General features: G+C 65.3%; 208 protein-coding genes, 3 tRNA genes and 1 pseudogene (2 of these 212 only partly in view). 126 read left to right on the forward strand and 86 right to left on the reverse strand.

The window, feature by feature from the left end; translation table 11 throughout:
• From AB4Z32_RS06840 to AB4Z32_RS06865, 6 genes are all read left to right on the forward strand, one after another.
• Positions 1 to 258, forward strand: partial view of a LysE family transporter gene (locus tag AB4Z32_RS06840; RefSeq protein ID WP_441935174.1) — the end only. 378 nt of this gene lie to the left of the window's left edge; only the last 258 of its 636 coding nucleotides appear in the window; the start codon falls outside the window, past its left edge; its stop codon occupies positions 256 to 258.
• A gap of 125 nt (positions 259 to 383) precedes the next feature.
• Positions 384 to 2525, forward strand: coding sequence for a DUF6600 domain-containing protein (locus AB4Z32_RS06845; protein WP_441935175.1), 2142 nt, complete (start codon positions 384 to 386; stop codon positions 2523 to 2525).
• Positions 2526 to 2623: 98 nt separating this feature from the next.
• Positions 2624 to 2890, forward strand: coding sequence for a DUF493 family protein (locus AB4Z32_RS06850; protein WP_441935176.1), 267 nt, complete (start codon positions 2624 to 2626; stop codon positions 2888 to 2890).
• Between the two features lie 85 nt (positions 2891 to 2975).
• A complete protein-coding gene (gene lipB, locus AB4Z32_RS06855) occupies positions 2976 to 3671 on the forward strand; it encodes a lipoyl(octanoyl) transferase LipB (protein WP_441935177.1) in 696 nt (231 codons plus the stop codon).
• A gap of 7 nt (positions 3672 to 3678) precedes the next feature.
• On the forward strand, positions 3679 to 4671 hold the full coding sequence (gene lipA / locus AB4Z32_RS06860) for a lipoyl synthase (protein ID WP_441935178.1): 993 nt from the start codon (positions 3679 to 3681) through the stop codon (positions 4669 to 4671).
• 174 nt (positions 4672 to 4845) lie between these two features.
• Positions 4846 to 6840, forward strand: coding sequence for a helicase-related protein (locus AB4Z32_RS06865; RefSeq protein ID WP_441935179.1), 1995 nt, complete (start codon positions 4846 to 4848; stop codon positions 6838 to 6840).
• A gap of 9 nt (positions 6841 to 6849) precedes the next feature.
• On the opposite strand, the gene AB4Z32_RS06870 is transcribed toward AB4Z32_RS06865, so the two are convergent.
• The 8 genes from AB4Z32_RS06870 to AB4Z32_RS06905 all read right to left on the reverse strand — a co-directional run bounded on the left by AB4Z32_RS06870 (position 6850) and on the right by AB4Z32_RS06905 (position 12042).
• On the reverse strand, positions 6850 to 7548 hold the full coding sequence (locus AB4Z32_RS06870; RefSeq protein ID WP_441935180.1) for an MgtC/SapB family protein: 699 nt from the start codon (positions 7546 to 7548) through the stop codon (positions 6850 to 6852).
• A 13-nt stretch (positions 7549 to 7561) separates the two neighbouring features.
• Positions 7562 to 7777, reverse strand: a complete 216-nt coding sequence (locus tag AB4Z32_RS06875; RefSeq protein ID WP_441935181.1) for a hypothetical protein — start codon at positions 7775 to 7777, stop codon at positions 7562 to 7564.
• A 37-nt stretch (positions 7778 to 7814) separates the two neighbouring features.
• Positions 7815 to 8441, reverse strand: coding sequence for a hypothetical protein (locus AB4Z32_RS06880; RefSeq protein WP_441935182.1), 627 nt, complete (start codon positions 8439 to 8441; stop codon positions 7815 to 7817).
• Between the two features lie 86 nt (positions 8442 to 8527).
• Positions 8528 to 9049, reverse strand: coding sequence for a peroxiredoxin family protein (locus AB4Z32_RS06885; protein ID WP_441935183.1), 522 nt, complete (start codon positions 9047 to 9049; stop codon positions 8528 to 8530).
• Between the two features lie 63 nt (positions 9050 to 9112).
• A complete protein-coding gene (locus AB4Z32_RS06890) occupies positions 9113 to 9739 on the reverse strand; it encodes a BON domain-containing protein (RefSeq protein ID WP_441935184.1) in 627 nt (208 codons plus the stop codon).
• Positions 9729 to 10325, reverse strand: a complete 597-nt coding sequence (locus AB4Z32_RS06895) for a phosphoheptose isomerase (protein WP_441935185.1) — start codon at positions 10323 to 10325, stop codon at positions 9729 to 9731. The genes AB4Z32_RS06890 and AB4Z32_RS06895 overlap by 11 nt, the downstream gene beginning before the upstream one ends.
• A gap of 63 nt (positions 10326 to 10388) precedes the next feature.
• Positions 10389 to 10751 carry a YraN family protein gene (locus AB4Z32_RS06900; protein WP_441935186.1) on the reverse strand — a complete coding sequence of 121 codons (363 nt, stop codon included), beginning with the start codon at positions 10749 to 10751 and terminating at the stop codon, positions 10389 to 10391.
• A gap of 1 nt (position 10752) precedes the next feature.
• Positions 10753 to 12042: a penicillin-binding protein activator gene (locus AB4Z32_RS06905; RefSeq protein WP_441935187.1), complete on the reverse strand. Its 1290-nt coding sequence runs from the start codon at positions 12040 to 12042 to the stop codon at positions 10753 to 10755.
• An 11-nt stretch (positions 12043 to 12053) separates the two neighbouring features.
• On the opposite strand from AB4Z32_RS06905, the gene rsmI reads away from it, so the two are divergent.
• Entirely contained in the window at positions 12054 to 12962 is a 909-nt protein-coding gene (gene rsmI, locus AB4Z32_RS06910) for a 16S rRNA (cytidine(1402)-2'-O)-methyltransferase (RefSeq protein ID WP_441935188.1), read from the forward strand.
• Between the two features lie 54 nt (positions 12963 to 13016).
• Here the strand turns inward: rsmI and AB4Z32_RS06915 are convergent, their stop codons facing one another.
• A complete protein-coding gene (locus AB4Z32_RS06915; RefSeq protein WP_441935189.1) occupies positions 13017 to 13646 on the reverse strand; it encodes a hypothetical protein in 630 nt (209 codons plus the stop codon).
• A 112-nt stretch (positions 13647 to 13758) separates the two neighbouring features.
• On the opposite strand from AB4Z32_RS06915, the gene AB4Z32_RS06920 reads away from it, so the two are divergent.
• Positions 13759 to 13835, forward strand: a tRNA-Pro gene (locus AB4Z32_RS06920).
• A 94-nt stretch (positions 13836 to 13929) separates the two neighbouring features.
• Here the strand turns inward: AB4Z32_RS06920 and AB4Z32_RS06925 are convergent.
• The 12 genes from AB4Z32_RS06925 to AB4Z32_RS06980 form a co-directional block, all read right to left on the reverse strand.
• Entirely contained in the window at positions 13930 to 14838 is a 909-nt protein-coding gene (locus tag AB4Z32_RS06925; RefSeq protein ID WP_441935190.1) for a hydroxymethylglutaryl-CoA lyase, read from the reverse strand.
• Between the two features lie 2 nt (positions 14839 to 14840).
• Positions 14841 to 15770, reverse strand: coding sequence for a 2-hydroxyacid dehydrogenase (locus tag AB4Z32_RS06930; protein WP_441935191.1), 930 nt, complete (start codon positions 15768 to 15770; stop codon positions 14841 to 14843).
• A gap of 9 nt (positions 15771 to 15779) precedes the next feature.
• Positions 15780 to 17828, reverse strand: a complete 2049-nt coding sequence (locus tag AB4Z32_RS06935; protein ID WP_441935192.1) for an acetyl-CoA carboxylase biotin carboxylase subunit — start codon at positions 17826 to 17828, stop codon at positions 15780 to 15782.
• Positions 17829 to 17962: 134 nt separating this feature from the next.
• Positions 17963 to 18991: a biotin synthase BioB gene (gene bioB, locus AB4Z32_RS06940; RefSeq protein WP_441935193.1), complete on the reverse strand. Its 1029-nt coding sequence runs from the start codon at positions 18989 to 18991 to the stop codon at positions 17963 to 17965.
• Between the two features lie 24 nt (positions 18992 to 19015).
• Positions 19016 to 19846, reverse strand: coding sequence for a dethiobiotin synthase (gene bioD, locus AB4Z32_RS06945; RefSeq protein WP_441935194.1), 831 nt, complete (start codon positions 19844 to 19846; stop codon positions 19016 to 19018).
• Positions 19843 to 21045 (reverse strand): 8-amino-7-oxononanoate synthase, encoded by a 1203-nt coding sequence (bioF, locus tag AB4Z32_RS06950; protein WP_442121287.1) that lies wholly within the window; start codon positions 21043 to 21045, stop codon positions 19843 to 19845. Before bioF ends, bioD begins: the two co-directional genes overlap by 4 nt.
• Before the next feature lie 26 nt (positions 21046 to 21071).
• Complete coding sequence (gene bioA, locus AB4Z32_RS06955; RefSeq protein ID WP_441935195.1) at positions 21072 to 22415, reverse strand: adenosylmethionine--8-amino-7-oxononanoate transaminase; 1344 nt, start codon at positions 22413 to 22415, stop codon at positions 21072 to 21074.
• 27 nt (positions 22416 to 22442) lie between these two features.
• A complete protein-coding gene (locus tag AB4Z32_RS06960) occupies positions 22443 to 23231 on the reverse strand; it encodes an enoyl-CoA hydratase/isomerase family protein (RefSeq protein WP_441935196.1) in 789 nt (262 codons plus the stop codon).
• Positions 23232 to 23245: 14 nt separating this feature from the next.
• Positions 23246 to 24853: a carboxyl transferase domain-containing protein gene (locus AB4Z32_RS06965; protein ID WP_441935197.1), complete on the reverse strand. Its 1608-nt coding sequence runs from the start codon at positions 24851 to 24853 to the stop codon at positions 23246 to 23248.
• A gap of 17 nt (positions 24854 to 24870) precedes the next feature.
• Positions 24871 to 25323 carry a YchJ family protein gene (locus tag AB4Z32_RS06970; protein ID WP_441935198.1) on the reverse strand — a complete coding sequence of 151 codons (453 nt, stop codon included), beginning with the start codon at positions 25321 to 25323 and terminating at the stop codon, positions 24871 to 24873.
• 363 nt (positions 25324 to 25686) lie between these two features.
• Entirely contained in the window at positions 25687 to 26928 is a 1242-nt protein-coding gene (locus AB4Z32_RS06975; RefSeq protein WP_441935199.1) for a D-amino acid dehydrogenase, read from the reverse strand.
• Between the two features lie 96 nt (positions 26929 to 27024).
• Positions 27025 to 28401 carry a serine hydrolase domain-containing protein gene (locus tag AB4Z32_RS06980; RefSeq protein WP_441935200.1) on the reverse strand — a complete coding sequence of 459 codons (1377 nt, stop codon included), beginning with the start codon at positions 28399 to 28401 and terminating at the stop codon, positions 27025 to 27027.
• 149 nt (positions 28402 to 28550) lie between these two features.
• On the opposite strand from AB4Z32_RS06980, the gene murQ reads away from it, so the two are divergent.
• From murQ to AB4Z32_RS07025, 9 genes are all read left to right on the forward strand, one after another.
• Complete coding sequence (murQ, locus tag AB4Z32_RS06985) at positions 28551 to 29432, forward strand: N-acetylmuramic acid 6-phosphate etherase (protein ID WP_441935201.1); 882 nt, start codon at positions 28551 to 28553, stop codon at positions 29430 to 29432.
• Positions 29433 to 29511: 79 nt separating this feature from the next.
• A complete protein-coding gene (locus AB4Z32_RS06990) occupies positions 29512 to 30777 on the forward strand; it encodes an MFS transporter (protein WP_441935202.1) in 1266 nt (421 codons plus the stop codon).
• A 132-nt stretch (positions 30778 to 30909) separates the two neighbouring features.
• A complete protein-coding gene (locus tag AB4Z32_RS06995) occupies positions 30910 to 32052 on the forward strand; it encodes an acyltransferase family protein (RefSeq protein ID WP_441935203.1) in 1143 nt (380 codons plus the stop codon).
• 78 nt (positions 32053 to 32130) lie between these two features.
• On the forward strand, positions 32131 to 33681 hold the full coding sequence (locus AB4Z32_RS07000) for a glycoside hydrolase family 10 protein (RefSeq protein ID WP_442121288.1): 1551 nt from the start codon (positions 32131 to 32133) through the stop codon (positions 33679 to 33681).
• Positions 33682 to 33938: 257 nt separating this feature from the next.
• Entirely contained in the window at positions 33939 to 34874 is a 936-nt protein-coding gene (locus AB4Z32_RS07005) for an N-acetylglucosamine kinase (protein ID WP_441935204.1), read from the forward strand.
• A 36-nt stretch (positions 34875 to 34910) separates the two neighbouring features.
• Entirely contained in the window at positions 34911 to 35831 is a 921-nt protein-coding gene (locus tag AB4Z32_RS07010; RefSeq protein ID WP_441935205.1) for an N-acetylmuramoyl-L-alanine amidase, read from the forward strand.
• Between the two features lie 60 nt (positions 35832 to 35891).
• Positions 35892 to 36797 carry a LysR family transcriptional regulator gene (locus tag AB4Z32_RS07015; RefSeq protein WP_441935206.1) on the forward strand — a complete coding sequence of 302 codons (906 nt, stop codon included), beginning with the start codon at positions 35892 to 35894 and terminating at the stop codon, positions 36795 to 36797.
• Between the two features lie 10 nt (positions 36798 to 36807).
• The gene (locus AB4Z32_RS07020) at positions 36808 to 37431 is read left to right on the forward strand and encodes a M15 family metallopeptidase (RefSeq protein ID WP_441935207.1); all 624 of its coding nucleotides are present in this window, start codon (positions 36808 to 36810) and stop codon (positions 37429 to 37431) included.
• Between the two features lie 151 nt (positions 37432 to 37582).
• Positions 37583 to 38317 carry a hypothetical protein gene (locus AB4Z32_RS07025; RefSeq protein ID WP_441935208.1) on the forward strand — a complete coding sequence of 245 codons (735 nt, stop codon included), beginning with the start codon at positions 37583 to 37585 and terminating at the stop codon, positions 38315 to 38317.
• Positions 38318 to 38346: 29 nt separating this feature from the next.
• Here AB4Z32_RS07025 and AB4Z32_RS07030 read toward each other — a convergent pair whose 3' ends face one another.
• The 3 genes from AB4Z32_RS07030 to AB4Z32_RS07040 are packed head-to-tail and all read right to left on the reverse strand — an operon-like array spanning position 38347 to position 41898.
• Positions 38347 to 38931 (reverse strand): GNAT family N-acetyltransferase, encoded by a 585-nt coding sequence (locus AB4Z32_RS07030; RefSeq protein ID WP_441935209.1) that lies wholly within the window; start codon positions 38929 to 38931, stop codon positions 38347 to 38349.
• The gene (gene dacB / locus AB4Z32_RS07035) at positions 38928 to 40634 is read right to left on the reverse strand and encodes a D-alanyl-D-alanine carboxypeptidase/D-alanyl-D-alanine endopeptidase (RefSeq protein WP_441935210.1); all 1707 of its coding nucleotides are present in this window, start codon (positions 40632 to 40634) and stop codon (positions 38928 to 38930) included. The genes AB4Z32_RS07030 and dacB overlap by 4 nt, the downstream gene beginning before the upstream one ends.
• A 25-nt stretch (positions 40635 to 40659) precedes the next feature.
• A complete protein-coding gene (locus AB4Z32_RS07040; protein ID WP_441935211.1) occupies positions 40660 to 41898 on the reverse strand; it encodes a nucleoside recognition domain-containing protein in 1239 nt (412 codons plus the stop codon).
• Positions 41899 to 42232: 334 nt separating this feature from the next.
• On the opposite strand from AB4Z32_RS07040, the gene AB4Z32_RS07045 reads away from it, so the two are divergent.
• The 9 genes from AB4Z32_RS07045 to AB4Z32_RS07085 all read left to right on the forward strand — a co-directional run bounded on the left by AB4Z32_RS07045 (position 42233) and on the right by AB4Z32_RS07085 (position 55396).
• Complete coding sequence (locus AB4Z32_RS07045) at positions 42233 to 43225, forward strand: ABC transporter substrate-binding protein (protein ID WP_441935212.1); 993 nt, start codon at positions 42233 to 42235, stop codon at positions 43223 to 43225.
• 97 nt (positions 43226 to 43322) lie between these two features.
• Positions 43323 to 44063 (forward strand): ABC transporter permease, encoded by a 741-nt coding sequence (locus AB4Z32_RS07050; RefSeq protein WP_442121289.1) that lies wholly within the window; start codon positions 43323 to 43325, stop codon positions 44061 to 44063.
• Positions 44064 to 44072: 9 nt separating this feature from the next.
• Complete coding sequence (locus AB4Z32_RS07055; protein WP_441935213.1) at positions 44073 to 44864, forward strand: ABC transporter ATP-binding protein; 792 nt, start codon at positions 44073 to 44075, stop codon at positions 44862 to 44864.
• A 26-nt stretch (positions 44865 to 44890) separates the two neighbouring features.
• A complete protein-coding gene (locus AB4Z32_RS07060; protein ID WP_441935214.1) occupies positions 44891 to 46069 on the forward strand; it encodes an acyl-CoA dehydrogenase in 1179 nt (392 codons plus the stop codon).
• Positions 46070 to 46153: 84 nt separating this feature from the next.
• Positions 46154 to 47995: a sensor histidine kinase gene (locus AB4Z32_RS07065; RefSeq protein WP_441935215.1), complete on the forward strand. Its 1842-nt coding sequence runs from the start codon at positions 46154 to 46156 to the stop codon at positions 47993 to 47995.
• Positions 47988 to 49337: a sigma-54-dependent transcriptional regulator gene (locus AB4Z32_RS07070; RefSeq protein ID WP_441935216.1), complete on the forward strand. Its 1350-nt coding sequence runs from the start codon at positions 47988 to 47990 to the stop codon at positions 49335 to 49337. The genes AB4Z32_RS07065 and AB4Z32_RS07070 overlap by 8 nt, the downstream gene beginning before the upstream one ends.
• A 60-nt stretch (positions 49338 to 49397) precedes the next feature.
• Positions 49398 to 51200 (forward strand): ABC transporter substrate-binding protein, encoded by a 1803-nt coding sequence (locus AB4Z32_RS07075; protein WP_441935217.1) that lies wholly within the window; start codon positions 49398 to 49400, stop codon positions 51198 to 51200.
• 181 nt (positions 51201 to 51381) lie between these two features.
• Positions 51382 to 54234, forward strand: a complete 2853-nt coding sequence (locus AB4Z32_RS07080; RefSeq protein WP_441935218.1) for a TonB-dependent receptor domain-containing protein — start codon at positions 51382 to 51384, stop codon at positions 54232 to 54234.
• 91 nt (positions 54235 to 54325) lie between these two features.
• The gene (locus AB4Z32_RS07085) at positions 54326 to 55396 is read left to right on the forward strand and encodes a S66 peptidase family protein (RefSeq protein WP_441935219.1); all 1071 of its coding nucleotides are present in this window, start codon (positions 54326 to 54328) and stop codon (positions 55394 to 55396) included.
• 1 nt (position 55397) lies between these two features.
• On the opposite strand, the gene AB4Z32_RS07090 is transcribed toward AB4Z32_RS07085, so the two are convergent.
• Complete coding sequence (locus AB4Z32_RS07090; RefSeq protein WP_441935220.1) at positions 55398 to 55937, reverse strand: PaaI family thioesterase; 540 nt, start codon at positions 55935 to 55937, stop codon at positions 55398 to 55400.
• A 66-nt stretch (positions 55938 to 56003) separates the two neighbouring features.
• Entirely contained in the window at positions 56004 to 56912 is a 909-nt protein-coding gene (locus AB4Z32_RS07095) for a LysR family transcriptional regulator (RefSeq protein ID WP_441935221.1), read from the reverse strand.
• Between the two features lie 101 nt (positions 56913 to 57013).
• On the opposite strand from AB4Z32_RS07095, the gene AB4Z32_RS07100 reads away from it, so the two are divergent.
• Positions 57014 to 58030: a zinc-binding alcohol dehydrogenase family protein gene (locus AB4Z32_RS07100; protein WP_441935222.1), complete on the forward strand. Its 1017-nt coding sequence runs from the start codon at positions 57014 to 57016 to the stop codon at positions 58028 to 58030.
• 126 nt (positions 58031 to 58156) lie between these two features.
• Here the strand turns inward: AB4Z32_RS07100 and AB4Z32_RS07105 are convergent, their stop codons facing one another.
• The 7 genes from AB4Z32_RS07105 to AB4Z32_RS07135 all read right to left on the reverse strand — a co-directional run bounded on the left by AB4Z32_RS07105 (position 58157) and on the right by AB4Z32_RS07135 (position 65686).
• Entirely contained in the window at positions 58157 to 58693 is a 537-nt protein-coding gene (locus AB4Z32_RS07105; protein WP_441935223.1) for a GNAT family N-acetyltransferase, read from the reverse strand.
• A complete protein-coding gene (locus AB4Z32_RS07110; RefSeq protein ID WP_441935224.1) occupies positions 58690 to 59817 on the reverse strand; it encodes an acyl-CoA dehydrogenase family protein in 1128 nt (375 codons plus the stop codon). The genes AB4Z32_RS07105 and AB4Z32_RS07110 overlap by 4 nt, the downstream gene beginning before the upstream one ends.
• A 33-nt stretch (positions 59818 to 59850) precedes the next feature.
• On the reverse strand, positions 59851 to 60519 hold the full coding sequence (locus AB4Z32_RS07115; protein ID WP_441935225.1) for an SDR family oxidoreductase: 669 nt from the start codon (positions 60517 to 60519) through the stop codon (positions 59851 to 59853).
• 105 nt (positions 60520 to 60624) lie between these two features.
• Positions 60625 to 61824, reverse strand: coding sequence for an acetyl-CoA C-acyltransferase (locus tag AB4Z32_RS07120; protein ID WP_441935226.1), 1200 nt, complete (start codon positions 61822 to 61824; stop codon positions 60625 to 60627).
• Positions 61821 to 63632, reverse strand: a complete 1812-nt coding sequence (gene aceK / locus AB4Z32_RS07125) for a bifunctional isocitrate dehydrogenase kinase/phosphatase (RefSeq protein WP_441935227.1) — start codon at positions 63630 to 63632, stop codon at positions 61821 to 61823. The genes AB4Z32_RS07120 and aceK overlap by 4 nt, the downstream gene beginning before the upstream one ends.
• A 291-nt stretch (positions 63633 to 63923) precedes the next feature.
• Positions 63924 to 65108 carry an isovaleryl-CoA dehydrogenase gene (locus AB4Z32_RS07130; RefSeq protein ID WP_441935228.1) on the reverse strand — a complete coding sequence of 395 codons (1185 nt, stop codon included), beginning with the start codon at positions 65106 to 65108 and terminating at the stop codon, positions 63924 to 63926.
• A 152-nt stretch (positions 65109 to 65260) separates the two neighbouring features.
• Positions 65261 to 65686 carry a MerR family transcriptional regulator gene (locus AB4Z32_RS07135; protein ID WP_441935229.1) on the reverse strand — a complete coding sequence of 142 codons (426 nt, stop codon included), beginning with the start codon at positions 65684 to 65686 and terminating at the stop codon, positions 65261 to 65263.
• Positions 65687 to 65809: 123 nt separating this feature from the next.
• Between AB4Z32_RS07135 and AB4Z32_RS07140 the strand changes: the two genes are divergently transcribed.
• The 3 genes from AB4Z32_RS07140 (at position 65810) to AB4Z32_RS07150 (ending at position 67904) form a co-directional block, all read left to right on the forward strand.
• Positions 65810 to 66862, forward strand: coding sequence for an MBL fold metallo-hydrolase (locus tag AB4Z32_RS07140; protein ID WP_441935230.1), 1053 nt, complete (start codon positions 65810 to 65812; stop codon positions 66860 to 66862).
• A gap of 280 nt (positions 66863 to 67142) precedes the next feature.
• The gene (locus tag AB4Z32_RS07145; RefSeq protein WP_441935231.1) at positions 67143 to 67553 is read left to right on the forward strand and encodes a hypothetical protein; all 411 of its coding nucleotides are present in this window, start codon (positions 67143 to 67145) and stop codon (positions 67551 to 67553) included.
• A 177-nt stretch (positions 67554 to 67730) separates the two neighbouring features.
• Positions 67731 to 67904: a hypothetical protein gene (locus tag AB4Z32_RS07150; protein ID WP_441935232.1), complete on the forward strand. Its 174-nt coding sequence runs from the start codon at positions 67731 to 67733 to the stop codon at positions 67902 to 67904.
• On the opposite strand, the gene AB4Z32_RS07155 is transcribed toward AB4Z32_RS07150, so the two are convergent.
• The 4 genes from AB4Z32_RS07155 to AB4Z32_RS07170 all read right to left on the reverse strand — a co-directional run bounded on the left by AB4Z32_RS07155 (position 67905) and on the right by AB4Z32_RS07170 (position 71840).
• The gene (locus AB4Z32_RS07155) at positions 67905 to 68495 is read right to left on the reverse strand and encodes a UbiX family flavin prenyltransferase (protein WP_441935233.1); all 591 of its coding nucleotides are present in this window, start codon (positions 68493 to 68495) and stop codon (positions 67905 to 67907) included.
• On the reverse strand, positions 68488 to 68805 hold the full coding sequence (grxD, locus tag AB4Z32_RS07160) for a Grx4 family monothiol glutaredoxin (RefSeq protein ID WP_441935234.1): 318 nt from the start codon (positions 68803 to 68805) through the stop codon (positions 68488 to 68490). Before grxD ends, AB4Z32_RS07155 begins: the two co-directional genes overlap by 8 nt.
• 130 nt (positions 68806 to 68935) lie before the next feature.
• On the reverse strand, positions 68936 to 69457 hold the full coding sequence (locus AB4Z32_RS07165; protein WP_441935235.1) for a GNAT family N-acetyltransferase: 522 nt from the start codon (positions 69455 to 69457) through the stop codon (positions 68936 to 68938).
• Between the two features lie 7 nt (positions 69458 to 69464).
• Entirely contained in the window at positions 69465 to 71840 is a 2376-nt protein-coding gene (locus AB4Z32_RS07170) for a Tex family protein (protein ID WP_441935236.1), read from the reverse strand.
• 266 nt (positions 71841 to 72106) lie between these two features.
• Here AB4Z32_RS07170 and AB4Z32_RS07175 point away from each other — a divergent pair, with 266 nt between their 5' ends.
• From AB4Z32_RS07175 to AB4Z32_RS07215, 9 genes are all read left to right on the forward strand, one after another.
• Positions 72107 to 75217, forward strand: a complete 3111-nt coding sequence (locus tag AB4Z32_RS07175) for a DEAD/DEAH box helicase (RefSeq protein ID WP_441935237.1) — start codon at positions 72107 to 72109, stop codon at positions 75215 to 75217.
• Between the two features lie 167 nt (positions 75218 to 75384).
• Positions 75385 to 76515 carry an ATP-binding protein gene (locus tag AB4Z32_RS07180; RefSeq protein ID WP_441935238.1) on the forward strand — a complete coding sequence of 377 codons (1131 nt, stop codon included), beginning with the start codon at positions 75385 to 75387 and terminating at the stop codon, positions 76513 to 76515.
• 87 nt (positions 76516 to 76602) lie between these two features.
• Entirely contained in the window at positions 76603 to 77283 is a 681-nt protein-coding gene (locus AB4Z32_RS07185; RefSeq protein ID WP_441935239.1) for a response regulator transcription factor, read from the forward strand.
• A 13-nt stretch (positions 77284 to 77296) separates the two neighbouring features.
• Complete coding sequence (locus tag AB4Z32_RS07190; RefSeq protein WP_441935240.1) at positions 77297 to 77665, forward strand: hypothetical protein; 369 nt, start codon at positions 77297 to 77299, stop codon at positions 77663 to 77665.
• A 40-nt stretch (positions 77666 to 77705) separates the two neighbouring features.
• A complete protein-coding gene (locus AB4Z32_RS07195; protein ID WP_441935241.1) occupies positions 77706 to 77966 on the forward strand; it encodes a hypothetical protein in 261 nt (86 codons plus the stop codon).
• Between the two features lie 73 nt (positions 77967 to 78039).
• On the forward strand, positions 78040 to 78750 hold the full coding sequence (locus tag AB4Z32_RS07200; protein WP_441935242.1) for a transposase: 711 nt from the start codon (positions 78040 to 78042) through the stop codon (positions 78748 to 78750).
• Between the two features lie 210 nt (positions 78751 to 78960).
• On the forward strand, positions 78961 to 83682 hold the full coding sequence (locus AB4Z32_RS07205) for a glutamate synthase-related protein (protein ID WP_441935243.1): 4722 nt from the start codon (positions 78961 to 78963) through the stop codon (positions 83680 to 83682).
• Between the two features lie 124 nt (positions 83683 to 83806).
• Positions 83807 to 85270 (forward strand): glutamate synthase subunit beta, encoded by a 1464-nt coding sequence (locus AB4Z32_RS07210; RefSeq protein ID WP_441935244.1) that lies wholly within the window; start codon positions 83807 to 83809, stop codon positions 85268 to 85270.
• A 130-nt stretch (positions 85271 to 85400) separates the two neighbouring features.
• Positions 85401 to 86258 (forward strand): endonuclease/exonuclease/phosphatase family protein, encoded by an 858-nt coding sequence (locus AB4Z32_RS07215; RefSeq protein ID WP_441935245.1) that lies wholly within the window; start codon positions 85401 to 85403, stop codon positions 86256 to 86258.
• Here AB4Z32_RS07215 and AB4Z32_RS07220 read toward each other — a convergent pair.
• Positions 86210 to 87244 (reverse strand): CapA family protein, encoded by a 1035-nt coding sequence (locus AB4Z32_RS07220; protein ID WP_441935246.1) that lies wholly within the window; start codon positions 87242 to 87244, stop codon positions 86210 to 86212. The genes AB4Z32_RS07215 and AB4Z32_RS07220 overlap by 49 nt on opposite strands.
• Positions 87241 to 87891 carry a dienelactone hydrolase family protein gene (locus AB4Z32_RS07225; RefSeq protein WP_442121290.1) on the reverse strand — a complete coding sequence of 217 codons (651 nt, stop codon included), beginning with the start codon at positions 87889 to 87891 and terminating at the stop codon, positions 87241 to 87243. The genes AB4Z32_RS07220 and AB4Z32_RS07225 overlap by 4 nt, the downstream gene beginning before the upstream one ends.
• A gap of 371 nt (positions 87892 to 88262) precedes the next feature.
• Here AB4Z32_RS07225 and AB4Z32_RS07230 point away from each other — a divergent pair, with 371 nt between their 5' ends.
• From AB4Z32_RS07230 to AB4Z32_RS07350, 25 genes are all read left to right on the forward strand, one after another.
• Positions 88263 to 89066, forward strand: a complete 804-nt coding sequence (locus AB4Z32_RS07230) for an ABC transporter ATP-binding protein (protein ID WP_441935247.1) — start codon at positions 88263 to 88265, stop codon at positions 89064 to 89066.
• Entirely contained in the window at positions 89063 to 89845 is a 783-nt protein-coding gene (gene mlaE / locus AB4Z32_RS07235) for a lipid asymmetry maintenance ABC transporter permease subunit MlaE (protein WP_441935248.1), read from the forward strand. Before AB4Z32_RS07230 ends, mlaE begins: the two co-directional genes overlap by 4 nt.
• A 46-nt stretch (positions 89846 to 89891) precedes the next feature.
• Positions 89892 to 90368: an outer membrane lipid asymmetry maintenance protein MlaD gene (gene mlaD / locus AB4Z32_RS07240; RefSeq protein WP_441935249.1), complete on the forward strand. Its 477-nt coding sequence runs from the start codon at positions 89892 to 89894 to the stop codon at positions 90366 to 90368.
• The gene (locus tag AB4Z32_RS07245) at positions 90365 to 91255 is read left to right on the forward strand and encodes an MlaA family lipoprotein (RefSeq protein WP_441935250.1); all 891 of its coding nucleotides are present in this window, start codon (positions 90365 to 90367) and stop codon (positions 91253 to 91255) included. Before mlaD ends, AB4Z32_RS07245 begins: the two co-directional genes overlap by 4 nt.
• Before the next feature lie 30 nt (positions 91256 to 91285).
• Positions 91286 to 91936, forward strand: a complete 651-nt coding sequence (locus AB4Z32_RS07250; RefSeq protein WP_441935251.1) for an MlaC/ttg2D family ABC transporter substrate-binding protein — start codon at positions 91286 to 91288, stop codon at positions 91934 to 91936.
• 2 nt (positions 91937 to 91938) lie between these two features.
• The gene (locus AB4Z32_RS07255) at positions 91939 to 92214 is read left to right on the forward strand and encodes an STAS domain-containing protein (RefSeq protein ID WP_441935252.1); all 276 of its coding nucleotides are present in this window, start codon (positions 91939 to 91941) and stop codon (positions 92212 to 92214) included.
• A gap of 105 nt (positions 92215 to 92319) precedes the next feature.
• Positions 92320 to 93264: an ABC transporter ATP-binding protein gene (locus AB4Z32_RS07260; protein ID WP_441935253.1), complete on the forward strand. Its 945-nt coding sequence runs from the start codon at positions 92320 to 92322 to the stop codon at positions 93262 to 93264.
• On the forward strand, positions 93261 to 94028 hold the full coding sequence (locus AB4Z32_RS07265) for an ABC transporter permease (RefSeq protein WP_441935254.1): 768 nt from the start codon (positions 93261 to 93263) through the stop codon (positions 94026 to 94028). Before AB4Z32_RS07260 ends, AB4Z32_RS07265 begins: the two co-directional genes overlap by 4 nt.
• A 26-nt stretch (positions 94029 to 94054) precedes the next feature.
• On the forward strand, positions 94055 to 94294 hold the full coding sequence (locus AB4Z32_RS07270) for a BolA family protein (protein ID WP_441935255.1): 240 nt from the start codon (positions 94055 to 94057) through the stop codon (positions 94292 to 94294).
• Positions 94295 to 94307: 13 nt separating this feature from the next.
• Positions 94308 to 95570 (forward strand): UDP-N-acetylglucosamine 1-carboxyvinyltransferase, encoded by a 1263-nt coding sequence (murA, locus tag AB4Z32_RS07275; protein ID WP_441935256.1) that lies wholly within the window; start codon positions 94308 to 94310, stop codon positions 95568 to 95570.
• Positions 95571 to 95650: 80 nt separating this feature from the next.
• Positions 95651 to 96325: an ATP phosphoribosyltransferase gene (gene hisG / locus AB4Z32_RS07280; RefSeq protein ID WP_441935257.1), complete on the forward strand. Its 675-nt coding sequence runs from the start codon at positions 95651 to 95653 to the stop codon at positions 96323 to 96325.
• Position 96326: 1 nt separating this feature from the next.
• Positions 96327 to 97670, forward strand: a complete 1344-nt coding sequence (gene hisD / locus AB4Z32_RS07285; protein WP_441935258.1) for a histidinol dehydrogenase — start codon at positions 96327 to 96329, stop codon at positions 97668 to 97670.
• Positions 97667 to 98644 carry a DNA-methyltransferase gene (locus AB4Z32_RS07290; RefSeq protein WP_441935259.1) on the forward strand — a complete coding sequence of 326 codons (978 nt, stop codon included), beginning with the start codon at positions 97667 to 97669 and terminating at the stop codon, positions 98642 to 98644. The genes hisD and AB4Z32_RS07290 overlap by 4 nt, the downstream gene beginning before the upstream one ends.
• Positions 98641 to 99732 carry a histidinol-phosphate transaminase gene (hisC, locus tag AB4Z32_RS07295; protein ID WP_441935260.1) on the forward strand — a complete coding sequence of 364 codons (1092 nt, stop codon included), beginning with the start codon at positions 98641 to 98643 and terminating at the stop codon, positions 99730 to 99732. Before AB4Z32_RS07290 ends, hisC begins: the two co-directional genes overlap by 4 nt.
• Entirely contained in the window at positions 99729 to 100319 is a 591-nt protein-coding gene (gene hisB / locus AB4Z32_RS07300; protein ID WP_047821313.1) for an imidazoleglycerol-phosphate dehydratase HisB, read from the forward strand. Before hisC ends, hisB begins: the two co-directional genes overlap by 4 nt.
• 10 nt (positions 100320 to 100329) lie before the next feature.
• On the forward strand, positions 100330 to 100971 hold the full coding sequence (gene hisH / locus AB4Z32_RS07305) for an imidazole glycerol phosphate synthase subunit HisH (RefSeq protein ID WP_441935261.1): 642 nt from the start codon (positions 100330 to 100332) through the stop codon (positions 100969 to 100971).
• Positions 100972 to 101011: 40 nt separating this feature from the next.
• Positions 101012 to 101788, forward strand: coding sequence for a 1-(5-phosphoribosyl)-5-[(5-phosphoribosylamino)methylideneamino]imidazole-4-carboxamide isomerase (gene hisA / locus AB4Z32_RS07310; protein ID WP_441935262.1), 777 nt, complete (start codon positions 101012 to 101014; stop codon positions 101786 to 101788).
• Positions 101789 to 101854: 66 nt separating this feature from the next.
• Positions 101855 to 102616, forward strand: coding sequence for an imidazole glycerol phosphate synthase subunit HisF (gene hisF / locus AB4Z32_RS07315; RefSeq protein ID WP_441935263.1), 762 nt, complete (start codon positions 101855 to 101857; stop codon positions 102614 to 102616).
• 15 nt (positions 102617 to 102631) lie between these two features.
• Positions 102632 to 103081 carry a phosphoribosyl-AMP cyclohydrolase gene (gene hisI, locus AB4Z32_RS07320; protein WP_441935264.1) on the forward strand — a complete coding sequence of 150 codons (450 nt, stop codon included), beginning with the start codon at positions 102632 to 102634 and terminating at the stop codon, positions 103079 to 103081.
• On the forward strand, positions 103078 to 103416 hold the full coding sequence (locus tag AB4Z32_RS07325) for a phosphoribosyl-ATP diphosphatase (RefSeq protein WP_441935265.1): 339 nt from the start codon (positions 103078 to 103080) through the stop codon (positions 103414 to 103416). The genes hisI and AB4Z32_RS07325 overlap by 4 nt, the downstream gene beginning before the upstream one ends.
• A 72-nt stretch (positions 103417 to 103488) precedes the next feature.
• The gene (locus AB4Z32_RS07330) at positions 103489 to 103863 is read left to right on the forward strand and encodes a histidine triad nucleotide-binding protein (RefSeq protein WP_441935266.1); all 375 of its coding nucleotides are present in this window, start codon (positions 103489 to 103491) and stop codon (positions 103861 to 103863) included.
• 114 nt (positions 103864 to 103977) lie between these two features.
• Positions 103978 to 104220, forward strand: a complete 243-nt coding sequence (gene tatA / locus AB4Z32_RS07335) for a Sec-independent protein translocase subunit TatA (protein ID WP_441935267.1) — start codon at positions 103978 to 103980, stop codon at positions 104218 to 104220.
• 9 nt (positions 104221 to 104229) lie between these two features.
• The gene (gene tatB / locus AB4Z32_RS07340; protein ID WP_441935268.1) at positions 104230 to 104739 is read left to right on the forward strand and encodes a Sec-independent protein translocase protein TatB; all 510 of its coding nucleotides are present in this window, start codon (positions 104230 to 104232) and stop codon (positions 104737 to 104739) included.
• Positions 104740 to 105492: a twin-arginine translocase subunit TatC gene (gene tatC, locus AB4Z32_RS07345; protein WP_441935269.1), complete on the forward strand. Its 753-nt coding sequence runs from the start codon at positions 104740 to 104742 to the stop codon at positions 105490 to 105492. It abuts the gene before it with no gap.
• A 157-nt stretch (positions 105493 to 105649) separates the two neighbouring features.
• Complete coding sequence (locus AB4Z32_RS07350; protein WP_441935270.1) at positions 105650 to 106726, forward strand: fumarylacetoacetate hydrolase family protein; 1077 nt, start codon at positions 105650 to 105652, stop codon at positions 106724 to 106726.
• 9 nt (positions 106727 to 106735) lie between these two features.
• Here the strand turns inward: AB4Z32_RS07350 and AB4Z32_RS07355 are convergent, their stop codons facing one another.
• The 4 genes from AB4Z32_RS07355 to AB4Z32_RS07370 all read right to left on the reverse strand — a co-directional run bounded on the left by AB4Z32_RS07355 (position 106736) and on the right by AB4Z32_RS07370 (position 115308).
• On the reverse strand, positions 106736 to 106933 hold the full coding sequence (locus tag AB4Z32_RS07355; RefSeq protein WP_441935271.1) for a hypothetical protein: 198 nt from the start codon (positions 106931 to 106933) through the stop codon (positions 106736 to 106738).
• Positions 106934 to 107194: 261 nt separating this feature from the next.
• Entirely contained in the window at positions 107195 to 109123 is a 1929-nt protein-coding gene (locus AB4Z32_RS07360; protein WP_441935272.1) for a DUF885 domain-containing protein, read from the reverse strand.
• Between the two features lie 53 nt (positions 109124 to 109176).
• Positions 109177 to 113343: a DEAD/DEAH box helicase gene (locus AB4Z32_RS07365; RefSeq protein WP_441935273.1), complete on the reverse strand. Its 4167-nt coding sequence runs from the start codon at positions 113341 to 113343 to the stop codon at positions 109177 to 109179.
• Positions 113344 to 113355: 12 nt separating this feature from the next.
• Complete coding sequence (locus tag AB4Z32_RS07370; protein WP_441935274.1) at positions 113356 to 115308, reverse strand: dipeptidyl-peptidase 5; 1953 nt, start codon at positions 115306 to 115308, stop codon at positions 113356 to 113358.
• A 136-nt stretch (positions 115309 to 115444) separates the two neighbouring features.
• On the opposite strand from AB4Z32_RS07370, the gene hemE reads away from it, so the two are divergent.
• A complete protein-coding gene (gene hemE / locus AB4Z32_RS07375) occupies positions 115445 to 116527 on the forward strand; it encodes a uroporphyrinogen decarboxylase (RefSeq protein ID WP_441935275.1) in 1083 nt (360 codons plus the stop codon).
• A gap of 282 nt (positions 116528 to 116809) precedes the next feature.
• Here the strand turns inward: hemE and AB4Z32_RS07380 are convergent, their stop codons facing one another.
• Positions 116810 to 117037: a hypothetical protein gene (locus AB4Z32_RS07380; RefSeq protein WP_441935276.1), complete on the reverse strand. Its 228-nt coding sequence runs from the start codon at positions 117035 to 117037 to the stop codon at positions 116810 to 116812.
• 52 nt (positions 117038 to 117089) lie between these two features.
• Here AB4Z32_RS07380 and AB4Z32_RS07385 point away from each other — a divergent pair, with 52 nt between their 5' ends.
• From AB4Z32_RS07385 to AB4Z32_RS07395, 3 genes are read left to right on the forward strand one after another with little or no spacing between them, the layout of a single operon-like run.
• Positions 117090 to 119096, forward strand: a complete 2007-nt coding sequence (locus AB4Z32_RS07385) for a primosomal protein N' (RefSeq protein ID WP_441935277.1) — start codon at positions 117090 to 117092, stop codon at positions 119094 to 119096.
• Between the two features lie 21 nt (positions 119097 to 119117).
• Positions 119118 to 119954 carry a hypothetical protein gene (locus AB4Z32_RS07390; protein ID WP_441935278.1) on the forward strand — a complete coding sequence of 279 codons (837 nt, stop codon included), beginning with the start codon at positions 119118 to 119120 and terminating at the stop codon, positions 119952 to 119954.
• 60 nt (positions 119955 to 120014) lie between these two features.
• The gene (locus AB4Z32_RS07395; protein WP_441935279.1) at positions 120015 to 121451 is read left to right on the forward strand and encodes a dihydrolipoyl dehydrogenase; all 1437 of its coding nucleotides are present in this window, start codon (positions 120015 to 120017) and stop codon (positions 121449 to 121451) included.
• Positions 121452 to 121485: 34 nt separating this feature from the next.
• Here AB4Z32_RS07395 and AB4Z32_RS07400 read toward each other — a convergent pair whose 3' ends face one another.
• Positions 121486 to 121971: an SRPBCC family protein gene (locus AB4Z32_RS07400; protein WP_441935280.1), complete on the reverse strand. Its 486-nt coding sequence runs from the start codon at positions 121969 to 121971 to the stop codon at positions 121486 to 121488.
• 165 nt (positions 121972 to 122136) lie between these two features.
• On the opposite strand from AB4Z32_RS07400, the gene AB4Z32_RS07405 reads away from it, so the two are divergent.
• The 8 genes from AB4Z32_RS07405 to AB4Z32_RS07440 all read left to right on the forward strand — a co-directional run bounded on the left by AB4Z32_RS07405 (position 122137) and on the right by AB4Z32_RS07440 (position 130588).
• Complete coding sequence (locus AB4Z32_RS07405) at positions 122137 to 124200, forward strand: UvrD-helicase domain-containing protein (RefSeq protein WP_441935281.1); 2064 nt, start codon at positions 122137 to 122139, stop codon at positions 124198 to 124200.
• Positions 124201 to 124381: 181 nt separating this feature from the next.
• Positions 124382 to 126622 (forward strand): DUF4214 domain-containing protein, encoded by a 2241-nt coding sequence (locus AB4Z32_RS07410; protein ID WP_441935282.1) that lies wholly within the window; start codon positions 124382 to 124384, stop codon positions 126620 to 126622.
• Between the two features lie 92 nt (positions 126623 to 126714).
• The gene (locus tag AB4Z32_RS07415; RefSeq protein WP_441935283.1) at positions 126715 to 126918 is read left to right on the forward strand and encodes a SlyX family protein; all 204 of its coding nucleotides are present in this window, start codon (positions 126715 to 126717) and stop codon (positions 126916 to 126918) included.
• A gap of 238 nt (positions 126919 to 127156) precedes the next feature.
• A complete protein-coding gene (locus AB4Z32_RS07420; protein WP_441935284.1) occupies positions 127157 to 128344 on the forward strand; it encodes a GNAT family N-acetyltransferase in 1188 nt (395 codons plus the stop codon).
• Positions 128345 to 128406: 62 nt separating this feature from the next.
• A complete protein-coding gene (locus AB4Z32_RS07425) occupies positions 128407 to 129075 on the forward strand; it encodes a hypothetical protein (RefSeq protein WP_441935285.1) in 669 nt (222 codons plus the stop codon).
• The gene (locus AB4Z32_RS07430) at positions 129072 to 129680 is read left to right on the forward strand and encodes a hypothetical protein (protein WP_441935286.1); all 609 of its coding nucleotides are present in this window, start codon (positions 129072 to 129074) and stop codon (positions 129678 to 129680) included. Before AB4Z32_RS07425 ends, AB4Z32_RS07430 begins: the two co-directional genes overlap by 4 nt.
• On the forward strand, positions 129670 to 130206 hold the full coding sequence (locus AB4Z32_RS07435) for a hypothetical protein (RefSeq protein ID WP_441935287.1): 537 nt from the start codon (positions 129670 to 129672) through the stop codon (positions 130204 to 130206). The genes AB4Z32_RS07430 and AB4Z32_RS07435 overlap by 11 nt, the downstream gene beginning before the upstream one ends.
• 82 nt (positions 130207 to 130288) lie before the next feature.
• Positions 130289 to 130588 carry a DUF3144 domain-containing protein gene (locus tag AB4Z32_RS07440; RefSeq protein ID WP_441935288.1) on the forward strand — a complete coding sequence of 100 codons (300 nt, stop codon included), beginning with the start codon at positions 130289 to 130291 and terminating at the stop codon, positions 130586 to 130588.
• Between the two features lie 29 nt (positions 130589 to 130617).
• Here the strand turns inward: AB4Z32_RS07440 and AB4Z32_RS07445 are convergent, their stop codons facing one another.
• Entirely contained in the window at positions 130618 to 130806 is a 189-nt protein-coding gene (locus tag AB4Z32_RS07445; protein WP_441935289.1) for a hypothetical protein, read from the reverse strand.
• 270 nt (positions 130807 to 131076) lie between these two features.
• Here AB4Z32_RS07445 and AB4Z32_RS07450 point away from each other — a divergent pair, with 270 nt between their 5' ends.
• The 6 genes from AB4Z32_RS07450 to AB4Z32_RS07475 all read left to right on the forward strand — a co-directional run bounded on the left by AB4Z32_RS07450 (position 131077) and on the right by AB4Z32_RS07475 (position 139216).
• Positions 131077 to 131697 (forward strand): TMEM175 family protein, encoded by a 621-nt coding sequence (locus tag AB4Z32_RS07450; protein WP_441935290.1) that lies wholly within the window; start codon positions 131077 to 131079, stop codon positions 131695 to 131697.
• Between the two features lie 129 nt (positions 131698 to 131826).
• The gene (locus tag AB4Z32_RS07455; RefSeq protein ID WP_442121202.1) at positions 131827 to 133998 is read left to right on the forward strand and encodes a M3 family metallopeptidase; all 2172 of its coding nucleotides are present in this window, start codon (positions 131827 to 131829) and stop codon (positions 133996 to 133998) included.
• An 86-nt stretch (positions 133999 to 134084) separates the two neighbouring features.
• Complete coding sequence (locus tag AB4Z32_RS07460; RefSeq protein WP_442121203.1) at positions 134085 to 136208, forward strand: M3 family metallopeptidase; 2124 nt, start codon at positions 134085 to 134087, stop codon at positions 136206 to 136208.
• A gap of 146 nt (positions 136209 to 136354) precedes the next feature.
• The gene (locus tag AB4Z32_RS07465) at positions 136355 to 136567 is read left to right on the forward strand and encodes a VF530 family protein (RefSeq protein WP_258847285.1); all 213 of its coding nucleotides are present in this window, start codon (positions 136355 to 136357) and stop codon (positions 136565 to 136567) included.
• Positions 136564 to 136860 (forward strand): DUF4404 family protein, encoded by a 297-nt coding sequence (locus AB4Z32_RS07470; protein ID WP_442121204.1) that lies wholly within the window; start codon positions 136564 to 136566, stop codon positions 136858 to 136860. The genes AB4Z32_RS07465 and AB4Z32_RS07470 overlap by 4 nt, the downstream gene beginning before the upstream one ends.
• A 151-nt stretch (positions 136861 to 137011) precedes the next feature.
• Positions 137012 to 139216 (forward strand): YgiQ family radical SAM protein, encoded by a 2205-nt coding sequence (locus tag AB4Z32_RS07475; protein WP_442121291.1) that lies wholly within the window; start codon positions 137012 to 137014, stop codon positions 139214 to 139216.
• A 9-nt stretch (positions 139217 to 139225) separates the two neighbouring features.
• On the opposite strand, the gene AB4Z32_RS07480 is transcribed toward AB4Z32_RS07475, so the two are convergent.
• The 3 genes from AB4Z32_RS07480 to AB4Z32_RS07490 all read right to left on the reverse strand — a co-directional run bounded on the left by AB4Z32_RS07480 (position 139226) and on the right by AB4Z32_RS07490 (position 141825).
• Positions 139226 to 140011: a PEP-CTERM sorting domain-containing protein gene (locus AB4Z32_RS07480; RefSeq protein ID WP_442121205.1), complete on the reverse strand. Its 786-nt coding sequence runs from the start codon at positions 140009 to 140011 to the stop codon at positions 139226 to 139228.
• 192 nt (positions 140012 to 140203) lie between these two features.
• Positions 140204 to 141346, reverse strand: a complete 1143-nt coding sequence (locus AB4Z32_RS07485) for an AI-2E family transporter (RefSeq protein WP_442121206.1) — start codon at positions 141344 to 141346, stop codon at positions 140204 to 140206.
• Positions 141343 to 141825 (reverse strand): cyclic nucleotide-binding domain-containing protein, encoded by a 483-nt coding sequence (locus AB4Z32_RS07490; protein ID WP_442121207.1) that lies wholly within the window; start codon positions 141823 to 141825, stop codon positions 141343 to 141345. Before AB4Z32_RS07490 ends, AB4Z32_RS07485 begins: the two co-directional genes overlap by 4 nt.
• 227 nt (positions 141826 to 142052) lie before the next feature.
• Here AB4Z32_RS07490 and AB4Z32_RS07495 point away from each other — a divergent pair, with 227 nt between their 5' ends.
• A complete protein-coding gene (locus AB4Z32_RS07495; protein WP_442121208.1) occupies positions 142053 to 143201 on the forward strand; it encodes a GGDEF domain-containing protein in 1149 nt (382 codons plus the stop codon).
• A 216-nt stretch (positions 143202 to 143417) separates the two neighbouring features.
• Here the strand turns inward: AB4Z32_RS07495 and AB4Z32_RS07500 are convergent.
• Both AB4Z32_RS07500 and AB4Z32_RS07505 read right to left on the reverse strand, forming a co-directional pair.
• Positions 143418 to 143494 (reverse strand) — tRNA-Asp (locus AB4Z32_RS07500).
• A 44-nt stretch (positions 143495 to 143538) separates the two neighbouring features.
• A tRNA-Val gene (locus AB4Z32_RS07505) sits at positions 143539 to 143614 on the reverse strand.
• Positions 143615 to 143898: 284 nt separating this feature from the next.
• On the opposite strand from AB4Z32_RS07505, the gene AB4Z32_RS07510 reads away from it, so the two are divergent.
• The 5 genes from AB4Z32_RS07510 to AB4Z32_RS07530 all read left to right on the forward strand — a co-directional run bounded on the left by AB4Z32_RS07510 (position 143899) and on the right by AB4Z32_RS07530 (position 152554).
• Positions 143899 to 146115, forward strand: a complete 2217-nt coding sequence (locus AB4Z32_RS07510; RefSeq protein WP_442121209.1) for a TonB-dependent receptor — start codon at positions 143899 to 143901, stop codon at positions 146113 to 146115.
• 444 nt (positions 146116 to 146559) lie between these two features.
• Positions 146560 to 148398, forward strand: coding sequence for a S8 family peptidase (locus tag AB4Z32_RS07515; RefSeq protein ID WP_442121210.1), 1839 nt, complete (start codon positions 146560 to 146562; stop codon positions 148396 to 148398).
• A gap of 188 nt (positions 148399 to 148586) precedes the next feature.
• On the forward strand, positions 148587 to 150383 hold the full coding sequence (locus AB4Z32_RS07520) for a S8 family peptidase (protein ID WP_442121211.1): 1797 nt from the start codon (positions 148587 to 148589) through the stop codon (positions 150381 to 150383).
• A 109-nt stretch (positions 150384 to 150492) separates the two neighbouring features.
• On the forward strand, positions 150493 to 151569 hold the full coding sequence (gene dinB, locus AB4Z32_RS07525; RefSeq protein ID WP_442121212.1) for a DNA polymerase IV: 1077 nt from the start codon (positions 150493 to 150495) through the stop codon (positions 151567 to 151569).
• An 88-nt stretch (positions 151570 to 151657) separates the two neighbouring features.
• Complete coding sequence (locus AB4Z32_RS07530) at positions 151658 to 152554, forward strand: recombination-associated protein RdgC (protein ID WP_442121213.1); 897 nt, start codon at positions 151658 to 151660, stop codon at positions 152552 to 152554.
• A gap of 81 nt (positions 152555 to 152635) precedes the next feature.
• On the opposite strand, the gene AB4Z32_RS07535 is transcribed toward AB4Z32_RS07530, so the two are convergent.
• A complete protein-coding gene (locus AB4Z32_RS07535; protein ID WP_442121214.1) occupies positions 152636 to 154258 on the reverse strand; it encodes a catalase in 1623 nt (540 codons plus the stop codon).
• An 86-nt stretch (positions 154259 to 154344) separates the two neighbouring features.
• Positions 154345 to 154836: an asparaginase domain-containing protein gene (locus AB4Z32_RS07540; protein ID WP_442121215.1), complete on the reverse strand. Its 492-nt coding sequence runs from the start codon at positions 154834 to 154836 to the stop codon at positions 154345 to 154347.
• 112 nt (positions 154837 to 154948) lie between these two features.
• Between AB4Z32_RS07540 and AB4Z32_RS07545 the strand changes: the two genes are divergently transcribed.
• Positions 154949 to 155707: an L-asparaginase gene (locus AB4Z32_RS07545; RefSeq protein ID WP_442121216.1), complete on the forward strand. Its 759-nt coding sequence runs from the start codon at positions 154949 to 154951 to the stop codon at positions 155705 to 155707.
• Between the two features lie 39 nt (positions 155708 to 155746).
• Here AB4Z32_RS07545 and AB4Z32_RS07550 read toward each other — a convergent pair whose 3' ends face one another.
• Complete coding sequence (locus AB4Z32_RS07550; RefSeq protein ID WP_442121217.1) at positions 155747 to 156736, reverse strand: D-2-hydroxyacid dehydrogenase family protein; 990 nt, start codon at positions 156734 to 156736, stop codon at positions 155747 to 155749.
• Between the two features lie 395 nt (positions 156737 to 157131).
• Here AB4Z32_RS07550 and AB4Z32_RS07555 point away from each other — a divergent pair, with 395 nt between their 5' ends.
• The gene (locus AB4Z32_RS07555) at positions 157132 to 158982 is read left to right on the forward strand and encodes a phosphoenolpyruvate carboxykinase (GTP) (RefSeq protein WP_442121218.1); all 1851 of its coding nucleotides are present in this window, start codon (positions 157132 to 157134) and stop codon (positions 158980 to 158982) included.
• Positions 158983 to 159094: 112 nt separating this feature from the next.
• Here the strand turns inward: AB4Z32_RS07555 and AB4Z32_RS07560 are convergent, their stop codons facing one another.
• Together AB4Z32_RS07560 and AB4Z32_RS07565 are read right to left on the reverse strand one after the other, a co-directional pair.
• Entirely contained in the window at positions 159095 to 160480 is a 1386-nt protein-coding gene (locus AB4Z32_RS07560) for a YfcC family protein (protein ID WP_442121219.1), read from the reverse strand.
• 13 nt (positions 160481 to 160493) lie between these two features.
• Positions 160494 to 161612 carry a succinylglutamate desuccinylase/aspartoacylase family protein gene (locus tag AB4Z32_RS07565; RefSeq protein ID WP_442121220.1) on the reverse strand — a complete coding sequence of 373 codons (1119 nt, stop codon included), beginning with the start codon at positions 161610 to 161612 and terminating at the stop codon, positions 160494 to 160496.
• Between the two features lie 153 nt (positions 161613 to 161765).
• Between AB4Z32_RS07565 and AB4Z32_RS07570 the strand changes: the two genes are divergently transcribed.
• Genes AB4Z32_RS07570 through AB4Z32_RS07580 form a run of 3 tightly spaced genes read left to right on the forward strand, consistent with a single transcriptional unit; the run spans position 161766 to position 166738 of the window.
• Positions 161766 to 162749 carry a MurR/RpiR family transcriptional regulator gene (locus AB4Z32_RS07570; protein ID WP_442121221.1) on the forward strand — a complete coding sequence of 328 codons (984 nt, stop codon included), beginning with the start codon at positions 161766 to 161768 and terminating at the stop codon, positions 162747 to 162749.
• Positions 162742 to 165492 (forward strand): TonB-dependent receptor, encoded by a 2751-nt coding sequence (locus tag AB4Z32_RS07575; RefSeq protein ID WP_442121222.1) that lies wholly within the window; start codon positions 162742 to 162744, stop codon positions 165490 to 165492. Before AB4Z32_RS07570 ends, AB4Z32_RS07575 begins: the two co-directional genes overlap by 8 nt.
• A 10-nt stretch (positions 165493 to 165502) precedes the next feature.
• The gene (locus tag AB4Z32_RS07580; protein WP_442121223.1) at positions 165503 to 166738 is read left to right on the forward strand and encodes a cyanophycinase; all 1236 of its coding nucleotides are present in this window, start codon (positions 165503 to 165505) and stop codon (positions 166736 to 166738) included.
• A gap of 7 nt (positions 166739 to 166745) precedes the next feature.
• Here the strand turns inward: AB4Z32_RS07580 and AB4Z32_RS07585 are convergent, their stop codons facing one another.
• Both AB4Z32_RS07585 and ftrA read right to left on the reverse strand, forming a co-directional pair.
• A complete protein-coding gene (locus tag AB4Z32_RS07585; RefSeq protein ID WP_442121224.1) occupies positions 166746 to 167198 on the reverse strand; it encodes a DUF2214 family protein in 453 nt (150 codons plus the stop codon).
• A complete protein-coding gene (gene ftrA, locus AB4Z32_RS07590; RefSeq protein ID WP_442121225.1) occupies positions 167195 to 168154 on the reverse strand; it encodes a transcriptional regulator FtrA in 960 nt (319 codons plus the stop codon). Before ftrA ends, AB4Z32_RS07585 begins: the two co-directional genes overlap by 4 nt.
• A gap of 92 nt (positions 168155 to 168246) precedes the next feature.
• On the opposite strand from ftrA, the gene AB4Z32_RS07595 reads away from it, so the two are divergent.
• On the forward strand, positions 168247 to 168639 hold the full coding sequence (locus AB4Z32_RS07595) for a rhodanese-like domain-containing protein (RefSeq protein ID WP_442121226.1): 393 nt from the start codon (positions 168247 to 168249) through the stop codon (positions 168637 to 168639).
• A 92-nt stretch (positions 168640 to 168731) separates the two neighbouring features.
• Here AB4Z32_RS07595 and uvrA read toward each other — a convergent pair whose 3' ends face one another.
• Positions 168732 to 171581 carry an excinuclease ABC subunit UvrA gene (gene uvrA / locus AB4Z32_RS07600; protein WP_442121227.1) on the reverse strand — a complete coding sequence of 950 codons (2850 nt, stop codon included), beginning with the start codon at positions 171579 to 171581 and terminating at the stop codon, positions 168732 to 168734.
• A gap of 359 nt (positions 171582 to 171940) precedes the next feature.
• Here uvrA and AB4Z32_RS07605 point away from each other — a divergent pair, with 359 nt between their 5' ends.
• The 6 genes from AB4Z32_RS07605 to AB4Z32_RS07630 all read left to right on the forward strand — a co-directional run bounded on the left by AB4Z32_RS07605 (position 171941) and on the right by AB4Z32_RS07630 (position 178973).
• Positions 171941 to 173227, forward strand: coding sequence for an outer membrane protein assembly factor BamB family protein (locus tag AB4Z32_RS07605; RefSeq protein ID WP_442121228.1), 1287 nt, complete (start codon positions 171941 to 171943; stop codon positions 173225 to 173227).
• Between the two features lie 265 nt (positions 173228 to 173492).
• On the forward strand, positions 173493 to 174005 hold the full coding sequence (ssb, locus tag AB4Z32_RS07610; RefSeq protein WP_442121229.1) for a single-stranded DNA-binding protein: 513 nt from the start codon (positions 173493 to 173495) through the stop codon (positions 174003 to 174005).
• A 112-nt stretch (positions 174006 to 174117) separates the two neighbouring features.
• Positions 174118 to 175566, forward strand: a complete 1449-nt coding sequence (locus AB4Z32_RS07615) for an amidohydrolase family protein (protein ID WP_442121230.1) — start codon at positions 174118 to 174120, stop codon at positions 175564 to 175566.
• Between the two features lie 149 nt (positions 175567 to 175715).
• Positions 175716 to 176534 (forward strand): alpha/beta fold hydrolase, encoded by an 819-nt coding sequence (locus AB4Z32_RS07620; RefSeq protein ID WP_442121231.1) that lies wholly within the window; start codon positions 175716 to 175718, stop codon positions 176532 to 176534.
• A gap of 489 nt (positions 176535 to 177023) precedes the next feature.
• Complete coding sequence (locus AB4Z32_RS07625; RefSeq protein ID WP_442121232.1) at positions 177024 to 178199, forward strand: MFS transporter; 1176 nt, start codon at positions 177024 to 177026, stop codon at positions 178197 to 178199.
• Positions 178200 to 178343: 144 nt separating this feature from the next.
• Complete coding sequence (locus AB4Z32_RS07630; RefSeq protein WP_442121233.1) at positions 178344 to 178973, forward strand: DUF4254 domain-containing protein; 630 nt, start codon at positions 178344 to 178346, stop codon at positions 178971 to 178973.
• Here the strand turns inward: AB4Z32_RS07630 and AB4Z32_RS07635 are convergent.
• Complete coding sequence (locus tag AB4Z32_RS07635) at positions 178964 to 180016, reverse strand: glycosyltransferase family 9 protein (RefSeq protein ID WP_442121234.1); 1053 nt, start codon at positions 180014 to 180016, stop codon at positions 178964 to 178966. The two genes, AB4Z32_RS07630 and AB4Z32_RS07635, sit on opposite strands and share 10 nt — an antisense overlap.
• A 160-nt stretch (positions 180017 to 180176) precedes the next feature.
• Between AB4Z32_RS07635 and nudC the strand changes: the two genes are divergently transcribed.
• The gene (gene nudC, locus AB4Z32_RS07640; RefSeq protein ID WP_442121235.1) at positions 180177 to 181010 is read left to right on the forward strand and encodes an NAD(+) diphosphatase; all 834 of its coding nucleotides are present in this window, start codon (positions 180177 to 180179) and stop codon (positions 181008 to 181010) included.
• Positions 181011 to 181016: 6 nt separating this feature from the next.
• On the opposite strand, the gene AB4Z32_RS07645 is transcribed toward nudC, so the two are convergent.
• Positions 181017 to 181895: a hypothetical protein gene (locus AB4Z32_RS07645; protein WP_442121236.1), complete on the reverse strand. Its 879-nt coding sequence runs from the start codon at positions 181893 to 181895 to the stop codon at positions 181017 to 181019.
• Positions 181896 to 182045: 150 nt separating this feature from the next.
• Between AB4Z32_RS07645 and folE the strand changes: the two genes are divergently transcribed.
• From folE to AB4Z32_RS07660, 3 genes and pseudogenes are all read left to right on the forward strand, one after another.
• Entirely contained in the window at positions 182046 to 182612 is a 567-nt protein-coding gene (folE, locus tag AB4Z32_RS07650) for a GTP cyclohydrolase I FolE (protein ID WP_442121237.1), read from the forward strand.
• 242 nt (positions 182613 to 182854) lie between these two features.
• Positions 182855 to 183130, forward strand: a pseudogene (locus AB4Z32_RS07655) (transposase); the annotation flags it as partial.
• A gap of 167 nt (positions 183131 to 183297) precedes the next feature.
• On the forward strand, positions 183298 to 183906 hold the full coding sequence (locus AB4Z32_RS07660) for a phosphatase PAP2 family protein (protein ID WP_442121238.1): 609 nt from the start codon (positions 183298 to 183300) through the stop codon (positions 183904 to 183906).
• Positions 183907 to 183936: 30 nt separating this feature from the next.
• Here AB4Z32_RS07660 and AB4Z32_RS07665 read toward each other — a convergent pair whose 3' ends face one another.
• Entirely contained in the window at positions 183937 to 184362 is a 426-nt protein-coding gene (locus AB4Z32_RS07665) for a hypothetical protein (RefSeq protein ID WP_442121239.1), read from the reverse strand.
• 91 nt (positions 184363 to 184453) lie between these two features.
• Between AB4Z32_RS07665 and AB4Z32_RS07670 the strand changes: the two genes are divergently transcribed.
• From AB4Z32_RS07670 to AB4Z32_RS07680, 3 genes are read left to right on the forward strand one after another with little or no spacing between them, the layout of a single operon-like run.
• Entirely contained in the window at positions 184454 to 185074 is a 621-nt protein-coding gene (locus AB4Z32_RS07670) for a (2Fe-2S)-binding protein (protein WP_442121240.1), read from the forward strand.
• Positions 185075 to 185087: 13 nt separating this feature from the next.
• Positions 185088 to 186098 carry an FAD binding domain-containing protein gene (locus AB4Z32_RS07675; protein WP_442121241.1) on the forward strand — a complete coding sequence of 337 codons (1011 nt, stop codon included), beginning with the start codon at positions 185088 to 185090 and terminating at the stop codon, positions 186096 to 186098.
• The gene (locus tag AB4Z32_RS07680; RefSeq protein WP_442121242.1) at positions 186095 to 188314 is read left to right on the forward strand and encodes a xanthine dehydrogenase family protein molybdopterin-binding subunit; all 2220 of its coding nucleotides are present in this window, start codon (positions 186095 to 186097) and stop codon (positions 188312 to 188314) included. Before AB4Z32_RS07675 ends, AB4Z32_RS07680 begins: the two co-directional genes overlap by 4 nt.
• A 39-nt stretch (positions 188315 to 188353) precedes the next feature.
• On the opposite strand, the gene AB4Z32_RS07685 is transcribed toward AB4Z32_RS07680, so the two are convergent.
• The 6 genes from AB4Z32_RS07685 to AB4Z32_RS07710 form a co-directional block, all read right to left on the reverse strand.
• Positions 188354 to 189880 carry an efflux transporter outer membrane subunit gene (locus AB4Z32_RS07685; protein WP_442121243.1) on the reverse strand — a complete coding sequence of 509 codons (1527 nt, stop codon included), beginning with the start codon at positions 189878 to 189880 and terminating at the stop codon, positions 188354 to 188356.
• 9 nt (positions 189881 to 189889) lie between these two features.
• Entirely contained in the window at positions 189890 to 190855 is a 966-nt protein-coding gene (locus AB4Z32_RS07690; protein WP_442121244.1) for an efflux RND transporter periplasmic adaptor subunit, read from the reverse strand.
• Between the two features lies 1 nt (position 190856).
• Positions 190857 to 191063, reverse strand: a complete 207-nt coding sequence (locus tag AB4Z32_RS07695; protein ID WP_442121245.1) for a DUF1656 domain-containing protein — start codon at positions 191061 to 191063, stop codon at positions 190857 to 190859.
• 13 nt (positions 191064 to 191076) lie between these two features.
• Positions 191077 to 193116 (reverse strand): FUSC family protein, encoded by a 2040-nt coding sequence (locus AB4Z32_RS07700; protein ID WP_442121246.1) that lies wholly within the window; start codon positions 193114 to 193116, stop codon positions 191077 to 191079.
• Positions 193113 to 193589 carry a MarR family winged helix-turn-helix transcriptional regulator gene (locus AB4Z32_RS07705; RefSeq protein WP_442121247.1) on the reverse strand — a complete coding sequence of 159 codons (477 nt, stop codon included), beginning with the start codon at positions 193587 to 193589 and terminating at the stop codon, positions 193113 to 193115. The genes AB4Z32_RS07700 and AB4Z32_RS07705 overlap by 4 nt, the downstream gene beginning before the upstream one ends.
• Positions 193590 to 193690: 101 nt before the next feature.
• On the reverse strand, positions 193691 to 194320 hold the full coding sequence (locus AB4Z32_RS07710) for an HAD hydrolase-like protein (protein WP_442121248.1): 630 nt from the start codon (positions 194318 to 194320) through the stop codon (positions 193691 to 193693).
• Positions 194321 to 194376: 56 nt separating this feature from the next.
• Here AB4Z32_RS07710 and AB4Z32_RS07715 point away from each other — a divergent pair, with 56 nt between their 5' ends.
• Entirely contained in the window at positions 194377 to 195153 is a 777-nt protein-coding gene (locus AB4Z32_RS07715) for a hypothetical protein (protein ID WP_442121249.1), read from the forward strand.
• 15 nt (positions 195154 to 195168) lie between these two features.
• On the opposite strand, the gene AB4Z32_RS07720 is transcribed toward AB4Z32_RS07715, so the two are convergent.
• Positions 195169 to 195681 carry a hypothetical protein gene (locus AB4Z32_RS07720; RefSeq protein ID WP_442121250.1) on the reverse strand — a complete coding sequence of 171 codons (513 nt, stop codon included), beginning with the start codon at positions 195679 to 195681 and terminating at the stop codon, positions 195169 to 195171.
• A 255-nt stretch (positions 195682 to 195936) separates the two neighbouring features.
• Here AB4Z32_RS07720 and AB4Z32_RS07725 point away from each other — a divergent pair, with 255 nt between their 5' ends.
• Entirely contained in the window at positions 195937 to 197115 is a 1179-nt protein-coding gene (locus AB4Z32_RS07725; protein WP_442121251.1) for an acyltransferase family protein, read from the forward strand.
• Positions 197116 to 197127: 12 nt separating this feature from the next.
• Here the strand turns inward: AB4Z32_RS07725 and AB4Z32_RS07730 are convergent, their stop codons facing one another.
• Positions 197128 to 198684 carry a TonB C-terminal domain-containing protein gene (locus tag AB4Z32_RS07730; RefSeq protein ID WP_442121252.1) on the reverse strand — a complete coding sequence of 519 codons (1557 nt, stop codon included), beginning with the start codon at positions 198682 to 198684 and terminating at the stop codon, positions 197128 to 197130.
• 218 nt (positions 198685 to 198902) lie between these two features.
• Between AB4Z32_RS07730 and AB4Z32_RS07735 the strand changes: the two genes are divergently transcribed.
• The 6 genes from AB4Z32_RS07735 to AB4Z32_RS07760 all read left to right on the forward strand — a co-directional run bounded on the left by AB4Z32_RS07735 (position 198903) and on the right by AB4Z32_RS07760 (position 203083).
• Positions 198903 to 199181, forward strand: a complete 279-nt coding sequence (locus AB4Z32_RS07735) for an SHOCT domain-containing protein (protein ID WP_442121253.1) — start codon at positions 198903 to 198905, stop codon at positions 199179 to 199181.
• A 33-nt stretch (positions 199182 to 199214) separates the two neighbouring features.
• A complete protein-coding gene (locus AB4Z32_RS07740; protein ID WP_442121254.1) occupies positions 199215 to 200765 on the forward strand; it encodes a hypothetical protein in 1551 nt (516 codons plus the stop codon).
• 46 nt (positions 200766 to 200811) lie between these two features.
• Positions 200812 to 201402, forward strand: a complete 591-nt coding sequence (locus AB4Z32_RS07745; protein WP_442121255.1) for a hypothetical protein — start codon at positions 200812 to 200814, stop codon at positions 201400 to 201402.
• An 11-nt stretch (positions 201403 to 201413) separates the two neighbouring features.
• Positions 201414 to 202409 carry a hypothetical protein gene (locus tag AB4Z32_RS07750; RefSeq protein WP_442121256.1) on the forward strand — a complete coding sequence of 332 codons (996 nt, stop codon included), beginning with the start codon at positions 201414 to 201416 and terminating at the stop codon, positions 202407 to 202409.
• Between the two features lie 8 nt (positions 202410 to 202417).
• Positions 202418 to 202717: a YkgJ family cysteine cluster protein gene (locus AB4Z32_RS07755; RefSeq protein ID WP_442121257.1), complete on the forward strand. Its 300-nt coding sequence runs from the start codon at positions 202418 to 202420 to the stop codon at positions 202715 to 202717.
• Between the two features lie 78 nt (positions 202718 to 202795).
• On the forward strand, positions 202796 to 203083 hold the full coding sequence (locus tag AB4Z32_RS07760) for a hypothetical protein (protein WP_442121258.1): 288 nt from the start codon (positions 202796 to 202798) through the stop codon (positions 203081 to 203083).
• Positions 203084 to 203137: 54 nt separating this feature from the next.
• Here AB4Z32_RS07760 and gyrB read toward each other — a convergent pair whose 3' ends face one another.
• The 3 genes from gyrB to dnaA all read right to left on the reverse strand — a co-directional run bounded on the left by gyrB (position 203138) and on the right by dnaA (position 208477).
• Positions 203138 to 205642, reverse strand: a complete 2505-nt coding sequence (gene gyrB, locus AB4Z32_RS07765; protein ID WP_442121259.1) for a DNA topoisomerase (ATP-hydrolyzing) subunit B — start codon at positions 205640 to 205642, stop codon at positions 203138 to 203140.
• Positions 205643 to 205811: 169 nt separating this feature from the next.
• Entirely contained in the window at positions 205812 to 206918 is a 1107-nt protein-coding gene (gene dnaN, locus AB4Z32_RS07770; protein WP_442121260.1) for a DNA polymerase III subunit beta, read from the reverse strand.
• 119 nt (positions 206919 to 207037) lie between these two features.
• On the reverse strand, positions 207038 to 208477 hold the full coding sequence (dnaA, locus tag AB4Z32_RS07775; protein WP_442121261.1) for a chromosomal replication initiator protein DnaA: 1440 nt from the start codon (positions 208475 to 208477) through the stop codon (positions 207038 to 207040).
• Between the two features lie 360 nt (positions 208478 to 208837).
• On the opposite strand from dnaA, the gene rpmH reads away from it, so the two are divergent.
• The 7 genes from rpmH (at position 208838) to AB4Z32_RS07810 (ending at position 215763) form a co-directional block, all read left to right on the forward strand.
• A complete protein-coding gene (gene rpmH / locus AB4Z32_RS07780; protein WP_075796440.1) occupies positions 208838 to 208972 on the forward strand; it encodes a 50S ribosomal protein L34 in 135 nt (44 codons plus the stop codon).
• Between the two features lie 35 nt (positions 208973 to 209007).
• Positions 209008 to 209436 (forward strand): ribonuclease P protein component, encoded by a 429-nt coding sequence (gene rnpA, locus AB4Z32_RS07785; RefSeq protein ID WP_442121262.1) that lies wholly within the window; start codon positions 209008 to 209010, stop codon positions 209434 to 209436.
• The gene (gene yidD / locus AB4Z32_RS07790; RefSeq protein ID WP_442121263.1) at positions 209433 to 209675 is read left to right on the forward strand and encodes a membrane protein insertion efficiency factor YidD; all 243 of its coding nucleotides are present in this window, start codon (positions 209433 to 209435) and stop codon (positions 209673 to 209675) included. Before rnpA ends, yidD begins: the two co-directional genes overlap by 4 nt.
• A gap of 10 nt (positions 209676 to 209685) precedes the next feature.
• Entirely contained in the window at positions 209686 to 211368 is a 1683-nt protein-coding gene (gene yidC / locus AB4Z32_RS07795; protein ID WP_442121264.1) for a membrane protein insertase YidC, read from the forward strand.
• A 105-nt stretch (positions 211369 to 211473) separates the two neighbouring features.
• Positions 211474 to 212853, forward strand: a complete 1380-nt coding sequence (gene mnmE, locus AB4Z32_RS07800; RefSeq protein ID WP_442121265.1) for a tRNA uridine-5-carboxymethylaminomethyl(34) synthesis GTPase MnmE — start codon at positions 211474 to 211476, stop codon at positions 212851 to 212853.
• Positions 212854 to 212857: 4 nt separating this feature from the next.
• On the forward strand, positions 212858 to 213532 hold the full coding sequence (locus AB4Z32_RS07805; protein WP_442121266.1) for a hypothetical protein: 675 nt from the start codon (positions 212858 to 212860) through the stop codon (positions 213530 to 213532).
• Positions 213529 to 215763, forward strand: a complete 2235-nt coding sequence (locus tag AB4Z32_RS07810; RefSeq protein ID WP_442121267.1) for a hypothetical protein — start codon at positions 213529 to 213531, stop codon at positions 215761 to 215763. The genes AB4Z32_RS07805 and AB4Z32_RS07810 overlap by 4 nt, the downstream gene beginning before the upstream one ends.
• Here AB4Z32_RS07810 and AB4Z32_RS07815 read toward each other — a convergent pair.
• Positions 215742 to 216650 carry a LysR substrate-binding domain-containing protein gene (locus AB4Z32_RS07815; protein ID WP_442121268.1) on the reverse strand — a complete coding sequence of 303 codons (909 nt, stop codon included), beginning with the start codon at positions 216648 to 216650 and terminating at the stop codon, positions 215742 to 215744. The two genes, AB4Z32_RS07810 and AB4Z32_RS07815, sit on opposite strands and share 22 nt — an antisense overlap.
• Before the next feature lie 123 nt (positions 216651 to 216773).
• Between AB4Z32_RS07815 and AB4Z32_RS07820 the strand changes: the two genes are divergently transcribed.
• The 3 genes from AB4Z32_RS07820 to AB4Z32_RS07830 all read left to right on the forward strand — a co-directional run bounded on the left by AB4Z32_RS07820 (position 216774) and on the right by AB4Z32_RS07830 (position 218701).
• Positions 216774 to 217541 (forward strand): SDR family NAD(P)-dependent oxidoreductase, encoded by a 768-nt coding sequence (locus AB4Z32_RS07820; RefSeq protein ID WP_442121269.1) that lies wholly within the window; start codon positions 216774 to 216776, stop codon positions 217539 to 217541.
• Between the two features lie 51 nt (positions 217542 to 217592).
• A complete protein-coding gene (locus AB4Z32_RS07825; protein ID WP_442121270.1) occupies positions 217593 to 218162 on the forward strand; it encodes a DUF1439 domain-containing protein in 570 nt (189 codons plus the stop codon).
• A gap of 320 nt (positions 218163 to 218482) precedes the next feature.
• Complete coding sequence (locus AB4Z32_RS07830; protein ID WP_442121271.1) at positions 218483 to 218701, forward strand: hypothetical protein; 219 nt, start codon at positions 218483 to 218485, stop codon at positions 218699 to 218701.
• Here AB4Z32_RS07830 and AB4Z32_RS07835 read toward each other — a convergent pair.
• Positions 218691 to 219275: an Hpt domain-containing protein gene (locus tag AB4Z32_RS07835; protein WP_442121272.1), complete on the reverse strand. Its 585-nt coding sequence runs from the start codon at positions 219273 to 219275 to the stop codon at positions 218691 to 218693. The genes AB4Z32_RS07830 and AB4Z32_RS07835 overlap by 11 nt on opposite strands.
• Positions 219276 to 219284: 9 nt before the next feature.
• Positions 219285 to 220256, reverse strand: coding sequence for a CAP domain-containing protein (locus AB4Z32_RS07840; RefSeq protein ID WP_442121273.1), 972 nt, complete (start codon positions 220254 to 220256; stop codon positions 219285 to 219287).
• 149 nt (positions 220257 to 220405) lie between these two features.
• On the opposite strand from AB4Z32_RS07840, the gene pssA reads away from it, so the two are divergent.
• Positions 220406 to 221185: a CDP-diacylglycerol--serine O-phosphatidyltransferase gene (pssA, locus tag AB4Z32_RS07845; RefSeq protein ID WP_442121274.1), complete on the forward strand. Its 780-nt coding sequence runs from the start codon at positions 220406 to 220408 to the stop codon at positions 221183 to 221185.
• Between the two features lie 54 nt (positions 221186 to 221239).
• On the opposite strand, the gene AB4Z32_RS07850 is transcribed toward pssA, so the two are convergent.
• The 10 genes from AB4Z32_RS07850 to AB4Z32_RS07895 form a co-directional block, all read right to left on the reverse strand.
• Positions 221240 to 221563 carry a metal-sensitive transcriptional regulator gene (locus AB4Z32_RS07850; RefSeq protein ID WP_442121275.1) on the reverse strand — a complete coding sequence of 108 codons (324 nt, stop codon included), beginning with the start codon at positions 221561 to 221563 and terminating at the stop codon, positions 221240 to 221242.
• Positions 221560 to 222486 (reverse strand): aldo/keto reductase, encoded by a 927-nt coding sequence (locus AB4Z32_RS07855; protein WP_442121276.1) that lies wholly within the window; start codon positions 222484 to 222486, stop codon positions 221560 to 221562. The genes AB4Z32_RS07850 and AB4Z32_RS07855 overlap by 4 nt, the downstream gene beginning before the upstream one ends.
• A gap of 138 nt (positions 222487 to 222624) precedes the next feature.
• Positions 222625 to 223773, reverse strand: coding sequence for a D-alanyl-D-alanine carboxypeptidase family protein (locus tag AB4Z32_RS07860; RefSeq protein WP_442121277.1), 1149 nt, complete (start codon positions 223771 to 223773; stop codon positions 222625 to 222627).
• A gap of 96 nt (positions 223774 to 223869) precedes the next feature.
• Positions 223870 to 224511: an alpha/beta hydrolase gene (locus AB4Z32_RS07865; protein WP_442121278.1), complete on the reverse strand. Its 642-nt coding sequence runs from the start codon at positions 224509 to 224511 to the stop codon at positions 223870 to 223872.
• Between the two features lie 16 nt (positions 224512 to 224527).
• Entirely contained in the window at positions 224528 to 224854 is a 327-nt protein-coding gene (locus AB4Z32_RS07870; RefSeq protein ID WP_435572599.1) for a (2Fe-2S) ferredoxin domain-containing protein, read from the reverse strand.
• 61 nt (positions 224855 to 224915) lie between these two features.
• Positions 224916 to 226043: a VanZ family protein gene (locus AB4Z32_RS07875; RefSeq protein ID WP_442121279.1), complete on the reverse strand. Its 1128-nt coding sequence runs from the start codon at positions 226041 to 226043 to the stop codon at positions 224916 to 224918.
• Positions 226040 to 226702 carry an ABC-type transport auxiliary lipoprotein family protein gene (locus AB4Z32_RS07880; RefSeq protein WP_442121280.1) on the reverse strand — a complete coding sequence of 221 codons (663 nt, stop codon included), beginning with the start codon at positions 226700 to 226702 and terminating at the stop codon, positions 226040 to 226042. The genes AB4Z32_RS07875 and AB4Z32_RS07880 overlap by 4 nt, the downstream gene beginning before the upstream one ends.
• Positions 226699 to 227646, reverse strand: coding sequence for an MlaD family protein (locus tag AB4Z32_RS07885; RefSeq protein WP_442121281.1), 948 nt, complete (start codon positions 227644 to 227646; stop codon positions 226699 to 226701). Before AB4Z32_RS07885 ends, AB4Z32_RS07880 begins: the two co-directional genes overlap by 4 nt.
• 1 nt (position 227647) lies before the next feature.
• A complete protein-coding gene (locus tag AB4Z32_RS07890) occupies positions 227648 to 228493 on the reverse strand; it encodes an ABC transporter ATP-binding protein (RefSeq protein WP_442121282.1) in 846 nt (281 codons plus the stop codon).
• Positions 228493 to 228645 carry the final stretch of an MlaE family ABC transporter permease gene (locus tag AB4Z32_RS07895; RefSeq protein WP_442121283.1) on the reverse strand. Its footprint extends 999 nt past the window's final position, so only the last 153 of its 1152 coding nucleotides appear in the window; the start codon falls outside the window, past its right edge — the gene reads right to left on this strand; the stop codon is at positions 228493 to 228495. The genes AB4Z32_RS07890 and AB4Z32_RS07895 overlap by 1 nt, the downstream gene beginning before the upstream one ends.

Here is a 228645-nt window from a genome sequence, read left to right on the forward strand (position 1 = left end):
AAAGGGATCATCTTCATGGTCGCGGTGCTGCCCCAGTTCATCTCGAAGGACGGGTCGATGCTGCTGCAGCTGGCGATCCTGGGCGTGACCATGGTCGCCATCGATACCACCGTGATGCACGGCTACGCCTTCCTGGCCTCGAGCATGCAGCGCTTCTTCCGCGACGAGCACGCGGTCAAGATGCAGAACCGGTTCTTCGGCGCCGTGCTGATCGGGATGGGCTGCCTGCTGTTCCTGGTGAAACGCGCCCACGCATAATCTCCATGTCGAAATAACTATTTCGCAACGATTTGTAACGATGGTCGTCGTTCCGCGCCCGGATGCGTTATTACAGGGTAAACCCGGGATATAACCGAATAACAGTTCACGCTGGAGACGTCGCGATGTCCAATCCGATCCTGAAGACGGCCGTGCTGCTGGCCTTCACCACCCTTTCCGCGCTGGCGGTGGCCGCGGACGATCCGCCGGCGCGCGTCGGCCGCGTTGCGCTGACCCAGGGTTCGGTCGGCATCGGCGGCGACGTCGGCGCCGAGATGACCCAGGCCCAGGTCAACTGGCCGGTCACCTCGGGCAATATGATCACGACCGCCCCCGGCGCCCGCACCGAGCTGCGGGTCGGCTCGACTTCGGTCCGCCTGGACGGCGATTCCTCGCTCGAAGTGCTCGAACTGGACGACGACAATATCCGCCTGCGCCTGCACTACGGCAGCGCCAGCGTGCGCATCCTGAATCCGGATGTGCTGCGCGGCTTCGAAGTGCTCACCCCCCAGGCGCGCGTGCGCATGCAGCAGCCGGGCCGGATCCGCATCGACACCGAGCGCGTGCGCGACACCAGCATGGTGAACGTGTTCGACGGCGCCGCCCTGGTCGAGTCCGGCGGCTCCCAGCTGACAGTGCGCGCCGGCAAGCGCCTCGAGGTCACCGACGACGACATGCGCACCGCCAGCGCCGTGCAGGACGCCTTCGACAGCTGGTCGTTCTCGCGCGACCGCATCGAGGACAACTCCGCCTCGGCACGCTACGTGACGTCCGAGATGACCGGCTACGAAGACCTCGACCGCTACGGCAACTGGCGCAGCGACAGCGAATACGGCCCGCTGTGGATCCCGGCGGTCGCCGCCGACTGGGTGCCCTACCGCGACGGCAGCTGGACCTGGATCGATCCCTGGGGCTGGACCTGGGTCGACAACGCGCCCTGGGGCTATGCGCCCTTCCACTACGGCCGCTGGGTGTATGTGAACCGCCGCTGGGCCTGGGCGCCGGGCGGCCGCGTCGAACGGCCCGTGTGGGCGCCGGCCCTGGTCGGCTGGGTCGGCGGCGCCGACTGGAACATCACCTTCCGCGACCGCAGCCGCCGTCCGGGCTTCGGCTGGTATCCGCTGTCACCGCACGACCGCTACGTGCCCTCCTATCACGTCTCCGACGATCGCCTGCGCTGGCTGAACAATCACGTGCGGCCCGATCCGCGCCGCGGCCGCGACTACCGCCCGGAGGGCCTGACCGTGGTGCCGCGCGACCGCTTCGGCCCCGGCGGCCGGGTCAACGTGCCGAAGGCGCCGATCGCCACCGTGCCGCCGGCGCTGGTGCACAACGGCCAGAACCTCGGCATTCCGGCGGCCGGCGCCCCGCCCGCCCCGCCCAACCGGCCTCACCGCGGCGGCAATGTGGACCGCGACCACGATGGCCGCCCGGACCGCCTCGAAGCCAACCGCGGCGACCGCAACGGTGACGGAATCCCCGACCGCTTCCAGAACCGCGCCGACCGCAACGGCGACGGCCGCCCCGATCGCATCGAGCCGAACCGCCCGGACCGCGAGCGTTCCGACCGCAATGTGAACGGCCGCCCGGAGCGCATCGACACCGCCCGCATCGAGCGCGACGGTTTCGTGCGCCAGCGTCCGGCCGTGCAGCAGGGCGCCGTTCAGCAGCAGGCGCCCGGCCTGGTGCCGCTGCCGGTGCCGGCCCAGCCGCAGCCGGTGGTCAGCCCGACGCCGCACATCTCGCCGGCGCCGCAGCCGCTGACGGCCAACAGCCCGCAGCTGCAGGGCACGCAGCCGGCCGCACCGGGCTGGCAGCGCCAGGAACGCCGCGACTGGGAAGAAGGCCGTCGCGATCGTCGTGACGGCCGTGACGGCGACGAGCCGCGCCGCGAACGTCCCGGTAGCAACGAGCAGCAGCACGAGCGCCGTCCGGCTCAGGCGCCGGTGTCGGCGGTGATGCCGGCCGCGCCGGTCCAGCAGGCTCCGGTGATGGCGGCGCCCCAGCCGGCACCGCGGCCGGTCACGGAAGCGCGCTTCGAGCGTCCGCACCGCGGCGAGGAGGAACGTGCCCGTGAAGCGCCGCAGCGTGCGGCGCCGCCTCCGCCCGCTCCGGCCCCGGCCCCGGTGGCGCGTCCTGCTCCGCCGCCACAGGTGGTCGCTGCGCCTGCGCCTCCCCCGGCGGCGCGCCCTGCTCCGCCTGCGTCCAACCCGCGCGCCGAAGAGCGCAAGCGCGGCGAAGAGCGCGAGCATCATTCGGACCGCTGACCGGCGGCTGCCCACCGGGAACGCCACCGCCGTTCCCGGTGCGCCTTCCGGCGCATCTTGGGGACTTTGGCTACAATGCAGGTTTTACAGGAGTGCCCATGGACCCCAAAGAATCCCTCATCGAATACCCCAGCGATTTCCCGATCAAGGTGATGGGCGCGACGCATGAGGAGTTCGCCGCCACCATCCTCGAGCTGATCGTCCTGCACGACCCGACTTTCCATGAAGGCAAGATGGAAGTGCGTCCGTCGTCGAAAGGCGCCTATACCGGCCTGACCGTGACCGTTCGCGCCACCAGCCGCGAGATGCTGGACAAGCTGTACACCGAGCTGTCCGCGCATCCGATGGTCAAAGTCGTGCTTTAAGCAACAGGAACAGGGGGCTTGCCGGCACGGGACATGAGGCTGGCTTATAATGTCGAGGCATTCCATTCCTGTCCCCACAGTTTCCATGCCAGCGAACCGCCCTGCCATCCGTGAGCTCGGCCGCGCAGATTACGACACCGTCTTCGCCGCCATGCGTGCCTTCACGGACGCGCGCACGCCCGATACCCCCGACGAGCTCTGGATCGTCGAGCACCCGCCGGTGTACACCCTCGGCCTGGGCGCCGATCCCGGCCATATCCTGAGCGCGCACGGGATCCCCGTGGTGCAGACCGACCGCGGCGGCGAGGTGACCTACCACGGTCCCGGCCAGGTCGTGATCTACCTGCTGATGGACCTGCGCCGCAACAAGCCGGGCGGCAAGCTGTACGCGCGCCAGTTCGTCAACAAGATCGAGCAGGCGGTCATCGATGTGCTGGCGGCGTATAATCTGGCGGGCGAACGGGTCGAAGGCGCGCCCGGCATCTACATGGCCAATGGACCGAGCAAGGGCGCCAAGATCGCCGCCCTCGGCCTGAAAGTGCGCGGCAACGGCTGCACCTACCACGGCGTATCGCTGAACGTGGCGATGGACCTGGCGCCCTTCAGCTGGATCAACCCTTGCGGCTATTCCGGATTGGCCACGGTGGACATGCGCAGCATGGGCGTGGAAGCGCCGCTCCACGACGTGCAGCAGGCCCTGGCGCAGGCCCTGGTCCGGCACCTGTCCGCGGACGACATTCCGGCCGCAACGAACAAACCAACCGAAACCCTCCCTGGGTAAAGAGCACATGACTTCCGAAATCGACACCGGCAATGCCGCAGAAGCTGCCTACAACGCCAGCGCCAAGCAAAAAGGCGCGGACAAGACCTCGCGCATCCCGATCAAGATCGTGCCGATCGAGCAGCACGAGCGCCTGAAGAAGCCGGACTGGATCCGCGTGAAGGCCGCCACCGCCTCCTCGCGCTTCTACGAGATCAAGGACATCCTGCGCGCCAACAACCTGGTGACGGTGTGCGAGGAAGCCAGCTGCCCGAACATCGGCGAATGCTTCGGCAAGGGCACCGCCACCTTCATGATCATGGGCGACAAGTGCACCCGCCGCTGCCCCTTCTGTGACGTCGGCCACGGCCGTCCGGACCCGCTGGACGTCAACGAGCCGGGCAACCTGGCCAAGACCATCGCCGACCTGCGCCTGTCCTACGTGGTGATCACCTCGGTCGACCGCGACGACCTGCGTGACGGCGGCGCCGGCCACTTCGTCGAGTGCATCCAGAAGACCCGCGCCTTGAGCCCGAACACCAAGATCGAAGTGCTGGTGCCGGACTTCCGCGGCCGCCTGGAAAAGGCCCTCGATATCTTCGCCGACGGCCTGCCGGACGTGATGAACCACAACCTGGAAACCGTGCCGCGCCTGTACAAGGAAGCGCGCCCGGGCGCCGACTACCAGCACTCGCTGGTGCTGCTGCGCGACTTCAAGAAGAAGTACCCGAACGCCGTCACCAAGTCCGGCCTGATGGTGGGCCTGGGCGAGACCGACGAGGAAATCCTCGAAGTCATGCGCGACATGCGCGCCCACGACATCGACATGCTGACCATCGGCCAGTACCTGGCGCCGTCGAACTCGCACCTGCCGGTGCGCCGCTACGTGCACCCGGACACCTTTAAAATGTTCGAAGAGAAGGCTTACGAGATGGGCTTCGTGCACGCGGCCGTGGGCGCGATGGTGCGTTCGTCCTACCATGCGGACCAGCAGGCGCATGAGGCGGGCGTGGCTGCGTAACAAGCCGCTTTTTCTCTGATCGACATGCGTGGGCGGAGGCCGCCCACCCTACGGGATTCAAACCGGTAGGGTGGGCGGCCCCGCCCACGCTTTTTCATTCCGTGGCTTGCCGAACGTAGCCCACGCGCCAACCGCGCTATATTGGCCTCAACCCAAGCCCGTGCATAAAAAAACATGAGCCAACACCATTCCGGTCACCCGGCCAACAACAACATCGACGACACCCAGGACGACGACAACTTCCTCCAACACGAGCTGCAGCTGAACCAGCGCGGCGTCGAGCTGGTCAAGATGGAAGGGCGCGTCTTCATCCGTTTCAGCGGCGCGGTGCGCGTGGACGGCCTGCACGTCGACTACCGCCTGGTGCCCTCGCGCGGCGTGCTGGCCAAGCCGAGCAAGTGGCGCAAGATGGACCTCGGCGTGCGCCGCGCACTCATCGAAGAACGCGCGACCCGCGACGCCATCGACGACCTGAACCAGGAAGTCGAGGAATTCGTGCGCGACATCGCCGACCGGTGCGAGGAAGCGGGTTTCGATCCCATGCTGTTCCTGCACGTGCTGGAAGAACTGGAGACCTCCGAGCCGGCCGAGTACGTGTTCGAGCGCATCCGCCAGCGCCTCGAACACGCCGTCGAGCGCGACCAGGAAGAGCGCCACGCCGCGCGCACCAAGGAAAGCATCAACCTGGCCGAGTATCCGCAATCCTTCGAGGTCGCCAGCAAGATGGCGCGCCGCTTCATCGCCCTGCTGGGGCCGACCAATTCCGGTAAGACCCACCGCGCGATGGAGCACCTGGCCCAGGCGGAAAGCGGCGTCTACCTCGCCCCGCTGCGCCTGCTGGCGCTGGAAAACTACGAGCGCCTGCAGGGCGTCATACGTGAAGACGGCGAGCCGCTGGCCGTCAGCCTGGTCACGGGCGAGGAGCGGCGCCTGGCCGAGAACGCGACCCACGTCGCCAGCACCGTCGAGATGCTGGATACGAAGACGAGGGTCGAGGTGGCGGTGATCGACGAGATCCAGATGCTGGCCGACCGCGACCGTGGCGCCGCCTGGACCGCGGCCGTGTGCGGGGCGCCGGCGTCGGTCGTCTACCTGGTCGGGGCGCCGGAAGCGCGGCGCGCGATCGAGGCCCTGGCCGACAGGCTGGAGTGCCCGCTCGAAGTGCACGTGCTCAAGCGCAAGGCGCCGCTGTCGATGGAACCGGGCGCGGTGCGCAGGCTGAAGAACCTGCGGCGCGGCGACGCCGTCATCGCCTTCTCGCGCCGCAATGTCCTGATGTGGCGGGACATGATCACGGAGATGGGCCTGTCGGTAGCGACCGTCTACGGCAACCTGTCGCCGGAAGTGCGGCGTGCCCAGGCCGAGCGTTTCCGCGAAGGCCAGGCCGACATCGTGGTCGGCACCGATGCCATTGCCATGGGCTTGAACATGCCGATCCAGCGCATCGTGATGACGACGGCCGTCAAGTACAACGGTGTCGAAGAGGAAGAGATCTCGGCCGCGCTGGCCAAGCAGATCGCCGGACGGGCAGGGCGCTACGGCGTGCATGAAGAAGGCTTCGTGGCCGGCTACGACGACGAGACGCACGACATCATGCGCTCACTAATGAAGGAAAAGATCCCGCCAGTAAGAGCCAGCGGCTTCGCGGTGGCACCGTCGATCGAGCAATTGCACAGGATATCGTCGGTAACCGGCGAGACCTCGCTGGTGAAACTGCTGAAGCGCTTCGTGCACAACATCGACGTCCCGGACGGCTTTTTTTACCCGCGCATCACCGAGGAGCAGAACGAGCGCGCGGAATGGCTGGATACCCTCGACCTGAGCGTGGCCGAAAAGTTCACGATGTCCCTGGTGCCGATCTCGACCCGCGTCCCGACCCTGGAAAGCGCCTGGAACCACTGGGCGCAATCGCTGGCGAAGCGCAAGATCTGCAAGCTGCAGCCCCACCCGCAGGAACTGTTCTGGCAGAACCTGCAGGAAGTCGAGGACACCTGCCGCATGGTCTCGGCCTATGCCTGGCTGGGTTATCGGATGCCGGAATTCTTCCCCAGCATCGAGCTGGCCCAGCAACTGGCGCGCGAAGCTTCCGAACGCGTCGATTCCCTGCTGCAGCAACAGAACGCGGCGGCGCGCAAGCGGCAGTCGAAGCGGGAGCGGGGGCGCTGGTAGGCAGCGGGCTTAGTAAGTCCGCCGCGCGGAGAGACCCTTGGCGTCCAGCTTCTGCACGCCCGGAATGCTCTGCAACTTGTCGAGCAGCGTATGGAAATCGCTTTCCGACATGCGCGCAAACGAGATCAGCACATCGTCCATGTTCGGCGCTTCTTTCTGCTGCTGGACGATGAAGGTGTTGATGCGGCTGGTGATGGGGCCGATTTCCTTTTCCAGCACGTGCAGGGTCAGGCGTCCGCGTTCGGCGGAGATCATCACCTCGCGCTTCTGGCGGGCCGAGAAATAGCGGCGCTCCAGCGGCTTGATGCCGGCCAGGATGATCAGGATGATGATGGTGGCGGACACGGCTGCAAGGTAGAGCCCGCCGCCGGCGGCCAGGCCGACCGCCGCCACCGTCCACAGGCTGGCGGCGGTGGTAAGGCCGCGCACGATTTCGCCGCGCAGCAAAATCGATCCCGCACCCAGGAAGCCGATGCCGGAGACGACCTGGGCCGCCACGCGCGAGGGATCGAGGGAGACGTGGTCGTGCTCCAGTACGCCCATGAATCCATAGGCCGACACGATCATGAACAGGCAGGAGCCGACGCACACCAGCATGTGGGTGCGCAAGCCGGCCGCCCACGACAGGCGCTCGCGTTCGAAGCCGATCGCCCCGCCGAGCAGGGCCGCCAGGCCGAGACGCGCAATCAGTTCGAGAGGAGGGAGCAATGCCGGTCCTCCCTCAGTCCGGTTTCCCCTGCGGCCGGACCTTGTCGACCGCCGTCAGCCATTCCTCCCACAATGCCGGATCCCGGGTCTGGCCATCCGCATCGAGCTTGTATTCGCTGACCAGGTCGGCCAGGTCGCTGGATTCGGTCAGCTCGACCTCGCGTTCGAGGAAGGCCAGCATGGCCCGGTAGGCTTGCTCGACCGTCATCGTCATATTCGCTGCGCTCATGCTTCCTCCTGCTGTCCTTGCCGACAGCATAGCGCGATCAGGGCCGGCAGCGCGCCGTGATGCCGGTGCCGTTCGCGCCCGCTAGCCGGATATCGGAAGGCGGGATGCCATTGCCTTTTACGATAGTGTGGCCGCCGACATAGCGCAGCGGCAATTCCTCGCCCGCGTAATCGGCCAGGCCGTGGGGCACGTAGATGGCGAAGCGGTAGTCGAGGTTCGGGTAGGCGCCATGATGAAATACCTGGCTGGGCGGGCCTTCGTGGATTTCGGCCGCGATGGCGTCGGCGATGGCGGCGGTGTCGGTGCGCGTGTTCAGGTCGATGCTATCGTCCAGCCGCAGGGTGTAGGGACGCAAGGGGCCGAAGCGGCGGCCGTCGTACTGGACGCGGAAGCGGTCGATGTCGTAATAGAAGGCGGGCACGGCGCCGTTGACGTCCACGCTGCACAGCACGAATACGGCCCAGAAGCCCTGCGATTCCAGCGGCTGCACGAAATGGATGGCTTCGTTGCGCCTCAGTGCGATCGGGTTGCGAAAGCCGATCCGGTGCACGTTGGCGACGTGCTGGTAACGCAGGATGACGGTATCGCGCAGTTCGGTGTCGACGCTCGCGCAGCCTCCCAGCAGCAGTGGAAACAGGAGGGCGGACGTGAACGGCTTGCGCATGAGTTTTCCTTTGCCAGCGAACGCGTCAAGCTTGGGGCAAGCAAACAGGTACGGTTTGCGGGAGGTCAGGGGTGCGCGGATGTGCTTCAGCTTGCGGTCAGCGATTTCTGCAGCAGCGCGTGCAACGACGCGAAGTCCGGCTCGCCCAGGTAACGTTTGAGAATCTTGCCATCCTTGCCGATGACGAAGGTGGTCGGCGTCATTGCCACGTCGCCGAATTGCTTGGCCAGGTCGCCGCCGGAATCGAGGGCGACCTTGAACGGCAGCTTGCGTGTTTCCGCATAGTTCAGGACATAGTTCGGCGGATCGTAGCTCATGGCGACGGCGACGAATTCCAGGCCCTGCTTGCGGAACTTGTTATAGGTGTCGACCATCTGCGGCATTTCCTTCACGCAGGTGGCGCAGGAAGTTGCCCAGAAATTGACCATCACGACCTTGCCGCGCAAGTCTTGCGAGCTGATCTTCTGGCCGTCGATGCTGATGAAGGTGACGTTGGGCGCAGTCGGCTGCTGGTTGAAAGCGGCAAAGCCGATGCCGGCGATCGCGAGCACGGCGGCGCCGATGGCGGCCGGCTTGATCCAGGAGCGGTTGGAACTGGTTGCGGTCATGGCTTCATCTCATCCGTGAACGGGCGACAAGTCATTATAGACCCGCCGCCAGTTTCCCGTGGATTACTGCGCCTGCGGCGGCTGCTGCGGCTGCATCGCGCGCAGGTCTTCTTCGCTGATGTATTCGAAGATCTTGACCACCCGGATCACACCGGACACGCCTTGCGCCACCTGGGCCGCGATATTGCCTTCGCGCTGGGTCACCAGGCCCATCAGGTAGACATTGCCGCGTTCGGTGACGACCTTGAAGGAGTTGGCGGACACCGTCTGCTTGTCGGCCAGGCTGAGCTTGACCTTGCTGGTGATCAGGGCATCGTTCGAACGCGAGGTGTAGCTCGACGGGCCGGCGACGACCAGCTCGTTGATCACGTTGTCGACGTTGGTGATGCCGCGCACTTCGTTCTCGACGGCGCGCTTCATTTCCTCGTCGCGCACCTCGCCGGTCAGCAGCACCTTGCGGTTGTAGCTGTTGATGTTGACGTGGCCGGCATCGCCGACGATCTGCGGCATGCGGGTTTCGGCCTTCACGGCGATCGCCTTGTCCTCGGTCTGCGCGCCCAGCGTGCGGCGGTCGGTGGTCGCCAACGCGCCGGTGACCACGCCACCGGCCACCACGGCCACGCAACCTTGCAGCGAAGCCATCAGGGAAGCGAGCACGGCAGCGGTAAGGACGGCTTTCTTAACTTGCATCTTCTTCTCCGAACAGGGCGACGTCGATACCGTCGCAGATACTGTGGATCGCGACCAGATGCACTTCCTGGATGCGCGCGGTGCGTGCGTGTTGCACGTTGATATGCACGTCGGCATCGGTCAACAGCTTGCCGAGCTTGCCGCCGTCCTTGCCGGTCAGGGCGACGACGCGCATTTCGCGCTCGAGCGCCGCTTCGACGGCCGCCAGCACGTTGCCGGAATTGCCAGACGTCGAGATCGCCAGCAGGATGTCGCCGGCCTGGCCCAGGGCCTGCACCTGCTTGCTGAAGATCTCGTTGAAGCTGTAGTCGTTGCCGACCGCCGTGATGATCGAGGTGTCGGTGCTCAGCGAGATCGCGGGCAGCGGGAAACGCTCGCGCTCGAAGCGGCCGACCAGTTCGGCAGCGAAGTGCTGGGCGTCGCCGGCCGAACCGCCGTTGCCGCATGCCAGGATCTTGTTGCCGTTGGACAGGGCATTGAACATCAGTTCGATGGCCTGCGAAATGGGTTGTGCGAGAAGCTGGCCCGACTTCAGCTTGAGTTCGGCGCTTTCCTGGAAATGAGCGAGGATGCGTTGAGTATTCATGGACGAAGATTATAGTGCAGTGGCAACGCCTACCGCACAAGTGGCGTAAGAAATGCTTACATTTCAGGCGGCTTCGATGGCGTTCCGTAACCATTCCAGCCTGCCGCCATCGATGGCGACGACGTCGATGCGGCAGGGCGGCATGCGCCTGAAGCGTTGCAGATAGAGCTGGGCGGCGCGCAGGATGCGGCGGATTTTCGCTGGGGTGATGCTGGCGGCGGCCCCGCCGCGCGAACGGTCGGCGCGCTGGCGCACCTCGACGAAGACGAGGGTGTCGCCCTCGCGCATGACGAGATCGATCTCGCCTAACTTACACCGGAAGTTCGCTTCGATCAGCACCAAACCGTGGTGTTGAAGATACGCCAGTGCCGATTCTTCTCCTTGCCGACCCTGTTCCTGCTTCTGCGACAGGCGGGCCGGCCACATTTCAAGGCCCCGCGTCCGCGGGTTCGAAGTTGCCGTCGCGGTAGACCGCCATGGCTTCGCGCCGCCGCAGGCGCTGGCTGCCGGCATCGACCTCCAGGTGGCCGGTGACGCCGTCGATGATGAAGGGCGAGCCCGGACGCAGGCCCAGCTCGCGGGCGACCAGGAAGGCATCGATGCCGAGCGCGTACAGGCGGCTCATGGTCAGCGACTGCTCCGAATCGATGGGTCGCGGATACACCATCACCGCCGGGTTGTCCGGCCGGATCAGCCAGGGCAGGTCGACCACGCGCAGGCCGTTCAGCTCGGAATACGCGGTGCCGGGCGCGCGGCCCGGATTGCCGGCGCCGCCGGTGTACAGGGGAATCGCGGTGCCGGTCCGGGCCCGCACCTGGCGCAGCTCGACCGCGTCGAGCGCGGCGAACAGCACTTCCGGCGGATCGATTTCCAGCCGGGTCTTGAGCTCGGAGATGGCGAGCGGGTCGGCGCGGCCGCCGGCAGAGGGCAGGTTATAGCGCTGGCCCGTATGGCCGAGTTCGCTCCAGCGCGCCTCGAAGGCGCCGGCCGCGCGCTGGGCCCAGGCGGCGTTGCCGGTGAGGATCAGTGCCCGTCCCTGCGGATGTTCGCGCGCCGCCCAGTCGGCAGCCTGGCGCGCCTCGTCCTCGAGCGAGAGACCGGCCACGACCATGCCGCGCGGCAAGGAGCCACGCACTTCCGGATGATTCAGGGCGACGGTCGGCAGGCTCACCGCGCCGCCGCTGGCCAGCGCGCTGACGGCAGGGCGGGCCAGCGGGCCGACGATGACGTCGTGCGAGGCGGCGGCGCGGGAATAGGCGGCGAGGGCGTCGTCGGCGCTGTCGCCGGTGGCGACCAGGTCGACCGCGATGCCGGCGCCGTCACGCTCGGCGCTGGCCATGAAGCCGGCGCGCACGGCATCGGCGGCGGCGCCCAGGCTCGGGGAATTCATCGGCAGCAGCAGGGCGACGCGGACCGGACCGGCACCCCTGGCGGCGGCGGGAGGGGGAGGGCGGGACTCATGGCCCGGCAGCTGGATCGGCGCGGTCTGCACCGGCGCCGATTCCACCTCGCGCGGCGGCGGCACATAGGCCGGCGCCGGTGGCGGCGCATACTCCGGGCAGGCGTAGTCGCCGCTCCTGGGACTTGTGTTTGCGCCCCCGGGCGCGCACAATCGCTGCGGCTCGTCGAGGCTCACCGTGGTGCAGCCGGTCAGCAGCGCAACCGTCAGTCCCGTCGCCAGGCCCGCGCCCAGCGCTTTCAGTTTTTTAATCAGCATCCGATCCCCACATGACCGCCATTCAGTCCAGCCAGATCGCCCAATTGCCCGTACTGGGCGAAGCAGCCCAGCAGTCGTATCCTACCGCAACGCTCTACGTGGTGGCCACACCGATCGGCAACGTCACCGATATCACCCTGCGCGCCCTGCATCTGCTGCTGATCGCCGACGTCGTCGCCTGCGAGGACACGCGCAAGACCGGCGCCCTGCTGACCCGCTTCGGCCTGAACAAGCAGATGGTGGCCGCCCACCAGCACAACGAGCGCGAGGTGGCCGAAAAGCTGATCCAGCGCCTGCGCGCGGGCGAGCGCGTGGCCCTGGTGTCGGACGCCGGCACGCCGGCCGTCTCCGACCCCGGCGCCCGCATCGTCGACGCGGTGCGCGCAGAAGGCTTGAACGTGGTGCCGGTACCCGGCGCCTCGGCGGTGGTCACGGCGCTGTCGGCCAGCGGCCTGGTGAACGACCGCTTCCATTTTGTCGGATTCCTTCCGGCGAAGGCCAGGCAGCGCGAAACCGAACTGGCCCAGCTCAAGAGCGAAACCTCGACCCTCGTGATCTATGAGGCACCGCATCGCATCACCGACTGCGTCGAAGCCCTGGCCGCCGTGTTCGAGCCGACCCGCCAGGTCGTGTTCGCGCGCGAGCTGACCAAGATGTTCGAAGAAATCCACCGCTGCCCGCTCGGCGAAGCGCTGGCCTGGGTCAAGGCCGACCAGAACCGCGAGCGCGGCGAATTCGTGGTGCTGGTCGAAGGCGCGGCACCGGCCGATGATGCCGGCGATGCGGAGGCGGAGCGCATCCTGCAGATCCTGCTGACGGAGTGCTCGGTGAAGCAGGCGGCGAATCTGACGGCGCAGATTACGGGGCGGAAGAAAAATGCGCTGTATGAGCGGGCTTTGCAGATCAAGGGCGACGCCTGAACCGTCGATCCGCAAACCAACGTCATTCCCGCGTTCGCGGGGAATGACGATGCTTTACCACTTACACCCACTATCCTTCTTATCCATCGCCAGGAAAATCGGCGCCAGCAATCCACCCGGCACCCCATCCTTGCAATCCGGCCGCTTGGCGCCCTTGATGGCGCGCTCCAACTTGCTCTCGGTCTGCAAGGGCGGCGGCGGCAGTCTTTCCAGCGCTGTTCCCACCTTGGCCGGATCCGGCTCGTTCGCCACCTTGCGCGCCACGCTGCGGGCGGCGTCCAGGTTGAAGTGCCGTGCCGGCGCTGCGTCCGCGGGCACCGGTGGTGTGGGCGGCGCCTCGACGGCGAAGGGTTTGTCCTTGGCGGTTTCCGGCTGCGGCGGCACGGCGATGATGCGACGGGGCGGGCGTGCGCGCGGCACCGGCTTCGTTTGTACTTGCGGCTGTACCGGCGGCTCGGCCGGCTCCGCAACCGGCGGTCGTTGCGGCTCCGCCCGCAGGCGCACGGTGAGAGGCTCGCCGGCGGGCGCGGGCAGGGCGACCGGCCGCGGCTGGCGGTAGATCGATAACAGCAGCGCATGCGCGGCCAGCGAGATGGCGATGCCCGCCGCCACGCGCTGCAATTGCTTGCGGTCGGGAAGGGCGTCAAAGCCCGGTCCCGGAAAACGGTCGATTACGGCATTCACGTGCGGCTCCCATCGATTCCTGTGCCGGAAAGCCTCATCCGCACACATTCGCGCGCATTCTCGGGTGCTTTCCTTGACCGCGACCTCTGCGGAAGGGTATGATCGTTGTCTTCGGAGTGTAGCGCAGCCCGGTAGCGCATCTGGTTTGGGACCAGAGGGTCCAAGGTTCGAATCCTTGTACTCCGACCAAGTATACCGAAAAGGCCGACGAGCGATCGTCGGCCTTTTTTCATTTCCGCGTGGCGAGGACGTGGGCACGGCGTGCCCACGATCGCATGACAAATCAGCCAGCCCGTTTCGCCAGCAGCGCATTCCCCGCCCGGCTCACTCCCTTGCGCCCCAGCTGCTGCGAAATGAAGTGGCCCGCGTCCACCACCTGGTCGAGATCGATGCCGGTCTCGATGCCCAGGCCGTTCATCATGTAGACCACGTCCTCGGTGGCGACGTTGCCGGTCGCGCCCTTCGCGTACGGGCAACCGCCCAGGCCCGACACCGAGGAGTGGAAGATCGCCACGCCCACTTCCAGGCTGGCGTAAATGTTCGCCAATGCCTGGCCGTAGGTGTCGTGGAAGTGGCCGGAGATAGCCTCGAGTTTGAAGGCGCGCGCCGCGGTCTCCATCACCGCCTGGGTCTTGCGCGGGGTCGAGACGCCGATCGTGTCCGCGATGTCGATCTCGTCGCAGCCCAGGTCGCGCATGCGCGCCACCACGTCGGCCACGGCATCCAGCGGCACCTCGCCCTGGTAGGGGCAGCCGAAGGAGCAGCTGATGCTGCCGCGCAGGCGCAGGCCGTGCTCCTTGGCGGCTTTGGCAACGCTTTCGAAGCGCGCGATCGATTCCGCGATCGAGCAGTTGATGTTCTTTTGCGAGAAGGCCTCCGAGGCCGAGCCGAAGATCACGACTTCATCGGCCTTCGCTGCCAGCGCCGCCTCGAAGCCCTGCATGTTCGGGCTCAAGGCCGAATAGATGGTGCCCGGACGGCGGCTGATGCCGGCCATGACCTCAAGGCTGGTGGCCATCTGCGGCACCCATTTCGGCGAGACGAAGGACGCCGCTTCGATGTTGGCGAAGCCGGCGCGCGACAGGCGGTCGACCAGCTCGATCTTGACGGCGGCAGAGACATTCTCTTTTTCGTTCTGCAGGCCGTCGCGCGGGCCGACTTCGACGATCTTGACGTGTTTTGGCAGGTTCATTTTCAGTATCCTCGTTGGCGGTCGACCACGTCGGCCACATGTTCGCCCTGTTCGAGCATGGTGATCTTTTGCGCGATCTGGCGCACGGCTTCCTCGCGGATCGTGAGCGCCGAGATGTGCGGCGTGATGGTGATGCGCGGCTCGCTCCAGAAGGGATGCGGCGCCGGCAGCGGCTCGTTGCGGAAAACGTCCAGCGTGGCGCCCGCGATGTGGCCCGAGCGGATCAGGCCCAGCAGGTCAGGCTCGGCGACCTGGGCGCCGCGCGCGACGTTGACGAGATACGCGCCCTCGGGCAGCTTCGACAGCCGCGCGCGGTCCAGCAGGTTGGTCGTTTCCGGCGTCAGCGGCAGCATGCAGACCAGCACCTGCGAACCGCCCAGAAACGCGTCGAGCGAGTCCATGCCGGCATGGCATTCGACGCCCGGGATGTCCCTGGGCGTGCGGCTCCAGCCGCGCACTGGAAAGCCGAGCTGGCGCAGCGCCTGCACGACCGGCACGCCGAGCTTGCCCAGCCCCAGCACGCCGACCGTGAATTCTTCCTTCCTGCGCGCGCCGAGCGGATTCCAGATGCCCTGGCGCGCCTGCTGCTCGTATTCGTCGAAGCGGCGGAAGTAGCGCAGCACGGCATACGCCACGTACTCCGCCATCTGCCCGCCCATGCCGGCGTCGCCCAGGCGGATCACCGGGACGTCGGGCAGGGCATCGCCGAATTTCAGGATCGCGTCCACGCCCGCGCCCATCAGGAAGATCGCTTTGACGCGCGACAGCTGGTCGAGCAGGGCGGGCGTGGGCGCCCACAGGACAGCGTAGTCGCAGGGTTCGAGGGCGTGCCCCTCTTGCCATGCGACCGTTTCGGCCTGCGGCAGCGCCTGCGCGAAATCGCGCGCCCACGGCTCGATCACGCCGTCGCCGCGGTAGAGGAGAATCCGCATTCGGCCTCCTCAGGCGGCGGCCTTGAAGGCCAGCAGGGGCGCGCCGTCGGCCACCTGGTCGCCGACCTGGTACAGGATCTCTTCGACCAGGCCGTCGCTCGGCGCCGCAATCGTGTGCTCCATTTTCATCGCTTCCATGATCACCAGCGGCTCGCCCTTCTTGACAGTCTGGCCGTTTTTCGCGATCACGGCGACCACCTTGCCCGGCATCGGCGCGGTCAGGCGACCCCCGGCGGCTTCGACTTCGCCGGCATGCGCCATCGGATCGGCGTAGTGCAGGGTGACATGCTGGCCGCCGGTGAACACGTGCAGCAGTTCGCCGTCGCGGCGCACGGTGCCGTGCAGGGCGCTGCCGTCGAGGCGGATCGCGATTTTGCCATCTCCTTCGCCGCCGCGTTTCGAGACCAGCGCCAACGGGTGGGCGGCGCCGTCAAGTTCCAGCACCCAGCCGTGCGGGTGATAGGCCAGGACCGCTGCATAGGCCTTGGCGTCGAGCATGGCGGTGTATTCGTCGCTGAAGGACAATGCGCGGCGATAGGTGCCGTTCATGCGCCAGCCATGGGTGCTGGTCCAGGGATCGGCCGGATTGCCGGACACCGACAAGGCCTGCTCGGCATCCGCCAGCGCGACTGCCGCCAGGGCCAGCGCACCCTTCGGCGCCGGGCCGGCGGCCGGGAACAGCGAGGCGTTGTTCCGCTCGATCAGGCCGGTGTCCAGGTCGGCGCTGGAAAAGGCCTGGCCTTCCACCAGGCGCTTCAGGAAGGCGATATTCGTGGCCAGGCCGACGATGTGGAACTCGGACAGCGCCTGCGCCATGCGCGACAGCGCCTGGGTACGGTCCGCGCCCCAGACGATCAGCTTGGCGATCATCGGGTCGTAGAACGGCGAGATCGCATCGCCTTCGCGTACACCCGAATCGATGCGCACGCCGGCCGGTGCGTCTGCAGTGCCGCCCAGCTCGAAAGCCACATGCGAAGGCACGTCCATGAAACGCAAGGTACCGATCGAAGGCAGGAAGCCCTTCTCCGGATTCTCCGCATACACGCGCGCTTCGATGGAATGCCCATTGATGGAGATTTCATGCTGCTGCTTCGGCAGCGGCTGGCCGGCCGCCACGCGCAGCTGCCATTCGACCAGGTCGGTCCCGGTGATCATCTCCGTCACCGGGTGCTCGACCTGCAGGCGGGTATTCATCTCCATGAAGTAGAAGGAACCGTCCTGGTTGGCGATGAACTCGACGGTGCCGGCACCGACATAGCCGACCGCGCGCGCGGCGGCGACGGCCGCTTCGCCCATCGAGGCGCGGCGCTCCCCGGTCATGCCGGGCGCCGGCGCTTCCTCCAGCACCTTCTGGTGGCGGCGCTGCACCGAGCAGTCGCGCTCGTGCAGGTAGACGCAGTTGCCCAGCTTGTCGGCGAAGACCTGGATCTCGATGTGGCGCGGGCGGGTCAGGTACTTCTCGACCAGCACCTTGTCGTCGCCGAAGGAGGAAATCGCCTCGCGCTTGCAGGAGGCCAGCGCGGCCTGGAAATCTTCCGAGCGCTCCACCACACGCATGCCCTTGCCGCCGCCGCCGGCGCTGGCCTTCAGCAGCACCGGATAGCCGATGCGGTTGGCCTCGCTCTGCAGCAGCTCAGGATCCTGGGCATCGCCGTGGTAGCCCGGCACCAGCGGCACGTTCGCGCCTTCCATCAGCTGCTTCGCCGCCGACTTCGATCCCATCGCGCGCATCGAGGAACCCGGCGGGCCGATGAAGACCAGGCCGGCCGCCTCGACGGCTTCGGCGAATTCCGCGTTCTCCGAGAGAAAACCGTAGCCCGGATGGATGGCCTGGGCACCGGTGGCTTTGGCGACTTCGAGGATCTTGTCGCCACGTAGATAGCTGTCCTTGGCCGCGGCCGGGCCGATCAAGACCGCCTCATCGCAGACCGCGACATGCTTCGCGCCGGCGTCGGCTTCGGAGTAGACGGCAACGGTACGGATGCCCATGCGGCGCGCGGTGGCGGCGACGCGGCAGGCGATTTCGCCACGGTTGGCGATGAGGATCTTGGTGAACATGTGGTGTCTCGTCTATTTTTTAAGTGTTAGCGTTCGATCCGTCGTCCCCGCGCAAGCGGGGACCCAAGTTCGTGGCTCAGTCCAAAAACTTGGATTCCCGCCTTCGCGGGATTGACGTTTTCAGGTACGTGGCCTCAGCAACCGCAACTTTCCTTCTGCACCGACTCCAAGGTCGCCGAGCGGGTTTTCAAACCCAGCTTTTCCAGCAGCGCACGGTCATCGTCAGCTTCCGGGTTATCGGTGGTCAGCAGCTTGTCGCCGTAGAAGATGGAGTTGGCGCCGGCCATGAAGCACATTGCCTGCACCGCCTCGCCCAGCTCGCGCCGGCCAGCGGATAAACGCACGCGCGCCTTCGGCATCGTGATGCGGGCGACGGCGATGGTGCGCACGAATTCGATCGGGTCCAGCGGCGGCAGGCCGTGCAGCGGCGTGCCTTCGACCTGCACCAGGTGGTTGATCGGCACCGATTCCGGATACGGGTTCATGTTGGCCAGCTGGGCGATCAGGCCGGCGCGCTGCGAACGCGTCTCGCCCATGCCGACGATGCCGCCGCAGCAGATCTTCAGGCCGGCGTTACGCACGCGGCCCAGGGTATCCAGGCGGTCGTTGTATTCGCGGGTCGAGATCACGTCGCCATAAAAGTCCGGCGAGGTGTCGATGTTGTGGTTGTAGTAGTCCAGGCCGGCCTGCTTCAGCTGTTCGGCCTGGCCTTCCTCGAGCATGCCCAGCGTGGCGCAGGTTTCCATGCCGAGCGCCTTCACGCCGCGCACCATGGCTTCGACCTTTTCCATGTCGCGCTCCTTCGGGCTGCGCCAGGCGGCGCCCATGCAGAAGCGGGTCGCGCCCTTGGACTTGGCTTCGCTTGCTGCGGCCAGCACGGTGTCCAGGTCGAGGATTTTCTTCGCTTCGACGCCGGTATCGTAGCGCGCGGCCTGCGGGCAGTAACCGCAGTCTTCCTCGCAGCCGCCGGTCTTGATGGAGAGGAGGGTCGCCAGTTCGACGTCGCCGTCGGGGAAGTTGACGCGGTGGGCCTGCTGGGCGCGGAACATCAGCTCCGGCAGCGGCAGTTCGAACAGGGCCAGCACCTCGGCCAGCGGCCAGGTGGCGTCCTTCGGCAGAGAGGCCGGGGTGACGGGCGGGTGGAGGGTAACGACTTGGGTCATTTTTTGAATCCTTGTTTTGGTGTTTCAGGAGCRCATGAGCGGCCATCCCGGCACGCCCGCGAGCTCGATATAGGCCGCCGCATCGGCGGCCGAGACTTGTTCCAGGCGCGGCACGCGTCCCAGCAGGGGCGCGGGCATGCGCTGCTCCAGGGCGGCCACGTTCTCGTCGACGAAGCGCATGCTTGGATCGACCTGGTTGGCGACCCAGCCGGCCAGCACCAGGCCGCGCGAGATGATCGCTTCGGCGGTGAGCAGGGCGTGGTTGATGCAGCCCAGGCGCATGCCGACCACCAGGATCACCGGCAGGCCGAGCTGCACCGCCAGGTCGGCGCTGTCGAAATCGTCGGAGAAGGGCACGCAGAAGCCGCCCACGCCCTCGACCACGGTGGCGTCGGACGCTCCCAGGATCTCCGCAAAGGCGGTCATGATCGCCACCGGCTCGATGCGCACGCCTTCCAGCTCGGCCGCGATGTGCGGGGCGCAGGGCTCGCGCAGCATGAAGGGCGTGGTGATGTGCTGCGGCAGGTTCACATTGCCGGCGGCGCGCAGCATGGCGGCGTCTTCGTTATGGAGCTCGCCGTCGCGCTCTTCGGCGCCGGCCGCGATCGGCTTCATGCCGCAGGCGCGCTGGCCATGCTGTACCAGCTTGTGCAGGATCGCGGCGCTGATCAGCGTCTTGCCGATTTCGGTATCGGTGCCGGTGACGAAGCAGGCGAAGCGCGTCGGCACGCCTTCCGCGGCCAGCGGGGCCGGCACGGTGGTGACGACGGGCGCGGCGGCCTTCGCCGGCTCGGCAAAGCCGACTTCCGAATGGGCCGGCGTGCCGCCCGGTTGTTCGGGATCGTTGAGAGTCATGCTGCGGTCCTTTCCAGCTGCTGGGTTTCCAGGTGATTCAGGGCGGCGGCGAGCTGCGCCACCTCGTCTTGCGTATGCGCGGCGGACAGGGTCACGCGCAGGCGGGCGGTGCCCGGCGCCACGGTGGGCGGGCGGATCGCCGGCACCCACAGGCCCTGCTCGTGCAGGCGGCTGGCCGCCCGCAGCGCTTCGTCGTTGGCCCCGATGACGATGGGCTGGATGGCGGTGCGCGACGGCAGCCGCTGCCAGCGCTTCAGCTTCAGCTCATCGTCGAGCAGGGAGATCAACCGGTTCAGGTGCGCGCGGCGTTCCATGCCTTCCGCGCCTTCGATGATGTCAAGGCTGGCCAGCAGCGCATGCGCCAGCGCCGGCGGGCTCGCCGTCGTGTAGATGTAGGGGCGGGCGCGCTGGATCATCAGTTCGATGACGGAGGCATGCGCGGCGATGAAAGCGCCGCCCACGCCGGCCGCCTTGCCGAGGGTGCCGACATACACCAGGTTGGGCGAACGCAGTGCGAAATGTTCGAGCGCGCCGCGGCCGTTCGCGCCCAGCACGCCGAAGCCGTGGGCATCGTCGACCACCAGCCAGGCGCCATGGCGTTCACACAGGGCCAGCAGGGCCGGCAGCGGTGCCAGGTCGCCGTCCATGCTGAACACGCTGTCGGTGACGACGATTTTCGTGCCGGCCCCGCTTTCCAAAAGCTTCGTTTCCAGCGCGGCCACGTCGCCATGCGGATAGACCGTGACGCCGGCTTTTGCCAGGCGCGCGCCGTCGATCAGCGAGGCGTGGTTCAGCGCCTCCGAAAAGATCGTCGCATCCGGGCTGCTGCCCAGCGCGGTCAGCGCCGCCAGGTTGGCCATGTAGCCGGTGCAGAAGTACAGCGCGCGCGCATCGGCCAGGTGCGGCGCCTGCATCGCGGCCAGCCGCTCTTCCAGCTGCGCGTGGGCGCGGCTGTGGCCGGAAACCAGATGGGCGGCGCCGCTGCCGGCGCCGTACAGGTCCGCGCCTTCGTGCAGGGCGGCGATCACGCGCGGATGCGCGGCCAGGCCCAGGTAATCGTTGCTGCAGAAGGCCAGCATGGACCGGCCGTCGACCACCTGGCGCGGCGCGCAGGGAGAGTCGGCGGTGCGGCGGCGGCGCGTCAGGCTTTGGACGGCCAGGGTGTCCAGCTGGCGCTCGACGCCGGCGATCAGATTCAGATCCACCGCATGATTCGCATTGTTCATCATGCTTCGGCGATCACCTTCTCGAAGACCTTGCGCGTGCGCGCCGCCAGTCCGACGATCTCTTCTTCGTCCAATACATAGGGCGGCATCAGGTAGACCGTGCGGCCGATCGGGCGCAGCAGCAGTTCGTTCTCGACCGCGCTGGTGAAGAAGCGGCGCGCGAAGGTCGAGGCGCGTTTCGCATCCGGCTCGACGGCGTCGAACGCCAGGATCATGCCGCGCTGGCGGAAGCTGGTGACGCGCTCGTGTTCCAGCAGCGGGGCCAATTCCAGCATCAGGCGGGTCGCGGTCTCGCGGTTCCTGTTCAATACATCGTCTTCCTGGAAGATCTGCAGGGTCGCCAGTGCGGCGCGGCAGGCCAGGGCGTTGCCGGTATACGAGTGCGAGTGCAGGAAGCCGCGCGTGATGTCTTCGCTGTAGAAAGCCTCGTAGACCTTGTCGGTGCTGAGCACCAGCGACAGCGGCAGGTAGCCGCCGCTGATCCCCTTCGACAGGCAGAGGAAGTCCGGCCAGATGGCGGCCTGTTCGCAGGCGAAGAAGGTGCCGGTGCGGCCGCAGCCGACCGCGATCTCGTCGGCGATCAGGTGCACGTGGTACTTGTCGCACAACTCGCGCAGACGCTGCAGGTAGAGCGGATCGTGCATCGCCATGCCGGTCGCGCACTGCACCAGCGGCTCGACGATGATGGCGGCGATCCTGTCGCCTTCTTCGGCGAACAGGGTTTCCACGTCCTTGATCGCGCGGCGCGCCACGTCCTGGGCCGACTCGCCGTCGACGGCCTTGCGGGCATCGGGCGAGGCCACGGTGCGGGAAGCGCGCAGCAACGGGCCATAGGCGTCCTTGAACAGGGCGACGTCGGTGACGGCCAGGGCGCCGATGGTCTCGCCGTGATAGGAGCCTTGCAGGCAGACGAATTCCTGCTTGTTCGGGTAGCCAGCGTTGCGCCAGTAATGGAAGCTCATCTTGAGCGCGATCTCTACGCTTGATGCGCCATCGGACGCATAGAAGGCATGGCCCAGCGCGTGGCCGGTTAACGCCGCCAGCTGCTCCGACAGCTCGACCACCGGCTCGTGGGTAAAGCCGGCCAGCATCGCGTGTTCGAGCGTGTCCAGCTGGTCCTTCAGGGCGGCGTTGATGCGCGGGTTGGCGTGGCCGAACAGGTTGACCCACCACGAGCTGATGCCGTCCATGTAGCGCCGGCCTTCATGGTCGTAGAGCCACGGCCCCTTGGCGTGGCTGACGGCGATCAGCGGCACCTCTTCGTGGTGCTGCATCTGCGTGCATGGGTGCCAGACGCTGCGCAGGCTGCGCGCGATCCAGTCGGACGAGGTGTGACGGTTCAAGATGAATCCTATTACTTTACTGATTGGCTAACTCAGCCAAGCGGGTTTGCGCTTCTCGAGGAAGGACGCGACCCCTTCGCGTCCCTCGGCGGAAGCACGGATATTCGCGATGCGGGCGGCGGTATCGGCCAGCAGCACATCGTCGATCGGCAGCCCGGCCACGTCGCGCACCAGCTTCTTCGCTTCGCGCACGGCATTCGGGCTGTTGTTCACCAGCGCCTTGACGATGGTGTTCACGGTGGTGTCGAGCTCCTCGGCCGGGACGACCTCGTGGGCCAGGCCGAGGCGCTTCGCGCAGCTAGCGTCGAAACGCTCGGCGCTGAGGAAGTAGCGGCGCGAAGCCTGGTCGCCCATCGCCTTGATGACGTAGGGCGAGATCGTGGCCGGGATCAGGCCCAGTTTCACTTCCGACAGACAGAAGTTCACGCCTTCAGCCGCCACGACGATGTCGCAGGCCGCCACCAGGCCCATGCCGCCGGCGTAGCAGTCGCCCTGCACTTTCGCCACCACCGGCTTCGGGCTGAAGTAGATGGTGCGCAGCATGTCGGCCAGGCGCAGGGCGTCGGCTTCGTTCTCCTCGTGGGAGTAGCCGGCCATCTTCTTCATCCAGTTCAGGTCGGCGCCGGCGCAGAAGGAGGGACCGTTCGCGGCCAGCACGATGGCGCGCACGTCGGCGTCCTGGCTGATCTCGTCGAAGGCCATGGTCAGGTCGGCGATCGCGACTTCGTTGAAGGCGTTGCGCACGTCCGGACGGTTCAGGGTGATGGTGGCGACCTTGTTGGCGACGTCGATGATCAGGGTATCGTAGTTATCCATGTTCTCTCCCCGTTTTACATGCGGAATACGCCGAACTTCGTGTCTTCGATCGGCGCATTCAGCGCGGCCGACAGACCAAGCCCCAAGACCATGCGCGTGTCGGCCGGATCGATGACGCCGTCGTCCCACAGGCGCGCGGTGGCGTAGTAGGGGTGGCCCTGGTGTTCGTACTGGTCCTTGATCGGCTGCTTGAACGCGGCTTCTTCGTCCGGCGACCACTGGCCGCCCTTGGCTTCGATGCCGTCGCGCTTGACGGTGGCCAGCACGGACGCGGCCTGGTCGCCGCCCATCACCGAGATGCGCGCGTTCGGCCACATCCACAGGAAGCGCGGCGAGAAGGCGCGGCCGCACATGCCGTAGTTGCCGGCGCCGAAGGAGCCGCCGATGATCACCGTGAACTTCGGCACGGACGCCGTCGCCACCGCGGTCACCATCTTGGCGCCGTTGCGGGCGATGCCCTCGTTCTCGTACTTGCGGCCGACCATGAAGCCGGTGATATTTTGCAGGAAGACCAGCGGGATCTTGCGCTGGCAGCACAGCTCGATGAAGTGGGTGCCCTTCAGCGCCGACTCCGAGAACAGGATGCCGTTATTCGCGATGATGCCGACCTTCATGCCGAAGATATGGGCGAAGCCGCACACCAGCGTGGTGCCATATCTCGCCTTGAATTCGTCGAAGCAGCTAGCGTCGACGATGCGGGCGATGACTTCGCGCACGTCGAAGGGCTTGCGGGTGTCGACCGGGATCACGCCGTACAGCTCTTCCGGTGCGTACTTCGGTTCGACGGATTCGCGCAGCGCGCCCTGTTGCGGCTTGCTGCGGTTGAGGTTCGAGACGATGGTGCGGGCCAGCGACAGCGCGTGGGTATCGTTCTGGGCCAGGTGGTCGGCCACGCCCGAGAGGCGGGTGTGGACGTCGCCACCGCCCAGGTCTTCGGCGCTCACGACCTCGCCGGTCGCGGCCTTCACCAGCGGCGGGCCGCCCAGGAAGATGGTGCCCTGTTCCTTGACGATGATGGACTCGTCGCTCATCGCCGGCACGTAGGCGCCGCCGGCGGTGCAGGAGCCCATCACGACCGCGATCTGCGGAATGCCCTTGGCGGACAGGTTGGCCTGGTTATAGAAGATGCGGCCGAAGTGGTCGCGGTCCGGGAAGACCTCGTCCTGGTTCGGCAGGTTGGCGCCGCCCGAGTCGACCAGGTAGATGCAGGGCAGGTTGTTCTGCTCGGCGATCTCCTGGGCGCGCAGGTGCTTCTTGACCGTCATCGGGTAATAGGTGCCGCCCTTGACGGTGGCGTCGTTACAGACGATCACGCATTCCTGGCCGCTGACCCTGCCGATGCCGGTGATGATGCCGGCTGCCGGGGCCGCATTGTGGTACATCTCGTAGGCCGCCATCTGGGAAAACTCGAGGAAGGGCGTACCGGGATCGAGCAGCATCTGCACGCGGTCGCGCGGCAGCAGCTTGCCGCGGGCGACGTGCTTGGCACTGGCCGCTTCGCCGCCGCCCTTCGCAACGGCGGCCACCTTGGCGCGCAGGTCGTCGACCAGGGCTTGCATGGCTGCGGCGTTGGTCTTGAAATCCTCGCCGCGCGGGTTGAGTTTGCTGTCGATTTGAGGCATCGCGTCTCCTGCGTATTCTATTTAGCTTTTTGCTCGGGGAAGCTGCCGTCTACATAGAACCAGCGTGGCACGCCGCCGGGCGTTTCGGGTTCGCGCACGAAGTTGCTGATCTCGTGCAGCCGCTGGGCGCGGCCGTTGACCCTGAAGCGGGCGACGAATTCGACGGTGTCCTGGTCCAACTGTTCCGGCAGATCTACTTTACGTTGACGTAAACGTAAAGCAGATTTTATCTCAAGTCCGAGCCATTGAATCTTTTCATTTTTGTCGACGATGGACTCTTCCGGCCGGGTACTCGGGTGCCAGGTGGCGCGCAGATAGTCTTCCTGCTGCATCACATAGGCCGTGTAGCGCGAACGCATCAGCGCTTCGGCGGTCGGCGGCAGCTCGGCGCCGGCGATATACGGGCCGCAGCAGCGCAGGATGGGCAAGGTACTGCCGCAGGGGCAGCCGGGTTTTGGCGGGGTAGGCATGGCGGCAATTATCCGCCATTTTAGAGGCTCAGGTGAGAGGCGATGACTGTTCGGAATTTCCGAGAAGACAGCATATTGACTGCAGTTGCCTCATCTTCGGACATCTTTTGCCGAAAATAAATTCAACCGTCTCGAAAAAAATTCGGGGTCAGAGCACTTTTCCGCAAAAATTCGGGGTCAGAGCACATTACCGGTTTTTACCGCCAGCGCGGCTATTTTCGACTATTGGTTACAAATTCCGGGCCTGGTCCGAGCATTCGCCCCTATGGCAGAAGCCATGCCGGGCTTAGCTGCAGCTGGGTCATTGCCCCATAAAGTGCTCTGACCCCGAATTTAAGGCGAAAAGTGCTCTGACCCCGAATTTCAGCGCAGGGTCAGGCCTTCGAGGGTAAAGGGTGGGGTTTTGTCTTGGACGAGGTCGGCCAGTAGGCTGGCGGTGCCGCAGGCGAAGGTGAAGCCAAGGGGGCCGTGGCCGATGTTCAGCCACAGGTTCTTGTAGGGCGAGTGGCCGATGATCGGGGCGCTGTTCGGGGTGGCGGGGCGCAGGCCGGCCCAGGGGGTGACGCTGTTGTAGTCGGCCGCATCGGGCATGGTTTCGCGGACCTGGCGCGTCAGGCTGGCCAGGCGGCGGGCGTCCAGGCTCAGGTCTTCGCCCATCATGTCGACCATGGCCGCCACCCGCAGCTTGCCGCCGATGCGCGCGTACAGCACCTTGCGCTCGAAGTCGGTGACGCTGATTTCCGGCGCCACGTCGCTGGGACGGATCGGCGCCGTCAGGCTGTAGCCCTTGAGCGGATAGATCGGCAGCGAAATGCCGGCGGTCCGGGCCAGTGCGCGGCTCTGCATGCCGGCCGCCAGCACGTAGGCGTCACCTTTCACCGGGCCGCTGCTGGTCTCGACGCCGGTGATCCGGTCGCCGGACGTCAGCAGACGCAGGGCGTCGCCATGCACGAAGCCGGTAAAGCGCGGATGCGCCGCGATGCGTTCGGCCAGGGCCACGCAAAAGGCGTAGCAGTCGGCCACCGCTTCGCCGCTGTTGTAGATGCCGCCTTCAAGCTTGTCCTCGGCGGCGGCCAGGGCCGGCTCGTGGGCCACGCATTCGGCCGCGTTCCAGACCTGGCGGGTAGGGGAGGAATCCGGTTTGGAGGCGGCGGCCTCAAAGGCTTTCCTGGTCCGGTAGACCACCAGCTTGCCGGACTCGCGCCACTGGAAGGATTCCGGCGGCACCACCGGTTCGAGCTGGACCATCGCCTGGCGCGACAGTTCGCCCAGCTCCAGCAGCTTGTTCGTGGTCTTGCGGTTGGCGTCGGCGCGGCAGTTGGCCAGGAAGGCGGCCAGCCAGGTCCACTGGTGCAGGTCGAACTGGGGCTTGAAGCGCAGCGGACCATATTCCTGGAACATCCACTGCAGCGCCTTCAGCGGCACGCCGACGTCGGCCAGCGGCGACACGTAACGGTAGCTCAGCTGGCCGCCATTGCTGAAACTGGTGCCGGTGCCCACTTGTGGTGCACGTTCGAGCAGCGTGACCTTGTGGCCCGCCTCGAGCAGCCACCAGGCCGAGGTCAGGCCGACAACACCTCCGCCGATCACGATTATTTCTTGCATCCGTGCACACTATTTTTCTTCGATGATGACGTGAAAGCTTAGGGGCTGGCCCTGGCTTTCGCTAATGAATGTAGCGCAGGCAGGCATAACCGCCGGTCATGCGCGCACCAGGATGGCGCGCCGATGCATCGTCGTGAGGATCTGTTCCTGGAAACGGGCCAGAGACGAATACCTGCCCTTGTAGGCCAGCGGGTCGGTCGAGGTGCCGCCCACCAGCGCGACCATGCCGTTGCGGTTCTTCAGGTCGGCAGCGAACACCGACATCAGCCCGTAAGCGTCGCCCAGGTGGCCGGCCGCCGCGAAGCCGCCGCCTTCGACCAGGCGGGTATGGGTGACGGGATCGTCAGGGAATTGCTCGTTGCCCAGGCCCCAGCAATTGAACAGGCCGTCGAGGCTGTCGCCGTTGCCGCCTTTGCCGTCGTAGGTCCACTGGCGCGAGAACATCCGGTCCAGCGTGGCCTGCCGCAGGATGCGTCGACCGTCGTGCACGCCGCCATTCATCAGCATGCGCATCACGACGCCCATGTCGTGGGCCGAGATGCGCATGCCGCCGGTCGGGCTGAAGGGCGTGGCGTTCGCGCCGATGACGTAGCGCTCGATGCCGGCCGGTGGCGAGGGCGGCGCTTGGCCGTAGTCGTCCGCCTGGGCGATCCAGGGACCGTTGGCATCCCAGACCTCGGTGTCGACGGTGCGCTTGCGGTACAGCGTCGCGATGTTGGCGACGTCTTCCGGCGGCAGCTCGGACGGGTTGTAGCCGGCGTGCAGGCCGAGGGGCTCGACCAGCAGGCGCCGCATCAGGCGGTCGAAGCGCTCGCCCGTCACCCTTTCCATGATGGTGCCGATCACGCCCCAGCCGAGGTTGCAGTAAGTGAAATAGGCGCCCGGGCCGGCATTGCTTGCCCACATCTTGCCTTCGCCATGCAGGCGGCTGCCGGGGACGAGGACGTCCTTCAGCGCCGTGTCGACGCCCCAGGAATAGCCGGCCTCGTCGCGCAGGGACGAGGTGTGGGTGAGCAGGTGACGCAAGGCGATGGCCTGGTCCGGGAAATGCGGATTGCGCAAGCTGAAGCCGAGGTAGCCGGAGACGTCGGCGTCCAGGTCCAGCTTGCCGTCCTCGACCAGGCGCATCAGGCCGAGGGTGGTCATCATCTTCGAGATCGAGGCGATGCGGAACAGGGTGCGCGCATCGACCGGCTTGTCCGACTGGCCATTCGACCCACTGACGTTGCCAATAAGGCGCCGGCCGAACTGGGCCTCGTAGGCGATGCGGCCGTCGCGGATCGCCAGCACCGACAGGCTGGCCAGCTCGCAGGCGGGATTCGCCACGATCGCCGCCAGCTCGCGGTCGAGCCGGGCCTTCAGCGCGGCAGGCATGGCGGCCGCGGAAGCGCTCGACGCCGGCGCGGCCGCCAGCAGCGGATCGATCATGCCCAATAAAGCCATGCCCAGCATATTGCGCCTGCCGTGGTTCATCTCGTCTCCTTGTTCTTGTCATGGCCAGCATACGGAGTCGCCGGCCGCACTGCCAATGAATAGGCCGCAGCTATACATAACTTTTCGGAATGATAACGGCCGATCCTTTCATGGCAGGCTGTTGGGATTGGTATTACACTGGTTTTATTATGCTGAACACCGAGACCCCCGCCCCGCAACACGCTTCCCTGGACCAATACCCCACCACCGAGCTGGTGAATGTGCTGGTCGATGACCAGTTCAAGGCCGTCGAGGCGGTCCGCGCCGCCGCGCCGCGCATCGCCGCCGCCGTCACGGCCGCGCTGCCGCGCATGGAAGCGGGCGGCCGCCTGATCTACGTCGGCGCCGGCACCTCCGGCCGCCTGGGCGTGCTCGACAGCGTCGAGCTGTATCCGACCTTCTCCTGGCCGCACGGCCGCGCGGTGGCGCTGCTGGCCGGCGGTACCGATGCCATGTTCGTCGCCGTCGAAGGCGCCGAGGACGATCTCGAACAGGGTGCGGCCGACCTGCGCAGCGTGAACGTGGGCCCGGACGACGTGGTGCTGCTGATCGCGRCCTCGGGCGCCACGCCCTATGTGCTGGGCGCCCTGCGCGCCGCGCGCGCCGCCGGCGCGCTGACCGTCGGCTTCGCCAACAATCCGGACGCCCCGGTCGCCGGCGAGGCGGAAATCGGCGTCACCCTGGACACCGGTCCGGAAGCCATCTCGGGCAGCACCCGCCTGAAGGCCGGCACCTCGCAAAAGATCGCTCTGAACTCTTTCTCGAGCGCCCTGATGGTGCGTTTGAACAAGGTTTATGGCAACCTGATGGTAGACTTGAAGGCTACCAATGCCAAGCTGGTGCGCCGGGCGATCCGCCTGACCACCTTCGCCACCGGCGCCGACGATGAAACGGCGCGCCAGGTGCTGGAGCAGTGCGGTTTCCACGTCAAGGTCGCCATCGTCGCCCTGTCCAGGAAAATCGAGGTCGAGCAGGCGTGCGCCCTGCTGGACAGCGCGCACGGCAGCGTGCGCGAAGCGTTGGCCGGCTGACCAGTTCAATGACCAGTTAAGCGAGCGGGGCGTGCTGGAAGCGCCCTGCGCCGCCGGTACGCCCCACCACGAAAGAGTTATGCAGAAAACGCAAGCAAAGAACCCGTGGCTGTGGGTACCCTCCCTGTACTTCGGCCAGGCGATCCCCTACATCGTCGCCAACAGCCTGTCGGTCGTCATGTACAAGGACATGGGGATCTCCAACACCGACATCGCTTTCTATACGAGCCTGCTGTACCTGCCCTGGGTGATCAAGCCCCTGTGGTCGCCGCTGGTCGACATGTTCGGCACCAAGCGCGGCTGGACCGTCGCGTTGCAGCTGGCGCTTGCCGCCGGCCTCGGCGCGGTCGGCGCGACGCTTCACTTACCCGCCTTCTTCGTGGTCAGCCTGGCCGTCATGTGGATCATGGCCTTCGCCTCGGCCACCCACGACATCTCGGCCGACGGCTTCTACATGCTCGGCATGCCGCAGGCGCAGCAGGCCGCCTTCGTCGGCGTGCGCTCCACCTTTTATAGATTGGCGACCTTGGCGGGGCAGGGGCCGCTGGTGATCCTGGCCGGCACGCTCGCCGTGTCGCTGGGCGACGTGCACCAGGCCTGGGCCATCGTGTTCTTCGTGCTGGCCGGCCTGTTCTTCGCGCTGTTCGCCTGGCACCAGGCGGTGCTGCCGCGGCCCGACGCCGACCACAAGGCGAGCGAGGGCAGCAATCCGCTGCGCGCCTTCCTGGCCACCTTCGGCAGCTTCTTCGGCAAGCGCGACATCTGGCTGATCCTCGGCTTCATCCTGACTTTCCGCCTGGGCGAGTCCCAGCTGCTGAAACTCGTCGCGCCCTTCCTGAAGGACCCGGTCGAGAAGGGCGGCCTCGGCCTCACCACCGCGCAGTACGGCACCGCCTACGGCACCATCGGCATCGTCGCCCTGACCATCGGCGGCCTGTTCGGCGGCTGGCTGATCTCGCGCTGGGGCCTGAAGCGCTGCCTGTGGCTGATGGTGTTCGCGGTGCACCTGCCGGACCTGGTGTTCGTGTATCTGTCCACCTTCCAGCCGCAGAACTTCGGCGTGATCTCGGGCTTCCTGGCAATCGAGCAGTTCGGCTACGGCTTCGGCTTCACCGCCATGATGATGTACATGATCATGGTCTGCGAGGGCCCGTATAAAACCGCGCACTACGCGATCTGCACCGGCCTGATGGCGCTGGGGATGATGGTGCCCGGGATGTGGAGCGGGAAGCTGCAGGAGATGATCGGCTACCAGCACTTCTTCACCTGGACCTGCCTGGCGACGGTTCCGGCTTTCATCATGGCGGCGCTGGTGAAGATTGATCCGGAGTTCGGGAAGAAGTAGTAGTAGTGCGCCGTCGTCCCCGCGCAGGCGGGGACCCAAGTTTGCCAGCGCAGTCGTAACGCACGCAGAACTTGGACCCCCGCCTTCGCGGGGGCGACGTTCACACGCTAACAAGAAGGAGACAACAACAAGATGCAAGACCCCAAGTCCCGCCTGGCTTCGCTCGACGCCTTCCGCGGCTTCACCATCGCCGCGATGGTGCTGGTGAATAATCCGGGCGACTGGAGCCACCTGTATTCCCAGCTCGAACACGCGAAGTGGAACGGCTGGACTTTCACCGACTGCATCTTCCCCTTCTTCCTGTTCATCGGCGGCGTCGCGATGGCGCTCTCGCTGGGACGCCTGGCCGCGGCCGGCGCCGATCGCCCGCGCCTGTTGCTGAAGCTGGCCAAGCGCGCCGCGCTGATCTTCCTGATCGGCTTCCTGCTGAACTTCATGCCCTACTTTAATGTCGAGAAGGTGCGCATCCCCGGCGTGCTGCAGCGGATCGCGCTGTGCACCCTGCTGGCCGCGCCCATCGTCGTGTATTGCGGCTGGCGCATGCAGCTGGCCATCATCGCCGGCCTGCTGACCCTGTACAGCGTGCTGATGCTGCTGGTGCCCGTGCCCGGCATCGGCGCCGGCGTGCTGGAGCCTGGCCAGGACTTCGGCGCCTGGATCGACCGCTCGCTGCTGGGCAATCACCTGTGGGTGCAAAGCAAGACCTGGGATCCGGAAGGGCTGGTGTCGACCCTGCCCGCGCTGTGCAGCCAGCTGTTCGGCGTGCTGGCCGGGCGCTGGCTGGCAACGAACGTGAACCGCACCGAGCAGACCGTCTGGATGCTGCTGGCCGGCCTGTTGTGCGTGTGGATCGGCGCGATTTTGGACTCCATTCTGATGCCAATTAACAAGAGCTTGTGGACCCCGTCCTATTGCTTCCTGATGACGGGCTGGGCCCTGATCGTGTTTTCCGCCTTTTACTGGCTGCTGGACGTAAACCCTTACACTGCCGTGCGCGAGGCCGCGGCGCGCTGGACCAAACCCTTCGTCATCTATGGCATGAATGCGCTGTTCATCTTCGCGCTGTCGGGATTCCTGGCGAAGATGTTCGGTTTCATTAAATTTACCCAGCCGGACGGCAGCCTGCGTTCGCTGGGGAAAACCTTGTATGCGCCGATCGCCGCGCTGCCCATCGGGCCCCTGAACACCTCGCTGCTGCATGCGGTGCTGTTCAATGCGCTGATGTTCGCGGTGGCCTGGGGCATGTGGCGCAAGAAATGGTTCGTCAAAGTTTGAAAAATATGTGGAGCACCTGTGCAACCTGATCAGAAACGACGCGCGTTCGCGCTTGCGGGAGTCGCCGGCGCGCTGGCGATGAGTGGCCTGTTCTCGGCCTGTACCACGACCCCGGGCGCCGGCAAGATCGCCACCGCCGGCGCAGGCGATGGCGACATGCCGCCGCCGGCGCCGCGCGAATTCCGCGCCGCCTGGGTCTCGACCGTCGCCAACATCGACTGGCCCAGCAAGCAGAACCTGAACGCCGCCCAGCAGCAGGCCGAGGCCATCGCGATCCTCGACCGCGCCAAGGCGTTGAACCTGAACGCCATTATCCTGCAGGTGCGTCCCTCGGCCGACGCCATCTATCCTTCGCAGATCGAGCCGTGGTCGGAATACCTGACCGGGGCCCAGGGCAAGCCGCCGCAACCGTGGTACGACCCGCTGAAGTTCTGGGTCACGCAGGCGCATGCGCGCGGGCTCGAGCTGCACGCCTGGTTCAATCCCTATCGCGCACGCCACAACATCGCCAGGTCGCCGGCCGCGCCGAACCACATCACCCGCAGCAATCCGGCCGCCGTCAAAACCTACGGCAAGTTCGAGTGGATGGACCCGGGCGAGGAATCGGCGGTCAAGCAGACCCTCGACGTCGTGCTCGACGTGGTGCGCCGCTACGACATCGACGGTGTCCACATCGACGATTACTTCTATCCCTACCCGATCGAGGCGCCCAACGCCGCGGCCGGCAACGAGACCGCGCTGAACGGCAAGGCGGCGAAGGCGGAACTCGACTTCCCGGACGAGCCGTCCTGGCAGCGCTACCTGGCCCTAGGGGGCAAGCTGGACCGCGCATCCTGGCGCCGCCAGAACGTGAACCACCTGATCCAGGCCATGTACGAGGGCATCCACAAGGAGAAGAGCTGGGTCCGCTTCGGCATCAGCCCCTTCGGCCTGGGCCGCCCGGACCGCCGCCCGCCCGGCGTCACCGGCTTCTCGCAGTACGACAAGCTGTACGCGGACGCCGAAACCTGGCTGCAGAACGGCTGGCTCGACTATTTCACGCCGCAGCTGTACTGGTCGATCAAGCAGCCGGGCCAGGCCTACGACGTGCTGCTCGACTACTGGCTGGGCCAGAACAGCCAGGGCCGCCACGTCTGGCCGGGCCTGTACACCAGCCGGGTCGGCATCGCGCCGCCGGCCAAGGATTACCAGCCCCAGGAGATCATCGACCAGATCGCCATCACGCGCTCGCGCCCGAGCGCCGGCGGCCACGTCCATTTCAGCATGGTCGCGCTGATGGAGAACCGCAAGGGCCTGAGCGACCAGCTGCGCACGGTCTCCTACGCCACCCCGGCGCTGGTGCCGGCAACGCCCTGGCTGGGCAAGGACAAGCCGGAAGCGCCCTCGGTGGCCGTCACCCGCAAGGGCAGCGCGCTGCGCCTGAAGCTGGCGCCAGGCAAGGGAGACAGCCTGTATGCCGTGTGGTCGCGCTATGGCGGCCAGTGGCGCTTCGCGGTGGTGCCGGCCGGGCAGAACGAGTGGCTGGTGGGTGACGATGCGACTTTGGGGGCGGCGGATCTGGTGGTGGTGAGTGCGGTTGACCGGTTGGGGAATGAGAGCGCTCGGGTGATGGCCTGGAAGAAGGCCTAATCGTTAGCAGTTGCACGTCGTCCCCGCGACACCAGCCACCGTCGTCCCCGCGAAGGCGGGGACCCAAGTTTGCATAAATTTCGATAACTCAAGCAGAACTTGGACCCCCGCCTTCGCGGGGGCGACGGAGCAAAAGTCGCGGGCACGACGGTTCTAGGGCCGCGGGCCGACGTGCTCTCCATAACCTTTACTCATGCGCATACGGCCACCTTTCATTCGCACGCCCCGGCCCGACCGGCGTACACTTCGCTTCGACCATGATTCAAGCCTCATCCTCCGCTGCCACTGAGCTGGGCCTCGGCATCGACGCCGGCGGCACCCAGACCCGCTGGGCGCTCGCTGCGCCGGGCGGCCAGATCGTGGCCGAAGGCACCGTCGCCGGGCTGTCGGCCCTGCAGATGGGCAGTCCGCATGGCCGCGAGACCGTGCGCGCCACCTTTGCCGAGCTGGCCGCCAGCGTGCTGCCCCATGGCGTGCCGGCGCGCGTGCAGGCCGGGCTGACCGGCTTCGGCGGCGAGGGCGAACTGCTGCAGCGCTGGCTGGCCGAGCTGCTGCACATGCAGGCAAGCGGCATCCACTTCTGCAGCGACATGGAAATCGCCTACCGCGCCAGCTTCGCGCCCGGCGAAGGCTACCTGGTGTACGCCGGCACCGGTTCGATCGGCGCCTTCATCGACCTTGACGGCACCTTCCACCGCGCCGGCGGCCGCGGCGTGGTGCTGGACGACGGCGGCGGCGGCTTCTGGATCGCGAAGGAGGCGCTGCGCCACATCTGGCGCCTCGAAGACGAATCTCCCGGCGCCTGGCGCAGCTCGAAGATGGCGCAGGCCGTGTTCGACTACGTCGGCGGCGACGACTGGGCGTTTTCCCGCCAGTTCATCTACGGCCAGGAACGCGGCGCAGTCGGCAAGCTGGCGCTGGCCGTGGCGGCGACGGCCGACCAGGATCCGGCCGCCGCCGCCATCCTGCGCAATGCCGGCGCCGAACTGGCGCGCCTGGCGCGGGCCCTGATTTCCCGCTTCGGACCGCGCCCGGTGGCGGTGTCGGGCCGCGCGGCAGAACTGCACCCGTCCATCGTGGCGGCGATGCGCGAGCTGCTGCCGGCCGGGCTGGCATTCAGCCAGACCTCGGGCGGCGCCCATTACGCGGCGGCGCGCATGGCGCTCGAACCGCCGCCGACCCCTGCTGCATAATAACAAGCATTCAACATTCGACGAGACGAACCATCCATGAAAAGCCTTGCCGCCACCCTCCTGATCGCCCTGCTGGCCGGTTGCGCCACCGGACCGCAGTATGACAAGACCTACACGGCCAAGGGCCAGAGCTCGCGCGCCCGCTTCCTGGTGCTGCACTATACCGTCAGCGACCGCCCGACCTCGATCAAGATCCTGACGCAGCAGGAAGTCAGCGCTCACTACCTGCTCACCGACGAGCCCAGGCCGGTCATCTACAACCTGGTCGACGAGAAGAACGCGGCCTGGCATGCCGGCAATTCGAGCTGGAAGAACTACACCCAGCTGAACAACAGCTCGATCGGCATCGAGATCGTCAATCCGGGCTGGAAGGACACCCCGGCCGGCCGCGTCTACGCGCCTTTCCCGCAGTACCAGATCGACGCCCTGATTCCGCTGGTGCGCGACATCGTCACCCGCAACCACATCGCGCCGGAAAACGTGCTCGGCCACAGCGACATCGCCCCGCTGCGCAAGCAGGACCCGGGTCCGATGTTCCCGTGGAAGCAGCTGGCCGACGCCGGCCTGGTGGTGTGGCCGGACGCCGCCCGCGTGGCGGTGGTGACGCCGATCTTCCAGACCCAGCTGCCGGACGTGGCCTGGTTCCAGAAGAAGCTGGCGGCCTGGGGCTATGGCCTGGTCCAGTCCGGCAACATGGACGAGCAGACCCGCTCCGTGCTGTCGGCCTTCCAGATGAAATACCGTCCGGCGAACATCGACGGCATGCCCGACGTCGAAACCGCCGCGCTGCTGGAGGCGCTGACCAACCCGAGCGGCCCGCTGCCGCTGCTACCTCCAGTGCTGCCGTCGCCGGTGATCACTTCGCCGGTGCCGTCGCCCGTGCTGCCGGCTCCAGCCCCCGCCACGGTCGATCCGGCAGCCATTCCTGCAACACCGCCGGTAAAAGTTCAGCAGTGATGCTTTCCGGCAGCGCCAGTTTTACGTATCCTTTCCCTTTCTGCTCCAAAGGGTGAAGCGATGCGCCTGCGCCATATCGAAGTTTTCCACGCCATCATGCAGGTCGGCACCATCAGCGGTGCCGCCCAGGTTCTCCATATCTCGCAGCCGGCGGTGACCAAGGTGCTGCAGCATGCCGAGCTGCAGCTGGGCATGCCGCTGTTCGAGCGCGTCCGCGGCAAGCTGTATCCGAAGCCGGAAGCGCACCGCCTGTTCGCGGAAACGGAAAAGCTGAACCGCGACCTGCAGGGCATCCGCCGCCTGGCCGCCAGCCTGAAGAACCGCGCCGGCGAGACCGTGCGCCTGATCTCGACGCCGACCATCGCCGTCAGCGTGCTGCCGGCCGCCCTGACGGTGTGGCGCCGCGAGTTCGCCCAGACCCGTTGCGAACTGGCCACCTTCCACACCAGCGAGATCGTCAACGCCCTGCGCCTGGGCGAGGCCGACCTGGCGCTGTCCCTGCACGACCCGCGCCACCCCGGCATCGAGGCCGAAGCGATCGCCGCCGGCAACCTGATGGTGATGGCGCCGGCCGGCACCTGGAGCGAGGCGGAATGCCGCGAGCCGATCACCCCGAGCGCCCTGTCCGGTGAACTGATCGGCCTGGCCGACCGCGACCCGCTCGGCGAAATGGTGGTGGCGGCCTGCGAGGCCCAGGACGTGCATCCGGTATTCCAGACCGTGGTGCAGACCTACCAGATCGCCCGCTCGCTGGTCGAGGCGGGCGCCGGCAGCGCGGTGCTCGACCCGTTCACGGCGGCCTCGGCGGCCAAGGCCAAGGTCCAGTGCCGCCAGTGGGCGCCGGCGATTCCGGTCCAGCTCTACCTGCTGACGGCGAGCCATGCGCCGCTGTCGCACGGTGCGCGCGAGCTGGCAAACTGCATCGGCGCGGCCGCCCGCGCATTGTTAGACAAAGGAACTCAGTGAAAGGTCGACAATGAGCATTACCGGGCCCTTGACGATCGCCAGCGAGGACATCGCCGGCGATCCCGAGTTCCGTCACCTCTCCAGCATCGCCGGCATCGCCGTCGACCTGCGCTACGCCACCCCCGACAACTTCATCGGCCGCGACCTGTACTCGCCCTACGACTGCGCCTGGCTGCACGTCGATGCCGCCGCGGCGCTCGAGCGCGTGGTGGCCTGGCTGAAGGAACAGCGGCCCGGCTGCACGGTGCTGGTGCTGGACGCCCTGCGTCCCCAGCGCGTGCAGCAGCAGCTGTGGGACGCGCTGGAGGGCACCGGCCTGCAGATGTATCTCGCCAATCCGGAGCGCGGCTCGATCCACTCCTACGGCATGGCGCTCGACATCACCATCCTCGACGAAGCCGGCCGCGAGCTCGACATGGGCACCGGCTTCGACGACATGACCGAACTCTCGCACCCGAAGCTGGAAGAAGGTTTCCTGCAGACCGGTGCTCTTACCGAAGCCCAGGTGGCCAACCGCCGCCTGCTGCGCGAGGCGATGTTCCAGGCCGGCTTTGTCGGCATCAACACCGAATGGTGGCATTTCGATTGCGGCGACCGCAACCTGGTGCGCCAAACCTTCCGCCGCGTACTCTGAGTTCTTGCCGCATCCCTGTGGCGCCACGCTGACGGCACCCACGCACGCTTGAGCCAACTCATTCGTCATGCATGAGCAAGCGTAAAAATTGGAGCCGTCACAGACGTCCAACCAACAGGGAGGGTGCATGATGAGAGGCACGGTAAGAGTTATGACGCGGGCTTGCGCGCTGGCCGCCGGACTGTCGGCCGCGCTGGCAGGATGCAGCACCGATGGCGGCAACAACCCGCTGGCGTCGCGCAGTACGACGGTGGAGTACTACCGGGTATTCGACATCAGGACCGACGCTCCCGCGCAATCGGTCACCAAGGCGGCCACCGACGGCATCAACCGCAACGTCAAGGATGCGGTGGTGGCAACGCCTCCCGGCGTCGAGGCGACCGACCTGCCCGGCCACTTCAAGATCGCCGATCCGACCGGCGTGCCGGCGGGTTCTCCGGTGGCCAGGGGCCCCAGTTGCGACGGCGCGGCATGGACCGCCAAGGCAACCCCGCGGGTGCGCGGCACCGAGGACATGAACCTGGTCGCCTGCCTCTTCCCCTACAAGAGCGGCTATCACCTCGACATGGTTGCCGTGTTCACCAAGCCCGAGGGCGGCATCATGCATTGGCCGCGGCGCCTGGGCAGCGTCTTCCTCGGCACACCGGAAAAATTCACCGAGTCGACCATGATGGATGTGGTGCGCGCGATCCGCGAGGGCACCGGCGCGAACGTCTCATTGGTGGAAGCCAGGCCCAACCTGGCCGGCACGCCGTGGATGGAGCCGGGCACGAATACGGCGCAGGGGAACTCGGGCGGCGCCGCATCATTGGCCGGGGCGGCCGGGGCGCCCGCGCAGCCGGGCAACGCGGCGGGGACGGTCAAGGCGAGTTCGGTGCCGCAATAAAGTTTCAAAAACAGGCTAAATTTGAAATTTTATTGCATCAAGTTCAAGCACATCGTCTGCTCGAGCAGGGCCGAACCGGGGCGGATCGGCGCCGGCGTGCCGACGTCGCGGAAGCCCTTGCGCAGGTAGAGCCGGATCGCGGCCTGGTTGCTGCAGACCACGCCCAGGCGGACGCTGTGCGCCCGGATCGAACGCGCCCAGGTCACGGCTTCGTCGACCAGGGCCGCCGCCACGCCACGGCCGCGCGCTTCCGGCGCGACCCACATCTGGAACAGGTTGACGATGCCGGCATCCTCGGCGTCGCACTTGGCCCAGAGCAGGCCGAGCATGTCAGCGACGGCGTCGTCCGGTCCGGCCGATTCCGCGACCAGCGGACAGTCGCGGCCCGAGACGCTGGCCGCGGTCAGGCGCGCCATCCACAGTTCCTGGGCCCAGGCTTCCTCGGCCTGAAAGCTGCTGCCGAAGGCCTCGGGTGCGTTGGCCAGCGAGCGCAGGCGCAGCGCGCGGTAGGCCGGCCATTCGCGCGCTGTGAAGCGCCGGATGCGGATGCCGGCGGGCGTGCCTGCCGATACGGAGGCGGAGGCAGGCACCGGTGCCGGTGCGTCGCCGCTCACGGGCGTTCCAGCGCCGCCGGAGCGGGCGGCATGGGCTGGCGCTGATTGCTGTCCTGGCCCTGCTGCTGCCCCTGCTGGGTGGCTTGCTGGGGCTGGGTCTGGGGCTGGGCCGGCTGCAGCGGCTGTTCGGGCTGAGCCGGCGGCGTCGCCAGCACGCCTTGCGGCGTCGGCTGCGGTCCCGGCGTCGGCTGGCTCGGCGCCGGCTGTCCCGGCACGCGCAGCACCGGCTGGGCAGGACCGCCCAGGCGTGATGCCCAGTCGACCAGGGTGTCGACCACGGCGCGGCCGCGGCCGTTGCTGGCCAGGCTGCTGTTGACCATGGCCACCACGACCAGCGGCTTGCCGGTGGCGTCCGGCACATAGCCGGCCAGGGACACGACGTTGCTGAGGGTGCCCGTCTTCAGGCGTGCGCGGCCGGCAGCCGGGCTGTCGTGCAGGCGGCGGCGCATGGTGCCGTCGACGGCGACGATCGGCATGCTGGACTGAAATTCCGGCGCCCAAGGGCTGCGCAGGCCGGCCTTCAGCAGGCCGCCCATCTGCGCCGGGGTGATACGCTCGGTGCGCGACAGGCCGGAACCGTTTTCGAGCACCAGGCCCTTGTCGTCGATGCCGTGGGCGCGCATCCAGTTGCGCACGGCGGCATCGCTGCGCGAGAAGGTCGTTTCGGCGGCGCCGGCTTGCGGATGGCTGCCCAGCACCGGGTCTGCTTCCAGTGAACCCAGGCTCAGGAAGATCAGGCGCGCCAGCAGGTTGTCGGAAGGTTTGTTCGTATCGCGGACGATTTCCGGCAGCGTGCGCGAGACGTGGGCGGCCAGCAGGCGCGAGTCCGGCGGCGTCGCGCCCTCGACGGCGGTGCCGGAAATTGTGCCGCCGAGCCGTTTCCAGGTAGCACGGAACAGGCGCTCCACGTAGTCCTGGCGGTCGACCACATTGATCGAATAGCTCTGCTCGCAGTTCTTCGGGAACGTCCCGTGCAGCATCACCTTGATGCCGCCGTTCTTCTGCGGCACCACTTCCGGCAGCTTCCAGCCGTCGTCCCACTGCTTGCAGTTGGCGTCGATCAGCTTCATGTCGTGGCCGATGCTCACGCCCTGCAGCTCGGGCTGCATCTGCAGCTTGAGGCGCGAGCCGGTCGAGCGCATGTCCAGCTGCAGCATGTTCTTGTTGATCATCGCCGCATCGGGGATGACGTTGTAATACGCTTCCGGCGATTCGTCGAAGGGCGGCGCGCCGAGGTCGGTGCGCGCCGGATTGAAGAGCTGGCGGTCGACGACGAGCTTGCCCTCGATCTTGCGGATGCCCTGGTAGCGCAGGCTGCGCAGCATGTTTTCCAGCGCTTCGCCCGAGAGGTCGACGTCGGCGCCGCCGCGCAGCACCAGGTCGCCTTTCAGCGTGTCGCCCCGCAGCGCGCCGGTGGTGCGCAGCTCGGTGCGGCCGCGGAACACCGGGCCCAGGGTCTCCAGGCCGACCAGGGTCGACACCAGTTTCATGGTCGAGGCCGGCTGCATGGGGCGGTCCGCCAAGTGGGACAGCACGGTCTGGTCGTCGCGCAGCACCAGCACGCTGACGGCGTCTTCCGCGATGCCGGTGCTGCGCAGCACCTGGGCGACCGGTTCCGGCAGTTGGGCGTGGGCAGGAAGCGCGCCGCTGAAGGAAGCGACGGTGGCGAGGGCGGCGAAGGCGAGCGGGCGGATGCGAAACATGCTGGTCCCTTTATTCATTCAAAAATCAAGCGAAGAACACGTAGGCCACCGAGATGGCGGCGATGATGCCGGCCAGGTCGGCGATCAGGCCGCAGGAAATGGCGTAACGGGTCTTGCGCACGCCGACCGAACCGAAGTACAGGGCGACGATGTAGAAGGTGGTGTCGGCCGAGCCCTGGAAGATGCAGGCCAGGCGCCCGACGAAGGAATCCACGCCATAGGTCTTCATGGCGTCGATCATCAGCGCGCGCGAGCCGCTGCCGGAGAGCGGCTTCATCAGCGCGGTCGGCAGGGCGGGAGTAAAGGCGGTGTCGAGGCCGGCCTGGCGGATCAGCCATTCCAGGCCCTGCACCACGAAGCCCAGCACGCCGGAATTGCGGATCACGGAGATCGCCACCAGCATCCCGACCAGGTAGGGAATGATGGTCAAGGAGGTCTGGATGCCGCCCTTGGCGCCCTCGATGAAGGCCTCGTACACATTCACCTTCTTGCGCAGCGCGCCGACGATGAACACGACGATGATGGTGAACAGGATCAGGTTGCTGGCGACTTTCGAGAAGGTCTCGATTTCCGGCTTGGTGAGGAAGGTCGTCATGTACCACATCAGGCCGGCGATGGCGGCCGTCATGCCGCCCAGCCAGCCGAGCACCACGCCGTTGATCAGGTTGATGCGCTGGCGGATCGACACGGCGATGATGCCGGCGACGGTGGCGACATAGGTCGCGATCATGCAGGGAATGAAGATGTCCGAGGGGTCTTTCGCCCCCAGGATGGCGCGCTGGGCCATGATGGCCAGCGGGATCAGGGTCAGGCCGGACGTGTGCAGCACCAGGAACATGATCTGGGCGTTGCTGGCCGTGTCCTTGTTCGGGTTCAGGCTTTGCAGGCTTTCCATCGCCTTCAGGCCGAAGGGCGTGGCGGCATTGTCCAGGCCCAGCAGGTTGGCCGAGAAGTTCATCACCATGTGGCCGGTGGCCGGGTGGTCCTTCGGCACCTCCGGAAAGATGCGCGAGAAGAAGGGAGAAATGATCTTCGCCAGCCAGCCGACCGCGCCGGCCTTCTCGCCGACGTTCATCAGGCCCAGCCACAGGGTCATCACGCCGGCCAGCGGCAGGGCGATGTCCATCACGCCCATCTTGGCGGAATCGAAGGTGCCGTCGATGATGCGCTTGAAGATCTCGGTATCTCCGAGAAAGATCCACTGGGCCAGCGCCGCGACGAAGCCAACCAGGAAAAAGCCGATCCAGATGTAATTCAGAGCCATGTGATGTAGTCAGGGCGAACGTGCGCTTAATTGTGCAGCGGAGAGTATAGGCGTAGCGCAAGCTGCAAGGATGAAAGAATGCCCCGAGGCTATGTGAAAAAGTTATGTACCGGCGCCGCGGTCGACGTGCGGCATTCCGGACAGATCGGGGGCAGATTGTGCGGATTCACGGAATCGCCGGTGCCATCCCTTTAACGCCAATCTATTTGTGCTTCTAAAACAAGGACTTGGAGAAAGCCCTAACACCTTGATCGCTGGCATGGAAACTGCTCATGCTTTGTTGGCAACGTACCGCAGAGTCGTGCAACAACAATCAATCATCAAGGAGACAGCAATGGCATTCGCCACTCGCATCAAAGCATTCCTGAACGTCAAGACGTTGGCCGTCGCCCTGGCAGCCGCCGCGCAATTCCCGCTGGCCCATGCGGCCGACCTGGTCCGCCTGGGCAACCTGAAGTTCGCCCACTACGGCGCCGTCGCCTACATGAAGGAAATCGCGCCGCAGTACAACCTGAAAATCGAAGAGCGCGTCTTCGCCAAGGGCCTGGACATCGTGCCGGCCATGATCGCGGGCGAAGTCGACGTCTCGGCCAGCGCGCTGGAAGCGGCCATCTCCGGCCGCGCCAGCGGCGTGCCGGTCTACCTGGTGGCCGGTTTCGCCAAGGGCGGCGTGCGCATCGTCGGCCGTCCCGACCTGAACATCCACTCGATCACCGACCTGAAGGGCAAGAAGGTCGGCGTCACCCGCGGCGGCCCGCAGGAAATCCTGCTGTTCGCCGAACTGTCGAAGCACAACATGACCTGGTCGGACAAGCCGGGCAAGGATGTGCTGGTCGTCTACATGGGTTATCCGGACCTGAACCAGGCCCTGCTGACCAAGAACATCGACGCCATGAGCCAGTCCGAGCCTTACTCGACCCAGGCCATCAACAAGAAATACGGCACCGAAATCATCAAGCCCTACGACACCCCGCTGGAAGAGCCGACCCGCGCCCTGGTGATGTCGGAAAAGCTGTACAAGGAACGCCGCGACGTCGCCCAGCGCTTCATGCAGTGCTTCGTGGACGCCACCCGCAAATTCCTGGCCGATCCGAAGCTGGCCGAGAAGTATGTGCGTGAATCCATGTTCAAGAACCAGGTGTCGTCCGAGGATTACCGCGACGCGATGGAAAACGCCAAGTTCACCGACGACATCACGGTCGAACACGTCCAGCTGACCACCGACTACATGATGAAGTACAACGTCGGCCGCATGGCGAACCCGCCGGCCGCGAAGGACTGGGTCAAGCTGGATCTGCTGCAGGCAGCCAAGAAGTCCGCTAAATAAGCAGGGGGTCGGGATGAATCTTCTGTTGCTCCGGCGCCTGGTCCATGGCGCCGCGGTTCCGCTCGCGGCGCTGCTGCTGTGGCAGGGCGCATCGGCCATGGGCTGGGTGAATCCGCAGGTCCTGCCTTCGCCCCTCGCCGTGCTGCATAAATGGGGCGAGTACCTGATGCCCTTGAGCGCCTACGACCCGGCCCAGAGCAGCTATCTGCGCTGGCTGGTGTCCGGCGAACTGCTGGAAGACGCCTACAGCAGCCTGACGCGGGTGCTGGTCGGCTTCGCCATCGGCGCCGGCCTGGCCCTGCCGCTGGGCCTGCTGATGGGTACCAACAAGGCCGTGTATAAACTGTTCGATCCGCTGGTGCAGATCCTGCGTCCGATCCCGCCGATCGCCTACATCCCGCTGTCGATCCTGTGGTTCGGTCTCGGCAATCCGCCGGCCTTCTTCCTGATCAGCCTGGGTTCCTTCTTCCCGGTCCTGATGAACACCATCGCCGGCGTGCACCAGGTCGATTCGATCTATATCCGCGCGGCGCGCAACCTCGGCGTCGGCCCGATGACGATGTTCCGCCGCGTGATCCTGCCGGCCGCCACGCCCTATATCCTGGCCGGTGCGCGCATCGGCATGGGCACCGCCTTCATCGTCGTGATCGTCGCGGAGATGATCGCGGTGAACAACGGTCTCGGCTTCCGCATCCTGGAAGCACGCGAATACTTCTGGTCCGACAAGATCATCGCCGGCATGTTCACCATCGGCCTGCTGGGGCTGGCCATCGACTCCGGCATGAGCGCGCTGAACAACCACTTGCTGAAGTGGCATCGCGGTCTCGACAACCATTAAGGAGACGACATGACAGCCATCCACATCAACGGCGTCAACAAGGTGTTCGCCGGCCAGGGCGGCGAGGTCGTCGCCCTGCGCGACATCAACCTCGAGATCGCCAGCGGCGAATTCATCTGCCTGCTGGGCCCTTCGGGCTGCGGCAAGTCGACTTTGCTGAACGCGATCGCCGGCTTCTCGCATCCGACCTCGGGTCGCATCCTGGCCGGCGACAAGCCGATCCTCGAGCCCGGTCCCGACCGCGGCATGGTGTTCCAGGAGTACGCGCTCTTCCCCTGGATGACGATCGAGAAGAACATCGCCTTCGGCCTGGAAGTGGCGGGCCGCAGCGCCGCGCAGATCCGGGAGCGCGTCGACTTCCTGCTGAACATGCTCAAGCTGCAGGATTTCCGCGCCCGCTATCCGAAGGACCTGTCGGGCGGCATGCGCCAGCGTGTGGCGATCGCCCGCGTGCTGGCGCTGGAGTCGCCGGTCATGCTGATGGACGAGCCCTTCGGCGCCCTCGACGCCCTCACCCGGCGCAACCTGCAGGACGAATTGCTGAAGATCTGGAAGACCTTCGGCACCACCATCGTGTTCGTCACCCACAGCATCGAGGAATCGGTGTACCTGGCCGACCGCACCATCGTCATGACCTACCGTCCCGGCACCATCAAGCGCGACGTGCCGATCACGCTGGAGCGCCCGCGCGATCCGGCCGATCCGGAATTCAACCGCATCAAGCGCATGCTGGGCGAGCTGGTGATGGAAGAGCAGCAGCGCCACGAGAACGCCGAGCGCCTGACCGCGACCGCCGACTGAAGCGACAAGACAAGAAAGAGAACATCATGAGACAAAAAGCCCAATTCCACTGGGATGACCCGCTGCTGCTGAGCCAGCAGCTCACCGACGAAGAGCGCATGGTGCGCGACGCCGCCGCGGCTTACTGCCAGGACAAGCTGCAGCCGCGCATCCTCGAAGCCTTCCGGCACGAAGCCATGGACACGTCCATCTTCCGCGAGATGGGCGAACTCGGCCTGCTGGGCCCGACCATTCCGGAACAGTACGGCGGCCCCGGCCTGAACTATGTGTCGTACGGCCTGATCGCSCGCGAAGTCGAGCGCGTCGATTCCGGCTACCGCTCGATGATGAGCGTGCAATCCTCGCTGGTGATGGTGCCGATCTTTGAATTCGGCAATGAAGAGACCAGGCAGAAATACCTGCCGAAGCTGGCCACCGGCGAATGGATCGGCTGCTTCGGCCTGACCGAGCCGAACCACGGTTCGGATCCGGCCTCGATGGTCACCCGCGCCCGCAAAGTGGACGGCGGCTACTCGCTGACCGGYTCCAAGATGTGGATCACGAATTCTCCGGTCGCCGACGTGTTCGTGGTCTGGGCCAAGGACGACGAAGGCGCGATCCGCGGCTTCGTGCTGGAAAAGGGCTGGAAGGGCTTGAGCGCTCCGGCGATCCACGGCAAGTTCGGCCTGCGCTCTTCCGTCACCGGCGAGATCGTCATGGACGAGGTGTTCTGCCCGGAAGAAAACGCCTTCCCGGAAGTGCGCGGCCTGAAGGGGCCGTTCACCTGCCTGAACTCGGCCAGGTACGGCATCGCCTGGGGCGCGCTGGGCGCGGCGGAAGACTGCTGGCACACCGCGCGCCAGTACGTGCTGGACCGCAAGCAGTTCGGTAAACCCCTCGCCGCGAACCAGCTGGTGCAGAAGAAGCTGGCCGACATGCAGACCGAGATCACTCTGGGCCTGCAAGGCTGCCTGCGCCTGGGCCGCATGAAGGACGAGGGCACCGCCGCCGTCGAGATCACCTCGATCATGAAGCGCAATTCCTGCGGCAAGGCGCTGGACATCGCCCGCGTCGCGCGCGACATGCTGGGCGGTAACGGCATCTCGGACGAGTTCGGCATCATCCGCCACATGGTCAACCTCGAGGTGGTCAACACCTATGAGGGCACGCACGACATCCACGCCCTGATCCTGGGCCGTGCGCAGACCGGCATCGCGGCCTTCTGATCCTTGCCTCCCGGGCGGGCACGCATGAGATACTGCGCGCTCGCCCGGGGCCGCTGACCCGGGAGTCATGTGGACAGGAATGCAATGGCTTTGCGCAGTTGGAGATCGAATCGGAAGCTCGGTGCCGCCTTCGCGGCATGCACGCTGGTGCTCGTCACCGTGTCCGCCTACGCGATCGTCAAGAGCCGCCACCTGAACGAGCTGCACCGTACCCTGGCCTCGCGGGCCGAGGTCTATGGTTCCACCATCGGCGGCGTGATCGACCGCTACGAATTCCTGCCGCTGGCGATCGCCCAGAGCGACCTGGTGTCCGCCCTGCTGGAGCATGAGGGCGGCGTGTCCGCGGGCGAGGTGAATGCCTACCTCGAACGCATCAACCGGCGCGCCGGCGCCTTCGCCGTCTATGTGATCGGCCTGGACGGCACCACGCTGGCCTCGAGCAACTGGAAGGAGCCGACCTCCTATGTCGGCCAGAACTACGGCTTCCGTCCCTATTTCAAGCAGGCCGCCGCCGGCGGCACCGGCCGCTATTACGGCATCGGCGTGTCCACCGGCGAGGCCGGCTATTTCATCGCGCAGCCCGTGTGGCGGCACGAGCGGGTGATCGGCGTGGCCGTCGCCAAGGTCAACCTCGACTGGCTGGAGCGCTCGTGGCGCTCGCACGGCGGCAGCGAGCAGATCCTGGTCAAGGACGGCAACGGCGTGATCCTGCTGTCTTCTTTCGAGGGCTTCAAGTTCAAGCTCGAGGCGCCGCTGTCCGAGGCCGCCCAGCGCAGCATCCGCGAGCAGCGCCAGTTCTACCGCGAAGACCTGACCTTGTTGCCGCACCAGGTGAGGGAGCGTTTTGCCGACGGCGCCTCGGTGCTCTCCTTCGACAATCGCACCGACTACCTGGCGGTCAGCCATCGACTGGCGCCGCTGGAGTGGGACATCACCGTGCTCGCCGAACTCGACCAGGTGCGGGCGGCGGCCAGGAATGCGGCGATTGCCGCTGCCCTCGGCTGGGCCTTACTCATGCTGGGCGCCCTGTATGCCGGCCAGCGCCGCAGCCGCGTCCGCGACCGCCTGAATGCCCAGCAGGCGCTGTCCCAGGCCTATGCCGAACTCGAGGTCAAGGTGGCCCAGCGCACCGCCGACCTGCAAAGCGCCAACCTGCGCCTGCAGGCCGAGGTGAGCGAGCGCGAACGCGCCGAGCGGACCCTGCGCTATGCCCAGTCCGAGCTGGTCCAGAGCGGCAAGCTGGCGGCGATCGGCCAGATGGCGGCCGGCGTCACCCACGAACTCAACCAGCCATTGGCGGCGCTGCAGACCTTCTCCGACAATACCCGGGTGCTGCTGGCGCGTGGCCGCATCGACGACGCGCTGGACAACCTGGCCACCATCTCCGACCTGGTCAAGCGGCTCGGCTACATCACTTCGCAACTGAAGGGGTTTGCCCGCCGCAGCGACGACGGCAAGCAGTCGGCCAGCGTGCGTACCGCCTTTGCCCAGACCATGCTGCAGATCCGCACCCGTCCGGGCAGCGAACGCCTGGCGCTGACGGAGGCGTGGCCCGACCGGGATGTGATCGTGCCCTGCAATCCGATCCGGCTCGAACAGGTGTTCACCAACCTGGTGTCGAACGCGATCGAGGCGGTGGCGGCGCCGGGCGAAGTGCATATCGCCGTCGTCGTGCGGCAGGACGGGGAGCAGGTCACGATCGAGGTCAGCGACAACGGTCCGGGCGTGCCGGTATCCCTCATCGACCGCATCTTCGAACCCTTCTACACCACCAAGGAACAGGGACTGGGACTCGGCCTGTCGATCAGCGCCGGCATCGTCCGCGCCGCCGGCGGCGCGCTGACGGTCCGCAACCGCACCGCGAGCGAAGGCGGCGGCGCCCAGTTCATCATCAGCTTCACCTGCCATAGGGAATCCCATGCTTGAAACCAGCTCCGACGGCATGCAAGTGCTGTACGTGGAAGACGATGCCGTGGTCCGCAAGGGCGTGCGCCAGGCGCTCGAACTGGCCGGGCTGAACGTCATCGCCTGCGCCACGGCCGAGGAGGCGCTACCCCACCTGTCGCCGGCCTTCCGCGGCATCCTGCTGAGCGACGTCAGGCTGCCGGGCATCGACGGCCTGAAGCTGCTGAAGATGGCGGTCGAGAAGGATGCGACCCTGCCGGTGATCCTGGTGACCGGCCATGGCGACGTCTCGATGGCGGTCGACGCCATGCGCCAGGGCGCCTACGACTTCATCGAGAAGCCGTTTTCCACCGACCTGCTGCTCGAAGTCTGCCGGCGCGCGCTCGACAAGCGGCGCCTGGTGCTGGAGAACCTGGACTTGCGGCGCCAGCTGGACAACCGCGCCGGCATCGAGGCCCGGGTGATCGGCCGCAGCAGCGCCATGACCCGCGTGCGCCAGCTGGTGCTGAACCTGGCCCCCAAGGATGCCGACGTGATCATCCTGGGCGAAACCGGCACCGGCAAGGAATTGATCGCGCGCTGCCTGCACGAGTTCAGCGAACGCAGCCAGCATCCCTTCGTGGCCCTGAATTGCGGCGCCCTGCCGGAGTCGATGTTCGAATCGGAACTGTTCGGCCACGAGGAGGGCGCCTTCACCGGCGCCCAGCGCCAGCGCATCGGCAAGATCGAGTATGCCAACGGCGGCACCCTGTTCCTCGACGAAATCGAAAGCATGCCGCTGGCGCTGCAGGTCAAGCTGCTGCGCGTGCTGCAGGAACGCAAGGTCGAGCGGCTCGGCTCGAACCGCCTGATTCCGGTGAACTTCCGCGTCATCACCGCGGCCAAGGAAGACCTGGCGGCGCTGGCGGAGCAGGGCAGCTTCCGCGCCGACCTGTATTACCGCCTGAACGTGGCCAGCCTGACCCTGCCGGCCCTGCGCAACCGGCGCGAGGACATTCCCTTGCTGTTCGAATTCTTCGTGCTGCAGGCGGCGCGGCGCTACGGCCAGCCGGCCCCGCTGGTGGGCGAGGAGCTGCTCCATGCGCTGATGGCGCATCGCTGGTCCGGCAATGTGCGCGAACTGCAGAACGTGGCCGACCGCTTCGTGCTGGGACTGCTCGACGATAGCCTGGCGCCGGCCGAAGCCAGGCGCGAAGTCTCGCTGGCGGAACAGGTCGACGCCTTCGAGCGCTCGATCATCGAAGAGGCGCTGCGCCGCCATGGCGGTAACATCATCGATGCCGCGCAAAGCCTGAACATCCCGAAAAAGACCCTGTACGACAAGCTGAAGCGTTTCGACATCTCCACCGCGCAATTCCGCTGACGCGTATTGCTTATCGCTAAGGCCTGGGCCTATGATACGCAACGCTTTCAGGACCCCGCCATGCCGATACCCCGATTCCTCGCCGCCGCTGCCTCCCTGTCTTTCTCGTTCGCCCTGCTGCACTCGCCGGTCCAGGCCGCGCCAGCCGGCGAGCCGACCAAGGTCTTGCACATGTTCCTGTCGACCAGCGAGGCCGGCCTCGATCCGGCGGTCGGCTCGGACCTGGCCACCTTGTCGCTGCTGGAAAACCTGTTCGACCCGCTGCTGCGCTACGACTACCTGGCGCGGCCGGTAAAACTGCAGGGGAATACGGCAACCGGCCTGCCGACGGTGGACGACGGCGGCCGCACTTACACCTTCCGCATCCGTCCCGGCATCCATTTCACGCCGGACCCGGCCTTCAAGGGCGGCAAGCGCGAAGTCACGGCCCAGGACTACGTCTACAGTTTCAAACGCCTGTACGACCCGACCCTGCATTCGCCCTTCGGCTACATCTTCGACGGCAAGCTGGTGGGCGACGAAGCGCTCAAGAAGAATTTCAGCTATGCCACCGAGATCCCGGGCCTGCAGGCGGTCGACCGCTACACCCTGCGCATCCGCCTGAAGGAACCCGACAACAACTTCCTGTTCTACATGGCGATGCCGGCGGCGTCCGTGGTCGCGCGCGAGGTGATCGAAGCCTATCCGGGCCAGGCCGGCAACCACCCGGTCGGCACCGGCCCCTTCATGATCGGCGACTGGAAGCATAGCGACCGCATCGTGCTGCTGAAGAATCCGGCCTCCAGCGCCGTCTTCCACACCAGCCTGGGCGAGCAGAACGATGCCGGCGACAAGGCCCTGGCCGCGGCGCTGGAAGGCCGGCAGCTGCCGCGCGTGGACCGCGTCGAGGTCAAGATTGCCGAGGAATTCCAGGGCCGCATGCTGGGCTTCCTGAACGGCGAATACGATTACCTCGAACAGGTGCCGGAATCGATGACCGACATGGTGATCCAGGACGGCAAGCTCAAGCCCGAGCTGACGGCGCGCGGCATGCAGCTGACCCGCTTCCCGGTGCTGCAGACCTACTATATGTGGATGAACATGCAGGACCCGGTCGTCGGCGGTTATACCAAGGACAAGATCGCGCTGCGCCGCGCCATCTCCCTCAGCTACAACAACGCCGAAGACATCGCCCTGCTGAAGAAGGGCTTTGCGATGAAGGCCGATTCGCCGCTGCCGGCCGGCGTGCTGGGCTACGACCCGGATTACCGCAGCCCGGTGCCCTACGATCCGGCCCTGGCCAACGCCCTGCTGGACCGCTACGGCTACGGCAAGCGCGACCCGGACGGTTTTCGCCGCCAGCCGAACGGCGCCCCCCTGACCCTGGTGATGAGCAGCGAAGCCACGGTCGGCGGCCGCCTGCGCGACGAGCTGTGGCGGAAGTGCCTGAACGCGATCGGCCTGCGCGTGGTCTTCAAGTCGGACAAGAAGCCGGAGATCATCAAGGCTTCGCGCCTGGGCAAGGTGCAGATGTTCGAGAGTAACTGGGTGGCCGACTTCCCCGACGGCGACAACTTCTACCAGCTGCTCTACGGCCCCAACGCCGGCCGCGCGAACTATGCGCGCTTTAACCTGCCGGCCTATAACGAGCGCTACGAACAGGCGCGCGCCCTGCACGACGGTCCCGAGCGGCAAAAGCTGTATTTCGAGATGAACCAGCTGATCCACGCCTATAACCCATGGGTACCCTTGACCCATGTGCTCTCGGCCGATATCCGTCAACCGTGGCTGAAAAACTACAAACGCCACCCGGTCGAATTCACGCAATGGCGTTATCTGGACGTCGATGTTGCGGAAAGAGCACGCGCTACCCGAGGGAAATGATAGTTTTTGCTAGATTTTCCCTAGCTAAACATTCCCTGTAGTTATACTCAGCTCCGGATTTTTCATTGGAACGCGCAAATACGTCCGCGTACCCTCGAAATCAAAATAACGTAATGCAAAGACATTACTTGACAGTACAAAATCCCAAAAGACAGTCGCAGCACTACCCAAGGAGAGACGCGTGAAGTTGAAGAAGTTAGCACAGATGATCGCCCTGATCGGCATCGTCAGCCCGGCCGTTGCACAGGAAGTGCCGGCGGATAAGCCGATCCAGCGCGTTGAAATCACGGGTAGTAGCATCAAGCGCATCGCCAAGGAAGGCGCGCTGCCGCTGGAAATCATCAGCCGCAAGCAGATGGAAGACCAGGGTATCGTCACCGCCGAGCAGTTGATCGCCAACCTGAACGTCAACGGCAACGGCTCGGACAACCTGGCCTCGAACTCGGACGTCACCTCCGGCGCCCAGCGCGGCAACAACGGCGCCTCGAGCGCCAACCTGCGCGGCCAGGGCGCCGACTCGACCCTGGTGCTGCTGAACGGCCGCCGCGTGGCGACCTACGGCATGAAGGGCTCGGCGGTCGACCTGAACTCGATCCCGTTCGCCGCGGTGGAGCGCGTCGAGGTGCTGAAGGACGGCGCTTCGGCGATCTACGGTACCGACGCGATCGGCGGCGTGATCAACTTCATCACCAAGAAGAATTACCACGGCCTGGAAGCCCAGGCATTCGAAGACGCTACCCAGCACGGCGGTGCGAACATCGCACGCGCCTCCCTGACCGGCGGCTGGGGCGACCTCGACAAGGACGGCTACAACCTGCTGGTGACCGGCGCGCGCGCCGAGAACAATGCCTTGAAGGGCAGCCAGCGCGACTTCGTCAACACCTTCCAGCCGAACCGCGGCGTGTCGGTCGACACCCGCGGCGCACCGTTCGCGAACGTGTTCGGCGTGTCGCCGACCTCGTACGGCAAGACCCTGCTGGGCACCAACGCCAGCGGCGTGGCGGCGGCAGGCGGTACCCAGCTGTACAACGGCATCAGCGTGCTGGACCTGCCGGGCGGCAAAGGCTGCAACAGCATCGACGGCATGGCCGCCTATGACGAAAAACTGTGGGACACCCCGAGCGCCGCTTACGGCTGCGCATGGGATACCGGCCGTGCGGCCGTCCTGCAGCAGCCGGTGACCAGCAACAATGGCCTGGCGCGCCTGACCATCCAGCGCGGCGAGCACCAGCTGTTCGCCGAACTGGTCGGTTCGCAAGTGACCTCGAAGAAGAGCTTCTCGCCGAACCAGATCTCGCCGTCGACCGTCAACTTCCCGTACAGCTCGTTCTACCCGAGCACCGGCTCGGCGTACAACATGGTGTACAACGAGCTGGTCAAGGTATTCCCGAGCATCGCCGCCAACTATGGCTCGCCGATCGCCTACCGCTGGCGCTGCATGGAGTGCGGCAACCGCGAGATCGAGACCGAAAGCAAGGCAGGCCGCCTGCAAATCGGCGCCGATGGTCCGCTGACCCTGTTCGGCCGCCGCTTCGACTACCGCGTCGGCCTGTCGAAGGCCTACAGCGAAGCCGAATCGCACCTGGGCAAGGGCTATAACTACACCGCCGCCCTGGCCAATGCGCTGGGTACCGGCATCATCAACCCCTTCCTGCTGCCGGGCGAGAAGCAGAGCCAGGCCGCGATCGACCTGATCAAGAGCACCTCGGCCGAAGGCGTCACCATGTACGGCGGCCGCACCACCCTGACGCAGGCCGACGCCGCGCTGTCGGGCGAGGTGTTCCAGCTGCCGGCCGGCGCCGTCATGGCCGCGATTGGTACGGACCTGCGCCGCGAAGGCTACTCGTTCAACGGCGACGGCCGTGCCGCGTCAGCCCGTCCGGCCATCCTGAACGCGCCGTTCGACGACCAGAACGCGCTGAAAGAACAGAAACGCGACATCAAGGCGGTCTACTTCGAGTTCCTGATCCCGGTCACCAAGTCGCTGGAGCTGAACATCGCCGGCCGCCAGGATCATTACTCCGGCTTCGGCAACACTTTCAACCCGAAATACTCGTTCCGCTTCCAGCCGATCGATTCGCTGATGTTCCGCGGTTCGTACAACACCGGCTTCCGCGCACCGTCGTTCAATCAGCTGTTCAACGGCATCACCGAGTCGCAGTACGCCGGCAAGGACTTCGCCGACCCGGCCAAGTGCCCGACCCTGAAGGTCGACAGCAGCAAGCCGGGCTGCGAATCGGTCACCCCGGTCATCTGGACCGGCGGCAGGACCAACCTGGGTCCGGAAACCGCCAAGCAGGGCACGCTGGGCGTGGTCTGGCAGCCGCTGGCCAACTTCTCGATGAATGCCGACCTGTGGGAAATCCGCAAGCAGAACACCATCGACTCGTTCACGCTGGCGACCATGACCGCGAACTACAACCTGTTCAAGGACCAGTTCCTGCGTGACGGCGCCGGCAACCTGACCGTCGTCGACCAGCGCTGGGTGAACGCCGGCGAGCGCATCACCCGCGGCCTGGAACTGGGCGCCCGCACCAACGGCAAGCTGGGCCAGGGCACCTGGACCGCCAGCATCGACGGTACCCGCCTGCTGGAGAAGAAGTCGCGCGCGACCACGAACAGCGCCTTCGGTCCCAGCGAAGTCGGCCTGTTCACCTTCACCGGCGACCTCGGCCTGAAGTGGAAGCACACCGCCTTCCTGACCTACAAGCAGGGCGACTGGAACACCACGCTGACCAACGTCTACCGCGCGGGCTACAAGGACCAGGTGCTGCCGGGCGTGGCCAACGGCGTCGTCCATCCGGCCGACCTCAATCCGGACGTCAAGGCTTACTCGATCTTCCACCTGAGCCTGAGCTACACCGGCGTGCCGAACACCACGATCACGGCCGGCATCAAGAACCTGTTCGACAAGGACCCGCCGTTCGCGATCACCTACGACAGCAACTCGGGTGCGGGCAGCACCTGGGAGCCGCGTGTGGCCGATCCGCGTGGCCGTTCCTTCACGCTGCTGGCGAACTACAAGTTCTTCTGATCGCCCGTATCGCCAACGGCCCGTCGACCGGGGAGCATGTCTCCCCGGCCCGCGGGCCGTTTTTCATTGTTCAATTCAGACGCTAGCGCATATGTCGAGTCACAGCACCATCAGCAGGCGCGGTTTCGGCAAGCTGGCAGCCGCCTCGCTGCTGCTGCCGGCGGCGTTGCCAAGCCTGGCGGCCACGCGTCCGCGCACCTCTCCCATGAAACACCTGATCAAACCTCCCCGTCTCAACAAGGGCGACCTGGTCGGCCTGATCGCACCGGGCGGCTACACCAGCGACGCCTCGATCCAGAAGGCCGTGAAAAACATCGAAGCGCTGGGCTTCCGGGTCAAGCCGGGCAACTACCTGCGCGAGGTCTGGGGCAACTACGGCGGCACGGTCGCGGCCCGCATCGCCGACCTGCACGGCATGGTTCGCGACCCCGAGGTGAAAGCCATCTGGGCGATCCGCGGCGGCTCCGGCTGCATCTCGCTGCTCAAGCACCTGGACTTCGAACTGATCCGCAAGCACCCGAAGATCCTGCTCGGCTACTCGGACATCACGGCCCTGCACCTGGCCATCCACCGCCACGCCGGCGTGGTGAGCTTCCACGGCCCGGTGGCGTCGAGCACGCCGTCCGATTACTCGAACCAGCACATGCTGGCGGTGCTGATGGATCCGCGCGCCAGCTACACGATTCCGATGTCGGCGGAGAATGCGCGCCGCGCGCTGCAGGAGCCGCAGTACGCGATCCGCACCGTGCATGGCGGCGTGGCCACCGGCCCGCTCATGGGCGGCAACCTGTCGCTGGTGAGCGCGCTGGCCGGCACGCCCTATGCCGCCGATTTCCGCGACAGCCTGCTGTTCATCGAAGAGGTGAACGAAGAGCCCTACCGGATCGACCGCTGGATGACGCAACTGGACCTGGCCGTGGGCCTGGACAAGGCGGCCGGGGTCATGATCGGCATCTGCGAGAACTGCGGCCCGCAAGGTCAGGGCTCGTCCTTGAGCCTGGACGAAACGCTCGACCTGCACCTGCAGTCCCTGCACGTGCCGGCGGTGAGCGGCTATTCCTTCGGCCACATTCGCAACCAGTTCACGATCCCGGTGGGCGTGCGCGCTACCCTCGATACGGCGGCGCAGACTTTGACCTTGCTGGAGCCTGCGGTAAGCTGATTCAGCGGGCGTTAAAGACCATGCAGGTGGTGGTCGCATGCGCATACAGCCTGCCTTGCGCGTCGACGATCTTGCCTTCGGCGGTGGCCAGCTGGCGGCCGCAATGCAGGACGGTGCCGATCGCCCGCAGCGGCCCGCCGTCCAGGCGCGCGCCGCGCACCAGGTTCACGCTCAGTTCCGCCGTGGTGTAGGCCTGGCCCGGCGCCAGGCTGGTCTGCACCGCGCAGCCGACCGCCGAATCGAGCAGGGTGGCGTACCAGCCGCCGTGCACGGTGCCCATCGGGTTCAGGTGCTTCTGCTGCGGCGTGCCCTGGAAGATCGCCTCGCCACGGCTGACTTCGACGAGGCGGAAGTCCAGGGTCTCGGCGATCGGCGCGTAGGGAAAGCGGCCTTCGAGCAGGGCCTGCATGATGTCCAGGCCCGTCATCGAACGCGCCTGATCGGCCGGCACCACGCCGGCACGAGCGCCGTTCTGCTCCGCCCGTGCCCGCACTTCCTCCAGCTGCCGCTGCCATAGTTCCATCGTCGCCTGCGCGTCCATGCCGCCTCCTTTTCATGATCAAAGGAGCATTCTGCACCGGTGGCGCCAAGTCTGCTGGCGGCGGCTTCAGCTGCCCACCAGCGTCCTGCAGCGGCTCACCAGGAATTCGCGCAGCACCCGCACCGCCGGCGACACCTGCTTGCGGTTCGCCACCAGCATCGTCAGCGGCGCATTGACGCCTTCCCACTCCGGCAGGATCAGGCGCAGGCGGCCGCTGGCAAGGTCGGCATGCACGTCGATGCGCGAGCGGTAGCAGATGCCGAGGCCCGCCAGCGCCCAACGTTTGACGATCTCGGAATCGTCGGCCACGCGGTCGCCCTGCACGGCGACCTCGATCTCCTCGTCTCCCTTGCGGAAGCGCCAGCGGTCGTTGACGGCTTCGTCCAGCATGAAGCACAGGCAGTTGTGGGCTTCCAGTTCGCGCGGCGAGGCCGGCACGCCATGCCGTGCCAGATAGGCCGGCGAAGCGCACAGCACGCGCCGGTTTTCTTCCAGCAGCGGCAGCGCCACCATGCTGGATTCCGGCTGCGCGCCGAAGCGCAGCGCGATGTCGACCGGTTCGCGGTAGATGTTGGCGAGGCGGTCGGTGAGCTGCAGCTTCAGCTTCACGCCCGGATAGCGCGCCTGGAAATCGTTCAGCCAGGGCAGCACTACATGGCGTCCGAGGTCGGAAGGCATCGAGATCTGCAGCTGGCCTTCGATGGCATCCTGGCCAGCCCGTACTTCGTCTTCCGCTTCGCGCAGGCCGTCCAGTAAGGCCTTGCTGCGCGCCAGCAGGCGCTCGCCGGCCAGGGTCAGGCGCATGCTGCGCGTGCTGCGGACGAACAGGGCCGCGTCGAGGTCGGTCTCCAGGCGCTTCAGGCTGGCGCTGGCCACCGCCGGCGAGATGTCGAGCATTCTTGCGGCGGCCGACAGGCTGCCCTGTTCGGCGGTGGCCACGAAGGTCTCCAGGTCCTGCAGCTTCTTGATTTTCAAGATTTCATTGAAAGTGATATCCGGATTGCCCAGTTTATCAAAAAGCCCGGGCTGGTCAGAATGGCATCCATCGCATCGTTATTTCGACAAGGAGCCTGCACATGAAAGCCATCGGATACCAGAACAACCTCGCCATCGACCAGCCGGAATCGCTGGTCGACATCACGCTGCCCGATCCGGTCGCCAAGGGCCACGACCTGCTGGTCGAGGTGCGCGCGGTGTCGGTCAATCCGGTCGACACCAAGGTGAGAAAGAGCGCCAAACCGGAAGCGGGGCAGTGGAAGGTGCTGGGCTGGGATGCGACCGGTATCGTGAAAGCCGTCGGCCCGGAAGTCACCCTGTTCAAGCCGGGCGACCGCGTCTGGTATGCCGGCTCGATTGCCCGCGCCGGCAGCAACAGCGAGCTGCAGCTGGTCGACGAGCGCATCGTCGGCCGCATGCCGGCCTCGCTGGATTTCGGCGCCGCCGCGGCGCTGCCGCTGACCGGCCTGACGGCCTGGGAGATGCTGTTCGACCGCCTGCAGGTGCCTCGCGACGATAGCGGTAAAGGGAAGACGCTGCTGGTGATCGGCGCGGCGGGCGGCGTCGGCTCGATCCTGGTGCAGCTGGCGCGCCAGCTCACGCAATTGACCATCATCGGCACCGCTTCGCGCCCTGAAACGCGGGAATGGGTGCGCGAACTCGGCGCCCATCATGTGATCGACCACAGCAAGCCGCTGGCGGCGGAGATCGCGGCCGCCGGGCTGGCCCAGCCGGAGTACGTGGTCAGCCTGACCCACAGCGACCAGCACTTCGACCAGGTTGTCGAGGCCATCGCGCCGCAGGGCAAGTACAGCCTGATCGACGACCCGACCACGCCGCTCGACATCATGAAATTCAAGCGCAAGGCGGTGTCGCTGCACTGGGAGCTGATGTTCACGCGCTCGCTGTTCAACACGCCCGACATGATCGAGCAGCACCGCATCCTGGATCGGCTGGCGGAGCTGGTCGATGCGGGGACGATCCGCACCACGGCGAACGAGAACTTCGGGCGCATCAATGCGGAGAATCTGCGGCGGGCGCATGCGCTGATCGAGTCGGGGCGCGCGCGCGGGAAGATCGTGCTGGAGGGGTTCTAAGCAGCGCTACTTCCGGACGACGAACTGGAGTTGGTACGGGACATGATGAGGGGAGGTCAAGAGTTGCTTATTGGTAAATAATTGCAACTCTAGCATGACTGCTCGGCAAAGTGAACCGGCGAATGTTCAGCCCAGCGCGCGCGTCATGTAGCTCAGATCCTGGCTCACACCATCGATCTCCAGCATGTCCTCGATCCTCGCCGTCATCGCAAAACCCGAACGCAGGTAAAGCGCCACGGCCGGCCGGTTCTCCGACAGGACTTCGAGGTCGATCCATTTCAGCCCATCCTGGCTGCGCGCCCAGTCGATGGCGGTATCGACCAATTGCGCCCCCAGTCCACGCCGGCGGTAAGCCCGATGCACGCCCATCCCCAGCATCGCGCGATGCCGCGCCAGCGGTTCCGGCCGCGCACGCAAATCGATGTGGCCCGCGATCGAGCCGCGGCTATCGACCGCCAGCCACAGGCGGCGCCAGCCCGGCTCGCCGACCGGGATGGCGAGACCTTCGATGAAGGCCACCTTCAGGCCGGGCGGGAGCTGCGACTGCGCCCTCGACAAGGGCTGGAACAGCGGGGCGCCATCACGACCGTTGTCGCGCAAATGATCGTCCAGGTAGACGAAGAAGGGCGGCAGGTCGGCCGCACCTGCCGGCCGGATGTTCACAGCGCCCGCGCGATCAGGATCTTCTGGATGTCGCTGGTGCCTTCGTAGATCTGGCACACGCGCACATCGCGGTAGATGCGCTCGACCGGGAAGTCGGCCACGTAGCCGTAGCCGCCGAACACCTGCATGGCGCTGGAGACGACGCGCTCGGCCATCTCGGAGGCGAACAGCTTGGCCATCGCCGCTTCCTTCAGGCAGGGCAGGCCCGCGTCCTTCATCGAGGCCGCGTGCAGGATCAGCTGGCGCGCGGCTTCGATCTGCATGGCCATCTCGGCCAGGCGGAACTGCACGGCCTGGTGGTCGAAGATGGCGGTGCCGAAGCTCTCGCGTTCCTTCGCATAGGCCAGCGCCGCTTCGAAGGCTGCGCGCGCCATGCCGACCGATTGCGAGGCGATGCCGATGCGGCCGCCCTCCAGGCCGGACAGGGCGATCTTGTAGCCTTGCCCTTCTTCGCCGATCAGGTTCTCCGCCGGGATACGGCAGTTCTCGAACACGATCTGCGCTGTGTCCGAGGAGTGCTGGCCCATCTTGTGTTCGATGCCGGCGACGATGTAGCCGGGCGTATTCGTCGGCACCCAGAAGGCGCTGATGCCCTTCTTGCCGGCGGCTTTGTCCGTGACCGCCATGACGATGGCGACGTCGCCGTTCTTGCCGCTGGTAATGAACTGCTTGGTGCCGTTGATGACGTAATGGTCGCCATCACGGGTGGCGGTGGTGCGCAGGGCGGCGGCATCGCTGCCGGTATGCGGCTCGGTGAGGGCGAAGGCGCCCAGCATCTCGCCTTGCGCCAGCGGGCGCAGCCACTTTTCCTTTTGCGCCTCGTTCGCGTACATCATCGCGATCGAGCATACCGGGCAGTTGTTCACCGAGATGATGGTCGAGGTGCCGCCGTCGCCGGCCGCAATCTCTTCCAGCACCAGGGCCAGCGACACGTAGTCGAGGCCCGCGCCGCCGTACTGTTCCGGCACCGCGACACCGAAGGCGCCCAGCTGGGCCAGTTCCTTCAGTTCCTCTTTCGGAAAATGCTGCTCGCGGTCCCAGCGCGCTGCGTTGGGTGCGAGGCGCTCCTGCGAATAGCTGCGCAGGGCGTCGCGGATCATCTGGTGTTCTTCGCTCAGAATCATATGTCTCGTATCGTTATCGTTGTTCGTGACGGCTTACCAGCTGATCGGTGTACCGTCGTGGTTCAGGAAGGCGCCGTTCTTCGAGGCGTCGGCCCCGGCCAGGGTGGCGCGCAAGGTGCGCACGCTTTCTTCGACGCTGAGCGGGGCGCCGGCGCCGCCCATGTCGGTCTGCACCCAGCCCGGGTGGAAGCTGAGGCAGGTGACGCCTTGCGGCCCGAAGCTCAGCGCGGCGTCCTTCAGCACCGAATTCAGTGCCGCCTTGCTGGCGCGGTACAGCGAGCCGGAGGCATTGCTGCGCTCGCCGATCGAGCCCATGCGCGAAGAGATCACCGCCAGCCTGCCGCGCGCGTTCGCCACCAGCGGGCCGACGATGGGCAGCAGGCGCATCGCCGCCAGCACGTTGGTGTGCATGACGGCGTCGAACTCCTGCTGGGTCGGAAAGCCGTCGTGGCGCGGACCGTAGACACCAGCCACCAGCCAGGCGTGATCGATCTTCTCGTCGTCCAGTTTCCATCCCAGGCCGCCGATCGCTTCCGGATTGGTCACGTCGAGCTGGTGGGCTTCGGCGCCCAGTTCGCGCAGCGCGTCGCAGTCCTGCGGTTTGCGGGCGGTGGCGATCACGCGCCAGCCGTCGGCGCGGTACTGGCGCACCATTTCGTGGCCGATGCCGCGCGAGGCACCAATAATGAGGGCGGTGGACATGATGAGCTCCTAAGGCATTTGGTAACAAATCGCCAGCATAGCGTAGGGTGGGCACACCGTGCCCACGCAAACGCCGAACGTGGGCACACCGTGCCCACCCTGCGATCAGATCATCTCGATCGCCATCGCCGTCGCTTCGCCGCCGCCAATGCACAGCGAGGCCACGCCACGCTTGCCGCCGGTCTTCTTCAGCGCGCCCAGCAGGGTGACGATGATGCGCGCGCCCGAGGCGCCGATCGGGTGGCCCAGCGCGCAGGCGCCGCCGTGGATGTTGACCTTGCTGTGCGGGATGTCGAGGTCGCGCATGGCGGCCATCGGCACCGCGGCGAAGGCTTCGTTGATCTCGAAGAGGTCGACGTCGCTGGCCTTCCAGCCGGTCTTTTCGAACAGCTTCTTCATCGAGCCGATCGGCGCGGTGGTGAACAGGTTCGGTTCCTGGGCGAATGTAGCGTGGCCGACGACGCGGGCGATCGGGGTCAGGCCCAGCTCCTTGGCGGTCGACTCGCGCATCATGACCAGGGCGGCGGCGCCGTCGTTGATCGACGAGGACGAGGCGGCGGTCACGGTGCCGTCCTTCTTGAAGGCGGGCTTGAGCGACGGGATCTTGTCGATCTTGGCCTTCAGCGGGCCTTCATCCTTTTCGATGATCTGTTCGCCCAGGCGGTTGGCGACGGTCACCGGCGCGACTTCCCATGCGAAGCTGCCGTCGTTGTTGGCGGCTTGCGCGCGCTTGACGGATTCGATCGCGAAGTTGTCCTGCTCTTCGCGGGTGAACTGGTAAGTCGCCACGCACTCTTCGGCGAAGGTGCCCATCGAGCGGCCTTCGCCGGTCTTTTCGTTGCGCGAGTAGGCGTCTTCGAGGCCGTCCAGCATCATGTGATCGAACATCGGCGCGTGGCCGATGCGGTAGCCGCCGCGTGCTTTCGGGATCAGGTAGGGGGCGTTGGTCATCGACTCCATGCCGCCGGCGACGATCACGTCGGCGCTGCCGGCTTTCAGGGCGTCGTAGCCGAAGATCGCGGCCTGCATCGCCGAGCCGCACATCTTGGAGAGGGTCACGGCGCCGGTGGACATCGGCAGGCCGGCCTTGATCAGCGCCTGGCGCGCCGGGGCCTGGCCCTGGCCGGCCATCAGGCAGTTGCCGAAGTAGACGTGTTCGACCTTGATTGGGTCGACGCCGGCGCGTTCGACGGCGGCCTTGATCGCCACCGCGCCCAGGTCGCTTGCGGTCTTGGAGGAGAAATCGCCCTGGAAGGCACCCATCGGGGTACGGGCTGCGCCGACGATAACGACTGGATCATTCATTGTAAGGTCTCCAAGTTGGAAGATGGCGGACTGGCCGCCGGGTTAAATGGGTGAAAACGGATTTGCTGCGGATACGGGAACACGTCCTCGACCACGCCGGCCTGGATGCGTTCCTTGTGCGACTGCCACCATGCGCGCGTGAGAAGTTCTGCGTGATGGCGCATGAAGACTGCGCGGATCTTCGGGTTGGCGAGCAGGAAGCGTTCGAACTGCTCGGGAAACACGTCGTGCCGGCCGATCGGGTACCAGGGCTCGGCGGCCATCTCGTCCTCTTCGTTGCGCGGGGCCGGGATGTCGCGGAAGTTGCAGTCGGTGAGGTACTCGATCTCGTCGTAATCGTAGAACACGACGCGGCCGTGGCGGGTGACGCCAAAATTCTTGTACAGCATATCGCCTGGAAAAATATTCGCGGCGACCAGGTCGCGGATCGCGTTGCCGTACTCGAGCACGCCGTGCTCGAGGCGGGCTTCGTCGCCGCTGCGCTCGGCGTCCTGCAGGTACAGGTTCAGCGGCACCATGCGGCGCTCGATGTACAGGTGCCTGATGACGACGCGGTCGCCCTCGATCTCGAGCAGCGAAGGGGCGTCGCGCCGCAGCTGGTCCAGCAGCTGCTCCGGGAAGCGCGCCAGCGGGAAGGCGACGTCCGAGTATTCCAGCGTGTCGGCCATGCGGCCCACGCGGTCGTGGTGCTTCACCAGCAGGTATTTTTCCTTGATTCTCTCGCGCGTGGTTTCCTTCGGCGGCGGATACCAGTCCTTGATCGCCTTGAACACATAGGGGAAGGACGGCAGCTCGAACACCAGCATCACCAGGCCCGGAATGCCGGGGGCGATGCGGAACTCGTCCGAGCTGTGCTTCAGGTGCTGCAGGAAGTCACGGTAGAACAGGGTCTTGCCCTGTTTCTGCAGGCCGAGCACGGTGTAGAGTTCGCTCCTCGGCTTCTTCGGCATCAGGCTGCGCAGGAACTGCACATAGCTCGACGGGACTTCCATGTCGACCAGGAAGTAGGCACGCGTGAACGAGAACAGGATCAGCACCTGCTCGGGTTCGGTGAGCACGGTGTCGAGGACCAGCCGCCCGGCGCGGTCGTGCAGGACCGGAATGACGAAGGGGACTTCGCGCGCGCCGTTGATGGCGCGGCCGACGATGTAGGCACCCTTGTTGCGGAAGAACAGGTTTGAGAGCACCTGCAGCTGCTGGTTCGGTTCCGCCTTGTCCAGCCCGAACTTCTCGACCATGCGCCGCTCGACCAGGGCGACGTCGCGGTCGAGGTCGGCGAACGGGCAGGCCAGCTGGAAGTTGGTGACGATGCGGCGCAGGGCGAAACGCAGGCCGTCCGCCCGCGGGTAGTAGACGCGGTAGGTCGGCTGCGGTTCATCGGTCTCGATATAGTCGGTCGAGACGGCCGGGCGCACGAAAATGAAATCGTTGCGGTAGTAGCGGCGGTGCAGGATGTGGCAGCTGACGGAGTTGAAAAAGCTTTCCGCCAGCTCGGGACGCTTGTGGCCGGTCAGCAGGCCGATGTAATGCAGCTTGGTCTCGCGCCAGGTCTCGTCGTTGAAGTCCCCGGGCGCGTAGGCTTCTTCGAGGACGTGCACGCACTCCTGCACGCGCTTGTCGTAGAAGTCGATGCGCTCACGCGCGGCGCGCTGGGCGGTGCTCCAGTCGGCCTTCTCGAAATAGCCCTTGGCCGCCTGGCTGGCCTGGCGGAACAGCGAGTAATGGCGGTCGAAGCCGTCCAGGATGGTCCGCGCGATGTCGAAGGCGACCTGCGACGAGAGCAGTTTGGGGAAACTTGCCTGGGTCATCGGTTTTCTGCGCGGTGGAGGGTGGACGGGGATATTGTAAGGCTGCGGTTTTGGTAGTGGGAGGACCCTGGTATTTCTACTATGACCGTTAGCTTTAAAGCCGTCGTTCCCGCGCAGGCGGGAACCCAAGTTTGGTTGATGTGCTACTAACCTGGATCCCCGCCTTCGCGGGGACGACGTTCATGAGCCGCGGGAACGACGTATTCGGGGTGCGGGCTGGCAGCGGTCTTTTCGACTCTATGCACCAGCCCGCGTCTCCTCTCCGCTCTCTGCGTTGAAGCCTTTAGTCGATCAAGCCGTCTCGCCGAACAGCTCGCGGCCGATCAGCATGCGGCGGATCTCGCTGGTGCCGGCGCCGATTTCATACAGCTTGGCGTCGCGCCACAGGCGGCCGACCGGATACTCGTTGATGTAGCCGTTGCCGCCCAGGGTCTGGATCGCTTCGCCGGCCATCCAGGTCGCCTTCTCGGCGCTGTACAGGATGGCGCCGGCGGCGTCCTTGCGCAGGGCGCGCACGGCGGCCGGGTTGTCGGCGCGGTCGCAGGCCTGGCCGACGGCGTAGACGTAGGCGCGGCAGGCCATCATGGTCGAATACATGTCGGCGATCTTGCCCTGCATGAGCTGGAACTCGCCGATGGCCTGGCCGAACTGCTTGCGCTCGTGGATGTAGGGAACGACCACGTCCATGCAGGCTGACATGATGCCCAGCGGGCCGCCGGACAGCACGGTGCGCTCGAAGTCCAGGCCCGACATCAGCACGTTGACGCCTTTGCCGACGCCGCCCAGCACGTTCTCGACCGGCACTTCGCAATCCTGGAACACCAGTTCGCCGGTGTGCGAGCCGCGCATGCCCAGCTTGTCCAGCTTCTGCGCGATCGAGAAGCCTTTGAAACCTTTTTCGATCAGGAAGGCGGTCATGCCGCGCGCGCCGGCTTCGATGTCGGTCTTGGCGTAGACGACCAGGGTGTCGGCGTCCGGGCCGTTGGTGATCCACATCTTGGTGCCGTTCAGCACGTAGCGGTCGCCCTTCAGCTCGGCGCGCAGCTTCATGCTGACGACGTCGGAACCGGCGTTCGGCTCGGACATGGCCAGCGCGCCCACGTGTTCGCCCGAGATCAGCTTGGGCAGATATTTACGTTTTTGTTCTTCGCTGCCGTTGCGCTTGATCTGGTTCACGCACAGGTTCGAGTGGGCGCCGTAGGACAGGCCGACCGAGGCCGAGGCGCGCGAGATCTCTTCCATCGCGACGATGTGGGCCAGGTAGCCCATGTCGGCGCCGCCGTATTCCTCGCTCACGGTAATGCCCAGCAGGCCCAGCTCGCCCATCTTCTTCCACAAATCCATCGGGAACTGGTCGGTACGGTCGATCTCGGCCGCGCGCGGGGCGATTTCGCTCGCCGCGAACTGTTGCACTGCTTCGCGCAGCGCGGCGATGTCTTCGCCGTGGTCAAAGGTCAAGCCTGGGAGATGCAGCATGTCGTCCTCTCGTGTCTCGTGTGTCGTTATGGCTGGATGGCGGATGGCTAGACCGGATGATAGCGCGGAGTGACGTTAACGTAAACGTCAAGCGACATGCGGCGTTGCTCTTTCCATGACGACAAGGTGTTGCCGCAAACAGGACGTTCTTGTCAGGCGGCGTCGCGCTGCGAATCGGCGGGTTGCGGCGCGGTGCCCGCCTCGGCCAGCAGGCGCCGGCATTCGTCCTCGTGGACGGCGATCTCGGCCAGCGACATCTCGATGTCGGCGCGTTGCTGCTCGAGGGTATCGCGCTGGTGGGCCAGGACGCCGAGGAAGCGGTTGATCTGGGCCACGGTGTCCTTCGGCGTTTCGTACATGTCGATGATGCTCTTGATCTCCGACAAGGTCAGCCCCAGGCGCTTGCCGCGCAGGGTCAGCTTCAGGCGCGTGCGGTCGCGCGGGGTGTAGACGCGGTTGCGGCCGCCCTGGCCTTCGCGCATCGGGCTGAGCAGCCCCTGGTCTTCATAGAAGCGGATGGCGCGGGCGGTGATGTCGAATTCGCGTGCCAGTTCGGCGATGGTGTAGGTCGGGCCCATATTATTCTGCATAGTCGAAAATCACATAGAATCGCAGTCTGCGCTTTTGTTTCCGTTTACGTCAACGTCAATGTTGCATGCATTGTAGCCTGCGGCGCCCGCCCAACACGAAAGATTCTCCGCATGAACCTTCTCGAATCCCAGCTGTCCTATCCCTTCGGCGACGACATTCCGGCGCCCGGCACCGTGCACGAACTCGCGCCCGGCCTGCGCTGGTTGCGCATGCCGCTGCCCTTCGCCCTCGACCACATCAACCTGTGGCTGCTGGACGACCGCGCCGGCGACCGGGCCGGCTATGCGCTGGTCGATTGTGGCGCCGGCACCGACGCTACCCGCGCCGCCTGGGAACAGGTGATCGCCGGGCCGATGGATGGCCGGCCGCTGCTGCGCGTGTTCGCGACCCACTGCCATCCGGACCACGTCGGCCTGTCCGGCTGGCTGTGCGAGCGTTTCGCGGCGCCGTTCTGGACCAGCGCCGCCGAGTTCGGCTTTGCGCGCATGATGGCGGCCGCGCTGCCGGGCGTGGATGGCCCGTCGGCGATTCCCCACTTCCAGCGCCACGGCCTGCTCGACGCCGGTCTGCTGGCGCAGATGCAGGGCCGCCGCAATTACTACCCGAGCCTGGTGCCGGCCGTGCCGCCGAGCTATACCCGGCTGCAGGATGGCCAGCGTGTGAAGATGGCCGGCCGTGAATGGCGCGTGATCACGGGCTTCGGCCACTCGCCCGAGCATGTGTCGCTGTATGCGGAGGAGGGCAGGATCCTGATCTCCGGCGATATGGTGCTGCCGCGCATCTCCACGAATGTCTCGGTGTTCGCGGTCGAGCCGGAAGGCGATCCGCTCACACAATATCTGGCTTCGCTCGACAAGTTCGCCGATCTCCCGGAGGACACCCTGGTGCTGCCCTCGCACGGCAAACCCTTCCGCGGCCTGCACGTGCGCATCCGGCAGTTGCGTGAACACCACGCGGCCCGGCTGGACGAGGTGCGCGCTGCCTGCACCGAGCCGCGCTCCGCAGTTGACATTGTTCCGCTGATGTTCCGGCGCCAGCTCGACGCCCACCAGCTCGGCTTTGCAATCGGCGAGGCCCTGGCCCATCTGCATGCGCTCTGGTACGCCGGTATCCTCACGCGTGTAACCGGCGCCGACGGTGTCATCCGCTTCGGATTGGCCTGATTTCGGTCCTGTTTCTTTCATATGATGTCTTGCAGGCAAGCCTTGGGCTTGCCTTTTTCGTTTACACGACTGAAATCCGACAAGCAAACGTTTTCTTTTTCCTGTAGGATATTTTTCACACTTACCTATTCTCTTGGCCCAAAGCGCGATAATTGCTGGACAGCACTGTGAGAATTGGTCAATACTCACACGTTTGTTACTTTCAGACTTTTCATCTGTTACACAAGGTCTGAACCATGGAGAAACCATGACGGCCCTGCATGAACCACTAGTACCACCGATGAATTCGACTAACGAGCGCGAAAGCTTCAGCGAACGTCTGCAGCAAGCCTTGAAGAATGCCCATTACTCGCCGGACAGCCCGACGCGGCTGGCGCGCGAATTTAACATTCGCTTCGAAGGCCGGCCGATCACGGTCCACGCCGCACGCAAATGGCTGGTCGGCGAAGCCATCCCGACCCAGGAAAAACTGCGCATGATCGCCCAGTGGCTGGGCGTGCCGGCCGACTGGCTGCGCTTCGGCGGCTCCGAAAACGCCCCGGCCGGCGGCGAAACCGCCGATGCATCGGCCCGTTTCGAATCGGCCGACGTCAAGCTGATCGCCGACCTGCAGCGCCTGGACGAGCACCACAAGCAGCTGGCACGCGAGTTCATCCGCATGCTGGTGCGCATGAACCACCAGCCGAAGTAAGCCCTGCCTGTATGGCATCGCGGCCCGCCCGGAGCACGTCCGGCCGGGCCGTTGTCTATTTATTCTCTACTGCAATTTTTCTTCAACGGGACGGGACAAACTGCCGAGTCTCGCGCATAATCTACCTGCTACTGGCGCCCGCCAGCGTTATCGGTCATATAAGGATGCAGTGCCCTCATGATTAATAACTACAGCAGTACCGCGCAGTTGAAAGACCTCATGACCACGCCGCCGATGACGGCGGCCCAACACGCAGAAATCATGCGCAAACGTAACGAGCAGCGCAGAAAAATCGAAGACGCAAGAGAAGCAAGGGAGGCAGAGCAGGAGCGCTACGGAGAACCCCGCTAGTCAGGCGGTGTCGTTCTTCATGCCCGCCCAGCGCGGCGCGAGCTCGTTCTCGATGCCCAGCAGGTCGATGACGCGCGCGACCGTGTGGTCGACCATCTCGGCGATGCTTCCCGGGTTGTTGTAGAAGCTCGGCAGGGGCGGGAACACGATGCCGCCCATCTCGGTGACGGCCGTCATATTGCGCAGGTGCGCCAGGTTGAACGGCGTCTCGCGCACCATCAGCACCAGGCGCCGGCGTTCCTTCAGGATCACGTCGGCCGCGCGTGCGATCAGGTTGTCCGATAGCCCATGCGCCACCGCGGCCAGGGTCTTCATCGAACAGGGGGCGATCACCATGCCGTCGGTCTGGAAGGAACCGCTGGCGATGGAGGCGCCGATCTCGCGGTTCTTGTGCACCACATGGGCGAGCGCTTCCACGTCGCGCCGTTGCAGGCCGACTTCCTGATGCAGGGTGAGGGAAGCGGCGTCGGAAATGACCAGGTGGGTCTCGACGCCGGGAATCGCGCGCAGCCGCTCGAGCAGCCGCACGCCGTAGATCGCGCCGGTCGCGCCGGTGATGGCGACGACGATCCGGCGAGGGCGATCAGCCATTCTTTTTCAGCAGGGTCTGCAGTTCGCCGGATTCGTACATCTCGGTCATGATGTCCGAGCCGCCGACGAATTCGCCGTTCACATACAGTTGCGGGACGGTCGGCCAGTTCGAGAATTCCTTGATACCCTGGCGGACTTCCGCATCATCGAGCACGTTCACGGTGGCGATGTTGTCGACGCCGCAGGCTTTCAGGATCTGGATGGCGCGGCCGGAAAAGCCGCATTGCGGGAACTGGGCGGTGCCCTTCATGAACAGCACGACCGGCGTGTTGGTCACGGTTTCTTTGATCCAGTTTTGTACGTCGCTCATTTGGTTTTGCCTTCGAGGAGAAATTTGGAGGGATGGCGGCATTTTATAAGAAAAGCTGAACGTCGGCAGACGTCGTTCTCGCATCTGCCTCGTCGTCCCCGCGAAGGCGGGGATCCAAGTTCTGCTTGAGTTACCGGAACGCAGGCAAACTTTGGGGGGATAGTGCCGGGGGCACTATCCCGCCTTCGCGGGAACGACGTTGGGTGTTCAATGTCTTTCCCAGGCAGACAGCCTCGGCCCGGCCAACATACTGGCCGTAGTTGGGAATGACAAGATAGCCATGCTTCCCATAAAACCCTACCGCCCGCGCATTCACCCTGCGCGTCTCCAGCCAGACTTCGGTGTAGCCGAAGGCTGAAGCCTGCCGCTCCAGCGCCGCCAGTAAACACCGTCCGGCACCGCTCCCGGGCCGTGCATACATCCGCTTCAGCTCGGCCACGCCATCGGCCAGCGGCCGCAGCGCCCCGCAACCCACCGCTCGCCCATCCGCATCGCGGGCAAGCAGGAAGCAGGCGCGCTCGCCGCGCACGTCGGCCGCATCGAAGGAGGCGGTGCCGTCGCTGCCGGTGATCGCCGCCAGCGCCGCGCCGAGTTCACGGAGCAGGGCCCGGCTCTCGGGACTGTCCGGATCGGCGGGCGTGATGGCGAACACGGGCAGCTTACTTCTTCAGCTTGGCAAACGCCGCCGCCATCGCGCCGCCGGCCGGTGGGGAAGAACGGTCCTGGCGCTGGTTATCGCGCTGGTGCTTATTTTGATGATCAGCCAGGCGCTTGCGGTCGTCGCGGTCGCCGCGCTGCTGCGGCTGCGAGCCCGCCTGCGGTGCGGAATCCGACAGGCGCATGGTCAGCGCGATGCGCTTGCGCTTGACGTCGACTTCCAGCACTTTCACTTTCACCACCTGGCCGGCCTTCACCACCGTGTGCGGATCCTTGACGAAGGTGTTCGACAGGGCCGAGATATGCACCAGGCCGTCCTGGTGCACGCCGACGTCGACGAAGGCGCCGAAGGCGGCGACATTGGTCACCACGCCTTCCAGGATCATGTCCGGGCGCAGGTCCGAGATCTCTTCGACGCCCTCCTTGAAGGTGGCGGTGGTGAATTCCGGACGCGGGTCGCGGCCCGGCTTTTCCAGTTCCTTCAGGATGTCGCTGACGGTCGGCACGCCGAACTTCTCGTCCGCGTACCTGGCCGGGTTCAGGGTCTTGACCAGCGAGCCGTCGCCGATCACGCTCTTGATGTCGCGCTTGATGTCGGCCAGGATCTTTTCGACCACCGGATACGACTCCGGGTGCACCGCCGAGGCGTCCAGCGGATTATCGCCGTTCATCACGCGCAGGAAGCCGGCCGCCTGCTCGAAGGTTTTATCGCCCAGGCGCGGCACGTTCTTCAGCGCCGCGCGCGAGGCGAAGGCGCCCTTCATGTCGCGGTAGGTGACGATGCTCTGGGCCACGCTGCTTGATAAGCCGGATACGCGCGCCAGCAGCGGCGCCGAGGCCGTGTTGACGTCCACGCCCACCGCATTCACGCAATCCTCGACCACGGCGTCGAGCTGGCGCGCCAGCTGGGTCTGGGAGACGTCGTGCTGGTACTGGCCGACGCCGATCGATTTCGGGTCGATTTTCACGAGTTCCGCCAGCGGATCCTGCAGGCGGCGCGCGATCGAGACCGCGCCGCGCAGCGAGACGTCCAGCTCCGGCAGCTCGCGCGACGCGAATTCCGAGGCCGAATACACCGAGGCGCCCGCTTCCGACACCACGATTTTCGTCAGTTTCAGTTCCGGACGCTGCTTGATCAGGTCCTGGGCCAGCTTATCGGTCTCGCGCGAAGCGGTGCCGTTGCCGATCGAGACCAGGGACACACCGTGCTTCGCGGCCAGCTGGCCCAGCACGTGCAGCGAGCCGTCCCAGTCGTTGCGCGGCGCGTGCGGGTAGATGGTGGCGGTATCGACCACCTTGCCGGTGGCGTCGACCACGGCCACTTTCACGCCGGTGCGCAGGCCCGGGTCCAGGCCCATGGTGGCGCGCGGACCGGCCGGCGCCGCCAGCAGCAGATCCTTCAGGTTGCGCGCGAAGACGTGGATGGCATCGCTCTCCGCCTTTTCGCGCAGCAGACCCATCAGCTCGGTCTCGATGTACATGAAGCTCTTCACGCGCCAGGTCCAGCGCGCGGTGTCGAGCAGCCATTTGTCGGCCGGACGGCCGGCGCCCTTGATGCCGAAGCGGGCCGCGATCCGGCTCTCGCAGGGATTGTGCGGGGCGTCCCATTTCGGCTTTTCTTCTTCGCTGTCGAGGCGCAGGGTGACGTCCAGGATGCCTTCGCGGCGGCCGCGCATCAGCGCCAGCGCGCGGTGCGAGGGGACGGTCGACAACGGTTCCGCGTAATCGAAGTAGTCGGCGAACTTCTCGCCTTCTTCCTGCTTGCCCTCGACGACTTTCGATTCGACCACACCGTGTTCCTGCACGTATTCGCGCAGCGACTGCAGCAGTTCGGCATCTTCGGCGAAGCGCTCCATCAGGATCTGGCGCGCGCCGTCCAGCGCCGCCTTGGTGTCCGCCACGCCGGGGTTGTTGACGCCGTCGGCATTGGTGAAGGCTTCGCGCAGGTATTGGGAGGCCACTTCTTCCGGATTCTGCGACGGGTCGGCCAGCAGGGAATCGGCCAGCGGCGCCAGCCCGGCTTCGATCGCGATCTGGGCCTTGGTGCGGCGCTTCTGCTTGTAGGGCAGGTAGAGGTCTTCCAGGCGGGTCTTGTCTTCCGCATGGGTGATGGCGTCGAGCAGTTCCGGCGTCATCTTGTTCTGCTCGGTAATCGAGGCGATCACCGCGGCGCGGCGGTCTTCCAGCTCGCGCAGGTAGCGCAGGCGCTCTTCCAGCAGGCGCAACTGGATGTCGTCGAGGCCGCCGGTGGCTTCCTTGCGGTAGCGGGCGATGAAGGGGACGGTGGCGCCTTCGTCGAGCAGGGCGACGGCAGCAGCCACCTGGACCGGTTTGGCGGACAGTTCTTGGGCGAGGCGTTGTTCGATCGAAGGCAGCATGGTATGGAAATCAGTGAGTCAGACGGGCAATGATACGCAAACGCGACGGATGCGCCAGTCTTGACAGTTGTTGCCCACCGAATTATTGGCCGTGCTCGTTCGTGTAGGGGTGGTGTAAACCCGCGGAAGAGTGTAACTTTTCTCTCTTTTGCTTTCTTTCGGCCGGTAAAGATTTCTTGGCAAGGTGCGATTCCGAACAAAACAGAACGGACCGCATGAAGGATAATATCGGTTGTTGTTTTTTTTCATACAGACTCGTGAGACCCATGCACACAGTTGATCTTCATCGCGACGACACCAGCGAGGCACCTCCGGCTCGAGCGCCAGCACGCGCGCCGGCCCTGCCTGCCCCGGTGTTGAGCTGGCTGCAAAGGGTCGAAGCGGCAGCACATCCCCAGCCGAAGCTGACCGCGGAAGTCGCCGACCCCAAAGCTGTCCAGTACAAATTCGTTTATGTCATGGCCCCGACCAGCGGCGGCCGTCACGTCGCGGTGTGCCTGTGCAAGGCGCGCCTGCGTCCGAACGGCGACGTGGCCGCGGCCAGCCCGGTGGGCGAAGTGTTTTCCCTGCTGTCGGCGCCGCCGGCTTACCTGGAGGGCGACGACGAGGATCTGGTTCGTTTCTTTATTGCAATGCGCAGCGGGTCGAACCAGAGCACCAGCGCCACCGAGCCGAAGGGCAAGGTGGGCGCCATCCTGCTGGAGCAATTGCTCGCGCAGGGCAAGCTGCTGTGGGCGAATTCCTGGTCCGACATGACCAATGGCCTGCTGTATCCCTTGCAACAGGGACCTGTGCGCAAGGCCAGCCTGGCCTGGCGCGACGAGGGTCGTACGGCCAAGCTCGGCTGGTCGGTGGAACCGGCCAAGGGCGCGACCCACGCCGGCGCCGACCTGGTCGACTACATGCTGCCGACCGATCCGCCGTGGTACATCGACAACCTGTCCTGCGGTCCTCTCGAGTTGAACCGTGGCGGCATCGACATCTCGCTGGCCGAGCTGCAGGCCCTGGTGGCGCAAGCCCCGGCCCTGGGCGGCAACGACAAGAAGCGCGTGTCGCAGCTGCTGCTGGCGCACGGCCTGCAACAGTTGATGCCGTTGCCGCAGCCGCTCACCCAGCGCCTGCGCGACGACGTCAAGCCGGTGCCCCACCTGCTGCTGGACGCGATTCCTGTGGCCGAGGGCAATGGCCAGCGCTGGCAGGACTTCGCCGTCCTGTCCTTCGACTATGACGGCCAGCGCATCTCCTTCGACCCGGCCCAGCGCGTGGTGCGCCAGATCGGCGACGTCACCGAGATCATCGCCCGCGACGAAGCCGCCGAGGCGAAGGCGCTCGACATCCTCAACAAGATGGGCTTCCGCAAGCCGGCCACGACGCCGCTGAGCTCGCTGTCCGGGGCGCTGCTGCTGGACGGCCAGGCGCAGTGGCTGCGCTTTGCCGGCAACGACCTCGAATCCCTGGCCGATCTCGGCTGGCAGATGCAGAAATCGGCCAAGTACCGCTACGACGTGGTGCCGGTCGAAGACTGGTATGCCGACATCGACGAGCCGGCCGAGGCCGGCAACGCCTGGTTCGAGCTGGAGCTGGGCATCGTCGTCAACTGCAAGCGGGTGCCGCTGCTGCCGGTGCTGGTCCAGCTGATCCGCAGCGCACCGCTGGATTTCAATCCGGAAGTGCTGGCCGTCCACCTTGAAGCCGACCAGATGCTGGCGACCCTGCCCGACGGCCTGCGCGTGGCGCTGCCCTGGGGCCGCGTGAAACCCATCCTGTCGACCCTGGGCGAGCTGTATTTCAACGACAAGATCAAGGCCAGGGTGCGCCTGTCGACCCTGGACGCGGCGCGCCTGGAAGAGCTGGCCCGCGGCGCCGAGTTCACCTGGACCGGCGGCGAACGCCTGCGCGAGACCGGCCGCAAGCTGAGCCAGTTCGGCAAGGTCAAGAAGGTCGACGCGCCGACAGGCCTGCGGGCGACCCTGCGCGACTACCAGCTCGACGGTCTGGCCTGGATGCAGTTCCTGCGCGAATACGACCTGGGCGGCATCCTGGCCGACGACATGGGCCTCGGTAAAACCGTGCAGACCATCGCCCACATCCTGACGGAAAAGGAAGCGGGCCGCCTGACCAGCCCGGCGCTGGTGATCGCGCCGACCAGCCTCATGATGAACTGGATGGAAGAAGCCGCGCGCTTCGCCCCCAGCCTGAAGGTGCTGCTGCTGCAAGGCAAGGAACGCATGGAGCTGTTCGACCAGATCGACGGCGCCGACATCGTGCTGACCACCTACGCCCTGCTGCCGCGCGACGAGGAAAAGCTGCGCGAGCACGAGTACCACCTGGTGATCCTGGACGAATCGCACTACATCAAGAACACCCGCTCGAAGGCGGCACAGACGGCCGGCTCGCTGAACGCGCGCCACCGCCTGTGCCTGTCCGGCACGCCGCTGGAAAATCACCTGGGCGAGCTGTGGTCGCAGTTCCACTTCCTGCTGCCGGGCCTGCTTGGCGACGAGAAGACCTTCAATAGTCAGTTCCGCCATCCGATCGAACGCCAGGACGATCCGGTGCGCCGCTCGCTGCTGAGTCGCCGCATCAAGCCTTTCCTGCTGCGCCGCACCAAGGACCATGTGGCCAAGGAACTGCCGGAAAAAACCGAGATGATCCGCCGCATCGAGCTCAGCGGTCCGCAGCGCGACCTCTACGAGACCGTGCGCCTGGCAATGGACAAGAAGGTGCGCGAGGAGATCGACCGCAAGGGCGTGGCGCGCAGCCAGATCGTGATCCTGGAAGCGCTGCTGAAACTGCGCCAGGTCTGCTGCGACCCGCGCCTGGTGAAAGCCATGCCGTCGCGCAAGAACACGGCGGCGATATCGGCCAAGCTGACCGACCTGATGCAGATGATCGACGACCTGCTGGGCGAGGGCCGCAAGATCCTGGTGTTCTCGCAGTTCACCAGTATGCTGGCCCTGATCGAGGAAGAGCTGGAAGCACGCGGCATCCGCTATGCGCTGCTGACCGGCGAAACCCGCGACCGCTCGGCCCAGGTGGCCGCCTTCCAGCAGGGCGCGGTGCCGATCTTCCTGATCAGCCTGAAGGCCGGCGGCGTCGGCCTGAACCTGACTGCGGCCGACACCGTGATCCACTACGACCCGTGGTGGAACCCGGCAGCCGAAAACCAGGCCACCGACCGTGCCTGGCGCATCGGCCAGGACAAGCCGGTGTTCGTCTACAAGCTGATTGCGAAAGGCACGCTGGAAGAGAAGATCCAGCTGCTGCAGCAGAAGAAGTCGGAACTGGCGCAGTCGATCCTGTCCGAAGGCGAATCGCAGAAGATGGCGTTGACGCAGGAAGACCTGCAGGCGATTTTTGCGCCTTTAGAAGACTAAAAGTTGCCGTCGTGCCGGGCATGGCCCGACACGACTCCCCGCGAAAGCGGGGACGACGTTCATGCGGCGTAGGTACTCAAAAGAAACGTCTTAGAGTCACCGTTCTATACAAATTACTAAACAGGGCACTATACTTCACGACTGAACATACTTTCGTGAAGGGTTCCATGGCCCGCAGCGCCCACCTTCCTCTGTCTGGCCGTGCGGAGCCGGTAAATACCCTGGCGACGGCCGACGCCTTCCGTACCATTGCCGAACTCGGCGGCGACCTGGCCTTCATCCTCGATTGCGCGAGCGGCTTGCCGATCTATATCAGTCCAAACGTCAACGACATGCTGGGTTATTGCGTTCTCGATGTTCATGAACATTTGTTAACTAATAAGGAGGGACCGCTGGCACCCTTGTGCGCCGGCTTGCAGGAGCGCCTGCGCCGCTTTGCCGCGGGCGACGGTTCGCGCCTGCGCGTGGTGCGCGAGTACGACATCCTGCGGCCGGATGGACGCGAAGTGCCGGTGGAAGTGATCTCGACCCTGCTGCTGGACGAGGCGGGCAGGGCGCAGGCGCTGGCCGGCCTGGTGCGCGACCAGTCCGCGCGGCGCGAGCGCGAACGCGAGCAGAAGCATTTCGCCAGCATGCTGAACCACGAGTTCCGCACGCCTCTGTCGACCATCGACGGCGCCATCCAGCGGCTGGAAGCGACCAACACGAAAGCCGACGAGCCGACGCGCCAGCGCTACCGCAAGATCGCGACCGCAACCGACCGCCTGATCGCGATGCTGGACGACTACCTGTCGCCGGAACGGATGGCGGCGCTGGGGCGCCAGCGCCAGGAGAAATCGGTGGCGCCGCGCCTGCTGCTGGAAGAGCTGGTGGCGCAGGCGCGCGTGGCCGGCAGGAAGGTGGCGCTGGAGGTGGACGAGCTGCCGGCCCAGTTGCGCGGCGAACCCGCCGGCCTGCGTCTGGCGCTGAAGATTTTGCTCGAGAACGCGCTGCGCTACACGCCGGCCGACGCAGCCCTGACGGTGCTGGGACGGCGCAGGGAAAGCGGCGTCGAGCTGGCGCTGCGCGATGCGGGGACGGGCGTGCCGCCGGCCGACCTGCCGCGCATCTTCGACAAGGGCTATCGCGGCAGCAATGCCGCCGGCCTGCCGGGCAGCGGCCTGGGCCTGTACATGGCGCGCTCCGTCGTCGAAGTGCACGGCGGCACGCTGGAGCATGCGGCGGCGCCGCAAGGCGGGGCGGAATTCCGCCTGTGGCTGCCGGTACAGGATGCGCCGGGGAAAGGTCTTGCTTCCTGACAGACCAGCAGTGATAATCGGACGGCCTACGGGATCGCCGCCCGAACAGAGAGAGACCGGGAAAACGAATAAAGACATGGCCAACCCATGACGCAAATACTGATTGTTGAAGACAATGGCGAATACGCCGGCGACATGGCCGACTTCCTCACGGAGCTCGGCCACGACGTCACGATCGCGACCACCGCCGGCGACATGTGGGCGGCGCTGACCCGCACGCCTGCCGCCGTGGTGGTGCTCGACCTCGGCTTGCCGGACGAAGACGGGTTCAACGTCATCCCGCGGATGCGCCAGCTGTATCCGGAGATCGGCCTGCTGGTCTTGACCGGACGGGTCGCGTTCGACAACCGCATCCTCGGCCTGCGCCTGGGGGCGGACCACTATCTCACCAAGCCGATCAAGTTCCCCGAGCTGGCCGCCCACATCGAGGCGCTGGATCGCCGCGTGCGTCCCTCGGCGCCGCCCCCGGCGCCGAGCAAGTGGACGCTGCGCGTGTCCGCCCGCCAGCTCGAGCTGATGGGCAAGGTCATCGACCTGACGGAAAAGGAGTGCAATTTCCTGCACCTGCTGACCATCAATACCCGGCCGGTGCCGCGCCAGGTGATCGTGGCCGGCATGGGCGGCGACGATCCGGATGCCAGCCGCCGCGTCGACATGCTGGTCTACCGCCTGCGCAAGAAAGCGCGCACCGGCCTCGGCCAGGACTTGCCGCTGCGCAGTGCCTACGGCGAGGGCTACAGCCTGTCGGCCGGTTTCACGCTGGCCTGAAACCCTCGAGCGCATGAGGCGCAATGCCTGGCTCTTGCTTGCATGCGCGGCTGGCGCCGGCGTGCTGCTGGCCTGGCAGTCGCTGCACCAGGAAGCTGACGGCGATCCGTCAACTTGCAGCGCTTCGACGGAAAAGTTCATGGCCTCGCTCGGGCCGGGGATGCCTTATCCCGAGGTCGTGAAGGAAATCCAGCACAGGAAGCTGCGCTACGAGGCGCCCGAACCGCTGCCGGGGTACGACGCCGACGATACACGCCGGCTGTACGTGAGGCTCAGGGAAACCGGTTTCCTGGTCAGCCGGCGCGAGGATGTCCGCGTCGAATTCGACAGCGCCAGGAAATTGGTCCGGCTCGACTGCATGGTCGTCTTGACCGGACCCTGATACCCTAGGCTGTCGATCGCGCGCATGGAGGCAATCCGCCATGAAGTTTCCCTGCCCCTGGGAAGAAGTCGACGGTTTCACCAGCCTGGTCGAATTCCGCAGCTTCGAACGCTGGATGACCGGGCAGGTCAGCGGTGGGCTGGCCAGGCAGGTGCCGGTGGCCGTTCCCTACCGCCACGGCGATGGCGATGGCAGCATCGTGCTGGTCGAGGTCTGGTATCTGCACCTGCAGAGCCGCGAAACCTGGCGCCTGGTGTGGCCGGAGCCGCCTTTCGACGGCATTTTCAAGAAAATCCGATAATTGGGGACATGGTGATGCATTTTTTCTGTGTGCGCGGATATAATCGGGGACATAGTCAATTCTCGATACTGCCATGGCCCGCCAACCCCGCCTGATCCTGCCGAACCAGCCGCACCTGATCCTCCAGCGCGGCAACGACAACCAGCCCATCTTCCGCGACGACGAAGACCAGGAGCGCTTCCACGACTGGCTGAAGGAGTGCGCGCGGCTGTACAAGGTGGCGGTCCACGCCTGGGTCCTGATGCCGAATCACGTCATCCTGCTGGCCACGCCCGCGGACGAAGACGGCCTGGCGCTGATGATGCAGAAGGTCGGCCGCCATTACGTTCCCTGGTTCAACAGCAAGTACGGCCGCTCGGGCACGCTGTTCCAGGGCCGCTTCCGCACCTCGCTGGTCGACGCCCCGCACTACCTGCTGGCCGCAAGCCGCTACCTCGAGCTGGCGCCGGTGCTCGCCCAGCTGGCGCCGGAACCGGCCGACTACCGCTGGTCCAGCTATGCCCACCACGCCGGCCTGCGGTCCGATACCCTGGTCACCGACCACATGCTGTACTGGGGACTCGGCAACACGCCCTTCCAGCGCGAAGCCGCCTACATCGAACTGGTACGGCAGGGCTATGGCAGCGAGGAGGGGGAACTGATCGGCGGCGCGCTGGCCAAGGGCGCGCCGGTGGGCTCCTATGCCTTCAAGGCCGAGCTCGAAAAAAAGACCAAACGGCAGATTCTGCCAGCCAAGCGTGGACGCCCTTTCAAGACCAGGCAGCCGGAAGAGCTGCTCGACTGAGCCTTCTATTCCAGCAATCCCTTGATTTAAAAAAGCATTTTGATACGGTGGATGCCGTTGGTGTGCCCGTTATTACTATGTCCCTATTTATTTTGAGGGGAGAATTTTCCAAATTTAATTCGACTCCGACCCTAATTGTTGTGATTGATGTTTACTTGACTCTGCTCTATTCTCGGCCTTCACTTCTTCAAAAATGCCGTGGAGTCCCTCATGATTGCCCAAGGTTTATACGATCCCGCCAATGAACACGATGCCTGCGGCGTCGGTTTCATCGCCCACATCAAGGGCAACAAGAGTCATTCGATTATTGAACAGGGTCTGCTGATCCTGAAGAACCTGGACCACCGCGGTGCGGTCGGTGCCGATGCGCTGATGGGCGACGGCGCCGGCATCCTGATCCAGATTCCCGACCAGTACTACCGAGACGAGATGGGCAAGCAGGGCGTCGACCTGCCGCCGCCCGGCGAATACGGCGTCGGCATGATCTTCCTGCCGAAGGAACACGCCTCGCGCATCGCCTGCGAACAGGAAATCGAACGCGCCGTACGCGCCGAAGGCCAGGTCGTGCTGGGCTGGCGTAACGTGCCGGTCGACGAGACCATGCCGATGTCGCCGACCGTGCGCGCCAAGGAACCGGTGATCCGCCAGATCTTCATCGGCCGCGGCCCCGACGTCATGGTCACCGATGCGCTCGAGCGCAAGCTGTACGTGATCCGCAAATCGTCCGGCCACGCGATCCAGGCTCTGAAACTCATCCACGGCAAGGAATTCTTCGTGCCCTCGATGTCGGCCCGTACCGTCGTGTACAAGGGCCTGCTGCTGGCCGACCAGGTCGGCGTCTACTACCGCGACCTGCAGGATCCGCGCTGCGTCTCGGCGCTGGCCCTGGTGCACCAGCGCTTCTCGACCAACACCTTCCCGGAATGGCCGCTGGCCCACCCGTATCGCCTCATTGCGCACAACGGCGAGATCAACACCGTCAAGGGCAACTTCAACTGGACCCGCGCCCGCGAAGGCATGATGAAGTCGGCCGTGCTGGGCGAAGACCTGAACAAGCTGTTCCCGCTGATCTATGAAGGCCAGTCCGACACCGCCTGCTTCGACAACGCGCTCGAACTGCTGGTGATGGCCGGCTATCCCGTAGCCCAGGCGATGATGATGATGATCCCGGAAGCGTGGGAAAACCATGCGACCATGGACGAGAACCGCCGCGCCTTCTACGAATACCACGCCGCGATGATGGAGCCGTGGGACGGTCCGGCCGCGATGGCCTTCACCGACGGCCGCCACATCGGCGGCACCCTCGACCGCAACGGCCTGCGTCCGGCGCGCTACGTCGTCACCGACGACGACCTGGTGGTGATGGCTTCCGAGTCCGGCGTGCTGCCGATCCCGGAATCGCGCATCGTCAAGAAATGGCGCCTCCAGCCGGGCAAGATGTTCCTGATCGACCTCGAAGCCGGCCGCATCATCGACGACAAGGAACTGAAGGACACCTACTCGAACGCCAAGCCGTATAAAGCCTGGATCAAGTCGGTGCGCATCAAGCTCAACGAAATCAAGGTCACCGACAGCCAGCTCGCCCACAGCCGCGTGAAGGATACGCCGGCCCAGGGAGAGAAGGCGGCGATCTCGCTGCTGGACCGCCAGCAGTCCTTCGGCTATACCCAGGAAGACTTGAAATTCCTGATGGCGCCGATGGCGGTGCTGGGCGAGGAAGCCACCGGCTCGATGGGCAACGACTCGCCGCTGGCGGTGATGTCGAACAAGCTCAAGCCGCTGTACTCCTACTTCAAGCAGCTGTTTGCGCAGGTGACGAACCCGCCGATCGACCCGATCCGCGAAAGCATGGTGATGTCGCTGGTGTCCTTCATCGGCCCGAAGCCGAACCTGCTGGACACGAACAACGTGAACCCGCCGATGCGCCTCGAAGTCTCGCAGCCGATCCTCGGTTTCGACGACATGGCGCGCCTGCGCTCGATCAGCCTGCACACCGGCGGCAAGTTCAAGTCCTATGAGCTGAACATCTGCTACCCGACCAGCTGGGGCAAGGAAGGCATCGAAGCCTCGCTGGCCTCGCTGTGCGCGGAAGCCGTGGACGCGGTCAAGTCCGGCCACAACATCCTGATCGTCTCGGACCGCGCGATGTCGGCCGAGCAGGTCGCGATCCCGGCCCTGCTGGCCACCTCCGCCGTCCATCAGCACCTGGTGATGCGCGGCCTGCGCGCCTCCACCGGCCTGGTGGTCGAAACCGGTTCGGCCCGCGAAACCCACCACTTCGCCCTGCTGGCCGGCTACGGCGCCGAAGCCGTGCATCCCTACCTGGCGCTGGAGACCCTGGTCGACCTGGCGGCCCACCTGCCGAAGGCGATGTCGCCGCAGGACGCGACCTACAACTACACCAAGGCGGTCGGCAAGGGCCTGATGAAGGTGATGTCGAAGATGGGCATCTCGACCTATATGTCCTACTGCGGTGCCCAGATCTTCGAAGCCGTGGGCCTGAACAAGTCGCTGGTCGACAAATACTTCCGCGGCACCTCGTCGACGGTGGAAGGCATCGGCCTGTTCGAAGTGGCCGAGGAAGCGCTGCGCCTGCACCACCTGGCCTTCGGCAAGGACCCGGTGCTGGCCAACAGCCTGGACGTCGGCGGCGAATACGCCTTCCGCGTGCGCGGCGAAGACCACTTGTGGACTCCGGACGCGATCGCCAAGCTGCAGCACTCGACCCGCGCCAACAACTTCAACACCTATAAAGAGTACGCCCAGATCATCAACGACCAGAGCAAGCGTCACCTGACCCTGCGCGGCCTGATGGAATTCAAGATCGACCCGGCCAGGGCGATCCCGCTGGGCGAAGTCGAACCGGCCAAGGAAATCGTCAAGCGCTTCGCCACCGGTGCGATGTCGCTCGGTTCGATCTCGACCGAAGCCCACGCGACGCTCGCCATCGCCATGAACCGCATTGGCGGCAAGAGCAATACCGGCGAAGGCGGCGAAGATCCGCGCCGCTACATGGGCGAGTTCAAGGGCATCAAGATCGCCAAGGGCGAGACCCTGGCCTCGATCCTGGGCTCGGACCGCGTGGTTGCCGACATCCCGCTGCAGGAAGGCGATTCGCTGCGCTCGAAGATCAAGCAGGTGGCATCGGGCCGCTTCGGCGTCAGCGCCGAGTACCTGGCCTCGGCCGACCAGATCCAGATCAAGATGGCACAAGGCGCCAAGCCGGGCGAAGGCGGCCAACTGCCGGGCCACAAGGTGTCCGAGTACATCGCGTCCCTGCGCGTGTCGGTGCCGGGTGTCGGCCTGATCTCGCCGCCGCCGCACCACGACATCTACTCGATCGAAGACCTGGCCCAGTTGATCCACGACCTGAAGAACGCCAACCCGAACGCGTCGATCTCGGTGAAGCTGGTGTCGGAAGTCGGCATCGGCACCGTCGCCGCCGGCGTCTCGAAGGCCAAGGCCGACCACGTGGTGGTCGCCGGCCATGACGGCGGCACCGGCGCCTCGCCGCTGTCGTCGGTGAAGCATGCCGGCACGCCGTGGGAACTGGGCCTCGCCGAGACCCAGCAGACCCTGGTGCTGAACGGCCTGCGCAGCCGCATCCGCGTGCAGGCCGACGGCCAGATGCGCACCGGCCGCGACGTCGTCATCGCCGCCCTGCTGGGCGCCGACGAAATCGGCTTCGCCACCGCGCCGCTGGTGGTCGAAGGCTGCATCATGATGCGCAAGTGTCACCTGAATACCTGCCCGGTGGGCGTGGCAACCCAGGATCCGGAGCTGCGCGCCAAGTTCCAGGGCAAGCCGGAACACGTGGTCAACTACTTCTTCTTCGTCGCCGAGGAAGCGCGCCAGATCATGGCCCAGCTGGGCATCCGCACCTACGACGAGCTGATCGGCCGCGCCGACCTGCTCGACCAGAACCGCGCCATCACGCACTGGAAGGCGCAGGGCCTGGACTTCAGCAACATCTTCTACCAGCCGAAGGCCGCCAGCCCGCAGGCCCTGCTGCACAGCGAAGGCCAGGACCACGGCCTGGACAAGGCACTGGACCACAAGCTGATCGCCCAGGCCAAGCCGGCGCTGGAGCGTGGCGAGCGCGTGTCCTTCATCTCGCCGGTGCGCAACGTCAACCGCACGGTCGGCACCATGCTGTCGGGTGAAGTCGCCAAGCGCTACGGCCATGCCGGCCTGCCGGACGACACCATCCACATCCAGCTGCAGGGCACGGCGGGCCAGTCGGCCGCGGCCTTCCTGGCGGCCGGCATCACGATCGACCTGGTGGGCGAGGGCAACGACTACGTGGGTAAAGGCCTGTCGGGCGGCCGCATCATCGTGCGTCCGAATACCGAGTTCCGCGGCTGGGCGGTGGACAACATCATCGTCGGCAACACGGTGCTGTACGGCGCCATCGCCGGCGAAGCCTTCTTCAACGGCGTGGCCGGCGAACGCTTCGCGGTGCGTAACTCGGGCGCGACGGCCATCGTCGAAGGCCTGGGCGACCACGGCTGCGAATACATGACCGGCGGTACCGTGGTCGTGCTGGGCGACACCGGCCGCAACTTCGCAGCCGGCATGTCGGGCGGCGTGGCTTATGTGTACGACCCGAAGGGCGAGTTCGAGCAGAAGTGCAATACGACGATGGTGAACCTGGAGCGCGTGCTGTCCACCAAGGAGCAGGGCGACAAGTCGTCCTGGCACGCCCAGACCCGCAACGGCGAGCGCGAGTCGGACGAAGCGATCCTGAAGCGCCTGATCGAACGCCACTTCAAGCACACCGGCTCGACCCGCGCCCGCAACCTGCTGGACGACTGGGCCGCCAGCCGCGGCAAGTTCGTGAAGGTCTTCCCGACCGAATACAAGCGCGCGCTGGAGGAGATGCACAACTCCAGCATGGAAGAGGCGAACGACAAGATCGAGTTGGCTGCCTGAATACCGTCGTTCCCGCGCAGGCGGGAATCCAAGTTCTGCGAGCGCTGACGATACGCGTGCAAACTTGGACCCCCGCCTGCGCGGGGGCGACGGCTGAATCGACGGAATTGATAAGGAAAATATTGTGGGTAAAATCACCGGCTTCATGGAATTTCAGCGCCAGGAAGAAGACCACCTGGAACCCGCCGCGCGCCTGAAGAACTACAAGGAATTCACGCTGACGCTCAGCAACGAGCAGGCCAAGGTGCAGGGCGCGCGCTGCATGGATTGCGGCATCCCCTTCTGTAACACGGGCTGCCCGGTCAACAACCTGATCCCCGACTGGAACGACCTGGTCTATCACGGCAACTACCGCAACGCCGTCGAGAACCTCCATTCGACCAACAACTTCCCGGAATTCACGGGCCGGATCTGCCCCGCACCCTGCGAGGCCGCCTGCACGCTGGGCATCAACAACGAGCCGGTCGGCATCAAGTCGATCGAGCGCAAGATCGCCGACGCCGGCTGGGAAAACGGCTGGATCGTGCCGCAGCCGGCCGCCGTCAAGACGGGCAAGAAGGTCGCGATCGTCGGCTCGGGTCCCGCCGGCCTGGCCGCGGCCCAGCAGCTGGCGCGCGTCGGCCACGACGTGACCGTGTTCGAGAAGAGCGACCGCATCGGCGGCCTGCTGCGCTACGGCATCCCCGACTTCAAGATGGAGAAGGGCCTGATCGACCGCAGGGTTGAGCAAATGCAGGCGGAAGGCGTGATCTTCCGCACCAGCACCCTGATCGGCAAGGACTTCCCGACCACGGTCAGCAATATGGCGCGCGAGACCATCTTCCCGGAAGACCTGGTCAAGGACTTCGACGCCGTCATCATGGCCGGCGGCGCCGAGCAGCCGCGCGACCTGCCGGTGCCGGGCCGCGAGCTGAAGGGCGTGCACTTCGCGATGGATTTCCTGCCGCAGCAGAACCGCGTGAACGCCGGCGACAAGGTGAAAGACCAGATCAAGGCCACCGGCAAGCACGTGGTCGTGATCGGCGGCGGCGACACCGGTTCCGACTGCGTCGGCACCTCGAACCGCCACGGCGCCGCCAGCGTCACCCAGTTCGAACTGATGCCGATGCCGCCCGAGATTGAAAACAAGCCGCTGGTCTGGCCCTACTGGCCGACCAAGCTGCGCACCTCGTCCTCGCACGAGGAAGGTTGCGAGCGAGACTTCGCGGTGGCCACCAAGCGCTTCGAAGGCAAGGGCGGCAAGGTCGAGAAGGTCATCGCCTGCCGCGTCGAGTGGAAGGACGGCAAGATGATCGAAGTGCCGAACACAGAATTCGAACTGAAGGCCGACCTGGTGCTGCTGGCCATGGGCTTCGTCGCACCGGTGCAGCAGGTGCTGGATGCCTTCAGCGTGCAGAAGGATGCGCGCGGCAATGCCCGTGCGACGGTCGACGGCGAGACCTCGTACCAGACCACGGTACCGAAGGTGTTCGCGGCCGGCGACATGCGCCGCGGCCAGTCGCTGGTGGTGTGGGCGATCCGCGAAGGCCGCCAGTGCGCGCGCGCCGTGGACGAGTTCCTGATGGGTTCTTCCGAACTGCCGCGCTGAGCGGCGGTATCAAGCTCACCTGAGAAGCGGCCCTGCGGGGCCGCTTTGTCGTTTAGTGGAGGGCGATAAACTGCGCCCCTGCCCGGCCATTCCCGCGCCATCGGCAGCAGGATGTGCTTAACTCTCCCGTATGAAGACCATCCTTTTGCTGCTCGCCATGCTCTGCGGGCCCGCCGCGTGGGCGGCGTCCCAGGCCTCGGTGCCGCTGAATGTCGCCACCTACAATGTCGCCACCTACAACCTCCGCTACGACAACCCCGGCGACGGCCCCAATGCCTGGCCCGCCCGCAGGGAGATGGTCAAGGCGCTGATCCGCTACCACGAGTTCGACATCCTCGGCACCCAGGAAGGCTTGTCCGGCCAGATCGCCGACCTCGCGCAGATGGAAGAATTCGAGCATGTCGGCGTCGGCCGCGACGACGGCAAGGACGCCGGCGAGCATTCGGCGATCTTCTTCCGCAAGAGCCGTTTCGCCTTGCTGGACAAGGGGGATTTCTGGCTCAGCGAAACGCCCGACCGTCCTTCTTTCGGCTGGGACGCCAGGTGCTGCCATCGCCTCGCCTCATGGGCGCGCCTGCGCGACCGCGCCAGCTCGCGCGTGCTGTATGTCTTCTCGGTGCATTTCGACCATGAGGGCGAGCAGGCCCGCCGCGCCTCGGCCGATCTGATGCTGAAGAAGATCGCCGAGATCGCCCACGGCGAGCCGGCCATCTGCGTCGGCGATTTCAACTCGACGCCGGACACGGTGCAGATCCGCACCATGTCGACCGCGCTGCGCGACGCGTACCAGGCCAGCAAGGCGCCGCCCTATGGTCCAGCCGGCACCTTCAACGATTTTCACATCGACAGGCTTGCCACCGACAGGATCGACTACATCTTCGTCGACCGCCACTTCGACGTCCTCAAGTACGCGGTGCTGGGCGACTCCTTCGACAGGCGCTATCCCTCCGACCACTTTCCGGTCGTTTCGCGGGTGGTGCTCAAGTAGATCGCCAGGCGATCGTCCTCGACCTGGACCGTGGTGCCGAGGGCCGCGCACAGCTCACGCATGCGCTCGGCGATCCAGGTCCGCTGCGCGCTGTTCGCCGGGAACGCCCGGCAATGCCGGATGAACAGCGGGTGCATGACGATCCGCTCCAGCGCGTCGTCTCCGAACTCCAGCGTGAACAGCAGCTGGTGATCGTTGCGAAAGCCCGGATCGACGGCGTAATCGTCGACCAGGTCGCCGGCCGCATACAGGATCGGGCAGCCTTCGTACAGCTCGACGCCCTGGAATACGTGGGCGCTGTGGCCGAACACGATCTTCCAGCCGACCTCGATCGCGGCCCGCGCCAGGCGGCGCTGGCGCTGGTCGGGCGCGCTCGCCATGTTCGGCCCCCAGTGCAGCGACAGGATCGGCCAGCGCACGCCTTCCGCACGCAGCGGCGCCAGCGCGCGGGCGAAGGCGTCGACGGCAGCGGCCTCGTCGTGCAGGCCGAGCCAAGCCATGCCGGGGTGGTCTTGGGTGGCGGCGAAATCGTCCTGGTGATCGCAGAAGGCGGCCATGCCGATCCGCACGCCCTTGCGCTCGACGATCACCGGCGCCGATGCGGCCGCCAGGTCGGCGCCGGCGCCCGTGTGGAGGATGCCGTTGGCGTCGAGGATGCGGACGGTCTCCAGCAAACCCTGCACGTCGTAGTCGAGGATGTGGTTGTTCGCCAGGCTCACCAGCCTGACACCGGCCTCGCGCAGCGCCTCGCCGGCGAGCGGCGGCGCGCGAAAATAAAAGGCTTTCGGTGCGCCGTGCCAGCGCTCTCCCGGCTCGCAGATCGCGCACTCGAGGTTGGCGACGGCGAGGTCGGCCTCGCGCAGCTGCGGCGCGACCGCGCCCAGCGGATGCTGCGCACCCTCGCGCAGCATGGCCTCGCCGGCCAGGCGCCCGAGCATCAGGTCGCCGCCGAACAGCAGGCGCAGCGGTATCGCAGCAGGACTCATGCCGTCTTGCGGGCAAAGTGCCCGACGAACCAGTTGGCCGCCAGCCGCGCCACTTCCTCCAGGGTGCCAGGCTCCTCGAACAGGTGGGTGGCGCCGGCCACGATGGCCAGTTCGCGCGGGCAGCGCAGCTGGGCGAAGGCTTGCCGGTTCAGGTCGATCACGGCGTCGTCGTTGCCGCCCACGATGAGCAGGGTCGGCGCCGTCACGCCGTGCAGGGCCGCGATGCCGGCCAGGTCGGGCCGGCCGCCGCGCGAGACCACGGCGGCAATCGACAGGTAGGGCGGGCCGGGATGCGGCTGGCCCAGGTAGGGATCGCCGAGGTGGGGCTCGCCCGCCAGCCGCAGCGCGGCGGCGGCGCCGGTGCTGGCGCCGAACAGTCCCAGCGGCAGCTTCGCCGTCGCCGGCTCGCGCGCCAGCCAGCGCGCCGCGCTGCGCAGGCGCAGGGTGAGCAGGGCGATGTCGAAGCGGTGATAGGAATCGGCTTCCTCGTCCTCGCTGAGCAGGTCGAGCAGCAGGGTGCCGATGCCGGCCTCGCGCAGGATACGGGCCACGTAGTTGTTGCGCGGACTTAGGCGGCTGCTGCCGCTGCCATGGGCGAACAGGACGACACCCAGCGCTTCGTGGGGAAGTTCCAGCATGCCTTCCATATCGATGGCGTCGTGCTGGATGTGGATCAGGGCCTTGGCGTTCACGTTGGCCTCCCGGGTAAGTTCAAGCCCATGATGCGCCCGAAAATCCGGGTAGTCCATGCCCTCGCGCGAAGGGGAATCGTCAGGCTTGCTTCGCATGCAAAGTATTCGTTTCCATGGGGAATTTGTTAATAATCTTTAGCAAAACGCAACAATCTCAGGTATGCATATCTCATTTAAAACAAATACTTACGTGAGGAAAATATCTGACTCACTGTTCAGTAGTGTTGTAATATCACGTCGATAAGTACGCTGGAATTGGGCCGTCTCCAGCAGGGATTGACGTTTCTGCACTACAATACGAGATTCACCAAATACCAAATTCCACTGTGTCCAACCTTGTCGAAATCCGCGATCTGCATTTTTCGTATGGAGATCGCCCCATCCTGTCGAATCTGAGCATGGATTTCCCGCGCGGCAAGCTGATCGCCGTGATGGGCGGTTCCGGCTCCGGCAAGACGACGGTGCTGCGCCTGATCGGCGGCCAGATCCGTCCCCAGCGCGGCACGGTCGCGGTGGACGGCGAAGTCGTTCATCAGCTCGACACGGAAAACCTCTACCGCCTGCGCCGCAAGATGGGCATGCTGTTCCAGTTCGGCGCCCTGTTCACCGACCTGACCGTGTTCGAGAACGTGGCCTTCCCGCTGCGCGAACACACGGAGCTGCCGGAAGAAGTGCTGCGCGACCTGGTGCTGATGCGCCTGAACGCGGTTGGCCTGCGCAATGCGGCCCAGCTCAAGCCGAACGAGATCTCGGGCGGCATGGCGCGCCGCGTGGCGCTGGCGCGCGCGATCGCGCTGGACCCGGAACTGATCATGTACGACGAGCCCTTCGCCGGCCTCGACCCGATCTCGATGGGCGTGACCGCCAACCTGATCCGCAACCTGAACGACACCCTCGGCTCGACCTCGATCCTGGTGTCGCACGACGTCAACGAAACCTTCAGCATCGCCGACTACGTCTATTTCCTGTCCGGCGGAAAAATCGTCGCCCAGGGTACGCCGGAAGAAATGCGTGCTTCGTCCGATCCCTACGTGAAACAGTTCGTCAACGCCCAGCCGGACGGTCCGGTACCCTTCCACTATCCGGGCAAATCGCTGGCCGAAGACCTGGGCCTGGAGGCCAAGCGATGATCGCGCGCTTCCTCGGCTTCATCGGCGCCTTCGTGCTGGACACGATCGCCCGCATCGGTTTCGTCACCCGTTCCTTCGTCAAGCTGCTGGGCAGGCTGCCCGGCGCGCTGAAGCGCCCGGCGCTGATCTCGGAGCAGGTCCACTTCATCGGCAACTATTCGATGCTGATCATCGGCGTGTCCGGCCTGTTCGTCGGCATGGTGCTGGGCCTGCAGGGCTATTACACGCTGAGCCAGTTCGGCGCCGACGAGAAACTCGGCCAGCTGGTGGCGCTGTCGCTGCTGCGCGAGCTCGGTCCGGTGGTCACCGCGCTGCTGTTCGCGGGCCGCGCCGGCACCTCGCTGACCGCCGAGATCGGCCTCATGAAGGCCGGCGAGCAGCTGTCGGCAATGGAAATGATGGCCGTGAACCCGCTCCAGCGCGTGCTGGCGCCGCGTTTCTGGGGCGGCGTGATCGCCATGCCGGTGCTGGCCACGATTTTTTCCGCCATCGGCATCATCGGCGGCTACCTGGTCGGCGTGCAGCTGATCGGCGTGGACGAAGGCGCGTTCTGGTCCCAGATGCAGAGCAATATCGACGTGCGCCGCGACATCATGAACGGCGTCCTGAAGAGCTTCGTGTTCGGCATTGCGGTCACCTTCACCGCCCTGTTCCAGGGTTATGAAGCGCAGCCGACGCCGGAAGGCGTGTCGCGCGCGACCACGCGCACCGTCGTGATCGCGTCGCTGATGGTGTTGGGCCTCGACTTCGTCATGACCGCGCTGATGTTCAACAAATAATTTAGAAGACTGGCTGATTTAACGCCTACATATATTAGGAAATCTTATGCATCGCAAATCTATTGACGTCTGGGTCGGACTTTTCGTGCTGTTGGGTGCGGTATCGCTCCTTTTCCTGGCCCTCAAGGCAGGTAACATGAGCACTATCTCGTTCAGCAAGACGTATGCGATCGTCGGCAAGTTCGACAACATCGGTGGCCTCAAGCCCCAATCGCCCGTCAAGAGCGCAGGCGTGGTCGTGGGCCGCGTCGGCGATATCAGCTTCGACGACAAGAGCTTCCAGGCCCTGGTTCGCCTCGACTTGAACCCGGCCTATAAGTTCCCGAAAGATAGTTCGTTGAAGATCCTGACCTCCGGTCTGCTGGGCGAACAGTACATCGGCATCGAAGCGGGCGGCGACACCAACAACCTGGTGGATGGCGACCGTATCACCCGCACGCAGTCCGCCGCGGTGCTGGAAGACCTGATCAACCAATTTATTTATAGCAAAGCAGCCGAAGGAAAGGATGGCAACAGCAAATGAGCATTCGTAACGCATTGGCACTGGCGGCAGGCGCTGCCGTGCTGCTGAGCGGCTGCGCGACCGCCACCAATCCGAAGGACCCCTTCGAGAAGTTCAACCGGGCAATGTTCAGCTTCAACGACGCGGTCGACCGTACCGCCCTGAAGCCGACCGCGACTTTCTACCGGAACTACACCCCGGACTTCGTGCAGACCGGTGTCGGCAACTTCTTCGGCAACCTGTCGGACCTGTGGAGCTCGGTCAACAATTTTGCCCAGCTCAAGGGCCAGGACGGCCTGAACGACTTCACCCGTTTTGCCGTGAACTCGACCCTGGGCCTGGTCGGCGTGCTGGACATCGCGACCCCGGCCGGCCTGCGCAAGCACAACGAAGACCTGGGCCAGACCCTGGGTTACTGGGGCGTCCCAAGCGGCCCCTACTTGATGTTGCCGATTCTGGGCGCATCTACGGTGCGCGACACCATTGCCCTGCCGGGCGACTTCTGGGGCGATCCCTGGGATCACGTGAACGATATCCCGTGGCGTAACGGCGGCATCCTGCTGCGCGCCGTCGACCAGCGCGCCAGTGTGCTGGACGCCTCGAACCTGCTGGAAGACGCTGCCCTCGACCGCTACGAATTCATCCGCGACGGTTACCTGCAGCGCCGTAACAGCAAGGTGCTGGATACCGACAAGGCCCAGGAGCGTGCCGACAAGGTGCATGAAAAGCTCGAGAAGGTGCAGGAAAAAGTGCAGGAAAAGCTGGGCGTGAAGAAGACGCCGCGTCCGGACGACGCGGGCGACGACGCCGCGCCGGCCAGCCAGGACCAAACCCCGGCAAAACAGGATTCGGCGCCGAATAATCCGCCGGTGCCGGCCCCTGTGTCATCCGAACCGGTCCAGAAGTAGTTAACGGGATAACCAAGACAAAGGAAGCGTATGAAGCCTATCGCACAATTGATCGTGACTGCCGCCGTGGCGGCCTTTTCCACCAGCGTGATCGCTGCCCCGGCCCAGGCCGCCAGCGAAGCGCCGGACCTGCTGGTCAAGCGCGTCAGCACCGACGTGATCGACGCCGTCAAGGCCGACAAGGACATCCAGGCCGGCAACAGCCGCAAGATCATCGACCTGGTCAACACCAAGATCCTGCCGTACGTCGATTCCGACAAGATGACGTCGCAGGCGGCCGGCCGCTTCTGGCGCCAGGCGAGCCCGGAACAGCAGAAGCAACTGTCGGAAGAATTCCGCCAGCTGCTGATCTACACCTATTCCGGTGCGCTCTCGCAGATCAAGAACGAAACCATCGAGTTCAAGCCCTTCCGCGCCGACCCGGCCGACACCGAAGTCGAGGTGAAGTCGCAGGTCAACCTGACCCGCGGCGAGCCGATCACCCTGAACTACCGCCTGAGCAAGACCCCGCAGGGCTGGAAGATCTTCGACCTGAACGTGATGGGCGCCTGGCTGGTCGAGACCTACAAGTCGACCTTCGCTTCCGAGATCGGCAAGGGCGGCATCGACGGCCTGATCAAGAAGCTGCACGACCGTAACCAGCAGCTGGCCAACAAGCCGCTGAAGGCGCCGCAGAAGTAAGCATGGCGGAGTCCAATCCCATGCTGTCGCTGGATGCCCTGACCTTCCAGAACGCCCAGGCGGCGCTGGAGCAGGGCTGCGCGGCGCTGTCCGCCGGCGCGACCGTGTTCGACCTCGGTGGCGTGCGCGCCGCCGATTCCTCGGCCCTGGCCCTGATGCTGGCCTGGCAGCGCCGCGCCCAGGCGCAGGGGCGCAAGCTCAGTTTCGTCAACGTGCCGGCCAACGTCGATGCGCTGGCGCGCCTGTATGGTGTCGATGGCCTGATCGGCCGGGCGTGACCGCCGCTTCATGACGGATGGGCTCACGCCGACCCGTCATGACGATTTCTTCTATAATGGCTCGTTTCCCCTGCATGGTCCGCCGTCCGGCGCGGCCACTTTCGCATGACAGCCATCCAGATTGACAGCGTCGAGAAAAGCTACAAGGGCTTCAAGGCCCTCAAGGGCGTTTCCCTGACCATCGAACAAGGCGAATTCTTCGGCCTGCTTGGCCCGAACGGCGCCGGCAAGACCACTCTCATCTCCTGCATCGCGGGCCTGATCCGGCCCGATGTCGGGAGTGTGCGCATCCACGGCCACGACGTCGTCAAGGACTTCCGTTCGGCCCGCATGGCGCTCGGCGTGGTGCCGCAGGAGCTGGTGTTCGATCCCTTCTTCACGGTGCGCGAGACCCTGCGGCTGCAGTCCGGCTACTTCGGCCTGAAGAACAACGACAAGTGGATCGACGAGGTCATGGAAAACCTCGACCTGACCGCCAAGGCCGACGTCAACATGCGCGCCCTGTCCGGCGGCATGAAGCGGCGCGTGCTGGTGGCCCAGGCCCTGGTCCACAAACCGCCCGTGATCGTGCTGGACGAACCGACCGCCGGCGTCGACGTCGAACTGCGCCAGACCCTGTGGAAGTTCATCTCGCGCCTGAACCGCGAGGGCCACACCGTGGTCCTGACCACCCACTACCTCGAAGAAGCGCAAGCCATGTGCCAGCGCGTGGCCATGCTCAAGACCGGCAACGTGGTGGCGCTGGACACCATGTCGCAGCTGCTGCGCCGCGTGTCGGGCTCCTCGCTGATCGTGCACCTGAAGCAGGGCGGGCTGCCGGAAGGCCTGCGCCACCTGGTCGCGCACGATGAAGCAGATGCGCACGACGACGCCTCGAAGCCGAATGGGCAGGGCAACAAGTACACCCTGCGCGTGAACGAGTACGCCGACGTCGAAGGCATCCTGGCGAGCCTGCGCGAATCGGGCGCCGTGATCGACGAAATGCAGCTGCAGCAGGCCGACCTGGAAGACATCTTTATCCAGATCATGGAAGGGGCACCCATCCGATGAATGTATTCTCCGTGGGTTTCCGCACCCTGTTCTACAAAGAGATCCTGCGCTTCTGGAAGGTCGCCACCCAGACCATCGCCGCGCCGGTCGTCACCTCGATGCTCTACCTGCTGATCTTCGGCCACGTGCTGGAAGGCCGCGTGCAGATGCTCGCCGGCGTCGACTACACCGCCTTCCTGATCCCGGGCCTGGTGATGATGAGCGTGCTGCAGAACGCCTTCGCCAACTCCTCGTCCTCGCTGATCCAGTCCAAGATCACCGGCAACCTGGTGTTCATCCTGCTGCCGCCGCTATCGCACTGGGAGATCCTGTCCGCCTACGTGACGGCATCGATCGTGCGCGGCCTGTGCGTGGGCGCCGGCGTGTTCATCATCACCGCCTGGTTCGCCCACCTGTCCTTCGTGTTCCCGCTGTGGATCGTCGTGTTCGCCCTGCTGGGCGCGGCCATCCTCGGCACGATGGGCGTGATCGCCGGCATCTGGGCCGAGAAGTTCGACCAGCTGGCCGCGTTCCAGAACTTTTTGATCATGCCTGCAACATTTTTGGCCGGTGTGTTCTATTCGATCCAGAAACTGCCCCCGTTCTGGCTCGCAGTCTCGCATTTCAACCCGTTCTTTTATATGATTGACGGGTTCCGTTACGGTTTCTTCGGCAAGTCTGATGTCTCGCCCTGGACCAGCCTGGCCATCGTCGCCGTGTTCTTCATCGTGCTGGCCGGCGTCGCCATCAACCTGCTCCGCCGCGGCTACAAGCTGCGTCATTAAGATTTATCCAAAATTCACTGCGCATCATGGCTACCACACCTGAACTCATCCACGGCTACATCAAGGCCGGCCTGGACACCACCCACCTCGAAGTCGAGGGCGACGGCCAGCATTTCAGCGCCGTCATCGTGTCCCCCAGCTTTGCCGGCAAGAGCCGCATCCAGCGCCACCAGATCGTCTACGCCGCCCTCGGCGACCGCATGCGCGAGGAGATCCACGCGCTGTCGATGAAGACCCTGACCCCCGAAGAATTTGCTGCCAACTAAGCAAGGATAATCCATGGACAAGCTCCAGATCACCGGCGGCAAGCGCCTGAACGGCGACATCGTCATCTCGGGCGCCAAGAACGCCGCGCTGCCCATCCTGTGCGCCGGCCTGCTGACCTCGGGCGACCTCGAACTGTCGAACGTGCCGCGCCTGCACGACGTGCGCACCATGCTCAAGCTGCTGGCGCAGACCGGCCTGAAGGTGACCCAGGGCGAAGGGGACGACAGCGAGAACGTCACCCTGAACGGCGCCAACATCGACAAGCTCGAAGCGCCGTACGAGCTGGTGAAGACCATGCGCGCCTCGATCCTGGTGCTGGGACCGATGCTGGCGCGCTTCGGTGAAGCCAAGGTCTCGCTGCCGGGCGGCTGCGCGATCGGTTCGCGTCCGGTCGACCAGCACATCAAGGGCCTGCGCGCGATGGGCGCCGAGATCACGATCGAAGGCGGCTACATCCACGCCAAATGCGCGAAGCTGAAGGGCGCGCGCATCCTGACCGACATGATCACCGTGACCGGCACCGAGAACCTGCTGATGGCCGCAGTGCTGGCCGAAGGCGAGACGGTGCTGGAAAACGCCGCGCGCGAGCCGGAAGTGACCGACCTTGCCAACATGCTGGTGGCGATGGGCGCGAAGATCGAGGGCATCGGCACCGACCGCCTGGTGATCCAGGGCGTCGACGCCCTGCACGGCACCAGGCACGCCGTGATCTCGGACCGCATCGAAGCCGCTACTTTTCTTTGCGCGGTGGCGGCGACCGGCGGCGACATCCGCATCGTCAATACCCGCACCGACATCTTCGACGTCGCCATCGACAAGCTGCGCGAGATGGGCGTGCAACTGACGGTGGAAGGCCAGGCCATCCGTGCGCGCATGGACGGCCGTCCGCGCCCGGTGTCCTTCCGCACCACGGAATATCCCGGCTTCCCGACCGACATGCAGGCCCAGTTCATGGCGGTGAACACCATCGCCGACGGCCCGAGCCGCGTGACCGAGACCATCTTCGAGAACCGCTTCATGCACGTGCAGGAACTGAACCGCCTGGGCGCGCAGATCTCGATCGAGGGCAACACCGCCTTCATGCGCGGCGTCGGCCGCCTGGTCGGCGCACCGGTGATGGCCACCGACCTGCGCGCCTCGGCCTCGCTGGTGATCGCCGGCCTGGCCGCCGAGGGCACCACCATCGTCGACCGGATCTACCATCTGGACCGCGGTTACGACCGCATGGAAGCCAAGCTGTCGGCGGTTGGTGCCGACATCGTTCGTATCAAATAAAGCTACTATTAGCGTAGTACCAGCATTACCAACGTCGTTCCCGCCTGCGCGGGGACGACGGGCATCGGCTGACACTCAATATGACCAAATCACCCCAGGACAGCAAGCAGCTGATCCTCGCCCTCTCCAAGGGCCGCATCTTCGAAGACACGCTGCCGCTGCTGGCCGCGGCCGGCATCGAGGTGCTGGAAAATCCGGAAACCTCGCGCAAGCTGATCCTGGCGACCAACGACCCTGGCGTGCGCGTGCTGATCGTGCGCGCCACCGACGTGCCGACCTATGTCCAGTACGGCGCCGCCGACTTCGGCGTGGCCGGCAAGGACGTGCTGCTCGAGCATGGCGGCGAAGGCCTGTACCAGCCGGTCGACCTGCGCATCGCCTGCTGCCGCATGTCGGTGGCGGTGAACGCCGGCTTCGACTACGAGACCGCGGTGCGCCAGGGCGCGCGCCTGCGCGTGGCCACCAAGTTCGTGGAAACCGCGCGCGAGCACTTCGCCAAGAAGGGCGTGCACGTCGACCTGATCAAGCTGTACGGCTCGATGGAACTGGCGCCGCTGGTCGGCCTGTCGGATGCCATCGTCGACGTGGTCTCGACCGGCGGCACCCTGCGCGCCAACAACCTGGTCGAAGTCGAGAAGATCATGGAGATCTCTTCGCGCCTGGTGGTCAACCAGGCCGCGCTCAAGCTCAAGCGCGAGCGCCTGCAACCCATCATCGAGGCCTTCGAACGCGCCTCCAAGCAGCAAGGTCAATAACATGGATGTCCGCAAGCTCGATTCCACCGCCCCCGATTTCAAGCAGCAGCTGACCAAGCTGCTGGCCTTCGAAGCCGAGACCGACGACGCGATCGAATCCGCCGTCGCCAAGATCCTCGCCGACGTCAGGGCGCGCGGCGATGCGGCCGTGCTGGAGTACACCAACAAGTTTGACCGCATCCCCGGTGGGGGTGCTACAGGCATGGCCGCCTTCGACCTGACGCAGCAGGAACTGCAGGATGCGCTGGCCTCGCTGCCGGAGGCCCAGCGCGCCGCGCTGCAGACCGCCGCCGATCGCATCCGGGTCTTCCACGAGCGCCAGAAGCAGGAACTGAACGGTTTCACCTACACCGAACCTGACGGCACCGTGCTGGGCCAGCGCGTGACGCCGCTGGACCGCGTCGGCATCTACGTCCCGGGCGGCAAGGCGGCGTATCCCTCGTCGGTGCTGATGAATGCGATCCCGGCCCAGGTCGCGGGCGTGAAAGAGATCGTGATGGTGGTGCCGACGCCGGACGGCATCAAGAACCGCATGGTGCTGGCCGCCGCCGCGATCGCCGGGGTGACGCGCGTGATCACCATCGGCGGCGCCCAGGCCGTCGGCGCCCTGGCCTACGGCACCGAGACGATTCCTGCCGTCGACAAGATCGTCGGCCCGGGCAATGCCTACGTGGCCGCCGCCAAGCGCCGCGTGTTCGGCACGGTCGGCATCGACATGATCGCCGGCCCGTCCGAAATCCTGGTGCTGTGCGACGGCAGCACCGACCCGGACTGGGTCGCCATGGACCTGTTCTCCCAGGCCGAGCACGACGAGCTGGCCCAGGCCATCCTGCTGTGCCCGGACGCCGGCTACATCGCCCGGGTCGAAGCCAGCATCCACAAGCTGCTGCCGGCCATGCCGCGCAAGGAGACGATCACGACCTCGCTGACGGACCGCGGCGCGTTGATCCTCGTGCGCGACATGGAAGAAGCCTGCGCGATCGCCAACGACATCGCCGCCGAGCACCTGGAAATCTCGGCCGCCGAGCCGCAGCAATGGGCGGACCGGATCCGCCATGCGGGCGCGATGTTCCTGGGCCGCTTCTCGTCCGAGTCGCTGGGCGACTATTGCTGCGGCCCGAACCACGTGCTGCCGACCTCGCGCACGGCGCGCTTCTCGTCGCCGCTGGGCGTGTACGACTTCCAGAAGCGCTCGTCGCTGCTGTTCGTGTCCGAAGCCGGCGCCCAGACCCTGGGCAAGGTCGCGGCCGAGCTGGCGTACGGCGAAGGCCTGCAGGCGCACGCCCGCAGCGCAGAGCTAAGGATCAGGCAGGACGGCGAGCCGACCGGGTCTGGTTCCGCATGATGGACTGGGTCGACCGGGTCTTCTGCGAGGACGCGCTGGCCGGCATGGCGCGCATCCCCGACGGGTCCATCGACCTGATCCTGACCGATCCGCCGTACAACCTCGGCAAGGACTACGGCAACGCTTCCGACCAGCAGAGCGTCGACGACTACCTGGCCTGGACCGAGCGCTGGATCGACGTCGCGCTGCCCAAGCTGAAAGCCAACGGCAGCCTGTACATCTTCCTCACCTGGCGCTTTGCGCCGGAAATCTTCGTCATGCTGAAGAAGCGCCTGACGATGATGAACGAGATCATCTGGGACCGCCGCGTGCCCTCGATGGGCGGCAGCACCCGCAGCTTCAGCTCGGTGCACGACACCATCGGCTTCTTCGTGAAGCGCAAGGACTATTATTTCGACCTGGACGCCGTGCGCATCCCCTACGACGCCGAGACCAAGAAGGCGCGCTCGCGTTCGATCTTCGTGGGCGCCAAGTGGCTCGAGGTCGGCTACAACCCGAAGGACCTGTGGAGCGTCTCACGCCTGCACCGCGAACATGCGGAGCGGGTCGATCATCCTACCCAGAAGCCGCTCGAGATCATCGAACGCATGCTCAAGGCCTCCTGCCCGCCGGGCGGCGTGGTGCTCGACCCCTTCATGGGCAGCGGCACCACGGCGCTGGCGGCGCGTCGGCTGGGGCGGCATTTCGTTGGGTTCGAGCTGAACCAGGCTTATTGCGAGATCATTCAGCAGAGGTTGGCGATGCCGGAGGCGCCGGCCAGGAAAAAGACGGCAGGCAGTCGCAAGAAGGACAAAACCGTTATGACCGAGAGCGCTTGCACCGTCGTCCCCGCGCAGGCGCCTCGCTGTGCGACGCCCCAAGTTGCACGAGCAGTCAAAACGCACGCAAACCTGGACCCCCGCCCGCGCGGGGGCGACGGGGCAGTAGCCAACGAGCAAAATTTAGACAACGCTATTCAAGGAAGCACACCATGACCGACATCGACACCCTCATCGCCAACACGATCCGCGAAGACGTCCGTGCCGGCCATAGCTATAACGTGCCGGACGCCAGCGGCTACATCAAGCTCGACGCCATGGAAAACCCCTACGAGCTGCCGGAAAACCTGCGCCAGGCACTGGCCACGCGCCTGGCCGACGCCGTGCTGAACCGCTATCCGGTGGCCTCGTACGGCACCCTCAAGCAGAAGATCCGCGACAAGCTCGGCGTCCCGGCCGGCTACGACGTCATCCTCGGCAACGGTTCCGACGAGATCATCAGCATCATCGCCATGGCCACCGCACGCCAGGACAAGAGGGCAGTGCTGATGGCCCCGGTCCCGGCCTTCGTGATGTTCCAGCGCTCGGCCCAGTTTGCCGGCATGGACTACGTCGGCGTGCCGCTGAAAGCCGATTTCTCGCTCGACCGCCCGGCGATGCTGGCCGCCATCGAAAAGCACAAGCCGTCGGTCGTGTTCCTGGCCTACCCGAACAATCCGACCGGCAACCTCTACGCTGAAGACGACATGGTCGCCATCATCGAGGCGCTGGGCGACACCGGCATCGCCGTGGTCGACGAGGCCTACCAACCCTTCGCCCGCACCAGTTTCATGGGCCGGCTGCCGCAATACCCGAACCTGATGGTGATGCGCACGCTGTCCAAGCTGGGCCTGGCCGGCATCCGCCTCGGCTACCTGGCGGCCGCGCCCGCGCTGCTGGACCAGTTCGACAAGGTGCGCCCGCCGTATAACATCAACGTGCTGACCCAGGCGGCGGCCGAGTTCGCGCTCGACCATATCGACGTGCTGAACGAGCAGGCGGCCCGCCTGAACGAAGCGCGCGGCGAACTGGCGGCGGCGCTGGCTGCGCTGCCGGGCGTGACGGTCTTCCCGTCGAGCGCGAATTTCATTACCTTGCGTGTACCGGACGCCGACCGTACCTGCGCTAAACTGTTCGATGAACGGGTATTGATCAAGAATTTGAGTAAAATGCACGAATTGCTGGCCAACTGCATCCGCGTGACGGTCAGCACCCCGGAAGAGAATTCCGTATTCCTGAATGCCCTGAAGGCTTCCCTGCAATGACCCGCACCGCAGAAATCACCCGCAACACCAGCGAGACGCAGATCCGCGTCGCGCTCAATCTCGACGGTACCGGCCGCCAGAAACTCAACACTGGCGTGCCTTTCCTCGACCATATGCTGGACCAGATCGCCCGCCATGGCCTGATCGACCTCGAGGTCGAGGCCGTCGGCGACCTGCACATCGACGACCACCATACCGTCGAGGACACCGGGATCACCCTGGGCATGGCGGTCGCCAAGGCGATCGGCGACAAGAAAGGCATCCGCCGCTACGGCCACGCCTACGTCCCGCTCGACGAAGCGCTGTCGCGCGTGGTGATCGACTTTTCCGGTCGTCCGGGCCTGGAATGGCATGTGCCCTTCACCCGCGCCACCATCGGCCGCTTCGACGTCGACCTGACGATCGAGTTCTTCCGCGGCTTCGTGAACCACGCCGGCGTGACCCTGCACGTGGACAACCTGCGGGGCGTGAACGCCCACCACCAGTGCGAGACCGTGTTCAAGGCCTTCGGCCGTGCCCTGCGCATGGCGTCCGAGCTGGACGAGCGCGCGCTGGGCACGATTCCATCGACCAAGGGCAGCCTGTAAGCGATCGATCATGGCAAACAAGATTGTTGTGGTTGATGGCCTGGGCAACCTGCGTTCGGTAGCGCAGGCGCTGCGCGCCGCCGCTCCCGAAGCGGACGTGATCGTTTCCAGCGATGCCGCCGTGATCGACGCCGCCGACCGCGTCGTGCTGCCGGGGCAGGGCGCCATGCGCGACTGCATGCGCAGCCTGCGCGAATCCGGCGCCGAGGAAGCGGTGCTGCGCGCCATGAAGACGCGTCCGGTGATGGGCGTGTGCGTGGGCGAGCAGATGTTGTTCGACTCCAGCGAAGAAAACGAAGGCACGCCCGGCCTGGGCCTGTTCCCCGGCAAGGTGGTGCGTTTCCAGCTCGACGGCAAGCTTGCCGCCGACGGCTCGCGCTTCAAGGTGCCGCAGATGGGCTGGAACCGCGTGCGACAGGCACGCGCGCATGCATTGTGGGAAGGCGTCGAGGACGGCGCCTGGTTCTACTTCGTGCACAGCTATTACGCCCGGCCGGCAAATCCGGACGACACCATCGGCGAAGCCGATTACGGCGGTCCCTACTGCTGCGCGGTCGCGCGCGACAACATCGTCGCCACCCAGTTCCACCCTGAGAAAAGCGCGGCCGCCGGCCTGCGCCTGTATCGCAATTTCATCCACTGGAAACCCTGAACGCTCACGTTCTTCACCCGTCAACCAACCGATTACGACCATGCTGCTGATTCCCGCCATCGACCTGAAAGACGGTCACTGCGTTCGCCTGAAACAGGGCGATATGGACCTCGCCACCGTGTTCTCCGAAGATCCCGCCGAGATGGCGCTGCACTGGCTCAAGAAGGGTGCGCGCCGTCTGCACCTGGTCGACCTGAACGGCGCTTTCGCCGGCAAGCCGAAGAACGAGGACGCCATCAAATCGATCCTGCAGGTGGTGCAGGAATACGCTACCGAGAATGACCTGGACGAGATCCCGGTCCAGCTCGGCGGCGGCATCCGCGACCTCGACACCATCGAGCGCTACCTGGACGACGGCATCACCTACATCATCGTCGGCACCGCCGCGGTGAAGAACCCGGGCTTCCTGCACGACGCCTGCGGCGCCTTCCCGGGCTCGATCATCGTCGGCCTGGACGCCAAGGACGGCAAGGTCGCGACCGACGGCTGGAGCAAGATGTCGGGCCATGAAGTCATCGACCTGGCCAAGAAGTTCGAGGGTTATGGCGTCGAATCGATCGTCTACACCGACATCGGCCGCGACGGCATGATGGGCGGCGTGAACATCGAAGCCACCGTGCGCCTGGCCCAGGCCGTCAAGATCCCGATCATCGCCTCCGGCGGCCTGCACAACCTGGCCGACGTCGAAGCGCTGTGCGCGGTACAGGACGAAGGCATCGAAGGCGTGATCTGCGGCCGTTCGATCTATGAAGGTACGCTCGACCTGGCCAGCGCGCAGGAGCGTGCGGATGAGCTGACTGAAGGGGCGCAGGCTTAACTAGCCCGGAACCGAGAAACCGTCGTTCCCGCGAAAGCGGGATTGACGGGTTAACTAAAGATTTATATGCTCGCAAAACGCATCATCCCCTGCCTTGACGTCACCGGCGGCCGCGTGGTCAAGGGCGTCAATTTCACCGAGCTGCGCGATGCCGGCGACCCGGTCGAGATCGCACGCCGCTACGATGGCCAGGGCGCCGACGAGATCACCTTCCTCGACATCACCGCCTCGAGCGACGGCCGCGACCTGATCCTGCCGATCATCGAAGCCGTGGCCTCGACCGTCTTCATCCCGCTGACGGTGGGCGGCGGCGTGCGCAAGGTCGAGGACGTGCGCCGCCTGCTGAACGCCGGCGCCGACAAGGTGTCGATGAACACCTCGGCCGTGACCAACCCGCAACTGGTGTTCGAGGCTTCGCAGAAGCACGGCTCGCAGTGCATCGTGGTGGCGATCGACGCCAAGCAGGTCGCGCCCGGCAAGTGGGAAGTGTTCACCCACGGCGGCCGCAATCCGACCGGCCTCGACGCGGTGGAGTGGGCGCGCAAGATGGAAAGCCTGGGTGCCGGCGAACTGCTGCTGACCAGCATGGACCGCGACGGCACCAAGTCCGGCTTCGACCTCGGCCTGACGCGCGCCGTCTCGGACGCGGTCGGCATTTCCGTGATCGCCTCCGGCGGCGTGGGCGGCCTGCAGGACCTGGCGGACGGCATCCTGGAAGGCCACGCCGACGCGGTGCTGGCCGCCAGCATTTTCCACTACGGGCAGCACACGGTCGGCGAAGCCAAGCGCTTCATGCATGACCGCGGCATCCCGATGCGACTGGACTGAACTGGACAAACACAGATGGTAACCCCGACGACGACCCCATCGATTCCGGCCCAGCCCTGGCTGAAGAAGGTGCAATGGGACGAGCACGGCCTGGTGCCGGTGATCGCCCAGGAAGCCGCCACCGGCGACATCCTGATGTTCGCCTGGATGAACCGCGAAGCCCTGGCCAAGACCGTGGAGCTGGGCGAAGCGGTGTACTGGAGCCGCTCGCGCAAGAAGCTGTGGCACAAGGGCGAAGAGTCCGGCCACGTCCAGAAAGTGCTGGAGATCCGCCTCGACTGCGACGAGGACGTGGTGCTGCTGAAGGTCGAACAGGCCGGCGGCATCGCCTGCCATACCGGCCGCCATTCCTGCTTCTTCCAGAAGTTCGGGAACGGCGACTGGCATGACGCCGACCCGGTGCTGAAAGACCCGAATACCATCTATACCAAACCGAAGAAGACGGTTCAAAAGAAAGACCTATGAGCACCATCCTCGACCGCTTGGCGGAAACGATCGAGACGCGCAAGCCGGAAAACGGCGGCGATCCCGACAAATCCTATGTGGCCCGCCTGTTCGCCAAGGGCGACGATGCGATCCTCAAGAAGATCGGCGAAGAAGCGACCGAGACCGTCATGGCGGCCAAGGACGTGCGCGCCGGTGCCGATGCCTCCAAGCTGCTGTACGAAGTGGCCGACCTGTGGTTCCATTCGGCTGTGCTGCTGGCGCGCTTCGGCCTGAGCCCGCAGCAGGTGCTGGACGAGCTGGCGCGCCGCGAAGGCCTGTCCGGCATCGAGGAAAAGGCCTCGCGCAAGGAGTGAGAGCGCAAGGGCTGAGAGCGTCACGGCGCTGTCATTCGACCCAAATAGAATATCGTGCTGACTGGAGAGAACATGGATAACTGCATCTTCTGCAAGATTGCCGCAAAGCAGATCCCGGCTGGCGTGGTGTACGAGGACGACGAGCTGCTCGCGTTCAAGGACATCAACCCGGCGGCACCGGTCCACCTGCTGGTCATTCCGAAGCGGCACGTGGACACCTTGTCCGACTGCACGGATGCGCACGCGGCGATCCTCGGCAAGATGCTGGCCCTGGCGCCGAAACTGGCCGCCGAGCATGGAATCGCCGTCAAGCAGGGCCCGGACGGCCAGCGCAGCGGCGGCTTCAAGACCCTGATCAACACCGGTCCGGATGGCGGCCAGGAGGTGTATCACCTGCACCTGCACGTGTATGGCGGTCCTCGTCCGTGGCGCGGGCTCGGGACTTGATGCGGGGAACTTGACTAAAACTTCCGGCTGGAAAGAAACCATGCCGGGTAATCATCGCTTATACTGCGCGTACGCTACATGCGAATTCGGGCGTGCGCCCGCAAGGAGAAAACAATGGGTTCGTTTAGTATTTGGCACTGGCTGATCGTGCTGGTGGTGGTGGTCCTGGTGTTTGGTACCGGCAAGCTGAAGAACGCGGGTTCCGATCTCGGCAAGGCCGTGAAAGGCTTCAAGGACGGCGTGAAGGGCAGCGAAGAAGAGCGCCAGGCGAATGTCCCGCCGGCCTCGACCCAGCAGGTGGCCGACAAGTCCACGAACACGATCGACGTCGAAACGCGCGAAAAGAACCGCTCGTAATCCATTTCCATGATCGATCTCGGGCTTTCCAAACTCGCCGTCATCGGCGTGGTCGCGCTGATCGTGATCGGCCCCGAGCGCCTGCCCAAGGTGGCGCGCATGGCCGGCACGCTGTACGGCCGCGCCCAGCGCTACCTGCATGAGGTGAAGTCGGAAGTCTCGCGCGAGATCGAAATGGAAGAGCTGCGCAACCTGCACAAGGAAGTGCAGGAAACCGCGCATAGCTTCAAGACCGAGGTCGAGAGTTTCGGCGCCGAGGTCGAGAACACGGTCTCGTCCCACCTCGGCGAGGTCGAATCCGCCTGGCGCGGCGATACCGCATCGTCATCGAGCTCCCATGTCACGCCGGACGACATCGAGCGCAAGGCGCGCGAATTCCGCCGCAAGAAGCTGGTCAAGACCTCCAGCGTTCCCGCCTGGTACAAGAACCGCCACGGCGGCCGCCAGCACGTGCTGTCGGGTGCGGCGCGCGTGCGCAAGTTCCGCCCCGGAACCAAGTCCAACACTTCCTTTTTCTAGATGACTGACGAAGCTGCAGGCGAAACCTTTATTTCGCACCTGGTCGAACTGCGTGACCGCCTGGTCCGGGCCGTCATCGGGGTCGCGATCGTCTGCATCGCCCTGCTCCTGTGGCCGGGCCCGGACCGCATCTACGATTTCCTGGCCGCGCCCATGCTGGCCTCGCTGCCGCCCGGCGCCAAGATGATCGCCACCGGCGTCAGCTCACCCTTCCTGGTACCGATGAAGGTGACCCTGGTGCTGGCGCTGATCATTTCGCTGCCCTGGGTGTTCTACCAGGCCTGGGCCTTCATCGCGCCCGGCCTCTACGCCCACGAAAAGCGGCTGGTGCTGCCGCTGGTGATCTCGTCCTCGCTGCTGTTCATCGCCGGCGTCGCCTTCTGCTATTTCTTGGTGTTCGGACGGGTCTTCCACTTCATCGCCAACTTCGCCCCGAGCTCGATCGCGGTCATGCCGGACATCGAGAACTATCTCGATTTCGTGATCTCGATGTGCCTGGCCTTCGGCGCCACCTTCGAGGTCCCGGTGGTGGTCGTGATCCTGGTGCGGATGGGCATCATCAGCGTCGAGAAGCTGAAGTCGATACGCCCTTACGTGATCGTCGGCGCCTTCGTGATCGCCGCCGTGGTCACGCCGCCGGACGCGGTCAGCCAGCTGGCCCTCGCCGTTCCGATGTGCCTGCTGTTCGAACTCGGCCTGCTGCTGGCGCCGGTGTTCGTGCGCGTCACGCGCGCGCCGGAAGAGCACGCCTGAGTCCCTGCCACCTTGCTGGTGAACGCGCGGCGCCCGAGGGCGCCGCTTTGCATTTCAGGACAAAAGTTTTGTAACACCCGCTCAGCGGCGGAAAAATGCCCGCTAGAATGCTTTCAGATGAGTTTTGCCATAACGACAACCACAAGGAGACGTCTCAATGGATTCAAACCGTCGCAAGCTGCTGACAGCCAGCGCATCCGCCGCCATGGGGGGCCTGCTGGCCGGCACCCAGCATCCCGCCCTCGCACAGAACCCTCCCGCTCCCGCAGTCGCCGTGCCGCCGCTGGCCGGCAAGATCGGCATGCGCCTCGCCACCTGCAGCCTCACGCCGAACGGACAGCCGACCGTGGTCGCGGTCCTCGACAACGACAGGCTGGTCGACCTGCAGGCCGAAGCCCGGCGGCAAAAGCGAGCGCTCGCTTTCGACGCCGGCTCGATGCTGGCGCTGATCAAGAGCGGCAACGCCGGCCTCGAACAGGTGCGCGCGGTGGTCGACAATGCGCTCGGCCGGCCGGCTTCGCTGCTGCCGGTCGAGAAGGCGCGCTTCATGTCGCCGATTCCTCGGCCCGAGCGCAACATCTACTGCGTCGGCTGGAATTACCTCGACCACTTCGAGGAAGGCAAGCAGGCCCGCTTCGACAAGTCGACCGAGAAGCTGCCTGAGCATCCAGTGTTCTTCACCAAGGGCACGCACACGATGAACGGGCCTTTCGATGCTATCCCGCACGACCCGGCGTATTCGAACACCACCGACTGGGAAGCGGAGCTGGCCGTCGTCATCGGCCAGACCGGCCGCAACATCCCCGAAGAGCGGGCCATGGATTACGTGTTCGGCTACGCGCCCTACAACGACACCACGGTGCGCGAGGCGCAGCAGAAGCTGCACGGCGGCCAGTGGTTCAAGGGCAAGAGCCTGGACGGCCATGGGCCGATGGGACCCTGGATCGTCACCGCGGCCGGCGTCAGGCTCGACGACCTGCGCGTGATCTGCCGCGTGAACGGCGTCGAGAAGCAGAACGCCAGCTACAAGCAGATGTACTTCAAGATCCCGCGCATCATCGCCGAGCTGTCGCGCGGCCTGACGCTGGAGGCGGGCGACATCATCGCCACCGGCACGCCCTCGGGCGTCGGCTTTGCGCGCAAACCGCCCGAGTTCCTGAAGCATGGGGATGTGATCGAGACCGAGATCACCGGCCTCGGCGTCATGCGCAACATGATCCGCGCCGAGACCTGAACCTCGGTATCAGGCCCGGCGCGCCGGCCGCGCTGCGCACATGACGGCGAGCGCATCGGCGGACGCCGATGACGATGCCGCCTCGCGCACCATCGGCGCCCGCGTGCCGGCTTCGGCCTCCGCCATGCTGTCGATCGTAAAGGTACCGAAGCCGACGGCGGCGAGTGCGACGACGAAGATGGCTTCCATGTGCTTGTGGATGTTCATGATGTTCCCCTTCAATGGCTGGTTTTGGAAAGTGCGGAGCGATTGTTCGTCCCACGATCTCCATTCAGCACAAGCCGTGCCAGCCCCCTGAAACGGGCATGAAGGCCTCCGCGGACCCGGATCAAGCCTTGTAGAGTCGGGCCGGGAACAACAGCCTGGGCAGACGGTGTCGGCTCCCGGCCAACACCGTCCGGCAAGGGCCAGAAACAGGCGAAAAAAAGCCCCGCCGGGGAGGGCGGGGCCATGTACATGCGTCGTGGCTTACTGCATCAGCTGGCCGATGATCTTCACCGGCGCATTGCCGTAGCCGAGGAACTGGTCGTGGAAGGCCTTCAGGTTGAAGCGCTCGCCCAGCTGCTGCTTGCGGCGTTCGCGCAGTTCCATGATGTCGCTGTAGCCGCTGAAGTAGCTGGTCAGCTGTACCGAGGACAGCTGCACGCGGCGCCACTTCTCGGCCGCTTCTTGCGGGGTCTGGAAGGCCTGGCGCACCAGCAGGTCCATGGCCTGCTCGCGCGTCATGCCGAGCACGTGCACGCTGTAGTCGAGGATAGTGTTCGACACGCTGCGCAGGTTCCACTTGCACCACATCAGCCACAGTTCCGGCGCATTGTTGCCGTAGCCGGATTCGAGCATCATGCGCTCGCCGTACACGGCCCAGCCTTCGACCATCGCGCCGTTGCCGAACAGGGCCTTCACCAGCGAGGGCGAGCGGTTGGCGTTCATCAGCTGGGTGTAGTGGCCGGGGATCGCCTCGTGGATGTTCAGGATCTGCAGCATCCAGTTGTTGTACTCGCGCAGGCTGCTCTCGGCCTGTTCCGGCGTGAGGCCGTCCAGCGGCGTGACGTTGTAATAGGTCTTGTCCTTCGGCCGGTACGGTCCCGGCGCGTCGATGCTGGCGCCGGCCACGCCGCGCTGGTACAGCGGGGTCTCGCGCACCACCAGCGGTTTGCTCGGGTCGATCGAGACCAGGTTGTTCTTGATGACGTAGTCCTGCAGCTGCGGGATCTGGCGCCGGATCTCGGGCAGGAAGTCGGCGGCGGCGACGTGCTGCAGCGAGAGCTTGTCGATCACCATGCCGATCTTCTTGAAGCGGTCGTCCGGTTTGGCGGCACTGCCCATGGTCTTGTCCCACAGCTGGTCGGCCAGGCCGTCCATGCGGGTCAGCAGTTCTTCGCGCGCGGCCAGGGCCTTGCGGTAGGTCTGCTCGGCCGTGCTGGCGGACTCGATCTCGAAGGCGAACTTCTGCTCGTACAGCTCCTTGCCGAGCCGGAACGAGCGGGCGTGCCGCATCTGTTCCTGCGACTTATCGAGGTCGCTCAGGAAGTCGACCCAGGCCAGCACCGCACTGCCTGCGTTCGCCACGCGCTGCGCGAAGATCGCCTTTTCCTGCGGCGTCAGCTGGACCGAATCCTGGGCTGCCTTGCCGAGGTCGGCCAGCACCACCAGCGTGCCCGGCGCCTGCGAGATCGCCAGCTGGGTATGTTCGCGGGTCGGGTTCACGATCGATGCCTGCGCCGCCTGGTAGTAGGCCGGCACGTCGGCCAGGCGCTTGAGGATGGTGCGCAGGCGCTGCGGCCTGGCGGCGTACTCGGTGTTCATGATCAGGTCGAGCGGCTGGGCCACGTTGTACTGGGCCGGGTTCCACTCGAAGTCGCGCAGTACGGCCAGCTTCCAGCGGTCGTACTGCAGCTTGTTGATCAGGACTGCAAGATCGGTGCGCTGGTTGGGCGAGAGCTTGTCGGCGTTCAGCTTGCGGAACTTCTCGAGCCACTCGTCGATGAAGGCCAGCTGCTTGGCGCGGGTCGGTGCGTCGGGGACGGTCAGCTTGGCGGCGGCGTCGAACTTGCCGACGTAGATAGCGCCTTCCGGATCGATGCGCCACAGCGCGGTCAGGAACTGCATCGACTGCGAGTCCATGAAGCGGTCGTTGCGGTTCTGCGGGGTCGCCGCGGCGATCGGCGCCGCCACCGCCACTGCGGCGGCCGGAGCGGCCGCGGCCCTGGCCTTACCCTTGGCCGGTTTGCTGTCGGCCCTGGCCGAGGACTTGCCGGAGGCTTTGGCTTTCGACGACGGCTTGGCCTTGGCGCTGCTGGTGTGCTTCGGCTTGGCCGCCTTGCTGGTGCGCGCGCCGGCCGGCGCCAGCACGAAGCTGGTGAGCAGGACCGCAAGCGCGAGTTTCGTTTTCATCATGGGCGCCAAGATTAGCACCATTCCCGGCCTTTGCGGAAGCCTGAAACAATCCGTCACGTAAGCGGCGGCGCCGCACGCCCGCCCGCCAGGCCGGCCTGCAGCATGGCCAGCATGTCGTCCGGGGACATGCGCGCCGAGACGTCGCTGCCTTCCAGCAGGCTGTCGGCCAGGTCGCGCTTGTGGCGGTGCAGGTCGACGATGCCTTCCTCGATCGTATGCCGCGCCACCAGGCGGTAGATCGTCACTGGCCGCTGCTGGCCCATGCGGTGTGCGCGGTCCGAGGCCTGGTCTTCGACCGCCGGGTTCCACCACGGGTCCATGTGGATCACGTAATCGGCGGCGGTGAGGTTGATCCCGACCCCGCCGGCTTTCAGGCTGATCAAGAACAGGTCGCCGTCGCCGGCCTGGAAGGCGTCCACGCGGCGTTTGCGCTCCTGCATGGGCGTGGCGCCGTCCAGGTACTGGTAGCGGATGCCGCGCTCGTCCAGGTGGCGGCGCAGCAGGGTCAGGTGATCCACGAACTGGCTGAACACCAGGGCCTTGTGGCGGTTCTCCAGCAGCTCCTCCACCAGGCGCGCGAACGTGTCCAGCTTGCTGCTGCGGATGCCGCTGTCGGGCGCCACCAGGACCGGATTGCAGACGGCGCGCCGCAGCTTCATCATCTCGGCCAGGATCTGGATCTGCTTTTGTGCTTGCGGGGCCTGCAGGGTCGCGATGCGTTCCAGCGCGTCGCGGCGCAGCGATTCATAGAGCGCCATCTCTTCCTGGCTCAGCTCCACCGGCAGCACGATCTCGGTGCGCGGCGGCAGTTCGGACAGCACCTGGGCTTTGGTCCTGCGCAGGATGAAGGGTTGCGTGAGGCGGCGCAGGCGGGTGCGCGCGGCCAGCTCGGCGCGCCTGTCTTTGGTTTTCTCCTGGGTGGCTTTTTCGATCGGGCCGGCAAAGCGCAGGTTGAACTGGTCGCTGGTGCCGAGCAGGCCGGGGTTGATGAACCTGAACAGGTTCCACAACTCGCCCAGGTGGTTTTCCAGCGGGGTGCCGGTGGCGGCCATCCGGAAATCGCCGCGCAGCGACATCACCGCCTGCGAGCGGCGCGTGTGCGCGTTCTTGATCGCCTGCGCCTCGTCCAGCACGATGGTGTGCCAGCGCATGTCCTTGAACAGCTCCGCTTCCAGTTGCAGCAGGCCGTAGCTGACGACGATCACGTCGAAGGGCCCGGCTTCCTTCAGCATCGCCTCACGCTTGCCGGCACCGAACAGCTTCATCTGGAGTGTAGGCGCGAAGCGCTCCGCCTCGGCCATCCAGTTGGTGGCCACCGAGGTCGGCGCCACCACCAGGGTCGGGCCGCCGGGCGCGCGCGACAGGATCAGGGCCAGCGCCTGCAGGGTTTTACCAAGGCCCATGTCGTCGGCCAGGCAGGCGCCCACGCCCCAGTGGGCCAGGCGGGACAGCCATTCGAAGCCCTCGACCTGGTAGTCGCGCAGCTCGGCCTGCAGGGTGGTCGGCAGCTGCGGCCGGTAGTCGGCATTCGCCGCCATGTGCTGCAGGTGCTTGCGCCAGGCGGCATCGGCATCGACTTCGCCGGCCTCCAGCGCCATCTCTTCCAGCGCGAAGCTGGCCAGCGGGTGGAAGCGCAGTGCCTCTTCGTCCGCGTCGGTATACGCCGACAAATCGGTCAGCCTGCGGTGCAGCTCGTCGGTGAGGGCCAGGAACTGGTTGTCGCCCAGGGCCACGAAGCGGTCTTCGCGCAGGCGGCCGAGCAGCTCGCGCAAATCCATCACCTTGTTCTCGTCGATCCTGACTTCGCCGTTGGCGGCGAACCAGTCCTTGTCGCGCCGGATGTTCAGGCGCACCGACTTCGACGATACCTTCTTCGTGATGCGGAAGGATTCTCCCTCCGGCCAGGCAACCACCACCCGCGACGCATCCAGTTCCTGCAGTTCGGTGATCAGTTCCAGGCAGTGGAAGGGTTGGCCGAGCAGCCATTCGCCATGTTCGTGCTCGGCGTTTTCCAGCGACTTGCAATCGGCCAGCAGCTGGCGCTCGGCTTCGCGCTCGGCGTTCAAGTCGCGCCGCGCCTCGACGCGCACGCCGGCCACGTCCGCGATGATGCGATCAAAGCCGTCGCCGGGCTGCAGGAACGGACCGGCGTCCGGCAGCGGGCGCACCAGCACGCGCACGCGCAAGCCCTGCTGGTAGGGCAACAGGTGAATATGCAGGCGCATGTCGGCGTCCACCTGTTCGATGTCGGCCGGGCTGCCGCCGATGTCGGACTGCACCGTCACGATCGAGGAGATCGCGCTGATCGCCTGCAGTACGCGCTTTTCCGCTTCCAGCGGCACTTCCAGGCCCTCGCCGACGATGGCGCCGATGCGCTTGTGCTCTTCCTTGATGCGGACGATGCGCAGGCGGGTCGGCGTCTCCTTGGTCACCACGACCTCGCCCTGCTGCTCGCGCATCGGCGGGTTCAGCGAGATCGTGACCTTGCCGCCGCCGGCGCGCACCATCAGCTGGGGCTCGCCCGGCAGCAGTTCGATGCGGGTGCCGGGCGAATCCATCCAGAACAGCAGCGGGTGGCCGGCCAGCAGCGCCACCGCCTTGTCGAGGTCGAACTCGTAGCGCATCCCGGTGCCGCTGTAGTAGCGGTAGGCGCCGATGGTACCGGCAACCTGCACGTCCTGGGCCGTCAGGAAGTCGAGTTCTGCCGCGTCCTCGGCCAAGCGCTTCAGGGCGAGCGGCCGCCCGCGGGTCCAGCCGCCCTGCACGTCGCGCTTCTGCTCGCGCGGTTCCAGCGCACGCACGCCCAGGTGCTCGTCCCAGCCCACCAGCCAGGCCAGGCGCGATTCCTTCACCACCTCGACGTTGACGGCAGGCTGCAGGTTGATCAGGGCATTGAGCTGGCGCTCCCAGGGCTGCTCGCGCTCGAACCACAGCGCCATGTCGGTGAAGCGGTGGCGCTGGCGCAGGGCGATCGCGCGCTTGTCGATGCCGACCATGCCCAGCTGGCCCAGTACGGCGCCGATCTGCGCGGCGATGAAATCGAAACCTGCCGCTTCCGCCGTCTCCATCTGCTGTTCCAGGAATGCCTTGCGCTCGGCCAGCTGCGGCATGCCGAGCCACCAGTGCAGCAGGGCGCGGAACATGACCGGCTGCAGCGAGGTCTCCCAGTTGCGCGAGGGGAGGACTTCGGCGTCGACGGTGCCGCCGCGGATCTGGCGCAGCATCGACAGCTGCTGGTAGACGGCGGTGTCGTGGCTCTGCACGGCGCGGGTGGCCGATTCCAGGTAGGTATCGAGCGCCTTGGCGTGCTTCGGGTCGCTGCTCTTCAAGAGGGCGGTGATGTAGAGGTGGCCGCCGATGCCTTCGAAGATGGCTTTTCTCTTGCCGGTTTCCTTGCGCAGGGCTTTCAAGGCCTTGTCGAAGCCGGCCAGGGCTTCATCGGGATCGCCGCGCAGCAGCTGGATGACGCTGCGGTAGTACAGGGTCGCGGATTCGTCCAGGTCGTGCAGCAAGTCGCCGGCGGCGTCCAGGCGGCCGCACAGGATCAGGTGCTCGGCCAGGGCGGTGCGCAGGGCCATCGAGGCGCCGCCCTGGGCCACATGTTCCTCGGCGTAGGCGCGTATCGGCGGGGCGCTGCCCGGCTCGCGCTGGACATGGCTGACCAGCACCGCCAGCACCTCGTCGCGCACCGCGCCGTTGATGCGTTCGATGAGTTCCGGCTCGAAGGGGCGGGCGCAGATGTCGACCAGCGGATGCAGGTAAGCCGCCTCGTGGCAGCGCAGGCAGGCCGCCAGCAGGGGGGCGATGGTCTTCGGTCCTTCTCCGGCCAGCAAGGCCATGCGCAGCAGGGCCACGCCCTGGCGGTAGCTGCGCAGCATGGGCGTGCCCTGCCAGTCCACCCGCAGCGGCGTGACCAGCTGGTAGACCTCGCGCAGCTCGTTCAGGCGGCGTCCGCGCAGGGCCCAGGCCATCGCCGGCCAGGCCAGGTCCGGCGTGATCACGTAGCCGCGCGAGGGCAGCTCGCCGATCAGGCCGTCCGCGCGCAGCGCTTCGAGATCATCGGCGAGGTCGTCCTCGACCGCGCTTACGCCCAGCGGCAGCAAATGCTCGTGGATGCGCCGCCGGCCCATCGGCTCGCCGGCCAGGGCCAGCAGGGCCAGGATCAGCTTGCGCTTTTCATTGCACGCTTCGAAGATCGCGCCGAGAACCTCCACACTCATGCAGCCACTCATTCAGCCGAGATTCTCGATCTCGACCTCAGGCAGGTCGGCAGGGACGGGAATGCCGAAGACGCGCAGGTAAAAATACAACTCCGCTTCCAGCGTGCGCACGATGCTGTCCGCCTTGCGGAAGCCGTGGCCTTCGCCTTCCAGGGTCAGGTAGGCGACCGGCACGCCGCGCGCGCGCAGGGCCTCGACCATCACCTCGGATTGCGGCGGCGGCACCACCTTGTCGTCCAGGCCCTGGAAGAAGATCATCGGCTGGCGCAGCTTGTCCGTGTGGTTGATCGGCGAGCGTTCCGCATACACGGCGTCGGCTCTAGCCTTCGGCGCGATCAGGTATTCGTTGTAGTGCGACTCGAACTTGTGCGAGTCGGCGTCCAGGCCCTTCAGGTCGGACACGCCGTAGTAGCTGGCGCCGGCCTTGAACACGTCGTGGAAGGCGAGGGCGCACAGGGTGGTCAGGCCGCCGGCGCTGCCGCCGCGGATCAGCAGGCGTTCGCGGTCGACCAGGCCCTGGTCGGCCAGATACTGGGCGCCGGCCACGCAATCCTCGACGTCGACCACGCCCCACTGTTCCTTCAGCAGGTCGCGGTAGGCGCGGCCAAAGCCGGTGCTGCCGCCGTAGTTCACATCCAGCACGGCGATGCCGCGGCTGGTCCAGAACTGGGTCGCCAGTTTCAGCGTGCTGCTGGCCATGCCGGTCGGGCCGCCGTGGCCGATCACCATCAGCGGCGGCAGCTCGCCGGGCAGCGCTTCGAAGGCCGCATTCGTCGGCGGGTAGTAGAAGGCGTGCGAAGTACGGCCTTTGGCGCTGGGATAGCTGATCGTCTGCGGCACGGACAGATAGCCGGCCTCGGGCAGCTGCTCGATCGAGCGCGCCAGCACCTCACGATGGCCGGCAGCCAGGTCGATGCGCGCCACCTCGGCCGCGACGGTCGGGGCGCCGCCCAGCAGGGCGACGCTGTCGCCGTTCACGCGCAGCTCGCGGATCTCCTGGTAGGGCGTGTCGATCGGCGTCAGCCTTCCGCTGCGGGTGTCCAGGCGCGCCAGCTTGCTGACGCCGCCCTCGATATAGGCGCAGACGATCTCGTCGTCCGAACGGAAGCCGTACATCGACTGGCCGAAGACCCAGTGCGGCAGGCCGAACTCGGCCTCGCGCGGGCAGATCGGGTGCACCACGCCGTGGTCGTAGCGGTGCAGGTTCCACCAGCCGCTGCGGTCGGAAACGAAATGAAGGGTGCCGCCCGGCGACCATTCCGGCTGCACGATGGCTTCATCGATGCCGCCGGCGATCAGGCGGCCATTGGCCAGGGTGCCGTCCGCGACGATGTCGGCCAGCCAGAGCTCCGTACCCTCCCAGGGCATGCGCGGGTGGTTCCAGCACAGCCAGGCGATCTGCCTGCCGTCCGGCGAGATGCGCGGAGACGAGTAAAAATCGTAGCCGTCGTCGAGCACCAGCTGGGTGCCGTCGGCGCCCAGGGCGCACAGGGTATTGACCGGATAAGTCTCGCCGGCCGAATGGTCTTCGCGCACGCCGACCAGGCGCTGGTGAATGCGGTCCAGCACGAAGTCGGCCCAGCGCAGTGCGCCGCCCTCGCTGACCGGCACCGGCTCGTTCCCCTCCGCCGGAGCGCCGTACCGATCGATTCTGTAAACACGGTTGTCGGCGAAATTCGAGAACCACACGCGCCGGTCCGCCACCAGCACCGCGCCGCCGCCGTATTCGTGCACGCGGGTACGCACGTTGAAGGGCGCAGGCGTGAGTTCGTCGACGCGGCCGTCGCGCTGGCGCAGCAGGGTGGTACGGCCGCCTTCGCTGGCACGGCCGGCCAGCCAGTAGAGGTCGGCGCCGTCGAGCAGCACGCCGGACAGCGGGGTCGAACCGGCGGCCACGACGGCGGCGGTAATGGGAGAGGCCCAGGCGCCGCAGGGGGCAGCCTGTTTGCGGGAGGATTCGGGCATGGATCGGTCCTGGCAAAGGTAGGCGTCCATTATAAGTGCGCACCGGCCTGTCACGAAGGATGGGTACGGATGGGTCAGGGAATGCGATAATAGAAGTTTGCCCGCGCGCCGGGCGCCTTACTTCAGGTTGCCAGCCATGCCACAATTCGCCCCGCTTCAGAACGACACCTTCCTGCGTGCGCTGCTGCGCCAGCCGACCGACTACACCCCGGTATGGCTGATGCGCCAGGCGGGGCGTTACCTGCCGGAATACCGCGCCACCCGCGCGCGCGCCGGCTCCTTCCTGGGCCTGGCCAAGAATCCGGATTTCGCCACCGAAGTGACCCTGCAGCCGATCGACCGCTATCCGCTGGATGCCTCGATCCTGTTCTCGGACATCCTGACGGTGCCGGACGCGATGGGCCTGGGCCTGTACTTCGAGGACGGCGAGGGCCCGAAATTCGAACGCACCGTGCGCACCGAGGAAGACGTCGCCCGATTGCAGGTGCCAGATATGGCATCGCTGCAATACGTGTTCGATGCCGTGACCCAGATCCGCACCGCCCTGAACGGCCGCGTGCCGCTGATCGGCTTTTCCGGCAGCCCCTGGACCCTGGCCTGCTACATGGTCGAAGGCGGCGGCTCGCGCGAATTCCATACGATCAAGAAGATGCTGTACGCGCGTCCGGACCTGATGCACCGCATCCTGGACGTGACCGCGCAAGCCGTCACGCAGTACCTGAACGCCCAGATCGACGCCGGCGCCCAGGCCGTGATGATCTTCGACTCCTGGGGCGGCGCGCTGGCCGACGGCGCCTACCATGCCTTCTCGCTGGACTACATGCGCCGCATCGTGGCAGGCCTGCAGCGCGAGAAGGATGGCGTCCGGATTCCGGCGATCGTCTTCACCAAGGGCGGTGGCCTGTGGCTGGACGAGATGGCGGACATCGGCGCCGATGCGCTCGGCCTGGACTGGACCGTGAACCTGGGCCGCGCGCGCGCCCTGGTCGGCGACCGCGTGGCCCTGCAGGGCAACCTGGACCCGGCCGTGCTGATGGCCGGCCCGGAGCAGGTGCGGGCGGAAGTCGAGAAGGCGCTGGGCAGCTACGGCACGCCGTCGAACGGCCATGGCCACGTGTTCAACCTCGGCCACGGCATTTCGCAGTTCACGCCGCCGGAGTCGGTGACGGCGATGGTCGAGGCAGTTCACAGCTTCAGCCGCCGCCAGCGCCAGGCCTGAGCGCTGACAAAGCCCTATGGCTGCGCCGCTGCCTGCGGCGCATCATAATCACACTTATTCACAAATTCTTGAACTCTCGCGTCCTTGGCTGTGGAAATGTACAGTACTGGATGTATCCTGATAAGTCATTGATTCCATTGTTATTTATGCCGGGGCTGGCGAGTGCGCCAGCGTGGCGTATCGGCGGTCCGGAAGGCAGTTGCCCAAGTTGACAGCGCATTGTTCACAAAGTTATGCACAGCTTCTGTGAATAATGTTGAAAAGTCCTTGGTTTACCGGGGTTTACGCGATTTCTTCAAGTGTTGTATCAAGTTTTTGCTGCACTGCGCTTGAGTTCTTCACCGGAAATGCCCAGTTATGCACAGAAGCGCCCGAGCGATGCCGGATTTCGGCGCCAGGAAGGTTGCACAGGCAAGTGATTGAATTTAAAAGAGAAATTTTTTTGTGAACTTGAGGAATTGCTAAGTGCTTTGAGCTAACGTAAACCTTTGTCCCGGTCAAGTTTTCCATTTTCCACAAAGTTTTCCACAGTTCCCCCACAGTATTAAGGATAAGGTCCGGCTTGGCCTACTGCATCTTACAAATCGCGCTCGACACCCCGCTCGACAGCGCGTTCGACTATCGCTGGGAATGTGATCCCGGCAGCGAGCCGCAGGTCGGGCAGCTGGCGCTGGTGAACTTCGGCCGGCGCGAAGCGGTGGGCGTGATCGTCGCCGTCAAGCACGAGACCGACGTCCCGCTGGACAAGCTCAAGGACGCGCTGGCGGTGCGCAGCCAGCTGCCGCCGCTGTCGCCGCAATGGCTGGCGCTGGCGCGTTTCGCCGCCGACTATTACCACCGCCCGCTCGGCGAGGTGGCGATGCCCGGCCTGCCGAAGAACCTGCGCCTGGGCAGCACGGTGGCACTGGACCGCGCGCTCAAGAAGCTCGCCAAGGTCGAGGATGCCCACGACCCGGCGCCGGCCGCGATGCCGGTGTTGAATCCGGCCCAGCAGCAGGCCGCCGACGCCATCGGCCAGGCCCGGGGCTTCAATCCGCTGCTGCTGTACGGCGTGACCGGCAGCGGCAAGACCGAGGTCTACCTGCGGGCCTGCGCCCAGGTGCTCGCCAGGGAAAGCGAGGCCCAGATCCTGGTCCTGGTCCCCGAGATCAACCTGACGCCGCAGCTGGAGGCGAACATCCGCGCGCGCTTCCCGGGCGTGATGCTGGCCACCCTGCACAGCAGCCTGTCCGAAGGCGAACGCATGCTGCATTGGCTGGCCGCCCACCAGGGCCGCGCGCGCATCGTGCTGGGCACGCGGCTGGCGATCCTGGCTTCGCTGCCGCACCTGAAGCTGATCGTCATCGACGAGGAGCACGACCCCTCGTACAAGCAGCAGGAAGGCCTGCGCTATTCGGCGCGCGACCTGGCCGTGTGGCGCGCACACCAGCTTCAGATCCCCATCGTGCTCGGATCGGCCACGCCCTCGCTGGAGAGCTGGCACCACGCGCAGACGGGCCGCTACCGCAAGCTGGAGCTGCGCGAGCGCGCCGTGAAGGATGCCGTGCTGCCGCGCGTGAAACTGGTCGACATGGAGAAGGACAAGCCGAAGGAAGGCCTGACCTCGCACCTGATCGCGGCCCTGCGCGACCGCATGGCGCGCGGCGAACAGTCGCTGCTGTTCCTGAACCGGCGCGGCTATGCGCCGGTGTTGAGCTGCGACGCCTGCGGCTGGATCAGCAACTGCACCCGCTGCACCGCCTTCATGGTACTGCACCGGCCCGAGCACCGGCTGCGCTGCCACCACTGCTCGCTGGAGCTGCGGATCCCGCATTCCTGCCCGACCTGCGGCAACATCGACCTGCAGCCGCTGGGGCGCGGCACCCAGCGCATCGAGGAAGGCCTGCAGTCGCTGTTCCCGGAGGCGCGCGTGCTGCGCATCGACGCCGACTCCACGCGCCGCAAGGGCAGCGCCCAGGCCGCGTTCGATACCGTGCACCGCGGCGACGTCGACATCCTGATCGGCACGCAGATGGTCGCCAAGGGGCACGACTTCAAGAACCTGACCCTGGTGGGCGTGCTCAATCCCGATACGGCCCTGTTCTCGCAGGACTACCGCGCCAGCGAGCGCCTGTTCGCCCAGCTGATGCAGGTGGCGGGACGGGCCGGCCGCGCCGGACTCGAGTCCGAAGTGCTGATCCAGTCGCGCTACTGCCAGCACCCGCTGTACGGCGCGGTGATGCGGCACGATTACGACCGCTTCGCGGGCTCCCTGCTGGAAGAGCGCCACCAGGCCGCGCTGCCGCCCTTCATGTACCAGGCCCTGCTGCGCGCGGAGGCGCCGGAACTCGCCACCGCGATCGCCTTCCTGGAGCAGGCGCGCGACGCGCTGCCCAGCGACGCCGTGGTGCTCAACGATCCGATTCCGATGACCATGACCCGGGTGCATAATGTGGACCGTGCCCAGCTGCTGGTCGAATCGAATTCGCGCCCGGCGCTGCAGGCCTTCCTCAAAGTCTGGGTCGACGCCCTGCGCGCGATGAAGTCGCGGGTGCGCTGGTCGCTGGAGGTCGACCCGCTGGATATCTGACGCTTGCCGGAGAACCTGGACATGCCGTGCCGCCTCGCCTTGCTCCTACGCCTGTTCGCAGGCGTTCTCGCACTGCCGCTCTGCACATGCGCGGGCGCCGCCACGCCTGGCCAGGAATCGGCGGCCGCCGTCACCAGCCGGATCGAAGCCAGGGATTGTGTCGGCGCGGTCGATGAACTGAAGGCCGGGCTGAAGCGTGGTCATGCCGAAGTCTCGTTGCTGGCGGGTACCATGTACGAACACGCCGTGTGCGTGAAACGCGACTGGAACCGCGCGGTGCTGTTCTACTCCCAGGCTTACCAGAGCGGCATGAAGGAAGCGGCCGACCGCATGGCGGCCGGCTATGCCGCGCCGGAGAACGGCGCCGACGTCGCGGCCGCGATCTGGTGGTCCGGCAAGGGGCGCATCCAGGCATCGCCGGGCCAGCAGGTCCTGGCGCCATGCGCGGTCAGCCCGGCGGCCAGCGACAACATGGACCGCTTCGTCGCCGAGCTGCAGACCTGGCCGCAATGGCAGCTCGCCATGTGCAATTACGTGGTCGGGGTGATGTCGATGCTGTCGGCCGAGATCAGGTACCCGGCGCCGGCGCAGGCCTACGGCGTAGGCGGGCAGGTGACGCTGCGCTTCCTGCCCTCGGTGCCGAAGATCGAGCTGAAGAAAGGCGACACCCAGGAGTACCGGCTGCTCGGGATTTTCAATGGCGACATGCTGCGCGACCGCGAGACTTCGATGGTGACCGGCGGCTTCGAGAAAGCGCTCGGCGCCGTCGCCGACCGGGCCCTGCGCCGCTATCCCAGGCCCGGCGGCATTCCGGCGGAAGCGGTGTTCTATGTCCGCTACATCTTCCAACTCGAGTGATGCCCTGAGCGTTTCGCGAAAATAGCGTATCGTCATGTCCGCGAACTACCGGAGATGACTATGCAGAAAATGAAGGTCGATGTCGCCATCGTCGGCGCCGGCACCGCGGGCCTGGTGGCCTACCGTTCCGCGAAAGCCCAGGGCGCGCGCGCCGTCATGATCGAGGGCGGGCCCTACGGCACCACCTGCGCGCGCGTGGGCTGCATGCCCAGCAAGCTCCTGATCGCCGCCGCCGAGGCCGCGCACTTCATCGATGCCGCGCCCGGCTTCGGCGTGCACGCCGGCGAAAAGCGTGTCGACGGCGTGGCCGTGATGGAGCGCGTGCGGCGCGAGCGCGACCGCTTCGTCGGCTTCGTGCTGGAAGGCGTGGACAATATCCCGGACCAGGACAAGCTGCGCGGCTATGCGCGCTTCACCGGTCCGCATACCCTGGTGGTGGACGACCATACGGAAGTCGAGGCCGCGCGCATCGTGATCGCCACCGGCTCGACCCCGACCAGGCTGCCGAAGCTGGAAAACGTCGGCCCCGGCCTGATTACCAGCGACGACGTGTTTTACTGGCAGGACCTGCCGCGTTCGGTGGCCGTGATCGGCACCGGCGTGATCGGGCTGGAGCTGGGCCAGGCGCTCAGCCGCTTGGGCGTGCGCGTGAGCGTGTTCGCGCGCGGCGGCAGCGTGGCCCAGCTGACCGACCCGGTGGTGCTGCGCAATGCCGGGCGCGCGCTGGCCGAAGAGATCGACCTGCACTTCCAGTCCGAGATCGTCAGCGCCGTGCAGGACGGCGATGAGGTCGCCTTGACCATCCGCCAGAACGGCGAGGAACGCCCGATGCGCTTCCAGTACGTGCTGCAGGCGGCCGGGCGCACGCCCAACGTGGCCGGGATCGGCATCGAGCACCTGGGCCTGGAACTGGGCGCCAACGGCGTGCCGCTGTTCGACAGCCGCACCATGCAGTGCGGGAACAGCCATGTCTTCATTGCCGGCGACGCCAACAACGAGCGTCCGGTGCTGCCGGAAGCGGCCGACCACGGCAAGATCGCCGGCGACAATGCCGGCCGCTACCCGGACATCCGTCCAGGCCTGCGCCGCGCGCCGCTGACGATCGCTTTCACGGAACCGAACATCGTCAGCCTGGGCGCCAGCTACAAGCAGTTGTGCGCGCCGGGCAAGCCGAAGTTCGCGATCGGCCAGGTGTCCTTCGAGAACCAGGGCCGCAGCCGCGTCATGCTGCAGAATAAGGGGATGCTGCGGGTGTACGGAGAATACGGCACCGGGCGCTTCCTGGGCGCCGAGATGATCGCCCCGCGCGGCGAGCACATCGGCCACCTGCTGGCCTGGGCCGTGCAGTCGCGCCTGACGGTCGAGCAGATGCTGGAGATGCCCTTCTATCACCCGGTGGTGGAAGAGGGCGTGCGCACCGCGCTGCGCGACCTGGCGGCGAATATCGTGAAGGGGGGCAGCGACATCGATCCGGACGAGGTCGAGCCGGGCACGTAACACGTGGGCACGGCGTGCCCACGCGTGAAGTTGATTAATTGAGGTAGCTGGTATCCAGCTTACCCTCGGAAGCCAGCTGCCGCACGATCTTGATGGTATCGATATCGGCCTCCTGGTAGGCCGATTTCTTGAAGTCCTCGTACATCTTGCCCATCTCGTCGGTCGCGGACACATTGCCGTCGTCGTACAGGAAGCGCACCCACATCACGCCTTCGCTCGGCGCTTCGATCGTCATGGTCATGCGCGAGGCGGGGATTTCTCCCTGGGCCGGGACTTCGTAGCGCACTTCCTGCAGCGGGCTCAGGTGCACTACGTCGTCGATCACCAGCTGGCCGTAGCGCAGGCGGCGCGCGAAGCTGCCGCTCTGGCGCTCGCCGATCGTGCACTCGTCCAGGTGGGGCATGAACATCTTCGGGTCTTCGGCGCGCAGCACCAGGCCGCGCCACAGTTGTTCGCGGGTCATGGTGTCCGCGAGGGGGTTGAGCGGGTCGTTAATCTCGATCAGGTGTTCAAATTTCATGTTCTTGTCTCTCGCATGGACAGCGGTAAAAGCGCTATATGGTGGCGGATAGCGTGCTGACAAGCCACAACCTCATGCACTTTTCCTGAAATGTTTTCGGCGTGCATGGCCGAGCTTCGTTAAAATGATGAGCTCACCCACTGGCAGTCCTGCAAGAATTATCCCATGTCGACACCGAATTTCGGCCTCAACGGTCCGCAGAGCGAAGCCGTGCTCTATCTCGACGGCCCTTGCCTGGTGCTGGCTGGCGCCGGCTCCGGCAAGACGCGCGTGATCACCCAGAAGATCGCCTACATGATCGAGCATCGCGGCTACGATCCGCGCACGATTGCCGCGCTCACCTTCACCAACAAGGCGGCGCTCGAGATGCAGGAGCGGATCGGCAAGCTGCTCAAGCAGCCCAAGCAGGCCAAGCAGCTGACCGTCTCGACCTTCCACTCGCTGGGCGTCAAGATCTTGCGCCAGGAGGCGGCCGGCGTCGGCCTGAAGGACAAGTTTTCCATCATGGACAGCGACGACTGCTATACCGTCGTCTCCGACCTGGCCGTCACCACCGACAAGCAGGAGATCCGCCGCATCCAGAACGCGATCTCGCTGTGGAAGAACGGCCTGGTCGACCCCGAGGACGCGATCCGTGACGCGCGCGACGAAGACGAAGCCCAGGCCGGGCGCATCTACCGCAGTTATGTGGCGACCCTGCAGGCCTACCAGGCGGTCGACTTCGACGACCTGATCCGCCTGCCGGTGGAACTGTTCCGGAATAACGAGCCGATCCGCGACCGCTGGCAGCGCCGCCTGCGCTACCTGCTGATGGACGAGTACCAGGACACCAACACCTGCCAGTACGAGCTGGTGAAACTGCTGGTGACGGGCCTCGGCAAGAAGCCGATGTTCACGGCGGTGGGCGACGACGACCAGGCGATCTATGCCTGGCGCGGCGCCTCGGTCGAAAACCTGAAAACCCTGCAGACCGACTTCCCGGACCTGCGGGTCATCAAGCTCGAGCAGAACTACCGCTCGACCACCCGCATCCTGCAGGCCGCCAACGCGGTCATCGGCAACAATCCGAAGCTGTTCGAGAAGGCGCTGTGGTCGGAACACGGCCTGGGCGAGCCGATCAAGGTGCTGGGCATGCCGAACGAGGAGACCGAGGCCGACCAGGTGGCGATCATGATCTCGTCCGAGCGCTTCCAGCGCAAGAACAAATGGACGGACTACGCGATCCTGTACCGCGGCAACCACCAGGCCCGCATCATCGAGCAGTCGCTGCGCAAGGAACGCATCCCGTACACGATCTCGGGCGGCCAGAGCTTCTTCGACAAGGCCGAGATCAAGGACGTGATCGCCTACCTGCGCCTGATCGCCAACCAGAACGACGACCCGGCCTTCATCCGCGCCATCACGACCCCGAAACGCGGGGTCGGCATGACCACCATCGAGGTGCTGGGCGAAGTCTCGAAGCAGTGGAACTGCTCGCTGTTCGAGGCCGCCTTCAAGGGCGGCCTCGAAGCCCGGCTGCAGGACCGCCAGCTGATCCCGCTGCGCGAGTTCTGCCACTGGATCAATGAGCTGGAAGACCGCGCCACCCGTCCCGGCCCGTCCGGCAGCGGCGATCACGCCGCCGAGCTGCTCGATGACATGATGAAAGAGATCAACTACGAGCACTACCTGTACGAGAACTTCGACGACAAGGCGGCCCAGGCCAGGTGGCAGAACGTGCTCGAGTTCACCAACTGGCTGAAGGAGCGCGGACGCGGCGGGCGCGAGCGTGACGGCGAAGAGAAGAACCTGCTCGAGCTGACCCAGATGGTGGCCCTGATGTCCATGCTCGAAGGCCAGGACGAGGAGCAGGACGCGGTGCGCATGTCGACCCTGCACGCATCCAAGGGCCTGGAGTATCCGCACGTCTACCTGGTCGGCGTCGAGGAGGGCATCCTGCCGCACAAGGGCGATCCGGACGACCCCGTCGAGCGCATCGCCGCGCGCATCCAGGAAGAGCGGCGCCTGATGTACGTCGGCATCACGCGCGCCCAGCGCACCCTGCACGTTACCTGGTGCAAGAAGCGCAAGCGCGCGGGCGAACTGATGCATTGCGACCCGTCCCGCTTCATCAAGGAGATGGCGCTCGAGGTCGGCGACGCGCCGCCCAAAGAAGATGAAGTACTGAGCCCCAAGGCGCGCCTGGCCAACCTCAAGGCCTTGCTGGCGACGCCAAAGACTGCCAGCTAGAAACATTTGCCGGACGTTGACATCAGTTTAACGACGGCAAATGTTCAAAATCATTCGTTGCGAATAAGCCTTGATGGGATGCCAAGGGGTGCGCACGATTGAATTCTCATTTGACTTCAACTGTTGAGCAGGAAATACTTTCCTGAAGTGACTTTGTCACAATCAACATTGACGTTAAACAATGGCAACCGTATCCGACATCACCGTTATTCCCACTTCTGGACTGAACCATATCGACGCCTTGCTCGATACGGGGCCTGACTGGAATTATTTCACGACTGCTTCCGGACAGAGCAATGTTCTCTATTTCACGTTTTCCGTGACTTCAGGGAATGAGAGCGCTTCCAATACACAGAGTATTTTTTACGGAAACCAGCAGGCGTTTTCAGCCGCCCAGCAAGCCGCGGTACGGGAGCTGTTGAAGGATGGCGGCTATCTGAATTCGCTGACCGGCATTCACTTCGTCGAAACCGGCAATGGCGACGCTGCGCAGATCCACCTCTGCAATGCGGACATCATCACCAGCAATGTCACCGGACTGTGCAGCTGGCAAAGCACGTACCAGTACGAGCCCGGCACCAACAGGCTGGTCAGCTACGACGCGGATGCCTATGTCTATCTCGACAATGTCCAGTTCGGCGCGGCCAACAGCAACCTGACGCCTGGCGGAAGAGGGTATCAGACCCTGCTGCATGAAATGGGACATGCGCTCGGCCTGAAGCATTCGTTCTGGGATCCGAACGACGACAACCCGAACCCGATCGTCCTGCCGGCGGCGCAAGACAACACCAGCAATACCCTGATGTCGTACACCAACTTCGGTGGACCCTATACGACATACCAGCAATACGACGTCGCAGCCCTGAACTGGCTCTACGGCAAGGATGGTCTCGGCGGCGCACTAGGCATCAATTCGACAACCGGAGCCCGGTATATCACGGGTACGAATGGCCCGGATACCCTGACGGGTACCGACGCCAATGACACGCTTGAAGGCGATGGAGGCAATGACATGATTGATGGAGGAAATGGAATCGATACCGCCGTGTTCCGCGGCGTTCGCAGCAACTACGCTTTCGCAGAACTGCCGAATGGCGACATGACGGTGACGAGCAAGGACGGCATCGACGGCATCGACACCCTGCGCTCGATCGAGATCCTGAAGTTTGCGGACATGAGCGCGACCCGTGCCGATGTATTGGCGGCTGACACCGTGGCCCCTGCCAAGCCGACCATGGTGGTCACCAAGAACGTGAACGGCTACACGACCGGCAACACGCCGCTCGTGACCGGCAAGGCCGAAGCCGGTTCGATCGTGAAGATCTTTACCAGCGACAACAATATGCTGGTAGGCACGGCGACGGCCGACGCCAACGGCCTGTACACGCTGAAGCTCAACGCCTTTGCGGATGGCAGCAACTATTCGGTCTTTGCCACCGCGACCGATGCTGCAGGCAATGTTTCTGTGGCCAGCGATGCGGTAGGCTTCAAGGTCGATGCCACGCCGCCGGTCAAGCCGACCTATGACCCGCTGCCCGGCGATCTGAACGGCAGCAACCAGGTCACGTTCAACGGTACGGGCGAGGCCGGCACCACGATCGAGCTGGTGCGCGCCGGCGACCTGCAGACGATCGCACGTACGACGGTCGGCAGCGACGGCACATGGCACCTGCCGACTTCGCCTCTGCCGAACGGCAACTACACGGTCAGCGTGGTTTCGCTCGACCAGGCCGACAACGGCACCAGCGCCGCCTCCCGCGCGAGCTGGACCATCAACAGCTCGGCGAACATCACCGGCACTAGCGGCAACGATACACTCAAGCCGGGGGCGGGCAACAACGCGGTGGATGGCGGCGCCGGCATCGACACCGCCGTCTACGCCGGTTCGCGCACCAACTACACGGTGGCCCAGGAGGCCTGGGGCTACGGCATCACCGATAAAGCCGGCAATAACGGCCACGATTCGCTGATCAATGTCGAGCGCGTCCAGTTCGACGACGGCTGGCTGGCGCTGGACATCGACGGCATCGCCGGCCAGATCTTCCGCCTCTATACGGCCGTCCTCGGACGTCCGGCCGAGGCCGCAGGCATGGGTTACTGGATGTGGCGAATGGAAGGCGGTAGCCCCATCACCGACGTGGCCCGCGAATTCATGAACCAGCCCGAGTTCAACACCCTGTACGGCGCCAACCCGACCGATGCGACTTTCGTGACGAAGCTGTACAACAACGTGCTGCACCGCGATCCGGAGCCCGATGGCTTCAAGTACTGGATGGATACTCTGAGCAATAACAGCAATCCGGACAAGGCTGCGGTGCGTACCCAGATGCTGATCGATTTCAGCGAGAGCCTCGAGAACCAGGTAAACGTGGTCGGCACATTCAAGACGGGCATCGAGTTCACGCCCTGGCACCAGGCCTGACCGGGCCATCCGGCGGCATGCCGGCGCGGAATGCGCCGGCCCCATTCAAGAGCCGCTGGCATAATGCGGCTCTTTTCATTTAAGGAAACGCCGTGAGCGACGAAGACCGTTTCATCGATATCGAGATCAAGCTGGCCCACCAGGAAAACCTGGTCGAGTCGCTGAACCAGACCATCTACGAGCAGGGACGCCGTATCGACCAGCTGGAGGCCATGGTGGCCAAGCTGGCCGAGCATGTCCGCGTTCTGCGCGACGCCGGGCAAGGGCCGGTGAACGAAAAGCCGCCGCATTACTAAGCGGCAATTTCATCATATCGTGATGAAAAGCACATGGCTCATCCAGATTGAATGCCGTATTTTATGAGCCACAAGTTAACGAAATTTAATGTTTAGTTAGTCGAAAATTACTGTACTGTTGAGTTCCCTCAAGGTATGATCATCGCACAGTGTAAATACAATCAATTCCATCATTTCTGTTGGTTGAGTTGTTTCGTGCGAGGTCCATGTGAAATTATTCGTTCCGCATACCAAAGAAATGCCAGAGACCGCCGCATGGACCGCCCCGGAATTGCCGGTCTTCTTGCGCCGCACCGAGACGGCACAACGGTTCGAGTTCATCCCTTCCACAACCGACCTTGAGCGTTCCGACGTGCAGGCCGCATGGCACCGCCTGCTGCAGGTGCGCCGTAGTCCGGAAAAGCTGTACCAGCTGCCGGCGTTTTTCAAATACCTGCAGGAAACCAAGGAAGACGGCGCGGGCCCCTGCGAACTTCATGTCATCCGCCGCTGCAGCGATACACGCATCGTCGGGATCGTCCCGGGACGCCGGATGACGCAGAAGGTGAGCGTCCGCCTCGGTCCGCTGACCGTATTCAAGCGTACCGTGCCCGTCTACCAGCTGCTCGGCAGCGTGCCCTTGATCGATGCGGGCGAGGAAGGCCTGTCCAGTTTCGTCCTGAACAGTCTGCTGCAGCGTCATCCCGACTGCCAGGCCTTGCTGATGCAGGCGATGCCCGAGGAACTGGCCCATACGGTTGGCGGCAAGGGGCTGTCCCGTCACGTCCTCAACGGCTGGCAAAACTGTCATACCGTGCCCCTGCCGGAAGACGTCGAGACCTATCTGCAAAAGTTCAGCTCCAAGAAGCGCTACAACCTCTCGCGCCAGGTGCGGCTGCTGGCCAAGGAAGCGGGCGAGGTCAGCCTGGTGAGGATCGAGCACCCGGACCAGGTCCCAGCCCTGGTGGACGCCATGCGGACCTTGATGAACGCCGAGGACTTCTCCGTCCAGAGTTCGCAGGTCAAGCTCGAGAACCTGGCGCGCAATGGCCTGCTGCATTCCTACCTGCTCCAGTGCGGCGGCAAGACGGTCGCGCTGGTGCTGGGCACGCACTCGGATGAGGTGTGGCACGTACACAATATCTGCTGCGCCCAGGAGTACATGAACCTGTCGATCGGCACCAGCATCATCCACCTGGCCCTGCAGGATGCGATCGTGCATTTCAATTTCACCCACGCCGATTTCGGCTACGGGACGCCGAACCAGGAATTCCGCTCCACGCACGTGCTGCAGCGGCGCGGCAAACTGCTGCTGTGCCGCCGCCATGGCATGGCCGACCTGCTGTTCAAGCTCTATAGCGTCCAGAACCGGATGAACGAAGCGTTGATCGCGCGTGTCAAGACAGCCCGCAAGCGGCTGAAGGAGCGCAGGCAGGCGAGCAAATAGTTGCATTCTGCTAATAAATCCAATAAGGTGGGTCATGTTTATTGGATAACAGGATGTACTGCATGAGTATCGCCGACCTCGAACGACGAATCCTCGCCTGCGAGCAGGAAAACGCACGCCTGCATAAACGGCTCGCACGGCAAAACCGGGCCTGGGCACTCGGACTGCTCCTGATTGCCGGTGGCGGCGCGATCGCAGGCGGCAGCATCAAGGACGCCATCTTCGACAGCGTGCGGGCCAGGGAAGTCGTGGTCGTCGACGGCAAGGGCGTGGTGCGCGCCCGCCTGAGCGGCGATCTGCCGGATGCGGTCATGGCTGGCGGCCGTGTTTCGAAGCGCGGCTCGAAAGCGGCCGGCGTGATGCTGTACGACGAGGAGGGCATCGAACGCGGCGGCTATGTCACCCAGGATGTCGGCAGCAACGTCATGCTGACCCTGGATTCCAAATACCGCCAATCCGCGCTGTTCGTGGCTGGTCCCGACGAGAGCCAGGCCAGCGCACTGGGCCTGTGGAACAAGGGCGGCGGCATCGAGATGCGCTCGGATGGCAACGGCCAGCGCCTCAGCGTCACCAACAAATCCGGCGTCGTGACGCAGCAGCCGGTCATTACGACCTTGTCTGCGGCCACCTGTGCATCGTACAAGGACATCGAAAAGAAATTCCCGGGCGAACGCAGCTGCCAGGCCAGGTTCACGGACGCCGCTTGCCAGGCCTGCTTCGACAGCCCATGAAGCGGCGCCTGCTGACACTCTGCGCGCTGGCCGGGTTGGCAGTCGGGCTGCAGGCGCAGGCCGCCGGCTTCACGCTGCGCCTGGCGCACGGCAATGCCCGCGAGCGGGCGGCGCGCGCCCAGTTCGAGCGCGTGCTGGCCGCGCATGCGCTGGACCCTTGGATCCAGACCCGCGAGATCGTGTTCGAGCAGGGCGCCATCCCGCACAGCCACCCGGTGCTGACCTTGAACACGCGCCACACCGACGACGACGGCCTGTTCCTCTCCACCCTCATCCACGAGCAGACCCACTGGTGGCTCGAGCGCCATCCGCGCCGGACGGAAGCGGCGCTGGCCGAGCTGAAGGCGATGTATCCGGACCTGCCGGTCGGCTACCCGGAAGGCGCCGACAGCGCCGACAGTTCGTATTCCCACCTGCTGGTGATCTGCATCGAGCTGGACGGCGTGCGCAAGGTGCTGGGAGCAAGCGAGGAAAAGCGGATCCTGGCCTTCTGGCAGGACGACCACTACCGCACCCTGTACCGCATCGTGGCGGCGAACCGGGCGCGCATCCGCGACATCCTCGACAGGCACGGCCTTCAACTACCGGATTCCCATGCAGGCTGAGCCCGACTTCTACGTGGTGTCGAAGCGCAAGCTGGCGATCCTGTTCCTGGCGACGTCCTCGCTCTACGTCCTGTACTGGTATTACAAGAACTGGGATCGCTACAAGAGCAGGCATCCGGAAGCCTCGCAGTTCGGCAGCATGGTCTCGCCGGTGCCGCGCGCCGTGTTCTGGATGTTTTTCACGCATGCGCTGTTCCGCAAGGTCAAAGCCTATGGCCATGCGCTGCCGCAAGTCGCCGGCTGGCGCAGCGGCTGGCATGCGAGCATCCTGGTCGCGCTGATGCTGCTGGCGAACGCCATCGACGTCCTCATCGGCGGCACGGCCGGCGATCTCGTCTCGATCGCCAGCGTGTTCGTGCTGCTGCCGCCCTTCCTGGTGGCGCAGGACAAGATCAACCTCAGCTGCGGCGACCCGGAAGGGAAGGGCAACGACCGGCTGTCGAAGGCGAACTGGGCCTGGGTGATTGCGGGCGCGGTGCTGTGGCTGATATTGATCGCCGCTGCGCTCCTGCCTGGCGGGTCTTGACCGGCCTTGGGCAGCGTATTGCTTATGCTACAGTCTATTTCTTGCTCTGACGTTCAGGGCTTTCATCCACGGTATATACATCATGAGTAATCAAGCCCCTGGTCCGGAGTTCTGGACCCGCGTCAACGCCCTGATCGACCAGGCCAACACCCAGTGCGATTCCGCCGACCCCAGCGAAGTCTGCGCCTCCACCATGTACGCCTCGGCACGCTTCAATGCCTTCATCGTCGCGCGCACCACGAGCGGTCCGGAACACATGCAGCAGGAAAAGGAGCGGGCACTCGAGTATTTCACCGATCAGTTCCGCAAGATGATGGCGGAGAATCTGGACGATTTCATTGCGAATCTCGGCAAATACGATATCGGAACGCCGTCGCAGTAAGCGATTCCCTTCCCGCCGCATGGGGGCTCTCAGATCGTCGGCACATGCAGCCGGTTATCGTCCCCCAAAACCAGTCCTTGCCAGGTTGCGGGCTTGCCCGTCATTTCCCACGCCAGGATTTGCTGCGGTGTGCGTCCCATGCCACCTGAAAAGGCGGTCATCTGATGCTTGTCGAGTTCCCTTGCGATGTCCAGGTCCTTGATCGTCAGCTTGTTCATGTATATCTCCTAGAATAATTGGCGATGCCAGGCACGGTGCCGGACACAATTACCGTCGAGTGCAGGAAGCGTGCCAGTCGCGGAATCGCGCTTATTCGCAGGGACGGATCAGCTTTCGGATGCTATCTGCTGGTTTCTCAGTCATTCTTGTGATGGTTGAGTTGGCTGCCGTCCAACACTTGACGCATCATCATTGCGCCTATGGGCCTCGGTGCGGGAACAAGCAAAGATGGTGGAGTATGCTGAGCAGTACGACGACATAGGACTGTCATGGGAAAAAACCGGCTGGAAGCCTTCAGCGACGGCGTCATCGCCATCCTCATCACCATCATGGTGCTGGAACTCAAAGTCCCGCACAGCCCCGATTTCAGGGCCTTGCTGCCGCTGTGGCCCGTCTTCATGAGCTACGTGCTCAGCTTCATCTACATCGGGATCTATTGGAACAACCACCACCACATGCTGCACGCGGTGAAGGAAGTCAGCGGCGGCATCCTGTGGGCCAATCTGCACCTGCTGTTCTGGCTGTCCCTGATTCCCTTCGTGACGGCGTGGACGGGCGAGAACCATTTCGAGACCGGGCCGACCGCCACCTATGGCTTCGTGCTGTTCATGTGCGCGGTGTCGTATTCGCTGCTGGTGCGCGGCCTGGTGCGCAACCACGACAAGAACACGACCCTGGCCGAAGCCATTGGCGACGACCGCAAGGGCAAGATCTCGATCGTCCTCTACCTGGCCGGGGTGGCGCTGTCCTGGTTTGCCGCCTGGCTGGGCTTCCTGGTGTATGCGGCCGTGGCCGTGATGTGGCTGATTCCGGACCGGCGCATCGAGAAGAAAGTGGTCCAGGAGATCCAGGAAGAGGAGGCGGAAGAAGCCAGGAAAGAGGCGTCCTGACGGATGCCGTCAATACGGCGGATTGCAACACATCAATATGACGACGCGGCAATAAGCCTGCTATGATCTTCGGCGCACCTGCTGCCGGGCACGCTTCGGCAGCGTCCGATTAGTGTCCTGAAAGATCGCATGAAACGTCAACACAGCTTCATCGTCGCGGCAAGCATCGCGCTTGCCTACGCAAGCACCGCCATCCCCGCCGCCGCCGCTCCCACTGCTTCCGCCGCACCCGCTGCCGTCTTCGACGCTTCGAACCCGTTCGCCAAGGCCAGCACGCTGCCCTTCCACTACCCGGCGTTCGACAAGATCAAGGACGAGCACTTCAAGCCGGCCTTCGAAGCGGGCATGCGCGTGCACCTGCTGGAGATCGAGGCGATCGCGAACAACCACGCGGCGCCGACGTTCGACAACACCATCGTCGCGATGGAGCGCGCGGGCCAGCTGCTGGCGCGGGTGTCGACCACCTTCTCGAACCTGCAGAGCGCCAACACCAACGACAACCTGGACGCGATCGACCGCGAGATGTCGCCGAAGCTGGCGGCCCACGCGGACGCGATCTACCTGAACGCCAAACTGTGGAAGCGCGTGAAGAGCCTGTACGACAAGCGCGATGGCCTCAAGCTGGACGCCGAATCGAAACATCTGCTGGAACGCTACCACCGCGACTTCGTGCGCGCCGGCGCCAATCTCTCCAACGCCAACAAGGAAAAGCTGAAGGCCTATAACGGCGAGATCGCCAGCCTGCAGTCGACCTTCGCCCAGAACGTGCTGAAGGAAGCGAATGCCTCGGCGCTGGTGGTCGATACCCGCGCCGAACTGGCCGGCATGCTTGATGCCGAGATCGATACCGCCGCCGCGGAAGCGAAGAAGCGCGGCCTGGACGGCAAGTTCGTGATCGCGCTGGCCAACACCACCGGCCAGCCGCTGCTGTCGTCGCTGACCAACCGCGGTACGCGCGAGCGCCTGATGGCGGCATCGATGACGCGCGGCAGCCGCGGCGGCGAATTCGACAGCCGCGAGCTGGTGCAGCGCCTGGCGAAGCTGCGCGCCGAGAAGGCGACCCTGCTGGGCTACCCGACCTATGCCGCCTATTCGCTGGAAGTGGAAACCGCGAAGACGCCGGAAGCCGTCAACAAGCTGCTGGGCGAGCTGGCGCCGCCGGCCGTGAACAATGCGCGCAAGGAGGCCGCCGAAATCCAGCGTGTGATCGATGCCGAAGTTGGTAAACCCGAGGGCGGCTTCCAGGTCGCCGCGCATGACTGGGCCTTCTACACCGACAAGGTGCGCCAGGCGAAGTACGCCTTCGACGAGAACCAGTTGAAGCCTTACTTCGAACTGAACAACGTGGTGCAGAACGGCGTGTTCTTCGCCGCGAACAAGGAGTTCGGCATCAGCTTCAAGGAGCGCAAGGACCTGCCGGTGTATGACCCGGACGTGCGCGTGTTCGACGTCTTCGACGCCAACGGCAAGCAGCTGGCGATCTTCATCATGGATTACTACGCGCGTCCGAACAAGCAGGGCGGCGCCTGGATGAACGAGTACGTCACGCAGTCCACGCTGCTGGGCAACCACCCGGTGGTGGCGAACCACCTGAACATCCCGAAGCCGCCCGCCGGCCAGCCGACCCTGCTGACCTATGACGAGGTGCGCACCGCCTTCCACGAATTCGGCCATGCGCTGCACGGCATGTTCTCGAACGTGAAGTACCCTACTTTTGGGGGCGCCAACACGCCGCGCGACTTCGTCGAGTACCCGTCGCAGGTCAACGAGATGTGGGCCACCTGGCCGGAAGTGCTGGCCAACTACGCGAAGCACTACCAGACCGGCGAGCCGATGCCGCAAGAGCTGCTGCAGAAGGTGCAGGCGTCCGCGAAGTTCAACATGGGCTACATCACTACCGAGTACCTGGCCGCTTCGCTGCTCGACCAGCGCTGGCACCAGCTGGCCCCGAGCCAGATCCCGACCGACGTGCTGGGCTTCGAAGCCGCCGCGCTGAAGGATGCGGGCGTCGACTTCGCGCCGGTGCCGCCGCGCTACCGCACGACCTATTTCTCGCACAGCTTCTCGCTCGGCTATTCGGCCGGCTACTACGCCTACCTGTGGAGCGAAAAGCTGGACGCCGATACGGTCGAGTGGTTCAAGGAGAACGGCGGCCTGCTGCGCAAGAACGGCGACCACTTCCGCGAGACCCTGCTGTCGCGCGGCGGTTCGGCCGACGCCATGGACCTGTTCCGCAATTTCCGTGGCCGTGATGCGCGGATCGAACCGCTGCTGGAGCGCCGTGGCTTGACCGGCAATTGAGCGGCTGATCCACCGTCAAGCGTGGGCTCCCCGAGCCCACGCGAAGCACCACAACAAACAACAAGACGATTTTCACTGGAGAGAGAATGAACCGTTCCCACATCCTGGCCTTCGCCGTCACCGCGGCCGTCGCCACCTTCGCCCAGGCGGCGCCATCCCAGCTGCCGGCCTCGAACCCCTTCGCCAAGCCGAGCACCCTGCCGTTCCAGTACCCGGCCTTCGACAAGATCAGGAATGAAGACTTCGCCCCGGCCTTCGAGGAAGGCATGCGCCAGCAGTCGGCCGAGATCGACGTCATCGCCAATAGCAAGGCGGCGCCGAGCTTCCAGAACACCATCGTCGCGATGGAGCGTTCGGGCCAGCTGCTGAACCGCGTCTCGACCGTCTTCTACAGCCTGGTTGGCGCCAACACCAACGACACCCTGAACGCGCTGGACAAGGAACTGGCGCCCAAGCTGGCCGCGCACAGCGACAAGATCCGCCTGAACGAGAAGCTCTACAAGCGCATCAAGACCCTGTACGACAAGCGCGAGCAGCTGCACCTCGATGCCGAATCGGCCTACCTGCTGGAGCGCTACCACACCGACTTCGTGCGCGCCGGCGCCCAGCTGTCCGCCAGCGACAAGATCAAGCTGAAGGCCTATAACGCGAAGATTGCAGCCCTGCAGACCCAGTTCAGCCAGAACGTGCTGAAGGAAGCGAACGCCTCGGCGCTGGTGGTCGACAGCCGCGAAGAGCTGGCCGGCATGTCGGACAAGGCGATCGACGTCGCCAGTGCGGAAGCGAAGAAGCGCGGCCTGGACGGCAAGTTCGTGATCCCGGTCGTGAACACCACCCAGCAGGCGCCGCTGTCCGTGCTGACCAACCGCGCGACTCGTGAAAAGCTGCTGGCAACCTCGCTGGCGCGCGGCAGCCATGGCGGCGAATTCGACAACCGCGCCCTGGTGCTGGAGCTGACCAAGGCGCGCGCCGAGCGCGCCGCGCTGCTGGGCTATCCGAGCCACGCGGCCTATATGCTGGAAGACCAGACAGCGAAGACCACCGGCGCGGTCAACAAGCTGCTGGCCGAATTCGCCAAGCCGGCCGTGAACAACGCGAAGAAGGAAGCGGCCGACCTGCAGAAGGTGATCGACGCCGAAGGCGGACAATTCCAGGCCGCCGCCTACGACTGGAACTACTACAGCGACAAGGTGCGCGCCCAGCGTTACGCCTTCGACCAGAACCAGCTGCGTCCCTACTTCGAGTACAACCGCGTCCTGATCGACGGCGTGTTCTTCGCCGCCACCAAGGAATACGGCATCACCTTCAAGGAGCGCAAGGACCTGCCGGTGTACGACCCGGACGTGCGCGTGTTCGACGTCTTCGACGCCGACGGCAAGCAGCTGGCGATCTTCCTGCACGATCCCTACGCGCGCGCCAACAAGCGCGGCGGCGCCTGGATGAATGCCTACGTCGGCCAGAACACCCTGCTGGGCACCCACCCGGTGATCGCGAATCACCTGAACATCCCGAAGCCGGCCGCCGGCGAGCCGACCCTGCTGACCTACGACGAAGTGCGCACCATGTTCCACGAGTTCGGCCACGCGCTGCACGGCATGTTCTCGAACGTGAAGTACCCGCGCTTCTCGGGCACCCGCGTGCCGCGCGACTACGTCGAGTTCCCCTCGCAGGTCAACGAAATGTGGATGGCCTGGCCGGAAGTGCTGGCCAACTATGCGAAGCACTACCAGACCGGCGAGGCGATGCCTCAGGCGCTGCTGGACAAGGTGCAGGCATCAAGCAAGTTCAACGAGGGCTACCGCACCACCGAGTACCTGGCGGCCTCGATCCTGGACCAGAGCTGGCACCAGCTGGCCCCGAACCAGATCCCGACCGACGTGCTGGGCTTCGAAGCCAAGGCCCTGCATGACGCCGGCGTCGACTTCCCGCTGGTGCCGCCGCGCTACCGCACGACCTATTTCTCGCACGTGTTCTCGGGCGGTTACTCGGCCGGCTACTACGGCTACCTGTGGGCCGAGAAGCTGGACGCCGACACCGTCGAGTGGTTCAAGGAGAACGGCGGCCTGCTGCGCAAGAACGGCGACCACTTCCGCCAGACCCTGCTGTCGCGCGGCGGCACCATGGATGCGATGGAGATGTACCGCAAGTTCCGCGGCCGCGATGCGAAGATCGAGCCGCTGCTGGAGCGCCGTGGACTGACGGGCGAGTAATAAGTTTTACGAATACCCGAGGGACTTGGATTCCCGCCTGCGCGGGAACGACGAAACAGGGCGCGGCAACGGCGAGCGGCGCGCCCATCCTTCCCCTTCAGATATAAAATTTCCCACAACGCCCTCACGAGGACATCGTCTCTGCAATGAGTGTTCAGGCATTACACGGTATTACCTTAGAATCCTTATTAACCCGCCTGGTCGAGCACTACGGCTGGGATGGGCTCGGCCGCCGTATCGCGATCAACTGCTTCATCAAGGACCCCAGCATCAAGTCGAGCCTGAAGTTCCTGCGCAAGACGCCCTGGGCCCGCGAACAGGTCGAGAAGCTGTACCTGGAGACCAGGTTCACCACATGAGGGACGACGACATGCTGCCTGATAACGAAGACACCCTGAAAGCGCACCTGAAGACCTTGCACCGCCACCTCGAGGAGACGGGCGAGGTCGACGACGAACTGGAGATGCTGCTGCGCCAGCTCGACGGCGACATCAAGCACGTGCTCGAGCGCCGCGCCGACGACCCGGACGCCAACACCTATGGCCTGGCTTCGCGCAGCCAGGAAATCACGGCCCGCTTCGCGGCCCGCCACCCGAACCTGGAGCCGGCCCTACGCCAGCTCGGCAATATCCTCAACAACATGGGCATCTGATTAAGTTGTTGAAAACTAAGCCAATTTTGGAGGGGGGAGGAGTTGACCGACGGCTTTTCCTGTAAAATGCCGGCCAATGAACTCCCCCACCAATCTTTTCGCGAGCGTCCCCAAGCGCTCCAGCCGCGCTCCCGCCGCGCCCTTCCTGCCCATGTCCCGCGCGGAGATGGACAAGCTGGGCTGGGATTCGTGCGACATCATCCTGATCACGGGCGACGCCTACATCGACCACCCGAGCTTCGGGATGGCGCTGGTCGGCCGCCTGCTGGAAGCCCAGGGTTATCGGGTCGGCATCATCAGCCAGCCGGACTGGACCTCCGTGGAACCCTTCCGCGCGCTCGGCAAGCCCAATCTGTACTGGGGCATCACCGCCGGCAACATGGACTCGATGGTCAACCGCTACACGGCCGACCGCAAGATCCGCTCGGACGACGCCTACACGCCGAACGCCGAGCCGAATAAACGTCCGGACCGCGCCGTGACCGTCTACTGCCAGCGCGCCCGCGAAGCCTTCCCGGGCGTGCCGGTGATCGCCGGTTCGATCGAGGCCTCGCTGCGCCGCATCGCGCATTACGACTACTGGTCGGACAAGGTGCGCCGCTCGGTGCTGTTCGAATCGAAGGCGGATCTGGTCATCTTCGGTAACGCCGAACGCGCCCTGGTCGACGTCACCCGCCGCATCGCGGCAGGGGAGAGCATCAAGAACATCCGCGACCTGCGCGGCACCGCCTTCCTGGTGCCGCACGGCTGGCTGCCGGACCAGGAGTGGTCGGTGCACAACTCCACCCGCGTGGACGTGCCGGGCCGCGTCGACCCGCATCCGAACCCCTACGCGATGGCGCAGGAAGACACCAAGGCCTGCGCCACCGAGAATGCGCAGCCGGAACCGGAGGTCAAGCCGATCGTCATCATGACGCGCGAAGAGAGACAGGCCGCCGCGCGCGAAAAAGCACGCAAGACCGTGGTGCGCCTGCCGTCCTTCGAGACCGTCAGCGAGGATCCGGTGATGTACGCGCACGCCTCGCGCGTGTTCCACCTCGAGTCGAACCCGGGCAACGCGCGCGCGCTGGTGCAGCAGCACGGCGACCGCGACGTCTGGCTGAACCCGCCGCCGCTGCCGCTGGCCATGGACGAGATGGACGGCGTATACGACCTGACGTACGCGCGCGCGCCGCACCCGAGCTACGGCAAGGCGCATATCCCGGCCTGGGAGATGATCCGCTATTCGGTGAACATCATGCGCGGCTGCTTCGGCGGCTGCACCTTCTGCTCGATCACCGAGCACGAAGGCCGCATCATCCAGAGCCGTTCGGAGCCGTCGATCCTGCGCGAGATCGAGCTGATCCGCGATACGACGAAGAACTTCGCCGGCACCATCACCGACCTCGGCGGTCCGACCGCGAACATGTATCGCCTGTCCTGCAAGGACAAGAAGATCGAGGAAACCTGCCGCCGCCTGTCCTGCGTCTATCCGACCATCTGTTCCAACCTGGGTACCGACCACAGCAAGCTGATCTCGCTGTACCGCAAGGCGCGCGCGATCCCGGGCATCAAGAAGATCCTGATCGGCTCCGGCCTGCGCTACGACCTGGCCGTGCGCTCGCCCGAGTACGTGAAGGAACTCGTCACCCACCACGTGGGCGGCCTGCTGAAGATCGCGCCGGAGCACACGGAAGAGGGCACGCTGTCGAAGATGATGAAGCCGGGCATCGGCACCTACGACGAGTTCAAGGCGCTGTTCGACAAGTACTCGAAGGAGGCGGGCAAGAAGCAGTACCTGATCCCCTACTTCATCGCGGCCCACCCGGGTTCGACCGACGAGGACATGCTGAATCTCGCCTTGTGGCTGAAGAAGAACAACTTCCACCTCGACCAGGTCCAGACCTTCACGCCGACGCCGATGGCGATGGCAACCACCATGTACCACACGGGCAAGAACCCGCTGGCCAAGGTGACCGAGGATTCGGAAGAAGTCGTCACCGCCAAGAGCGGCAAGACGCGCAAGCTGCACAAAGCCTTCCTGCGCTACTACGACCCGGAAAACTGGCCGGTGCTGCGCGAAGGCCTGAAACGCATGGGCCGCGGCGACCTGATCGGCAACGGCGAGCGCCACCTGGTGCCGCCGCCCGGCAGCGAGCAGGAAGCCACGCCGCGTAGCGAGCGCAAGGCCCTGCCGCTGGTGGCCGAGTCCCGCGGTGCCGCGCCGAAGGGCCGGGTGATCGAGGTGGCCACCCGCCGCAACGGGCGTGGAAACAGCCGCAACGATCCAGCACCCTTCGTGGCGCCGCCGGGCAAGGCCAAGCCGGGCATCCTGTCAACCATCAAGACCAAACCGAAGGCGGCAGGGCGGAAGTAGAGCCCGGCTCTAAACGCCCGGCTTGCGGCGACGGACCGCAGCCAGGCCTGCGCTGCCGATGGCCATCAGCAGCCAGGTCGCCGGCACCGGCACGTCATTCGGCGGCGGACCCTCGTCCGCCGTGCCCTCCACGCCGACGGTGAAACCATTCCAGTATTCGGAAGTCAGGCTGCGCCAGGTCAGCGCGTCGAAGGTGCCGGTGAAACGGATGGTGCCATGCGGCTCGCCGGTGCCGATCAGCCGGTATTCGGTGTTGCCGCCGCCGAGATCCACTACCTGCTTGGTCAGGGTGCCGCAGCCATAGAAGCCGCAGCTATGGTTGCCTGGAGCGGCCGCTCCCGGGCCGGCGCCATAGCTGAGGATATCGAAGTCCTGGTTCAGGAAGGCGTAGCCGTTGCCGTTCAGGCTGACGACGGCGAATACCGGATTGGCGACCGATTGCGAGAAGGTCAGCGTCTGGCTGCCCGCATACTGCAAGGCGATGATGTCGGTGCCGGTGGGCGCGTTGTCGACTGCGCTGCTGGTGTAGGGCGAAGTCGAGTTGCGCGGCCCCCAGTAGTCGGTACCGCCGCTGGGCTGGTAGAAACCGACGCCCGCAGCATTCGTATACGTGACGGTGACTGTCGAGGTGGCGGTGGTGATGGTGCCCTGGGCCCTGAAGCCGGGACCGGTGTCGAGGTCGCCGCCCTGCCAATCGGTCCAGTAGATCGGAGCGGCGCTGGCCGTGCCGGCGGCCACGAAGGCCAGGGCGAAAATGGCACTCCGAAGGAATGCGGTATGGCGGTTTGTTGTCATTTTGCTCCCTCTTTGTTTTTGGTTGCCGAAGGAATTTCGACGCAAAACGCAATGCAATATTCATACCATTAAACCAAGTCCTTGATTTTCCATCGAAAGGGAGTGCCAGGGATGAGCAGACGTCAAATTTTCCGACAGTTGGTTAATAATTTAATATAACCAACAATATGCAGCCTGGGTTGAACGTCGCCGTCAGGCAAGCAGATCCCCGCTCGCCTGTTTTTCCCGCAACTGCCTTGCGTAGCGGTGCCTTGCCCGCAGCCGTGGATTGGTCATCAGGCGGCCCAGGGTTTCTCCGATGACCATCACCACGCCCAGCAGCGGCAGCACCAGCATCAGGCCGGCCACGCCGGACAGGGCGCCGCCGATGAAGATCATCAGCACCGCGATCAGCGGGTGGATCTTCAGGCTGCGGCCGAGGGTGATCGGCATGAAGACGAAATCGTCCAGCAGGCGCGCCAGGATGAAGACGACGATGGCGCCGTAGGCGACCAGCGGATTGACGGGGGCGTCGGTGGCGGCGACGATCACCACCATCACGCAGCCGACCACCGAGCCGATGAAGGGCACCCAGGCCAGCAGCGCGGAAATGAAGCCCAGCAGCAGCGGAGATGACACGCCGATCACCCACAGGCCGAAGCCCAGCACGATGGTGTCGAGCACGGTCAGCTTGAGCAGGCCCTCGAAATAGCGGCGCGCGGTCTGGTCGACCTCGTGCAGCAGGAACAGGGTGCGTTCGAAGTAGGCGTTCGGCACCGCGCGCGCCAGGAATTTCTTGAAGCGCAGGCCGTCGCGCAGGAAGAAGAAGGCAAGGAAGGGCGCCAGCAGCAGCGAGGGCAGCCAGCCGGCCGCGGTGACCAGGATGGTGGCCAGGTAGCGCTGGGCGAAGTTGTCGGTGAAGGCCTTGAAGCGCTTGTTGACCAGCGAGGTCAGGTGCATCTCGGCCAGCAGCGGGAATTTCGCTTCCAGCAGCGCCATCGTGTTGCGCACGAAGGCCACGCCGCCGTTCGCGTACAGCGACAGGGTCTCGCTCCAGGAAGCGCTGTCCTCCGCCGGTCCGCTGCTCCACGACAGCGCGGCCGCGACCGCCAGCGTGGCGAGCCCGAAGAACACGGCGCATACCAGCATCGACGAGACGCTGCGCGAAAAGCCCAGGCGCAGCAGGCGCCGCATCGGCCCCAGCAGGGTGTAGTACATCACGGTGCCGAAGATGAAGGGCAGTACCAGCCACAGCATATGCTCGAGCAGCACCAGCAGCAGGCAGGTGACGGCGACGATCGCGGTCCAGGCCACCGGCCCGGCGCGCTCCTCGCGGACCACGGGGCCGCCGATCACAGCGCTTCCAGCTGCGGACGGCCGTCGAGACGCTCGCGCAGGCGCTGGCCGATGTGGCGCGCCAGCGCCAGCGAGATCTTGTAGCCGATCACGGCGTCGGTATCCATCAGCGCCAGGAAGTCGTCGCGGAAGAACACCGCCAGCTCGCAGTGCTCGACGGCGCGCGCCTGGGCGCTGCGCGGCGAGTTGTCGAGCAGGGCGAGGTCGCCGAAGAAGCCGCCCGGTCCCAGCTCGCTCACCAGCCGGCGGCTGCCTTCGTGGGCGCGGCTGATCTCGACCCGGCCCGCCATCACCAGGTAGAGCGCCTGGCCTTCCTCGTTCTCGTCGAAGACGATTTCTTCCGGCAGGTAGCGCCGCTCGTGCATCAGGCCATCCACGAACTTGACCTCGAGCGGCTTGAGCGTGCGGAACAGCGGTGTGTTCTGCAGCCTGTGCTGGCGCGGGGACAGGGTCTGGGATGTGAGAAAACCAAAGATCACGGCGGCTCCATGAAAACAGCGACAAGGATGGACATCAGGTTATTGTCAATTATGCACGATTCAGTTGTGCCATGTAGCAATGTTCCAACAGTGCGGCATATCCGGCAGCAAACCGAGGACGCACTCGAATTGTGCGTAACCAAATGTTGAAACCGTGTAAGATAATTCCTTTGGGAAACAGCTGTTGTAATAATTACAGTAAACCGCAGCAGTCCCTGAGGACCACAGTGATCGATATTCAAACCTTCATGCTGGCGCTCGGTGTCGGCAATATCGCGTTTGCCCTGCTGATGGCAGGTTATATGCGGGGGGCGGACAACAGCCCGGCGCTCGGCTGGTGGATGTGGGGACGCCTGTCGATCGGGCTCGCCCAGCTCTGCTGGTGGGTCGCGCCGCAGTTCGAGCCGGGCCTGGTCGAGGCGCTGTCCGCCTGCGTCTGGCTGGCCGGGGTGGCGCTGGAAGTGGGCGCCAACTGCCTGTTCTTCGGCTTCAGGCGCTGGCGCCAGTCCCTCTACCTGTTCACGCTGCCCGGCTGGGTGGCGATCGGCTATGCGGTGGCGACCGGAGCCTCGCGCCTGCAGCTCACCGAACTGATTTCCTTCATCATCGCCCTGTTCGTATTCGGCGCGGCGGTGGTCCTGCTGCGTCCGCGCAAGGCACCGCTGCTGCAGCGTCTCATCGGCATCAACAACATCCTGTTCGCGCTGGCGATCTGGACCTGGCTGGGCCTCGAGGGCGGCAATCCGGGAACGACCGTGTCGCCGGTGAAGGACGTGGCCTACCTGGCCAGCTATCTCCTGATGATCGTGAACGGCTTCGGCTTCCTGTTGCTGTGCAAGCAGAAGGACGATGCCCTGATGCGCAGCCTGGCCACCGTCGACAGCCTGACCGGCATGCTGAACCGCCGCGCCTTCTTCGAGCGCGCCGACAGTGCGCGCCTGCTGGCGCTGCGCCTGCGCAAGCCGATCACCCTGCTGATGCTCGACATCGACCACTTCAAGCAGCTCAACGACGGCTATGGCCACGCCTGTGGCGATCGCGCCCTGCAGGCATTCGCCGACACCGCGCGCGGCGTGCTGCGCGAGCACGACGTGATCGGCCGCCTGGGCGGCGAGGAATTCGCGCTGGTCCTGCCGGGCACCGCGCTCGAGGGCGCGCTCGAAGCGGCCGAACGCCTGCGTATCGCGGTGGCCGAGGCCCCGGTGCTCGACTGCGCGCCCGGCTACCGCATGACGGTGAGCATCGGCGTGGTGACGATCGGCGTCGGCGAGGAGCTGACGGCGGCGCTGGCGCGCGCCGACCACGCGCTGTATGCGGCCAAGACCGGCGGACGCAACCGCGTCGAGCTTGGCGCCCCGATGCTCAGGAGGGCATGACGCGCAAGGCAGGGCAGAAACGAAAAAAGGTCCGACAAGTCGGACCTTTCTTCTTTGATTCTGGCGGAGCGGACGGGGCTCGCCCACGTCCCGCGGGCCGCGGAATCGCTTGCAGGCGATTCCCTTCGAGCCCGAAACCGGGTCGCCCGCAGGGGAGACCCTCCTGTAGCTAAAAAGAAAAAAGGCCCGACAAGTCGGACCTTTCTTCTTTGATTCTGGCGGAGCGGACGGGGCTCGAACCCGCGACCCCCGGCGTGACAGGCCGGTATTCTAACCAACTGAACTACCGCTCCGTTTTTACTGATCTTTTCTTCGCTGTCGGCATCATCGGAAGATCTGGTGGGCGCTGAGAGGCTCGAACTCCCGACCTAATCCTTGTAAGGGATCCGCTCTACCAACTGAGCTAAGCGCCCGCAAACCACTTCGATGTTGCCTTCGACGTTTGTCACCGCGTCCGAAGAGGCCCGAATCATAGCGTATCCCTTCCGGAGCACGCAAGGGTTTTGGGGAAAAATAATTTGTTGTATGGCCGCCTATCCCCACGCATATTTCTTGCCTTGACTTATACACATGCTCGACAATTGCGCGCTTACCAACCTGGCAATATGAAGACGCCGAGCACGGCGCGCTTGCCGGGGGAAGAGGGGGCTGGGGGAGACATAAATACAAGTTTTTTTACCCTTCCTAGGAAATCGAAATGACCAAGATGTCCAAGATGCACAAGCGCGTCATCGCCGCCCACGGCGCGATGCTGGCGCTGTCCGCCATGTCGGCCGCCCCGGCCCTGGCCCAAGCTACATCGACCAACGAGCTGCAAACCGTTACCGTGACGGCGCAGCGCCGCACCGAAAACATCAAGGAGGTGCCGGTTTCCGTCAGCGCCATCAAGGGTGAGAAACTGGACGTCATCGTCTCCGGTGGCGAAGACATCCGCGTGCTGGCCGGCAAGGTGCCGAGCCTGAACATCGAATCGTCGAACGGCCGCACCTTCCCGCGCTTCTACATCCGCGGCTACGGCAACACCGACTTCTCGCTGTTCGCGTCGCAGCCGGTGTCGCTGATCGTCGACGACATCGTGCAGGAAAACCCGATCCTGAAAGGCTTCCCGATCTTCGACGTGGCCGGCGTGGAAGTGCTGCGCGGCCCGCAGGGCACCCTGTTCGGCCGCAACACCCCGGCCGGCGTGGTCAAGTTCGAATCCGAAAAGCCGAACCTGAAGAAGGTCGAGGGCTACTACAACGCCTCGTGGGGCACGCATAACACCGTCAACCTGGAAGGCGCCGTCAACGTGCCGCTGTCCGACAAGTGGGCGATGCGCGTCTCGACCCTGCGCCAGCACCGCGACAACTACGTCGACAACTACAGCGACCTGGCCAAGACCAACAAGACCGGCGAACTGGACGGCTACAACGAACACGCCGAGCGCGTGCAGTTCCTGTACACCCCGGACAGCACCTTCAGCGCCCTGTTCAACGTGCACCAGCGCACCACCGCCGGCAGCGCCCGCCTGTTCCGCGCCAACCTGATCAAGAAGGGCACCAACGACATCGCCGACGGTTACGACCTGAACAGCATCGTCACCAATGCCCTGAACTTCCAGAACCTCAAGACCAACGGCGCCAACCTGCGCCTGTCGTGGGACCTGGGCCCGGTCAAGCTGTACTCGATTACCGGCTACGAAGGCGTGGGCCACTACAACAGCCGCGGCGACATCGACGGCGGCACCCCGGCCGGTCCGGGCTTCATTCCTTTCCAGGTGCAGACCGCCAGCCGCCTGACCGACCTGACCCAGTACTCGCAGGAATTCCGTGTCGAGTCGAAGAACGCGGGCCCGATGAACTGGCAGGCCGGCCTGTACTACTTCGATGAAGACGCGACCGGCGGCAGCGACAACTTCGACAGCGTGACCCAGCAGCAGACCTCGCGCGTGGTCTCGAACCAGAAGAACAAGGCCTGGGCCGCCTTCGGTTCCGTGACCTATGCCGTCAACGATGCCTTCACCCTGCGCGGCGGCCTGCGCTACACCGACGACAAGAAGGACTTCGCCACGCTGGAACACACCAACGTGACCCTGATCGGCCCGGCCGGCATCAGCGAGAGCAAGAGCAAGGTCAACTGGGACCTGTCGGGTACCTACAAGCTGAACCGCGAAGTGAACCTGTACGCCCGCATGGCGACCGGCTTCCGCGCGCCGAGTATCGCCGCCGCGTCGGCATCGGTGCCGGTGACCGTGGCCGATGCCGAGACCGTCACCTCGGTCGAAGGCGGCATCAAGGCCGACCTGTTCGAGCGCCGCGCCCGCGTCAACTTCTCGCTGTACGACTTCGAGGTCAAGAACCAGCAGCTGACCGTGGTCGGCGGTAACTCCAACGTCACCAAGCTGATCAACGCCAAGAAGACCAAGGCCCAGGGTGCCGAGTTCGACTTCGAAGGCATCGTCAGCCCGTCGCTGCGCGTGACCGGCGGCGCCAGCTACAACTTCACCGAGATCCGCGACCCGAGCCTGTCGGTCAACAAGTGCGCCCAGTGCACCGTCACCGACCCGGTCAACGCGGCCGGCCGCGTCGAGATCAACGGCAACCCGCTGCCGCAGGCGCCGAAGTGGACCCTCAACGCCACCGCGCGCTATGGCATCCCGATGGGCGACGGCGAGTTCTTCGTCTACACCGACTGGTCCTACCGTACGAAGATCAATTTCTTCCTGTACGAAGCGAAGGAATTCAGCGGCAAGCCGCTGACCGAAGGCGGCCTGCGCGTCGGCTACAACTGGGCGGGCGGCAAGTATGAAGTGGCTGCCTTCGGCCGCAACATCCTCGACCAGCGCCGCATCACCGGTGCGATCGACTTCAACAACCTGACCGGCTTCACCAACGAGCCGCGCACCTACGGCGTCCAGTTCAAGGGCAATTTCTAAGTCCTGAACGGCTGTCCGGTTGAGCAAAAGGCCGCGAGCGATCGCGGCCTTTTTTACGTCTGGCGCGTATGCATCTTCGTTAAAATTTATGCGTTATATCTGATATAGATCAAAGCTATGTGTTAAATGTTATGGCTGACCAAGAATGATAATCTCCTTATAATTTTGCGTTTTTTAGCAAGATCTTATTTTGCTGAGCCGATTTTCCGCCAAATAAAGTAGGTTTTTGCTACGAAGTACTGTTTTTCGTTGTAAAGATGCCGAAATCAATTGTGAAATTTCCACAAGGTTTCTTCCTTCGCGCTACTCTTCCGTGTCCGCTTTCAGACGGGCAATCGGTGTGCAGAAATAGCGCCGACACAACTAGATCTCAGGCACTCAGTAGTTCATGACGTGCTTGCGGAAAATCAAAACTTTTGTGTTTTTCTATAAAAAGGAAGAAACATGAAGTCTCAGAAATCGATGTACCCGGCAGTCTTGAAACTGTGCGCAGTGGCCGTCCTCGGCCTCGGCGCAGGCTTTGTCCAGGCCGGCGTGCCGGCCACGGCAGTCACCGCATCCGCCGCGCAGGGTGTGGACGTCACTGCCGAGACCGACCGCCTGATCGTCAAGTACAAGGACGAGTCGGCGCCGGATGCCAAGAGCGTCGCCAAAGGGCTGTCGCGGGCCGCCGCGGCGTCGCCGATGGCCGCTTCGCGCCTGGCCGTCCTCAACACGGCCGGCCGCAAGCTCGGCCTGACGATGAAGGAACTGCACACCATCGGTACCGGCGCCCGCGTGATCCAGATGAACCGCAAGATTTCGGTGGCCGAGGCCGCCAAGCTGGCGGCCGACCTGACCGCCGGCGATGCCTCGATCGAGTACGCCGAACCGGACCGCATCAAGAAGCCGATGTTCACGCCGAACGATCCCTACTTCAGCCAGCAGTGGGACTACACCGATACCGTCGGCGGCATGCGCCTGCCGGCGGCCTGGGACAAGGCCACCGGCACCGGCATCCGGGTGGCGGTGATCGATACCGGCTACCGTCCGCACGTCGATCTGCAGGGCCAGATCCTGGCAGGCTACGACTTCATCGCCGACACCACGATCTCCAACGACGGCAACGGCCGCGACAGTGATGCCAGCGATCCGGGCGACTGGACCGCCGCCGGCCAGTGCGGTACTGGCCAGGCCGCCACCAACTCGAGCTGGCACGGCACCCACGTGGCCGGCACCATCGCCGCCCTCACCAACAACGGCATCGGCGTGGCCGGCGTCGCCTACAACGCCAAGGTCGTGCCGGTGCGCGTGCTGGGCCAGTGCGGCGGCTATACCTCGGACATCGCCGACGGCATCATCTGGGCTTCCGGCGGCACCGTCTCGGGCGTGCCGAACATCGCGGCGCGCGCGCAGGTGATCAATATGTCGCTGGGCGGCGGCGGCGCCTGCGACACCACCACCCAGAACGCGATCAACGGCGCCCGTTCGCGCGGCACCGTGGTCGTGGTCGCGGCCGGCAACGAGTCGCAGAACGTCAGCAACAGCAGCCCGGCCAACTGCTCGGGCGTGATCGCGGTGGCGGCCACCAACAAGTCGGGCGGCCGTGCCTCGTACTCGAACTACGGCACCCTGGTCGACGTGGCGGCGCCGGGCGGCGACAGCGGCGCGGCGATCCTGTCGACCCTGAACGCCGGCACCAAGGGTCCGGGCGCCGACAGCTACGCCGGCTACATGGGCACCTCGATGGCCACTCCGCACGTGGCCGGCGTGGTCGCGCTGATGCTGTCGGTGAATCCGAACCTGACCCCGGACGACGTCGAATCCCGCCTGAAGTCGAGCGCGCGCGCCTTCCCGGCATCGTGCTCGGGCTGCGGCGCGGGCATCGTCGACGCCTCGGCGGCGGTCGATGCGGCCCTGGGCACCGGCGGCACCGGCACCACGATCTCGGAAACCGAGTCGAACAACACGATCTCCACCGCGAACGCCGTGACGACCGCGGGCACCACGGTCAACGGCACCATGGGCAGCACCACCGACACCGACTACTTCGTGGTCCAGGTGCCGGCCGGCAAGACCCTGAGCGCGACCCTGACGCCGAACTCGACCTCGGACTACGACCTGTACATCTACAACAGCGCCGGCACCCAGGTGACGTCCAGCACCAATGGCGCCGGTTCGATCGATTCGGCCAGTGCGACAAATACCGGCTCCACCACCGTGCCCGCCTACGTGCGCGTGGTGTACTACAGCGGCGGCACCGGTTCGACCAGCGGCAAATACACGCTGAAGCTGAGCTGGTAACCGAGCTGGTAATTGCCTGGAAACGGGAAAGCTGATTGCCTGTAAAGGAAATGCCGAGAGTCAATAAATTCCTTTAGCAATCAATTACTTATCAAAAATTTTCCTGTGGTGAAAACCCCTAAAGCGGCCCCAAGCGGGCCGCTTTTCGTTACGCTCGTCGGTTCGGTTAACGAAAAGAGGAAGCAAGCATGTCGCACCACAAGATGTCTCCCGTGTTGAAACTCTGCGCCGCAGCCCTCGTCGCCTTCGGGTCGCTGGCCGCCAACGCCGCGCCGCAGGATGCGGCGCAAACCAAGGTCATCACCCAGACCGACCGCCTGATCGTCCGCTACAAGGATGCGGTCGACAATTCCAAGGGCGCCATGCCCGCCCGCGCCCTGACGGCCGCGCGCCAGGCCTTGATGGCCCGCTCCGGCCAGCAGCTCGGCGCCACCATGCGCTTGCTGCGCGCCACCGCCACTGGCGCCAACGTGATGCAGCTCAGCCGCGCCATGTCGATCGACGAAGCCAGGGCCCTGGCCGCCGACCTGGCGGCGCGCGACCCGGACGTTGAATACGCCGAACCGGACCGCGTCATGCTGCCGCTGTTCGTGCCCAACGATCCGATGTACACCCAGCAGTGGGACCTGTTCGACGCCAAGGGCGGCATGAACGTGCCGGCCGCCTGGGACAAGTCGACCGGCGCCGGCATCAACGTGGCCGTGATCGATACCGGCTACCGTCCGCACGTCGACCTGCAGGGCCAGATCCTGCCGGGCTATGACTTCATCACCAACGCCACCATCGCCGGCGACGGCAACGGCCGCGACAGCGACGCCAGCGACCCGGGCGACAACACCTATGCCGGCCAGTGCGGCACCGGCATCCCGGCGCAGGACGAAGCCTCGAGCTGGCACGGGACCCACGTGGCCGGCACCATCGCCGCCAAGGCCAACAACGGCGTCGGTGTGGCCGGCATCGCCTACGGCGCGAAGATCGTCCCGGCCCGCGTGCTGGGCAAGTGCGGCGGCTATACCTCGGACATCGCCGACGCCATCGTCTGGGCCTCCGGCGGCGCCGTCACCGGCGTGCCGGCCAATGCCAACAAGGCGCGCGTGCTGAACCTGTCGCTGGGCGGCAGCGGCGCCTGCGACACCACCACCCAGAATGCGATCAACAGCGCCCGTTCGCGCGGCGCCGTGGTCGTGGTAGCGGCCGGCAACTCGAACATCAATGCCGCCAACTCGAATCCGGCCAACTGCGCCGGCGTGATCGCGGTGGCGGCGGTCGGCCGTACCGGCGGCAAGGCCTCGTACTCGAACTACGGCAGCGTGGTCGACGTGGCGGCGCCGGGCGGCGACAGCGGCGCGGGCATCCTGTCGACCTGGAACGCCGGCACCAGCACCCCGGCCGGCGACAATTACGGCTACATGATGGGCACCTCGATGGCGACCCCGCACGTGGCCGCCGTGGCCGCCCTGATGCTGTCGACGAACCCGAATCTGACGCCGGACGAAGTCGAGGCCAAGCTGAAGTCCACCGCGCGCGCCTTCCCGGCGGCCTGCTCGGGTTGCGGCGCCGGCATCGTCGACGCCGCAGCGGCCGTGAACGCCGTGGCGGCCGGCGCGACGGTCACGCCGCCGACGCAGAACGAGGTCGAGCCGAACAACTCGATCTCGGTCGCCAATCCGGTGAACGTCTCGGGCACCGTGGTCAAGGGCACGCTGTACGGTACGACCGACAACGACTACTTCGTGGTCCAGGTCCCGGCCGGCAAGACCCTGACCGCGACCCTGACCATGAACGCCGGCAGCGGCAGCACGGACTATGACCTGTACGCCTACAACAGCGCCGGCACCCAGCTGGCGATGAGCACCAACGGCGCGGGCACGCCGGACGCGGTGTCGGTCGCCAACGCCACCTCGGCGACTTCGCCGCGTTACGTCCGCGTGCGCTACCACACGGGTGTGTATGGCGCGTCGTACTCGCTGAAGTTTACCTGGTAAGCGGCTGGACAAGCAGTGAGACAAGGGCGCGCGACGCAGGTTGCGCGCCCTTTTTGCTTGCACTCTTGCATCATTCCCGCTTTCCCCTGATACTGTATGCAATTACAGTATGAACATCCCCCTCCGCAAGATCATCCACTGCGATTGCGACTGTTTCTACGCATCCGTCGAGATGCGGGACGACCCGTCGCTGCGCGGCCGGCCGCTGGCGGTCGGGGGACGGCCGGACCAGCGTGGCGTGGTCGCCACCTGCAACTACGAGGCGCGCCGCTTCGGCATCCATTCGGCGATGGCCACCGCCCAGGCGATGAAGCTGTGCCCGGAGCTGCTCCTGATCCCGCCGAACATGGAAAAGTACCGGATCGCATCAACCCAGATCATGGACATCTACCGCGACTACACGGAGCTGGTGGAGCCGCTGTCGCTGGACGAGGCCTACCTGGACGTGACGGCCTCACCGCACTGCAAGGGCAGCGCGACCCTGATCGCGCAGGAGATCCGCCGGCGCATCTTCGAGACCGTCGGCATCACCGCCTCGGCCGGGGTGGCGCCGAACAAGTTCGTGGCCAAGATTGCCAGCGACTGGAACAAGCCGGATGGCCTGTTCCTGGTGCGGCCGGAGGAGATCGATGATTTCGTCGCGGCGCTGCCGGTGAAAAAGCTGCATGGCGTCGGCAAGGTCACGGCGGCCAAGATGAATGGCCTGGGCGTGCAGACCTGCGCCGACCTGCGCGGCTGGAGCATGGCGAAGCTGCAGGAACATTTCGGGTCCTTCGGCGCCCGCCTGCACGACCTGTGCCGCGGCATCGACTACCGCGAGGTGAATCCGGTACGCGAGCGCAAGTCGATCAGCACCGAGGAAACCTATACGCCGGACGTGCCGGACCTGTCCGCCTGCCTGGCCCTGCTGCCGGAATTGATGGAGCACCTGCAGGGCCGCATCAAGCGCAACAATGCCGAAAAATTCATCAACAAGCTGTTCGTGAAAATCAAGTTCAACGACTTCCAGCAGACCACGGTCGAGTGCGTCGGCTATGCGCCCAACCTGGCGGTCTATACCCACCTGATGGAAACCGGCTGGCTGCGCGCCAGCCGGCCGGTGCGCCTGCTGGGCGTGGGCGTGCGGCTGGCGGACAGCGAACAGGTTGAGCAGCTGAGCTTGTTTGACGAACGCGCAACACATTAAAAAAGGCCGCGCTGCCGGCTGAAATTTGCCACCCGGCAGCGTGTAGAATGTCGTTCCCCTGGAAATAAAGAGATAACTGAAAGCAACTATGTGGTTCAAGAATCTTCAGATTTACCGCCTGCCCGCACCGTGGGCATACACCGCCGAACAAATGGAAGAGGCGCTGCAGTCGCAGGCGTTCACGCCGGCCAGCAGCAATGAACTGCTGCGCCAGGGCTGGGATTCGCCGCGCGGCAACGGCAAGCTGGTCCACGAAGTGAACAAGCAGATGCTGATGATGCTGGGCACGGAAAAGAAACTGCTGCCGGGCTCGGTCATCAACCAGGTTGCCAAGGCCCGTGCAGCCGAGCTGGAAGAGCAGCAGGGCTTCCCGCCGGGCAAGAAAGCAATGAAGGAACTGAAGGAGCGCGTGGCCGACGAACTGCTGCCGCGCGCATTCTCGATCCGCAGCAATGTCTGGACCTGGATCGACCCGGTCAACGGCTGGCTGGTGGTCGACGCCGCCAGCCCGTCGAAGGCCGACGATGTCATCAAGCTGCTGCTGAAGGCCGTCGACAAGATGCCGCTGGAATCGCTGCGCGTGCAGCGCTCGCCGGTGGCCGTGATGACCGGCTGGCTGGAATCGGACGAAGCGCCGTACAACTTCACCATCGACCAGGACACCGAACTGCGCGCCACCGGCGAGAGCAAGGCCGCGGTGCGCTACGTCAAGCACTCGCTGGACCCGGAAGATATCCGCCGCCACATCGCCGCCGGCAAGCAGTGCACCCGCCTGGCCATGACCTGGAACAGCCGCGTCTCCTTCGTGCTGACCGAGCAGCTGGCAATCAAGGGCGTCAAGCCGCTGGACGTGATCAAGGAAAACGAAACCATCACCTATAGCGATGACGAGCGTTTCGATAACGACATCATGCTGATGACCGGTGAGCTGTCGAAGCTGATGGCGGATCTGGTTGAGGCGCTGGGCGGGGAAGCCAAGGCGTAAGCAACACCCGCGCAACCCGCCGTCGTTCCCGACCTGGCCGGCCGCCTTGGCGGGAACGACGGTTGGTCAGCTGACTGTTCTTCACTTGGTCGCCACTTCCTCCGAAGTAGCCGGCTCCTTCCTCCCCTCCGATCCCATCTCCGCCTGTCCGCTGGTATACGTGGCCGCGCCGCGGTTCTGATGCGGCGCCGGCTTGCCCGGCAGCGGCGGCAGGGCCTTCGCCTTTTCCAGGTCGATGCCGGCCACCTGCGCCACGCGGCGGCCGTAGTCCTCGTCGCAGTGCCACAGGTGCCAGACCATGCGTAGCTGTATGACTTCAGGACATTTCTTCAGATCGCCGCCGACGTTGTTGACCAGGTCGTCGCGTTCCCAGTCCTGGAAGGACCGGTAACGGTCGCCCGCCTGCTTGTAGTCGGAGGCAGTGTTCGTGGTCTGGTAGCGGCCCAGGTGGCCCTGCACGACCTGGTGGTAGTCCTTCTGCGGCTGCGGCGCTTCCTGCAGGCCGCCCAGCAGGCTGGGCTCGTAGTTGATGTGCTTTTCTTCTCCGCCGCCGTCGACGTAGAAGGCCATCTGGCCGTCGCGCTGGTTGGTGCGGGCGCGGGCCTTTTCCTGGGGCGCATTGATCGGCAGCTGGAGGTAGTTGGGGCCGACGCGGTAGCGCTGGGTGTCCGAATAGGACAGGGTGCGGCCCTGCAGCATCTTGTCATCCGAGAAGTCGACGCCGTCGACCAGTACGCCGGTGCCGAAGGCCGATTGCTCGGTTTCGGCAAACACATTGTCCGGGTTCTTGTTGAGTACCATGCGTCCCAGCGGCAGCAGCGGGAACTGGTCTTCCGGCCAGCGCTTGGTGTCGTCCAGCGGATCGAAGTCGAGTTCGGGATGCTCGCCGTCGAACATCATCTGCACGCAGAATTCCCACTCCGGAAACTCGCCGCGTTCGATCGCCGCGTACAGGTCGCGGGTGGCGTGGCTGGTATCAATGCCCTGGATCTCGGCGGCCTGCTGGCTGGTGAGGTTGCGCACGCCCTGTTTCGGTTGCCAGTGGAACTTTACGAGGTGGGCGATGCCCTGGTCGTTCACCAGTTTATAGGTGTTCACGCCCGAGCCTTCCATCTCGCGGTAGTTGGCAGGAATGCCCCATGGGCTCTTGACCCAGGTAACCATGTGCAGGGCTTCCGGATGACTGCAGATGAAGTCGTAGAAGCGCCACGGCTCCTGCTGGTTGGTGACGGGGTCGGGCTTGAAAGCGTGGATCATGTCCGGGAACTTGATCGCATCGCGGATGAAGAAGACCTTCAGGTTATTGCCGACCAGGTCCCAGTTGCCGTCGACGGTCTTGAGCTTGACGGCGAAGCCGCGCGGATCGCGCGCCGTCTCCGGGGATTCCTTGCCGCCGATGACGGTCGAGAAACGCACGAATACCGGGGTCTGCACGCCGGTCTCGTTGAGGACGCGGGCGCGGGTGTACTTGCTGGCCGGCTCGTCGCCGATCTTGCCGTAGGCTTCGAAATAGCCGTGGGCGCCGGTGCCGCGCGCATGCACCACGCGTTCGGGAATGCGTTCGCGGTCGAAGTGGGTGATCTTCTCGATGAACTGGTAGTTTTCCAGCGTGGCCGGGCCGCGCTCGCCGACCGAGCGCAAGGACTGGTTGTCGCGGACGGGATGCCCCTGGCGGGTGGTCAAAGTCGGGCGCTGCTCGTTCATTGCTTCCTCCTGCGTTGGTGGAAGAAGCATTGTAAAAATGGCGGGAAACGCGCAGCGCCCGATAGCCGTCCAGCAATGCTGTCGTGTCAGCGCGCCTCGAACACGCCGGCGGCGCGGTTTTTGGTGACTTTATCCCAGGTGAAAATGGTGCCGTTCATCGCCACGTACACGCCCGGCGGCAGCGTTTGCGCCACGCCGCAGGCGAAGCCGAAGTTGAACAGCGCGTCGGAGTTGGCGATCTCGTAGGGGATCATGGCGCCGGTGAAGACGATGGTCTTGTCGCTCGTGCCTGCGGCCGCGCCCAGCACCTCGGCGGTTTCGCGCATGGTGTCGGTGCCGTGCACGATCACGATCGCCTTCTCGCTGGCGGCCTGGCAGGCGGCCAGGACCTTCTGGCGGTCGGCGTCCTGCATGTCGAGCGAGTCGAGCAGGGAAACCACTTCGAGCGCGGCCGGAATGGTGATGCGCGCGCGCTTGATAACTTCAGGCAAGTGGCTGTCCGCAAAGCCCAGGACACCGTTGAGTTCGTTGTAGTGTTTGTCGAAAGTGCCGCCGGTGGCGATGATCCGCAAAGTCATGATAATGGTTTGGAAACGCAGAAAAATAAGGTGCTTATGATAGCCGCAAACGGGTATGTATCCGCATGTGACTGCGCTAGAATCTTCCGGATCGGATGAGTACATTGATCACATGAAACCCGTCGCTCCAGGCACTGTCATCTTCCATCGCCATCGCGGTTACGGCGTGATTACCCACGTCAACCTGCTGACCGGCTGGATCTCCGCGCGCTTCGGCAACGAAGCGCGCACGCTCGACCTCAACCTCTCCACCGACGAAGTGCAGCACGCCGATGGCGAGGCCATCCTGTTCCGCCGCTCGCCGCCGGACCGCATGCCGCACGCTCGCCTGATGGCGATGGTGCGCGAGCTGCACAAGGCCGGCTACGAAAAGCTCTACCTGCACTCCTGGCCGAAGCCGTCCGGCCTGCACTGGCGCTGGCACCTGTTCGCCGGCCAGCGCGACTGGATGCAGCGGCCCTGGCGCGAAGGCTGGTACGGTTCGGGCGACGTGTATAACGGCAATCCGGTGATGGGCTGGGGCGATGCGCCCGGCGCCAGCACGGACGAGCTGATCCACGCGCTGGCGAAGTTCGATCCCGAAGGCCTGGCGCGCGCGCTGGGCCGCGACGACGACCATACCGCCTGGTTCGCCGGCGTCTGCGAGGCCCTGCTGCCGGGTTATATGTACAGCTTCGACATGGCGCCCCAGCCGAAGGGCGGCGGCCTGGTCGAGATGCCGCCGGTGCCCGTGGTGCCGGTGCGCGCCGGCCTGCCGGCCTACGACGGTCCCGTCATCGAGTGGCCGCCGGGCTGGGCCGGCTTGTGGACGCGCCGGCATGAGATGCCGATGCGTAAGCCGAATTTCACCGGCGAACCCGAGTTGCGATAACCTAGGGTGGGCATTCCATGCCCACGCGGACGCATGCGGTCATTTCGCCGACGCGTCCGGATTCAAGATGTTCGTCGCCGTGCCGTTCGCGAAATTGACCACGTTCTCGAACGCCACCCGGAAATACAGCTCGTAGCTGTCCTTCTCCACATAGCCCAGGTGCGGCGTCGCCAGCACGGTCGGGATCTTCAGCAGCGGCGACTCGGCCGGCAGCGGCTCGTCGGTGAACACGTCCAGTGCTGCATAGCCCGGGCGGCCGCGCTGCAGCGCGTCTTCCAGCGCATTCTCTTCCACCAGCTCGGCGCGGCTGGTATTCACGAACAGGGCGTCGCGCTTCATGCGCGCCAGGTCGTCCCGGGTGACGATGCCGCGCGTGGCGGCGTTCAGGCGCAGGTGCAGGCTCAGCACGTCGGCCTGCTCGAAGAAGGCTTCGCGCGAGGGCGCCGCCTGGAAGCCGTCGCCGACCGCCGCCGCGCGGCTGGTCTCGCTGCCCCACACCATGACCTGCATCCCGAAGGCCTTGCCGTAGCCGGCCACCATGCGTCCGATCTTGCCGTAGCCCCAGATCGCCAGGGTGCGTCCCTTCAGCGTCCGCCCCAGGCCGTTCAGCTCCGGATTGCTTGACGCCGTCTGCCACAGGCCCTGCTTCAGGTTGTTGGCGTAGGGGACGATCTTGCGGCTCGCGGCCATGATCAGCGCCCAGGTCAGCTCGGCCGGCGCGACCGGCGAGCCGATGCCTTCCGCGATCGCGATGCCGTGCTCGGTCGCGGCCGCCACATCGACGTGGCCCGCCAGCTTGCCGGTCTGCGACAGCAGCTTCAGGTTCGGCAGCTTGGCCAGCAGGGCGCGCGGAAACGCGGTGCGTTCGCGGATCAGGACCAGGGCGTCGAAGGGTGCCAGGCGGATCGCCAGCTGGCCCAGGCCGCGGCTCGAATTGGTGAACACCTTGACCTCGTGTCCGTCCAACAGCTTGAAGCAATCGAGATGGCGGACGGCGTCCTGGTAGTCGTCAAGGATGGCTATTTTCATAATGTTTTCTGTAAATTTCGTACGGGTAAGTAATGAAATAACGCGGATTCAAAAGATGGAGAATAACCTACTACATTGGTCAACCAAATTTCCTACATTTTTGTTATTGAAGCATTTGAAACGCATTTGTGCGGGTGTAGAATCGACCAGAAATAAAGGCCAGCGATGTCTGATTGACATGTTTTGAGACATCGATCGAGGCCAGCAGCCGACACGACCGCCGCATCACGTTACCCCGGCGCCGATCCATTGCCAAATGGATTCTTGAGCGCGGGCCCGGTACCGGGATTCCCTGACGGACGGACCCTCGATGACACCGTTACCAGCCGCGGCCCTGTGACGCGAAGCCGGTTTTTCGAGGCCCCAAGAATTCTTTATTGGCATTGGAGGTACCTATGAATCAGCCCGTGATGGGCGGCGTTGCCGCTTTGAACGTCCCAGCTTACATCAAGCACAACAAACTCATCAATTGGGTGGCCGAGATCGCGGCCCTGACCAAGCCCGACGCCATCTACTGGTGCGACGGTTCCCAGGAAGAGTACGACCGCCTGTGCGCCCTGATGGTCGAAGCCGGCACGATGAAGCGCCTGAATCCGGAAAAGCGCCCGAACTCCTACCTCGCATGCTCGGACCCGAGCGACGTCGCGCGCGTCGAGGACCGCACCTTCATCTGCTCGGCAACCAAAGAGCAGGCCGGCCCGACCAATAACTGGACCGACCCGAACGAGATGCGCCAGACCCTGAACGGCCTGTTCGACGGCTGCATGGCCGGCCGCACCATGTACGTGGTGCCGTTCTCGATGGGCCCGCTGGGCTCGCCGATCGCCCACATCGGCGTCGAACTGTCCGACTCGCCCTACGTGGCCGTCAACATGCGCATCATGACCCGCATGGGCCGTGCCGTGTACGACGTGCTGGGCGAGAACGGCGACTTCGTGCCCTGCGTGCACAGCGTCGGCATGCCGCTTGCCGCCGGCCAGCAGGACGTGCGCTGGCCGTGCAACGCCACCAAGTACATCGTCCACTATCCGGAAACCCGCGAGATCTGGTCCTTCGGCTCCGGCTACGGCGGCAACGCGCTGCTGGGCAAGAAATGCTTCGCGCTGCGCATCGCTTCCAACATGGGGTACCAGGAAGCCCAGCAGGGCGGCACCGGCTGGCTGGCCGAGCACATGCTGATCCTGGGCGTCGAATCGCCTGAAGGCGCAAAGAAATACGTGGCCGCCGCCTTCCCCTCGGCCTGCGGCAAGACCAACTTCGCGATGCTGATCCCGCCCGCCGGTTTCGAAGGCTGGAAGGTCACCACCATCGGCGACGACATCGCCTGGATCAAGCCGGGCGCGGACGGCAAGCTGGTCGCGATCAACCCGGAAGCCGGCTACTTCGGCGTCGCCCCGGGCACCAACGAGAAGACCAACCCCAACTGCATGGCCTCGCTGCGCGAGAACGTCATCTTCACCAACGTCGCCCTGACCGACGACGGCGACGTCTGGTGGGAAGGCATGACCAAGGAAGCTCCTGCCCACCTGATCGACTGGCAGGGCAAGGACTGGACCCCGGCGTCCGGCACCAAGGCCGCCCACCCGAACGCGCGCTTCACCGTGGCCGCGACCCAGAACCCGGTCATCGATCCGGCCTGGGACGATCCGGCCGGCGTGCCGATCTCGGCCTTCATCTTCGGCGGCCGCCGCTCGACCACGGTGCCGCTGGTGACCGAGGCCCGCAACTGGACCGAAGGCGTGTACATGGCCGCGACCATGGGCTCGGAAACCACCGCCGCCGCCGCCGGCCAGATGGGCGTGGTGCGCCGCGATCCCTACGCGATGCTGCCCTTCATCGGCTACAACATGAGCGACTACTTCCAGCACTGGCTGAACCTGGGCAAGAAAATCTCGGCGCAGCCGAAGATCTTCTGCGTCAACTGGTTCCGTACCGACGAGAAGGGCAACTTCGTGTGGCCGGGCTACGGCGACAACATGCGCGTGCTGAAGTGGATCCTCGAACGCACCGAAGGCAAGCAGGGCGGCGTCGAGCACATGTTCGGCACCTCGCCGTCGTACGGCGACCTGAACTGGACCGGCATCGACTTCACCGAAGCGCAGTTCCAGCAGATCACCTCGATCGACAAGGACGCCTGGCGCGAAGAACTGAAGCTGCACAGCGAGCTGTTCGACAAGCTGGCTTACCGCCTGCCGCAGGAACTGGTGGCGACCAAGCAGCAGCTGGAGCAGCGCCTGGGCGCATGACGCGATGAATTAGTGGGGAGACGACGGCCGGTTCACCGAAACCGGCCGCACAAAACGAAAAAGGGACAGGCGAGCGCCTGTCCCTTTTTTCATGCGCGATTGCGCAAGCCCCTCAGCTCCACCCCATCAGGCAGGGCGGCACCAGCAGCAGCAGCGCCAGCACCAGGTAGATCAGCTGCAGCGGGATCATCCACTTGGCCCAGGTCAGCCAGGGCACGCGCGCCAGCGCCAGCACGCCGACCGTGATGCCGGAGGTCGGGATCATGGGCGTCGACAGCTCCCCCAGCTGGAAGGCCAGGATCGCGGTCTGGCGCGACACGCCCACCAGGTCCGCCAGCGGCGCCATGATCGGCATCGTCAGCGCTGCCTGGCCGGTGCCCGAATGGATGAAGAAGTTGATCACCGACTGGATCAGGTACATCTTCTGCGCCGCGAATACCGGATGGCTCGACGCTACCCACGGCATCAGGCCGTGCAGCATGGTGTCGATGATGTGGGCGTCGCGGGCGATGATCATGGTGGCGCGCGCGATCGCGATCACCAGCGCCGTCGGCGCCAGGTCTTTTGCGCCCTGCATGAAGGCCGCCACCCAGCTGTCGGCGCCGAGGCGGCCGACCAGGCCGACGACGATCGCCATCGCCAGGAACAGGGCCGCGATCTCGTCGATGAACCAGTCGTACTTCACCACCCCGATCACCATGGTGCCGAGCGAGATTGCGAAGATCGCCAGCACCGCCGCATGGCGGCCCGTCATCCGGTCGTCGGACGACACGGCCACCGGATGCTCGAGGCGCTTGGCCTGGTCCAGCACGAAGGTCGGGCTCAGCGACGGATTGCGTTTCACGCGCGCGGCGTACCACATCAGGAAGGCGATCGTCACAATCGTCGCCGCCGCCCACACGATCAGGCGGTAGCCCATCCCAGAGAACACCGGTACGCCGGCGATGCCCTGCGCGATGCCGACGTTGAAGGGATTCAGGAAGGCGGCGCCGAAGCCGACCTGGGAGCCGAGGAAGGGGATCGAGACGCCGGTCACGGTGTCGTAGCCGAGCGCCAGTGCCAGCGGAACGAAAATGAGCACGAAGGGGATCACTTCCTCGTTCATGCCGAAGGTGGCGCCGCCCAGCGAGAACAGGGTGACGAACACCGGGATGATGGTCGCGCGCACCAGTGCCGAGTGTTCGTGGGCGCGCGCGATCGAACGGATCGCGGTGTCGATCGCTTCCGTCTTCTGCACCACCGCGAAGGCGCCGCCGACGATCAGCACGAAGCCGATGATCTGCGCCGCCTCGACGAAGCCTTTGATGGGCGCCTTCATCAGCGCCACCAGGCCCTGCGGGGCGCTGGCCACGTAATGGAAGGTGTCCGGGTCGACCAGCTGCTTGCCGCCCACGAGGTGGGTCTCGTACTTCCCGCCGGGGACGAACCAGGTCGCCAGCGCGATCAGGGCGAGGATCGCGAACAGCAGCACGAAGGTATTGGGCATTCGAAGGCGCATGCTTATGGAATCCTCATTGGCTCAGCAGGGAACCGGAACGGAAGGGCGTCGCCCCGGCGATTTTACAGATGTGCATGCCGCGCAGCAGGTGGCGATGGGCGGTCGAGGCGAACAGCAGGCCGCCATGGTGCGCGTGCACGGTCGCGGTGACGCCGGTGACCGGATTGACGATGTCGGCGACGGCTTCGCCGGCAGCGACCTGTTCGCCCAGCGCTTTCAGGAACACCAGCACGCCCGACTGCGGCGCATCCAGGCGCTCGACGGCCGTCAGGGGCGTCGGCGCGCACAACGGCGCGGGCAGGGGGCCCTGCGGGATCTCGAGCAGGCCTTCGCGCGCCAGGTACTGGAGCAGCGCCTGCGCATCCTGCCGGGCGTAGTCGTAGCGCACCTCCATCTCGCCGCGCAGTTCGACCGTGATCGCGGCGCAGGCCGGCGGAATGGGCGTATCCGGACCGAAGTGCGCGGCCAGGTCCCACCATAGCCGGCTGCAGGCTTCGTCGAAAGGCTCGCCGCCGGACGCATCGGACAGCAGCAGGACGCGCGCGCCGAGCAGCGCCGCCAGCGGCTCGACCCGCCCGGCCAGCGCGCTGCCGGTGTAGACGTGCAGCACGGCTTCGTTATCGCAGTGCAGGTCGAGCACGATGTCGGCGTCGATCGCCATCCCCAGCAGGGTTTTCTTGAGGGCCTCGGTATGGTCGGCCGGTTCCCAGCGGGCGACGGCGGCGCGCGCCTCGCTGCGGATCAGGGCGACGTTCGCCCGCGCATCGGCGCCGAGCCTGCCCGCCAGCGCTGGCTTCAGTTCGTCGGCCAGGTGGCGGAAGGCGCGGTTGAAGTTGACGCCGGTGCCGAGGTCGAAGCGGCCGAAGGGCATGCCGTGCACGATTTGCGACAGGCCGACCGGATTCGCGGCCGGCACCAGGACGATCTCGCCGCGCACCCGGCCTTCGGCATCCAGCCGGTCCAGCTCGCGCTTCAGGAAGTGCGCCACCAGCATCGCCGGTACTTCGTCCGCATGCAGGGCGGCCTGGATATAGACCTTCTTGCCGCTGCCCGGGCTGCCGTAGTGGCAGGAAGCGAGCTGGTAGCTGGCGACGCCTGGTTCGGTCGCGATCGGGTGGGTGTGTGCATGCATATGCGGTCTCCTCGGCCGGGTCGGCTGCCCGGCGGATTATGTATGAATTTTTACACAAGGTAAATCCGTGATGGATTATTTTCAAAAATATGTTGAGTTCGTGAATACACCTGGTTTAAATTTGGAAATGTTTATTCATTAACATTGGTCATCATGACTTCAGCCGCTCTGCCCAACGCTTCGCCCGACATCGGCTTCGCCGAGTCTTCGCTTGGCCAGAGCCTGCTGCGCATGCTGGCCGAGGGCTCGGCCTCGAACCGTACGATCGCCGACTACCTGCTGCGCAACCAGGTTCGCGTGACCGCGCTCGGTATCGAGGAACTGGCCGATGCCTGCGCCGTCTCCACCGCCACCATCAGCCGCTTCGCGCGCGATCTCGGCTTCAAGAACTATGCGGCGATGCGCGGCGCGGTGGCGGAGACCCTGCAGTCGGTACTGCAGCCGGTCGAGAAGCTGCGCAGCACGATCGCCCGCAAAGCCTCAGCCGCCTCTCCCGCGCTCGAAAGCCTGAATTACGCGGAGGCGGCCATCACGGCCACCAGCCGTGCGCTGGCAGGTGCCCAGCTCGACCGCATTGGCGCCGTGCTCACCAAGGCCGGTACCGTATATGTGATGGGCTTCGGCCTGTCGTCCTTCCTGGCGGGCGCGCTCGCCATGCACCTGCAGCCCTTCTGTCGTCACGTGGTCGAAGTGGCTGCAAGCGGCGGCACCGAAGTCGCGGCCAGCCACCTGGCGAATATCACCGGCAAGGATGTGCTGGTCGTTGTCTCCCTGCCGCGCTACACGCTGGCCGTCGTTCCGCTCACCCGGTTCGCACGCGACAGCGGCGCGACCGTCGTTTCGATCACGGATTCGCCCGCGTCCCCGCTCGCGGAGCTGGGGCATCACGTGCTGTATGCCCACAGTGCGCACCCCGTGCTGCCCAGTAGCTCGAGCTCCGCACTGGCCGTGATCGAAGCGCTGGCCGTATCGCTGATGACCTCCAACAAAGCCAATGTGGCCAAGGCGGCCCGGCATACCGAAGCCATTGCCGCCTACCTCTACGGCGAACACCAGATTCGTACCGGCAGCATGCAGAAAAAGGAAGGCGCCCGCAGGCGCCGCACAGTGAAACCAAGAGGGAGCACCAATGACTAAGCACACTTCGAGTACCCTTCGGCCCGCCATCCTGGCATCGAGCGTCGCCGCGGCGCTGGGCCTGATGGCGCAACAGGCCTGGGCGCAGGAGCAGGCGCAGGGCCAGACGATGCACCGGGTGGAGATCACCGGTTCGTCGATCAAGCGCATCGATACCGAGACCGCGCTGCCGGTGCAGACGATCACGCGCGAAGAGATCGAGAAGATGGGCGCCACCACCGCCGCCGAACTGGTCAAGAACATCAGCGCCAACACGGCGCCGATCACGGACGGCCCCAGCATCACGGACGGCACCTCGGGCCAGCGCGGCCTGAACGCCGCGAACATGCGCGGCATCGGCGCCTCGTCGACGCTGGTCCTGCTGAACGGCCGCCGCCTGGCCAACTTCGCTTCCCCCGGCGACAACGCCGGCGTCGACCTGAACAACATCCCGGCCGCCGCCATCCAGCGCGTCGAGGTGCTGAAGGACGGCGCTTCGGCGATCTACGGCACCGACGCCATCGGCGGCGTGATCAACTTCATCACGCGCAAGGACTATACCGGCGTCGACCTGGCCGGCTCGCTGGCCGGTACCCAGCACGGCGGTGCCGGCAAGAAGACCGCCAGCATCAGCGCCGGCTTCGGCGACCTGAGCACCGACCGCTTCAATGTGTTCGGCGTGCTCGACGTGCAGCAGCTCGACCGCCTGCGTTCGGGCCAGCGCAGCTTCATCAAGGAACGCGAGCTGGCGACCACCTTGCCGGCCCAGATGTCGAGCAATACCTTCCCGGCGAATATCGACATCTCGGGCGCGCAGCGCGCCGCCCTGATCGCCGCCGGCCTGCTCCCGGCCGGCACCACCTCCAGCCGGGTCAATCCGAGCTCGCCGGGCTGTAACCCGCCCGCCACCGTGTATGCGCCCAAGGGCCCTGGCGGCGTGGCAGGCTGCAGCTACGACTACATGGAAGATACCGAGATCTATCCGGATTCGCGCAAGGTCGGCTTCATCGGCCGCGCGACCTTCCAGCTGGATTCGGAAAACCAGTTGTTCGCGGAACTGGTGCAGAGCGAGGCGAAGACGAAATACGTGCTGTCGCCGAACCCGGTCCGGATCCGCAACCTGCCGGTCAGCATCCTGCCGCAGGCCTATCGCACGGCGCTCTCGGGCGCCGGCCTGCCCACCACCTTCAGCGGGATCCGCTACCGCATGGCGGAAGCCGGCAACCGCAGCAACGAGGTGACCAGTACCGGCCAGCGCCTGGTGCTGGGCGCCACCGGTACCCTGGGCGGCTGGGACTACGACGCGGCCCTGGCGCGCGCCGAGAACCGCGCGATCGACAAGTACGTCGACGGCTACGTCCTCTACGACAAGTTCGACGCCGCCGTGCGCAACGGCACCGTCAATCCCTTCGCGCCTTCGTCCAAGGCCGGCATCGACCTGATCAACAGCATCAAGATCAACGACGAGGCGCGCAAGGCCAAGGGCATTGCCACTTCGCTGGACGGCAAGATGTCGCGCGCGCTGACCCCGCTCGCCGGCGGCGACCTCGCGATCGCGATCGGCGGCGAACTGCGTCATGAGCACCAGCTGTTCACGCCTTCGGAGCTGCTGAAGTCGAACAATATCGCCGGCGACCGCGACAGCACGGTTCCCGCCGGCCAGCTGCTCGAGGTCGAGACCGCGGACAATACCCGCAAGGTGGCCTCGGTGTTCACCGAAGTGGTGGCGCCGTTCACCAAGGAACTGGAGATGCAGTTCGCGCTGCGCTGGGACCACTACAGCGAAGTCGGCAACACCACCAATCCGAAGATCGGCCTGCGCTGGCAGCCGTCCCAGGCCCTGCTGCTGCGCGCCTCGGCCGGCACCGGCTTCCGCGCGCCCTCGCTGTCGGACCTGAAGCGCCCGACCATCTTCGGCACCACCGCCGGCATCCTGACCGACCCGCAGTGCGTGAAGCAGGAAGGCAGCATCGACACCTGTACCGACCAGTGGAACGTCGAGCGCCGCTCGAATCCGAACCTGAAGCCCGAGAAGTCGCGCCAGTTCACGCTGGGCGTGGTGTTCGAGCCGGTCAAGCGCGCCAGCCTCTCGATCGACTACTGGAACATCGAGAAGAAGGACGTGATCAGCACCCTGGGCGAACAGGTCATCATCGAAAACCCGGCCGCCTACAACGGCAAGTACATCGAGCGCGACGAGGACGGCTTCATCTCCAACATCCTGCTGATGAAGGAGAACCAGGGCCGCCTGAAGACCTCGGGCTTCGACATCGCCGGCGACTGGCGCACCGAGCGCGGCCCCTGGGGACGCTTCGGCATCAACCTGTCCGGCACCTGGGTGCTGAAGTACGACCGCCAGTTCGGCCCGCAGGAACCCTACCGCAGCAACCTGAACGTGTTCCTGAACGACCAGGTGATCCAGAAGTGGCGCCACCGCATCAACTTCGAATGGGACAACGGCCCGGTCACGCTGACCCTGGCGAACCAGTACTCGACCAGCTACACCGACCAGAACACGACCTACGACCCCTACACCGACACGCTGCTGCCGCCGAACCACGTGAAGGCGTATTCGCTGTGGGACCTGACCGGCAGCTGGGCGATCGGCAAGAACCTCAAGCTGCGCGCCGGCATCCTGAACCTGCTCGACAAGGATCCGCCGTTCTCGAACCAGGCCTGGTTCTTCCTGGCCGGCTACGACCCGAGCTACACCGATCCGCGCGGCCGCAGCGGCTTCGTGAGCGTGAACTACTCGTTCAAGTGATGGGTTCCGTATGCTGAAGAGATGGTACTTCGCGCTGGCGATGCTGGCCGCCGGCGCCGGCGGACAGGCGGCCGAACCCGCAGCGCCGGCCGCCGGTGCGCCGGCCGCCGTGAAAGGATCGCTGGTCATCATCGGCGGCGGCCTGCGCGCCAACAACGCCGAGGTGTACCAGAAGATCGTCGCGCTGGCGGGCGGCAAGGGAGCGCGCATCGCGGTGTTCCCGACCGCGGCCGGGACGCCGCAGCGGGAAGCCGAGCTCACCGCCGCCAACCTGAAGCGCTACGGCGCCCAGCCCTTCGTGGTGCCGATCGCGCCGCGCCTGGCGGGCACGGACGCACGCAGGGCCGCCGACGATCCGGCCCTGGCGGAGGCGGTGGGCAAGGCCGGCGGCGCCTTCTTCACCGGCGGCGACCAGGCCCGCATCACAGGCGCGCTGCGCCGCGTCGACGGCAGCAACACCGCCGTGCTGGATGCGCTGTGGGCGATGTACCGGAGAGGCGGCGTGATCGCCGGCACCAGCGCCGGCGCCGCCATCATGAGCAGCACCATGTTCTACGATCCGCCGCTGGATGTGCTGCCGTTGCTGAAGCACGGCGTGGTCGACGGCAAGGACGTCGCGCCGGGGCTCGGCTTCGTCGGCGACGACGTCTTCATCGACCAGCACTTCCTGGTCCGCGGACGCTTCGCCCGCATGCTGCCGGTGATGCTGGCCAAGGGTTACACGCTGGGACTGGGCATCGACGAGAACACCGCCGCCGTGGTCGGTCCCTCGCGCGACGTGAGCATCGTCGGCTACCGCGGCGCACTGGTGCTCGACCTGGCCGGGGCCACCGTCGACAAGGCGAAGCCGGACTTCAACCTGTCGAATGCGCGCATCAGTTACCTGGACAGCGGCGACCGCTTCAACCTCGTCAACCGCGCCTATTCGCCGGGACCGGACAAGGAGCCCTTGAAGAACATCGACCGCGAGCACCGCGAATCGATCTTCACCACCGACATCCTCGGCAACACCTCGGTGGTGAACCTGCTCGAGAAGCTGGTGGACAGCGACCAGCAGCGCGCCGTCGGCATCGCTTTCGACGGACCTGCCAGCAAGTCGCCGGAACGCGGCTTCGAGTTTACGTTTACGCGCGTGCCGGACACCAGGGAATACGCCACCAACCGCGAGGATGCGTATTCGATCTACCGGATCAGGATGGATATCCGGCCGGTCAAGATGCACCAGCCGCTGTACTCGGCCGACTGAGCGCCGGCTAGAAGCCGATGCCGCGCGCCATGGCGGCCGCGAAGATCGGGATCAGCGCGAACACGTGGATCTCGATCAGCAGCTGGCGGCGCACCGCGCCGATCTCCTGCACGGCCGGCACGAAGGCGGCATCGGCCTTCAACACCTTTTGCCACGCCAGGATGCGCAGGGTGGGGCGGATCGACACCAGCCCGACCACGAGGAAGGCGCCGATCTTGGCCCAGAACATCGGATTGTGCAGATAGAAATCCGGCCCCCTGGCGCCGAACCACACCCGCGCGAAGCCGACCCCCAGGATCGCCATCGCCAGAGCGCCGTAAACCGCATCGAAGCGCCCCAGCAGCCTGACCGTGTGCGGCGACATGGCCGCGGGGCGCATCAGCGCCAGTTCGGCCGCCAGCACCGAGGCGATGCCGAACACGATCAGGTGGTGGACCGAGGCCAGCAGGAAGTCGCTCATGGTCTGGATTCTCCGTGTTGTCTGCGGTAGCGCGCCGGCGAGGGCAGGCCGTGGCTGCGGAAGTGGCGCCGCAGCGATTCGGGCGAGCCGAGTCCCGCCAGGTCGGCCACGGCCTCGATGCCGAGCGCCGGCCGGGTCTCCAGCAGCTGCGCGGCGAGCATCACGCGTTCGCGCACCAGCCAGTCCAGCGGGCTGGCGCCGGTGCGTTCCTTGAAGTGGCGCTGGAAGGTGCGCACGCCCATGCGGGCCTGTTCCGCCATCGAGGCCAGCGTGTGCGCGGCGCGCAGGTTTTCTCTTGCCCAGTCCATGGTGCGGGCGATCGGGTCGGTATTCGACTGCGGCAGCGGACGCGCCACCAGCTGCGCCTGGTCGCCGTCGCGGTGGGCCGGGATGACCAGGCGCTGGGCGACCCTGTTCGCGATGCCGGCGCCGAAGTCGCTGCGCACCAGGTGCAGCAGCATGTCGAGGCCGGCCGCCGAGCCGGCCGAGGTGACGATATTCCCATCCTCGACGTACAGCGTGCCGTGCTCGATCGCGATGGCCGGGAAATGCGAAGCCAGCCTGTCGAAATAGCGCCAGTGGGTGGTTGCCCTGCGGCCGTCGAGCAGGCCGGCATGCGCCAGCACGAAGGCGCCCGAGCAGATCGAGCACAGGCGCGCGCCGCGTGCGTGGGCGCGGCGCAGGGCGTCAAGCAGCGCCGGAGGGGGGGCTTCGTCCGCGTCGCGCCAGCCGGGGATGACGATGGTGCCGGCGCCGTCGAGGGCATCCAGGCCGTGCGGCGCCTGCACTGTCAGGCCGCCGGCGGCGCGCAGCGGGCCCGGCTCGATGGCGCACACCGCGTAGCTGTACCAGTCCACATCCAGCTCCGGCCGTTCCAGCGCGAACAGCTCGACCGCGCAGCCGAATTCGAAGGTGCACAGGCGATCGTAGGCGAGGATGGCGACGTGGTGGGACATGGCCGGATGTTACCAGCTTCTGTCGCCGCGGCCACTGCCGGGTTGTCGAACCCACGGGCACACTGCAGTCTCATTTTGCAAAGGAGATCGAGATGGCTTCAGCAGTTTCAAGCATACCCGCTGCGCCCGGCGAACAGGCGGCCCGGCATTTCGGCACGGCCTTCGAATACGAGACCGATTGCGCCGACGTGCACGAGGCGATGAGCGGCGGCCTGCAGGACTTCGTGCTGCTGGATGTGCGCGGACCCGCGCTGTACGGGCAGGGCCACGTGCCGGGCGCGCTCAATCTGCCGCATGGGAAGATCGTCGAGGCGAAGCTGAAGGAATACCCGACGGAGACCCTGTTCGTGGTGTACTGCGCCGGGCCGCACTGCAATGGCGCCCACCGCGGGGCGCTGCGCCTGGCCAGGCTGGGACGGCCCGTGAAACTGATGATCGGCGGGATCACCGGCTGGCTGGACGAGGGGTACCAGTTAGCGAGATAAGAAGCCTCGTCATTCCCGCGCAGGCGGGAATCCAAGCTTCGGGTGCCTCATAACTTGGGTCCCCGCCTGCGCGGGGACGACGTCCTCTTGGCTTACTGCTTCAGCAGCGGCTTCAGGTACTTGCCGGTCACGCTGGCCTTGTTCTTGGCCACGTCCTCCGGCGTGCCGGTGGCGACGATGGTGCCGCCGCCCGCGCCGCCTTCGGGACCGAGGTCGACGATCCAGTCCGCGGTCTTGACCACGTCCAGGTTGTGCTCGATGATCACGAGCGTGTTGCCCTGGTCGCGCAGGCGGTGGATCACCTTCAGCAGCAGGTCGATGTCGGCGAAGTGCAGGCCGGTGGTCGGTTCATCCAGGATGTACAGCGTGCGGCCGGTGTCGCGCTTGGACAGTTCCAGCGACAGCTTTACGCGCTGCGCCTCGCCGCCCGACAGCGTGGTCGCGCTCTGGCCCAGCTTGATGTAGCCGAGGCCCACGTCCAGCAGCGTGTGCAGCTTGCGGGCGATGACCGGCACCGGCTTGAAGAACTCATGCGCGTCCTCGACCGTCATCTCCAGCACTTCGGTGATGTTCTTGCCCTTGTACTGGACTTCCAGCGTCTCGCGGTTGTAGCGCTTGCCGTGGCAGACGTCGCAAGGCACGTAGACGTCCGGCAGGAAGTGCATCTCGACCTTGATCACGCCGTCGCCCTGGCAGGCTTCGCAGCGGCCGCCCTTCACGTTGAACGAGAAGCGGCCGGCCGAGTAGCCGCGTTCCTTCGCGGTCGGCACCGTCGCGAACAGGTCGCGGATCGGGGTGAACACGCCGGTATAGGTGGCGGGGTTCGAACGCGGGGTGCGGCCGATCGGCGCCTGGTCGACCGAGATCACCTTGTCGAAGTGTTCCAGGCCGTGGATCGTCGCGTGCGGCGCCGGCTCGGTCTGCGAGCCGTACAGGTGGCGCGACAGGGCAGGATACAGCGTGTCGTTGACCAGGGTCGACTTGCCCGAGCCGGACACGCCGGTCACGCAGGTCATCAGGCCCACCGGCAGTTCCAGGGTGACGTTCTTCAGGTTGTTGCCGGTCGCGCCGCTAATGTGCAGCATGCGCTCCGGGTCGGCCTCGGTACGCTTCTTCGGCACCTCGATCTTCTTCCGGCCGCTCAGGTAGGCCGCGGTCAGGGACTCCTTGTTCTTCATGATGTCCTTGATCGTTCCCTCGGCGATCACGGCGCCGCCATGCACGCCGGCGCCCGGACCCATGTCGACGATGTAGTCGGCGGTACGGATCGCATCCTCGTCGTGCTCGACCACCAGCACGCTGTTGCCGATGTCGCGCAGGTGCTTGAGGGTCGCGATCAGGCGGTCGTTGTCGCGCTGGTGCAGGCCGATCGAGGGCTCGTCCAGCACGTACATCACGCCGGTCAGGCCGGAGCCGATCTGCGAGGCCAGGCGGATACGCTGGGCTTCGCCGCCCGACAGGGTATCGGCGCTGCGGTCCAGCGACAGGTAGTCGAGGCCGACGTCGTTCAGGAATTTCAGGCGTGCGATGATCTCCTTGATCACGCGCTCGGCGATGTCCTTCTTGGCGCCCGTCAGCTGCAGGCTGTCGAAGTAGGCCAGGCAGTCGCGCAGCGGGGTCCTGGCGACCTCGTAGATGGCGCGTTCCTGCTCGCCGTGGCCGATGCGGACATAGCGCGCTTCGGTGCGCAGGCGCGCGCCGCCGCAGGTCGGGCATTCCTTCTCGTTGATGAACTTGGCCAGCTCCTCCTTCACCGCCATCGAATCGGTCTCGCGGTAGCGGCGCTGCAGGTTGTTGACCACGCCCTCGAAGGTGTGTTCGCGGATCACGGTGCGGCCACGCTCGTTCACATAGGCGAAGGGCACGGTGTTCTTGCCGGAGCCGAACAGGACCGCGTCCTGGGCCGTCTTCGGCAACTGCTCGAAGGGTTTGTCGAGGTCGAAGCCGTAGTGCTGCGCCAGGCTGCTCAGCATCTGGAAGTAGAACTGGTTGCGGCGGTCCCAGCCCTTCACGGCGCCGGAGGCCAGCGACAGGTTGGGGAAGGCGACGATGCGCTTCGGATCGAAGAACTCGATGTGGCCCAGGCCATCGCATTCCTGGCAGGCGCCCATCGGGTTATTGAAGGAGAACAGGCGCGGCTCAAGCTCCTGCAGCGAATAGCCGCAGACATTGCAGGCGAACTTGTTCGAGAAGATGTGTTCCTTGGCGGTGTCCATCTCGTAGGCCACGGCGCGGCCGTCGGCCAGGCGCAGCGCGGTTTCGAAACTTTCGGCCAGGCGCTGCTTGATCTCGGCGTTGACCTTCACGCGGTCGATCACGACGTCGATGGTGTGCTTCTCGGTCTTCTTCAGCTTCGGCAGGTCGTCGACGTCATGGATCCTGGCGTCGCCGGTGCCGCTCTGCACGCGGAAGCGCACGAAGCCCTGGGCCTGCATCGAGGCGAACAGGTCGCTGTGCTCGCCCTTGCGGTTGGCGACCACCGGAGCCAGGATCATCAGCTTGGTCTCTTCCGGCATGGCGAGCACGGCGTCGACCATCTGCGAGACGGTCTGCGCGGTCAGCGGCTCGTGCGAGTGGTCCGGGCAATAGGGCGTGCCGACGCGCGCGTACAGCAGGCGCAGGTAGTCGTGGATCTCGGTGACGGTGCCGACGGTCGAACGCGGGTTGTGCGAGGTCGCTTTCTGTTCGATCGAGATCGCCGGCGACAGGCCTTCGATCAGGTCGACGTCCGGCTTTTCCATCAGCTGCAGGAACTGGCGCGCATAGGCCGACAGCGATTCGACGTAGCGGCGCTGGCCCTCGGCATACAGGGTATCGAAGGCGAGCGAGGATTTGCCGGAGCCCGACAGGCCGGTGATCACGATCAGCTTGTTGCGCGGCAGGTCGAGATTGATGTTCTTGAGGTTGTGCGTGCGGGCGCCGCGGATTCGGATTTCTTCCATCAGGTTTTTGCTGGCTTTCGAATGGTTGAGGGCCGGCGCACGAAGTTCCACGGTGAGCGGGCCAAGCGAGAAGAACTCACTAGTTTACCTGTTTTTATTCACAGTGGTATACGTGGCGTGAATTAACTGTGGCCGCGTTATCTACATGGAATCTCTGGTCTTTCGTATGTGGGCTGCTTCAGGCCCTCTTCAATGACAAAGCGATCAAAATCTCGAAATAAATTCCTGAGACAGGTGGCGTTTTATTAAAAGTATTAAGTGCATAATTACTTTTGGTTTCTATTGGAATGGAATTGAGAGGTCGGCCGGACAGTGAAATACTTTTCGGTTTTCAACGCTTGCCGTCCCCGGCTCATTTCATGAAGATCATCCTGCGCACGCTGTTCCTGGCGACGCTGGCCATCGCACAGGTAGGCTGCAACGGCAGCGGCAAGAGTGCGGTCGGCGCCGGCCCGGTTGCCGGGCCGGCGCGCGTTCCCGCCGGCGCCTTGCCGCAGGCGGCGCCGGCAAGCCACCTGACGCCCTTGTCCGCCATGCCGGGCCTGCCGGCCTGGTCGGCGACGGGCGGCAATGCCGGCCACACGAACCACGTGCCCGCCGCCTTCGACCCGGCAAGATTCACACGCCGTTTCGCCTGGTCCCTGCCTGCCGGCGCATCGGTTTCCCAGGCCCAGCTTGCGCTCGACAAGGGGCAGGCTTTCGCCGTCGTCCAGGAAGCCGCCGGGCAATGGACCCTGCGCGCCCTCGACGAAGCGACGGGCAAGGAAAGCTGGGCCGCGGCGCTCGGCAAATTCGACCTCGTCGATCCGCCGGCGGCCGATGACGGCAAGGTGGTGCTGAGCGCCCAGGCCGGCATCGATGGCGATGCCCTCCTGTTCTTCGACCAGCGCACCGGCGCGTTGCTCGACAAGCGGGTCATCCCGAGCCGGCGTGCACCCGGCCACTCGACCGCCGACATGCGCATGGCGCCCGTCATTGCCGACGGCGGCATCTACGTGAACGACCGCGCCGCCGGCAAGCTGCTGGCGAAATTCGACGCCGCGACCCATGAGCTGCTGTGGGAAAGCGAGTGGACCGGCGCGCCGAACCATGCCTTCGCGCCGGCCGTCGACCAGGGCCGGGTCTACGTGGCCTTTTCCGATGGCGGCCTGCTCGGCATGGATGCGAAGACCGGCGCCAAGGTGGTGGATCATCACCGCCAATTCACCGACAGCCCCATGGACGGAATGGTGGCGGATGGCCTGGCGTATGCGCTGTCGCCGAACGGACTCGTGGCGACCGGCATCGCCCAGGGCAGCTTCAAGTGGCAGGGGCCGGTACTGCTGGAGATGGCAGCACCGCCGGGGCCGGTGCTGTACGGCGTCACCGGCAATGCCGTGCTGGCGCTCGACCGCGCCACCGGCAAGACCTTGTGGAGCATGCCGAGACCGGGCCCGGTCTCGGTCTCGCATTCGATCCTGGCCACCAGGAACCTGCTGTTCGTCAGCGGCGAGCCGCAGGGCGGCGCCGGCACGGTTGCGATCGATATCGCGACCCGGAAGGTCGTGTGGTCCTGCCCGGAGGGAGGCCGGCTGTCGCTGTCGCCGAACGGGGTGCTGTACATCACGCCGCTCGGGGGCGAGATTACCGCGGTGAACCTCGAGTAAAAAGCGCTCGGGTAAAGCGACTTACTAGCGCATCGTTACCTCGAGAACTTTGACGGGCGTCTCTTCCAAATGGGGCACTTCGCCCCCATTTTGCCTGTCTGAGCGGATGTCGGATAAACCGGCATGCGCCTGCCTCCGCAGCGTTTAAAAAGTTGCCTGTTAAGCCTAGCAAACAGGCATAATAACGGAGGCAATACCCTTAATTTCCCTGGCACTTAGTCAACACGCAGAGCCAGGGCTCACATCATTCTGAAGGAGTTTCACCATGGCATCAGTCAACAAGGTCATCATCGTCGGCAACCTCGGCCGCGATCCGGAAATCCGCTACATGCCGAGCGGTGACGCCATCGCCAACATCGCTGTGGCCACTTCGTACAAATCCAAGGACCGCAACACCGGCGAACAGAAAGAGCTGACCGAGTGGCACCGCATCTCCTTCTTCGGCCGCCTCGCTGAAATCGTCGGCCAGTACCTGAAGAAAGGTTCCTCGGTCTACGTCGAAGGCCGCCTGCAGACCCGCAAGTACACCGACAAGGACGGCATCGAACGCTACGCCACCGACATCATCGCTGAAAACATGCAGATGCTGGGCGGCCGCCAGGGCATGGGCGGCGGCGACAGCTTCGGTGGTGGCGACAGCTACGGCGGCGGCGGCGACAGCTACGACGCACCGCCGAGCCGTCCGGCGCCGCGCCAGGCCCCGCCGGCACCGGCAGCCCGTCCGCAGCCGAAACCGGCACCGAACTTCTCGGATATGGATGACGACATCCCGTTCTAAACCAGGAAGGTCCCCAAGCGGATTCGCTGTCGAAACGGCGAGCGCCACCCGGCGCTCGCCGTTTTCTTTTGATCTTCCGCATCCCGTTCACCTTCTACTGATTCGACTTGCCATGTCCCTGTTTCGCCCCCTTGCTTTCTCGTTCGCATTCCTGCTGTCCTCCGTCCAAGCGGCCGAGCCGGCCCAGGCTGACCTGCTGATCCGCCATGCGCGCGTGGTCGACGTGGCGCAGGCGCGCGTTCTCGACGACCAGGCCGTGGCCGTGCGCGGCCAGGACATTGTCGCCAGCGGTCCCGACGCCGTCATCGCCGCCGGCTGGCGCGCCACGCGCAACAGCGATGCCGCCGGCCGTTACCTGCTGCCCGGTTTGTGGGATATGCACGTGCATTTCGGCGGTGGTCCCGAACTGATCGAAGAAAACCAGGCATTGCTGCCGCTGTATGTCGCGCATGGCATCACGACCGTGCGCGACGCCTCGGGCGACTTGCCCGAGCAAGTGCTGGCCTGGCGCGCCGATATCGCGGCAGGCCGCCTGTTCGGGCCGCAGCTGTTCACCTCGGGCGCCAAGATCGAGGGCATCAAGCCGGTCTGGAAGGGCACCCTGGAGGTGGGCAGCCGGGCCGATGCCGACGCCGCGCTGGACCGCCTGCAGCGGCGCGATAAAGTCGACTTCGTCAAGATCACCGACAGCACGCTCGATCCCCAGCTGTTCCTGTACACGCTGGCCCAGGCCAAGGCGCGCCACATGCGCACCTCGGGCCACATCCCGATGGCGCTGACGGTGCGCCAGGCCGTCGATGCCGGCATCAGTTCGATCGAACACCTCGACTACGCCTACAACGCAGGAGTGCGTGATGGCGACAGTATCGCCGCCGATTTTGCGGCTGGCCGCATCACGCGCGCCCAGGCCAGCGCCCGCCTTGCCAAAGGCTTCGACCCGCAAGGGGCGATGGCGTCGTATCGCCAGCTGGCGCAAGCCGGCGTGTTCGTGACGCCGACCCTGAACGGCAGCCGCGTCCTGGCCTTTCTCGACAGCGACGCGCATGACAAGGACGCCTACCTCGCCTATATCGGTCCGCGCCTGCGCCAGACTTACCAGTGGCGTGTCGACCGCGCGGCCAAGGCCACGCCGGCCGACGTGGCGGCGCGCCACGCCCACTATGAGCAGGTGGCGGCCGTGCTGCCCATGCTGCAACAAGCCGGGGTGACGATCATGGCGGGCACCGATGCGGGCTTCCTCAATTCGTTCAACTATCCCGGCATCGGCCTGCACGATGAGCTGGCCCTGTTCGTCAAACTCGGCCTGACGCCGCCCCAGGCGCTGGCCGCGGCCACGCGTGCGGGACCGGCCTGGTTCGGCAAACTCGATCGCTACGGCGCGGTGCAAGCCGGCAAGGCGGCCGACCTGTTGCTGGTCGAGCGCAATCCGCTGGAGGATATCGGCGCGCTGCGCGAGATCCGCGCCGTGGTGCTGCGCGGTCGATTGCAGGATCGGGCGGCGCTGGACGCCATGCTGGCGCAGACGCGTGCCAAGGTTGCGGCCTGGAACGCGGCGAAGTAAGCGAGGACAGATGATGGAACCGCTGCCGCCGGGCGGAACGACAAGCGCTCGGAGAAGCTGGAGGCAATTCAGCTTGTGGCGGCGGGCAAGCGTGCGATTCGTCGCCGGACAAAGCCTTACACTGCCGACTTCTCATGAAAGGAGTGTCCATGCCTACCATCCGCACGTCCGGCGCCAATCCGACCGAGCTGTACTACTACGAACAGGGGCAAGGAAAACCCGTCGTGCTGATCCACGGCTGGCCGCTCAGCCACCGCATGTGGGAATCGCAGATCACGGCGCTGGCCGAGGCCGGCTACCGCGCGATCGCCTACGACCGCCGCGGCTTCGGCCAGTCCGGCCGTCCGACCGCGGGCTACGACTACGACAGCTTTGCCGCCGACCTGAACGAGCTGATCACCCAGCTCGACCTGCGCGACGTGGCGCTGGCCGGCTTTTCGATGGGCGGCGGCGAGGTGGCGCGCTACATCGGCCGCTACGGCACGGAGCGCGTGTCGAAGGCCATGCTGCTGGGCGCCGTGCCGCCCTTCCTGCTGAAGACGGACGACAACCCGGAGGGCGTGGACAAATCCGTGTTCGACGGCATGCTGGAGGGCGTGAGGAAAGACCGCATCGCCTTCCTCGAAGGATTCTTCCCGAATTTCTACAACCTGCAGCCGGGGCAAGGCCAGGACTTGCTGGCCTTCAGCAAATGGCAGGCCTGGGCGGCATCGCCGCTGGCGACCGAACAATGCATCGTCGCCTTCGGCACCACGGACTTTCGCGCCGACCTGAAAAAATTCGACGTCCCGACCCTGGTCGCCCACGGCGACGCCGACCAGATCGTGCCGCTGGCAGTGTCCGGCCAGCGCTCGCACCAGATGATTCCCGGCAGCCGCCTCGAGGTGGTGAAGGGCGCGCCGCACGGCTTTGCCGCGACCCACGCCCAGCAGCTCAACGGGCTGATGCTGGATTTCCTGAAGAGCTGACCGGCGCAGGTCGGTGCAGTGTCCCGGCCGACCTGATCGACCGGGCTGCATCCGCACATTCGTAACGCCGGCAGCAGCTGCGCGTTGCATTCAGTTACAAAATCTCTCCTGCCGAAAACCTGCTCGCATGACACGCGGCGAGGTGGCTTTCACGCGTCCGGCAGCGGCGGGTTCCACGGCGATTTTTTGCTTTCCAGTCACAAATCGCGGCCATTATGAGGTTTGCACATGGCTGATATCACGCTTCTTTTTCACGTAATTCACCGCTAAATTCGACTTATTCTCTGTTTTCGAAGAAATTTTCGTTATCGCTTGCATCATTTTGTCTATATCGCGCAACGCTTCGATAAATGCTTACAAATGGAAAGAAATTTTTTTCCGCACGGCAAAGCAAAAGTCCTGTGGAGGGCGTAGAATTTCCTTCCATCAGTTTCCGATCGCCAACTACTTCTGGTTGGCGTTTTGCTTTCAGCTTCCCGAAAACGAATAATGCCGACTCCTTCCCGCACCAGCACCGCCCGAGCCATCGCCCGCACCCCGTCGATCGCGCAGGCTCAGCAATATGCATTGCCCGTCCTGTTCACCCTGTTCGGCGTGATCATGGGTTCTTGGGCCGGCCGCATCCCGGCGATGGCCGAGCGCGTGCACGTTTCGCACTCGGCGCTGTCGATGGTGCTGCTGATGGGCGGCCTGGGCGCCGTCCTGTCCTATCCGATCTCGTCGCGCATGATGGCCTCGCTCGGCGCGCGCAAGACCCTGCTGTTCTCGGGCCTGGCCCTGCTGTGCGTGCTGATCGCCATCGGCGCCGCCCCGACCGTACCGCTGCTGATGATGGCCGTGCTGAGCCTGGGCATCACCGCCAGCACCTTCGACGTCGCCATCAACTCGGCCGCCACCGCCCGTGAAAAGGCGACCGGCAAGTCGGAGCTGTCCAAGCTGCACGGCCTCGGCTGCGCCGGCGGCCTGGCGGGCGCGACCCTGGGCAGCCTGATGGCCAGCCTGCACATCATGCCGGCCACCCACTTCCTGATGCTGGCCGGTCCGCTGGCGGTCGTCCTGTACTACGCCTACACCATGCTGGATGCCGACGACAGTGCCGGCGCCACCGTCGAGAAGAAGAAGTTCACGCTGCCGCGCGGCGAACTGCTGGTGCTGGGCGCGCTGGGCTTCCTGGGTTCGATGGCCGAAGGCAGCATCGCCGACTGGAGCGGCGTGTTCCTGAAAGAGCACTTCGGCGCATCGGACGGCCTGGCGCCGCTGGCCCTGTCCTGCTTCTCGGTGATGATGCTGCTGTCGCGCCTGATCGGCGACAAGCTGAAGGCCCGCTACGGCGCCCGTCCGCTGGTGACCAGCGGTTCGATGCTGGGCGCGGCCGGCCTGTTCTTCGCCGTGCTGTCGCCGAATGCCTACTGCGCCCTGTTCGGCTTTGCCGTCGCCGGTCTCGGCATGTCGCTGGTGTTTCCGTTCGTGTTCAGCGCCGCCGGCGGCCAGGGTCCGGCAGCACTGGCCGGCGTGGCCAGCATGGCCTACAGCGGCAGCCTGATGGGTCCGCCGGTGATCGGCGCCATCGCCCAGAGCTTCGGCATGCAGATCGCCATCGCCTACGTCGGCGGCCTGGCAACGCTGATCGCCTGGGTGGCCACCCGCGCCCGCATGCTGAAGTAATCAGGGGCGGTTACCGCAAGGCGCCGCCCTTTTTTATCCTGGTCTCCACCGTTTGCGCCCCGCCAAGCATGGGGGTGGTCGCGTGAACTCCCCGTATGCCTGGGCACTCCAAACGCTGTCGCCACCGTACAGCAGGGAGTCTTCATGCACAGCACCATCGACGCGGCATCGGTCGTGGCTTTCCACGACCGGCAGTTGCGCAATCCCGACTGGCCCATCTTCGATGACGCCCAATCCGGCGCCTGGACCTGGATCGCCGCCAACCACCGCTACAACGGCCTGCTGTGGCGCGAGGAAGACCGCGCCCGCCGGCTCGACGTGCCGCCCACCGAGATCGCCGCCGGCAAGCGCCTGATCGACCGCTACAACCAGAAGCGCAACGACGCGGTCGAGGCCCTCGACGAACGCCTGCTGCGCGAGTTCGAGCGCATCAGCCGCCGTCCCGGCGCCCGCCTGTCGAGCGAAACCGCGGGGGCGATGATCGACCGCCTGTCGATCCTGGCGCTCAAGATCCACCACATGCGCGCCCAGGCCCGGCGCCACGAAGCCGGGTCAGACCACATGCACGCCTGCGCCTGCAAGCTGGAGCGCCTGGCTGCGCAGCGCGAAGACCTGATGTCCTGCCTCGACAAGCTGCTGGCCGAGGCGCGGGCGGGACAGGCCTTCTTCAAGGTCTACCGCCAGTTCAAGCTGTACGACGATCCCAGCCTGAATCCCTGGCTGTACGGGAAGACGCAGGCGGCGGACAAGGCGGCGGCGCAGCGTCACCAGTAAGGCCACATCCCCACGCTGCGCTGGCGGCTCGGCCCGGTGCCGGAAAGCAGGGCGCGCGCATGCTGCAGCACGACGGCGGCGCGCTGGGCGTCCGGGTCCCAGATGCAGCGGTGGCTGTGACGGTCGAGCGGTGCCCAGCGCGCAATGTCGGCCTTGCTGAATACCACCACGCTTTTGAGCCTGAGGCCGGCGGCAATGTGGGACACGCCGGTGTCGTTGCACAGCAGCAGCTGTGCCTTGCGCATCAGCACGGCCATGGCGCCGATCGAGATCGGGGCGGCGGCATCCAGCGGCTTGTGATGCATGTGGGATGCCACTTCGGCCGTCAGGTCGGCTTCGGCGGCCGATCCGGTCAGCACCGGCTGCAGACCGAATTCCGCTGCCAGGCGGTCGCCGACTTCGGCGAATCGCGGCGGCGGCCAGCATTTGTCGCGCTGGCGCGCGCCGGGGTGGATGCAGAAATAGGCGGCGTCCTTCAACTTCTTCGCCAGGCCGCTGGCGTCGAGTTCTTCCTCGTCCTGCTGCGACAGCGGAAACTCCAGGTGCAGCCCGGCCGCCTCGGCGCCGAGTCGCTCCATGAGGCCCAGCAGGCGCTCCGGCTCGGCCCCCGTCTCCGGATAGGGCAGCAGGACGGTGCGGCCGCGGACCACCGCCTCGCCGCGGGAATAGCCGGCCAGCGCTTTGGCGCCGAAGCCGCTGACGATGTCGTTGCTGACGTCGCCGCTGCCGTGCAGCTGGATCGCCAGCCCGAACTCGCGCGCGGACAGGCTGTTGTAGAAGCGCGCCAGGCCGTCGCGCTGCACCGGCTGTTCGGGCAGCAGCGGATGGCCGGGAAAGGGGATGAACTCGTCGACGTAGCCGGTAAAGCGGTCGGCGAACTGCTGCGCCCAGGGCAGGCCGACCAGGGCGATGTGGGCGCGCGGCACGGCCGAGCGCAGCGCCCGCAGGGCCGGCACGGCGCACAGCATGTCGCCCAGATCGAGCGCGCGGAACACGACGACGGATGGCGGGTCGAGGCGGTGCAGGAATGGACGGCGGATCATCGTTTCCTCCTTCTGCATGTGCGCCGTAACGGTCCAGCGAAGGTTTGGAGCATGATGAGCCGGGAATAGTTCTGCGCGACCAAGCGAGGGATATCAGGGCATGGTCATCGAAGCTGTGCGTGTCGCGGTATGATCGGGTATCTCGTTACCGGATACCACCATGCTCCAGACGCCCGCCTCGTTCACGCCCCTGATGGCGCCTCCGCAGGACCCGCAGCAAGCGGATGACGCGCTGTCGCTCATCTTTCATGCAGGCCGCCTGCTGGTGCGCGAAGCCGACCTGGCCCTGCCCGACCGCGCCGCCGTCGCCAGCCTGGCTCTCGACCCGCAAGCCCTGCAGCCGGTCGGCCTGCTGGACGGCCGCTATTGCCAGGCCGGCTGGGTCGAGGACGAAGCGCGCGCGCCCCAGGGCTATGGCTGGCGCGGCCTGCGTTCGCTGTTCGCGGAATTCGACGAGACCCTGCTGGGGGTGGCCGCACGGGCGGCCCAGGTAGCCGAATGGGCGCGCACCCACCGCTTCTGCGGCGCCTGCGGCAGTGCCACCTTCCGCATGGCGGGGGAACGTTGTTTCAAGTGCACGAACTGCGGCCACATGGCCTATCCGCGCATCTCGCCGGCGATGATGGTACTGATCCGCAAGGGGGATTCCTTCCTGCTGGCCCTGCACACGCAGTCGCCCTCGAAGCGCTTCGTGCCGCTCGCCGGCTTCCTGGAGGCCGGCGAATCGATCGAGGAGGCGGTGCACCGCGAAGTGTTCGAGGAAGTCGGCCTGCGCGTGCACAACCTGCGCTATTTCGGCAGCCAGTCCTGGCCCTTCCCGCATTCGCTGATGATCGCGTTTACCGCGGATTACCTGGACGGCGAGATCCGTACCGATCCCAACGAGATCATGGAGGCGCGCTGGTTCGGTCCGGACGACGAGTGGCCGGAGCGCGTGCCGCACGTGTCGGTGTCGAGCGTGCTGGTGGATGCGCACCGGCCTTCCGGGCGCTGAGTTAATTCAAGGTAGCGGTACCGGCGTCGCCGCCACTTTCCCCTCGATCCGCAGCGCCAGCGGCACCTCTTCCGGCCTGGCGCCGGTGGCGCGCATGCGCACCACCCGCTGCATCAGGTCGAACCAGAACGGCGCGCCGAACAGGGCGGTGGTGGCGGTGATCATCCAGCCCGCCGCCTGCAGCGCGAAGTCGGCGTCCAGCACCGGCGGAAATTTCGTCCAGCCGATGGGAAGGGCCATCAGGGCGTCGATCACGGCCGGGTCGAGCGCGCCGGGCACGTCCTTCAGGTGGGCGGCCAGGGCCGGCTGCTGCCACAGGGTGCGGAACAGGTGGATGCTGTCGATATTGAACAGGATCGCCAGCAGCAGCGACAGCAGCAGCGAGATCAGCAGCTGTTTGCGCTTGTAGGCGCCGGACATGCGCGCCATCGCATTGTCGAACCAGCCGGCCAGCATGTCCTGGAACTGCTGCAGGTCGCGCGCGCGGCTAACCATGCCCAGCATGGCGGCCCGCAGCTGCGGGTCGGCGATCGTGTCGATGGCGCTGCGCAGCTGGAGGAAGTCGCCCGGTACCTTCCACAGGCTGTCGACCAGGGCAATCGCAAAATGCGCGGGTTCGATGTAGGATGGTTTCGAGCGCAGCGCGCGCTCGTTCGCGGCGTTGCCGTCGGTATGCGGATTGACCAGAGGATGGGCATACACGGCGCGCGCCAGGCCGTCGAAGGCCGGGTCGTTGAGCATGCTCTTGATGCCCGCCAGCAGGGTGTTGGCGCGCAGGCGGAACAGGGAGGCCAGTGCCTCCTGCAGGGTGGTGACGATCAGGGCCACCGTGCCGTAACAGAAGGTCAGGCCGATGGCGACTTCCAGGACAGTGCTGCCGAGCATGGCTGTTCTCCTAGCAGTGAAAAGGACGTCGACCACGCTAGCGCATCGATGCCAAGGCCGCGTCCATTTCGCTCAAAGAAATAGCCCGCAGTCTGTAGATCGACTGCATTTTCTATATACTCTCGGCAGTCTTCAATTTTAGGGTTAACCATGTCTGACAAAGAAGTCTTCACCGAAAACGACTGGCGCCGCCTGCTGGCCAGCCTCGGCGAAGATCCCAATCGTCCCGGCCTGCACGAGACCCCGGCGCGCGTCGCCAAGGCCTGGAAGCACTGGACTTCCGGCTACGAGCAGGATCCGGTCGAGATCCTCAAGGCCTTCGAAGATGGCGCCGAGGAATACAACGAGCTGATCGTGGTGCGCGGCATCCCGGTCTACAGCCATTGCGAACACCACCTGGCCCCCTTCTTCGGCAAGGCCACCGTCGGCTATCTGCCGAACGGCAAGATCGTCGGCCTGTCGAAGCTGACTCGCCTGGTCGATGTGTTCGCCAAGCGCCTGCAGGTGCAGGAGCGCCTGACGGTCCAGATCGCCAATACGCTGATGGAAGTGCTGGAACCGAAGGCCGTCGGCGTGGTCATCAAGTGCCGCCACATGTGCATGGAAAGCCGCGGCATCCGCACGCCGGGCGAGGAAACCATCACCTCGGCCATGCTGGGCGAACTGCAGCCGAACCTGGGATTGCGCACCGAGTTCCTGGCGCTGGCCCGCGACTGATCTTCCCGGGCGGCCACGCGCCGCCCATTCCTTCCACCGGTCCGATGCGCCATGCCGCGCAGGGCCGCGCTCGCCGTGTATCGCTGTGTAAAAACCGCAGCAGTGTGCGGAATCCCCTGCTACACTGTATTGACAAAACCCCGCCGTTCGACCGCCTGGTCGGCATCGCGAGGCCTTCACGTGCTAGTCGGGAACCGTTCCGTATCACGCGTCTCCAATTGACTTTGTCTGAGGCGAACGACATGAACAGGCCTACATTTCCTAGCGATCTAACGCGCGAGCAGTTCGAGACCGTCCGCGACATGCTTGAGGCGGCGCGCCGCAAGACCAGGCCGCGCAAGCACGACCTGTACGATGTCTTCTGCGCCGTCCTCTACTTCCTGCATACCGGCAGCGCCTGGCGCAGCATGCCGCCCGAGTTCCCTCCCTGGCGTACCGTGCACGAATACTTTACGCAATGGACCATGCTGCGCGACGGCGACCGCACCCTGCTCGAGAGCGCTCTCGAACGCCTCGGCCGCAGCACCGAGATCGCACGCTTGCGCCATCTGACCGGACAACGCTGAAGTAAGCGTGCAAGCAGCGTAAGCGCGTCAGCGAACTTGGTTAAATTTGCGTAATAGTGTGTGAGTTCCCACTGCCGAGCTGATACAGTCGCGTTTTGTCATCCGCGCGTCATGTAGTCATGTTCGAGAACATCAATCTGCTGTGGTTTTCCATGATCAACTCCAACGCCGGCCTGCATGGCTGGCGACTGGAACTGGCCCTGTTCTGCGCCGAATGGCTGATCCTGCTGGTGCCGATCGGCCTGGTCGGCCTGTGGATGCGCGGGGCGGGCGCGCAGCGCGAGGCGGCGGTGAAGGCGCTGGCCGCGACCGGCTGCGCTTTGGGCATCAATGCCGTGATCGGCCTGCTGTGGTATCACGAGCGGCCCTTCGTTGCCGGCGTCGGCCACAATTTCCTGCACCATGCGCCGGACAGCTCCTTCCCGAGCGACCACGGCACCATCATGTTCACCGTCTCCCTGGTGCTGGCCGCCAGCAGCGTGCCGGCGGCGAAGCGTTTCGGCCGCTCGCTGCTGCCGCTGGCCTTCGTGGTGGCGTGGGCGCGCGTCTTCGTTGGCGTGCACTGGCCGCTGGATATGCTGGGCGCGCTGGCGGTGGCACTGGGCATGACCCTGCTGTTCCAGACGCGCCTGGCGGACAGCGTCTGCGCCTTGCTCACCGTTTCGCTGGGCTCGCTGTACCGCCGCCTGCTGGCCGGTCCGATCGCGCGCGGCTGGCTGCGGCCGTGAGCGGTATTCAAACAGATTGACCGAGGAGATTTACTGAGCGCTGGCGGCCGCGCCTTCCGCGCGTTCGAACACCAGCTTTTTCCTGCCGTCGAAGTGGAATACACCGATCGGCTGGGCCTGCACATTGTCGGCGGGCGGCGGCAGCTGGGTGCAGTTCTGGGTGTCGACCTGCCACATCTCGTCGCCCGAGCGCAGCAGGTAGCTGTCTTCGCCGGTCGAGAACAGTTCGACGTTGAGGTCGGCCATCGGGGTCTTGCCGAGGTCGAACTGGCGCTGGCAGTCCGGCAGCCGCGACGCGATCAGGCGCAGTCCGGCCTGCTTGCTCCAGAAATAATCCTGCGTGACGATCACGGTCAGTGCGTGGTCGCTGCTGTCGATGGCATAGCTGGCCGTTTCGTTGACGCAGCCGGCCAGCAGCAAGGGCGTCGCCAGGATCAGGAGGGAGCGTTTGGTCATGTCAGGAGTATAAAACAAAAATTTCCTAAGTGATTGATTCCTTGGCGGAATAACATCACGCGCGCTCCTCGCTTTCCGGATTTCGGCCATCATGGACCGATGTCAATCAGCTAAAGAAGCGAGCGAAACCATGCCACAAGACGAACACCGGGAAATCGGGCAGGGCGCGCATACCCTGTCCCTCGCGCCCTATGCGCCGCCGCAGCCGCTGAAGCTGCGCATCAACGGCGCCGAACACCAGCTCCACATCGAACCGCGCGTCACTCTGCTCGACGCCCTGCGCGAAGTCCTGCACCTGACCGGCACCAAGAAGGGCTGCGACCGCGGCCAGTGCGGCGCCTGCACCGTGCTGGTGGACGGCCAGCGCATCAACTCCTGCCTGACCCTGGCCGTGATGCACGACGGCCGCGAGATCGTCACGGTCGAGGGGCTGGGCACGGCCGAACAGCCGCACCCGATGCAGCAGGCCTTCATGGACTGCGACGGCTTCCAGTGCGGCTACTGCACGCCGGGCCAGGTGTGTTCGGCGGTGGCCCTGCTCGACGAGGTCAAGCAGCGCCAGGCCAGCGCCGTCACGGAAGGCGAGCAGCTCGAACCCTCCCTGTTCACCGAGGACGAGATCCGCGAGCGCATGAGCGGCAACCTGTGCCGCTGCGGCGCCTATCCGAACATCGTCAAGGCGATCCACAGCGTCGTGCTGCGCCAGGCCTGAAGGGAAACTTTGCATGCAATCGATCTTCTACGAACGCGCGCGTGACGTGAACCACGCGATCGAGCTGGCGCGCGAGCCCGGCGCGAAATTCATCGGCGGCGGCACCAATCTGCTGGACCTGTACAAAAGCGGCATCGAGAAGCCGGTGCGCCTGGTGGACGTCAGCCGCCTCGCGCTGTCCGCCATCGAGGAACTGCCGGACGGCGGCCTGCGCATCGGCGCGATGGCGAGCAACACGGCGGTCGGCACCGACCCGCTGGTGCGCCGGCGCTACCGGGTGCTGTCCGAAGCCCTGCTGAACGGCGCCACGACCCAGCTGCGCAATATGGCGACGGTGGGCGGCAACCTGCTGCAGCGCACCCGTTGTTATTACTTCACCGACCCCGCCTTCGCCCGCTGCAACAAGCGCGACCCGGGTTCGGGCTGCGATGCCATCGACGGCCATAACCGCATCCACGCCATCCTCGGCGCCAGCCCGCAATGCATCGCGACCCACCCGTCTGACATGGCGGTGGCGCTGGCGGCGCTGGACGCCGTGGTCCACCTGCAGGGAGCGGACGGCGAGCGCCAGGTGCCGCTGGTCGACTTCCATCGCCTGCCGGAAGACCGGCCGGACGTCGATACCGTCGTCAAGCCGGGAGAGCTGATCACGGCGGTGGAGCTGCCTTTGACGCCGTTCGCGCGCAACTCGCATTACCTGAAGGTGCGCGATCGCGCCAGCTACGCCTTCGCGCTGGTGTCGGTGGCGGTGGCCGTCGACCTCGACGGCGGCAAACTCCGCGACCTGCGCATCGCGCTGGGCGGCGTGGCCCACAAGCCGTGGCGGGTACCGGATGCGGAAGCCATCCTGCGCGGCCAGGCGCCGAGCGCCGAACTGCTGGCGCGCGCCGGCGAGGCGGCGGTTGCCGGCGCCCAGGCGTATGCGCACAACGGCTTCAAGGTCGAACTGGCGCGTCGCGCGGTCGTGCGGGCGCTGCAAACGGTCATCAGGAAAGCAGGAGCTGAGAAAGGAACCGCGGCATGAACGGAATCGGCGCACCCATCAACCGTACCGACGCCTGGGCCAAGGTCAGCGGCGCAGCCCACTACACGGCCGAACACCAGGTCGAGGGACTCACCCACGCCGTGCTGGTGACCAGCACCATCCCCAGCGGCCGGGTAGTCCGCATCGACGACAGAGCGGCCCGCGAAGTGCCCGGCCTGCTGCTGGTGATGACCCCGCAGAACGCCATGCGCCTGCCGAAGGAAACCAGGGACGGCAAGCTGCAGCCGCCGATCGGCCGCCGCCTGACCCTGCTGCAGGAAGACGACGTCTATTACAACAACCAGCCGATCGCGGTGGTCGTGGCCGACACCTACGAGCATGCGCGCGAAGCCGCGGCCCGGCTGCACATCGAGTACGAGAAGAAGGACGCCGTGCTCGACTTCGAACAGGCCAGGCAGAAGCTGCATCCGCCCGAGAAGGTGCTGGCCGAGGAAACGGATACCAGGCGTGGCGACCTGGCGGACGGCTGGCTCGCCTCCAGCGTGCGCCTGGACGCGACCTACACGACGCCGATCGAGCACCACAATCCGCTCGAGACCCACGCCACCATCGCTGAATGGAGCAACAGCGGGGACGGCGACAAACTGACCATCCACGAATCGACCCAGTACATGAAGGGCGTGCAGCGCATCCTTGCCGCCATCTTCGGCATCTCGCCCGACAACGTGACCGCGATCTGCCCCTACACCGGCGGCGGCTTCGGCTCGAAGGGATCGGTGTGGTCGCACGCGCCCCTGACGGCGATGGCGGCGAAGATGCTGGGCCGTCCGGTCAAGCTGTCGCTGGACCGGAACAATATGTTCGGCCCGGTCGGCCAGCGGCCCAACACCGAGCAGCGCTTCCGGCTGGGCGCGACCGAGGATGGCAGCCTGCTGGCCTCCGGCCACGACACCATCGCCTATACCTCGATGATTGAGGACTGGATCGAACCCTGCGGCATCGTCACGCGCATGATGTACGAGAGCCCGCACCAGCAGACCACGCACCGGCTGGCGTGCATGAACCTGGGCACGCCGACCTTCATGCGCGCGCCGGGCGAAGCCAGCGGCACCTTTGCGCTCGAATCCGCGATGGACGAGCTGGCGTATGAGCTGGGCATGGACCCGCTGGCGCTGCGCCTGAAGAACTACACGGAAAAGGACCCGGGCAAGGACCTGCCGTGGTCGAGCAAATCGCTGCGCCAGTGCTACGAAATCGGCGCCGAGCGCTTCGGCTGGAAGGACCGCAAGCCGCAGCCGCGCTCTATGAAGCGCGGGGATAAGCTGGTCGGCTGGGGCATGGCCACCGCGACCTATCCGACCAACCGCTCGGCCGGCGAGTGCTCGGCCAGCCTGCAGCCGGACGGCACGGCGCTGTTCCGCTCCGCCACCCAGGACCTCGGCACCGGCACCTATACCGTGATGACCCAGGTGGCGGCCGACGCCATCGGCCTGAGGGTGGAGCAGGTGCGCTTCGAACTCGGCAACTCGCGGATGCCGGAAGCGCCGGTCTCCGGCGGCTCGACCACGGTGGCCAGCGTGGCGCCCGCGGTGCAGGCGGCCGGCCATGCGCTGCGCCTGAAGCTGGCGGGCATCGCGCTGGCCGACCAGGCCTCGCCCCTGTTCGGCGCAACCGCCGACCGGATCGGCGTCGAGAACGGCGAACTTTATCTGCTGGACGAACCGTCGCGCCGCGAAGCCATGGCCGCCATCGTCGCGCGCCACGGCGAGCCGGTCGAGGTGACGGCGAAGGCCGAACCCGGCGACGAAAAGAAGAAGTATTCGATGCACGCCTTCGGTGCGGTATTCGTCGAGGTGACGGTGGACGAGGCACTGGGCGAGATCCGCGTGCCGCGCGTGGTCGGCGTCTACGGAGTCGGCAAGCTGATGAACGAGAAGACCGGCTACAGCCAGCTGATGGGCGGCATCGTCTGGGGCATCGGCCTGGCGATGTTCGAGGAAACCCTCATCGACGGCCGCTCCGGACGCGCGGTGAACGGCAACCTGGCCGAGTACCACGTGCCGACCAATGCCGACATCCAGGGCATCGACGTGCAGATCGTCGACGAGGACGACCCGCACGTGAACCCGCTGGGGGCGAAGGGCATCGGCGAGATCGGCATCACCGGCGTGGGGGCCGCGATTGCGAATGCGGTGTTCCACGCTACCGGCAGGCGGGTGCGGGATTTGCCGGTTACGCTGGATAAGCTCCTCTGACCCGTCGTTCCCGCTTTCGGGGGGACGACGGTTTACGCATTAGTGGTGGGCGCCAGCCGCCTGCTGCGCAGCAGCCTCGTGCTCACCCTTGGCTTCCTTGCCTTCGCCATGCTCCCCATGCTTGCCATGGGTATTCTCCCAACCACCTCCCAAAGCCAGGAACAGCTGCACCTGGTCCGCCGCCAGCTGCGCATCCGACGCCGCCAGCAGGTTTTCGGCACTGGCCAGGGTACGGTCGGCGTCCAGCGCGGCCAGGAAGTCGGTGCGGCCGTACCGGTAGAGCTTGGCCGTCTGCTGCGAGGCGAGTGCGCTCTGGTCGCGCGAGGAGCGCAGCATGGCGTTGCGGTCGAGTTCACGGGCATACACCGTCAGCGCCGATTCCGTCTCGCGCAGGGCGTTCAGCACCACCGAGTCGAAACGGGCCAGCGCGGCCGCCGTACCGGCATTGGCCTGGGCGATGTGCGCGTGCGCCGAACTGGTCGACGGCAGGCTCCACGAGATCAGCGGGCCGAGCGCGAACTTCCAGGTGTTCGCGTTGCCGAAGTCCTTCATGAAGCCGACCCCGCCGATCGAGGCGCCCAGGGTGATGTTCGGGTACAGCTCCGCGGTGGCGACGCCGATGCGGGCGGTGGCACCGGCCAGCTGGCGTTCGGCCTGGCGCACGTCCGGACGGCGGCGCAGCAGGGCGGCGCCGTCGCCAACGGGAATCGCGGTGGCGACGCGCGGCGGCGTGGTGCACTGCGCCACCTCGGCCGGGAAGGCGCTCGGCACTTCGCCGGTCAGCACGGCCAGGCGGTACAGGGCGGTGCGCTGGCGCGCCATCAGCGGCGGCAGGTTGGCGCGCAGCTGGTCGAGCTGGGCGTTGACGCGGCTGGTGTCGATCGCGATGCCGCGGCCGCGCTGCACGCGCTCGGTGGTCAGGTTGGCGAACTTCTGCTGCAGGTCGACCGACTGCTGCGCCACCTTCAGCTGGTAGCCGGCCGAGCAGGCTTCCACATAGGCGCGCGTGGTGTCGGCGGCGACCATCACGTGGGCCAGGTCGGCGGCGGCCTGGGCGGCGTCCTGGTCGGCTTCCACGGCTTCGATGGCGCGGCGGATGCGGCCGAACATGTCGAGCTGGTAGGAGACCTTGATGTCGCCGTCGTAGATGCCGGTGCGCGGCAGCGTTTCGGGGATGCCGATCGATTCGCCGGYGAGGCGGCCATACAGCGGCGCTACGCTGCCTTCGACTTCCGGACGCTTCTTCTCTTCGACCTCTTCCAGCACCGCGTGCGCGCGCTGCAGGTTGGCGGCGGCCACGCGCAGGTCGGCGTTGGCGCTGAAGGCCTTGACGATCAGCTTGTCCAGCACCGGGTCCTGGTACAGGTGCCACCAATCGGCTGGCAGCGGCTCGGACTTGAAGGATTTTTCGGCGGCGCCCATGAAGGGCGCGTTGGCGGCGTCGCGCTTGACCACGGCGTTCTTCGGCACGTGGTAGTCGGGGCCGACCGTGGTACAGGCGGCGACCGCCGCCGCCAGCACCGACAGGGTCAGTACTCTTTTAGCAGTGGAGCGGTATCGGTTCATGATCATTCCTTAATGCGTTGCCTTGGCGGCCGGCGCCTTCGCGGCAGGCGTTGCCGTGGGCGCCGTGGTGGGCGCTGCGGCGGGAGCGGCCGCAGGCTGGGCCACAGCCGGCAGCACTTTCACGGTCGCGGTCTGGCCCGCCACCAGGCGCACGTTGGCCGGCACCGGATCGAGGGCGACACGCACCGGGATACGCTGGGCCAGGCGCACCCAGTTGAAGGTCGGGTTCACGTTCGGCAGCATGTTGGCGCCGGTGGAGCGGTCGCGGTCGGCGATGCCTTCGGCGAAGCTCTCCACGTGGCCGGAGATCGGCTGGCGCGTGCCCATCAGGGTCACCTCGACCTTGTCGCCGATCTGGATGCCGGGCAGCTTGGTTTCTTCGAAATAGCCTTCGACATAGAAGGTGTTGCGGTCGACCAGGGCCATCACCGGGTGGGACGCGGTGGCGTAGGCGCCTTCGCGCAGGTCGAGGTTGGTGACGATGCCGTCCACCGCCGACACCACGTGCGAGCGCTGCAGGTTCAGCCTGGCGGTATCGCGGTTGACCTCGGCCTGGGCCAGGGCGGCGCGCGCCTGGTCGGTGCGGGTCTGGCCCTGTTCGCGGGTCTCCTGCGAGACCAGGTCGTCGAGCTGGGTATTACGTGTGTTCTCGCGCTGGGCCTGGGACAGCGCGGCCTGGGCCGCGATCACCTGGGCCTCGGCCTGGCGCAGCGCCAGTTCGAAGCGGGCGCGGTCGATCTCGAACAGCGGTTCCCCTAGAGCCACGCGCTGGTTGTCGTGCACGTAGACCTTGGTCACCTGGCCGGTCACGTCCGGCGCCACCTGCACCACATAGGCCTTCACGCGGCCGTCGCGGGTCCAGGGCTCGACCTCGTAATGGCGCCACAGCTGCCAGCCAGCGTAGGCAGCGCCCGCGGCCACCAGCAAAGTGATACCCACCCGGCCGACCGCCGGAAGAAAATTTTTCGAAGCCATGTCAGGACCAGTTACGTGTGAAATACGTCAGTGCGCCAAGCACGATGACGAACAGGGAAAAATCGAACAGTGCCGGGTGCCACACCAGGCGATAGAAGCCGGTGCGGGCCAGGACCAGGTTGAGAAGGCGCGACACCACCAACGCCGCCAGCGTGAGCAGCAGGAGCGGAGGAAGGAAGAGGCCATAGATGCTGACTTCGCCGATCATCGGATCTCCATTGTCAGATTGCAGTCATAAGGGCAGGCTGGTACGGCGCCGCCTGAGGGAACAGGTCGCGCCGGATGCCGGTGAGCGCCGCCAGCGCCTCGCGCTGGGCGCCATCCTGGGCGCCTTCGCAGATGGCGCGCAGCGAGTTGTCGAGGGCGTCGAGCAGCTGCGCTTCGCCATTCCTGTCGACGGCAGGCAGGCGCGCGAAATGCTGCGACAGCTGCGACATCAGGGGGCTCAGGGCGGCGTCGCCGCGGCCGAGCTGGGGACGGGCTTCCTGCAGCAGGGTCATGTTCAGGCCGATGCGCAGGTCGCGCAGCGCGTCGCGCGCCTGCAGGTCCTGGTGGCCGCCGGCCGAGGCCAGGCGCGGGGTCAGCAGGCCGATGCGGTCGACCATGCGCGCCGAGAATTCCGGCAGCGTGGTCTTTTCGCCGCCGCCCAGGCGCGCCAGCTCGCTCCAGCCGGCCTTCAGCAGGCGGCGCGCGGTCCAGGCGGCGCCCACGGTGCGCACCACCCGGGTCGTCACCGCGGCCACGGTCAGGCCCAGCACCTGCGACAGCATCATGTTCATGAAGGACATCATGTCGGCGTTATGGGTATCGACCATGGCCAGGGTGCCGCAGATGCCGAACAGGAAGGGCATGGCGCGCCCGAAGGTGGCCGGACGGGCCAGCAGCACGCCCAGCACCAGGAACATCGGCGCGCACACCAGCATCAGCGCTTCGAAGCCGTGGACCGCCGGCAGCAGCACCAGCAGGTACAGGGCCGAGACCGGGATCGAATAGATGGTCCAGTGCAGGAAGCTCTTGATGAAGGGGACCGGGTCGTCCTGGGTCGAGAAGAAGCAGCACAGCACGGCGCACATCATCGGCGCGGTGGCGCCGCCCGGCCAGCCGGTCAGGATCCAGAAGGCGCAGCAGATCAGCACCGCGAAAGTGGCGGCGAAGGCCGACAGCGCGGCCATGCCGTAGTCCAGGTGCAGGGCGCTGGGCGGCACGTTCGGCAGCTTGCGCACTTCGTCCGGCAGGCGGCCGGCGACGCCGGCATCGATGTGCTGGCGCAGGGCGCGCGTCTCGAGGCAGATGTCGACCAGGCGGCGCAGGCGGGCGGCCAGGTTCAGCTCGATCATGCCGGCCCAGCCGAGGTCGCGGTGGACCTTTGGTGCGAGTTCGTCGATGCGGTCGTGCAGCAGCTTGCCCTGCCTGGCGATCACGGTCTCCTTCGGATTGTCGGTGAGCGCGACCACATCCTTCAGCAGCGCGCTCCAGTGCTCCGACACCTTGGTGGCGCCCATGGTGCGCAGCGCGGTCAGGCGGTCTTCGATGCCGGAGACGACCGGCACGAACTGCGCCAGGCGTTCCTGCAGCGCGTTCACCGCCCGCCCGGTCCAGCGCAGGTGCGAGGTATCGAAGGGCAGGTGGGTGCTCATCAGGCGCAGCTCGGTGATGTCGCCGGCCAGCTTGCGGCGGTCGCCGGCGGAACGGGCATCGCCGGCCGGATTCAGGGCGTCGCGGATCCAGTGCTGGGCATCGCGCACCGCATGGTCCAGGCGCGCCAGCAGCACCGGGCCGAAGGGCGCCGGCAGCACCAGGCTGTGGATCAGGGTCGCGCAGGTCACGCCCAGCGTGATCTCTTCCACGCGCGCCAGCGCGATGTCGAAGATGGCGCCCGGGTCGTTCACGGCCGGGAAGGCGATCAGGCCGGCGGTGTAACCGGCCAGCATCAGGAGATAGGAGCGCGGGGTGCGGTCCAGCAGCGAGACGAACAGGCAGCCGCCGATCCACAGCGCCAGCACCAGCGACAGCAGCTCGGGCGAGTTGACCAGGCGCGGCACCACGAAGGTGACCATGGTGCCGCCCAGGATGGTGCCGCCCGCGCGGTACAGGCCCTTGGAACGGGTCGGTCCGGCAAACGGGGCGGCACAGATGTAGGCGGTCATCATCGCCCAGAAAGGTCGTGGCAGTCCGATGCGCATCGAGATGTACACCGCAAGCATCGCTGCCACGAATGATTTGACGGAGAACAGCGCCTCCGACCAGGTGAACAGCTTCATGCGCTCTTGCGTTCGGCGGCTTGGGACAGGGTGAGATTCGTGATGGCGTCGGGCAGCCCGGCCAGCACGCGCAGGCAGGCTTCGACGTCGGCCGGCTCGAAGGCATCGAACAGCTTGCGGCGGAACGGGACCAGGGCCTGGTCCATCAGCTCGGCGGTTTTGTAGCCTTCGTCGGTCAGGCGCAGGATCTTGGCGCGGCGGTCGTTCGGATCGTCGTGGCGCTCCAGCAGGCCGGACTCGATCAGGTGGTCGACCACGCGCACCATCGACGAGGCTTCCAGGCTCAGGGTCTCGGCCAGCACGCCGGGTCGCACGCCGTTCTCGCCGAAGCGGCTGATGACCAGCACCGGCAGGCCGGTTGCCTGCGACAGGCCGTAGTCGGCCGCGACCTTGTCGGCGGCGGCCCGGTAGACGCGCGAGGAAAGGGTGAGAGCGGCGGTGAGATTGCTCAGGGTCTGGTCCGATAAGCGCATTTATTTATTCATGTAAATACTATTTGAATGCGAAAGTTTAGCATGCGAAGTAGTTGCTTTCAATGAGGGAGAACCACAATTTTGTGCGTTGCAATAAATTCTTACAAATCAGCTATCCGGCGCAGCTCGGATGGGGTGAAGAATTCGACGTCGCAGCCTGCCGTCCGCAGCGCCTCGATGGCGGCATAGCCCCAGTGCACGGCGCCGAAGGCCACGCCGGCCTTGCGCGAAGCTTCGGCGTCGGTGCCCTGGTCGCCGATGCAGATCGCCTCGCCGGCGGCGACGCCGCAGCGCTTCAGCACCGCGCGGATGCGGCTGGCCTTGCCGAAGATCGACATCCCGCATTCGAACTGCCTGACCAGGGCGGACAATTCCGGCCCCAGCACGGTGCGCACGTTGTGCTCGGAGTTCGACGACACCACCGTGATCAGCACGCCACGCTCGGCCAGGTGCCGCAGCGCCTCGGCGACGCCGTCGAACAGCGCGATCGAGCCGGCGCTCTCCTTCATCATCGCCATGAAAGTACGGGAGGCCGCCGGCAGCTTCCAGGCCGGCATGCCGACGTGCTCCATCATCTGCCGCGTGTTGTAGTGGCGCAGGTGGGCGGACTTCTCGATATCGATGCGGCGGAAACCATGACGGTCAGCAATCGTGTTGAAAACACTGAGGAAGAAGGGGAAGGAATCGGCCAGGGTGCCGTCGAAGTCGAAGATGGCGAGTCGGTAAGTCATGGGTACCGCAGCGTGGGATAATTGCCGACTAGACTATACATGATCCCGAGCCCGCCTTGACCACCGTCCTCGTCCTGAAGCTGTGCCTTGTTCCTGCCCTGATCTACCTGGTCACGCTGGCTGGACGGCGCTGGGGACCGAACGCGGCCGGATGGTTGTCGGCACTTCCCATCGTGGCCGGCCCTATCCTGTTGACCATGGCGATCGAGCAGGGTTCCGGCTTCGTGGCGACCGCCGCCGCGCATACCCTGATTGCCGTGATCGCGGTGCTGGTGTTCTGCCTGGCCTACGCCTGGGCTTCCGGCCGCTTCGGCGTTCCCGGCTCGCTGCTGGCGGCGCTGACGGCCTATGCGGCCGCGGTGGCGGGCCTGCAACTGATCGAACTGCCGCTGCTGCCGGGCTTCGTCCTGGTCGTCTGTGTGCTGGCGCTGGCGCCGCGGCTGTTCCCGCGTATGCATGGCGCCGGCGCACGCAGCCCGGTGCAGCCGAACGACCTGCCGCTGCGGATGCTGGCCGGCGCCCTCCTGACCCTGACGGTCACGTATGCCGCCGCCGGCATCGGGCCGCGCCTGAGCGGCTTCTTTGCGATGTTCCCGGTGATGGGGACGATCCTGGTCGGCTTCTCGCATGCCGCCTCGGGGCGCGAGTATGCGGTAAATATCCTGCTAGGCATGGTGCGCGGGTATTACGCGTTTGCGACTTTCTGCGTGGTGCTGTCGCTGCTGTTGCGCGGGCAGTCGATCGGGCTGGCGTTTTGCGTGGCGGCCGGGGCGGCGCTGATGGTGCAGGTGGCGAGCCGGCGCGGGTTGGCGGTGCCGATGAGGCGGGGGTGATGCCTGGACTGGATGTCAGCAGCGGAGTTCCCGGAATCGCTGCCGCATCAAGAACAGGCGTGCCTGGACATCGCGTAATGCGTTCTGTGCGGCTCGCTTTTCTTCGTTTTCCGTGGTGACGAGGTCCTGATCCAGGCGACGGCATTCCTGTTGTGCTACCCAAGGTAGCTTCACTCGTCGGACTTCGACTTCGAACTGTTTATTGCTCATGCCGGTGAGCGGACGTACCATTTCGGCGAACATTTCCCGCTCAAGCTCACGTCGGACATCGGGACCAACTCGCTTTTCCCCAGAAAGTTTGTTGACTCCCCGAGTCGGCTCGACCTCCAGTTTTTCGGCACCCAGGCAGGGTGAATCCGAGTAGGTAAGCTTGCCTTGTTCCTTACATTTGTAGAGCGTCCGCGAAGGCGCGTGCAGAGTCTGCGCCGACGCACCGGTTGCGGTACTCAGCGTATATGTTCCGAAAAGGCATATAGCGACAAATTTCGGTACCCATCCAATGGAGAGCCTGAGCTTATTCGTTTTCACTAAAGGCGCCTTTTAATAAGTTTCTTCATAGAACTATATTCCATGGACGCCTGCCGAAAATCCTCACATTCCCACCATATAAAAGGTGATTTGATCGCGAATAATCACAGCTAAATGATGCGTATTGACGGAAGTTACTGAATGTAACGAGTGGCCGTATTCAGCCTTGGTGGGCTATCATTCGCGCCCGCTCGGCAATATCGGCAGCACCTTGCCCGATGAAGGTCGGGTAAGGAATTGCTGAGGATATTACCGATGAAGTTAGGAATGGGAGCAGGTGGGCCGCAACGGACGGTCCAGAAACAGTTTGGCCTGATTAATCTGCTGAAGGCCGGCGCCGCGCAGCTGATCGTCCTGCACCACCTGGCGTTCTATGGCCCGATGGCCGATCAGGCGCGGCCGCTGATGCCGGCGCTGATCGACTGGCTCGACGAATACGGCCGCATCGCCGTGCAGGTATTCCTCGTCGTCGGCGGCTTCCTGGCCGCGAAATCGCTCTCCCCGCAAGCCCATCCCGGCATCGAACATCCTTTCGCCACGATCTGGCGCCGCTATATCAGGCTGGCGCTGCCCTTCATGGCGGCGATGCTGCTGGCGATCGGCGCCTCCGCATTGGCCAGCCAATGGATGACCCACGATTCGATCTCGGCGCCGCCGACGCTGTCGCAACTGAGCGCACATTTTCTGCTGCTGCATGACGTGCTGGGTTATGAGGCCCTGTCTGCAGGCGCCTGGTATGTGGCGATCGATTTTCAGCTGTATGCGCTGGTGACCCTGCTGTTGTGGAGTGCCGGCCGCGTTTCGAACCAGCGGCGCCGGTCCTGGCTGACGCCGGCCGTGGTTGCCATTGGCGTCTGCATCTCCCTGCTGTATTTCAATCGCGATGCCGACTGGGATGTGTGGGCGCCGTATTTCTTCGGCAGCTACGGGCTCGGCATGCTGGCATGGTGGGCGAGCGATCCGGCGCGCCGGCCTGGCGAAACCGCCGTGCTGCTGATGGTCATGGTGGTGCCGACGCTGCTGGCATTGAATCTCGAATTCCGCAGCCGGATTGCGGTGGCGCTGGTGGTGGCTTGCGTGCTGTTCCTGTTTGGCCGCATCAGGCTCGCGGATTATCGCGGCCATGGATGGGCGCTGGTGAATCGCATGGCGGCGATCTCGTTTTCGGTCTTCCTCGTCCACTTTCCGGTATGCCTGGTGGTGAATGCGGCGTTTACCCGTTTCGTGTCGGATCAGCCGCATGAGCAGGCGCTCGGGATGCTGGTGGCGTGGATGGCCAGCCTGGCGGCCGGAGCGGCCTTTTATCGCTGGGTGGAAAAGCCCTTGGGCCGGGTGCTGACGAGTTTCATGCAGCCTGCGACGCCTCGGCCATCCCTGTCGATCCAGGCAGGAATGCAGAGCCGGGCCGTTGCCAAGCTGCGGCTTTATCGTTAATCCAAAGGGGATTCATTCCAGCCGGACGGCAATATCGAAGATCCAGGTACGGCGGATTTCGATCACGTCGTACTGGCGCGCCAGCGACGGCGGAAATGCCCCATAGGGAGCCTGGCTGGCGATGATCTTGCGCACTGCGTCGTCGATGGCGGGAACGCCGCTCGACGTCACGAAGGTCACCTTTTCAACGGTCCCGTCGGACCGTACGGCGATCGTCACCGTCGGCCGATTGTGAGCTTGCTTGATGACCTCGCGGATCATCTCGAAGGTCATGTTCTTTTCGATCTTCTGGCTGATCGCCTCGGCGTAAAGGACGAGATCGCGATTCGCATCGGCGCGGCCGAACAGCCAGCCGCGGCGCAGGTTGCTGGCCGAGGGGAGGGTAGAGCGCGATGCCGCATCGCGTTGTGCCGCCTCCTGAGCCAACTGTCTTCCGATCGCCTTGAGGCGCTCTTCGCGTTCGGCTTCCTGCGCGGCCTTTTCGCGTAGCGCCTGTTCCCGCCGTGCGGCGTCGGCGCGTTCCTGTTCCAGTTTTTCTGCCGCCAGGCGCGCCTTTTCGCCCTGAGCGGCCTGCTCTTGACGCAATGCTTCCTGGCGTTGTGCTTCCAGCTGCGCCTGTTTCGCCTGTTCTTGCCGAACGGCTTCCTGCCGGGCGGCCTCCTGGCGGGCGCGTTCCTGGCGCTGCAGCTCCAGTTGCGCCTGCTTTGCCTGCTCTTGCCGGATGGCTTCCTTGCGCGCCGCTTCCTGCCGAAGGAGTTCGGCTTTTTCCTGTTCTTGCCGGGCAGCCGCTTCCCGCGCTTTTTCTTCCTGCTTAGCCTGTTCCTGACGCAAAGTTTCGCGTCGCAGACTCTCCTGCCGCGCAAGTTCCTGGCGTTCGGCGTCCAGTCGGGCCGCCTCGTCCTTTGCGGCCCGTTCGGCGCGGGCAGTCTCTGCGCGGAGCAGCTCCTGGCGGCTTGCCTCGCGTTGTGCAGCGGCCATCAATTCGGTTTGCCTCAGGTTTTCAGCAAGCTGCTTCTCCTGTTCGAGTCCGGCCTGATCGAGTGCCGCACGCTCCTGGATCGCCTGTTCAACCGGAGGCTGCGCGACTTCGCGGGTGATGCTTTCGGTTGGCGCTTCGTCGATGTGTGCAGGGGACTGTCGCGGCACAGGGGCCGTCGACAGCTTTGCAAGGGCTTGCTTGTTCACCGTCATGACGGGTTCGACCGCGGATGCAGGCGCCGAGGCCGCAGCCGGCTTGGGATTCGGCAACGGCGTCGCAATCGGCGACGTCGATACCGACGACACCGTGCTGCCGAGCGTGGAGACGTTCTCCGGCGCGAGCACGGGATTGGCTTCCTGGGCGGGCGATTCCGGCCGCGGCGGAAAGACGCTGTTGCGGGCCTGTGCCGGCGCCGGCAATGGCGCGAGCATGACCCGTAAATCGTCGGCGCCGAGCCGCCTTTCTTTCCATGGCAGCTTGAAGCCGGGAAGGCCGAAGGTCTGGCCACCGAAGGTAATGCTGAGTAATAGCGCGTGAAGCAGCACGGCGATCAGTAGCGCCGTGCTCATGCGCCGTTGATCGCTCTGCATAAGAAGGCCGCCGAAGTGCCTGGTGCTGGCTATCGAAAACATGAGCACAGACTATCACAGCGGTATTCTCTATTAATAGAAAAACAAAGAAAGCGTGGTTTCTTTGCCAGTCCAGCGGCACATGGCGAAGCTGAGGCTTGATCGATGAATTCCCGCGACGCCTTTTGTCGCTGCCTTGATGAGAATACCTTCTAGCTTGGAATTTTATTCAATAAATCATGCGCATTATTCTGATGATCGGCGTCATCCTTTTCTTTTTCTTCCTGCTTTGCGGCGTCTATGCCAGCCTGGCCTCGGTCGCGCGTGGCGCCGGCCGTATCTGTTCCCGCCTGGTAGCGAAACCGGAGCCGGTTGTCGCCGATGCAGCCGGGCGCGATCCGGATGAGGTCGACAAGCTGAAAAGCCTGTTCGAGCTTTACCAGCACGGCGCCTTGACGAAGGAAGAATTCAACCAGCTCAAGCGTCATTTATTTTCCACAATGCAAGTCCAGTCCTGAAGCCCGTAAAACCAGCGTGCTATGATAAAAGTTATGAAAAAGAAAGATAAATTGTCGGCTGGAACAGCAAAACGGGATTCAGACACCGTGCGCGCAGGCGTCGTCATGTCCGCCAGGGAGACGGTGGAACGTTTCGGCAGCGCGAACGCCGAATACATCAAAGGTTATCGCGGTGTCGATAACGAGACCGGCCAAAAACTGGCGAAGGGCCTGGCCGGCATTGCCAAGCACAAGGTCAGTGCAAATCCGGAAGAAGCTGCCAAGAACATCAAGCAGCAGGCCGGTTTTTCGGCCGAAGTGGCGACTACCAGCCGCGATAACGCGGAAGCCATCATCAAGGGCTCGAAACAGCGTACGGTAAGGAGTGACGACCTGCCGCAGTATGGGAAAAACCATAACGTGGTCGACCGGGTTCAGGTTCTCGACGGGCAGATCGTCCAGGGTACCGAAACCCAAATGAAATTCGTCGGTAACCGCAATCAGCTGTTTGCCCGGATCGCCGGCGAAGACGGCAAGTTCGCCCGCTATCGCGGCGTGAAGCTGGAACTGCCGTCCGAACAGTTTGTCGACGCCAAGGCCTATTGCCAGAAACAGGCCGAAAACCTGCGCAAGAATGCCGAGAAGGCCGAGCAGAACGGCAAGCCCGAGGTGGCCGCCAGGTTGCGGCGCGAAGCCGCGAACTACGAGGAACTTGCCGACAACGTCTGCGACAGCGGCCTGACGACGCAAGAGGCTATCTTCTACCGCCAGCATCCGACGCTCGCCACGGTACGCGACATTGCCAGGACTAGCCACCGGGCCGGCACGCAGGCGGCCAAATACGGCGCCGTTATCGGCGGCAGCGTTTCCCTGCTCAAGAATGCCTTCGCCGTGGCGCAGAACGAGAAGGAATTGCGCGAAGCCGCCGGCGAGATCGCAAAAGACGTCGTCAAGTCCGGCGCCACCGCTTACGGTACGGCTTTCGTCGGCTCGGCAACCAAGGCCCTGATGCAGCAATCCAGCCGCGAAGGCATCCGCGCGCTGGCGAATACCAGTGCTCCTACGCTCGTGGTCAATGTCTGCCTGTCCCTGGGCACGTCGATCGCCAGCTACGTGCGCGGCGAGATAACGGAATCGCAGCTGCTCATGGAAATCGGGGAAAAGGGTACGGGCATGCTGTCGAGCGGCATGTTTGCTGCGCTTGGCCAGGTGGTGGTCCCGATTCCCTTCGTTGGCGCCGCGATCGGCGGCATGGTCGGCTACACCCTGTCCTCGATTTTCTACCAGAGCGCGCTCGACGCGGCAAAAGGGGCGGAGCTGTCGCGCGAACACCTCGCGCGGGTGCGCGCCATCGAAGCCGGTGCGCGGGCGCAGATCGCCGAGGAACAGGCCGCGCTGGACGCGATGGTGGCCAGCGAGATGCCGCAGCTGCGTCGTGAAACACAGGACCTGTTCCAGGCGGTCGATGCACTTCGCGGCGGCGGCGTCGACGACCTCGCCGCCGCCATCAATCACTACGCGACCTTGCTCGGCAAGCAGTTGCAGTTTGCATCGCAATCGGAATTCGATGCTTTCATGGATTCCGACGAGCCATTGCGGCTGTGAGCGTGGCACGTCAATTCACTTTTTCCAAATGAGCCGGAGGTAATACATGCTGCTGAAGCAGCTTTCTGATGAGGACAAGCGCACTTTCCTTTGCATGGCCGAGCTGTTGAGTCTGTCGGACAAGCCCGTTCTCTGGGGCGGCAAGCGGCGCGAAACGATTGCGGACAATGCCAAATCCGCGAACGTCACGATCCAGCGTGACGAGCATGAAACCCGGATGATGGAAGAACTGGCGTCGATTGCCGCGGACAAGGGAGGCGGCAGTTTCTTCCTCCACAGGCTTTCCGGCACTCCCCTCGGCCGCTCCGATATCGAATCCGAACTGGTCGCGCGGATCAAGCCTCTGCGACTGCACGACGAGGACGACCCGGCCGTGCGCGTCCGGGTGGCAAGCGAAGTACTGCGCGAGATCCTGAAGGACAAGAAAGCGGACATTCCCAGCGCGCCCAAGCTGATGCTGTTCGAACTCATGATGCTCGCCCTGGCGGACGGCAGCATTTCGAATATCCAGTGGCAGCTGCTGGACGAGTTCAGGCATCACTACCAGCTTGAAGACTACATCTTCAACGATCTGCTGGAACGCGCCCGGACCACCTATGTAGAAACCCAGAAGACCCTCGCCATCATTCTCGAATAAGGACAATAACCATGGCCGTTCCCATCATTCTCGGCGCGATTGCGGGCGCCACCGCCCTGTACGGCGTCGTCAAAGGCGCCAGCGGCGCCATCGATCACAGCAATGCGAAAGACATCAATACCACCGCCCAATCGCTGGTCGACGGCGCCAACCGCAGCGTCGAAGAGCAGCGCAAGGCGACGAATACGGTCCTCGAGGACTACGGCACCCGCAAGCTGCGCGCCTTCAATGGGGTCATCGCCGATTTCGTCGACACCTTCGGCAAGCTGAAGAACGTGAAGGCCGTCCACACGCCCGAGCTGGACAAGCTGAACCTGGGCGATTTTTCGAAGATCACGCTGCAGGCGCTGCGCGACGACTATGCGCTGCTCAAGAGCTCGGGCCTCGGCCTGGGTTCGGGGCTGGGCGGCGGCGCGGCGCTGGCGTTCGGCGCCTATAACGGCACGATGCTGCTGGCCACGGCCAGCACCGGCACCGCCATCTCGACCCTGAGCGGCGCGGCGGCAACCAACGCGACCCTGGCCTGGATCGGCGGCGGTTCCCTCGCCGCGGGCGGTGGCGGCATCGCGCTCGGCACGATGGTATTGGGCGGCATCGTAGCCGGCCCGGCCCTGGCCATCTTCGGTCACATCGTCGGCAACAAGGGCGAAGAGGCGCTGAACAATGCCTACAGCAACCTGGAACAGGCCCGTACGATCAAGAAAGAAGCCGAACTCATGTGTTCGAAGCTCGAAGCCATCCAGCGCGTGTCTTCGCTCGCCAACACTACCTTCTCGAAAGTCAGCTCGAAGCTGCGCCGTGCCGTGAGCGACCTGACGAGCACCGTGGAAGCCAGCGGCGTCAATTACGCCAGATATTCGGACGAGGAGCGCGAAGTCGTGTTCCGCTCGGTGAAGTTCGCCCAGCTGGTCAAGGCAATGATCGATACGCCTATCCTCGACGAGAATGGCGCCCTGGTGCTGTCGACCGAAAAGCGTACCGAGGAAATCGCCGCACTGGCTGCCTGACGATGTCCATGCACGATGTCGTCGCTCCGCGCCGCACCTTTCCTTGCACCGGGTGCGGGGCATGCTGCAGGCATGTCGGCCTTGCGGAGGAAACGCGTTTCCTCGACCGCGGCGACGGCACGTGCAGGCATTTCGACGAAGCGGGCAGGTCCTGCGCGATCTATGCGGAGCGCCCGCTGGTTTGCCGCGTCGATCGTTATTACGACGCCCATTATGTCCACCTGGTCGGCTGGGATGAATTCATCGAATTGAATCTCATGGAATGCGCCCGCCTGGCCGCCATGGATGAAGCTACTTCCCCGGACTGAGCAATTTCAACACGTCCATTCCCGTCCCGTATTTCAATTGCTGCCTGTGCCCGGCTTTGGAACGATGGAGCGTGAATAATGCAGCGATTCCTGATTTGTCTTGTCCTGGCGATGCAGGCATTTCCTGTGCTGGCCCAGGATTATCTTCCGCGCGACGTGCAGCGCTTCATGGACCGCCGTGAAAGCTGCGACCAGGTCCGGCGCATCAAGGATGCCGATAGCCGGATCCTCAAGCCCTGCATGGGAACGGACAAGGAGCTTGCGCAGTTGAAGCGCAAATACGCGGCCAATTCGACGATCATGCAGATTCTGAATCAGTTCGAAGCGTCTATCGAAGTGGCTGAGGCGCCGGTTCGGCGCAAATGAAAAAGCCAGCCCCGGGAGGCTGGCTTTTTGCTAAGCAGTGCAGCGATCACAGGATCAAACGTCGATATTCCCCGCCTGCAGCGCATTCGACTCAATAAAGTGACGACGCGGCTCGACCTCATCACCCATCAAGGTGGTAAAGATCTGGTCCGCAGCAATCGCATCCTCGATCTGCACCTTCAGCAGGCGGCGCACGGTCGGATCCATGGTGGTTTCCCACAGCTGCTCCGGATTCATCTCGCCCAGACCCTTATAGCGCTGCTTGGACACGCCACGCTCGGCTTCCTCGCGCAGCCATTCCATGGCCTGCTGGAAGTCGCGCACGGCGAATTCCTTCATCTTCTCGCCTTCGCCGCGGCGGATGATGGCGCCGTCGCCCATCAGGCCCTGGAAGGTGGCGGCCGAGCTGGCCAGGGTCGCGTAGTCGGCGCCGGCCACGAAGTCGGCGTCGATCGAGGTCACCTGCACGTTGCCGTGGTGGATGCGCTCGATGCGCAGTGCGTGCTTGTCCGACAGTGCGTCGGAGCGCACGCCAACCTTCACGCTCGGGTCCTTGACCGCGTCGGCCAGGGCCTGGGCCGATTTCTCGGCGGCTTCCTGGCTCGACAGGTCGAGGGTCACGCCGGTCATGATGGCGGACAGCGCGGCGCGGTCGATCACGCGCGTCAGGCGCATCATGATGGCGTTGGCCTTGTTGTACTTCTCGACCAGGTCGCCCAGGGCGCCGTCGGTGATCGGTTCCGCGCCGTCCTTCGGCAGCAGGGCGGCGCCGTTCAGGGCCACGCGCATCATGTAGCTCGCTTCCTCGACGTCGTCCTTCAGGTAGCGCTCGTCGCGGCCGGCCTTCACCTTGTACAGCGGCGGCTGGGCGATGTAGATGTGGCCGCGTTCGACCAGTTGCGGCATCTGGCGGTAGAACAGCGTCAGCAGCAGGGTGCGGATGTGGGCGCCGTCGACGTCCGCGTCGGTCATGATGATGATGCGGTGGTAGCGCAGCTTGTCGACGTTGAACTCGTCCGGGCCGATCGAGGTGCCGAGGGTCGCGATCAGGGTCGTGATCTGCTCCGACGACAGCATCTTCTCGAAGCGCGCCTTTTCCACGTTCAGCACCTTGCCGCGCAGCGGCAGGATGGCCTGGAATTTACGGTCGCGGCCCTGCTTGGCCGAACCGCCTGCGGAGTCACCCTCGACGATGTACAGTTCGGCCAGCGCCGGGTCGCGTTCCTGGCAGTCGGCCAGTTTGGACGACAAGCCCAGCCCATCCATCACGCCTTTGCGGCGGGTCAGGTCGCGTGCCTTGCGGGCGGCTTCACGCGCGCGCGCGGCTTCGACGATCTTGCCGCAGATGATCTTGGCGTCGTTCGGCTTTTCGTTCAGGAAGTCGGTGAGCGTCTTCGCCACGATCTCTTCGACCGGGCCGCGCACTTCCGACGACACGAGTTTGTCCTTGGTCTGCGACGAGAACTTCGGCTCCGGCACCTTCACGGACAGCACGCAGGTCAGGCCTTCGCGCATGTCGTCGCCCGAGATCTCGACCTTCGCCTTCTTGGCGAATTCGTTCTCGTCGATGTACTTGTTGATCACGCGGGTCATCGCCGCGCGCAGGCCGGTCAGGTGGGTGCCGCCGTCGCGCTGCGGAATGTTGTTGGTGAAGCACAGCACCTGCTCGTTGTACGAGTCGTTCCACTGCATGGACACATCCACCGAGATATTGGTGCCCTGGTCCGACAGGCGGTCGCCGGTGGCCTGGAACACGGTCGGGTGGAGGACGCTCTTGGCCTTGTTGATGTACTCCACGAAGCCGCGGGTGCCGCCTTCGAAGGCGAAGATTTCTTCCTTGCCGTTGCGCTGGTCGGTCAGCTTGATGTTGACGCCGTTGTTCAGGAAGGAGAGTTCGCGGATGCGCTTGCTCAGGATCTCGTAGTGGAACTCGACGTGGGTGAAGATTTCCTCGTCGGCCCAGAAGTGGACCTCGGTGCCGCGCTTGTCGGTGTCGCCGATGATCTTCATCGGGGACACTTCCACGCCGTCGACGACTTCGATGATGCGGTCCATCGGAACGCCGCGCGAGAACTCGAGCTGGTGCACTTTGCCTTTTTGGCGAACGGTCACGCGCAGCAACTTCGACAGCGCGTTCACGCAGGAGACGCCGACGCCGTGCAGGCCGCCGGAAACCTTGTACGAGTTCTGGTTGAACTTGCCGCCGGCGTGCAGTTCCGTCAGGGCGATCTCGGTTGCCGAGCGCTTTGGCTCGTGCTTGTCGTCCATCTTGACACCGGTCGGGATGCCGCGGCCGTTGTCGGTGATCGAGATCGAGTTGTCGGAGTGGATCGTGACGTGGATCTCGGTGCAGTAGCCGGCGAGGGCTTCGTCGATCGAGTTGTCCAGCACCTCGAACACCAGGTGGTGCAGGCCGGTGCCGTCCGACGTGTCGCCGATGTACATGCCCGGACGCTTTCGCACGGCCTCCAGGCCTTCGAGGATCTGAATCGACGAGGCGCCGTACTCTTCCGCCTTGGCAGGAGAGGATTCCAAAACTGCTTGAGTGTTCTCGGACATGACTGCTTTCTCAAATAACGTGTAAATCAGACGGCTGGCTTTTGGCTTGCTGTCTCAATCGTCTATGGGGAAGGCGTGCGATGCTGGTGTTGTTCAGCTCAGCATGGGTTCCCGCTTTCGCGGGAACGACGTAGCCACAATAGACGAATATATGGGCGCTTTGCCCTAATTAAATACGCATCGGCATGACGACGTACTTGAAGTCGCCATTTTCAGGAATCGACATCAGCGCCGACGAATTCGAATCGCCCAGCGAGATGTTCACCTGGTCGCACTTCAGGTTGTTCAGCACGTCCAGCAGGTAGGTCACGTTGAAACCGATGTCGATCGAATCGCCGCCGTAGTCGATTTCCAGTTCTTCCACCGCCTCTTCCTGGTCGGCGTTGGTCGAGCTGATCTTCATCGAGCCCGGGGCGATCAGGCAGCGCACGCCCTTGAACTTGTCGCTGGTCATGATCGCGGCGCGCTGCAACGAGCGCAGCAGTTCGTCGCGGCTGATCGTGAAGTCGTTCTTGTAACCCTTCGGGATCACGCGGGTGTAGTCAGGGAACTTGCCCTCGACCAACTTCGATACCAGTTCGATGTCGGCGAAGGTCAGTTTCACCTGCGAGGCGGCGATGTCCAGGCGGACGGTCTCGTCGCTTTCTTCCAGCAGGCGCTGCAGTTCGATGATGGTCTTGCGCGGGATGATGACTTCCTGGCGCTCGAAGGACTGCTCGGCTTCCACCTGGGCGAAGGCGAGGCGGTGGCCGTCGGTCGCGACCGCGATCACGTTGTGGCCGTCCAGCACCAGCAGCAGGCCGTTCAGGTAGTAGCGGATGTCCTGCTGGGCCATCGCGAAGTGCACCATGTTGAACAGGTGCTTCAGCGTCTTCTGCGGCAGGGTGACGGAGGCGTTGTAGGTGTCGGCCACGGAGACGGTCGGGAATTCCTCGGCCGCCAGGGTCTGCAGGGCAAAGCGCGACTTGCCGCTCTGCACGGTCAGGCGCTTGTTCAGCAGGGTCATCGTCACGTCGCCCGATTCCGGCAGGGCGCGCAGGATGTCGAGCAGCTTGCGGGCCGCGACGGTGGTGCCGGTTTCTTCAGGGCCCGAGCCGATATTGGCCAGGGTCGTGATCTGCACCTCGGTGTCGGTCGACAGGAAAGAAACGCTCTCGCCATTCTTGCGGATGAGGATATTGGCCAGAATCGGCATGGTGTGCCGACGCTCGACAATACCACTCACGATCTGCAGTGGCCGGAGAAGCGTGTCTCGGGTGGTTTTGACCAGTTGCATAAATATCCCTCGGTTTTTATAAGGTAAAAATGTTGTCTGCGCAATATTTTGCCAGAAATCACTAAGGAAAAACCCTCCCGGCACATCCCTGACGGCGAGAGGGTTTTACCCGCCGTGCATCAGCCCTTCAGTGTCTGCTCCAGCACGTGCAGTTCATGGTTGCATTCGGCATTTTTCTGCCGGTCCTGGGCGATCTTGCGCACGGCGTGCAGCACCGTCGTATGGTCGCGGCCGCCGAACAGCTCGCCGATTTCCGGCAGGCTCTTCTGGGTCAGTTCCTTCGCCAGGTACATCGCGATCTGGCGCGGACGGGCGATGTTCGCCGGGCGGCGCTTCGAATACATGTCCGCGACCTTGATGTTGAAGAAGTCGGCCACGGTCTTCTGGATGTTTTCCACCGAAATCTGGCGGTTCTGTACCGACAGCAGATCCTTCAGGGCTTCCTTCACCACATCGATGGTGATCTCTTTGCCGTGGAAACGCGAGTAGGCAAGGATCTTGCGCAGCGCGCCTTCCAGCTCGCGCACGTTGGAGCGCAGGTGCTTGGCCACGAAGAAGGCGACGTCGTCGTTCAGCACCACGCCTTCCGATTCCGCCTTCTTCATCAGGATCGCCACCCGCATCTCGAGTTCCGGCGGTTCGATCGCGACCGTCAGGCCGGAGTCGAAGCGCGAGATCAGGCGGTCGTCCATGCCGGTGATCTCTTTCGGATAGGTATCCGAGGTGATGATGATCTGCTTCTTGGCGGCGATCAGCGCTTCGAAGGCGTAGAAGAACTCTTCCTGCGTGCGGCTCTTGCCGCCGAAGAACTGAATATCGTCGATCAGCAGCATGTCAAGCGAGTGGTAGTAATGCTTGAAGTCGTCGAAGCCCTTGCGCTGGTAGGCGGTGACGACGTCGCGCACGTACTGCTCGGCGTGGATGTAGCGGATGCGCGCACCCGGCTGATCCGCCATCACCTGGTTGCCGATCGCGTGGATCAGGTGGGTCTTACCGAGGCCGACGCCGCCGTAGAAGAACAGCGGGTTGTAGGAGACGCCCGGATTGTTCGCGACCTGGATCGCGGCGGCGCGCGCCAGCTGGTTGGCCTTACCGGTCACGAAGTTCTCGAAGGTGAGCTCGGGATTGACGCGGCTCTGCTCGCGGCGCGGGTTGTTGGCGATGACGTTGTCCGGCGTGACCACCGGGGTGGCCGGCACGGTGTTGTCGGCGGCGGCATTGATGCCCAGCGCGCCGCTGCCACCGTTGATCCCACTGAGGCCGGCGCCGTTGCCCTGGCTGCCGGTGGACGTGGTCGGGGCCGGCTTTTTCGGCAGGTTCCGCGGGTCGAGCACGAACTGCACGTCAACCGGACGCTCCCAGAACTCGGAGGCGAGGGCGGTAATGCGATTGGCGAACTGCGATTTTACCCAGTCGAGCTTGAAGCGGTTGGGCGCCGCAATGCGCAGCTTACCGTCCTCATAGTCGAGGGCGACAAGTGGTTTGATCCACGCGGTATATTGCTGCGGCGTCAGCTCGAGTTCCAACTGCGTAGAACAGGCTTGCCAAAAGTTTTCCATACATCGACCAAGTTAAAGCGTAACACTCTATTTTAACTGTCTTCTCGAAAGTTATCCACAGGCGCGGCAGGTTTTTTCCACCGAATCTCAACAGCGTGATGCACATGCGCAACCGTTTTTCCTGCGCCCTCGGCGGCGCTGCAATGCAACAGCTTCCTTGACAGCTCGACTGAAAATGCTGTCTAATTCAGGGTTCCCCGCCCACACGCATTGCCGACTCAGGCACTCAGCACATGGGCGAACAAGCTTTGCTGAGGCGTGACGCTGGCTTAACAACTGCGAAATGTCATCGGCGTATTGCCGGCTCACGAGAAGCCGGCTCCGATTTTTTGCATTCTTTTTGCTTTAAGCGAGACCACCATGAAACGTACTTACCAACCTTCCGTCGTTCGTCGCAAGCGCACGCACGGCTTCCGCGCACGTATGGCTACCCGTGGTGGCCGTCTGGTCCTGAACGCACGCCGCGCCAAGGGCCGCAAGCGTCTGGCTGTCTAAGCCAACAGACGCTCCTGTCGACCGCGCTTCAAGTAATGACAGGCGAAGGTTCGCACGACTTCGCGCGCGTTCGGCGTATCGTAAAAACGGATGAGTTTTCATCCGTTTTTCGTTTGCGCCCGGTACAAAAAACCGCGCATTTCGTGCTCTATACCCGACCGAATGACCTGCCGCACGCACGGCTGGGCGTCGTCGCGGCCAAACGTTTCGCTCCGCGCGCGGTCACGCGTAACACCATCAAGCGCATCACGCGCGAACTGTTCCGCACCACGCCGCTCCCTGGCATCGACTGCATCGTGCGTCTCGCGCGGCCGGTCAACGCCAAGGACGGCCCGGCCACGACCGCGGCCCTGAAGACGCTGCTGCGCACCGAGCTGGCGCGCCTGTTCGCGTCACAGGCGCCAAGGCCGCGCAAGCCGGCGCCGGCGCCTGCGCCGGACAGCTCGGGACGACAGCCATCATGAACTGGCTGCTCGTCCGGCTGTTGCGCGGTTACCAGTTACTGGTGTCTCCGATGTTCGGGCCGAGCTGCCGTTTTTATCCGACCTGTTCCAATTACGCGATCGAAGCGGTGCGCACGCATGGCGCCGCCCGTGGCGGCTGGCTGGCCTTGCGCCGCGTCTGCCGCTGCCATCCCTGGAACGCGGGCGGTGTCGATCCGGTGCCATCCCCACCAACCGCTTGCGGTTGCAACCATTCCTGAATAAGACCCAATGGAAATCAATAAACGTACCATCCTGTGGATCGTGTTCGCCGTCTCGCTGGTCGTCCTCTGGAACGACTGGATGGTGGCCAACGGCAAGCAGTCGATGTTCTCGCCGGCGCCGCCTGCCAAGGTCGCGACCGCGCCCGCTACCCAGCCGAAAGTGAACGATCTGCCGGCCCAGGCCGCCACGCCCGCATCCGTGCCCGAGTCCGGAGCAAGCCCGGTTCCGGCCGAAGGCGCCGCCGCCGCACCGGCACCGATCCAGACCAAGATCATCACGATCACGACCGACGTCTACAAGGCCGACATCGACACCGCCGGTGGCGTGATCCGCCGCCTGGAGCTGCTGAAGTTCCGCGACAAGGTCGACAACACCAGGAACCAGCTGCTGTTCCACGTCGATCCGGCCAAGGGCCGCCTCTACCTGGCGCAGACTGGCCTGACCCCGGCCGCGACCGGCGTCCTGCCGAACCACAACACCCCGTTCGTGGCCAAGCCGCTGGTTACGCTCGATAACGGCAACCAGACTCAATTAGTCCTGGAAGCGGAGCAGGGCGGTGTGCGCCTGACCAAGACCTTCACCTTCCGCCGCGGCGACTACGTGATCGGCGTGCGCCATGACGTGACCAATATCGGCACCGTGCCGGTATCGCCGTCGCTCTACCTGCAGCTGCAGCACGACGGCAGCAAGCCGGAAGGCGACACCTACTTCAACAGCAGCTACACCGGTCCGACCCTGTACACCTCGCAGGACAAGTACCAGAAGCTGACCTTCGAGAAGATCGCCAAGGGCAACGCCGAGCACGCGACCAAGGCCACCGACGGCTGGATCGCGATCTCGCAGCACTTCTTCGTCTCGGCCTTCATCCCGCCGGAGAAGGTCCAGCGCGACATCTACACGAAGAGCCTGGGTAACAACCTGTTCGCCATCGGCACCGTGATCCCGCTGGGCACCGTGGCGCCGGGCGCGACCGTGTCCGACGAGGCCCGCCTGTACTCGGGTCCGCAGGAAGAGAAAGTGCTGGAGAAGGTCACCCCGGGCCTGGAGCTGGTGCGTGACTACGGCTGGGCGACCATCATCGCCAAGCCGATTTTCTGGACCATGGACCAGCTGCATCAGATGATCGGCAACTGGGGCTGGACCATCGTCGCCTTCACCATCCTGATCAAGCTGCTGTTCTTCCCGCTGTCCGCAGCCGGCTATCGCAGCATGGCCAAGATGAAGACCGTGACGCCGAAGATGCAGGCGATCCGCGAGCGTCATAAAAACGATCCGGTCAAGATGCAGCAGGCCACCATGGAGCTGTACAAGACCGAGAAGATCAACCCGCTGGGCGGCTGCCTGCCGATCCTGATCCAGATGCCGGTGTTCCTGGCCCTGTACTGGACCCTGCAGGCCGCGGTCGAAATGCGCGGCGCGCCGTGGATCCTGTGGATTCACGACCTGACCGCCCCGGACCCGTTCTACGTGCTGCCGATCCTGTACGCGATCTCGATGTTCGTGACGACCCGCCTGAACCCGCAGCCGGCCGATCCGATGCAGGCCAAGATGATGATGTTCATGCCGCTGGCGTTCTCGGTCATCTTCATCTTCTTCCCGTCGGGCCTGGTTCTGTACTGGGTGGTGAACAACCTGATCTCGATGGCGCAGCAGTATGTGATCACCAAGAAGTATGCGCCGGCGAAGTAAGTCTGTGATGCTTTGATCGGAAAGCCCGTGTTCGCACGGGCTTTTTTTTCGCCACCGTCGTCCCCGCCTGCGCGGGAATGACGATGGTAGGTACAATCCTCCTCTATGAAACTCGACACCTCCCCAATAGCCGCCATCGCCACCGCCCCCGGCCGCGGCGGCATCGGCGTCGTGCGCGCCTCCGGCAAGTCGCTGGCGCCGCTGATCGACGCCCTGTTCCCCGGCTTGACGCTGGCGCCACGCCACGCCACCTACATCCCGTTCAAGGACGCCGCGGGTAGCGTCATCGACGAAGGCCTGGCCCTGTACTTCAAGGGCCCTCACTCCTATACGGGCGAGGACGTGCTGGAACTGCAGGGCCACGGCGGTCCGGTGGTGCTGCGCATGCTGCTGGCGCGCGTGCTGGAAGCCGGCGCGGACGTCGGCCTGCGCCTGGCCGAACCGGGCGAATTCACGCGCCGCGCCTTCCTGAACGACAAGCTCGACCTGGCCCAGGCCGAGGCCGTCGCCGACCTGATCGACGCCTCGACGGAAGCCGCCGCCAAGTCGGCCTCGCAATCGCTGTCCGGCGCCTTCTCGAAAGTCGTGCACGAGCTGGTCGACAAGACCATCAACCTGCGCATGCTGGTCGAGGCCACGCTCGACTTCCCGGAGGAGGAGATCGACTTCCTCGAGAAATCCAATGCGCGCGGCCAGCTGGCCGGCATCATCGACGCGCTGGAACACGTGTTCCGCCAGGCCGCGCAAGGTGCGCTGCTGCGCGAAGGCCTGAACGTGGTGCTGGTCGGCCAGCCGAATGTGGGTAAATCCTCGCTGCTGAACGCGCTGGCCGGCGCCGACGTCGCCATCGTCACCCCGATCGCCGGTACCACGCGCGACAAGGTCAGCGAGACCATCCAGGTCGAGGGCATCCCGCTGAACATCATCGACACGGCCGGCATCCGCGCGCTGGACGAGGGCATCGACGTGGTCGAGCGCATCGGCATCGAGCGCACCTGGGGAGAAGTCGGCAAGGCCGACGTGATCCTGCACCTGCTGGACGCGAACCTGGGTCCGGCCAAAGCCGACGAGGAGATCGTCGCCGCCTTCCCGGAAGGCGTGCCGGTCATCCGCATCTGGAACAAGATCGACCTGTCGGGCCACAAACCCTCGGTGGACGCGGGCGCGGACGCGACCCACATCTACCTGTCGGCCCACGAGAAGATCGGCATCGAGCTCCTGCGCGCGGAACTGCTGCGCATCGCCGGCTGGCAGCAGACCGGCGAATCGCTCTACCTGGCGCGCGAACGTCACCTGATCGCCCTTCGCGCGGCGCGCGAGCACCTCGATGTGGCGGCGGCGCACGCGGCGCTGGACGACCAGTCGCTCGACCTGTTTGCCGAGGAGCTGAGGCTGGCGCAGGATCAGCTGTCCAGCATTACCGGGCAGTTCACGCCGGATGATCTGCTGGGGGTGATTTTCAGCCGCTTCTGCATCGGCAAGTAATTCGATGCCGCCCCTGTCCGCCGACCTGCCGCCCGCACCCGGCGCGGATGCCGTCGCCTGGCTGTGGCGCGACGCGCCGGTGCCGGCCTGGTCGCGGCCGACCGTCGCCGTGGTCGACCGCCACATCTGGCTGGCCGGCGACAAGGTGCTGGTGCGTCCCGGCGCCCGGCCACGGCGGCTGACGGAGGACACCAGGGTCGTCCCGGTGGTGCACGTTGAGATCGATGCGCTGCGGCCGCCCGCCAGCCTGCAGCCGGCGCGCGCCGTTGTGATCGAGGCCATGCGCAAGGCGGCGCGCGCGACCACCTCTGGCTGGGTCCAGCTGGACCTCGAGGCCCGTCCTTCGCAGCGCGCCGACTATCGCGCCCTGGTGAACAGCATCCACGACTCCCTGCCGCATGGCGTACGCCTGAGCGTCACGGCGCTCGGCTGGTGGTGCCGCTCGCCGTCCTGGCTGGACGGGCTCAAGGCCGACGAGGTGGTGCCGATGTTCTTCCGAATGGGCCGCGACAATGCGGCGCTGCGCGATATCGTGGGGTCCCGGCCGCAGCTGCTGCATCCCCTCTGCCGCACGGGCAGTGCCGGCTTTTCGCGGCAGGAGCCGTTCGCGCCCGCGGTGGCGGCGCGCTACAGGCGCACTTACTGGTTCGATGAAAAAGGATGGAGAGATTCCGAATGAAGCGTTTTCCGAGGGCTGCCATGATCGCCGCCATGCTTGCCGCCGCATTATCGGTGACCGTGGATGCCGGCGCCAGCGGCGACTACGGTCCCAGCTACAGCATGTTCAAGGCCTACCGCGCGCCGGACATTCCGCTCGAGCGTTTCCAGGCAGGGGAGCTCGGCGTCCTGCAGCCGGGCATGCGCCGCGTCTACCTGTACACGGCGTGGCGCGCGATCTCGCTCGGGCCGAAGGTGGCCGCAGCGCCGGGCACCGCTGGCGGCCTGGCGCGCGCCGACGGTTCGGCCTTCGATCACGGCTGGGCCGATGCCACCGCGACCGAAATGGAAGACGCGAGAAAGTCGCCGCTGCAGGGACCCCTGGCCATTCTCGCGGAGATCCTGCAGGTCGCTGAAAACGATAGGGCGCTCTACAAATACGACGCCTGCCCGGCGGCCGCGAACGAGCAGGCCAGACTGACCTGGCGCATGCTGGCGGCACGCCCGGACGCGAACAAGGAAAGGCGCGCCGCCTGGGTGCGCGCCCAGTACCAGGTTGCCGAAGCCTGTGCCGAAGCGGAGGATGCGCGCTACCGTTATGGCAACCAGAAGCCGCCGCAGCTGGTGCTGCCGGCGCCGCTGCCGGAATCCGAGCCGGCATTCTGGCGCCAGCTGCGCGACTACCAGCGCGCCGCCTGGAACTTCTACCTGCAGCGTTATGCGGAGAGCACGGTGCAGTTCGAGCGCATCGGCGCCACGCGCGGCCATCCGATGCAGGGCCTGGGCCAATACCTGGCGCTGCGCTCGGACATCCGGCGCGCGCTGGCCGTCAAGGAACACGAACTGGCCCCGCGCGACAGGGAGGCGCGCGCGCTCGAGCAGCGCGGTGCAGTCATCCTGGCCGACGCCTCGCTCGCACCCATGCATGAACCCACCCGGGCGCTGCTGCGTTCGATGCGTGTGAACCTCACGCCCGAGATCCGCCTGGAAGAGCTGAACCGCTACCTGGACGATCCGGCAGCCGACCCGTTCGCGCTGGACCGGCTGGGCGACTGGACGATCCTGATGGATGGCGCCAGGCCGCAGGCGGGCAAGCAGTACGACTTCATCGACTGGATCGAGACCCTGCAAGGCTGCGACCGGCAGCGCAAGGAGCCTTCCTGCGCCACCCAGGCCACGCATGCGCTGCAGCGCTGGCAGCAGACCAGGGCGAATACCTGGCTGGTAGCGGCGATGATGCTGGCATCAAACATGCCGCCGGAGATGGAGCGTGCGGCGCTGGCGGTCGGCGTCGATGATCCGTCCGGGCTGACCCTGCGCTACCACCTGGCACGCCTGTACCGCCTGGCGGGCCGGCAGCAGGAAGCGCGCGCCGTGAGCGAGGCGGCCCTGCGGCGCACGCTGTCGCCGGGCACGCGCAACCTGTTCCGTGAGGAGCGCTTTGCCGTCGCCACTTCGGTGCCGGACGCCGCTGCCTGGCTGTTGCGCACCAACGTCGATTACCGCAAGGGCAATCCCGCGCAGAAGGAGGACATGATCAACGACGACGGCCTGCTGTGGTTCAAGGTCGGCCTGCCGGTGGCGGGCATGGTCGAGCTGGCGCGTGTCGACAGCTTGCCCAAGCCCCTGCGCGCCCGCGCCGCCGGCGCCGCATGGATCCGCGCTTCCCTGCTCGACAAGCCGGAGCAGGGTGCCGCTGCCGCTGCCGTGCTCGCGCAGCTGGTACCCGAACTGGAGGCGCCGGCACAGCGTTACAGCCGCGCAGGGTCGAGCGCTGAACGGCGCCATATTGCGCTGGTGGCGGCCCTGCGCTTCGGCCTGTCCGCGCAGCTGGACATGGCGCTCCAGCCGGTTGCGCGCATGAACGAGGACGAGGTCACTGCCTCCAACTGGTGCTACTTCCGCGGGACCGACTTTGCGCAAATCGGCGAGGACCGCTTCGCCTGGCGCCTGCCCGTCATGCCGGCCACCGGCAATGCCGATGCCGTGCGCGACGAGCTGGCCCGCCTGGCGCCGATGAAAACCGCCACCGGCACTGTCGGCGACGATGTGCTGGCCTGGCTGGACAGCCACCCGAAGGATCCGGAGCTGCCCTGGCTGCTGCACGTCGTGGTGATGTCCACGCGCGGCGGCTGCCTCGACCCGGGCGCATCGCAGCTGTCGCGCAAGGCCTTCAACCTGCTGCAAAAGCGCTATCCGGGCACGGAGTGGGCGCGGAAGACGCCTTATTACTACTCGCCCGAATCCAGATAGGGCGCCATCAGCTCCGCCACCCAGTCCATGAAGGCCACCGCCCGCGCCGGCACGTGGCGCCGGGTCGGATACACGAAAGCCAGCGGCATCGGTGCCGGCCGGTAGTCCGGCAGCACCTCGACCAGCCGGCCGGCGCTGAATTGCTCGCGCAGGCCGGCCTGCGGCACCTGGATGATCCCGAGCCCGGCCACGCAGGCGGCTTCGTAGGAGGCGGTGCCGTTCACCGTCAGCGCGCTGCCCACCGGCGCGTAATGCGTACGCTCGCCGTCGAACCATTCCCAGGCCGGGGCGCTGCCGCCCAGCTGGGCGTCGTAGTGGATCAGGCGATGCCGGGCCAGGTCTTCGAGACGCTGCGGGGTGCCGTACCGTTCCAGGTAGGCCGGGCTGGCGCAGTTGACCTGCCGGTAGCTGCCCAGCGGGCGCGCCACCAGGCTGGAATCGAGCAGGGTGCCGGCGCGCAGCACGCAATCGTAGCCTTCGCGGATCAGGTCGACGCGGCGGTCGGCGGTGCCGAGGTCGATCGTCAGCTGCGGATGCCGGGCCATGAATTCTTTCATGCGCGGCAGCACCAGCTTGGTGGCCATCATCACCGACATGTCGACCCGCAGGCGGCCGGTGAGCACATCGGCGCCGCCGCGGAACATGCCGCGCAGCGCCTCGACTTCGTTCAGCACTTCGCGGCTGCGCGCGTGGAAGGCTTCGCCCTCCTGCGTCATCTGGACCCGGCGCGTGGTCCGCTGCAGCAGGCGCGTGCCCAGCTGCTGCTCGAGCTGGCGCACGGCCGCGGACACCGTCGCATTCGGCAGGCCGAGCTGGCGGGCGGCGCCGCTGAAGCTCTCGAGTTCCGCCACCTTCAGGAAGACCTGGATCGTATCGAGTTCGTTCATGCATCCATGATTCTTCGTAAATCTTGCAAAGTCAATTCGGATTTCGTGCGTTTATTACAGTATGGACGAAGAATACACTGGACTCCTCTCACGAAACCACGAAACGAAGCAAAGGAGCCCGACATGACTATCCAGAACACCTCCCGTATCGCCATCATCACCGGCGGCAGCCGTGGCCTCGGCCGCAGCATGGCCCTGCACCTGGCGCGCGACGGCGTCGACATCATCCTGACCTACCAGCAGAACGAAGCGGCCGCGCAGGACGCCGTGGCGGCGATCGAGGCGCTGGGCCGCAAGGCGGCCGCCCTGAAGCTGGACGTGGCGGACAGCGGCGCCTTCCCGGGCTTCGCCGGCCAGGTGGACGCGGTGCTGGCCGGCTGGGGCCGCGAGCGCTTCGACATCCTCATCAACAATGCCGGCAGCGGCCTGCACGTGCCGCTGATGGAACTGACGGAGGCGCAGTTCGACGGCATGATCGCGGTCCACCTGAAATCGGCCGTGTTCCTGACCCAGGCCCTGGCGCCGCGCCTGAACGACGGCGGCCGCATCCTGAACATCTCCAGCGGCCTGACCCGCTTCACCTTGGCCGGCGCCGGCGCCTATGCCGCGGCCAAGGGCGGCGTCGAGGTCCTGACCCGCTACCTGGCGCGCGAGCTGGCCGGACGCGGCATCTCGGTGAACACGCTGGCGCCGGGCGCCATCGCCACCGATTTCGGCGGCGGCCGGGTGCGCGACGATGCGAACATGAACGCCTGGGTGGCTTCGCAGACGGCGCTGGGCCGCGCCGGCCTGGCCGACGATATCGGCGGCGCCGCCGCCAGCCTGCTGGCCGGGGGCAGCGCCTGGATCACCGGCCAGCGCATCGAAGCGTCGGGCGGAATGGGGCTGTAAGCCGAATATGCTACGCTTCGCCCATCTGAACAGTTGAAGGGCGAGGCGGGCATGGAAAAGGGGATCACGCGGCGGCGTTTCGGTTTGACGGTGGCGGCACTGGCGGCAGGCGGGATGCTGGCTTCCTGCGCCGGCCTCGCCGGACCGCGCCGCGTCGAGATCCCGCAGGCGAAGCTGCAGGCCGGCCTGGAGCGGCGCTTCCCGCTGCGTAACCGCCTGCTCCAACTATTCGACGTCCAGCTCACCCATCCGCGGCTGGACATCCTGCCCGACAGCGACCGTGTGGCGCTGACCCTGGACCTGTCGGTATCGCCGCCTTTCCTGCGCCAGTCATGGGCCGGCATCATGACCCTGTCCGGCCACCTCTACGTGGATGCCGCGCGCAGCGGCGTGTTCATGGCCGACGCCCACGTCGACCGCTTCGACGTCCAGGGCATGGACAGCGTCCGCGCCAACGATCTCGGACGCGCCGCCGATGTGCTCATGAACCAGCTGGTGCGTGACGTCGCCATCTACAGCTTCCGCACGGAAGACCTGCGCTATGCCGGCGTCCAGTTCGTGCCGACCCGCCTCGATACCATCCCCGGCGCGCTGGTCGTGACCGTCGAACCGGTGCGCTGACTTACCCCGTCGCAAATCCGAGACGCGGGCCGCGCACGATTGAAAGGCTCCGTGCGCCTGTTGCCAATACTGCTATTATTTCTCGCAGCTAGAAGTCCGGCATCGTTCGCTTCGATGAATCGGGGAGTGCCGTAACTGTTGCGACATCAAGACTGTCGTCAGCACGCCATTGCGGAGGTAGCGCAATCGGCGCACACTGGAACGGCTTCGGGTGCGCATCAGCATGCAATGGACAAGCCGCGCTTGCGCTTTCTCATGCACACGGTGTTCCACTAAAGTAATCTTTGCGATACTGAATTGCTGCCGGTAAGGGGGTGACCTTGGGAACGATACAGGAAGGTTTTCCGGAGAAGAGCCTGGCCGTCGAGCCGCTCGTCGCCGCATCGATCGACACCGGCGCAGCGCCGGTGCCGGCGCGTCTCAGCCTGCCGCCGAAAGGCTCGTGCTGGTACTGCGAAAAACCTTTGGACAGCGTGCGCCGCTTCTGCGGAAAATCCTGTTCCGACTCCTTCGACGAAGAAGCCGAATTCACGCGCTGAGCCTGGCCAGCGCGCCTTCGAAGTCGAACACCTCGATCGCTGCCGCGACCCGGCGGTAGCGATCCTCTCCTAATTCCCTCGTCAAGCTTGCCGCGGCCTCCCGCACCAGGTCGATCGCGTCGCCGTTGCCGTCTTCGAGCAGGGCGCGCAACGTCGCCGCGGCCTCGCCGCTTTTCTCTCCCGGCAGCGCGTCCTGCAGCGCGGCCGGCCCGGACGGGGCGCCTTCCAGCGCATCCAGTTCGCGCATCACCTCATCGAGCGCGAGCACCAGCCGCGCCAGGGGCAGGGCGGGATCGGCGCCCTGGCGCAGCGCCTGCTCCAGCGCCTGCGCTTGCGCCTGCAGGGGCAGCGCTTCGATCATCCCGGCTGCGCCCTTGAGCGTGTGGGCCAGGCGTTGCGCCAGCTGCACGTTGCCGGCTTCGATGGCGCCACGGATGACGACCGTCATATTCCGGTACTCCTTGCGGAAGCGCGCCAGCACGCGCGCGAACAGGGCGGCGTCGCCCATCAGGCGGGCGACGCCGTTCACGTGGTGGATGGCGGGAGAGGAGGGATAGTGATCCGGCAGCGTCATGTCCGCCGCTTACTTGGTCGTGAACGACCAGGTCTTGCTGACCGCCGTGCCGCTCAAGGTGCCGCTGAAGCTGACGTCATAGGTCGTGCCGGCAGTCAGCGGAGACAGCGGAATGATGGCCGCCACCGAGGACATGGTGGTGTTCGCGTCCTGGCCCTTCACCAGCAGGCGGGTGCTCAGGTTGGCGCCGCCGCGCGGACGCACCGTGAAGCTCTGCACGGCGATGGTCTCGGTCAGGTTCGCATGCACGCTGATCGGGTAGCCGACCTCATTGACGTCGGGGACCGGGTCCGGCTCCTCGTAGTCGCTCAGGAAGTTGCGCTGCACCCCGGTCTGGCCGTCGAAGGGCCAGGTGACGATGGTATGGCTGGGCAGGCCCGGGCTGTAGCCGCCGGTGGCCCCGAGGTTGGTGGTGAAATAGATATAGTTGTTCGACGCCGTGGCCGAGCCGCTGCCCATGTCCTTGAACAGGGGTTCGAACATCACGAAGCGGTGGTAGATCGCCGTGACCAGTTCCTCGGCCAGGTAGAAGCCGGTGTTGTTGGTGGTGGCGGCGATGATCTCGCCGGTGGCGTAGCTGCGTACCAGCTTGTAGCCGGCGGCCTGCACGCGGTCTTCCACCGTGGCGCCGGTGAAGCCGGCCTTGTTGGACTCCTCGGTGTGGGTCACCGCATTGTTGATGCGCTGGTAGTCCGAGTGGGCCTGGGCCGCCCGGTCCAGCATGTTGTTACGCGCCAGCGCACCGACGCCCGCCTGCGTGCGCCGGTAGTTGATCCAGTTGAAGCCATCGGTCGCCACGTTGTTCGTCAGGATCGGCGCCGAGGCGTCCTGTCCCGAAAACCCGGTCGACGTGCCGCCCGACGAGCCGTTTGCGCCGTTCGCGCCGCCGTTGCCCGAGCCGCCGCCGCCGCAGGCGGCCAGCGCCAGGGTGGTCATGAAAGCGGCGACGATGCTCTTCGCAGAATGCGGTTTGATCATCATGTAAGACTCCCAACTTCCGGCGATACCGGCTAAAAAGAACTGCCATTCTAGGCTAATTCGTGGATTCATGACGATGCGGCGCGATAAATCCGGTTCGCACGTAAGTCCATGTAAAATAAGCCATTCTTTCCATTTGTCGAGCTGATAATTTGAAGCCTAGCCGCCAGCAGCGCCTCGCCCGCGCCAAGTTTGCCCTACCCAGTTTCGTGACCCTGCTGTCGATCGCCTGCGGCTTCGGCAGCATCGTCATCTCGGTCGACAATGCCCCGGTGGGCAACCCGTCCGACTACCGCCTGGCGGCCATCCTGCTGGTGCTGGCCGGCGTCTTCGATGCCCTCGACGGCTTCGTGGCGCGCGCCACCAATACCCAGTCGGACTTCGGCGTGCAGCTCGACTCGATCGCCGACGTGATGAACTTCGGCTGCGCCCCCGGCCTGCTGCTGTACTGCTACGGCTTCGCGCAGATGAGCGCCGCCCATCCGACCCTGGTGCGCATGGGCGGCCTGGCCTGCTTCGTGTTCGTCGCCTGCGGCGCGCTGCGCCTGGCGCGCTTCAATGTCATGGTGGGCAGGACCGATCCGCGTTACTTCGTCGGCATGCCGATCACCGCCGGCGCGGCCTGCGTGGCCGCGGTGGTGGTGGCCTGGCCGGAACCGGCGGCCGGCATGGCGCAGGCCTTCCTGGTGATGCTGCTGATGGTGGCGGTCGGCGCGCTGATGGTGTCGACGATCCGATTCCCCAGCTCCAAGCAGCCGAAATCGAAGGCGATGTTCGTCGCGCTGGGCGTGTGCGTGCTGTTGCTGGTGCTGCTGCAGACGCGCTTCTTCGCGCTGTTCTTCGTGCTGTATATCAGTGCGGCGCTGCTGCTGAACATCGCGTGGCAGGGGGGATGGCGCGGCATTTCGCCGCCAAAGGTTTACGAGGATTGACGCTCGCGTGGGCACGTAAATCAATCCACTGGACTGATTTACCCCACCCTAGGTTCAAGCAAATTTATCGAACAGCGCTGCCAAATGAGCGGCGCTTCGTTTTGCATCCTCCAGATCCGCCGCGTTGCCGGTCTGGTTGACGATGCTGGCCGTGAGCAGCTGCACAAAAGAGCGGTCGAGCGCCTTGCGTGCCGCCGCCATCTGCTGGGCCACGGCATCGCAGTCGGACGGCGCATCGGCCAGCGCCACCAGCTTCTGGATGCCGCGCAGCTGGCCCTCGACCCGCGCCAGGCGGTTCAATAAATCCTTCTTCTGCTGCGCGCCGAGGGCGCGGCCCTCGACGATCTTCAGCGGCTCGGCCATGGCGGCGTGCTTCATGCGACTTCGTGGCCGCGCGCCGCGCGCAGGATCGCGAACCAGTCGGTGCGCGACAGTTTGAAGCTCGTACCGGCCACCGCCACCGCAATCGCCTCGATGCGGCCGCTGCCGGTCAGCGGAACCGGATTCGACGGCAGCTGCATGATCCAGGCGAAGATCACGCTGGCGAAGGGCTGGTGCAGGCGGTCGGCGATTTCCTTGACCACCAGGCGCAGGTTCTCGGCATTCGCCTCGTTCGAGGTGAACAGGCGGCCGCCGGCCAGCGGCGACCAGATCATCGGGTTGACGCCCAGGTCCTGCAGGCCGTCGAAGGTCTCGTCGAACATCGGCGCCACGTGCAGTGGCGAGAACTCGACCTGGTTGGTGGCCAGTTCGACGCGGCGGTTCAGCACCTCGAACTGGTGGCGGCTGAAGTTCGACACGCCCACGTGCAGCACCTTGCCGGCCTGCTTCAGGCGGGTGAAGGCGTCGGCGATCTCGTCGAAGTCCATCAGCGGATCCGGACGGTGGATCAGCAGCAGGTCGAGGCGGTCGGTATGCAGCTGGCGCAGCGATTCCTCGGCGGAGGCCACGATGTGGGCGGCGCTGGTGTCGTAATGCTGGATCCTGTGTTCGGGGCGCTTGTTGGACAGCAGCTTGATGCCGCATTTACTCACCAGCTGGATCCGGTCGCGCAGCGAGGGCTGGGCGCGCAGGGCTTCGCCGAACAGGCCTTCGACGCCGTAGTTGCCGTAGATGTCGGCATGGTCGAACGAGGTCACGCCCATCGCGATGCACTGTTCGATCAGCGCGATGCGCTGCTCGACCGTCATGTTCCACTCGATCATGCGCCACATGCCGGCGACGATGCGGGACAGTTCGAGTCCGTTCGCGCGGGTGGCGATGCGGGGGCAGTGCAGGTCGCGGGGGAGGGCGTGGGTCATTGTGGGTATTCCTTTGAGCGGTTCGGCAAATTATAGCTGGCCCGTAAACGTAGCGTGGGCACCCTGTGCCACGCGGAAGCCAGCATGTCGCTAACCTCACGCGTGGACACGGAGTGCCCACCCTGCGTCATGCCTGGATTATTTCATCCACAGACGCATCGAGTCCCAGGCACGCCCGAAGATCGAGGCTTCCGACACCTCTTCCAGCGACACCACCGGCAGCGCCAGCAGCGGTTTACCGTCGACCATCATCTTGAGGGTGCCGACGCGGCCGTTCAGGGCCAGCGGGGCGACCAGCGGATCCTTGCGCTCCAGGACCGGCTTCATCTTCTGCGCGACGCCCTTCGGCACGGTCACCAGCACGTCGTTGGGGAAGCCGATCTTCACGGTCGACTTCGAGCCCTTCCACACTTCCGGGGTGGCGATCGCCTGGCCCTTGGTGTACAGCTTGACGGTGTCGAAGTTCTGGAAGCCCCAGTTCAGCAGCTTCTGGCTTTCGGCGGTGCGGTTGCCGTCGGAGGTGGCGCCGGACAGCACCGAGATCAGGCGGCGCTCGCCGGCCGTACCGTTCGGGCGGTGGGCCGAAGCGATCATCGAGAAGCCCGAGGCTTCGGTATGGCCGGTCTTCATGCCGTCCACGGTCGGGTCGAGCCACAGCAGGCGGTTGCGGTTCTGCTGCTTGATCTTGTTATAAGTGAATTCCTTGACCGAGTCGATCTTGTAGAACTCGGGGAAGTCCTTGATCACGTGCGAGGCCAGGATCGACAGGTCGCGCGCGGTCGAGTAGTTGTCCGGGCTGGGCAGGCCGTGCGGATTGGCGAACTTCGTGTTCTTCATGCCCATGCGCTGGGCCTGTTCGTTCATCAGGTGCGCGAAGGTGCCTTCGTCGCCGGCCACGGCTTCGGCCAGCGCCACCGCCGCGTCGTTACCCGACTGGACCATCAGGCCGTACAGCAGGTCGTTGATCGAGACCGGGGTGGCGGGGTCGATGAACATCTTCGAGCTGCTGCCGTCGACCTTCCAGGCGCGTACCGACACATTGACCTTCTGGTCCAGCGTGATCTTCTTGTCACGCAGGGCGCCGAAGACGACGTAGGCGGTCATGACCTTGGTGAGCGAAGCCGGCTCGATGCGCATGTCCGCATCCTGCGAAGCGATGATCTGGCCGCTGGTGACATCCAGCAGGGTCCACGAACGGGCGGCGATTTGTGGGGCCGGCACTTGCTGCGCATTGGCGGCCGACATCAGGAGGGCACTGGCGGCGAGGGCCGCGATTAACTTTTTCATGGGAGCAAACGAGGTGATCAGTGGATGGTGATGCATAGGCAATGCTCAAGAGCATTGCCTAAAACAAAGACGGACCATTATAGGCCAGTGATCGCTTCAAATGTCACGTCGCCACAATTGCGCGACAAGATTTTTAATATGAACGAGCTTGCGGTGGAAGAAATGGTCGGCGCCCGGAATCACGGTGACGGGGATGTCGAGCGGGCGCGCCCAGTCGAACACCTGCTGCAATGTGATCGTATCGTCAAGTTCGCCGTGGATCAGGATGGTGTCCGCCGGGACCGGCGGCATCGGCCATTTGCCGGCCGCGGTCCCCACCAGCACCAGGCGCTCGGCCGGGCGGCCTTGCGCTTCCAGGCGCTGCTGCAGCTGGGCCTGCACGAAGGTGCCGAAGGAGAAGCCGGTCAGCGCCACCGGCAGGCCGGGGTACTGTTCCGTCATGTGCTCGTACATGACCTGCATGTCGTCGACTTCGCCGCGGCCGTCGTCATACGTGCCTTCGGATTCGCCGACGCCGCGGAAGTTGAAGCGGGCCGTCACGTAGCCAAGGCCGACGAAGGCGCGCGCCAGCGTCTGCGCGACCTTGTTCTCCATCGTGCCGCCGTACAGCGGGTGCGGGTGGGCCACCAGGGCGATGCCGCGGGGTGCGCTTCCCGGCGCACCTTCCGGCTCGTCCAGCAGGCACTCCATCTTGCCGGCGTGGCCGGTCAGGTAAAACTTTTGCGAATGCTTGTTCATTGCTTGCTAAGGCAGATCAGATTTTCAGGCGCTCGACCACTTCACCCTTGATCAGGTGGCGGTCGATGATCTCGTCGATGTCCGAGGTATCGACATAGGTATACCAGGTGCCCTGCGGGTAGACCACCACGACGGGGCCTTCCTCGCAGCGGTCCAGGCAGCCGGACTGGTTGATGCGCACCTTGCCCTGGCCGTTCAGGCCGAGTTCCTTGATGCGCTTCTTGGCATGCTTCTGGGCGGTTTCGGCGCCGTGCTTGCCGCAACTGGGGCGGCAGCCTTCGCCTTCGCGCACGTTCATGCAGAAGAAGACGTGGTGTTCGTAAAAGGGTTTGTCGTCGCTCATGTCGTTCTCGAATGGGTCCGGATGGGGCTATAGCTGCCCGCTATGATACGCCCTTCTCCCGTCAGGAGCGGTTCAGGCGGTGCGAAGGCAGCAGCAGGAACCACAGGGCGATGAAGGGCCAGGCCATGCCCAGGAACTGGGCGGCGCCGTTAAAGTTCAGGAATTTACCCTGCTGCCAGGCCTGCAGGGTGGCGACGAAATAAGGATTCGCCGGGATCGTGTTCACCACGATCAGCGACAGCACCAGGGTTACCACGGCCAGGCGGCGCTGCGCCACCGGGGGCGCGAAGGCCAGGCCGGCCAGCATGATCAGGCCGATCAAAAAGCCGCCCTGGGCGCCGGGCGTGATCCAGGTGAGGGCGTTATCCGGCGAGAAGAACAGCGAACTGGCCAGGGTCTTAACCACGATGCCGGTGAAGACCAGCGCCAGCATCAGCCACAGCCTGGGCGCGCCGCTCCGGGCCAGGCACAGCAGGGTCAGGGCGGCGCCGCTCATGCCGCAGGCCGTGATCACGATCTCCGACAGCCAGTACTGTTCGACCGTCATGCCGGCGCCGCCGCGGATCATGCTCACCAGGTCGATGTCGGCATCGAGCCAGTCGGACAGCCATTCCGACAGCAGCGGCAGGATCTGGCCATTGCCGAACAGGTAACCCTGGGGATAGACCTGGGCCAGCGGCCACAGCGCGACCAGCACCAGGCCCTGGCTGGCGTAGGCGGCAAACCAGCGCTGGCGCAGGCGCTGCAGGCGGCCATGGTCGAGCAGCAGCGGGGCGAAGAACAGCCCGAGCACCGCGCCGGCCAGGCAGCCGGCCGAATTCGTCAGCAGGTCGAGGTTCGACGGCACCCGGCTGGGCAGGTAGTTCTGCACCGTCTCCATGGTGCCGGACACCAGGATGCCGGTCAGGCCCGCCACCGCCACCGCCCACACGCCGCGCACCAGCGGATGCAGGGACAGCACCAGCAGCACACCGAGCGGCATGTAGCCGACGATGTTGACCATGACGTCGAAGCCGGTCCAGTAGCGCTGCGGCTGCAGGTTCAGGAAGGTGAACGGCGACAGGCCGCTGCTGCGCCAACCGGAAAACGGAAACCAGCTCGCGTAGACGATCAGCAGCAGGTAGGCCAGCAGCGCGGCGCGTGCAACCGGCGATGCGCGCGGCCTGCCCTGGTCTTGCGTCCCGGTCATCGGCGATTCAGGTTCAGGTTCAGCGTACCCAGCCAGGCCACGATGTCGACCGCGATGGCATCCGTGCTGGCAGCCAGTGCGCGCGCGCCGCCGGCGGCATCCGCAGTGCCTGCGGGGGTGGTGCGCGCAAAGCTGCGCTGGTCGACCAGCACGTGGCCCTGGAATACCGAGGCGCGCAGCGCGACCTGGCCTTCGCTCTGCGCCGCGCCACTGAAGTTGTGGATGAATTCGTCGACGTCGATACGCAGGATCGGAACCCCGTTCGAGGCGTCGGTTTCGGACAGCACCTTGGCGCCCGCCTGCGCGATCCGGGTCTTCATCCGCTGGGTCATCATCTGCAGCGGGTTCGCGGTCCAGCGGCTGTTCGCATAACTGCGCGCCTGCAGGGCATCGGCATAGCTGAGGCGGTAGAACATGCGCTCGTTCTCGAGGGCGCTCGAGCCGGTAATGTCGGTGACGACGATCGCGCCGATCGGCGCCGCAGCCTGCGCCTGTGCCTGGGAAGCGGACTGCATGGCCGGGCCGAAGTCGAACTGGGTGGTCGGCTCGCCCTTCTGCGAGGCGCAGCCGGCGAGCAGCAGCGCGGCGGCGGCCAGGGCGATGAGACGGTGCTTGAGTAGGGTTGCACTGAGCAGGGTCACGGTTTCCTCATGGGTCATTTGGTCGGTGGGACGAAGCCGGGTTCGCCGGGGCCTGGCTGGGCCCTGGGCGCGCCGAACAGGATGCTCTGCGGACGGTCGCCGATATTCGTCACCGTGCGGCGGACGGCGCGCAGCGAGATGCGGGCCTCGTCGGTCATCTCGACCAGGTGCGGCAGGGTGCGCATCTCGAGGTCGGAGGTCACGCCTTCGAGCGAGGCGATGGCGCCGGCGGCGCGGTCGATCGGGCCGCCCGGGGCCTGCAGGTTGGTGGCCAGGCGGTCGTAGTTGCGCACCGCGCTGTTGGCGCTGGTGGACAGCTCGTTCACCGAAGTCATGGTGCGATCGAGCTTGGCGGTCAGTTCCGGCATGCGCGCCAGCGTCGGCTGCAGCTGTTTCGGGATCTCGCCGTAGGCTTGCGCCGCCTTGCTGATGTTGTCGACGGCGCCGGTGATCTTGTCGGCGTTCTCCTGGCTCAGGATGCTGTTCAGGCTGTTCGTGATCTGCTCGGTCTTCTCGAGGATGGACAGGCCGCGCTTTTCCAGCTGGTCCAGCAGGCCGGGACGCAGCGGGATGCGCGCCACATGGCCCTTGTCGCTTTGCAGCAGGGGCGAGCCGGTGCGGTCGTCGTCGAGCTGGATGAAGGCGATCCCGGTCACACCTTGGTAGCCGAGCGAGGCGAAGGTGGTGGTGGTGACCGGCGCGCCGTCGGCGATCGACAGCCTGATCAGGATCTGGCCGGTCACGCGCGGGTCGAACACGATGTCGTCGACGCGCCCGACCTCGAGGCCGCGGTAGCGCACCGCGGCCTGCGGGTTCAGGCCCGGAATGGTCTGGGTGGTGACGATCTCGTAGGGATGCATCTGGGTGCGGTCGCGGTTCAGCCACAGGCCGACCAGGATGGCCGCCACCAGCAGCGCGACCGTGAAGAAGCCCGTCATCAGGGCATACGATCTGTTTTCCATGTCAGTCTTCCGTTTCCTTTCCGGCGTAGCGCTCTTCCAGCACTTCCAGCGCCCGCTGGCCGCGCGGGCCGAGGAAAAATTGTTTGATGAAGGGATGCTTCACGCGCAGCACGTCGCATGCGGGGCCGACCGCCAGCACGTGCTTCTCGGCCAGCACCGCGATGCGCGAGGACAGCGCGAACAGGGTATCGAGGTCGTGGGTGACCATCACCACGGTCAGGTGCAGCTCGTTGTGCAGGGTCTGGATCAGCTCGACGAAGGTGTCCGAGAGGTCGGGATCCAGGCCGGCGGTGGGCTCGTCCAGGAACAGCAGCTGGGGCTCGAGCGCCAGCGCGCGCGCCAGCGCGGCGCGCTTGATCATCCCGCCCGACAGGTCGGACGGCATCTTGTTGGCGTCGCCCGGGCCCAAGCCCACCATGTTCATTTTCAGCAGCACGGCATCGCGGATCACGTCCTCGGGCAGGGCGCGCAGCTCGCGCAGCGGCAGGGCGATGTTGTCGAACACCGTCAGCGCCGAATACAGGGCGCCCTGCTGGAACAGCATGCCCCAGTGGTTGCGCATACGCTGCAGCTGTTCCGGACTGGCGCTGCTGACGTCCTCGCCGAACACCGTCACCGTGCCGCTCGACGGGTGTTCCAGACCCAGCATCTGGCGCAGCAGCACGGTCTTGCCGGTGCCCGAGCCGCCGACGATGGACAGGATCTCGCCCGCGTAAATATCGAGGCTCAGGTCCTGGTGCACCACGGTGCGGCCGAAGCGGGTCCAGAGGTTGCGGATCTGGACCACCGGCGGTCCGACTTTTTCGTCGGGCTTGAGATTCAGGGTCTGGGTTTGGGTCTTGTCCATCAGCTGAACCCCACGCCGGAAAAGACGATCGCGAACACGGCGTTGGCCATGATGACGACGGTGATCGCGGTGACCACCGAGGTCGTGGTCAGGCGCCCCAGGCTTTCGGTGTTCGGCTTGATGCGCAGGCCGAAGTGGCAGGCGGTCAGGGC

The sequence above is a fragment of the Massilia sp. 2TAF26 genome (assembly GCF_052115005.1).
Taxonomy (GTDB): Bacteria; Pseudomonadota; Gammaproteobacteria; order Burkholderiales; family Burkholderiaceae_D; genus Telluria.

Coding starts and splice junctions, on each gene's coding strand:
- AB4Z32_RS07150 (WP_441935232.1), top strand. CDS start 67,731: ATGATTAATAACTACAGCAGTACCGCGCAGTTGAAAGACCTCATGACC.
- AB4Z32_RS07255 (WP_441935252.1), top strand. CDS start 91,939: ATGGCGGAGTCCAATCCCATGCTGTCGCTGGATGCCCTGACCTTCCAG.
- AB4Z32_RS07195 (WP_441935241.1), top strand. CDS start 77,706: ATGAAGTTTCCCTGCCCCTGGGAAGAAGTCGACGGTTTCACCAGCCTG.
- AB4Z32_RS07185 (WP_441935239.1), top strand. CDS start 76,603: ATGACGCAAATACTGATTGTTGAAGACAATGGCGAATACGCCGGCGAC.
- AB4Z32_RS06925 (WP_441935190.1), bottom strand. CDS start 14,838: ATGAACCTGCCAAAACACGTCAAGATCGTCGAAGTCGGCCCGCGCGAC.
- ssb (WP_442121229.1), top strand. CDS start 173,493: ATGGCATCAGTCAACAAGGTCATCATCGTCGGCAACCTCGGCCGCGAT.
- AB4Z32_RS07260 (WP_441935253.1), top strand. CDS start 92,320: ATGACAGCCATCCAGATTGACAGCGTCGAGAAAAGCTACAAGGGCTTC.
- uvrA (WP_442121227.1), bottom strand. CDS start 171,581: ATGGAAGAAATCCGAATCCGCGGCGCCCGCACGCACAACCTCAAGAAC.
- AB4Z32_RS07430 (WP_441935286.1), top strand. CDS start 129,072: ATGAAGCGGCGCCTGCTGACACTCTGCGCGCTGGCCGGGTTGGCAGTC.
- AB4Z32_RS07045 (WP_441935212.1), top strand. CDS start 42,233: ATGGCATTCGCCACTCGCATCAAAGCATTCCTGAACGTCAAGACGTTG.
- AB4Z32_RS07075 (WP_441935217.1), top strand. CDS start 49,398: ATGCCGATACCCCGATTCCTCGCCGCCGCTGCCTCCCTGTCTTTCTCG.
- folE (WP_442121237.1), top strand. CDS start 182,046: ATGTCTGACAAAGAAGTCTTCACCGAAAACGACTGGCGCCGCCTGCTG.
- AB4Z32_RS07245 (WP_441935250.1), top strand. CDS start 90,365: ATGAGCATTCGTAACGCATTGGCACTGGCGGCAGGCGCTGCCGTGCTG.
- AB4Z32_RS07250 (WP_441935251.1), top strand. CDS start 91,286: ATGAAGCCTATCGCACAATTGATCGTGACTGCCGCCGTGGCGGCCTTT.
- AB4Z32_RS06970 (WP_441935198.1), bottom strand. CDS start 25,323: ATGCCTACCCCGCCAAAACCCGGCTGCCCCTGCGGCAGTACCTTGCCC.
- AB4Z32_RS07355 (WP_441935271.1), bottom strand. CDS start 106,933: ATGAACATCCACAAGCACATGGAAGCCATCTTCGTCGTCGCACTCGCC.
- AB4Z32_RS07700 (WP_442121246.1), bottom strand. CDS start 193,116: ATGAAGCTGTTCACCTGGTCGGAGGCGCTGTTCTCCGTCAAATCATTC.
- AB4Z32_RS07010 (WP_441935205.1), top strand. CDS start 34,911: ATGAAAAGCCTTGCCGCCACCCTCCTGATCGCCCTGCTGGCCGGTTGC.
- AB4Z32_RS07810 (WP_442121267.1), top strand. CDS start 213,529: ATGAAGCGTTTTCCGAGGGCTGCCATGATCGCCGCCATGCTTGCCGCC.
- AB4Z32_RS07070 (WP_441935216.1), top strand. CDS start 47,988: ATGCTTGAAACCAGCTCCGACGGCATGCAAGTGCTGTACGTGGAAGAC.
- tatA (WP_441935267.1), top strand. CDS start 103,978: ATGGGTTCGTTTAGTATTTGGCACTGGCTGATCGTGCTGGTGGTGGTG.
- AB4Z32_RS07350 (WP_441935270.1), top strand. CDS start 105,650: ATGGATTCAAACCGTCGCAAGCTGCTGACAGCCAGCGCATCCGCCGCC.
- AB4Z32_RS07740 (WP_442121254.1), top strand. CDS start 199,215: ATGAAAAAGAAAGATAAATTGTCGGCTGGAACAGCAAAACGGGATTCA.
- AB4Z32_RS06980 (WP_441935200.1), bottom strand. CDS start 28,401: ATGAACCACGGCAGGCGCAATATGCTGGGCATGGCTTTATTGGGCATG.
- AB4Z32_RS07360 (WP_441935272.1), bottom strand. CDS start 109,123: ATGATGAAAACGAAACTCGCGCTTGCGGTCCTGCTCACCAGCTTCGTG.
- gyrB (WP_442121259.1), bottom strand. CDS start 205,642: ATGTCCGAGAACACTCAAGCAGTTTTGGAATCCTCTCCTGCCAAGGCG.
- AB4Z32_RS07090 (WP_441935220.1), bottom strand. CDS start 55,937: ATGGACGCGCAGGCGACGATGGAACTATGGCAGCGGCAGCTGGAGGAA.
- AB4Z32_RS07850 (WP_442121275.1), bottom strand. CDS start 221,563: ATGAAGCACGCCGCCATGGCCGAGCCGCTGAAGATCGTCGAGGGCCGC.
- AB4Z32_RS07860 (WP_442121277.1), bottom strand. CDS start 223,773: ATGAAAAAGTTAATCGCGGCCCTCGCCGCCAGTGCCCTCCTGATGTCG.
- AB4Z32_RS07680 (WP_442121242.1), top strand. CDS start 186,095: ATGAACGGAATCGGCGCACCCATCAACCGTACCGACGCCTGGGCCAAG.
- AB4Z32_RS07395 (WP_441935279.1), top strand. CDS start 120,015: ATGCAGAAAATGAAGGTCGATGTCGCCATCGTCGGCGCCGGCACCGCG.
- AB4Z32_RS07330 (WP_441935266.1), top strand. CDS start 103,489: ATGGATAACTGCATCTTCTGCAAGATTGCCGCAAAGCAGATCCCGGCT.
- AB4Z32_RS07290 (WP_441935259.1), top strand. CDS start 97,667: ATGATGGACTGGGTCGACCGGGTCTTCTGCGAGGACGCGCTGGCCGGC.
- hemE (WP_441935275.1), top strand. CDS start 115,445: ATGCCACAATTCGCCCCGCTTCAGAACGACACCTTCCTGCGTGCGCTG.
- AB4Z32_RS07515 (WP_442121210.1), top strand. CDS start 146,560: ATGAAGTCTCAGAAATCGATGTACCCGGCAGTCTTGAAACTGTGCGCA.
- murA (WP_441935256.1), top strand. CDS start 94,308: ATGGACAAGCTCCAGATCACCGGCGGCAAGCGCCTGAACGGCGACATC.
- AB4Z32_RS07015 (WP_441935206.1), top strand. CDS start 35,892: ATGCGCCTGCGCCATATCGAAGTTTTCCACGCCATCATGCAGGTCGGC.
- AB4Z32_RS07755 (WP_442121257.1), top strand. CDS start 202,418: ATGCACGATGTCGTCGCTCCGCGCCGCACCTTTCCTTGCACCGGGTGC.
- AB4Z32_RS07695 (WP_442121245.1), bottom strand. CDS start 191,063: ATGATCGGCGAAGTCAGCATCTATGGCCTCTTCCTTCCTCCGCTCCTG.
- AB4Z32_RS07040 (WP_441935211.1), bottom strand. CDS start 41,898: ATGGCTCTGAATTACATCTGGATCGGCTTTTTCCTGGTTGGCTTCGTC.
- mlaD (WP_441935249.1), top strand. CDS start 89,892: ATGCATCGCAAATCTATTGACGTCTGGGTCGGACTTTTCGTGCTGTTG.
- AB4Z32_RS07370 (WP_441935274.1), bottom strand. CDS start 115,308: ATGCCCGAATCCTCCCGCAAACAGGCTGCCCCCTGCGGCGCCTGGGCC.
- AB4Z32_RS07575 (WP_442121222.1), top strand. CDS start 162,742: ATGACTAAGCACACTTCGAGTACCCTTCGGCCCGCCATCCTGGCATCG.
- AB4Z32_RS07520 (WP_442121211.1), top strand. CDS start 148,587: ATGTCGCACCACAAGATGTCTCCCGTGTTGAAACTCTGCGCCGCAGCC.
- AB4Z32_RS07460 (WP_442121203.1), top strand. CDS start 134,085: ATGAACCGTTCCCACATCCTGGCCTTCGCCGTCACCGCGGCCGTCGCC.
- hisH (WP_441935261.1), top strand. CDS start 100,330: ATGGCAAACAAGATTGTTGTGGTTGATGGCCTGGGCAACCTGCGTTCG.
- AB4Z32_RS07425 (WP_441935285.1), top strand. CDS start 128,407: ATGAGTATCGCCGACCTCGAACGACGAATCCTCGCCTGCGAGCAGGAA.
- AB4Z32_RS07570 (WP_442121221.1), top strand. CDS start 161,766: ATGACTTCAGCCGCTCTGCCCAACGCTTCGCCCGACATCGGCTTCGCC.
- AB4Z32_RS07100 (WP_441935222.1), top strand. CDS start 57,014: ATGAAAGCCATCGGATACCAGAACAACCTCGCCATCGACCAGCCGGAA.
- AB4Z32_RS07175 (WP_441935237.1), top strand. CDS start 72,107: ATGCACACAGTTGATCTTCATCGCGACGACACCAGCGAGGCACCTCCG.
- AB4Z32_RS07265 (WP_441935254.1), top strand. CDS start 93,261: ATGAATGTATTCTCCGTGGGTTTCCGCACCCTGTTCTACAAAGAGATC.
- AB4Z32_RS07325 (WP_441935265.1), top strand. CDS start 103,078: ATGAGCACCATCCTCGACCGCTTGGCGGAAACGATCGAGACGCGCAAG.
- AB4Z32_RS07455 (WP_442121202.1), top strand. CDS start 131,827: ATGAAACGTCAACACAGCTTCATCGTCGCGGCAAGCATCGCGCTTGCC.
- AB4Z32_RS07615 (WP_442121230.1), top strand. CDS start 174,118: ATGTCCCTGTTTCGCCCCCTTGCTTTCTCGTTCGCATTCCTGCTGTCC.
- AB4Z32_RS07170 (WP_441935236.1), bottom strand. CDS start 71,840: ATGCTGCCTTCGATCGAACAACGCCTCGCCCAAGAACTGTCCGCCAAA.
- tatB (WP_441935268.1), top strand. CDS start 104,230: ATGATCGATCTCGGGCTTTCCAAACTCGCCGTCATCGGCGTGGTCGCG.
- tatC (WP_441935269.1), top strand. CDS start 104,740: ATGACTGACGAAGCTGCAGGCGAAACCTTTATTTCGCACCTGGTCGAA.
- AB4Z32_RS07020 (WP_441935207.1), top strand. CDS start 36,808: ATGAGCATTACCGGGCCCTTGACGATCGCCAGCGAGGACATCGCCGGC.
- AB4Z32_RS07665 (WP_442121239.1), bottom strand. CDS start 184,362: ATGACCAAACGCTCCCTCCTGATCCTGGCGACGCCCTTGCTGCTGGCC.
- AB4Z32_RS07585 (WP_442121224.1), bottom strand. CDS start 167,198: ATGAGCGACTTCCTGCTGGCCTCGGTCCACCACCTGATCGTGTTCGGC.
- AB4Z32_RS07710 (WP_442121248.1), bottom strand. CDS start 194,320: ATGACTTACCGACTCGCCATCTTCGACTTCGACGGCACCCTGGCCGAT.
- AB4Z32_RS07660 (WP_442121238.1), top strand. CDS start 183,298: ATGTTCGAGAACATCAATCTGCTGTGGTTTTCCATGATCAACTCCAAC.
- AB4Z32_RS07835 (WP_442121272.1), bottom strand. CDS start 219,275: ATGACGCTGCCGGATCACTATCCCTCCTCTCCCGCCATCCACCACGTG.
- AB4Z32_RS07670 (WP_442121240.1), top strand. CDS start 184,454: ATGGACCGATGTCAATCAGCTAAAGAAGCGAGCGAAACCATGCCACAA.
- hisC (WP_441935260.1), top strand. CDS start 98,641: ATGACCGACATCGACACCCTCATCGCCAACACGATCCGCGAAGACGTC.
- AB4Z32_RS07065 (WP_441935215.1), top strand. CDS start 46,154: ATGGCTTTGCGCAGTTGGAGATCGAATCGGAAGCTCGGTGCCGCCTTC.
- AB4Z32_RS07750 (WP_442121256.1), top strand. CDS start 201,414: ATGGCCGTTCCCATCATTCTCGGCGCGATTGCGGGCGCCACCGCCCTG.
- AB4Z32_RS07625 (WP_442121232.1), top strand. CDS start 177,024: ATGCCGACTCCTTCCCGCACCAGCACCGCCCGAGCCATCGCCCGCACC.
- AB4Z32_RS07635 (WP_442121234.1), bottom strand. CDS start 180,016: ATGATCCGCCGTCCATTCCTGCACCGCCTCGACCCGCCATCCGTCGTC.
- AB4Z32_RS07870 (WP_435572599.1), bottom strand. CDS start 224,854: ATGAGCGACGACAAACCCTTTTACGAACACCACGTCTTCTTCTGCATG.
- AB4Z32_RS07645 (WP_442121236.1), bottom strand. CDS start 181,895: ATGCTCGGCAGCACTGTCCTGGAAGTCGCCATCGGCCTGACCTTCTGT.
- AB4Z32_RS07130 (WP_441935228.1), bottom strand. CDS start 65,108: ATGCTGCATCTCCCAGGCTTGACCTTTGACCACGGCGAAGACATCGCC.
- AB4Z32_RS06865 (WP_441935179.1), top strand. CDS start 4,846: ATGAGCCAACACCATTCCGGTCACCCGGCCAACAACAACATCGACGAC.
- aceK (WP_441935227.1), bottom strand. CDS start 63,632: ATGACCCAGGCAAGTTTCCCCAAACTGCTCTCGTCGCAGGTCGCCTTC.
- AB4Z32_RS07705 (WP_442121247.1), bottom strand. CDS start 193,589: ATGCGCTTATCGGACCAGACCCTGAGCAATCTCACCGCCGCTCTCACC.
- rsmI (WP_441935188.1), top strand. CDS start 12,054: ATGACCGCCATTCAGTCCAGCCAGATCGCCCAATTGCCCGTACTGGGC.
- AB4Z32_RS07745 (WP_442121255.1), top strand. CDS start 200,812: ATGCTGCTGAAGCAGCTTTCTGATGAGGACAAGCGCACTTTCCTTTGC.
- dacB (WP_441935210.1), bottom strand. CDS start 40,634: ATGTTTCGCATCCGCCCGCTCGCCTTCGCCGCCCTCGCCACCGTCGCT.
- AB4Z32_RS07215 (WP_441935245.1), top strand. CDS start 85,401: ATGAAGACCATCCTTTTGCTGCTCGCCATGCTCTGCGGGCCCGCCGCG.
- AB4Z32_RS07890 (WP_442121282.1), bottom strand. CDS start 228,493: ATGGACAAGACCCAAACCCAGACCCTGAATCTCAAGCCCGACGAAAAA.
- grxD (WP_441935234.1), bottom strand. CDS start 68,805: ATGAGCGACGTACAAAACTGGATCAAAGAAACCGTGACCAACACGCCG.
- AB4Z32_RS07135 (WP_441935229.1), bottom strand. CDS start 65,686: ATGGGCCCGACCTACACCATCGCCGAACTGGCACGCGAATTCGACATC.
- AB4Z32_RS06845 (WP_441935175.1), top strand. CDS start 384: ATGTCCAATCCGATCCTGAAGACGGCCGTGCTGCTGGCCTTCACCACC.
- AB4Z32_RS07510 (WP_442121209.1), top strand. CDS start 143,899: ATGACCAAGATGTCCAAGATGCACAAGCGCGTCATCGCCGCCCACGGC.
- dnaA (WP_442121261.1), bottom strand. CDS start 208,477: ATGGAAAACTTTTGGCAAGCCTGTTCTACGCAGTTGGAACTCGAGCTG.
- AB4Z32_RS07725 (WP_442121251.1), top strand. CDS start 195,937: ATGAAGTTAGGAATGGGAGCAGGTGGGCCGCAACGGACGGTCCAGAAA.
- yidD (WP_442121263.1), top strand. CDS start 209,433: ATGAACTGGCTGCTCGTCCGGCTGTTGCGCGGTTACCAGTTACTGGTG.
- bioB (WP_441935193.1), bottom strand. CDS start 18,991: ATGACCCAAGTCGTTACCCTCCACCCGCCCGTCACCCCGGCCTCTCTG.
- AB4Z32_RS07690 (WP_442121244.1), bottom strand. CDS start 190,855: ATGGCTTCGAAAAATTTTCTTCCGGCGGTCGGCCGGGTGGGTATCACT.
- AB4Z32_RS06990 (WP_441935202.1), top strand. CDS start 29,512: ATGCAGAAAACGCAAGCAAAGAACCCGTGGCTGTGGGTACCCTCCCTG.
- AB4Z32_RS07005 (WP_441935204.1), top strand. CDS start 33,939: ATGATTCAAGCCTCATCCTCCGCTGCCACTGAGCTGGGCCTCGGCATC.
- AB4Z32_RS07000 (WP_442121288.1), top strand. CDS start 32,131: ATGAGTGGCCTGTTCTCGGCCTGTACCACGACCCCGGGCGCCGGCAAG.
- hisB (WP_047821313.1), top strand. CDS start 99,729: ATGACCCGCACCGCAGAAATCACCCGCAACACCAGCGAGACGCAGATC.
- AB4Z32_RS07605 (WP_442121228.1), top strand. CDS start 171,941: ATGAAGATCATCCTGCGCACGCTGTTCCTGGCGACGCTGGCCATCGCA.
- AB4Z32_RS07400 (WP_441935280.1), bottom strand. CDS start 121,971: ATGAAATTTGAACACCTGATCGAGATTAACGACCCGCTCAACCCCCTC.
- AB4Z32_RS07420 (WP_441935284.1), top strand. CDS start 127,157: ATGCCAGAGACCGCCGCATGGACCGCCCCGGAATTGCCGGTCTTCTTG.
- AB4Z32_RS07440 (WP_441935288.1), top strand. CDS start 130,289: ATGAGTAATCAAGCCCCTGGTCCGGAGTTCTGGACCCGCGTCAACGCC.
- AB4Z32_RS07880 (WP_442121280.1), bottom strand. CDS start 226,702: ATGACCCATGAGGAAACCGTGACCCTGCTCAGTGCAACCCTACTCAAG.
- AB4Z32_RS07270 (WP_441935255.1), top strand. CDS start 94,055: ATGGCTACCACACCTGAACTCATCCACGGCTACATCAAGGCCGGCCTG.
- lipA (WP_441935178.1), top strand. CDS start 3,679: ATGACTTCCGAAATCGACACCGGCAATGCCGCAGAAGCTGCCTACAAC.
- AB4Z32_RS07885 (WP_442121281.1), bottom strand. CDS start 227,646: ATGGAAAACAGATCGTATGCCCTGATGACGGGCTTCTTCACGGTCGCG.
- AB4Z32_RS07365 (WP_441935273.1), bottom strand. CDS start 113,343: ATGAGTGTGGAGGTTCTCGGCGCGATCTTCGAAGCGTGCAATGAAAAG.
- hisI (WP_441935264.1), top strand. CDS start 102,632: ATGGTAACCCCGACGACGACCCCATCGATTCCGGCCCAGCCCTGGCTG.
- AB4Z32_RS07405 (WP_441935281.1), top strand. CDS start 122,137: ATGTCGACACCGAATTTCGGCCTCAACGGTCCGCAGAGCGAAGCCGTG.
- AB4Z32_RS07805 (WP_442121266.1), top strand. CDS start 212,858: ATGCCGCCCCTGTCCGCCGACCTGCCGCCCGCACCCGGCGCGGATGCC.
- rnpA (WP_442121262.1), top strand. CDS start 209,008: ATGACAGGCGAAGGTTCGCACGACTTCGCGCGCGTTCGGCGTATCGTA.
- AB4Z32_RS06975 (WP_441935199.1), bottom strand. CDS start 26,928: ATGCAAGAAATAATCGTGATCGGCGGAGGTGTTGTCGGCCTGACCTCG.
- AB4Z32_RS07480 (WP_442121205.1), bottom strand. CDS start 140,011: ATGACAACAAACCGCCATACCGCATTCCTTCGGAGTGCCATTTTCGCC.
- AB4Z32_RS06850 (WP_441935176.1), top strand. CDS start 2,624: ATGGACCCCAAAGAATCCCTCATCGAATACCCCAGCGATTTCCCGATC.
- lipB (WP_441935177.1), top strand. CDS start 2,976: ATGCCAGCGAACCGCCCTGCCATCCGTGAGCTCGGCCGCGCAGATTAC.
- AB4Z32_RS07145 (WP_441935231.1), top strand. CDS start 67,143: ATGAATTCGACTAACGAGCGCGAAAGCTTCAGCGAACGTCTGCAGCAA.
- AB4Z32_RS06875 (WP_441935181.1), bottom strand. CDS start 7,777: ATGAGCGCAGCGAATATGACGATGACGGTCGAGCAAGCCTACCGGGCC.
- AB4Z32_RS07535 (WP_442121214.1), bottom strand. CDS start 154,258: ATGAACGAGCAGCGCCCGACTTTGACCACCCGCCAGGGGCATCCCGTC.
- AB4Z32_RS07120 (WP_441935226.1), bottom strand. CDS start 61,824: ATGAATGATCCAGTCGTTATCGTCGGCGCAGCCCGTACCCCGATGGGT.
- AB4Z32_RS07410 (WP_441935282.1), top strand. CDS start 124,382: ATGGCAACCGTATCCGACATCACCGTTATTCCCACTTCTGGACTGAAC.
- hisD (WP_441935258.1), top strand. CDS start 96,327: ATGGATGTCCGCAAGCTCGATTCCACCGCCCCCGATTTCAAGCAGCAG.
- AB4Z32_RS07540 (WP_442121215.1), bottom strand. CDS start 154,836: ATGACTTTGCGGATCATCGCCACCGGCGGCACTTTCGACAAACACTAC.
- AB4Z32_RS07555 (WP_442121218.1), top strand. CDS start 157,132: ATGAATCAGCCCGTGATGGGCGGCGTTGCCGCTTTGAACGTCCCAGCT.
- AB4Z32_RS07200 (WP_441935242.1), top strand. CDS start 78,040: ATGGCCCGCCAACCCCGCCTGATCCTGCCGAACCAGCCGCACCTGATC.
- AB4Z32_RS07380 (WP_441935276.1), bottom strand. CDS start 117,037: ATGGAAAACTTGACCGGGACAAAGGTTTACGTTAGCTCAAAGCACTTA.
- AB4Z32_RS07825 (WP_442121270.1), top strand. CDS start 217,593: ATGGAAAAGGGGATCACGCGGCGGCGTTTCGGTTTGACGGTGGCGGCA.
- AB4Z32_RS06960 (WP_441935196.1), bottom strand. CDS start 23,231: ATGGATAACTACGATACCCTGATCATCGACGTCGCCAACAAGGTCGCC.
- AB4Z32_RS07815 (WP_442121268.1), bottom strand. CDS start 216,650: ATGAACGAACTCGATACGATCCAGGTCTTCCTGAAGGTGGCGGAACTC.
- AB4Z32_RS07565 (WP_442121220.1), bottom strand. CDS start 161,612: ATGCATGCACACACCCACCCGATCGCGACCGAACCAGGCGTCGCCAGC.
- AB4Z32_RS07530 (WP_442121213.1), top strand. CDS start 151,658: ATGTGGTTCAAGAATCTTCAGATTTACCGCCTGCCCGCACCGTGGGCA.
- hisA (WP_441935262.1), top strand. CDS start 101,012: ATGCTGCTGATTCCCGCCATCGACCTGAAAGACGGTCACTGCGTTCGC.
- nudC (WP_442121235.1), top strand. CDS start 180,177: ATGCTCCAGACGCCCGCCTCGTTCACGCCCCTGATGGCGCCTCCGCAG.
- AB4Z32_RS07450 (WP_441935290.1), top strand. CDS start 131,077: ATGGGAAAAAACCGGCTGGAAGCCTTCAGCGACGGCGTCATCGCCATC.
- AB4Z32_RS07085 (WP_441935219.1), top strand. CDS start 54,326: ATGTCGAGTCACAGCACCATCAGCAGGCGCGGTTTCGGCAAGCTGGCA.
- AB4Z32_RS07055 (WP_441935213.1), top strand. CDS start 44,073: ATGACAGCCATCCACATCAACGGCGTCAACAAGGTGTTCGCCGGCCAG.
- AB4Z32_RS07855 (WP_442121276.1), bottom strand. CDS start 222,486: ATGACCCACGCCCTCCCCCGCGACCTGCACTGCCCCCGCATCGCCACC.
- AB4Z32_RS07630 (WP_442121233.1), top strand. CDS start 178,344: ATGCACAGCACCATCGACGCGGCATCGGTCGTGGCTTTCCACGACCGG.
- AB4Z32_RS07545 (WP_442121216.1), top strand. CDS start 154,949: ATGAAACCCGTCGCTCCAGGCACTGTCATCTTCCATCGCCATCGCGGT.
- AB4Z32_RS07595 (WP_442121226.1), top strand. CDS start 168,247: ATGGCTTCAGCAGTTTCAAGCATACCCGCTGCGCCCGGCGAACAGGCG.
- AB4Z32_RS07760 (WP_442121258.1), top strand. CDS start 202,796: ATGCAGCGATTCCTGATTTGTCTTGTCCTGGCGATGCAGGCATTTCCT.
- AB4Z32_RS07560 (WP_442121219.1), bottom strand. CDS start 160,480: ATGCGCCTTCGAATGCCCAATACCTTCGTGCTGCTGTTCGCGATCCTC.
- AB4Z32_RS07470 (WP_442121204.1), top strand. CDS start 136,564: ATGAGGGACGACGACATGCTGCCTGATAACGAAGACACCCTGAAAGCG.
- dnaN (WP_442121260.1), bottom strand. CDS start 206,918: ATGCAACTGGTCAAAACCACCCGAGACACGCTTCTCCGGCCACTGCAG.
- AB4Z32_RS06995 (WP_441935203.1), top strand. CDS start 30,910: ATGCAAGACCCCAAGTCCCGCCTGGCTTCGCTCGACGCCTTCCGCGGC.
- AB4Z32_RS06885 (WP_441935183.1), bottom strand. CDS start 9,049: ATGACCGCAACCAGTTCCAACCGCTCCTGGATCAAGCCGGCCGCCATC.
- AB4Z32_RS07140 (WP_441935230.1), top strand. CDS start 65,810: ATGAACCTTCTCGAATCCCAGCTGTCCTATCCCTTCGGCGACGACATT.
- AB4Z32_RS06965 (WP_441935197.1), bottom strand. CDS start 24,853: ATGCCTCAAATCGACAGCAAACTCAACCCGCGCGGCGAGGATTTCAAG.
- dinB (WP_442121212.1), top strand. CDS start 150,493: ATGAACATCCCCCTCCGCAAGATCATCCACTGCGATTGCGACTGTTTC.
- AB4Z32_RS07115 (WP_441935225.1), bottom strand. CDS start 60,519: ATGTCCACCGCCCTCATTATTGGTGCCTCGCGCGGCATCGGCCACGAA.
- AB4Z32_RS07620 (WP_442121231.1), top strand. CDS start 175,716: ATGCCTACCATCCGCACGTCCGGCGCCAATCCGACCGAGCTGTACTAC.
- AB4Z32_RS06935 (WP_441935192.1), bottom strand. CDS start 17,828: ATGTTCACCAAGATCCTCATCGCCAACCGTGGCGAAATCGCCTGCCGC.
- AB4Z32_RS07875 (WP_442121279.1), bottom strand. CDS start 226,043: ATGACCGGGACGCAAGACCAGGGCAGGCCGCGCGCATCGCCGGTTGCA.
- hisG (WP_441935257.1), top strand. CDS start 95,651: ATGACCAAATCACCCCAGGACAGCAAGCAGCTGATCCTCGCCCTCTCC.
- mlaE (WP_441935248.1), top strand. CDS start 89,063: ATGATCGCGCGCTTCCTCGGCTTCATCGGCGCCTTCGTGCTGGACACG.
- hisF (WP_441935263.1), top strand. CDS start 101,855: ATGCTCGCAAAACGCATCATCCCCTGCCTTGACGTCACCGGCGGCCGC.
- AB4Z32_RS07865 (WP_442121278.1), bottom strand. CDS start 224,511: ATGAACAAGCATTCGCAAAAGTTTTACCTGACCGGCCACGCCGGCAAG.
- ftrA (WP_442121225.1), bottom strand. CDS start 168,154: ATGTCCCACCACGTCGCCATCCTCGCCTACGATCGCCTGTGCACCTTC.
- AB4Z32_RS07730 (WP_442121252.1), bottom strand. CDS start 198,684: ATGCAGAGCGATCAACGGCGCATGAGCACGGCGCTACTGATCGCCGTG.
- AB4Z32_RS07550 (WP_442121217.1), bottom strand. CDS start 156,736: ATGAAAATAGCCATCCTTGACGACTACCAGGACGCCGTCCGCCATCTC.
- yidC (WP_442121264.1), top strand. CDS start 209,686: ATGGAAATCAATAAACGTACCATCCTGTGGATCGTGTTCGCCGTCTCG.
- AB4Z32_RS06890 (WP_441935184.1), bottom strand. CDS start 9,739: ATGCAAGTTAAGAAAGCCGTCCTTACCGCTGCCGTGCTCGCTTCCCTG.
- AB4Z32_RS07435 (WP_441935287.1), top strand. CDS start 129,670: ATGCAGGCTGAGCCCGACTTCTACGTGGTGTCGAAGCGCAAGCTGGCG.
- AB4Z32_RS07580 (WP_442121223.1), top strand. CDS start 165,503: ATGCTGAAGAGATGGTACTTCGCGCTGGCGATGCTGGCCGCCGGCGCC.
- AB4Z32_RS07735 (WP_442121253.1), top strand. CDS start 198,903: ATGCGCATTATTCTGATGATCGGCGTCATCCTTTTCTTTTTCTTCCTG.
- AB4Z32_RS07110 (WP_441935224.1), bottom strand. CDS start 59,817: ATGATTCTGAGCGAAGAACACCAGATGATCCGCGACGCCCTGCGCAGC.
- AB4Z32_RS06905 (WP_441935187.1), bottom strand. CDS start 12,042: ATGCTGATTAAAAAACTGAAAGCGCTGGGCGCGGGCCTGGCGACGGGA.
- AB4Z32_RS07155 (WP_441935233.1), bottom strand. CDS start 68,495: ATGGCTGATCGCCCTCGCCGGATCGTCGTCGCCATCACCGGCGCGACC.
- mnmE (WP_442121265.1), top strand. CDS start 211,474: ATGAAACTCGACACCTCCCCAATAGCCGCCATCGCCACCGCCCCCGGC.
- AB4Z32_RS07840 (WP_442121273.1), bottom strand. CDS start 220,256: ATGATGATCAAACCGCATTCTGCGAAGAGCATCGTCGCCGCTTTCATG.
- AB4Z32_RS07025 (WP_441935208.1), top strand. CDS start 37,583: ATGACGCGGGCTTGCGCGCTGGCCGCCGGACTGTCGGCCGCGCTGGCA.
- rpmH (WP_075796440.1), top strand. CDS start 208,838: ATGAAACGTACTTACCAACCTTCCGTCGTTCGTCGCAAGCGCACGCAC.
- AB4Z32_RS07675 (WP_442121241.1), top strand. CDS start 185,088: ATGCAATCGATCTTCTACGAACGCGCGCGTGACGTGAACCACGCGATC.
- AB4Z32_RS07050 (WP_442121289.1), top strand. CDS start 43,323: ATGGGCTGGGTGAATCCGCAGGTCCTGCCTTCGCCCCTCGCCGTGCTG.
- AB4Z32_RS06900 (WP_441935186.1), bottom strand. CDS start 10,751: ATGTGGCCGGCCCGCCTGTCGCAGAAGCAGGAACAGGGTCGGCAAGGA.
- AB4Z32_RS06930 (WP_441935191.1), bottom strand. CDS start 15,770: ATGCGGATTCTCCTCTACCGCGGCGACGGCGTGATCGAGCCGTGGGCG.
- AB4Z32_RS07220 (WP_441935246.1), bottom strand. CDS start 87,244: ATGAGTCCTGCTGCGATACCGCTGCGCCTGCTGTTCGGCGGCGACCTG.
- AB4Z32_RS07190 (WP_441935240.1), top strand. CDS start 77,297: ATGAGGCGCAATGCCTGGCTCTTGCTTGCATGCGCGGCTGGCGCCGGC.
- AB4Z32_RS07465 (WP_258847285.1), top strand. CDS start 136,355: ATGAGTGTTCAGGCATTACACGGTATTACCTTAGAATCCTTATTAACC.
- AB4Z32_RS06895 (WP_441935185.1), bottom strand. CDS start 10,325: ATGAATACTCAACGCATCCTCGCTCATTTCCAGGAAAGCGCCGAACTC.
- AB4Z32_RS06880 (WP_441935182.1), bottom strand. CDS start 8,441: ATGCGCAAGCCGTTCACGTCCGCCCTCCTGTTTCCACTGCTGCTGGGA.
- AB4Z32_RS07390 (WP_441935278.1), top strand. CDS start 119,118: ATGCCGTGCCGCCTCGCCTTGCTCCTACGCCTGTTCGCAGGCGTTCTC.
- AB4Z32_RS07180 (WP_441935238.1), top strand. CDS start 75,385: ATGGCCCGCAGCGCCCACCTTCCTCTGTCTGGCCGTGCGGAGCCGGTA.
- AB4Z32_RS07205 (WP_441935243.1), top strand. CDS start 78,961: ATGATTGCCCAAGGTTTATACGATCCCGCCAATGAACACGATGCCTGC.
- AB4Z32_RS07445 (WP_441935289.1), bottom strand. CDS start 130,806: ATGAACAAGCTGACGATCAAGGACCTGGACATCGCAAGGGAACTCGAC.
- AB4Z32_RS07225 (WP_442121290.1), bottom strand. CDS start 87,891: ATGGAAGGCATGCTGGAACTTCCCCACGAAGCGCTGGGTGTCGTCCTG.
- AB4Z32_RS07475 (WP_442121291.1), top strand. CDS start 137,012: ATGTCCCGCGCGGAGATGGACAAGCTGGGCTGGGATTCGTGCGACATC.
- AB4Z32_RS07820 (WP_442121269.1), top strand. CDS start 216,774: ATGACTATCCAGAACACCTCCCGTATCGCCATCATCACCGGCGGCAGC.